Origin of the sequence: Embleya sp. AB8, assembly GCF_049739465.1 — a bacterium.
GTDB lineage: Bacteria > Actinomycetota > Actinomycetes > Streptomycetales > Streptomycetaceae > Embleya.
Map to the genome: position 1 here is coordinate 57672 of NZ_JBMHHY010000013.1, position 230686 is coordinate 288357.

General features: G+C 71.4%; 207 protein-coding genes, 1 tRNA gene, 2 pseudogenes and 1 riboswitch (2 of these 211 only partly in view). Of the genes and pseudogenes, 102 read left to right on the forward strand and 108 right to left on the reverse strand.

Annotated elements, in window-relative coordinates; translation table 11 throughout:
• Positions 1–55, forward strand: the final stretch of a protein-coding gene (locus tag ABIA38_RS20285; RefSeq protein WP_424640122.1) for a DUF397 domain-containing protein. Its footprint begins 131 nt before the window's first position; only the last 55 of its 186 coding nucleotides appear in the window; its start codon lies beyond the left edge, outside the window; its stop codon occupies positions 53–55.
• A 3-nt stretch (positions 56–58) separates the two neighbouring features.
• Positions 59–256 carry a DUF397 domain-containing protein gene (locus ABIA38_RS20290; protein ID WP_424640123.1) on the forward strand — a complete coding sequence of 66 codons (198 nt, stop codon included), beginning with the start codon at positions 59–61 and terminating at the stop codon, positions 254–256.
• 197 nt (positions 257–453) lie between these two features.
• Here ABIA38_RS20290 and ABIA38_RS20295 read toward each other — a convergent pair whose 3' ends face one another.
• The 5 genes and pseudogenes from ABIA38_RS20295 to ABIA38_RS20315 all read right to left on the reverse strand — a co-directional run bounded on the left by ABIA38_RS20295 (position 454) and on the right by ABIA38_RS20315 (position 4348).
• Entirely contained in the window at positions 454–924 is a 471-nt protein-coding gene (locus ABIA38_RS20295) for a hypothetical protein (RefSeq protein ID WP_424640124.1), read from the reverse strand.
• Positions 921–1312: pseudogene (locus ABIA38_RS20300) on the reverse strand (transposase); the annotation flags it as partial. The gene ABIA38_RS20295 and the pseudogene ABIA38_RS20300, both read right to left, overlap by 4 nt.
• Positions 1313–2006: 694 nt before the next feature.
• A complete protein-coding gene (locus tag ABIA38_RS20305) occupies positions 2007–2378 on the reverse strand; it encodes a hypothetical protein (RefSeq protein ID WP_424640125.1) in 372 nt (123 codons plus the stop codon).
• Between the two features lie 14 nt (positions 2379–2392).
• Positions 2393–3592, reverse strand: coding sequence for a S1 family peptidase (locus tag ABIA38_RS20310; protein ID WP_424640126.1), 1200 nt, complete (start codon positions 3590–3592; stop codon positions 2393–2395).
• 465 nt (positions 3593–4057) lie between these two features.
• Positions 4058–4348, reverse strand: a complete 291-nt coding sequence (locus tag ABIA38_RS20315; RefSeq protein ID WP_424640127.1) for a hypothetical protein — start codon at positions 4346–4348, stop codon at positions 4058–4060.
• Between the two features lie 82 nt (positions 4349–4430).
• Between ABIA38_RS20315 and ABIA38_RS20320 the strand changes: the two genes are divergently transcribed.
• Entirely contained in the window at positions 4431–4703 is a 273-nt protein-coding gene (locus tag ABIA38_RS20320; protein WP_424640128.1) for a hypothetical protein, read from the forward strand.
• 88 nt (positions 4704–4791) lie between these two features.
• Here the strand turns inward: ABIA38_RS20320 and ABIA38_RS20325 are convergent, their stop codons facing one another.
• Complete coding sequence (locus ABIA38_RS20325; protein WP_424640129.1) at positions 4792–5718, reverse strand: LysR family transcriptional regulator; 927 nt, start codon at positions 5716–5718, stop codon at positions 4792–4794.
• A gap of 101 nt (positions 5719–5819) precedes the next feature.
• Here ABIA38_RS20325 and ABIA38_RS20330 point away from each other — a divergent pair, with 101 nt between their 5' ends.
• Complete coding sequence (locus ABIA38_RS20330; protein ID WP_424640130.1) at positions 5820–6545, forward strand: SDR family oxidoreductase; 726 nt, start codon at positions 5820–5822, stop codon at positions 6543–6545.
• 282 nt (positions 6546–6827) lie between these two features.
• Here the strand turns inward: ABIA38_RS20330 and ABIA38_RS20335 are convergent, their stop codons facing one another.
• The 3 genes from ABIA38_RS20335 to ABIA38_RS20345 all read right to left on the reverse strand — a co-directional run bounded on the left by ABIA38_RS20335 (position 6828) and on the right by ABIA38_RS20345 (position 8246).
• Positions 6828–6992, reverse strand: coding sequence for a hypothetical protein (locus ABIA38_RS20335; protein WP_424640131.1), 165 nt, complete (start codon positions 6990–6992; stop codon positions 6828–6830).
• 53 nt (positions 6993–7045) lie between these two features.
• Positions 7046–7714, reverse strand: coding sequence for a calcium-binding protein (locus tag ABIA38_RS20340; protein WP_424640132.1), 669 nt, complete (start codon positions 7712–7714; stop codon positions 7046–7048).
• A 175-nt stretch (positions 7715–7889) separates the two neighbouring features.
• Positions 7890–8246 carry a hypothetical protein gene (locus tag ABIA38_RS20345; RefSeq protein ID WP_424640133.1) on the reverse strand — a complete coding sequence of 119 codons (357 nt, stop codon included), beginning with the start codon at positions 8244–8246 and terminating at the stop codon, positions 7890–7892.
• Between the two features lie 211 nt (positions 8247–8457).
• Between ABIA38_RS20345 and ABIA38_RS20350 the strand changes: the two are divergent.
• Positions 8458–8565: pseudogene (locus tag ABIA38_RS20350) on the forward strand (IS5/IS1182 family transposase); the annotation flags it as partial.
• A 24-nt stretch (positions 8566–8589) separates the two neighbouring features.
• On the opposite strand, the gene ABIA38_RS20355 reads toward ABIA38_RS20350, so the two are convergent.
• The 5 genes from ABIA38_RS20355 to ABIA38_RS20375 form a co-directional block, all read right to left on the reverse strand.
• Positions 8590–9066 (reverse strand): hypothetical protein, encoded by a 477-nt coding sequence (locus tag ABIA38_RS20355; protein ID WP_424640134.1) that lies wholly within the window; start codon positions 9064–9066, stop codon positions 8590–8592.
• Between the two features lie 488 nt (positions 9067–9554).
• Positions 9555–10358 (reverse strand): methyltransferase domain-containing protein, encoded by an 804-nt coding sequence (locus ABIA38_RS20360; RefSeq protein ID WP_424640135.1) that lies wholly within the window; start codon positions 10356–10358, stop codon positions 9555–9557.
• A gap of 110 nt (positions 10359–10468) precedes the next feature.
• Entirely contained in the window at positions 10469–11107 is a 639-nt protein-coding gene (locus ABIA38_RS20365; protein ID WP_424640136.1) for a Uma2 family endonuclease, read from the reverse strand.
• A gap of 82 nt (positions 11108–11189) precedes the next feature.
• Positions 11190–12182: an ArsR/SmtB family transcription factor gene (locus ABIA38_RS20370; RefSeq protein WP_424640137.1), complete on the reverse strand. Its 993-nt coding sequence runs from the start codon at positions 12180–12182 to the stop codon at positions 11190–11192.
• 10 nt (positions 12183–12192) lie between these two features.
• Entirely contained in the window at positions 12193–12657 is a 465-nt protein-coding gene (locus tag ABIA38_RS20375; protein ID WP_424640138.1) for an Lrp/AsnC family transcriptional regulator, read from the reverse strand.
• Positions 12658–12751: 94 nt separating this feature from the next.
• Here ABIA38_RS20375 and ABIA38_RS20380 point away from each other — a divergent pair, with 94 nt between their 5' ends.
• Positions 12752–13615 carry an LLM class flavin-dependent oxidoreductase gene (locus ABIA38_RS20380; RefSeq protein ID WP_424640139.1) on the forward strand — a complete coding sequence of 288 codons (864 nt, stop codon included), beginning with the start codon at positions 12752–12754 and terminating at the stop codon, positions 13613–13615.
• Positions 13612–14040: a nucleoside deaminase gene (locus tag ABIA38_RS20385; protein ID WP_424640140.1), complete on the forward strand. Its 429-nt coding sequence runs from the start codon at positions 13612–13614 to the stop codon at positions 14038–14040. The genes ABIA38_RS20380 and ABIA38_RS20385 overlap by 4 nt, the downstream gene beginning before the upstream one ends.
• 26 nt (positions 14041–14066) lie before the next feature.
• On the opposite strand, the gene ABIA38_RS20390 is transcribed toward ABIA38_RS20385, so the two are convergent.
• On the reverse strand, positions 14067–14759 hold the full coding sequence (locus ABIA38_RS20390) for a nucleotidyltransferase domain-containing protein (RefSeq protein ID WP_424640141.1): 693 nt from the start codon (positions 14757–14759) through the stop codon (positions 14067–14069).
• A 215-nt stretch (positions 14760–14974) separates the two neighbouring features.
• Here ABIA38_RS20390 and ABIA38_RS20395 point away from each other — a divergent pair, with 215 nt between their 5' ends.
• The 9 genes from ABIA38_RS20395 to ABIA38_RS20435 all read left to right on the forward strand — a co-directional run bounded on the left by ABIA38_RS20395 (position 14975) and on the right by ABIA38_RS20435 (position 28487).
• Positions 14975–15790: a hypothetical protein gene (locus tag ABIA38_RS20395; protein ID WP_424640142.1), complete on the forward strand. Its 816-nt coding sequence runs from the start codon at positions 14975–14977 to the stop codon at positions 15788–15790.
• 162 nt (positions 15791–15952) lie between these two features.
• Positions 15953–17551 carry an acyl-CoA carboxylase subunit beta gene (locus tag ABIA38_RS20400; protein ID WP_424640143.1) on the forward strand — a complete coding sequence of 533 codons (1599 nt, stop codon included), beginning with the start codon at positions 15953–15955 and terminating at the stop codon, positions 17549–17551.
• A gap of 47 nt (positions 17552–17598) precedes the next feature.
• Entirely contained in the window at positions 17599–19641 is a 2043-nt protein-coding gene (locus ABIA38_RS20405; protein WP_424640144.1) for an acetyl/propionyl/methylcrotonyl-CoA carboxylase subunit alpha, read from the forward strand.
• On the forward strand, positions 19638–21464 hold the full coding sequence (locus ABIA38_RS20410; protein WP_424640145.1) for an acyclic terpene utilization AtuA family protein: 1827 nt from the start codon (positions 19638–19640) through the stop codon (positions 21462–21464). The genes ABIA38_RS20405 and ABIA38_RS20410 overlap by 4 nt, the downstream gene beginning before the upstream one ends.
• Before the next feature lie 23 nt (positions 21465–21487).
• Positions 21488–22666, forward strand: a complete 1179-nt coding sequence (locus tag ABIA38_RS20415) for an acyl-CoA dehydrogenase family protein (protein ID WP_424640333.1) — start codon at positions 21488–21490, stop codon at positions 22664–22666.
• A 211-nt stretch (positions 22667–22877) separates the two neighbouring features.
• A complete protein-coding gene (locus ABIA38_RS20420) occupies positions 22878–24167 on the forward strand; it encodes an alpha/beta hydrolase (protein WP_424640146.1) in 1290 nt (429 codons plus the stop codon).
• 149 nt (positions 24168–24316) lie between these two features.
• Positions 24317–25915 carry an AMP-binding protein gene (locus ABIA38_RS20425; protein ID WP_424640147.1) on the forward strand — a complete coding sequence of 533 codons (1599 nt, stop codon included), beginning with the start codon at positions 24317–24319 and terminating at the stop codon, positions 25913–25915.
• A 108-nt stretch (positions 25916–26023) separates the two neighbouring features.
• The gene (locus tag ABIA38_RS20430; protein WP_424640148.1) at positions 26024–26983 is read left to right on the forward strand and encodes a DUF1152 domain-containing protein; all 960 of its coding nucleotides are present in this window, start codon (positions 26024–26026) and stop codon (positions 26981–26983) included.
• Positions 26984–27707: 724 nt separating this feature from the next.
• Positions 27708–28487 carry a putative hydro-lyase gene (locus ABIA38_RS20435; protein ID WP_424640149.1) on the forward strand — a complete coding sequence of 260 codons (780 nt, stop codon included), beginning with the start codon at positions 27708–27710 and terminating at the stop codon, positions 28485–28487.
• 25 nt (positions 28488–28512) lie between these two features.
• Here ABIA38_RS20435 and ABIA38_RS20440 read toward each other — a convergent pair whose 3' ends face one another.
• From ABIA38_RS20440 to ABIA38_RS20460, 5 genes are all read right to left on the reverse strand, one after another.
• Positions 28513–29904: a DUF6745 domain-containing protein gene (locus tag ABIA38_RS20440; RefSeq protein ID WP_424640150.1), complete on the reverse strand. Its 1392-nt coding sequence runs from the start codon at positions 29902–29904 to the stop codon at positions 28513–28515.
• A gap of 240 nt (positions 29905–30144) precedes the next feature.
• Positions 30145–30471 (reverse strand): hypothetical protein, encoded by a 327-nt coding sequence (locus ABIA38_RS20445; RefSeq protein WP_424640151.1) that lies wholly within the window; start codon positions 30469–30471, stop codon positions 30145–30147.
• A gap of 560 nt (positions 30472–31031) precedes the next feature.
• Positions 31032–31700, reverse strand: a complete 669-nt coding sequence (locus ABIA38_RS20450) for a response regulator (protein ID WP_424640152.1) — start codon at positions 31698–31700, stop codon at positions 31032–31034.
• Complete coding sequence (locus tag ABIA38_RS20455) at positions 31697–32968, reverse strand: sensor histidine kinase (RefSeq protein ID WP_424640153.1); 1272 nt, start codon at positions 32966–32968, stop codon at positions 31697–31699. Before ABIA38_RS20455 ends, ABIA38_RS20450 begins: the two co-directional genes overlap by 4 nt.
• A 247-nt stretch (positions 32969–33215) precedes the next feature.
• On the reverse strand, positions 33216–35384 hold the full coding sequence (locus ABIA38_RS20460; RefSeq protein ID WP_424640154.1) for a putative bifunctional diguanylate cyclase/phosphodiesterase: 2169 nt from the start codon (positions 35382–35384) through the stop codon (positions 33216–33218).
• Between the two features lie 563 nt (positions 35385–35947).
• Between ABIA38_RS20460 and ABIA38_RS20465 the strand changes: the two genes are divergently transcribed.
• The gene (locus ABIA38_RS20465) at positions 35948–36784 is read left to right on the forward strand and encodes an ADP-ribosylglycohydrolase family protein (RefSeq protein ID WP_424640334.1); all 837 of its coding nucleotides are present in this window, start codon (positions 35948–35950) and stop codon (positions 36782–36784) included.
• Between the two features lie 76 nt (positions 36785–36860).
• Here ABIA38_RS20465 and ABIA38_RS20470 read toward each other — a convergent pair.
• A tRNA-Thr gene (locus ABIA38_RS20470) sits at positions 36861–36936 on the reverse strand.
• Between the two features lie 273 nt (positions 36937–37209).
• Here ABIA38_RS20470 and ABIA38_RS20475 point away from each other — a divergent pair.
• From ABIA38_RS20475 to ABIA38_RS20510, 8 genes are all read left to right on the forward strand, one after another.
• Positions 37210–38064: an NUDIX hydrolase gene (locus tag ABIA38_RS20475; RefSeq protein ID WP_424640155.1), complete on the forward strand. Its 855-nt coding sequence runs from the start codon at positions 37210–37212 to the stop codon at positions 38062–38064.
• Entirely contained in the window at positions 38061–39251 is a 1191-nt protein-coding gene (locus tag ABIA38_RS20480) for a lipopolysaccharide kinase InaA family protein (protein ID WP_424640156.1), read from the forward strand. Before ABIA38_RS20475 ends, ABIA38_RS20480 begins: the two co-directional genes overlap by 4 nt.
• Before the next feature lie 56 nt (positions 39252–39307).
• The gene (locus tag ABIA38_RS20485; RefSeq protein ID WP_424640157.1) at positions 39308–40303 is read left to right on the forward strand and encodes a hypothetical protein; all 996 of its coding nucleotides are present in this window, start codon (positions 39308–39310) and stop codon (positions 40301–40303) included.
• A complete protein-coding gene (locus ABIA38_RS20490) occupies positions 40300–41583 on the forward strand; it encodes an adenylosuccinate synthetase (protein WP_424640158.1) in 1284 nt (427 codons plus the stop codon). Before ABIA38_RS20485 ends, ABIA38_RS20490 begins: the two co-directional genes overlap by 4 nt.
• A 283-nt stretch (positions 41584–41866) precedes the next feature.
• The gene (locus tag ABIA38_RS20495) at positions 41867–42628 is read left to right on the forward strand and encodes an electron transfer flavoprotein subunit beta/FixA family protein (RefSeq protein ID WP_424640159.1); all 762 of its coding nucleotides are present in this window, start codon (positions 41867–41869) and stop codon (positions 42626–42628) included.
• Positions 42629–42756: 128 nt separating this feature from the next.
• Positions 42757–43716 carry an electron transfer flavoprotein subunit alpha/FixB family protein gene (locus ABIA38_RS20500; RefSeq protein ID WP_424640160.1) on the forward strand — a complete coding sequence of 320 codons (960 nt, stop codon included), beginning with the start codon at positions 42757–42759 and terminating at the stop codon, positions 43714–43716.
• Positions 43717–43843: 127 nt separating this feature from the next.
• Positions 43844–44125, forward strand: a complete 282-nt coding sequence (locus ABIA38_RS20505) for a type II toxin-antitoxin system Phd/YefM family antitoxin (protein ID WP_424640161.1) — start codon at positions 43844–43846, stop codon at positions 44123–44125.
• 6 nt (positions 44126–44131) lie between these two features.
• On the forward strand, positions 44132–44410 hold the full coding sequence (locus ABIA38_RS20510; RefSeq protein ID WP_424640162.1) for a type II toxin-antitoxin system RelE family toxin: 279 nt from the start codon (positions 44132–44134) through the stop codon (positions 44408–44410).
• A gap of 48 nt (positions 44411–44458) precedes the next feature.
• Here ABIA38_RS20510 and ABIA38_RS20515 read toward each other — a convergent pair whose 3' ends face one another.
• Both ABIA38_RS20515 and ABIA38_RS20520 read right to left on the reverse strand, forming a co-directional pair.
• Complete coding sequence (locus tag ABIA38_RS20515) at positions 44459–44659, reverse strand: hypothetical protein (protein WP_424640163.1); 201 nt, start codon at positions 44657–44659, stop codon at positions 44459–44461.
• A gap of 295 nt (positions 44660–44954) precedes the next feature.
• On the reverse strand, positions 44955–45887 hold the full coding sequence (locus tag ABIA38_RS20520) for an EamA family transporter (RefSeq protein WP_424640164.1): 933 nt from the start codon (positions 45885–45887) through the stop codon (positions 44955–44957).
• Between the two features lie 74 nt (positions 45888–45961).
• Here ABIA38_RS20520 and ABIA38_RS20525 point away from each other — a divergent pair, with 74 nt between their 5' ends.
• The gene (locus ABIA38_RS20525) at positions 45962–46876 is read left to right on the forward strand and encodes a LysR family transcriptional regulator (RefSeq protein ID WP_424640165.1); all 915 of its coding nucleotides are present in this window, start codon (positions 45962–45964) and stop codon (positions 46874–46876) included.
• A 94-nt stretch (positions 46877–46970) separates the two neighbouring features.
• Here ABIA38_RS20525 and ABIA38_RS20530 read toward each other — a convergent pair whose 3' ends face one another.
• Positions 46971–47924 carry a hypothetical protein gene (locus ABIA38_RS20530; protein WP_424640166.1) on the reverse strand — a complete coding sequence of 318 codons (954 nt, stop codon included), beginning with the start codon at positions 47922–47924 and terminating at the stop codon, positions 46971–46973.
• Between the two features lie 399 nt (positions 47925–48323).
• Here ABIA38_RS20530 and ABIA38_RS20535 point away from each other — a divergent pair, with 399 nt between their 5' ends.
• Positions 48324–50066: a choice-of-anchor A family protein gene (locus ABIA38_RS20535; RefSeq protein ID WP_424640167.1), complete on the forward strand. Its 1743-nt coding sequence runs from the start codon at positions 48324–48326 to the stop codon at positions 50064–50066.
• 99 nt (positions 50067–50165) lie between these two features.
• On the opposite strand, the gene ABIA38_RS20540 is transcribed toward ABIA38_RS20535, so the two are convergent.
• Both ABIA38_RS20540 and ABIA38_RS20545 read right to left on the reverse strand, forming a co-directional pair.
• Entirely contained in the window at positions 50166–51383 is a 1218-nt protein-coding gene (locus ABIA38_RS20540) for an amidohydrolase (protein ID WP_424640168.1), read from the reverse strand.
• A 196-nt stretch (positions 51384–51579) separates the two neighbouring features.
• Positions 51580–52794 (reverse strand): amidohydrolase family protein, encoded by a 1215-nt coding sequence (locus tag ABIA38_RS20545; protein WP_424640169.1) that lies wholly within the window; start codon positions 52792–52794, stop codon positions 51580–51582.
• A 186-nt stretch (positions 52795–52980) separates the two neighbouring features.
• On the opposite strand from ABIA38_RS20545, the gene ABIA38_RS20550 reads away from it, so the two are divergent.
• On the forward strand, positions 52981–53889 hold the full coding sequence (locus ABIA38_RS20550) for a LysR substrate-binding domain-containing protein (RefSeq protein WP_424640170.1): 909 nt from the start codon (positions 52981–52983) through the stop codon (positions 53887–53889).
• A 109-nt stretch (positions 53890–53998) separates the two neighbouring features.
• Here the strand turns inward: ABIA38_RS20550 and ABIA38_RS20555 are convergent, their stop codons facing one another.
• From ABIA38_RS20555 to ABIA38_RS20570, 4 genes are all read right to left on the reverse strand, one after another.
• A complete protein-coding gene (locus ABIA38_RS20555; RefSeq protein ID WP_424640171.1) occupies positions 53999–54754 on the reverse strand; it encodes an AIM24 family protein in 756 nt (251 codons plus the stop codon).
• Positions 54751–55398, reverse strand: coding sequence for an AIM24 family protein (locus tag ABIA38_RS20560; RefSeq protein WP_424640172.1), 648 nt, complete (start codon positions 55396–55398; stop codon positions 54751–54753). The genes ABIA38_RS20555 and ABIA38_RS20560 overlap by 4 nt, the downstream gene beginning before the upstream one ends.
• Positions 55395–56033, reverse strand: a complete 639-nt coding sequence (locus ABIA38_RS20565; RefSeq protein WP_424640173.1) for an AIM24 family protein — start codon at positions 56031–56033, stop codon at positions 55395–55397. Before ABIA38_RS20565 ends, ABIA38_RS20560 begins: the two co-directional genes overlap by 4 nt.
• A gap of 68 nt (positions 56034–56101) precedes the next feature.
• Positions 56102–57043, reverse strand: coding sequence for an SPFH domain-containing protein (locus ABIA38_RS20570; RefSeq protein ID WP_424640174.1), 942 nt, complete (start codon positions 57041–57043; stop codon positions 56102–56104).
• Positions 57044–57271: 228 nt separating this feature from the next.
• On the opposite strand from ABIA38_RS20570, the gene ABIA38_RS20575 reads away from it, so the two are divergent.
• The 3 genes from ABIA38_RS20575 to ABIA38_RS20585 are packed head-to-tail and all read left to right on the forward strand — an operon-like array spanning position 57272 to position 60279.
• On the forward strand, positions 57272–58132 hold the full coding sequence (locus ABIA38_RS20575) for an AAA family ATPase (RefSeq protein ID WP_424640335.1): 861 nt from the start codon (positions 57272–57274) through the stop codon (positions 58130–58132).
• A 6-nt stretch (positions 58133–58138) separates the two neighbouring features.
• Entirely contained in the window at positions 58139–59551 is a 1413-nt protein-coding gene (locus tag ABIA38_RS20580; RefSeq protein ID WP_424640175.1) for a vWA domain-containing protein, read from the forward strand.
• A gap of 32 nt (positions 59552–59583) precedes the next feature.
• Positions 59584–60279 (forward strand): class I SAM-dependent methyltransferase, encoded by a 696-nt coding sequence (locus ABIA38_RS20585; protein ID WP_424640176.1) that lies wholly within the window; start codon positions 59584–59586, stop codon positions 60277–60279.
• Here ABIA38_RS20585 and ABIA38_RS20590 read toward each other — a convergent pair.
• Positions 60276–60743, reverse strand: coding sequence for a YbaK/EbsC family protein (locus ABIA38_RS20590; RefSeq protein ID WP_424640177.1), 468 nt, complete (start codon positions 60741–60743; stop codon positions 60276–60278). The two genes, ABIA38_RS20585 and ABIA38_RS20590, sit on opposite strands and share 4 nt — an antisense overlap.
• Before the next feature lie 41 nt (positions 60744–60784).
• Between ABIA38_RS20590 and ABIA38_RS20595 the strand changes: the two genes are divergently transcribed.
• From ABIA38_RS20595 to ABIA38_RS20625, 7 genes are all read left to right on the forward strand, one after another.
• A complete protein-coding gene (locus ABIA38_RS20595) occupies positions 60785–61339 on the forward strand; it encodes an NADPH-dependent FMN reductase (RefSeq protein ID WP_424640178.1) in 555 nt (184 codons plus the stop codon).
• 510 nt (positions 61340–61849) lie between these two features.
• Positions 61850–63961, forward strand: a complete 2112-nt coding sequence (locus tag ABIA38_RS20600; RefSeq protein ID WP_424640179.1) for an endonuclease/exonuclease/phosphatase family protein — start codon at positions 61850–61852, stop codon at positions 63959–63961.
• A gap of 101 nt (positions 63962–64062) precedes the next feature.
• On the forward strand, positions 64063–65493 hold the full coding sequence (locus tag ABIA38_RS20605) for an MFS transporter (RefSeq protein ID WP_424640180.1): 1431 nt from the start codon (positions 64063–64065) through the stop codon (positions 65491–65493).
• A 9-nt stretch (positions 65494–65502) separates the two neighbouring features.
• A complete protein-coding gene (locus tag ABIA38_RS20610) occupies positions 65503–66225 on the forward strand; it encodes an SMI1/KNR4 family protein (protein WP_424640181.1) in 723 nt (240 codons plus the stop codon).
• A gap of 166 nt (positions 66226–66391) precedes the next feature.
• The gene (locus tag ABIA38_RS20615; protein ID WP_424640182.1) at positions 66392–67660 is read left to right on the forward strand and encodes a hypothetical protein; all 1269 of its coding nucleotides are present in this window, start codon (positions 66392–66394) and stop codon (positions 67658–67660) included.
• Positions 67661–67906: 246 nt separating this feature from the next.
• Positions 67907–69010, forward strand: coding sequence for a fatty acid desaturase family protein (locus tag ABIA38_RS20620; protein WP_424640183.1), 1104 nt, complete (start codon positions 67907–67909; stop codon positions 69008–69010).
• Between the two features lie 150 nt (positions 69011–69160).
• Positions 69161–70552 carry an MFS transporter gene (locus ABIA38_RS20625; protein WP_424640336.1) on the forward strand — a complete coding sequence of 464 codons (1392 nt, stop codon included), beginning with the start codon at positions 69161–69163 and terminating at the stop codon, positions 70550–70552.
• Here ABIA38_RS20625 and ABIA38_RS20630 read toward each other — a convergent pair.
• Positions 70524–72077, reverse strand: a complete 1554-nt coding sequence (locus ABIA38_RS20630; protein ID WP_424640184.1) for an ABC transporter substrate-binding protein — start codon at positions 72075–72077, stop codon at positions 70524–70526. The genes ABIA38_RS20625 and ABIA38_RS20630 overlap by 29 nt on opposite strands.
• A 307-nt stretch (positions 72078–72384) precedes the next feature.
• On the opposite strand from ABIA38_RS20630, the gene ABIA38_RS20635 reads away from it, so the two are divergent.
• Complete coding sequence (locus ABIA38_RS20635) at positions 72385–73524, forward strand: hypothetical protein (RefSeq protein WP_424640185.1); 1140 nt, start codon at positions 72385–72387, stop codon at positions 73522–73524.
• 93 nt (positions 73525–73617) lie between these two features.
• On the opposite strand, the gene ABIA38_RS20640 is transcribed toward ABIA38_RS20635, so the two are convergent.
• Positions 73618–74262 carry a hypothetical protein gene (locus ABIA38_RS20640; RefSeq protein WP_424640186.1) on the reverse strand — a complete coding sequence of 215 codons (645 nt, stop codon included), beginning with the start codon at positions 74260–74262 and terminating at the stop codon, positions 73618–73620.
• Positions 74263–74379: 117 nt separating this feature from the next.
• Here ABIA38_RS20640 and ABIA38_RS20645 point away from each other — a divergent pair, with 117 nt between their 5' ends.
• Positions 74380–74565: a DUF5703 family protein gene (locus ABIA38_RS20645; RefSeq protein ID WP_424640187.1), complete on the forward strand. Its 186-nt coding sequence runs from the start codon at positions 74380–74382 to the stop codon at positions 74563–74565.
• 155 nt (positions 74566–74720) lie between these two features.
• Here the strand turns inward: ABIA38_RS20645 and ABIA38_RS20650 are convergent, their stop codons facing one another.
• The 3 genes from ABIA38_RS20650 to ABIA38_RS20660 all read right to left on the reverse strand — a co-directional run bounded on the left by ABIA38_RS20650 (position 74721) and on the right by ABIA38_RS20660 (position 77324).
• The gene (locus ABIA38_RS20650; RefSeq protein WP_424640188.1) at positions 74721–75314 is read right to left on the reverse strand and encodes a chaplin; all 594 of its coding nucleotides are present in this window, start codon (positions 75312–75314) and stop codon (positions 74721–74723) included.
• A 304-nt stretch (positions 75315–75618) separates the two neighbouring features.
• Positions 75619–75861 carry a chaplin gene (locus ABIA38_RS20655; RefSeq protein WP_424640189.1) on the reverse strand — a complete coding sequence of 81 codons (243 nt, stop codon included), beginning with the start codon at positions 75859–75861 and terminating at the stop codon, positions 75619–75621.
• A gap of 134 nt (positions 75862–75995) precedes the next feature.
• Entirely contained in the window at positions 75996–77324 is a 1329-nt protein-coding gene (locus ABIA38_RS20660; protein WP_424640190.1) for a M20/M25/M40 family metallo-hydrolase, read from the reverse strand.
• A gap of 261 nt (positions 77325–77585) precedes the next feature.
• On the opposite strand from ABIA38_RS20660, the gene ABIA38_RS20665 reads away from it, so the two are divergent.
• Both ABIA38_RS20665 and ABIA38_RS20670 read left to right on the forward strand, forming a co-directional pair.
• On the forward strand, positions 77586–78476 hold the full coding sequence (locus ABIA38_RS20665) for a TIGR04222 domain-containing membrane protein (RefSeq protein WP_424640191.1): 891 nt from the start codon (positions 77586–77588) through the stop codon (positions 78474–78476).
• A gap of 244 nt (positions 78477–78720) precedes the next feature.
• Positions 78721–79977, forward strand: coding sequence for a class I SAM-dependent methyltransferase (locus ABIA38_RS20670; protein WP_424640192.1), 1257 nt, complete (start codon positions 78721–78723; stop codon positions 79975–79977).
• Between the two features lie 308 nt (positions 79978–80285).
• Here the strand turns inward: ABIA38_RS20670 and mshC are convergent, their stop codons facing one another.
• The 4 genes from mshC to ABIA38_RS20690 all read right to left on the reverse strand — a co-directional run bounded on the left by mshC (position 80286) and on the right by ABIA38_RS20690 (position 83876).
• Complete coding sequence (gene mshC, locus ABIA38_RS20675) at positions 80286–81512, reverse strand: cysteine--1-D-myo-inosityl 2-amino-2-deoxy-alpha-D-glucopyranoside ligase (RefSeq protein WP_424640193.1); 1227 nt, start codon at positions 81510–81512, stop codon at positions 80286–80288.
• 132 nt (positions 81513–81644) lie between these two features.
• A complete protein-coding gene (locus tag ABIA38_RS20680) occupies positions 81645–82472 on the reverse strand; it encodes an SCO1664 family protein (RefSeq protein ID WP_424640194.1) in 828 nt (275 codons plus the stop codon).
• On the reverse strand, positions 82469–83038 hold the full coding sequence (locus tag ABIA38_RS20685) for a DUF3090 domain-containing protein (RefSeq protein ID WP_424640195.1): 570 nt from the start codon (positions 83036–83038) through the stop codon (positions 82469–82471). The genes ABIA38_RS20680 and ABIA38_RS20685 overlap by 4 nt, the downstream gene beginning before the upstream one ends.
• 112 nt (positions 83039–83150) lie before the next feature.
• Positions 83151–83876, reverse strand: coding sequence for an MSMEG_4193 family putative phosphomutase (locus ABIA38_RS20690; RefSeq protein ID WP_424640196.1), 726 nt, complete (start codon positions 83874–83876; stop codon positions 83151–83153).
• Positions 83877–83949: 73 nt separating this feature from the next.
• Here ABIA38_RS20690 and corA point away from each other — a divergent pair, with 73 nt between their 5' ends.
• Both corA and ABIA38_RS20700 read left to right on the forward strand, forming a co-directional pair.
• Positions 83950–84924 (forward strand): magnesium/cobalt transporter CorA, encoded by a 975-nt coding sequence (gene corA, locus ABIA38_RS20695; protein WP_424640197.1) that lies wholly within the window; start codon positions 83950–83952, stop codon positions 84922–84924.
• Between the two features lie 230 nt (positions 84925–85154).
• A complete protein-coding gene (locus ABIA38_RS20700; protein ID WP_424640198.1) occupies positions 85155–85778 on the forward strand; it encodes a hypothetical protein in 624 nt (207 codons plus the stop codon).
• Between the two features lie 170 nt (positions 85779–85948).
• Here the strand turns inward: ABIA38_RS20700 and ABIA38_RS20705 are convergent, their stop codons facing one another.
• Complete coding sequence (locus tag ABIA38_RS20705) at positions 85949–86998, reverse strand: LLM class F420-dependent oxidoreductase (protein WP_424640199.1); 1050 nt, start codon at positions 86996–86998, stop codon at positions 85949–85951.
• Between the two features lie 280 nt (positions 86999–87278).
• On the opposite strand from ABIA38_RS20705, the gene ABIA38_RS20710 reads away from it, so the two are divergent.
• The gene (locus ABIA38_RS20710) at positions 87279–88259 is read left to right on the forward strand and encodes an aldo/keto reductase (protein WP_424640200.1); all 981 of its coding nucleotides are present in this window, start codon (positions 87279–87281) and stop codon (positions 88257–88259) included.
• A 2001-nt stretch (positions 88260–90260) separates the two neighbouring features.
• The gene (locus tag ABIA38_RS20715; protein ID WP_424640337.1) at positions 90261–92450 is read left to right on the forward strand and encodes a helix-hairpin-helix domain-containing protein; all 2190 of its coding nucleotides are present in this window, start codon (positions 90261–90263) and stop codon (positions 92448–92450) included.
• Positions 92451–93046: 596 nt separating this feature from the next.
• Here the strand turns inward: ABIA38_RS20715 and ABIA38_RS20720 are convergent.
• The 3 genes from ABIA38_RS20720 to ABIA38_RS20730 form a co-directional block, all read right to left on the reverse strand.
• Entirely contained in the window at positions 93047–94144 is a 1098-nt protein-coding gene (locus tag ABIA38_RS20720) for an ABC transporter ATP-binding protein (protein ID WP_424640201.1), read from the reverse strand.
• A 376-nt stretch (positions 94145–94520) separates the two neighbouring features.
• Positions 94521–95333, reverse strand: coding sequence for an MOSC domain-containing protein (locus ABIA38_RS20725; RefSeq protein ID WP_424640202.1), 813 nt, complete (start codon positions 95331–95333; stop codon positions 94521–94523).
• A gap of 130 nt (positions 95334–95463) precedes the next feature.
• Positions 95464–95997 carry a DUF6643 family protein gene (locus ABIA38_RS20730; protein WP_424640203.1) on the reverse strand — a complete coding sequence of 178 codons (534 nt, stop codon included), beginning with the start codon at positions 95995–95997 and terminating at the stop codon, positions 95464–95466.
• A gap of 333 nt (positions 95998–96330) precedes the next feature.
• Here ABIA38_RS20730 and ABIA38_RS20735 point away from each other — a divergent pair, with 333 nt between their 5' ends.
• Positions 96331–97461, forward strand: a complete 1131-nt coding sequence (locus ABIA38_RS20735) for an ADP-ribosylglycohydrolase family protein (RefSeq protein ID WP_424640204.1) — start codon at positions 96331–96333, stop codon at positions 97459–97461.
• Between the two features lie 96 nt (positions 97462–97557).
• Here ABIA38_RS20735 and ABIA38_RS20740 read toward each other — a convergent pair whose 3' ends face one another.
• The gene (locus ABIA38_RS20740; protein WP_424640205.1) at positions 97558–98655 is read right to left on the reverse strand and encodes a transporter substrate-binding domain-containing protein; all 1098 of its coding nucleotides are present in this window, start codon (positions 98653–98655) and stop codon (positions 97558–97560) included.
• 257 nt (positions 98656–98912) lie between these two features.
• On the opposite strand from ABIA38_RS20740, the gene ABIA38_RS20745 reads away from it, so the two are divergent.
• A complete protein-coding gene (locus tag ABIA38_RS20745) occupies positions 98913–100205 on the forward strand; it encodes a M48 family metallopeptidase (RefSeq protein WP_424640206.1) in 1293 nt (430 codons plus the stop codon).
• Between the two features lie 4 nt (positions 100206–100209).
• Here the strand turns inward: ABIA38_RS20745 and ABIA38_RS20750 are convergent, their stop codons facing one another.
• Complete coding sequence (locus ABIA38_RS20750; RefSeq protein ID WP_424640207.1) at positions 100210–101532, reverse strand: trans-sulfuration enzyme family protein; 1323 nt, start codon at positions 101530–101532, stop codon at positions 100210–100212.
• A gap of 60 nt (positions 101533–101592) precedes the next feature.
• Between ABIA38_RS20750 and ABIA38_RS20755 the strand changes: the two genes are divergently transcribed.
• Positions 101593–102099, forward strand: coding sequence for an Lrp/AsnC family transcriptional regulator (locus ABIA38_RS20755; RefSeq protein ID WP_424640208.1), 507 nt, complete (start codon positions 101593–101595; stop codon positions 102097–102099).
• A gap of 37 nt (positions 102100–102136) precedes the next feature.
• On the opposite strand, the gene ABIA38_RS20760 is transcribed toward ABIA38_RS20755, so the two are convergent.
• Together ABIA38_RS20760 and ABIA38_RS20765 are read right to left on the reverse strand one after the other, a co-directional pair.
• Positions 102137–103318 (reverse strand): low temperature requirement protein A, encoded by a 1182-nt coding sequence (locus ABIA38_RS20760; RefSeq protein WP_424640338.1) that lies wholly within the window; start codon positions 103316–103318, stop codon positions 102137–102139.
• A 162-nt stretch (positions 103319–103480) separates the two neighbouring features.
• Positions 103481–104611: a lactate 2-monooxygenase gene (locus tag ABIA38_RS20765; protein ID WP_424640339.1), complete on the reverse strand. Its 1131-nt coding sequence runs from the start codon at positions 104609–104611 to the stop codon at positions 103481–103483.
• An 854-nt stretch (positions 104612–105465) separates the two neighbouring features.
• Here ABIA38_RS20765 and ABIA38_RS20770 point away from each other — a divergent pair.
• Positions 105466–106737 (forward strand): alpha/beta fold hydrolase, encoded by a 1272-nt coding sequence (locus tag ABIA38_RS20770; RefSeq protein ID WP_424640209.1) that lies wholly within the window; start codon positions 105466–105468, stop codon positions 106735–106737.
• 73 nt (positions 106738–106810) lie between these two features.
• Here the strand turns inward: ABIA38_RS20770 and ABIA38_RS20775 are convergent, their stop codons facing one another.
• The 7 genes from ABIA38_RS20775 to ABIA38_RS20805 form a co-directional block, all read right to left on the reverse strand.
• Complete coding sequence (locus ABIA38_RS20775; RefSeq protein ID WP_424640210.1) at positions 106811–107494, reverse strand: GntR family transcriptional regulator; 684 nt, start codon at positions 107492–107494, stop codon at positions 106811–106813.
• Between the two features lie 159 nt (positions 107495–107653).
• Positions 107654–108655 (reverse strand): proline racemase family protein, encoded by a 1002-nt coding sequence (locus tag ABIA38_RS20780; protein WP_424640211.1) that lies wholly within the window; start codon positions 108653–108655, stop codon positions 107654–107656.
• Positions 108655–109602, reverse strand: a complete 948-nt coding sequence (locus ABIA38_RS20785; protein WP_424640212.1) for a dihydrodipicolinate synthase family protein — start codon at positions 109600–109602, stop codon at positions 108655–108657. Before ABIA38_RS20785 ends, ABIA38_RS20780 begins: the two co-directional genes overlap by 1 nt.
• Entirely contained in the window at positions 109599–110912 is a 1314-nt protein-coding gene (locus ABIA38_RS20790; RefSeq protein ID WP_424640213.1) for an FAD-dependent oxidoreductase, read from the reverse strand. Before ABIA38_RS20790 ends, ABIA38_RS20785 begins: the two co-directional genes overlap by 4 nt.
• Positions 110909–111196 (reverse strand): (2Fe-2S)-binding protein, encoded by a 288-nt coding sequence (locus tag ABIA38_RS20795; RefSeq protein ID WP_424640214.1) that lies wholly within the window; start codon positions 111194–111196, stop codon positions 110909–110911. The genes ABIA38_RS20790 and ABIA38_RS20795 overlap by 4 nt, the downstream gene beginning before the upstream one ends.
• Positions 111193–112338, reverse strand: coding sequence for an NAD(P)/FAD-dependent oxidoreductase (locus ABIA38_RS20800; RefSeq protein WP_424640215.1), 1146 nt, complete (start codon positions 112336–112338; stop codon positions 111193–111195). Before ABIA38_RS20800 ends, ABIA38_RS20795 begins: the two co-directional genes overlap by 4 nt.
• A gap of 142 nt (positions 112339–112480) precedes the next feature.
• Complete coding sequence (locus ABIA38_RS20805; RefSeq protein WP_424640216.1) at positions 112481–113506, reverse strand: glycerophosphodiester phosphodiesterase; 1026 nt, start codon at positions 113504–113506, stop codon at positions 112481–112483.
• Positions 113507–113643: 137 nt separating this feature from the next.
• Between ABIA38_RS20805 and ABIA38_RS20810 the strand changes: the two genes are divergently transcribed.
• A complete protein-coding gene (locus ABIA38_RS20810) occupies positions 113644–113820 on the forward strand; it encodes a hypothetical protein (protein WP_424640217.1) in 177 nt (58 codons plus the stop codon).
• Between the two features lie 166 nt (positions 113821–113986).
• On the opposite strand, the gene ABIA38_RS20815 is transcribed toward ABIA38_RS20810, so the two are convergent.
• Together ABIA38_RS20815 and ABIA38_RS20820 are read right to left on the reverse strand one after the other, a co-directional pair.
• Positions 113987–114766, reverse strand: a complete 780-nt coding sequence (locus ABIA38_RS20815) for an SDR family NAD(P)-dependent oxidoreductase (RefSeq protein ID WP_424640218.1) — start codon at positions 114764–114766, stop codon at positions 113987–113989.
• 57 nt (positions 114767–114823) lie between these two features.
• Positions 114824–115627, reverse strand: a complete 804-nt coding sequence (locus ABIA38_RS20820; protein ID WP_424640219.1) for an IclR family transcriptional regulator — start codon at positions 115625–115627, stop codon at positions 114824–114826.
• A 106-nt stretch (positions 115628–115733) separates the two neighbouring features.
• Here ABIA38_RS20820 and aceB point away from each other — a divergent pair, with 106 nt between their 5' ends.
• The 3 genes from aceB (at position 115734) to ABIA38_RS20835 (ending at position 118364) form a co-directional block, all read left to right on the forward strand.
• A complete protein-coding gene (gene aceB / locus ABIA38_RS20825) occupies positions 115734–117353 on the forward strand; it encodes a malate synthase A (protein WP_424640220.1) in 1620 nt (539 codons plus the stop codon).
• 167 nt (positions 117354–117520) lie between these two features.
• Positions 117521–117910 (forward strand): allophanate hydrolase-related protein, encoded by a 390-nt coding sequence (locus ABIA38_RS20830; protein WP_424640221.1) that lies wholly within the window; start codon positions 117521–117523, stop codon positions 117908–117910.
• A gap of 79 nt (positions 117911–117989) precedes the next feature.
• Complete coding sequence (locus ABIA38_RS20835; protein ID WP_424640222.1) at positions 117990–118364, forward strand: hypothetical protein; 375 nt, start codon at positions 117990–117992, stop codon at positions 118362–118364.
• Here ABIA38_RS20835 and ABIA38_RS20840 read toward each other — a convergent pair.
• Both ABIA38_RS20840 and ABIA38_RS20845 read right to left on the reverse strand, forming a co-directional pair.
• On the reverse strand, positions 118347–121307 hold the full coding sequence (locus ABIA38_RS20840) for an FAD-binding and (Fe-S)-binding domain-containing protein (protein WP_424640223.1): 2961 nt from the start codon (positions 121305–121307) through the stop codon (positions 118347–118349). The genes ABIA38_RS20835 and ABIA38_RS20840 overlap by 18 nt on opposite strands.
• A 112-nt stretch (positions 121308–121419) precedes the next feature.
• Complete coding sequence (locus tag ABIA38_RS20845; RefSeq protein WP_424640224.1) at positions 121420–122586, reverse strand: pyridoxal-phosphate-dependent aminotransferase family protein; 1167 nt, start codon at positions 122584–122586, stop codon at positions 121420–121422.
• A 135-nt stretch (positions 122587–122721) separates the two neighbouring features.
• On the opposite strand from ABIA38_RS20845, the gene ABIA38_RS20850 reads away from it, so the two are divergent.
• Together ABIA38_RS20850 and ABIA38_RS20855 are read left to right on the forward strand one after the other, a co-directional pair.
• Entirely contained in the window at positions 122722–123477 is a 756-nt protein-coding gene (locus ABIA38_RS20850) for an IclR family transcriptional regulator (protein WP_424640225.1), read from the forward strand.
• Between the two features lie 231 nt (positions 123478–123708).
• Positions 123709–125463, forward strand: coding sequence for an L-lactate permease (locus ABIA38_RS20855; RefSeq protein WP_424640226.1), 1755 nt, complete (start codon positions 123709–123711; stop codon positions 125461–125463).
• 98 nt (positions 125464–125561) lie between these two features.
• Here the strand turns inward: ABIA38_RS20855 and ABIA38_RS20860 are convergent, their stop codons facing one another.
• The 6 genes from ABIA38_RS20860 to ABIA38_RS20885 all read right to left on the reverse strand — a co-directional run bounded on the left by ABIA38_RS20860 (position 125562) and on the right by ABIA38_RS20885 (position 129694).
• Entirely contained in the window at positions 125562–126950 is a 1389-nt protein-coding gene (locus ABIA38_RS20860; RefSeq protein ID WP_424640227.1) for an 8-oxoguanine deaminase, read from the reverse strand.
• A gap of 43 nt (positions 126951–126993) precedes the next feature.
• Positions 126994–127908, reverse strand: a complete 915-nt coding sequence (pucL, locus tag ABIA38_RS20865) for a factor-independent urate hydroxylase (protein WP_424640228.1) — start codon at positions 127906–127908, stop codon at positions 126994–126996.
• 5 nt (positions 127909–127913) lie between these two features.
• Positions 127914–128255, reverse strand: a complete 342-nt coding sequence (gene uraH, locus ABIA38_RS20870; protein ID WP_424640229.1) for a hydroxyisourate hydrolase — start codon at positions 128253–128255, stop codon at positions 127914–127916.
• Positions 128252–128764 carry a 2-oxo-4-hydroxy-4-carboxy-5-ureidoimidazoline decarboxylase gene (gene uraD, locus ABIA38_RS20875; RefSeq protein ID WP_424640230.1) on the reverse strand — a complete coding sequence of 171 codons (513 nt, stop codon included), beginning with the start codon at positions 128762–128764 and terminating at the stop codon, positions 128252–128254. Before uraD ends, uraH begins: the two co-directional genes overlap by 4 nt.
• 271 nt (positions 128765–129035) lie before the next feature.
• Positions 129036–129398 (reverse strand): helix-turn-helix domain-containing protein, encoded by a 363-nt coding sequence (locus ABIA38_RS20880; protein WP_424640231.1) that lies wholly within the window; start codon positions 129396–129398, stop codon positions 129036–129038.
• Positions 129395–129694 carry a thiamine-binding protein gene (locus ABIA38_RS20885; RefSeq protein ID WP_424640232.1) on the reverse strand — a complete coding sequence of 100 codons (300 nt, stop codon included), beginning with the start codon at positions 129692–129694 and terminating at the stop codon, positions 129395–129397. The genes ABIA38_RS20880 and ABIA38_RS20885 overlap by 4 nt, the downstream gene beginning before the upstream one ends.
• Positions 129695–129826: 132 nt before the next feature.
• Between ABIA38_RS20885 and ABIA38_RS20890 the strand changes: the two genes are divergently transcribed.
• From ABIA38_RS20890 to ABIA38_RS20925, 8 genes are all read left to right on the forward strand, one after another.
• Entirely contained in the window at positions 129827–130666 is an 840-nt protein-coding gene (locus ABIA38_RS20890) for a hydroxypyruvate isomerase family protein (RefSeq protein ID WP_424640233.1), read from the forward strand.
• A complete protein-coding gene (locus tag ABIA38_RS20895; RefSeq protein WP_424640234.1) occupies positions 130663–131610 on the forward strand; it encodes a 2-hydroxy-3-oxopropionate reductase in 948 nt (315 codons plus the stop codon). The genes ABIA38_RS20890 and ABIA38_RS20895 overlap by 4 nt, the downstream gene beginning before the upstream one ends.
• Positions 131610–133325: a glyoxylate carboligase gene (gene gcl, locus ABIA38_RS20900; RefSeq protein WP_424640235.1), complete on the forward strand. Its 1716-nt coding sequence runs from the start codon at positions 131610–131612 to the stop codon at positions 133323–133325. Before ABIA38_RS20895 ends, gcl begins: the two co-directional genes overlap by 1 nt.
• Before the next feature lie 45 nt (positions 133326–133370).
• A complete protein-coding gene (locus ABIA38_RS20905) occupies positions 133371–134543 on the forward strand; it encodes a glycerate kinase (RefSeq protein ID WP_424640236.1) in 1173 nt (390 codons plus the stop codon).
• Positions 134540–135883 carry an allantoinase AllB gene (allB, locus tag ABIA38_RS20910; protein ID WP_424640237.1) on the forward strand — a complete coding sequence of 448 codons (1344 nt, stop codon included), beginning with the start codon at positions 134540–134542 and terminating at the stop codon, positions 135881–135883. The genes ABIA38_RS20905 and allB overlap by 4 nt, the downstream gene beginning before the upstream one ends.
• 100 nt (positions 135884–135983) lie before the next feature.
• Entirely contained in the window at positions 135984–137030 is a 1047-nt protein-coding gene (gene alc / locus ABIA38_RS20915; protein WP_424640238.1) for an allantoicase, read from the forward strand.
• Positions 137031–137296: 266 nt separating this feature from the next.
• Positions 137297–138709: a family 2B encapsulin nanocompartment shell protein gene (locus ABIA38_RS20920; RefSeq protein ID WP_424640239.1), complete on the forward strand. Its 1413-nt coding sequence runs from the start codon at positions 137297–137299 to the stop codon at positions 138707–138709.
• A gap of 107 nt (positions 138710–138816) precedes the next feature.
• Entirely contained in the window at positions 138817–139026 is a 210-nt protein-coding gene (locus ABIA38_RS20925; RefSeq protein ID WP_424640240.1) for a CsbD family protein, read from the forward strand.
• Positions 139027–139149: 123 nt separating this feature from the next.
• Here ABIA38_RS20925 and ABIA38_RS20930 read toward each other — a convergent pair whose 3' ends face one another.
• The 10 genes from ABIA38_RS20930 to ABIA38_RS20975 form a co-directional block, all read right to left on the reverse strand.
• Positions 139150–139779, reverse strand: a complete 630-nt coding sequence (locus ABIA38_RS20930) for a hypothetical protein (protein ID WP_424640241.1) — start codon at positions 139777–139779, stop codon at positions 139150–139152.
• Positions 139770–141221 carry a hypothetical protein gene (locus tag ABIA38_RS20935; RefSeq protein WP_424640242.1) on the reverse strand — a complete coding sequence of 484 codons (1452 nt, stop codon included), beginning with the start codon at positions 141219–141221 and terminating at the stop codon, positions 139770–139772. The genes ABIA38_RS20930 and ABIA38_RS20935 overlap by 10 nt, the downstream gene beginning before the upstream one ends.
• Entirely contained in the window at positions 141218–142075 is an 858-nt protein-coding gene (locus ABIA38_RS20940; protein WP_424640243.1) for an ATP-binding cassette domain-containing protein, read from the reverse strand. Before ABIA38_RS20940 ends, ABIA38_RS20935 begins: the two co-directional genes overlap by 4 nt.
• Positions 142072–142950, reverse strand: a complete 879-nt coding sequence (locus ABIA38_RS20945) for a zf-HC2 domain-containing protein (protein ID WP_424640244.1) — start codon at positions 142948–142950, stop codon at positions 142072–142074. The genes ABIA38_RS20940 and ABIA38_RS20945 overlap by 4 nt, the downstream gene beginning before the upstream one ends.
• A complete protein-coding gene (locus ABIA38_RS20950; protein WP_424640340.1) occupies positions 142947–143492 on the reverse strand; it encodes an RNA polymerase sigma factor in 546 nt (181 codons plus the stop codon). The genes ABIA38_RS20945 and ABIA38_RS20950 overlap by 4 nt, the downstream gene beginning before the upstream one ends.
• A 621-nt stretch (positions 143493–144113) precedes the next feature.
• On the reverse strand, positions 144114–145262 hold the full coding sequence (locus ABIA38_RS20955; RefSeq protein ID WP_424640245.1) for an XdhC family protein: 1149 nt from the start codon (positions 145260–145262) through the stop codon (positions 144114–144116).
• Between the two features lie 66 nt (positions 145263–145328).
• On the reverse strand, positions 145329–146831 hold the full coding sequence (locus tag ABIA38_RS20960; protein ID WP_424640246.1) for an NCS2 family permease: 1503 nt from the start codon (positions 146829–146831) through the stop codon (positions 145329–145331).
• 232 nt (positions 146832–147063) lie between these two features.
• Positions 147064–149379 (reverse strand): xanthine dehydrogenase subunit D, encoded by a 2316-nt coding sequence (pucD, locus tag ABIA38_RS20965; protein ID WP_424640247.1) that lies wholly within the window; start codon positions 149377–149379, stop codon positions 147064–147066.
• Positions 149380–149418: 39 nt separating this feature from the next.
• Positions 149419–149919 (reverse strand): (2Fe-2S)-binding protein, encoded by a 501-nt coding sequence (locus tag ABIA38_RS20970; protein WP_424640248.1) that lies wholly within the window; start codon positions 149917–149919, stop codon positions 149419–149421.
• Positions 149916–150800, reverse strand: coding sequence for an FAD binding domain-containing protein (locus ABIA38_RS20975; protein ID WP_424640249.1), 885 nt, complete (start codon positions 150798–150800; stop codon positions 149916–149918). The genes ABIA38_RS20970 and ABIA38_RS20975 overlap by 4 nt, the downstream gene beginning before the upstream one ends.
• A gap of 285 nt (positions 150801–151085) precedes the next feature.
• On the opposite strand from ABIA38_RS20975, the gene ABIA38_RS20980 reads away from it, so the two are divergent.
• The 10 genes from ABIA38_RS20980 (at position 151086) to ABIA38_RS21025 (ending at position 163058) form a co-directional block, all read left to right on the forward strand.
• Entirely contained in the window at positions 151086–152699 is a 1614-nt protein-coding gene (locus tag ABIA38_RS20980) for a PucR family transcriptional regulator (protein WP_424640250.1), read from the forward strand.
• A 491-nt stretch (positions 152700–153190) separates the two neighbouring features.
• Positions 153191–154435 (forward strand): Tm-1-like ATP-binding domain-containing protein, encoded by a 1245-nt coding sequence (locus ABIA38_RS20985; protein WP_424640251.1) that lies wholly within the window; start codon positions 153191–153193, stop codon positions 154433–154435.
• Between the two features lies 1 nt (position 154436).
• Positions 154437–155261, forward strand: a complete 825-nt coding sequence (locus ABIA38_RS20990; protein WP_424640252.1) for a phosphoenolpyruvate hydrolase family protein — start codon at positions 154437–154439, stop codon at positions 155259–155261.
• A gap of 78 nt (positions 155262–155339) precedes the next feature.
• Positions 155340–155675, forward strand: coding sequence for an EthD family reductase (locus ABIA38_RS20995; protein WP_424640253.1), 336 nt, complete (start codon positions 155340–155342; stop codon positions 155673–155675).
• Between the two features lie 207 nt (positions 155676–155882).
• A riboswitch (cyclic di-AMP (ydaO/yuaA leader) is annotated at positions 155883–156075 on the forward strand.
• A 105-nt stretch (positions 156076–156180) separates the two neighbouring features.
• The gene (locus ABIA38_RS21000) at positions 156181–156801 is read left to right on the forward strand and encodes a transglycosylase family protein (RefSeq protein ID WP_424640254.1); all 621 of its coding nucleotides are present in this window, start codon (positions 156181–156183) and stop codon (positions 156799–156801) included.
• A 750-nt stretch (positions 156802–157551) separates the two neighbouring features.
• Positions 157552–158934, forward strand: a complete 1383-nt coding sequence (locus ABIA38_RS21005) for a DUF6421 family protein (protein ID WP_424640255.1) — start codon at positions 157552–157554, stop codon at positions 158932–158934.
• 55 nt (positions 158935–158989) lie between these two features.
• Entirely contained in the window at positions 158990–159691 is a 702-nt protein-coding gene (locus ABIA38_RS21010; RefSeq protein ID WP_424640256.1) for an SDR family NAD(P)-dependent oxidoreductase, read from the forward strand.
• Positions 159673–160740 (forward strand): threonine aldolase family protein, encoded by a 1068-nt coding sequence (locus ABIA38_RS21015; protein ID WP_424640257.1) that lies wholly within the window; start codon positions 159673–159675, stop codon positions 160738–160740. Before ABIA38_RS21010 ends, ABIA38_RS21015 begins: the two co-directional genes overlap by 19 nt.
• Positions 160741–160869: 129 nt before the next feature.
• Positions 160870–162216: a carotenoid oxygenase family protein gene (locus ABIA38_RS21020; protein WP_424640258.1), complete on the forward strand. Its 1347-nt coding sequence runs from the start codon at positions 160870–160872 to the stop codon at positions 162214–162216.
• A gap of 80 nt (positions 162217–162296) precedes the next feature.
• Positions 162297–163058 (forward strand): hypothetical protein, encoded by a 762-nt coding sequence (locus ABIA38_RS21025; RefSeq protein WP_424640259.1) that lies wholly within the window; start codon positions 162297–162299, stop codon positions 163056–163058.
• On the opposite strand, the gene ABIA38_RS21030 is transcribed toward ABIA38_RS21025, so the two are convergent.
• Together ABIA38_RS21030 and ABIA38_RS21035 are read right to left on the reverse strand one after the other, a co-directional pair.
• Positions 162957–164762, reverse strand: coding sequence for a cholesterol oxidase substrate-binding domain-containing protein (locus ABIA38_RS21030; RefSeq protein ID WP_424640260.1), 1806 nt, complete (start codon positions 164760–164762; stop codon positions 162957–162959). The genes ABIA38_RS21025 and ABIA38_RS21030 overlap by 102 nt on opposite strands.
• Before the next feature lie 503 nt (positions 164763–165265).
• Positions 165266–166744 (reverse strand): histidine kinase, encoded by a 1479-nt coding sequence (locus ABIA38_RS21035; RefSeq protein WP_424640261.1) that lies wholly within the window; start codon positions 166742–166744, stop codon positions 165266–165268.
• 277 nt (positions 166745–167021) lie between these two features.
• On the opposite strand from ABIA38_RS21035, the gene ABIA38_RS21040 reads away from it, so the two are divergent.
• From ABIA38_RS21040 to ABIA38_RS21055, 4 genes are all read left to right on the forward strand, one after another.
• Positions 167022–167987, forward strand: a complete 966-nt coding sequence (locus tag ABIA38_RS21040) for an alpha/beta hydrolase (protein WP_424640262.1) — start codon at positions 167022–167024, stop codon at positions 167985–167987.
• Entirely contained in the window at positions 167980–169113 is a 1134-nt protein-coding gene (locus ABIA38_RS21045) for an acyltransferase family protein (protein ID WP_424640263.1), read from the forward strand. Before ABIA38_RS21040 ends, ABIA38_RS21045 begins: the two co-directional genes overlap by 8 nt.
• A gap of 170 nt (positions 169114–169283) precedes the next feature.
• Positions 169284–170732: a sensor histidine kinase gene (locus tag ABIA38_RS21050; protein WP_424640264.1), complete on the forward strand. Its 1449-nt coding sequence runs from the start codon at positions 169284–169286 to the stop codon at positions 170730–170732.
• A 5-nt stretch (positions 170733–170737) separates the two neighbouring features.
• Positions 170738–171406: a response regulator gene (locus tag ABIA38_RS21055; protein WP_424640265.1), complete on the forward strand. Its 669-nt coding sequence runs from the start codon at positions 170738–170740 to the stop codon at positions 171404–171406.
• A 76-nt stretch (positions 171407–171482) separates the two neighbouring features.
• On the opposite strand, the gene ABIA38_RS21060 is transcribed toward ABIA38_RS21055, so the two are convergent.
• Positions 171483–172112 carry a TetR/AcrR family transcriptional regulator gene (locus tag ABIA38_RS21060; protein ID WP_424640266.1) on the reverse strand — a complete coding sequence of 210 codons (630 nt, stop codon included), beginning with the start codon at positions 172110–172112 and terminating at the stop codon, positions 171483–171485.
• Between the two features lie 119 nt (positions 172113–172231).
• On the opposite strand from ABIA38_RS21060, the gene ABIA38_RS21065 reads away from it, so the two are divergent.
• Entirely contained in the window at positions 172232–173116 is an 885-nt protein-coding gene (locus tag ABIA38_RS21065) for an NAD(P)-dependent oxidoreductase (RefSeq protein WP_424640267.1), read from the forward strand.
• Here ABIA38_RS21065 and ABIA38_RS21070 read toward each other — a convergent pair.
• The 7 genes from ABIA38_RS21070 to ABIA38_RS21100 form a co-directional block, all read right to left on the reverse strand.
• Positions 173082–174164, reverse strand: coding sequence for a lactonase family protein (locus tag ABIA38_RS21070; protein WP_424640268.1), 1083 nt, complete (start codon positions 174162–174164; stop codon positions 173082–173084). The genes ABIA38_RS21065 and ABIA38_RS21070 overlap by 35 nt on opposite strands.
• Positions 174164–175072, reverse strand: coding sequence for a GNAT family N-acetyltransferase (locus ABIA38_RS21075; protein WP_424640269.1), 909 nt, complete (start codon positions 175070–175072; stop codon positions 174164–174166). The genes ABIA38_RS21070 and ABIA38_RS21075 overlap by 1 nt, the downstream gene beginning before the upstream one ends.
• Position 175073: 1 nt before the next feature.
• Positions 175074–177272, reverse strand: a complete 2199-nt coding sequence (locus ABIA38_RS21080; protein WP_424640270.1) for a peptidase C14 — start codon at positions 177270–177272, stop codon at positions 175074–175076.
• Positions 177273–177373: 101 nt separating this feature from the next.
• Positions 177374–178204: an SDR family NAD(P)-dependent oxidoreductase gene (locus tag ABIA38_RS21085; RefSeq protein WP_424640271.1), complete on the reverse strand. Its 831-nt coding sequence runs from the start codon at positions 178202–178204 to the stop codon at positions 177374–177376.
• Positions 178201–179061 (reverse strand): amidohydrolase family protein, encoded by an 861-nt coding sequence (locus ABIA38_RS21090; protein WP_424640272.1) that lies wholly within the window; start codon positions 179059–179061, stop codon positions 178201–178203. The genes ABIA38_RS21085 and ABIA38_RS21090 overlap by 4 nt, the downstream gene beginning before the upstream one ends.
• Positions 179058–180248, reverse strand: a complete 1191-nt coding sequence (locus ABIA38_RS21095; RefSeq protein ID WP_424640273.1) for a mandelate racemase/muconate lactonizing enzyme family protein — start codon at positions 180246–180248, stop codon at positions 179058–179060. The genes ABIA38_RS21090 and ABIA38_RS21095 overlap by 4 nt, the downstream gene beginning before the upstream one ends.
• On the reverse strand, positions 180248–181621 hold the full coding sequence (locus ABIA38_RS21100) for an aspartate aminotransferase family protein (protein ID WP_424640274.1): 1374 nt from the start codon (positions 181619–181621) through the stop codon (positions 180248–180250). Before ABIA38_RS21100 ends, ABIA38_RS21095 begins: the two co-directional genes overlap by 1 nt.
• A gap of 216 nt (positions 181622–181837) precedes the next feature.
• Here ABIA38_RS21100 and ABIA38_RS21105 point away from each other — a divergent pair, with 216 nt between their 5' ends.
• The 10 genes from ABIA38_RS21105 to ABIA38_RS21150 all read left to right on the forward strand — a co-directional run bounded on the left by ABIA38_RS21105 (position 181838) and on the right by ABIA38_RS21150 (position 194146).
• Positions 181838–182671, forward strand: coding sequence for an IclR family transcriptional regulator (locus ABIA38_RS21105; protein WP_424640275.1), 834 nt, complete (start codon positions 181838–181840; stop codon positions 182669–182671).
• A 763-nt stretch (positions 182672–183434) separates the two neighbouring features.
• Positions 183435–185237, forward strand: a complete 1803-nt coding sequence (locus ABIA38_RS21110; protein ID WP_424640341.1) for a peptidase C14 — start codon at positions 183435–183437, stop codon at positions 185235–185237.
• A 123-nt stretch (positions 185238–185360) separates the two neighbouring features.
• Positions 185361–186653 (forward strand): Gfo/Idh/MocA family protein, encoded by a 1293-nt coding sequence (locus ABIA38_RS21115; protein WP_424640276.1) that lies wholly within the window; start codon positions 185361–185363, stop codon positions 186651–186653.
• 67 nt (positions 186654–186720) lie between these two features.
• Positions 186721–188028 (forward strand): extracellular solute-binding protein, encoded by a 1308-nt coding sequence (locus ABIA38_RS21120; protein WP_424640277.1) that lies wholly within the window; start codon positions 186721–186723, stop codon positions 188026–188028.
• Positions 188029–188138: 110 nt separating this feature from the next.
• Positions 188139–189044: a carbohydrate ABC transporter permease gene (locus ABIA38_RS21125; RefSeq protein WP_424640278.1), complete on the forward strand. Its 906-nt coding sequence runs from the start codon at positions 188139–188141 to the stop codon at positions 189042–189044.
• Positions 189045–189046: 2 nt separating this feature from the next.
• Positions 189047–190018, forward strand: coding sequence for a carbohydrate ABC transporter permease (locus tag ABIA38_RS21130; RefSeq protein ID WP_424640279.1), 972 nt, complete (start codon positions 189047–189049; stop codon positions 190016–190018).
• Between the two features lie 9 nt (positions 190019–190027).
• Entirely contained in the window at positions 190028–191101 is a 1074-nt protein-coding gene (locus ABIA38_RS21135) for an NAD-dependent epimerase/dehydratase family protein (protein WP_424640280.1), read from the forward strand.
• 84 nt (positions 191102–191185) lie between these two features.
• On the forward strand, positions 191186–192199 hold the full coding sequence (locus ABIA38_RS21140; protein WP_424640342.1) for a dihydrodipicolinate synthase family protein: 1014 nt from the start codon (positions 191186–191188) through the stop codon (positions 192197–192199).
• Entirely contained in the window at positions 192183–193244 is a 1062-nt protein-coding gene (locus ABIA38_RS21145) for a hydroxyacid dehydrogenase (RefSeq protein ID WP_424640281.1), read from the forward strand. The genes ABIA38_RS21140 and ABIA38_RS21145 overlap by 17 nt, the downstream gene beginning before the upstream one ends.
• 50 nt (positions 193245–193294) lie before the next feature.
• A complete protein-coding gene (locus tag ABIA38_RS21150; protein WP_424640282.1) occupies positions 193295–194146 on the forward strand; it encodes a fumarylacetoacetate hydrolase family protein in 852 nt (283 codons plus the stop codon).
• Between the two features lie 234 nt (positions 194147–194380).
• Here ABIA38_RS21150 and ABIA38_RS21155 read toward each other — a convergent pair whose 3' ends face one another.
• Together ABIA38_RS21155 and ABIA38_RS21160 are read right to left on the reverse strand one after the other, a co-directional pair.
• Positions 194381–194776, reverse strand: a complete 396-nt coding sequence (locus ABIA38_RS21155; protein WP_424640283.1) for a RidA family protein — start codon at positions 194774–194776, stop codon at positions 194381–194383.
• A gap of 56 nt (positions 194777–194832) precedes the next feature.
• Positions 194833–195465 (reverse strand): TetR/AcrR family transcriptional regulator, encoded by a 633-nt coding sequence (locus ABIA38_RS21160; RefSeq protein WP_424640284.1) that lies wholly within the window; start codon positions 195463–195465, stop codon positions 194833–194835.
• Between the two features lie 212 nt (positions 195466–195677).
• On the opposite strand from ABIA38_RS21160, the gene ABIA38_RS21165 reads away from it, so the two are divergent.
• Entirely contained in the window at positions 195678–196421 is a 744-nt protein-coding gene (locus ABIA38_RS21165; RefSeq protein WP_424640285.1) for an SDR family oxidoreductase, read from the forward strand.
• A 431-nt stretch (positions 196422–196852) separates the two neighbouring features.
• Here the strand turns inward: ABIA38_RS21165 and ABIA38_RS21170 are convergent, their stop codons facing one another.
• From ABIA38_RS21170 to ABIA38_RS21180, 3 genes are all read right to left on the reverse strand, one after another.
• The gene (locus ABIA38_RS21170) at positions 196853–198577 is read right to left on the reverse strand and encodes a Cys-Gln thioester bond-forming surface protein (RefSeq protein WP_424640286.1); all 1725 of its coding nucleotides are present in this window, start codon (positions 198575–198577) and stop codon (positions 196853–196855) included.
• A gap of 1746 nt (positions 198578–200323) precedes the next feature.
• On the reverse strand, positions 200324–201754 hold the full coding sequence (locus tag ABIA38_RS21175; RefSeq protein ID WP_424640287.1) for an APC family permease: 1431 nt from the start codon (positions 201752–201754) through the stop codon (positions 200324–200326).
• Positions 201755–201865: 111 nt separating this feature from the next.
• Positions 201866–203146 carry a zinc-binding dehydrogenase gene (locus ABIA38_RS21180; RefSeq protein ID WP_424640288.1) on the reverse strand — a complete coding sequence of 427 codons (1281 nt, stop codon included), beginning with the start codon at positions 203144–203146 and terminating at the stop codon, positions 201866–201868.
• Between the two features lie 198 nt (positions 203147–203344).
• Between ABIA38_RS21180 and ABIA38_RS21185 the strand changes: the two genes are divergently transcribed.
• Both ABIA38_RS21185 and ABIA38_RS21190 read left to right on the forward strand, forming a co-directional pair.
• Positions 203345–204094: a helix-turn-helix domain-containing protein gene (locus tag ABIA38_RS21185; protein ID WP_424640289.1), complete on the forward strand. Its 750-nt coding sequence runs from the start codon at positions 203345–203347 to the stop codon at positions 204092–204094.
• Between the two features lie 315 nt (positions 204095–204409).
• Positions 204410–205018: a hypothetical protein gene (locus tag ABIA38_RS21190; protein ID WP_424640290.1), complete on the forward strand. Its 609-nt coding sequence runs from the start codon at positions 204410–204412 to the stop codon at positions 205016–205018.
• A gap of 106 nt (positions 205019–205124) precedes the next feature.
• Here ABIA38_RS21190 and ABIA38_RS21195 read toward each other — a convergent pair whose 3' ends face one another.
• From ABIA38_RS21195 to ddaH, 3 genes are all read right to left on the reverse strand, one after another.
• Positions 205125–205901, reverse strand: a complete 777-nt coding sequence (locus tag ABIA38_RS21195) for an anti-sigma factor family protein (RefSeq protein ID WP_424640291.1) — start codon at positions 205899–205901, stop codon at positions 205125–205127.
• Positions 205898–206458, reverse strand: a complete 561-nt coding sequence (locus ABIA38_RS21200; protein ID WP_424640292.1) for a sigma-70 family RNA polymerase sigma factor — start codon at positions 206456–206458, stop codon at positions 205898–205900. The genes ABIA38_RS21195 and ABIA38_RS21200 overlap by 4 nt, the downstream gene beginning before the upstream one ends.
• A gap of 459 nt (positions 206459–206917) precedes the next feature.
• On the reverse strand, positions 206918–207763 hold the full coding sequence (ddaH, locus tag ABIA38_RS21205; RefSeq protein ID WP_424640293.1) for a dimethylargininase: 846 nt from the start codon (positions 207761–207763) through the stop codon (positions 206918–206920).
• Positions 207764–208095: 332 nt separating this feature from the next.
• On the opposite strand from ddaH, the gene ABIA38_RS21210 reads away from it, so the two are divergent.
• From ABIA38_RS21210 to ABIA38_RS21220, 3 genes are all read left to right on the forward strand, one after another.
• Positions 208096–208722 carry a hypothetical protein gene (locus ABIA38_RS21210; RefSeq protein WP_424640294.1) on the forward strand — a complete coding sequence of 209 codons (627 nt, stop codon included), beginning with the start codon at positions 208096–208098 and terminating at the stop codon, positions 208720–208722.
• 863 nt (positions 208723–209585) lie between these two features.
• A complete protein-coding gene (locus ABIA38_RS21215) occupies positions 209586–209732 on the forward strand; it encodes a hypothetical protein (protein WP_424640295.1) in 147 nt (48 codons plus the stop codon).
• 238 nt (positions 209733–209970) lie between these two features.
• Positions 209971–210534 (forward strand): LmbU family transcriptional regulator, encoded by a 564-nt coding sequence (locus ABIA38_RS21220; RefSeq protein WP_424640296.1) that lies wholly within the window; start codon positions 209971–209973, stop codon positions 210532–210534.
• A 116-nt stretch (positions 210535–210650) separates the two neighbouring features.
• Here ABIA38_RS21220 and ABIA38_RS21225 read toward each other — a convergent pair whose 3' ends face one another.
• Positions 210651–211295, reverse strand: coding sequence for an FMN-binding negative transcriptional regulator (locus tag ABIA38_RS21225; RefSeq protein ID WP_424640297.1), 645 nt, complete (start codon positions 211293–211295; stop codon positions 210651–210653).
• Positions 211296–211650: 355 nt separating this feature from the next.
• Here ABIA38_RS21225 and ABIA38_RS21230 point away from each other — a divergent pair, with 355 nt between their 5' ends.
• Positions 211651–212997 carry a lysine N(6)-hydroxylase/L-ornithine N(5)-oxygenase family protein gene (locus tag ABIA38_RS21230; RefSeq protein ID WP_424640298.1) on the forward strand — a complete coding sequence of 449 codons (1347 nt, stop codon included), beginning with the start codon at positions 211651–211653 and terminating at the stop codon, positions 212995–212997.
• A 122-nt stretch (positions 212998–213119) separates the two neighbouring features.
• Here the strand turns inward: ABIA38_RS21230 and ABIA38_RS21235 are convergent, their stop codons facing one another.
• The 3 genes from ABIA38_RS21235 to ABIA38_RS21245 form a co-directional block, all read right to left on the reverse strand.
• Positions 213120–213866 (reverse strand): hypothetical protein, encoded by a 747-nt coding sequence (locus ABIA38_RS21235; protein WP_424640299.1) that lies wholly within the window; start codon positions 213864–213866, stop codon positions 213120–213122.
• Between the two features lie 106 nt (positions 213867–213972).
• Complete coding sequence (locus tag ABIA38_RS21240) at positions 213973–214848, reverse strand: SAM-dependent methyltransferase (RefSeq protein WP_424640300.1); 876 nt, start codon at positions 214846–214848, stop codon at positions 213973–213975.
• A gap of 208 nt (positions 214849–215056) precedes the next feature.
• Entirely contained in the window at positions 215057–215431 is a 375-nt protein-coding gene (locus tag ABIA38_RS21245; protein ID WP_424640301.1) for a hypothetical protein, read from the reverse strand.
• A 451-nt stretch (positions 215432–215882) separates the two neighbouring features.
• Here ABIA38_RS21245 and ABIA38_RS21250 point away from each other — a divergent pair, with 451 nt between their 5' ends.
• Complete coding sequence (locus ABIA38_RS21250) at positions 215883–216497, forward strand: TetR/AcrR family transcriptional regulator (RefSeq protein ID WP_424640302.1); 615 nt, start codon at positions 215883–215885, stop codon at positions 216495–216497.
• Here ABIA38_RS21250 and ABIA38_RS21255 read toward each other — a convergent pair.
• The 3 genes from ABIA38_RS21255 to ABIA38_RS21265 form a co-directional block, all read right to left on the reverse strand.
• A complete protein-coding gene (locus ABIA38_RS21255; RefSeq protein WP_424640303.1) occupies positions 216494–217036 on the reverse strand; it encodes a hypothetical protein in 543 nt (180 codons plus the stop codon). The genes ABIA38_RS21250 and ABIA38_RS21255 overlap by 4 nt on opposite strands.
• The gene (locus ABIA38_RS21260) at positions 217033–217968 is read right to left on the reverse strand and encodes a phosphotransferase family protein (protein WP_424640304.1); all 936 of its coding nucleotides are present in this window, start codon (positions 217966–217968) and stop codon (positions 217033–217035) included. Before ABIA38_RS21260 ends, ABIA38_RS21255 begins: the two co-directional genes overlap by 4 nt.
• A 66-nt stretch (positions 217969–218034) precedes the next feature.
• Entirely contained in the window at positions 218035–218478 is a 444-nt protein-coding gene (locus tag ABIA38_RS21265) for a MarR family winged helix-turn-helix transcriptional regulator (RefSeq protein ID WP_424640305.1), read from the reverse strand.
• Between the two features lie 150 nt (positions 218479–218628).
• Here ABIA38_RS21265 and ABIA38_RS21270 point away from each other — a divergent pair, with 150 nt between their 5' ends.
• Both ABIA38_RS21270 and ABIA38_RS21275 read left to right on the forward strand, forming a co-directional pair.
• Positions 218629–220140 carry an MFS transporter gene (locus tag ABIA38_RS21270; RefSeq protein ID WP_424640306.1) on the forward strand — a complete coding sequence of 504 codons (1512 nt, stop codon included), beginning with the start codon at positions 218629–218631 and terminating at the stop codon, positions 220138–220140.
• A 46-nt stretch (positions 220141–220186) separates the two neighbouring features.
• Positions 220187–221209 (forward strand): NADP-dependent oxidoreductase, encoded by a 1023-nt coding sequence (locus tag ABIA38_RS21275; RefSeq protein ID WP_424640307.1) that lies wholly within the window; start codon positions 220187–220189, stop codon positions 221207–221209.
• 79 nt (positions 221210–221288) lie between these two features.
• On the opposite strand, the gene ABIA38_RS21280 is transcribed toward ABIA38_RS21275, so the two are convergent.
• The 4 genes from ABIA38_RS21280 to ABIA38_RS21295 all read right to left on the reverse strand — a co-directional run bounded on the left by ABIA38_RS21280 (position 221289) and on the right by ABIA38_RS21295 (position 224817).
• Positions 221289–221900, reverse strand: coding sequence for a hypothetical protein (locus tag ABIA38_RS21280; protein WP_424640308.1), 612 nt, complete (start codon positions 221898–221900; stop codon positions 221289–221291).
• Between the two features lie 252 nt (positions 221901–222152).
• Positions 222153–223622: an SDR family NAD(P)-dependent oxidoreductase gene (locus tag ABIA38_RS21285; RefSeq protein WP_424640309.1), complete on the reverse strand. Its 1470-nt coding sequence runs from the start codon at positions 223620–223622 to the stop codon at positions 222153–222155.
• Positions 223623–223786: 164 nt separating this feature from the next.
• Positions 223787–224212 carry a PPOX class F420-dependent oxidoreductase gene (locus ABIA38_RS21290; RefSeq protein ID WP_424640310.1) on the reverse strand — a complete coding sequence of 142 codons (426 nt, stop codon included), beginning with the start codon at positions 224210–224212 and terminating at the stop codon, positions 223787–223789.
• 59 nt (positions 224213–224271) lie between these two features.
• The gene (locus ABIA38_RS21295; protein WP_424640311.1) at positions 224272–224817 is read right to left on the reverse strand and encodes an N-acetyltransferase; all 546 of its coding nucleotides are present in this window, start codon (positions 224815–224817) and stop codon (positions 224272–224274) included.
• A gap of 158 nt (positions 224818–224975) precedes the next feature.
• Here ABIA38_RS21295 and ABIA38_RS21300 point away from each other — a divergent pair, with 158 nt between their 5' ends.
• A complete protein-coding gene (locus ABIA38_RS21300; protein ID WP_424640312.1) occupies positions 224976–226439 on the forward strand; it encodes a pyridoxal phosphate-dependent decarboxylase family protein in 1464 nt (487 codons plus the stop codon).
• Positions 226440–226546: 107 nt separating this feature from the next.
• The gene (locus ABIA38_RS21305) at positions 226547–226825 is read left to right on the forward strand and encodes a hypothetical protein (protein ID WP_424640313.1); all 279 of its coding nucleotides are present in this window, start codon (positions 226547–226549) and stop codon (positions 226823–226825) included.
• Positions 226826–226862: 37 nt separating this feature from the next.
• Here the strand turns inward: ABIA38_RS21305 and ABIA38_RS21310 are convergent, their stop codons facing one another.
• Positions 226863–227807: a Ku protein gene (locus ABIA38_RS21310; RefSeq protein ID WP_424640314.1), complete on the reverse strand. Its 945-nt coding sequence runs from the start codon at positions 227805–227807 to the stop codon at positions 226863–226865.
• Between the two features lie 85 nt (positions 227808–227892).
• Between ABIA38_RS21310 and ligD (ABIA38_RS21315) the strand changes: the two genes are divergently transcribed.
• Complete coding sequence (ligD, locus tag ABIA38_RS21315) at positions 227893–228774, forward strand: non-homologous end-joining DNA ligase (RefSeq protein ID WP_424640315.1); 882 nt, start codon at positions 227893–227895, stop codon at positions 228772–228774.
• A 22-nt stretch (positions 228775–228796) separates the two neighbouring features.
• Here the strand turns inward: ligD (ABIA38_RS21315) and ligD (ABIA38_RS21320) are convergent, their stop codons facing one another.
• The 3 genes from ligD (ABIA38_RS21320) to ABIA38_RS21330 form a co-directional block, all read right to left on the reverse strand.
• Positions 228797–229747: a non-homologous end-joining DNA ligase gene (ligD, locus tag ABIA38_RS21320; protein ID WP_424640316.1), complete on the reverse strand. Its 951-nt coding sequence runs from the start codon at positions 229745–229747 to the stop codon at positions 228797–228799.
• Positions 229748–229820: 73 nt separating this feature from the next.
• On the reverse strand, positions 229821–230507 hold the full coding sequence (locus ABIA38_RS21325; RefSeq protein WP_424640317.1) for a response regulator: 687 nt from the start codon (positions 230505–230507) through the stop codon (positions 229821–229823).
• Positions 230504–230686, reverse strand: partial view of a histidine kinase gene (locus ABIA38_RS21330; RefSeq protein WP_424640318.1) — the final stretch only. The gene runs 1914 nt beyond the window's last position; 183 of the gene's 2097 nt are visible here — the last part of the coding sequence; its start codon lies off the right edge, out of view; the stop codon is at positions 230504–230506. The genes ABIA38_RS21325 and ABIA38_RS21330 overlap by 4 nt, the downstream gene beginning before the upstream one ends.

The window sequence follows — 230686 nt, forward strand, 5'->3', positions numbered from 1 at the left end:
GCTCACGTTCGGTTCGGCCTCTTGGGCGGCCATGACTGCCACGCTCCAGGGCTGAGTTGTGGCCAACTCTCTGAAGCCAGAGGCCGCCGGCTGGACCAAGAGCACTCGGAGCGACAACGCGGACAACTGTGTCGAGACGCGGTGGCATGGTGATACGGCCATGGCTGTCCGCGACAGCAAGCGGGGCGAGGGCAGTCCCGTCCACATGTTCGGCGCCTCTGCTTGGACTGCGCTGGTGACGTCGCTCAAGGGCTGACGAGTTCATCGGCGGGTCGGGTTGAAGACGAACGGTCCGATGGCGAGGTCGCCCCAGGCCGTGCGGTGGTGTTGGCCCTACCGCTGGACCTACGACGGCAGCCCACTCAAAGCCGCATGAACCCCCGAAGGATCAACGCGGCGCTGCACCAGTGCTGCGGACGCGTGTGTTCGGAGCAATATTCGAGGGCTCCAGGATCAGCGCTCGCTCTGGTGTTTGAGGCTGGTCTTGGCTGTGTTGCGGATCCGGTTGGTGCGGCCGGCTTCGGCGAGGAGCTCGAGGGCTGTGGTGTTCGACGCTGATGCTGTTTTGAGTTGGAGCCAGTCGGACGAGTCGTGCAGGGCGTCCGGACTCCACGGTTGTCGCAGTGTGATGGCTCGGAAGAAGGACCAGTCGTGCAGGCGCCGGGTGAGGCGCGGATAGCGCGTCGTGGCCTGGGTCATCTTCTCGACCCACGGTTCGTAGGCGGGTTCGGGGTGGAGGTCAGCGGCTCGGCGGTCCAGGTGACGCAGGACGGCGGACTGGGCCATCTCCTGGACCGGGTCGGTGAGGACTTCGGCGACCAGGCCGACCTCGTCGGCCTCCGCGACCTGTTCGAGCTCGCGCAGGTAGTCCCAGAAGCGGAGGTGCTCGGCCGGTTCTTCCTGCGTTGGGTCGTCGTGGTTCATGCGGCCTGGTCCAGCCGTTCGATCAGGATGCCGTTCTCGAACGTGGCACCGGCGCGGACGAGGGTGACCAGGTGGGCGCCGGTGATCGCGCGCCGGCAGGCCTGGGTGGATTCGGCGAGATTTACACCATCGCGAGCGCGGCGGCCGGGCTGCCGGCACCGCGGGTGACCTCGGTACGGAGCTTGTCGCCGACAACCAGTTCGGGGTCGCGCATGCCGCGCCGGCGGCAGTCGCGCAGCAGGTCCGCCCATGACTCCTTGGACTCGCGCAAGCCCTCGGCCAAGGCGACGAACTCCTTGGTGCCGTCCGGTCGGACCCCGAGCAGGACCAGCACACACGAGTGCGCCTGGCCGAGCCGGACCTTCAGGTGCACGCCGTCCGACCACACGCCTGCCCCTCCATCCGGGAGGGCGAATCGAGGTTGCGGATCAGGGCCATGCCGAGGGTGAGTAGGGCTCCGGCACCCGGACCCTGTACGGCACGGGAGGCGATCAGCGCCGTCATGGAGAGTCGGCCGCCCCGCAGGCGAGCGAGGCGACCGGGAACACCGCGAGTCCGCCGAGTAGTATCTGGCGGCCTTACACGTCGGAGAAGCGGCCGTAGACCGGGGCGCTGACAGATGATCAGAAGGTCGAACTGTGGTTCCTTGCAGGCAAGTTGATCGAGTGCGCCTACCCGGCCGAGGACGCAGACATCGTGCGCTCCACGTTTGACGATTCCACTGACTCTCTGAAGCCCGAGGTCGCTCTTCGGGGCGGCCTTTTGCGTCCCCGAAGCGGCGGAGGCAGGCGAAGACCGGTGGGTTGCTGCCGGCTATGCGATCACCTGGTAGCGCCGCATATGCGTTCGTGATCATGTCGCCGGGCCGAGTTCCCGCCCGGCGACGGAGCCGCATTGCGGAGGGTCGCGCTCATCATCGGGAAGCCGTTGCAAGCCCGTGGCGCGGTGGACGACCCCACGAGAGACATTCGCCGGGAACATCCCCTGGCGCGCGCCGCCCACATGACCTGCCCGCGCCCCATGGACGGAGCGCGGGCAGGCCGGGGGTTGTCCGTGTGCCGCTATGTCGGAATACGGCTTTGCTATCGGTTCCGGGAACCGCCGGTCGGTTCCGGTATCCGGCCGATGAGGTCGACGTGCTCCTGACTGCTCCGCACGGTGATCTTCTGCTGGGGGTAACGATTCGCCAGATCTCGCCGGGCCGCGTCCAGGTCTCCAACGACCGAAACGGTCAACTCCCCGGATGCGTCGCTTACATCGGCAACCTTGTACGTACTGCTGCGCATCTCGGCGATGGCGATCTGCAAGGATGTGATCTGCTCGCGCTTGGCCCCCTCGGGACCGCTGCCGCTTCCCTGGTCGGCACCGGCGCATCCTGCGAGCAGAAGTGCCAGGACAGCACCGCAGAAGAGGGCTGGACTACCGGAATTCCCGATTCCGGGCGACGATCGCACCGATGCACCTTCTCTCAAGTGGCGATGACCACGCCGAAATCCGAGAGTACCCGTCGAATAGCGATGTACGCAACGCCCTCGTAGCAGATGGTCTCGCCGGCCGTTCCTTCCCCCCAGACCGGGCAGACCACATAATTCCCATCGGAAGCACTGATGATTCCCCGCGCCTCCATGTTCCCGCCATACGTCCCGTCGGGACTGGCGACGATCGGACCGCCGCTGTCGCCCTGGGCAATGGCAATATCTGTCGGATAAATCCGCTTGGCGAGGATCGCCGGGCCGCGAGTCACGCCGTCCTCTCCCTTGAATACCGTATTATCGTTGTAGACCTTCAAATTGCATCGAACGCCGGACATTGCCCCGGAAGCACAGACGAAGTCGCCGTTGTTGTTGTAGTTCGCCCCCACGACGTGCTTCGCGTACCCTGCCGAGTCGTCCCAGGGGCCGTCGTAGTAGTAGGGGCCGACCGTTCCATTCTGCACGCCAATGACAGATATATCGCGATCTGCTCGACTGGCCACCACCGAACCGATGAGAATGTTGTTTCCGTTGGCGTACCAGCCCGAAGCGCCACAGTGCGCTGCCGTCAAGATCACCGGCGCCCCGCCCCGCCACCCGGTGAAGCCGGTGGTGCAGAACCCGCCCCCTTGAGGGTGGAGTTGGCCTCCGGCCCGCCAAGGAGATTGGTCATAGGCCCGTGTGGTGTCCTTCGGCTTCGGCTTCACGTATGCCTGGACTGGCACCCCGGCGATGCCTTCGACCTTCAAGGCCACGTCTCGGGAGATGGCCACGGTATCGGCCGACGCGAGTTGCGCCGCAGTTGCCCGCGGCTCGAAGCCGACCGATAGACCCGCGCCTTCCGGAAGGATTGAGATGGAGTGCCAGTCGGCAACGGCCTCGAGTGCCGCCTGATTGCCTTGGCCGGAAACCAGACGCTGCCGGCCCGCTTCGAGTTCGGCTGCCGAGAATCGAGCCGAATGAAGCTTGACTGTGATTCCCCGAGGGGGATCGGCGAGAATCGCCGTGACCACTCCGGGAGGGGCGCCCTTCCAGTAGACATCCAGCGTGGCTTTTTCCGCATCGAGGACCAGCCCGGCATATCCGGGTATCCGGTATCGCTCGGCCTCGTCCACACCGGCGATCCGATTGGCTAGTTCCTTGAGAACCGGCTGACGCAACAATGCTTCTTCGCTGACTTCGGCCGGCTTCGGCATCGAAGTCGAAGACTCGGGGACGCCGAGCCCGGGCTTTGCGGCGCCGGTTATGCATGTCGCCAGTAATAAAGCGGCTGTGATTGACCCCGCAACTGATCTGACTCGCATATTGTGGAATCCTTCCGAAGGGATGAAATCAGCCGCCCGGCTTACTCCGGATGACATGCTCGTGACCCTAATAGTCATCCTGAAAACAAAGTCAACATCTGGTTGGATCGACCGAATTCACCTCGGAACTGGCCAAATTCGACCGGCCACAACACGGTCGAATGCCGCTTCCGTGCTGCGTGATCTTGTCTGTCGGCCCCAACGCCATCCGCGCCCTCCCGCGCTACCTCGTCGCCCTCGGCGCCGACGCCGATCACCGGAGGCATCTTCGGCGTCGCCGGGCCCGAGACCAGGGCAGCCTGCAAAGGCATTGCCAACGCCCGCGACTGGTGCAATCAGTAGGCCGCGTTTGATGGCTCAGGGCTTGAGCCACCGGAAGATGGTCGCGACGCGGAGTGCCGCCTGGTAGTGGTCGGTGGCGGGTTTGTCGGCCCGCGTGGTGATGCCGAGCCAGTGTTCGAGCCCGGTTGGATGCAGGCTTGACCGTGTCGCGTGACGGGTGGGCGTCGCGGTCCGGGCGGCGCGGCCGACCTCCGCCCCGGTCGCGCCGCTTGCGGTGCGGTGCCGGTTGGCGGCTTGGGCGGCGAGGACGGCGTCGGGGCGCACCTGCGGTCGGCCGACCGCACACGGGACTTGGATCGTGGGCATCACGGGGGCGTCGGGCTTCGGCCTGGGCGGCGCTCGCGCGCCGGTTCCGCCTGGCGGGCTCCGGCTTTGTGTGCGGGTGTTCATGCGGTGGCCTGGGGGAGCGTCAGGTGTCGGGCCTCGGTGGCGAGTTGGGGTCGGCCCGTTCGTACCGCACACCCACACCCTCGACGCCGACCACGAACCGGCCGACCCCACCCGGCCGATCACCCTGCGAGCCCTGTACACCTTCGGCGACCCGACCGGCCGACCCCAATTCGCCGCCGAGACCCGGCACCTGACACTCCCCCAGGCCGCGACCCTGTACCGCAGGCTCCGGGACTCACTGCTTGCCGCCGGCCTCGGCGCCACCGTATGAACACCCCGCGTCGAACAAGGGCCGAGTCCGCCAGGCGAAGCCGGCGTGCGAGCAGGTGTGCCCCGACCGACCCGACGCGGCGCCGGTGTTACGGAGCAGGGCTCTGCGCGGTGGCGAGCGCCTGGATGTGGGCGGGGACGACGCAGGCCTGACGGGCGAGCAGGTCCGCGAACGTGGTGGTCAGCGGGTCCGGCCTGGTGCGGGTATAGGCGGTCAGGGTGCGGCGGACCGGCGGGTCCGGCAGTCGCAGCAGGCCGTCGAAGTCCGACGGGACGATGTTGGCCGGGACCAGGGCTGGACCGAGCCCGGCGGCGGCGAGCAGCGGTGCGGCCGAGGTCTGCTCGGCGTGAACGGCCGTCTGCGGTTGGAATCCCGCCTGGCGGCAGACCTGGTCGAGCAGGTCGGCGAGCCCGTTACCGGGGGCGTAGCGCACCCAGGCGCGGTCGGCGAGTGCCCCCAGTGCCAGCGGCTCGGCCGGGGTGTCCGCAAGCGGGTCGTCGCTCGGCAGGACGATGACGAACTCCTCGATGCCCAGGTCGCGCACGGGCCCCTCCCAGCCGGCGGGCGAGGGGCCGATGGCCAAGTCGGCCTGCCCTGCCGCCATTGCGGCCTGGAGTTGGTCGGCGTGCGGATACTCGCGCAGCCGGATCCGCACGCCCGGGTGCCGTCGGCGCCAGGCCCGCAGGACGGGCGGCAGGATGCCCAGGCTGACCGAGTAGACGGTCGCGACTTCCAGCTCGCCGCCCTCCAGTCCGGCCGCCCGCCGCGCCGCGGTGTGCAGGCGCTCGCTCTCGGCAAGTGCGGCTCGGGCGTGCGGCAGCACCGCGCGGCCCATCGGAGTGGGCCTGATCGCGCGCGGCAGGCGTTCCAACAGCGGTCCGCCGAGCGAACTCTCCAACGCCCGGATCTGGTGGGACAGTGCCGGCTGCGTCACGTGCAGCAGTTCGGCCGCCTGCGTGAACGAGCCGGTGTCGACCACGGTGACCAGGTATTCGAGCTGCCTCAGCGTTGCCATGAATAGATTTTATCGCAATGAGAGAAAACAAGCCTTGGACTCATGGGTTGGCGTCGGGAGAGAGTCGGGACAAGCCCACCACCTCTCCCTGGGAGTTCGACATGACAACCTCCGCCGATCTCACCGGACAGCGCCTGGTCATCATCGGCGCCGGCTCACGCACCGGCCGCCTGCTGGCCCGGACCGCCTCGGCGGCCGGTGCCGACCTGGTACTCGCCGGCCCCGACCCGCGCAGGCTCGAATGGACCGCCGGCGAGCTGGCCGGACCGGCCGAGGTGGTCCCGGTCGACCTCGCCGACGAAGCCTCGATCGCCACCCTCGCCAAGCAGGTCGGCGGCTTCCATCACCTGGTCTCGACCGCCGCGATGCCCGCCAACGGCCCGCTCGCCGAACTCGAACTCGCCGACGTGCAGCGCGCCTTCGCCGCCAAGGTGATCGGCCCGCTGCTGCTCGCCAAGCACCTGGCCGGCCAGGTCCGCGAGGGCGGCTCGTTCACCTTCTTCTCCGGCGTGGCCGCCTGGCGCCCCGCCCCGGCCCGGACCGTGATGGCCACCACCAACGGGGCATTGGCGTTCCTGGTCCAGGCCCTCGCGGTGGAGATCGCCCCGGTGCGCGTCAACGCCGTCTCCCCGGGCATCGTCGACACCGGCTCCTGGGACGGACTCGGCGCCGGCAAGGAGGCATTCCTGCGCACCATCGCCGAGCGCAACCCGGCCCGTCGGGTGGGCACCCCGGACGACCTGATCAAGGCGGTCCTGTTCGCCGTCACCAGCCCTTACGTCACCGGCACCGTGCTGCACGTCGACGGCGGCGGCCGACTCGTCTGAAAATGGCGGCGGCACTCGAGTCGGCTCGACGGCTGCCGGGTCGGATCAGTACGTCGACGAAACCGGCGGACCCGCCGGAACGCGGTAGATGACGTCCGGCACATCGCTTGATCGGGGCTCTGGCGCCCACTTGTGCCAGATCAGCGCGTTGCGGGCGAGGAGCCGATACTGGCGGACGCTCCAAGGCCAAGCCCAAGGCCGGCCAGGGATCCGACAATGATGTCGCCGGCTGAGGTCCCGTCCGCAGGGGGAGCCGCATTGCGGCGGGTCGCGCTCATCGATTCATTGCTTCAGGAACCTGAAATAGAACGCCCCGAACACCAGGACGACCCCGACGTTCACCGTCAGCCGCTCCCAGAACTGGTGTCTGAAGAACAGAACGTCCAAGCCCACTACGACGCCTACCATCGCGAGCACGTAGAGCACGACGACTGCCTGTCTTCCCATCCCATCCCCTTTCCTTCTACTACGTGCGGACACGGCGGGGCCGGGACCGGGGCCTATTTCGCCGGTTCCACCGTGATGTCGGTGAACTCCACCCGGGCGTCCTCCGTGTATGCCCCGATGTTGCCGCCCAGGTAAGGGCGTTCCTGGTCCTCGTAGGCCACCAGGCCCTTGCCGTCGACGCTCACCTCCAGGTGCGCGCCGCGCTGGGCCACCTGTACCGCGGACCACCTGCCGATGGGGAAGGGCTCGGAATCCGTGGCCAGGAAGCGCTGGCCGCCGGGGTAGGCGGGATCGCGCTTGGCCAGTTCCCAGCCGTTGGGCTTGAGGGTGACGTAGTAGAAGTGTTCCGGGTCGGAGTACGCCCACACCAACCACGGCACCTCCCAGGGGTTGGGCGTGGGCGTGCGCAACTGGGCGACCGTGCGCATCCGGGCCTGGAGGTTCATGCTCCCGTACTGCCGGGTGGAGACGATCAGTCCGGCGTGGGTCTCCGCCGCGGTCCGCGCGGGCTCGGGGGAGAGGGACAGGCCGTTGTGGAGGCCGATGTTCTCGCCGTGGCCGTCGAAGACCGAGCGCCACGGGCCGTGGACCGAACCATCGGCCCACGGCCGCGCCGGCCCGCCGCCCCGGCCGCCGAGGAGGGCGCTCGCCGCGAAGGCGAGCCCCGCCACCGCGGCGGCGGCGAGCAGTGCGAGGGCGAGGCGCCGGTGAACTCTCGTCATGCCGTCGAGTATGACCTCGGACCGTCGGACGGACCGGGGATGACCAGCGCGTTCGGCGTGGCCGCCGCGGCGGCGGCCCGCGCCGAGGTCCTCGGCCGCCCGCGCCACGATCCGCTCCGTGGCGTGCCCGTCGCCCATGCGCCGAAGCGCCGAATCCGGGCCGTGGGGCGCTGGTTCAGTGCATGTCGAGGTGGTAGCGCGTGACGTTGGCGTCGCTGTCGTCCTGGGTCAGGGCGACGTTGCGGAGCTCGACGGGTCGGGTGGTGAGGATGTTCACCGCCATGCCCAGTTCGTTGGGGCGGTTGCGGTCGAACACGGATCCGATCGTGCTGACCAGTTCGATCAGGGGATGTCCACCGACCTGGGGTGCGGGCTGGGGCTTGGTGGCCACCGGGCCCAGCAGGAGGATCAGCTGGTTCAGGTCCTGGGCCTTCTCCAGCCTGACCACGTCGGGGCGGGGGCCCTCGACGACCACGGTCACCCGTACGCCGTGGTCCTTGACGGTCAGGTTCGTGATCTTCGCTTCGCTCATGCTCGGTCACTCCCGTGTCGTGGTCGGCGCTCGCGAGGCGTGCGACACCGATCCCGGAGGTTGCGGAGGTTGCTTTCGCGCCCAGCCTGCTGCCGCCGAACAGCCCACATCCCGCATTACGCCATCGGCGGCATGTCACACCATCGGCACCCGCCGCCGCGCGGTCCACCGGAGGTTCCTCACGAACCTGGTCCGACTCCGGGTGTGAGTCGAGCAACGCGCGAACCGCCGATGTCGGGGCCGCGAGGGCGGGCGTCCGCCGGCGTTCGACCGGGCGGTGTACCCCGAACGCAACGTGGTGGAGCGGTGTTTCGCCCGCCACCGCTGCACATTCTCAACATTCTCACGGTCGGCCCGGGGAGCCCAGCAGGTCGCGTAGCTTCTGGTCCTCGCGGATGGTGCCGGGCGGAGCCGTCCGTTCGAGGGCGGCCACGAGTCGTTGCCGGTCCCTCCGGCGCACGGCCACCAAGGGGATTCGGCAGCGTGCCCCGGTGTGGCTTTCGAGCAGGAGGGTGTGCGGCTCCCGGTCGCCGTTCGCCTCGGTCGCCACCGAGCGCAGCTCCGCCAGTGGGAGACAGGTGCGACGCAGGCCCCGGCGGACGGTGATCCGGCCGCCGCCGACGGTGACGGAAAGCAGGAGCACCAGTGCGGGCGTGAGGGCGCTTACCACCGCCCCGACGGCGTACATCGAGGTGTTGGGGCCGCCGTCGAGCGCCTTGGGCAGGCACAGCAGGAGGCCGACCGCCATCGGGGACAGCCCGAAGAGTGGGTTCGGCCGCACGGAGATCGGTGCGGACGAGGGCAACGCCTGGTCGGTCATGTGCCGTTCCTGTCGTCAAGAGGTACGGAGCGCGAGGCAGCACGGGCGACGGGTCGCCGTGGCCTCCTCGAAGTGACGGTACCGAATCGGCCGCTGCCGGTATCGGCCGGAATCCGGGATCGGCGGGGGATCCCGGTGCGGTCGACGTACGCTTCCCCGACGCGGGCCGGGCCGGCGCCCGAAGTCCCAGGCGGCTTACCGGAGTTCGGGCCCGCGAGCGCGAACGTGGGCCCGAAGGGCACGGGCCACCAACGACCCCGCTGCCGAACGGCATCGGCCCCGCCCGCGACGGTGCGGAAGGCGGATCGGGCATTGCCGTCGTCGAAGGGGCGGAAGAAGTGCGCCCGGCGCCCGGCGCCCGTTCGAGCGGAATGCGTGCATGGCACCGCACACCGCGTCGCGATATTGAGCGAACAGAAGTTGCCCGGCGCGGAGTTCGGCGGCCGGGGCGGTCGGCTCGGCGCCTCTCGGTAGCCGGGTGAGCCGGGCTACCGGCGACAGCCCCAGGCGGAGATCAGCGGCGCCGTGGCCAGGTCCAGTCGGCCGGTGGCGACGTTTGCCAGGTGGCGGTCGATTTCCTCGTCGGTGGCCAGGCCCTGTTCGGTCAGGTGGTGGCGGATTTGGCGGACCGTTGCGGCTTCCAGCGTGGCGCAGGCCGGCGAGGTGATCGGGAAGTATGCGTCGGCCCGTACGTCTTGCAGGCCGGCTGCGCGGAGCAGGCGGGGCAGGGTACGGCCGTATGCCAGGTCCGCGCCGCGGGCGGCCATCAGAGTGCGGAAGGCGGATCGCAGGCGGTTGGCGAGCTGTTGGTCGGGGCCCGACTCGTCCGGGCACAGCAGCGGTTGCAGCGCCGGGTCGGCGTCCTCCAGGAGCAACCGGCCGCCGGGGCGCAGCGCCCCGACCATCCGGCGCAGGGCCTCGGCGCGGTCGGTGACGTGTACCAATACCAGCCGGGCGTGCACCAGATCGAAGCCACCGGGCGGCGGTGGGTCGGCCACCACGTCGTGGGACCGCACCTCGATCACGCCGCCGGCGATGCCCTTCGTCCAGGACACGTCGATGTCCGTGGCGAGCACCGCACCCGTCGGGCCGACCCGCTCCGCCAGCCCGAGCGGCACGGACGGACCACCGGCGCCGACCTCCCAGCACCGCATGCCGGCCCCGATGCCCAGCCGGTCCACGTGCCGGAACGTCACCGGGTCGAACAACTCGGCGAGCGCGCCGAAGCGCACGCCGGCCTCCGTCTGCGCGTTGTCCAGCAGATAGCCGCCGTCGGCGTCGGACTCGGTCATGTGGCGATTGTGACAGGCGGTCCCGGGGCGGGATGCGCCGCGAGAATCCGCAGGCCCGGGTGGCGGAAACCGCCCCCGGGCCGGGCCGTGCTCGGTACCCGCCGCCGCGGCTACAGCAGGTTCTTCATGAACTCGGTGGGCCAGGCCGCGGAGAAGGGCTTCGGAAGCCAGACGGGTTCGCCGACCCGGAAGACGGTGGGCTCGGGGTAGACGCCGTTGGTCGCGTCCCGGAAAAGCAGTACCTCGGCCCTGCGGCGGTCGACGACCAGATACAGCGGGATGCCGCCTGCCGCGTACTGGCGGGGTTTGGCGGCCGGATCCTCGCGGTCCAGGTCCTCGCGCCGAGTGGAGTTCGACGTCACCTCCGCCAACATCAGGATCCCGGTGGGCGACATGGCCTTGCCACCTCTGACCAGGACGCGGCGGGAAGGGTCGAACACCACCAGATCCGGGGTGCGCTCGGACGCGCCGACTTCCACCGAGGTGTTCTCACGCAATGCCCGCGCGGTGCCGCCCTCTTGAGGCAGTGCGGTGAGAAAGGAACGCAGGTCGTCCAGGATGTCCCCGTGCGCCGCGTCGGGAGCGGTCGTCATCACGATGCCGTGTGGCGTCGACTCGAACGTCACCGGCTCGGACAACGCGGCGAGCTCCGGCACCTCGCGGACATGGTCGAGGATGCGGCCGGCGACGAAGGCGATGTAGTCGGGGTCGTGGACGTCGGGAGTGGGTCCGGAATCGGCGGGCTCCATATTCACAGTCTGGTGCCGGGCGCGGCGCCAGTGACCCGCGTCCGGGATTCACCGACTGTTCGGGCTCGCTCGGAGTTCGCCGTCATTGCCACGACCCGCGAGGGGCGAGCTGGTTGCCGAGTCGGCTTCGGCGGTACAGGACCTGGCGGCCGGCGCGGGCTCGGGTGACCAGGCCGGTGGCGTGCAGGACCTGTAGGTGTTGGGAGACGGCGCTCGGCGTTACCCCGAGGCGGCGGGCGAGTTCGACGGTGGGGAGGGGCTCTTCGAGCAGGGCGAGGATTTTGGCCCGGGGCGCACCGAGCAGGGACACCAGGGCGGGGGTCGTGGGGACGGGCTCCGGGGCCCAGAGCGTGGCCGTGCCCCTACTGGGATAGACCAGCGACGGGGCCTCGTCCGCGCTCAGCGGCGGTGCCGGTTTGTGGGCGAATACCGAGGGCATGAGCAGCAGCCCGCGACCGGCGACGGCGACCCGGTGCCGGCTGATCATCCGGTCGATGTACAGCACGCCGTTGTGCCAGCGCAGGTTCGGGTGCATGTCGGCGAAGAGCAACCGGGCGCCCCCTACCGCCAATTGGCGGGCCCGGTAGGTCATGTCGGCCTCCACGACGAGCCGCGCCTGGGGCCAGATCGGTTCGAGGGCCAGTTCCCAGTACCGCCGCAGGAGGTCGCAGATGGTGTCGCGGAGTACGGCCACCCGCGTATCGTCGCCCGTGGCTTCGTACAGGGCCGGCGGCAGCGGGTCCGGTGCGTGGGTCAGCAGCAGGTCGTGGCGTACCCGGGCCGGGGACGTCCCGCGCACGGTGGCGAGTTCCGTCGCGAATGCGGGTTCGAACTCCGTGGGGTTCGGGGTCAGGAAGTCGGGGAGGGTCCGCCGCCGGGCGACCAGGGACATCAGCAGATCCGCGTCGAAGTCCTCGCCGCCGAGTCGGGCGAGCACCGATCTACGCCAGGGCAGGTGCAGCGCGGAGAGCCCGGGATCCTGCAATACGCGCAGGCTCATCAGGGTTTCGTGCATCGGCGAGACGGCGAATCGGGTGTCCGCGAGATCCTCGACGCCGAGCTCGAAGCTGATCATTGCGCGACCCCTACCCGACGGTGCTCGCCCGGGGCTCTCGCGGGCCCCGCAGCGGGAGGGTTTGGCTGAGCACCACATTCGTCGTCGTACTGCCGAACTGGGCCAGCGCGTCGACCAGTTGCTCCAGGTGGGCGGTCGAGGTGGCGGCCACCTTCAGGACGTAGCAGTCGTCGCCCGTGGTGCGCAGGCACTCCAGGATTTCCGGGCGCTCGGCGAGCAGGCGGTGCAGCGGCTCGTGGCGGGTTCCGGGGTATTTGAGGCGGACCACCGCAAGTACCGGGTAGCCGGTCCGGTGCAGGTTCACCTCCGCTCGGTAGCCGGTGATCACCTCGGCCGCCTCCAGTCGGCGGACCCGCTCCGTGGTTGCGGACGGGCTCAGGTTCACCCGGCGGGCCAGCTCGGTGTACGGGATTCGGGCGTCTCGCTCGACCTCGGCGAGGATGGCCCAGTCCGTCGCGTCAAGACTCTCGGTCATCCGGCCAGATTACCGGGGGATCCACGGGCGAACCGCCGCTGAACAGGGATGATTCCCTTCAGGGAGGTGGGCCCGACTGGCTAGGGTCGACGTTGTGAAGATCGGCGTCAACGTCCTCAATTTCGGCCCGGGCACCGACCCGGGCGTGTTGCGCAACTGGGCTCGGACCGTGGAGGGGCTCGGATTCGACCTGCTGATGGTGTCGGACCACATCGCGATCACGCCCGACGTCGCCCAGCGCTATCCGGCCCCCTTCTACGAGCCGTTCACCACGCTCTCCTGGCTGGCCGGCGTCACCACCCGGATCCGGCTCGGGACCACCGTCCTGATCGCCCCCTACCGCCACCCGCTGCTCACCGCCCGGATGGCCGCCAACCTGGACCGGCTCAGCGGTGGCCGGCTGGTCCTGGGGGTCGGCGTCGGCTGGGCCCGGCAGGAGTTCGCCGCCCTCGGCATCCCGTTCGAACAACGCGGCCGACTGACCGACGAGCTGCTGACCGGCGTGCGGGCGGCCTGGGCGGAAACCGCCGACTACGGCACCGGGAGGATCCCGATCTGGGTCGGCGGCAACAGCGACGCGGGCATCCGCCGTGCCGTCCGGCTCGGGGACGCCTGGCATCCGCTGCGCCCCACCATGCCGTGGTTGCGCGAGGCCGCCGTCCGGCTGAAGGTCGCCGCCGATGCGCAGGGCCTCCCCGTACCCGCCCTCACCCCGCGGATCGCGCTCAAGCCCACCGCGACGCCCGTCGACGGACCACAACGCCTCGCCGGCGAAGGCACGATCGACCAGATCATGGCCGACCTCGAGCAACTGCGCCTGCTCGGCGCCGAGACCGTCGTGCTCGACCCGTACCACGGCGACCCGAGTCAGACCCTCGACCCGCGGCCGGCCTGGGCGGCCCTCGCCACCGTCGCCGCGCGCCTGCCCACCCCACCCGCGAACGGACCACGATCATGACCACACCCGAAGACCACGCCCTCCTCCGCCAGGCCATCGCGCTCGCCGCCAAGGCCGTGGCGAGCGGCAACCCGCCGTTCGGATCGCTCCTTGTCGGCCCGGCCGGGACGGTACTCGCGAAGTCGTACAACACCACGCTCACCGACAACGACATCACCGCCCACCCCGAACTCAAGCTGGCCCGCTGGGCCGCCGCCGAACTGGAAGCGGCCACCGCGGCCGGCACCACGATGTACACCAGCTGCCAACCGTGCGGGATGTGCGAGGCGGCCATCCAGCGAGCCGGCCTGCGCCGAGTGGTGTACGCCCTGTCCAACGAGCAACTCCTGGACATCCGCCCGGGCAGCGGCCTGCCGGCGGTGCCTCAGGACGGCCCCGCGCTGCTCGACGAGGTGCGGGACGTGGTGGCGCCGTACTACCACTGACCCGTACCGCCGGCCTCGATTCGGGCTCAGCCCTGGAGCGCCGCCACGCGCAGCGCGACCACCAAACCGTCCACCGCGGCCCGGTCGGGGTGGTCCGGCAGTACCGAGTCGAGGGCGTCGAGGGTGGCCTTTTCCTGTTCGAAGCGGGCCGCGAAAGCCTCCGGGTGCTCGGCGGCCAGGCGGCCCGTCGCGAACAGGTCGTCTCGGTGGGCGCTCACGTCGAGGGTCAACTCGCCGGTGCGGAGCAGCTGTTGGGCCTGGAGGAGCAGTCTCAGGCAGTGCCGGCCGTGTTTGGCCGTGCGCTTGGCGGTGTCGGCGCTGAAGCCCTCCTTGCCCGCCTCGTGCCGGCCCAGGAGGCGTTTGGCCTGTTGTAGGGCGTAGCCGCCATAGGCCGAGCGGACATACTCGGTGGAGAGGAACGACCCGCGCAGCGCGCGGAGTCGGCGGCCCGCCTCGGTCTCCACCCGATACTCGGGGAGCCACAGCAGCTCGGTGACCGTCGGATTGCACTTGAGCGCCAGTGAGCAGTATTTGCCCAGCTCGTGCATCGTCACGTCCGGCTGTGTGGTCACCCGCGAACCGCTCGTCACGGTCGCGCCGTCAAGGCCGAGCACCTCGCGGGTGTCCGCGAGGTAGACGCCCAGGAGGTCCTCGTCCGACTCGGCGGTGGCCAGGCCGTACGCGGTCGACCCGACCACCCCCATCAGCAACGTACGCATCGCACCGACCCCCTGCTTCCCCGTGACCGTGTCTGTGACCATGACCCTGGCCCTGGCCCTGACCGTGATCGTTCCGCCCGAGCTCGCAGTATCCGACACTCGGCGCCCGGAGCGAATCCCGATTTCCGCTCGCCCGTCCTTGCCAGATACCCCCTGGGGGTATAGTTTCCCGATGTGGCCATCGAACCGGCCACCCGAACCAAAGGGAGTCCGTCATGACCGTCCACGCCCACCACGCTGCCGCTCCCGCCACCCCCGAGGGGCTCCAGGTCTCCCGGGACGGCTACACCCTGATCCCCGTCGCCGCGCCCGCCGGCACCTTCGCGTTCCGGATCGACGGCCCCGACGGAGCCCCGGTGCGCGAATACCTACCGCAGCACGACAAGGACCTGCACCTGATCGTGGTCCGCCGCGACCTGAGCGGCTTCCGGCACGTACACCCGGTGCTCGGCGCGGACGGCGTCTGGGCCCAGGAGCTGACCCTCGACGAAGCCGGCACCTACCGCGTGTTCACCGACTTCGCCCCCGCCGCGACCGGCACCCCGCTCACCCTCGGCGTGGACATCCACGTGGCCGGCGACTTCCGCCCCGTACCGCTGCCCGCGCCCGCCGCGACCGCCGAGGTGGACGGCTACACGGTGACCCTGACCGGGGAACCCGCCGCCGGGCAGGGCGCGCACATCACCCTCTCGGTGGCCAAGGGCGGCCGGCCCGTCACCGACCTGGAGCCCTACCTGGCCGCGTTCGGCCACCTGGTCGTGCTGCGCGACGGCGACCTCGCCTACCTGCACGTACACCCGGGCGGTGCGCCCGGCGACGGGGTCACCCCGGCCGGTCCCGAGATCGCCTTCCACACCGAGCTGCCCAGCGTCGGCACCTACCGGTTCTTTCTCGACTTCCAACACGGCGGCGTGGTCCGTACCGCCGAGTTCACCGTCGAGGCCGGGAAGCCCGCGCCCGAGCAGCACGAGCGGCACGAGCAGCACGCGGACCCGCACGCCGGCCACCAGGGCCACCACGGCCACCACTGACCGACGACCGATCCCGCCCGCTCCACCCCGCTCGACCCTTCCATCGCCAAGTGACCGGCCGTTAACATCCGGAAGTTGCCGTCGACACCGCCACCGACAACTGTCGCCAACCGTTGTCGACAACTTCGGCACCGCGCGGCCCATCGGCGAGGAGGCGAGCAAGTGCCCGTACTGCGATCCCGGCTCGATCCGCGCTCCGACACCTACCGGGCCAACCGCGCCGCCCAACTCGCCGCCCTCGCCGCCCTGCACGAGCAACTCGACCTCGCGCGAGCCGGCGGCGGCGAGCGTTATGTCGAACGCCACCGGGCCCGTGGGCGGTTGACCGCCCGTCAGCGGATCGAACTGCTTGTCGACCGGGATGCGCCGTTCCTGGAACTGTCCTCGCTCGCCGCGTGGGGCACCGAATTCACCGTCGGCGCGGGACTCGTCACCGGCATCGGACCGGTGCACGGCGTCGAATGTGTCCTGATCGCCAACGACCCGACCGCGCGCGGCGGTTCGGTCAATCCCTACTCGCTGCGCAAGAATCTCCGCGCCCTGGAGATCGCCCGCCGCAACCGCCTGCCGGTGGTCAACCTGGTCGAGTCCGGCGGTGCCGATCTGCCCAGCCAGGCCGAGCTGTTCGTGCCCGGTGGCCGGGTCTTCCACGACCTGACCGAGCTGTCCGCGCTCGGCATCCCCACCATCGCGCTGGTGTTCGGCAACTCGACGGCGGGCGGTGCGTACGTGCCGGGCCTGTGCGACCACGCGGTGTTGGTGGCGGGCCAGGCCAAGGTGTTCCTCGGCGGCCCGCCGCTGGTTCGGATGGCCACCGGCGAGGAGGCGGACGACGAGGAACTCGGCGGCGCCGCGATGCACGCCCGCGTATCCGGCCTGGCCGACCACTACGCCGTGGACGAGTACGACTGCCTGCGGATCGGTCGGCGGATCGTGGCCGAGCTGAACTGGCGTAAGCACGGCCCGGGTCCGACCCACCCGGCCGACGAACCGCGTTACGACATCGACGAGCTGCTCGGCCTGGTCCCCACCGACCTGCGCATCCCGTTCGACCCGCGCGAGGTGCTCGCCCGGGTCGTGGACGGCTCCCGATTCGGCGAGTACAAGCCCGACTACGGAGCCGGTCTGATCACCGGATGGGCGTCGATCCACGGCTTCCCGATCGGCGTACTGGCCAACGCGCGTGGCGTCCTGTTCGGTGAAGAGGCGAAGAAGGCCGCCGAGTTCATCCAGTTGGCCAATCGTTCGGACACTCCGCTGCTCTTCCTGCAGAACACCACCGGCTACATGGTCGGCACGGCGTACGAGCAGGGCGGCATCGTCAAGGACGGCGCCAAGATGATCAACGCGGTGACCAACTCGACCGTCCCGCACCTCACTCTCAATATCGGCGCGTCGTTCGGCGCGGGCAACTACGGGATGTCGGGGCGCGCCTTCGACCCCCGGCTGCTGTTCGCGTGGCCGACCGCCAAGCTGGCCGTGATGGGCGCCGCGCAACTGGCCGGCGTGTTGTCCATCGTCGGCCGACAGGCCGCCGCCGCCCGTGGGATCACCTTCGACGAGGAGGTGGACGAACTGCGCCGGACCACGATCGAGGCGCAGATCGAGCGCGAGTCGCACGCGTTCTTCGTCACCGCCCGGCTCTACGACGACGGCGTGATCGACCCGCGCGACACCCGCACGGTGCTCGGGATCGCATTGTCCGCCGCACATTCGGCGCCGGTCGCGGGTACCACGGGATACGGGGTCTTCCGCATGTGACCCGGCCTCGGCAGGCCCCATCACGACATGCACACCGAGGGGATCGAATGCCGCTCATCCGCAGGTTGTTGATCGCCAACCGAGGCGAGATCGCGGTCCGGATCGCCCGCACGGCGCGGGAGATGGGGATCGACACCGTGGCCGTGTACGCCGATCCCGACGCGGATTCTCCGCACGTCGCGGCGGCCGACCAGGCCGTCCGGCTGCCGGGCGCCGCCGCTTCGGACACCTACCTGCGCGCCGACCTGCTGCTCGACGCGGCCCGCGCGACCGGCGCCGACGCGGTCCACCCGGGCTATGGATTCCTGTCCGAGAACGCCGAGTTCGCCCGCCGAACCAGCGCTGCCGGCCTGACCTTCGTGGGCCCCACGCCCGACACGATCGCCGCGATGGGCGACAAGCTCGCCGCCAAGGACCTGCTGGGCCGCGCCGGCGTGCCGGTGCTGCCGGGCGGGAGGGTCGAGTCGGGCGCCGGCGCGGCCGAACTCGCCGCCCGGATCGGCTTCCCACTGCTGGTCAAGGCCGCATTCGGGGGCGGCGGCCGAGGGATGCGCGCGGTGTACGAGGAGGCCGAACTCACCGAGGCGATCGCCGCCGCCCGTCGTGAGGCCGCCGCCGCGTTCGGCGACGACACGGTGTTCCTGGAGCGCCTGATCGACCGCCCCCGACATATCGAGGTACAGATCTTCGGCGACACCCACGGCACCGTGCTCGCCCTCTTCGAACGGGACTGCTCGATCCAACGCCGGCACCAGAAGCTGATCGAGGAATCACCGTCGCCGGCCGTAGGCCCGAGCCTGCGCGCCGAGTTGCGCGCGGCAGCGGTCACCGCCGGCCGAACGATCGGCTATCTCGGCGCCGGCACCGTGGAGTTCGTCCTGGACCGGGCCGGCGCCTTCCACCTCCTGGAGGTCAACACCCGTCTCCAGGTCGAGCACCCGGTCACCGAACTGACCACCGGCCTCGACCTGGTCCGCCTGCAACTCCAGGTCGCCCAGGGCCATCCGCTGCCCGCCGAGCCGATCAGCACCGCCGGCCATGCGATCGAGGCCCGGCTCTACGCCGAGGACCCGAGCCACGGCTACGCCCCCTCGGTCGGCACTCTCCACCGCTTCGAAGTCCCGGACTGCGGACCCGCATCCGCATCCGCATCCGGATCGAACGGCGTCCGGGTCGACGCCGGCGTGGCCACCGGGAGCCGGGTCGGCGCGCACTACGACGCCCTTCTCGCCAAGGTGATCGCCTACGCGCCCACCCGCGACGAGGCGTGCCGCAAGCTCGCCCACACGCTCGCCCGAGCCCACCTGCACGGCGTACGCACCAACCGTGACCTGCTCGTGGGCATCCTGCGCGCACCCGAGTTCGCCGCCGGCGACGCGGACACCGGTTTCCTGGACCGACACCCCGCCGCCGAACTGTCCGCCCCAGACCCGGCCGCGCTCCCCGTACACGCTGCTGCCGCGGCGCTGGCCGGCCAGGCCGAACGCCGGGCGACGGCCCGCGTGCTCAAGGGCATCCCGAGCGGCTGGCGCAACGTACGCGACACCGACCAGCAGGTGACCTACACGCACGACCCGGACGCCCGGACCACCGTCTCCTACCGCCTCCCGAACCACGTCGCGATCAACGGAAAGCCCCTCGCCGGCCTGGTAGTTCACGCCGCTCACGCCGACCGCGTGGACCTGACCACCGACGGCGTGCGGCGCACCGTCGCCGTGCACCGCGTCGGCGACACCGTCTACCTGGACAGCCCGCTCGGCGCGACCGTGCTCACCGAGCTGCCCCGCCTGCCCGAACCCCCGGATCCCGCACCGGAGTCCACCGGTGCACTCGTCGCCACGATGCCCGGCACGGTGGTTCGCGTCGCGGTGCTCGAAGGCGACCAGGTCGCGGCCGGACAACTTCTCCTGGCCATCGAGGCAATGAAGATGGAATACGAGATCACCGCGCCACATCCGGGAACGGTCACCCACCTGCCCATCGCCACCGGCGAAGCGGTGGACACCGAAACGGTGTTGGCGGTCGTCACCGTCACCACCACCGCCACCACCACCGCCACCACCGCCACCGACCCGGAGCCGGTCGAATGACCGAGCCGGAGACCCCCGCCAACCCCACCCCCACCCCCAACACCCCACAGCGCCCGGTCCGGATCGCCAACTGCTCCGGCTTCTACGGCGATCGGCTCGCCGCCGCCCGGGAAATGGTCGAGGACGGCCCGATCGACGTGCTCACCGGCGACTACCTGGCCGAACTCACCATGTCCATCCTGTGGAAGGCCCGCGCCAAGGACCCATCCGCAGGCTACGCCCGCACGTTCGTCACCCAGATGGAACAGGTGATGGGCACCTGCCTGGATCGCGGCATCCGGATCGTCGCCAACGCGGGTGGCCTCAACCCGGCCGGCCTCGCCGAACGCCTGCGCACGAGCGCGCAACGCCTGGGCCTGGCCCCGAGGATCGCCCACATCACCGGGGACGACGTCCTGACCAAGGTGGCGCACGGCCCCCAGACGGTGACCGCCAACGCCTACCTCGGCGCCTGGGGCATCACCGAAGCACTCGCCGCCGGCGCCGACATCGTGGTTTGCCCGCGCGTCACCGACGCCTCCCTCGTGGTCGGCCCCGCCGCGTGGTGGCACGGTTGGCGGCGCGCGGACCACGACCGCATCGCCGGCGCCATCGTCGCGGGCCATGTGATCGAGTGCGGCCCACAGGCCACCGGCGGCAACTACCCCTTCCTGGGCGAGCAGCCCCGACCACCCCGCCCGGGCCGCACCGCCGACTTCGCGCTGGACACGCGCCGTCCCGGCTTTCCGATCGCCGAGGTGGCCGCCGACGGCTCGGCGGTGATCACCAAACATCGGGGCACCGGCGGCCTGGTCTCGATCGGCACGGTCACCGCGCAACTCCTGTACGAGATCGGCGGACCCGCCTACGCCAACCCGGACGCGGTGGCCCGCTTCGACACCGTGCGCCTCACCGCCGCCGGGCCGGACCGGGTCCGGATCCACGGGGTGCGCGGGCTGCCGCCGCCCGCGACCCTCAAGGTCGGCGTCAACGAACTCGGCGGCTACCGCAACACCATGACGATGGTGCTCACCGGCCTGGACATCGAGACCAAGGCCGCACACGCGGAACACATGTTGTTCGCCGCGCTCGGCGGCCGGGACCGCTTCGCCGAGGTCGACGTACGGCTGCTGCGCTTCGACCGGCCCGACGCGCCGACCAACGAGCAGGCCACCGCGCACCTCCGGATCACCGTCAAGGACCCCGACCCGACCAAGGTCGGCCGGGCCTTCTCCGGCACGGTGGTCGAACTCGCGCTGGCCGGCTACCCGGGCTTCCACACCACCACCCCGCCGACCGCCGAGACCGCGTACGGCATCTTTCGCGCCGCGAGCATCCCGACCACCGAGGTCGAACACACCGTGGTGCTCCCGGACGGCCGATCCCGGCGGATCCCACCACCCGAACTCACCGCGCCACTACCGGAGTCGCCCGCGCAGCCCGGAATCCCCGGCAAACGGACCGGCAACAGGAGCGGCAACAGGAGCGGCAACCGGACCGGCACTCGAACCCGCCGCGTCCCCCTCGGTCTGGTCTGCGGCGCCCGCTCCGGCGACAAGGGTGGCGATGCCAACCTCGGCCTCTGGGCCCGGGACGACGCCGGATTCCGCTGGCTGCGCGGGCATCTGACGGTGGATCGGCTGCGCGAACTGCTCCCGGAGGCGAGCGACCTGCCGATCGAGCGGTACGTCCTGGACAACCTGCGCGCGGTCAACTTCGTCCTGGTCGGCCTGCTCGGCGACGGCGTCGCCGCCTCCACCCGCCCGGACCCGCAGGCGAAGGGCCTGGCCGAATACATCCGGTCCCGACACACCGACATCCCCACCACGCTGCTGGACGGGTGAGCCATGCGATTGGACGGGTGAGCATGCGATTCGCGGACGACTTCGAGGAGAACGACGAACACCGGGCCCTGCGCGCGGCGGTGGGGGCGATCACCGACGACTTCGGCCCCGCGTACTTCGCCGAACACAGCCGGGACCGCCGGCCCACCACCGAACTGTGGCGCGCGCTCGGGAAACACGGCTACATCGGGGTCAACCTGCCGGTGGAGTACGGCGGTGGTGGTGCCGGCCTGGTCGAGCTGACCATGGTCTGCGAGGAGGTCGCCGCGCACGGTTGCCCGCTGCTCCTGCTCCTGGTGTCCAGCGCGATCGCGGGCGAGGTGCTGACCCGGTTCGGCACCGCCGAGCAGCGCGAGACCTGGCTGCCGCGGCTTGCGGCCGGCACCGGGAAGATCGTGTTCGCGATCACCGAGCCCGACGCCGGTTCCAATACCCATCGGCTGGCCACCACGGCCACCCGGGACGGGGACCACTGGTTGTTGCGCGGCACCAAGCAGTTCATCTCCGGAGTCGACGAGGCGGACGCCGTCCTGGTGGTGGCCCGTACCGGCACCGATCCCGACTCCGGGCGCGGCCGGTTGTCGCTGTTCCTGGTCGACCCGGCCGACCCGCGCCTGACCGCGACCCCGCTGGCCATCGAAGGCGCGGCGCCCGAGCGGCAGTTCACGCTGCACTTCGACGACGTACCGGTACCCGCCGACCGGCTGATCGGCACCGAGGGCGACGGCCTGCGCCAGGTCTTCCACGGCCTGAACCCGGAACGGGTGACCGGAGCGGCACTGGGCGTGGGCATCGCCCGATACGCGCTGGCCCGGGCGGCCGAGTACGCCCGCACCCGCGAGGTGTGGGGCCGCCCGATCGGCACCCATCAGGGCATCGCCCACCCGCTCGCGCAGGCCGCCATCGAGGTCGAGCTGGCCGCGCTGATGACGTACAAGGCGGCCCGCCTGCACGACGCGGGCGCCGCCGCGGTCAAGGCCGCGGGGGAGGCGGCCAACATGGCCAAGTACGCCGCCGCCGAGGCGGCCATCCATGCCGTGGACGCCGCGATCCAGACCCACGGCGGCAACGGCATGAGCCGTGATTTCGGCCTGGTCCCGCTGTGGGGCATGGCCCGGACGTTGCGGATCGCGCCGGTCAGCCGGGAGATGATCCTCAATCACGTGGCGCGGCACACCCTGGGATTGCCGCGTTCGTATTGACGCCGGTCAGCCCGTGGAGGAGCCCGCGTACCGGTGTGCGACTTGTGAATGACGTCGCACGGGACCAGGGATCGACGCGGGAACGAGCGCGCGGGCACAAAATAGACACCCAGGCTGCTCCGCTCCCGGCGCGGCCGAGTGGGGCGCCGGTCACGGTCGGTGCCGGTGCCGCCGGGGTCGGGGCCGGCGGTCGGGTAGGGCTACGAAGGCAGTGGGAGCGTTGGATCAGGTGCTGGCGGGGCGTCCCTTCTGGGATGTGGACATCACGAGCGTGTGGTTCGTCATAGGCATGGCGGTGACCACCGCCGTCACGGCGTTCGCCACCGTCTGGTTCTGGAACCGCCCCACGCTCCAGCGCACCCGCCGGATCTGCACGCTGCTGTTCACGCAACTCATGGTGACCTTCACCATCCTGGCCGCGGTCAACGCGCAGATGTACTTCTACTCGACGCTGTCCGACCTGATGCACATCGCCGACGGGCCGTCCGTGCCGGATGTGTCCGTGTCCACGGTCAAGGTCAAGCACCTCGACCCCAGGCCCGACGTGCCGTTCTCCGACGACGACGGCAAGGGCCTGCCGTTCATGGTCACCAAGCCGCCGCTGACCGACCAGCCGCGCACTCCGCGCACCCGGCGGCACGGCGCGGATCCCAAGCACGGGGTGTTGGTCAACACGAGCATCCAGGGCCCTCGGACCGGCTACAAACTGGCCACCTTCGTCTACCTGCCCGCCGCCTACTTCACCGCGGAGAACTCGCGGGCCCGGTTTCCGGTGATCCAGCTCACCTCCGGGTTCCCCGGCACGCCGGACACCTGGCTGCGCCGGATGAAGGTGCACCAGATGTTGTCCGGCCTGATGGAGTCCGGCCGGATGCCGCCGACGATCGTGGTGATCGCGGCGCAGAACCCGATCGAGGGCCGGGACAGCGAGTGTGTGGACGCCCCGGGCGGGGCGCGCGCGGACACCTACCTGGGCCAGGACGTCCCGGACGCGATAATGGCCAACTTCCGTACCGCGCCCGCGCCGGCCAGCTGGGGGTTGCTCGGCTATTCGACCGGCGGCTTCTGCTCGGCGAATCTGGCGCTGCGCCACCCCGACCGCTACGGGGCGGCGGCCAGCCTGTCCGGCTACTTCAAGGCGATCACCGACATCACCACGGGCGATCTGTACCGGGGTGACGACGGGCTGCGGCGGGCCAACAGCCCGCTGTACACGATCGACAACGCGCGTCGGCCGCCGGTGCGGATGTACCTGTTCGCGGCCAAGGGTGAGGGCAAGACGGTGCGCGAGGCGCGCGAGTTCGCCCGCAAGTTTCGGCCGACGGACCTGGTGAAGGTGCAGATCGAGTCGTCCGGCGGGCACAACTTCGGTACCTGGGCCAAGGGGCTGCCGAACGCGTTCGAGTGGCTCGGCGGGCAACTGGCGCCGGCGCCGGTCGGCGAGCGGCCCGGCGGCGACGTACGCGGGCCGGCCTTCGCCGGCGGTCGGCCGCTGCACTGAGTGGGCGCCGGGGGCGGCGGCTTCAATACGGCCGGGTACGGTGCGAGACTTCTGCGGCGCCATCCGAACGGAAGCTCAGCAGCCCGCGCCCCAGGGCCCGAAGACACGCCCCAGGGCGCGGGATCGCCGCCCCGAGACGAGGATCGCCCATGCATCCCGGTGTCATCGCCGCCGCGCACCCCGATCGCCCCGCCGTGCTGATGGCCGGCTCCGGCCGGGTGGTCAGCTACGCCGAGTTGGACGCCGAGTCCAACCGTTTCGCCCACCTGCTGTACGCCGCCGGGCTGCGGCCCGGCGACCACGTGGCCATCGCGCTGGAGAACCATCCGCTCTACCTCGCGCTGACCTGGGCCGCGCAACGCTCCGGGCTGATCTACACGCCGGTCGGGACGCGGTTGCTCCCGGACGAGCTGGCGTACGTGGTGGACAACTGCGCGGCCCGGGTGTTCGTGTCGTCGGCGGCACTGGCCGACCTGGTGGGCGCGATCCGCTCGCGCGCGCCTCGGGTCGAGCGGTGGTTGACGCTGGACGGCGCGGTGCCCGGGTTCGAGCCGTACGAGGTGGCGGTCCGGCCATTTCCCAGTGTCCCGATCGCCCGGGAGATCGAGGGCGCGGACATGCTCTACTCGTCCGGCACCACCGGGCGGCCCAAGGGGGTGTTGCCTCGGCGCGAGGAGCATGCGCTGGGCAGCGGACCGGCGCTGACGCTGTTTCACCTGCTGGGCGCGCTGTACGGGATGAACACGTCGGGGGAGGGCGGCGACGTCTACCTGTGCCCGGCGCCGCTCTACCACGCGGCGCCGCTGCGCTACTGCATGCAGTTCCTGCGCGGCGGACACACCGTGGTGCTCCTGGAGCGGTTCGACGCCGAGGCGGCGCTCGCGGCGATCGAGCGGTATCGGGTGACGCACAGTCAGTGGGTGCCGACGATGTTCGTCCGGATGCTCAAGCTGCCGGCCGAGGTCCGGGCCCGCTACGACGTGTCCTCGCTGCGCTACGCGGTGCATGCGGCGGCGCCGTGTCCGCCGGAGGTCAAGGAACGCATGCTGGCCTGGTGGGGGCCGGTGTTGTACGAGTACTACGCGGGCACCGAGGGCAACGGCTACGTCGGCTGCACCCCCGAGGAATGGCGCGCGCATCCCGGCACGGTCGGCCGGCCGATCCTGGGCACGCCGCACATCTGCGACGACGCGGGCCGCGAACTGCCGGTGGGGGAGCACGGCATCGTCTACTTCGCCGACGGGCCGCAGTTCAGCTACCACGAGGACCCGGCCAAGACCGAGGCCGGCCGCGACCCCGGCGGCCGAGGCTGGACCACCCTGGGCGACATCGGCCGGCTGGACGCGGACGGCTACCTGTACCTGACGGACCGCCAGGCCCACATGATCATCAGCGGCGGCGTGAACATCTACCCGCAGGAGGTGGAAAACCTTCTGGCCCTGCACCCGGCGATCACCGACGTCGCGGTCTTCGGCGTACCCGACGAGGAACTCGGCGAACAGGTCAAGGCGGTCGTGCAACCGGCCGAAGCCGCGTGCCCGGGCCCGGAGTTGGCGGAGGCCCTGATCACGTACTGCCGATCCCGCCTGGCCCACTACAAATGCCCGCGCACAATCGACTTCCGCCCCGACCTCCCGCGCCACCCGACGGGGAAGCTGCACAAGCGGCTTTTGGTGGAGGAGTATCGCGCGGCGGCGGCGGCGGCAGCGGCAGCGGCAGCGGCGGGGCCGGCGGCGGGGCCGGGCTGAGCCCGAGGCCGAAGCCGAAGCCGAAGCCGAGCCCGAGCCCGAGCCCGAGGCTGAGCCAGGCGCCAAATGCCTTGTCCGTCACGGCGGTTGCCTTGGTATGGTCCCGCCGTGTTCACCCTTGCCGAACCTCCGCTCTTCGCCCGCCTTCGGGACGCCCGCTCGGTGTTGATCGCGGGGGCGGGTGGCGGCTTCGACGTGTTCGCCGGGCTGCCGCTGGGCATCGCGTTGACGGATCTGGGCAAGCGGGTGCACTTCGCCAATCTGTCCTTTGTGACGGTGGATCAGTTGCCGTCCCCGATCCGGCTGTTGCCGGGTCTGGCGGCGGTGGGGGCGAATACGCCGGGCCACGACGGCTACTTCCCGGAGCGGGCGCTGGCCGCCTGGCTGAGGCGAAACGGCTTCCCGGACACGGTGTACGCATTCGCGCGGAGCGGGGTGATGCCGTTGCGCGCGTCGTATCGGCGGTTGGTCAAGGACCTGGATATCGACGCGATCGTGCTGGTGGACGGCGGTACGGACATCCTGCTGCGCGGCGACGAGGAGTCGTTGGGCACGCCGGAAGAGGACATGACGAGCCTGGCGGCGGTGGCCGGGGTGGACGTGCCGACCCGGCTGGTGGTCTCGCTCGGGTTCGGGATCGACGCGTACCACGGGGTGTGCCACGTGCACGTGTTGGAGAATCTGGCCGCGCTCACCCGGGCCGGGCACTATCTCGGCGCGCTGTCCATCCCGCGTGAGTCGAGGGAGGGCAGGCTGTTCCTGGACGCGGTGGCGGAGGCGAATCGGGCCACGCCGCAGCGGCCGAGCATCGTGCAGGGGTCGGTGGCGGCGGCGCTGGACGGGCGCTTCGGCGACGCGCAGTTCACCGAACGAACGGGCAACGGCGAACTGTTCATCAACCCGCTGATGGGCCTGTACTTCGCCGTCGACCTGATCGGCCTGGCCGAGCACTCGCTGTACCTGGAGCGGTTGGAGGGCAGCCGAACGCGGTGGGACGTGGCGCAACGCATCCGCGACTTCCGCGACGAGACGGCGACGACGCGGCCATGGCGGGCAATCCCACACTGATCGACCCCCTGAGCCACGCCCACCCCACACCGCAGCCGGCGCGGCACGCCACCGCGCCGCGCTTCGCCGCGCCGCGCTTCGCCGCGCCTCGCCCCGCCGCGCCTCGCCGCGCCTCGCCCCGCCTCGCCCCGCCGCGCTTCGCCTCGCCGCGCCGCGCCTCGCCTCGCCCCGCTTCGCCTCGCTTCGCCGCGCCTCGCCTCGCCTCGCCCCGCCCCGCCCCGCCCCGCCTCGCCCCGCCTCGCCCCGCCCCGCTTCGCTTCGCCTCGCCCCGCCCCGCCTCGCCCCGCCGCGCTTCGCCTCGCCTCGCCCCGCCGCGCCGCGCCCCGCTTCGCCGCGCCGCGCCCCGCTTCGCCGCGCCGCGCCGCGCTTCGCCTCGCCGCGCCGCGCCGCGCCGCGCTTCGCCTCGCCTCGCCTCGCCCCGCCCCGCCCCGCCCCGCCCCGCTTCGCCGCGCCGCGCCGCGCCGCGCTTCGCCTCGCCGCGCCGCGCTTCGCCGCGCCGCGCTTCGCCGCGCCGCGCCGCGCCGCGCCGCGCCGCGCTTCGCCGCGCCGCGCCGCGCCGCGCCCCGCCGCGCCGCGCCGCGCCTCGCGCCGCTCCGCCTCGCCGCCCCGCGCCCCGCCGCCCCGCGCCCCGCCTCGCCCGCCTGGCTCCGCCGCGCTCCGCGCCTCGCGTCGTGTCGCCCCGATGGAGGGATGGGTCGTTCGTGGCGGTGGGTAGGACTTGGGCATGACGGTGAGTGTGGAGTCGGTGCGGGTTCGTGCGGCGTTTCGGGATGGGCTCGTGGAGGTCACCGGCGGCCGGGCGCCGGGGTTTGTGCAGGCGAACCTGGTTGTGGTGCCTCGTGATTGGGCCTATGACATGTTGTTGTTCGCGCAGCGCAATCCCCGGTCCTGCCCGCTCCTGGAGGTGCTGGACGTGGGCAGTCCGTACAGCGAACTGGCGCCGGGGGCCGACCTGCGTACCGATCTGCCGCGCTATCGGGTGTGGCGGGACGGGGAGTTGGTCGACGAGCCGACGGATGTTCGGGAGTTGTGGCGGGACGATCTGGTCACGTTCGTGATCGGGTGCAGCTTCACGTTCGACGCGGGGTTGGCCCGGGCCGGGATTCCGGTGCGGCATCAGGAGCTCGGGCGCAACGTGCCGATGTACGTGACGAATCGCCCCTGCCGGGCGGCGGGTCGGCTGGCCGGGCCGCTCGTGGTGTCGATGCGGCCGATCCCCGGGGAGTCGGTGGCGCGCGCGGTCACGGTGAGCGCGGCGCTGCCCGCGATGCACGGTGCGCCGGTACACGTGGGCGCGCCCGAGGCGCTGGGCATCGGCGAGTTGGGCCGGCCCGACTTCGGTGACCCGGTGCCGATCGAGGCGGGCGAGGTGCCGGTGTTCTGGGCGTGCGGGGTCACGCCACAGGCGGCGTTGGCGGCGTCGAAGGTGCCGTTCGCGATCACCCACGCGCCGGGGCACATGTTCGTCACCGACGCGCGGGTGGAGGACTATCTGCTCGGGTGAGGACGAGGGTGAGGGTGAGTGGCCGTCAGGTCTCGCGCAGCGGGCGGTAGTCGTCGGGGCTCAGGCCGAACGTCCAGGCGACGCCCTCGCGGGCGGTCTCGGTGTCGGGCGGTACGCGCAGCCAGTAGGTGCGGGTGCTGCCGTCGGGTTCGGGGGTCGAGTTGAGTACCTCGACCATCATGATCGGTTCGTCGTCGTCGAGTTCGATCTCCCACAACACGCCGGTCTCGTCCCGGTCCACCGGCTGGGCGCCCACGTCGCGCAGGTAGCGGTCGTAGCCGTAGATCTCCAGCATCACCCGGCGCAGTTCGGCGTTGTCCTCGTTGTGGATGGCCCGTACGGTCAGCCGGCTGCCGCCCGGGCCCAGGCCGCCGACGAAGTCGGCCGGTACGGGCATGCCGCGCCACGCGTGCAGCGCGAAGCCGTCGGCCCAGGTGAGCGCCGGGCCGTCGCCGTTGTGCAGCCGGGAGTGGTCGTCGCGGTGCATGGTGGTGGGGCGTTCGCTGACCAGGGCGACCCGCTCGTAGGGCCACCACCAGCCGATGTGCCGGGCCACCTCGCCGAGTTCGGCAAGCATCGGGAACTCGAACTCCGGGAAGCGCTCCCGGAGTCCGGCGAAGACCGCGAGCCAGGCCGCGTCGTGCTGGCCGCCGAGGGCACTGTGCGTGGTCGCGCGGACCTTGTCGGCGGTGTCTCGGCGGCCCTGCGCGGCGGGGGTGCGCACGGAGGGGTCCCACGCGCCGACGCCGGCGTGTACGGCCTCGCGGATCCGTTCGGTCAGCTCGCGGGTGGGCTCCCACAGGCGGGCGGCGCCCTCGGCCCACGCGAGGTCCCAGCCGGCCGTCCCGAGGGCGGCGGTGGCCTCGGCCTTGGCGGCGGCCCAGGGGCCGCTCCAGAGCCGTTCCTGGACGGGTCGGCCCGGTCGGCCCGGCACCTTCACGGACAGCCGGGTGGCGGCCAGTTCGGCGGGCTTGCAGGAGCCGGCGGCCACGGCGGCGGCGACCGCCGCCGCGAGGGGCGAGTCGTACCACACCACCCGCTCCGGCTCGACGAGCCCGGCGGCGCGATAGACCCCGCGGATCGCCGCCTCGGCAACGGCGCGATCGGCAGGCCCGGTTGCGGCTGCCACGTCGGCCCACGCGGTGGTCGCCTCGGCAACGGCCAGCCGCCCGGCAAGATCCAACGCGGTGGCGGGGGCGGGCGCGTGCTGGGGGGTCGGCCGCGTGCCGGCTGCGCGAGCCGCCTGGGCCTGACGCGCTGCCTCGGCGGCCCGGGCGTCCGCCGCCGCCCGGTCCCGGTGTGCTGCCCACGCGGCGGCGGCCGGGTTGGCGGGCGGTGTCGGCTCCGCCTCGGGACGGGCCACGAACTGCCTGCGTGGCAGCGCGATCCCGGGCAGTCTGCGGGGCGGCGGGGCCATCGTGTCTCCCGTTGCGTCTTGGTCGGTTCGGCATGTTGTACCCGCCCGCTCCACCCGTTGCGTTGCCTCTGGAGCGAACGCTGCGGTTCCACAGGCGTCCGGCCGGCCCGATCCGGCCCCGCAGCCCCCGGTCTCCCGGCCACGCCCGCCGCGCCGGGCGACGCGTATCCGACCGCCGACCGCCGGTTGCGTTTGCCGCGCCGGGTGGTGGGGCCGACTCGATGCGGACGAAGATCCGGGCTAGTCCGCCACCATCCGGACCGCGCCCGGGATGTATTCGCGTTGGCGGACCACGCGGTACCAGCCCTTGGGGAGGTCGATCGTGGCGTGTTCCTCGTGCACGATCCGGGTCGCCTCGGCCAGGTGCAGGTGGCCGATCAGCATCGGCTCCGGGGCCAGGTAGAGGGTGCCGTCCCCGACCACCGCGTGCGCATGCCCGGTGGCCTCGCCCAGCGCCAGCACCAACCGCCCCCGCGCGTCCCTCGGCTTGACCGGCAGCCCCGAAACCCCCGCCGGCACACTCCGCTCGGTCACCGGCTGCAACAGGATGTCGCCCTGACGAAACACGACGAACCTCCATCGTGGTAGGCAATATGACGGTGGCTCAGCCCCACCGCCGGACACGCTAACCACCCCGACCGACAGGACCACGCCCGCCCGCCGGGTTCACCCACATCGCCCCGCCGCCCCGACCGACCCGGCTCCGCCGACTCATCGTGTCCGCGCTTGCCGCCGCGCCCTTGATCGCGCCCACTGGGCCGATGGCGACCCAGGCGAGACCCAGGCGACCCGTCTTCCCGCCGTGCCCCACCACCTTGCCCGTGCTCGCCGCCGCGCCCGGCCGGGTCCGCCGCGTGCCCGATCGTGCCCACCGGGCCGACGGCGATCCGGGCCCGCACCCGGCCGTCCCGTTCGGCCGCGTCCAGCCGGCGCGCGGCCAACCCACCCATCGGCGCCGCCGCCCGCGCCCGACCCGCCCGCGCCCACCGGGCGGACCGCGGTCCCGGCAGCCCACCCCGCCACCACGCCACCACGCCCGACCAACGCCCCCCGCGGCCCGTCGCGCCCGCCCGTCGCGCCCGCTCCGCCCGCCCGCTCCGCCAGTCGCGCCCGCTCCGCCCGCCCGCTCAGTAGCCCGCCGGCCGCACCAAGCCCGTCTCGTACGCGTACACCGCCGCCTGGGTGCGGTCGCGCAGGCCCAGCTTGACCAGGATGCGGCCCACATGGGTTTTCACCGTCTGTTCGGCGACCACCAGGCGGCCGGCGATCTCCGCGTTGGACAGGCCCTGGGCGATCAGCGACAGGACTTCGGTTTCGCGTTCGGTCAGGTCGCCGATCCGGTCCTTCAGCGGGGCTCTCGGGGCGCCGGCCATCCGGGAGAACTCGGCGATCAGGCGTTTGGTGATGTTGGGCGCCAACAGGGCGTCGCCGGCCGCCACCACCCGGACCGCCTGGGCCAGTTCCTCGGCCGAGGCGTCCTTGAGCAAAAACCCACTGGCCCCCGCGCGGAGCGCCTCGTAGACGTATTCGTCCAGGTCGAAGGTGGTCAGGACGAGGACCTTGACGTCCGAGTCGGGCGGGGTGGTGATCCGCTGGGTCGCCTCGATACCGCCGAGGCGCGGCATCCGGATGTCCATCAGGACCACGTCCGGGGCGAGTTCGGCGACCTTGGCGAGCGCGTCGAGGCCGTCGACGGCCTGGCCGACCACCTCGATGTCGGGCTCCGCGTTCAGCAGCACGGTGAAGCCCTGCCGGACCATCATCTGGTCGTCGGCGATCAGCACACGGATGGTCACGAATCGTCCCCCAACGGAAGCCTTGCCACTACCTCGTACCCACCGCCGGGCACCAGCCCGTCGGCGAACTCGCCACCCAGCATGGCCACCCGCTCGCGCATCCCGAGCAGCCCGTGCCCGCCACCCGGCGCGGCCGGCCGCGGCTCGGCCCGCGTCGAGGCGTCGTTGGTGATCCGGATCGCCAACGCCGTCGCCTGATACCCCAGCTCGACCCGGATCGCCGCCCCCGGGGCGTGCCGAAGCACATTGCTGAGCGCCTCCTGCACGATCCGGAACGCGGACAGCTCGACCCCCGGCGGCAACGGCCGCCGCGCGCCGGTGATCCGTACGTCCACCGGCTGCCCCGCGCCGCGCACGTTGTCCACCAACTCGTCGAGCCGCTCCAACGTCGGCTGCGGAGCATGCCGCATCGCCTCGGACAGCTCGTCCTCCGAGCGCAACACCCCCAGCACACGGCGTAGTTCGGTGAGCGCGTCGACGGCGTTGGCCCGGATGCCGATCAGGTTCTCCTTGAGCGCCTCGGACGGGTTGTCCACCAGATGCGGGGCCACCTGCGCCTGGATCGAGATCACCGACATGTGGTGCGCGACCACGTCGTGCAACTCCCGGGCGATCCGGGTGCGTTCCTCGAGCAGCGTGCGCCGCGCCCGTTCCTCGGCGGTGAGTTCGGCCTGCACATCCAACTGGCTCCGGGCCACCCGCCGGCCGCGCAGCGACGCGCCGATCACGGTGGCCAGGGTGAGGATCAGCGCGGCCGGATACAGGTCGACGTTGTGCGCGGGGGATTCGACCGCCGTGCACGCCACGCCCGCCAGCACACTGATCACCAGCGCCTCGGCGGCCACCCGGGGGCGCACCCGCAGCGCCAGCAGGAGCAACACGATGGCGTGCAGCGGGATTCCGGCCCCGGTCCACGGATACATCTGCGCGCCGTGCGGCCTCGACAACAACGCGACCAGGACCATCGTGACGGTGGTCGCCCACCACCCGGGCAGCGGCCGGAACAACGTGACCACGAGCGCCACCGGCGGAATCACGCCCAGCACGAAGCCGTACGTCGGGCCGAGCCCGTACTGCCAGATGCTCTGGTTGATGTTGGCCACCCCGAGACCGAACGCGACCAGCGTGAGCAGCACCACGACCGTCGGCTGCCAGTCCCGCCACCCGCGCGGCAGCGGATCGGGCGGCGCCGTCCACAGATCGTTACGCAGCGTGCGTACGGGGGTGCCCAGTGCCGCCAGGAATCGGCTCCCGCGCCCCTTTCGCACCAGCACATGATCAACCCCGGGCACACGCCACCTCCGCCGTTCGGGCGGGCCGACCGATCGGACTACGGCCTCGCCCCCGGCGTAGAAACTATGCGGTCCGCCCCATAGGCGACATCCCGCCCCGGGCCCGGTGCCCGGCGTAGCTCCGAAGTACTACGGGTAGCACCTCACCGCCCAGGTGGCACCCCACCGCCCGGGTGGCACCCCACCGCCGAAGCGGCTCGCCGCCCGTCCGTCCGCCCGTGCGTCAGCTGCGTTCCTTGACCCCCGCCAACATGCCCTCGATGCGATCCGGCGGCCCCGGCCGGGAGAAGTACCAGCCCTGTCCCGCGTCGCAGCCGATCGCCCGCAGCCGTTCGGCCTGGACCGCCGTCTCGATGCCCTCGGCGGTCACCGTCAGTCCGATCGCGTGCGCGAGTTCGACCAGCGAGGCGACGATCCGCCCGTCCACCGGGTCCGAGTCGCCGGGTTGGCGCAGGCCCTCGACGAAGGAGCCGGCGATCTTCAGCTCGCACACCGGCAACCGGCGCAGATAGGCCAGGTTCGAATACCCGGTGCCGAAGTCGTCGATCGCGATCCGGATGCCCATCGCGGCCAGTTCGCGCAGCCGCTCCAGCGGACCACCGTCGGTGGACATGATCTGACTCTCGGTCAGCTCGAACTGCAGCCGGCCCGGGTCGAGTCCGGTCTCCGCCAGCACTCGTTCCACCTGCCGCACCAGGCCCGGTTCGCGGCACTGGCGCTCGGCCAGGTTGACGCTGATGAACGGGGCGCTGTCCGGCTCCAGGTCCTGCCAGCGGCGCGCCTCGCGGCAGGCCTGTTCCAGGACGTGCATCCCGAGCGGCACGATCAGCCCGGTCTCCTCGGCCAGTCCGATGAACCGGTCCGGCCCGACCAGCCCGTTGCGCGGATGCCGCCAGCGCACCAGCGCCTCGACGCCGAGCACGCCGCCGTCGGCGAGCGAGACCAGCGGTTGGTAGTCGACGTAGAACTCGCCGTGGTGCAACGCGGCCGGCATCTCGGCGGAGAGCGTGTAGCGGGCCACCTCGCGGTCGTTGCGGTCGGTGTCGAACACCGTCCAGCGCCCGCGCCCGTCCGACTTGGCCCAGTAGAGCGTTATGTCGGCGGCGCGCAGCGTGTCCGCCGGACTGGTCCCGGCCACCGGCCGCTCCACGATGCCGATGCTCGCGGTCACCGTCAGATCGTGACCACGGATCCGGAACGGCTCGCGCAGCGCGGCGAACACGCCGTCGGCGAGCGCGACCACCTGACCCGTACCGGTCGAGTGCTCGACCAGGATGACGAACTCGTCGCCGCCCATCCGCGCCATCAGATGCCCGGCCTGGCCCGCGTACCGGCTCAGCCGCCGGGCCACCGCGACCAGCAACTGGTCGCCCACGTCGTGCCCGAGGCTGTCGTTGACCACCTTGAACCCGTCCAGGTCCAGATAGCACAGGCCGACCCGATCACCCGGCCCCGGATGTTCGAACGCGGCGGTCAGCCGCTCCACGAACAACGCCCGATTCGGCAGCCCGGTCAGCTGGTCGTGCATCGCCTGATGGCGCAGCCGGGTGTGCAGGCGATGCCGGTCGGTGACGTCCTCGAGCATGCAGACCTGATATTCGGGGTTGCCCTTGGAGTCGCGGACCAGGGACAACGACAGATGTGTCCACAACGTCTCGCCGTCGGCGTTCTCGAACTGCTTCTCCAGCGCGAAGTGATCGCGCTCCCCGGTGACCAACTCGTCGTAGAGCTTCCACATGTGGTCGGTGTCGCCGTCGTGCATGAACTCGCGGACCTGCCGCTTGCACATCTCCTCGACACTGGCCGCGAACATCGTGGTCATCGCCTGGTTGACGTCGATCACGTTGCCGTCGACGTCGCCGATCCCGATGCCGATCGCGGCCTGATCGAAGACCGCCCGAAAGCGGGCCTCACTGGTGTGCAGCGCGTGTTCGGCGTTGTCCCGGGCGACCAGGACGGCGGCGTGGATGGCCTCCTGCTCGTCCAGCGTGCGTCGGCGCAGCGCCTCCGCGTAGCCCGCCGCGAGCGCGCCCGTCAGCGCGGAGATGCGCGCCAGGTAGGCGTCGGGATCCTCGCCCCGGGTGACCGCTTCGGCGCGCAGGATCGGCCACCACGGGCCGACCAGGCCCAGCGTGCGCTCCAGCGTCCCGCTGCCGGTGAAGTGTTGGGCGACCAGGGACGCGCCCACCTCGCGAGCGATCGCCGGGTCGAACGGCTCGGTGCACAGGGCCTGGGCGAGCCGCGCGGCCTGCTCACGCAGATACCGCTCGATCTCGGCCCCGCTCAACGGGACGAAACTGGTGCCCTCGATGGTGCGGGCCCAGTCGGCCGCGAACCGGCTCAGCGACGCCTTGAGTCCGTCGGTGCGCGCGTCGTCCGCGGTGCCGCTCACCCGGCACTCCCCACGGTGGTCCGGGCGCACATGCCGGCTTCCCGGCACGCCTGGACCCACGCTGCGCCCGGCGCCCACGATGGTCGATCCACCGCCCCACCTTTCCTCCTCGGGGGCGATCCGCCACCGCGCAATGTCGGTGCGGTCGCCTCTCGGACGAGCCGGCCACAATCCCCAGCGGCCGTGTGAACGAGCCACATCACCCGTTATCACCCGTTCGGACGAGCCGGTTGGTACGTCCGGTGCGTCCCGACGATCGCGTGATCATCGTTGACGGTATCCGCCGCGGCGCGGAAACGTCTTGCAGTTGGACACGGCGCGAGGAGCATCACTCCGGAGAGGGACAGGTGGTGCGCGCGGGTTCGTACCGAATTGTGGCGTACGCCCTCGCACTCCGGCGCGCGCAGGGCGCCCGCCGGGACGACTGACGGACCATCAGGTTGCCGCCCCCGGGCCACGGTACGCTCTACCGCCTGTCGTCGGCGAGGTGGGTCGCCGTCGCCGCGCGCGACGGGCGCTCCACCCGAGTGGGGGGTGTGGTCGCGGTGTTGGTGGAACTTGCGGTGGGCGATGCGTACGGTGCCGGTTTCGAGTACGCGGATCGACCGTTCGTCGCGCGAGGCAACACACTCGCGGGTTATGTGCAGCATCCTCGTCATCGTGACGTGCTGCCCGGCCGATATACCGACGACACGCAGATGAGTATCGCGGTCGCCGAATGGCTGCTCGGCGACGATCACGGAGTCCCGGCGCTCGCGGACCTGTTCGTGCGGGCGTACCGGCGTGATCCGCGCGCCGGATACGCGCGGGGATTTCGAGGCGTCCTGGCGGATGTCGCGGACGGAACGCAACTGATGGAGGTGTTGCGGCCGGAGAGCGACAAGAGCGGCGCGGCGATGCGGGCGGGCGTGCTCGGGCTGCTGCCGGAGGTCGCCGAGGTGCGCCGGATGGCCGCGACGCAGGCCCGGATCACCCACCGCACGCTCGGCGGGATGACCTCGGCCACCGCGGCGGCGCTCGCGGTGCACTACTGCCGGTACGCGCTGGGCCCGGTCGCCGAACTGCCCCGCTGGCTGGCGGCGACGCTGCCCGCGTCCACCGGCCCCGCCGTGTGGACCGAGCCGTGGCGCGGCAAGGTCGGCTCGCCCGGCATGGACAGCACCCGCGCGGCGATCACCGCGCTGACCGCGCACACCGGCACCGCCGCGCTGCTGAAGGCGTGCGTGGCGTACACCGGCGACGTGGACACGGTGGCCACCATCGCGCTCGCGGCGGCGAGTTGCTCGGCGGAGTACGCCCAGGACCTGCCCGCGGTGCTCGTGGCCGGGCTGGAGAACGGGCCGTACGGGCACGACCATCTCGCGGGTCTGGACGCGCGGTTGGCGACTCGGTTCGGCTGACGCGGCGGTCGAAACCGGCGGGTGCGCCGGAAAGCACGAGAGGCCCCCCGGTGGACCGGGGGGCCTCTCGCCTGCCTGGAGCCCCAATACGGAATCGAACCGTAGACCTTCTCCTTACCATGGAGACGCTCTACCGACTGAGCTATTGGGGCCTGCGCGGCGAAAACTTACCGGATCCACGTTCGGATCGCCAACTCGGTTCGGATCGGGGCCCCGACCCACTCTTCGAAGCTCTTCGAAGCTCTTCGAGGGATAACCCCCTCGCGGGCGGTGATCCCGGCGTGTATGTTGTTCTCAATCTAAGAAGATCTCATTCAGAGAACAACCGTCGAGTCGGTGTCGGGAACGTGAACCGACGGGGCTGCGTCGGACGTGCGGACAGTGGGACACCACCGCGACGGCGGACCACGGAGAGGAAGCGCACCATGGCCGACGCCGTCACGAGCGAACGCGACTGGCTCGCGTCCTACGACCCCAGAGCCTTCGACCCGATCGCGGTGACCGTCGACATCGTCGCGCTGACCATCCGTCAACTCGCGGTCCCGGCCGGGGCGAAGGCCGATCCGGACGGCGCCGGGGAGGAACCGGTCAAGGCGCTGCACGTACTGCTCGTGCGGCGCGGCGAGATGCCCTTCGCCGGCCGACTGGCGCTGCCCGGCGGCTTCGTCCGGCCCGTGGTCGAGGCGGACGGCACCCGGCGCGAGGAGGACCTCGACGAGGCCGCCGAGCGCGAACTGGCCGAGGAGACCGGCCTGGCCGCCGGCGCCCGGCTCGACCGGGTCCACCTCGAACAACTGGGCACCTACGGCACGCCCGGTCGCGACCCGCGGATGCGGATCGTCTCGGTCGCGCACCTGGCCTTCGCGCCCGACCTGCCCGACCCGACGGCCGGCGGCGACGCCGCCCACGCGCAGTGGGTGCCGGTCGCCGACATCGACCCGAGCACGCTGGCCTTCGACCACGCGCGCATCCTCGCCGACGGTCTGGAACGCGCCCGCGCCAGGCTCGAATACTCGCCACTGGCCACCGCGTTCGCCGGTGAGGAGTTCACCATCACCGAACTGCGCGAGGTCTACCAGGCGGTGTGGGGTCGGCCCATGCACGCCGGCAACTTCCACCGCAAGGTGCTGTCCGTGCCCGGCTTCGTCCGGGACACCGGCGCCACCACCGCGCGCGGCGGGGCTCGCGGCGGTCGCCGCGCCCGGCTCTACCGCGCGGGCCCCGCACGACTGCTGCACCCGGCGCTGCTGCGCCCGTCCCCGGAGGAGGACTCCCGATGACCAGGACGCCCGGCACCACCTCGACCACTCCCACCACCTTCGAAGCCGCGCTCGACCTGCTCACCGGCGTGCCGGACCCGCAGCGCGTCTTCGGGCCCTACGACGGCACGCCCGAGGCGTGCCTGCGGGCGGGCGGCCGCACCTACCGGCTGCTTGCCCGGCTGCTCCACCCGGACACCGTGCCCGCCGACCGACGCACCGAGGCCGCCGCCGCGTTCACCCGGCTCGGCGAGTTGTGGAACCGCTACCAGCAGGACATCACCGGGGTGACCGGCCGGCAGGTGGTGATCACCACCAAGCGGCACGTCTACTCGGTCGGCGAGGAGCGGGCGAGCGGCGACATCGCCACGCTGTACAAGGTCGGCTACCGGGCCGAGGACGACGGCGAGGCCCGCGCGCTGCTCAAGCTGCCGCGCTCGGCCGGCGACAACGATCTGATGGAGCGTGAGGCCACCGCCCTTGAGCGGATCGCGCGGGTGGGCGACCCCGAATACGCCGACTACGTACCGAGGTTGATCGAGACCTTCCGCCATCGCGACGCCAAGTCCGGCACCGAGCGGCGCGCCAACGTACTCGAACGGGTGCGCGGCTTCCGGTCGTTGACCGAGGTGTGCGAGGCGTATCCGGACGGCCTCGACGCGCGCGACGTGGCCTGGATGTGGCGCCGGCTGCTCGTGGCGATCGGCTACGCGCACCGCGCTGGCGTCGTGCACGGCGCGATCACCCCCGACCACGTGCTGATCCACCCGCGCGAGCACGGCCTGGTGCTGGTCGACTGGTGCTACTCGGTGCTGCTCGACGGCCCGATCGACGCCGACCGGCCCGAGGCCGTGCTGCGCGCCAAGGCGGTCGAGCACGTACCGGCGATGATCGACCGGCACGCGGCGCTGTATCCGCCGGAGATCCCCGCCAAGCAGCCGCCGGAGACCGCCGCCGACGTCTACATGGCCACCCGCTGCATCACCGGGCTGCTCGCCGCGGACGCGCCCAAGCCGCTGCTTCGCTTCGCGCGCGGCTGCTCGCTGCCCGCGCCCGCGCGCCGTCCACACGACGCGTGGAAGTTGCTCGGCGAACTCGACGAGCTGCTCGGCAAGCTCTACGGGCCGCGCCGCTTCCGGCAGTTCGCGATGCCGTCGCGGCGCGAGCCGAGGAGCGCGGGGGCGGACCGGACCGCAGCGACCGGCTGACCGGTCGATCTCATATTTCTTATTTCGGCGTATTTCCGATCGGGGAGACGATCAGCATGGGCAGTGGCAAGTGGTCCACCAACGTCTATGACGCGGCGCAGAGTTACAACGCGGCGGCCGGCCGCAGCGCCTTCCACTACGACCACGTCACCAAGCACAACACGCCGCGCAGCGCCTGGACGGCGCACGCCGACCTGGACCCGCGTCAGGCGGGCCTGCGGGAGAGCCGGGACAGCGACGAGCACCCCACGTCGCTGGCCATCTCGGTGCTGTTCGACGTGACCGGCTCGATGCTCCGGGTCCCGCAGACCCTGCAGACCAAGCTGCCGGAGCTGTTCGGCCTGCTGCTGCGCAAGGGCTACGTGCAGGACCCGCAGATCATGTTCGGCGCGATCGGCGACGCGACCTGCGACCGAGTGCCGTTGCAGGTGGGCCAGTTCGAGTCGGACAACCGGATGGACGACCAGCTCGGCAACATCCTGTTGGAGGGCGGCGGGGGTGGGCAAAAGCGCGAATCCTACGAGCTGGCGCTCTACTTCATGGCCCGGCACACCTCGATCGACTGTCACGAGAAGCGCGGCAAGCGCGGCTACCTGTTCGTGATCGGCGACGAGATGCCCTACCGCAAGGTGCGGCGCGGCGAGGTCAAGGAGTTCATCGGCGACGACCTGGCCGAGGACATCCCGATCGAGCGGATCCTGGCCGAGTTGCAGCGCATGTACGAGGTCTACTACATCCTCCCGGCCGGCTCGTCCTACGTGGGCGACACCGAGGTGCTGGGCGAGTGGAAGGGCCTGCTGCGGCAGAACGTGATCGAACTCGACGACCCCGACGGGGTGTGCGAGACGATCGCGCTGACCATCGGGCTCGCCGAGGACGCGATCGACCTGGACGAGGGGCTGGCGCACCTGCGCGAGGTGGGCGCCACGGGTCAGGTGGCCAACGTGTCCAAGGCGCTTGCCGCGTACGCCCGTTCCGGCGGCACGGTGGCCGTCTCCGGCGCCCTGCCCGGCCTGGACGGTGACGCGGGCGCGGGCACTCCGCGGTTGTGACACCTCGTCATGTCGCGGTCGTCGACCTGGGGTTCGGCGACGCGGGCAAGGGCACCACGGTGGACCGGCTGTGCGCGCGCGGGCGCGCGCAGGGGCGGCCGGTGCACGCGGTGGTGCGGTTCAACGGCGGCGCGCAGGCCGCGCACAACGTGGTCACCGACGACGGGCGACACCACACGTTTGCCCAGTTCGGCGCGGGCACGTTCACCCCGGGCACCCGTACCCACCTGTCCCGGTTCATGCTCGTGGACCCGCTCGCGCTGGCCGCGGAGGCGGAGCACTTGCGGGCGTTGGGAGTGGCCGACCCGCTCGGGCTGCTGACCGTGGATCGGGAGGCGCTGTTGACCACGCCGTACCACGCGGCGGCCAATCGGGCCCGGGAGCTGGCGCGCGGGGCGAACCGGCACGGCTCGTGCGGGATGGGCGTCGGCGAGACGGCGGCCTTCGCACTGGCCCACCCGGACGCGGCACCGCGGGTGGCGGACTGCGACTCGGCGGGGTTGTTGCGCCGCCGGCTCGGCGCGGTGCGGGACACGTTGAGCGCCGAATTCGGGACACCGCTGGGGCCGGACGTCGAGGCGTGCGTCACGGCGTTCCTGGCCTTCGGGCGGGCGGTGCGCAGAACGGATCGCGCGTACGCGCGCGAGCTGTTGCGCGGTGGGCCGGTGGTGTTCGAGGGGGCGCAGGGCGTGTTGCTGGACGAGTGGCACGGGTTCCACCCGTACACGACGTGGTCGACCACGACGTTCGCCAACGCCGAGACACTGGTCGCCGAGGCGGGGGAGGAGTTGTACCGGCTCGGCGTGCTGCGCACCCACACCACGCGGCACGGCGCGGGGCCGCTGCCGAGTGAGGACGCGGCGCTGACGGCGGCGCTGCCGGACCGGTACAACGGGACCGGGCGCTGGCAGGGCGCGTTTCGGGTGGGCCACTTCGACGTGGTCGCGCATCGGTACGCGGTTGCGGTGTGCGGGGGCGTGGACGGTGTGGCGCTCACCCACACGGACCGGCTCGGCCACGCCGGGCTCGGTGTGGTCCGGGCGTACGGCGGGGTCGAGCCGGCGGTGGGCCCGGTCCCCGATCTCGGGTACGCCGAGCGGCAGACCGGGCGGATGTTCGCCGCGCGGCCGGTGCTCGAGCAGGCGCCGCCGGCCGCGGCGTGGCCGGAATTCGTCGGTGCCGAGTTGGGCGCCCCGGTGACCTTGATCTCGTTCGGTCCGCGCACCGGTGACAAGCGCGAGCAGCCGGCACTACGCTCCTATTACTCTCCGGTAACATAGCTGCTCCGGGGGTGGCGAGGGGGCGGGTTCGGGCCGGTGGTCGGCGTCGATGCGCCGACCGCGTACTCTCGGACGGAGAAGTTGACGGACCGTCAGAACTGAATGTGCCCTGTGTCACGCGTGCGCCCCCGCGCGGGCGTGGCATCGTGGCGCGGAGATCGATGGATCTTGGGGCCGGAACCGTGGGCCCGTCGCCGCCCCCGTCGACGGGCATGACACCCTCGGACCGGCACCTGGGTGACCGGACGACCACAGGAGAACTGTTGTGAAAATCGTTGTCTGCGTGAAGTACGTTCCCGACGCGACCGGGGACCGGGGCTTCAACGACGATGGCACCACCGATCGCGAGTCGGTCGACTCCCTGCTGTCGGAGCTGGACGAGTACGCGATCGAGCAGGCTCTGGGGATCGTGGAGTCCGGCGTCGAGGCCGAGATCACGTATCTGACGGTCGGTCCGGACGATGCCAAGGACGCCCTGCGCAAGGCGCTGGCGATGGGCGGCGACAAGGCCATCCACGTCAACGACGACGACATCGCGGGCACCGACGCGCTGGGCACGTCGCTGATCCTGGCCAAGGCCATCGAGCGGGCCGGCTTCGACCTGGTCGTGTGCGGCATGGCGTCCACCGACGCGACGATGGGTGTCGTGCCGGCCATGCTCGCCGAGCGGCTCGGCGTCCCGCAGGTCACCTACCTGGACGAGGTCGCGGTCGAGGGCGGCGTGGTCAAGGGCCGCCGCGAGGGCGACGTGGCCACCGAGCGGATCGAGGCGTCGCTGCCCGCCGTCGTGTCGGTCACCGACCGTACCGGCGAAGCCCGTTACCCCTCGTTCAAGGGCATCATGGCGGCCAAGAAGAAGCCGCTGGAGTCGCTGGACCTGGACGACCTGGGCATCGAGTCGGACCAGGTCGGCCTGTCCGCCGCGTGGTCGATCGTGGACACCGCGACCAAGCGCCCGCCGCGCGCCAAGGGCGAGGTCGTCGAGGACGAGGGCGAGGGCGGCGTGCAGTTGGCCGCGTTCCTCGCCGCCAGGAAGTTCATCTAGTCGGTCAGCAGCACCGGACTGTTTCGACACTTCGTGGCGGTCGCCCCCGGGGCGACCGAACATCGCAACGTCTACAACTTCCGCGGCCGGAGCAATCCGGGCTGTACCGGAGTAGGAGAGAACCCCACATGGCCGAGATCCTCGTTCTCGTCGACCACGCCGACGGCGCGGTCCGCAAGCCGACCCTGGAACTGCTGACCCTGGCCCGCCGGCTCGGCGAGCCCGCCGCGGTCTACCTGGGCAAGGGCGCCGACGGCGCCACCGAGACGCTGGGCAGGTACGGCGCGCAGAAGATCTACGTCGTGGACGCGCCCGAGGTGGACGAATACCTCGTCGCGCCGGCCGTCGACGCGCTCGCCCAGATCGCCGGCGCGGGCACGCCCGGCGCGATCCTGGTCGCGTCCTCGAACGACGGCCGCGAGATCGCGGCGCGCGTCGCGGTGCGCCTGGAGTCGGGCCTGATCACCGACGCGGTCGACATCGAGGCGGGCGCCGAGGGCCCGGTCACCGAGCAGTCGGTGTTCGCGGCGACGTACCAGGTCAAGGCGCACGTCACCAAGGGCACGCCGATCATCACGGTCAAGCCCAACGCCGCCACCCCGGAGGAGGCCCCGGCCACCCCCGCCGTGGAGGCCGTCACGGTGGCCTTCACCGTCGCCGCGACCGGCACCAGGGTCGTCTCGCGCGCCCCGCGCGAGAAGTCCGACCGCCCGGAGCTGACCGAGGCCGACATCGTCGTCTCGGGCGGTCGCGGCGTCAACGGCGCGGAGAACTTCCACGTGATCGAGTCGGTCGCCGACGCCCTCGGCGCGGCGGTCGGCGCGTCCCGTGCGGCGGTCGACGCCGGCTGGTACCCGCACAGCCACCAGGTCGGCCAGACCGGCACCCAGGTCTCCCCGCAGCTCTACATCGCGGTCGGCATCTCCGGCGCGATCCAGCACCGCGCGGGCATGCAGACCAGCAAGACCATCGTCGCGATCAACAAGGACGAGGACGCCCCGATCTTCGACCTGGTCGACTACGGCGTGGTCGGCGACCTGTTCAAGGTCATGCCGCAGCTGGAAGCGGAGATCAACAAGCGCAAGTAGCAGGCGAGGGGCCTCGGTTGCCTCCGCCGCCCGCCCGCCGACCCCGCACCGGTACGTCCGGTTGCGGGGTCATCGCGCATTTGGATGGCGACGAGCACTGTGGATGTACATCTGCTACATTCGTGACATGAGCGAGCCAGTGATTGCATCCATGGCCGAGGTCCGCAACCACCTTGCGGACGTGCTCGACCGCGCCCGGCGCGACGAGACTCCGACGATCATTACGCGGCGTGGCAGGCAGGAGGCCGTCGTGATCGACATCGACGAGTACCGGCGCCTGCATCTGTTGGCCGAACAGGCCGAGGACGCGTGGCTCAACAAACTGGCCGACGAGGCGGAGGCCGAAGGCACCGAGGGGTCGGTCTCACTCGAAGAGATGGCCGCCCTGATCCAAGCCCACCACGCCTGATCGCGCATGGGTCACGTCACGCGTTTTTCTCCGCAAGGCCAGCGGGACCTGCTCAAGATCGCTCGCCCTGACGCGCTGCGGATCCTCCGTCGCCTGGCTGCCTTGCAAAAGGCGATGGACGCAGGAGACATCGCGGCCTTCGACATCAAGTCCCTCCAAGGGCACGACGCCCGCTGGCGTCTCAGGGTCGGGGCCTACCGGGTCGTGTACACCGTCGACCACGGCCGACTGATCGTATGGGTCCTGGCTGCCGGAAACCGCCGTGAGGTCTACCGCAACCTGTAGGCACTGCCGCGTGCCTTGTGGGAGGTCCGGTGGGCCGCCAACCGGCGTTCAGCGACGGTAGTTTCGCTTGTCCTCCAGCAGATCGAGATCGAAGGCGTCTTCGGCGGTTGCGCGCAACCGGCTGAGTGCGAGTGCCCGACGGTCGGTTTCCGGCGTCCGGCGGATAGTGGCCTCGTCGATGGCGCTTCGGAGTCGTTGTTCGTTGCCGACGGGAGATGGCGGGACGTTGTTGTCGGGCGCAGGGCTCATGGGGCGGGTACCTCGCCGTGGTCCTCGTCCGGGAGCGGTCTGGTGAGTTCTTCGGTCAGGGTGGGGTCGGCGAGGATGCGGGCGGTGGCGCGCCATCCGACGATGACGCGGTGGAGGTCGGCGGCCGTCCCGGGTCGCCGCTGCGAGGTCGGTGGCGACTCCCTTGCCCCCTTTGGCGGACAGGTGACGCGTCCAGGGGAAGGCTTCGCGGACGGTCGGCGTGCTCTCGTCGGATTGCGCGGTGGGTGTGGGCACGTCCGGAAGATACTTCGGAATGCGTTTCGGGTGGGTTGGTTCAGGATGATCGGGCGTCGATTGCCGGGACGGGAGTTGGGGCCGGGTGGCGGATCTGTGCCGTAGCCGGGGGTGTTCTGCGGGGGAGACTGGCCAGGGCTATGCCGATCACGACTACGGCCGCGCCGGTGGCCTCTATCCAGGTCGGGCGCTCGCCCAGTACCGCCCAGGCCGTGAGGATGCCGACGATCGGGACCAGCAGGCCGTACGGGGCCACCGCTGAGGCGGAGTGGCGGCTCAGGAGGGCGAACCACATGCCGTAGCCGAGCCAGGAGGACAGGGCGACGGTGAAGGCCAGGCCGGCCACCCCGCTCCAGGAGGCCGTGGTCAGGGACTCCCAGTCCTTGGTCGGGCCCTCGACGGTCAGGGACAGGGCCAGCAGGGGGAGTGGGGCGACCAGGGCGGACCAGACGACCAGGCCCAGGCCGCCGGGGATGCCGGCCTTGCGGGTGAGGACGTTGCCGAGGCCCCAGGAGGCGCCGGCGCCGAGGACCAGGAGGAAGGGCCACACCGAGGCGCCCTGGCCGCGGCCGAAGGCGATCACCGCCATGCCGGCGGCGGCGAGGCCCAGGGAGATCAGCCGGGTTCGGCCCGGGATCTCGCGCAGCAGTACGACCGCGCCCAGCACGGTGAACATCGCCTGACACTGGATCACCACCGACGACAGCCCGGCCGGCATCCCCGCGTGCATCGCGCTGAACAGGAACGCGAACTGGCCCACGTTGACCGTGAGTCCGACCCCGACCAGCACCCGCCAACCCACCTGCGGACGCTTGACGAACAACACGGCCGGAAACGCGACCAGGGCGAAGCGCAGCGCGGCCAGCAGGAAAGGCGGGAAATCGCCGAGGCTCGCGTCGATCGCGACGAAGTTCACCCCCCAGATCACGCTGACGAGCACGGCCCGGAGGGAATCGGTACGGGTCATGAGCATGATCAGCAGTGTGTGGTTCGGGCATCGATCGGGTCCAGCTACATTTATCGGACTCCAATCGGTAGTTTTTCTACATGGAGATCAAGCGGCTGAACATCCTGCGCGCGCTCGACGAACACGGCACCGTCGTCGCCGCCGCGCGCTCGCTGCATCTGACGCCGTCCGCCGTGTCGCAACAACTCGCCGTGCTGGCCCGCGAGGCGGACGCGGTGCTGCTTGAGAAGCACGGGCGCGGTGTCCGGCTGACCGCCTCGGCGTACGTCCTGCTCGGCCACGCCGACGCGATCGCGACCCGCCTGGAGCAGGCCCGCGCCGATCTCGCGGCGCAGCGCGACGGGCGGGTCGGGCGGGCCCGGATCTCCGGCTTCCCGTCGGCGATCGCCGGTCTGGTCGCGCCGGCGCTGGCCCGGCTCAAGGTGACTCACCCCGGGTGGCGGTTCGAGGTGGTCCAGTACGAGACCGAGGACGCGCTCCCGCTGCTGCCCGCACGCGAGTTGGACGTGGCGATCGTGATGACGCACCCGGACCTGCCCGCGCCCGACCATCCCCGGATCGAGCTGCACCCGCTCCTCGACGAGCCGTTCGAGATCGCGCTGCCCGTCGATCACCCGCTGGCGGGCCGCGCCGAGGTGTCCCTTGGCGCCGACCTCGCCGACGCCGACTGGATCATCACCGCGCCCGGGACGGCGTGCCGTGGCCTGCTGCTGACGGCCTGTCACCAGGCCGGTTTCCAGCCCCGCCTGGCCCACACCTCGACCGACTTCGGCGCCCAACTCGCCCTGGTGGCGGCCGGGTTGGGGGTCACCATCATCCCGCGCCTGGCCCAGCCGGAGTTGCCGCCCGGCGTGCTGCTGCGGCCGATCACCGCCCCCTCGCCGCGCCGACACCTGATGGCGGCCGTCCGCCGGGGGCAGGGTCCGTCGCCGCTGTTGACCACCCTGCGCGCGGTCGGCGAGGAGTTGTCGGCCCGGGAGCGGCCCCGGTCGTAGGACCTACCGCGGCAGCACCGGGAGGGTGGCCGGCCCCCGGAACCGAACATTGCGCTCTCACCCGCTCGTAGGCACCGCCGGGCGACCCGGCCGGTCAGCCCCGAGTCGGGGCCTGCGCAGGATCGGCATCGGCGTCCCGGTCGGCGGAGGAGGAAGGTTCCTGCGCCTCGTGCTTCCCGAAGTACGCGACGGCCACCGCGCCGGAGACGGCGAGGACGAAGCCGAGGACCGCCATCCAGGCCAGCCCGTCGCGCGAGGTGTCGCCGAGCCACAGGACACCCACCGCACCCGGCACCACCGTCTCGCCGACCACGAGCGCCGCCGTCGCGCCGTTGACCGAGCCGATCTGCAACGCGATCGTGTGCAGGTACATCCCGCCGATCCCGCCGATCAGCACCGCGTACAGCGCCGGGTCGGCGACCAGCTTGCCCAGGTCGAACGGGTCCACGCCGTCCAGGATCCGCACCCCGATACCCAGCCCGCCGAAGCCGAGGCCGGACAGCAGACCCGCGACGATCGCACCGTTGGCGCCGAGGAAGCGCACCAGTACGGTCCCGCCGATGATCACCACGATCGTGATGATCAGCACCCACCAGTGCGTCGCGCGCGGACTGTGCCCGTTGCCCTCCGGCCCGGCCGCGATGCCGAGCAGGACCAGCGCCCCGCAGACCACGCCGATCGAGGTCCAGTCGGCGCGATGCAGCTTGATGCCCAGCAGCTTGATCCCGAGTACCGCGGTGATCACCAGGTTCGCGCTGATGATCGTCTGGGACAGGAACAGCGGCAGCAGCCGCGCCGCCAACGCGCCGAGCGCGAAGCCGACGAAGTCGAGCAGCGTGCCGACGATGAACTCCCACGTGACCGCGGCCTTCGCGGTCGAGGACAGACTCGGGCCGCCGTACCCGGTCACCTGCGCGCTGCCGCCGCCCAGCTTCGCCTGCTTCGCCGCCTCCTCGCGCGCGGATCGCCGCGACCCGACCGCCTGGAGCACCGACCCCACGCCGTAACACGCGGAGGCCGCGACTGCGGTAACCAGTCCGACGATCACAGAAAGCTCCAGTTCTTCTTCAGGGATTGCGTTCGGGTACCGGGACCCACTACCAGGAATCGATACCGATCGTGAGGTCCGACCGATGCGGGGCGGAAATCGGACCCGTCGGCCCGACCGACCGTACCGCTCGCGACGTCCCTCGCACGTCCCGCCGTAGGACCTGCCGCAGGACCTGCTGCGGGTCCTGCTGCGGGTCCGCCGCCTCGCCTCGCCAACGATCGCCTCCCGCGCCCGGTTTCCGATTCGGGCGCCGTGATCGCATCCCATACCTGCGGCGTACGCGAGCCGTACGCATCTCGGTTGACGGCCCGTCACTCGACGCGTCGACGGGTGCATTCGAGGGAACTTTCCGCGCGCCTTGTCACGATTTATAGATAAATGTCCCAAGTTTCATACATGCACAGGAAACCGAACGCTCGGATCCGCGGGACGGGCCTCGCGCTATCCGGAGTAGTCACCCTCGGCGGGGTGATCCTCGTCTGCGTGTTCGCCGTGATGGGCATCGCCACGCCGCTGCCCGGCGGCCTCGGGCCCTGCATCCCGGGGAGTTGCCCGGCTGTCGAATCCGAACCCAACAACGGCCCGATCGTGGGCCGCGACAACGGCATCAACATGTTCGTCGGCGGCAACTGGACCGTCAGCGGGTCCGCCGCGGAGGCCGAGGGCAAGTTGGTCGCCCTCGGCAACTTCGACATGAACAAGACGTCCGGATCCAGCATCTACAACGTGGGCGTGGTCGGCGTCGGCTCCCGCGTACCCCCCGACAACGGCACCGATTTCCTCACCGTCGGCGGCAACGTCACCATCGCGCCCGGTCAGCGACTGCTCGCCGAGGAAGGCGCGGTGAGCGGCGTGGTCCGCTACGCCGGCACCCTCTCCGGGACCGTGGTGCCGACCGCGGTCAAGGACGGGTCCGCCGCGGCGCCGTACGCCGGTCTGCGTCCCCAACTGACCGCCTCCTCGACCTGCTACGCGTTCCCCGACGGCCAACCGCGCACCCCCACCGGCACCGCGGTGAACGTGGGCTTCGAGACGTTGTTCACCGGTGACGGTACGTCCCCGCTCCAGGTGTTCAACGTCGACTTCGACATCGCCAACGCCGGCGGCGGGCCGCAGGGCATTACGTTCCTGGGGATTCCGCCGGGGGCCACCGTGCTGGTCAACCTGACCGGGCCGGCCCGGGTGATCAACACGTTCATCGGGAGCGATGCGATTCCGCCGGCGCTGCGCGCCAAGCTGCTGTGGAACTTCCCGGAGGCCACGGCGGTGACCTTCGCGGGCAGCGCCCAGTTCCAGGGCAGTGTGCTGGTCGGCAACCCGGCGAGCACCACGACGGTGTCCGTGCCGGGGATGAACGGGCGGTTCTTCACGGCCGGTTCGCTGATCCACGAGTCGTCGTCGGGGTCGGAGTTCCACCGGTATCCGTTCGATGGTGACCTGCCGGACTGCGGTACGACGCCGTCGCCGTCGGTCTCGCCGTCGGCTTCCCCCTCGGTCTCGCCGTCGGCTTCCCCGTCCGTGTCGCCCTCGGCCTCGCCTTCGGTGAGCCCGTCCGCGAGCCCCTCGGTGTCCCCGTCGGCTTCGCCTTCGGCCAGCCCATCGGCATCTCCGTCGGCGTCCCCATCGGCCTCGCCGTCCGCGAGTCCCTCTGCGAGTCCGTCGGCCAGCCCGTCGGCTTCGCCCTCGGCGAGTCCCTCGGCGTCCCCGTCCGCGAGCCCATCGGCATCGCCCTCGGCCAGCCCGTCCGCGTCCCCGTCGGCATCGCCCTCGGTGAGCCCGTCCGGCTCCCCGTCCGCGAGCCCGACGGCTTCGCCCACGTGTCCGCCGTCGGCCTCGCCCTCGGCCTCCCCATCCGGCTCGTCCTCCGCCACCCCGTCGGCCAGTCACTCGGCCGTGCCCTCCGGTACGCACACCAAGCCGCACGGCGGCCACGGCGGTGACCACGGAGGCGGTAACGGCGGCCACGGCGGTGGCGGTGGCCACGGTGGCGGGATCGGCGGATCCGGTGGATCCGACGGCCTCGCGCACAGCGGCATGCCGGGCAACGTGGCCCTGATGCTGGGTGGCAGCGCCCTCGCCATCGGCCTCGGCGTGGCCCTGCTGTTCTTCTACCGCGCCCGCGCACGTAGCCGCGCGTAGTCCCCATCCGACCCGAATGGCCCTCGATCTCCCCGGAGATCGAGGGCCATTCCCACGTCGGGCCCGCCCGGCTTCGGCCGTCTCGCCGAACTCCCGCTCCTACTCCAGCCAAACCCCCGCCGCGACCAGCAACGCCCGCACGCCGGTAGCCAGGGTCGGCTCGATCACCGGCGCGAAATACGGCGAATGGTTGGCCACCACCGGCTTCGTCGGCCCACCCGGACCGAAGTCGGCCGGATCGTTCCCGCCGAACATCCAGAACACCGACGGCACCCCGGCCTCGCTCGCGAACAGCCCGAAGTCCTCGCTCGCCGACGCCGGTCCGATCGTCCGTACCCACTCCTCGCCCAGCGCCGCCGCGTGCGCGGCGCGCACCCGTTCGGTGGCCGGCCCGTCGTTGACGGTGAGCGGGAAGTTGTGGGTCGACTCGATCTCGGGATCCCGAGGCGCGCCCGCGCCCCGCGCCTCGGCCAGCGTCAGCCGCTCGATCGCGGCCAGCACCCGAGCCCGGACGCCCTCGTCGAAACTGCGCACGTTGACGCCCAGTTCGGCCTCGGCCGGGATGATGTTGTCCTTCGTACCGGCCTGCAACCGGCCGACCGTGACCACCGCCTGCTCCATCGGCCCGACGGTCCGGGACACCACCGTCTGCAACCGCATCACCAGCGACGCGGCCATCACCACCGGGTCGACCGCGTTTTCCGGCTGCGAGCCGTGCCCGCCGCGCCCGTGCAGCCGGATGGTGAGCGAGTCGGCGGCGGCCAGGACCGTCCCGGGGCAGTGCGCCACCAGGCCCGCCGGACCCGGTGCCACGTGCTGCCCGAGCACCACGTCCGGCCGGGGGAAACGGTCGAGTAGCCCGTCGTCGAGCATCGCCCGCGCGCCGCGCCCGATTTCCTCGGCGGGCTGGAACAGCGCGACCACCGTCCCGTGCCACACGTCCCGATCGGCCGCGAGCAACGCGCACGCGCCGAGCAGACAGGTCACGTGTACGTCGTGGCCGCAGGCGTGCATGATCGGCACCCCGTCCGGGTCGGTGGCCGTCGAGGCGTAGTCGAGCCCGGTGGCCTCCCGGACCGGCAGCGCGTCCATGTCCGCCCGCATCCACACGGTGGGCCCGTCCCCATTGCGCAACACCGCGACCACACCGGTGCCGCCGACCCCCGGGGTGACCGTCCAGTCGGCGTCCAGGCGCTTGGCGATCAGGTCGGCCGTGCGGTGTTCGTGGAGGGAGAGTTCGGGGTGCGCGTGCAGGTCCCGGTACACGTCCGCGAGACCGGGCAGGATCGCCTCCAGGCCGGTCGACAGCTTCCCCATTCGGCAACTCCCTTCACGACGGAACAGCGCAAAATCCAGCGGAATACGGCCGAGCACGGCACAGGCAACGGCAACGACGAAGGATGACGAAGGATGTGGATGTACGCCGCAACGTGCCCAACATACTGGGGCGTTCCGGGGATGCGCCGCCGGCCGCGCCCGGGGGATCGGGTGCGGCCGGTGGGTCGAGTGGCGACTAGCGGGTGATGCCGAAGCGTTCCAGGCCGAAGGCCTTGATGGCGTTGGCGCGGAAGAGTTTGTCGCATTCCGCCTGGGTCAGGCCCGCCTTGGTGGCGATGTCCAGGGCCACCTTGTGGGTGTTGGGGAACGTGGAGTCGGCGTGCGGGTAGTCGACCTCGAAGCAGATCTGGTCGATGCCGATCACGTCGCGGTTTCGCAGGCCGATCTCGTCGTCGAAGATGCAGCCGTAGATGCGGTCCTTGATGTACGAACTGGGCTTCTCGGTCAGGGACGAGCCGAAGGCGTTGTCGTCGCGCTCCGCCCAGAGCTTGTCCGCGCGCTCCATCACGTACGGCATCCAGCCGACCTGGCCCTCGGCGTAGGCGATCTTCATCCTCGGGAAGCGGTCGAAGACGCCGGAGAAGATGTAGTCGACCATCGAGCCCATGGCGTTCTGGAAGGTCAGCACCGAGGAGACGATGAACGGCGCGTCGGGGGACGTCGAGGGCATCTTCGAGGACGAGCCGATGTGCATGCACACGATCGTGTCCGTCTCCTCGCAGGCCCGGAAGAACGGGTCCCAGAAGCGGTCCTTGTCGTGCACCGACGGCAGGCCCAGCGGCACCGGGTTCTCCGAGAAGGCGACCGCGAACGAGCCCTTGGCCGCACAGCGGCGTACCTCGGCGGCGGCCAGGTTCGCGTCCCACAGCGGGATGATCGTCATCGGCAGCAGGCGGCCCTTGCCGTCACCCGCGCACCACTCGTCGATCATCCAGTCGTTGTACGCCCGCACGCACAGCAGCGCCAGTTCCTTGTCCTCGCGCTCGTAGAACGCCTGGCCGCAGAACCTCGGCAGGATGTTCGGGAAACACAACGAGGCGTCGACGTGGTTGGCGTCCATGTCCTTGAGTCGCTCGGACTGGATCCACGCGCCCGGCCGGATGTCGTCGAAGGTGACCGGCGTCACGTCGAGGGTGTCGAAGCCGACCGCGGCGGAGAGCTTCGGGAAGGGGTAGACCAGGTCGTCGTAGAGCCACCAGTCGCACCACTCGCCGTCCTCGACGCCGCGCTCGTAGGAGAACACCCCACCGATGAAATTGAACTTCGCCTTGTCGCGCACCACACGCGGGCCACGGTCTTTGTACTTGGCGGGCAGTCGTGAGGTCCACAGGTCCGGCGGCTCCACCACGTGGTCGTCGACGGAGATGATGCGCGGGATCTCGAGCGTCATGGTGGCGGCTCCTTGCGGCGATGGCAACGATGCCGGCGATGCCGGTGAACGGCAGCGCGCGGCGGCGAACGGCGGTGGCCCCGCCGACGACGCGTGGACCCTGCGTACCAAGGAAACCCGCTGACGGGTCGTCAGCCAAGCCCCTGGTGTTGCTAACGTTATGCCGACACGGCATAGGTGGGGTTCATGGAACTGCGCGACCTGAGATGTTTCCTGGCGGTCGCCGAGGAACGGCACTTCGGCCGGGCCGCCGCGCGCCTGTATCTGTCCCAACCGATGGTCAGCAAGGCCGTGCGCCGCCTGGAGCAGCAGCTCGGCGCCCGTCTCGTGGACCGCTCGTCGCTGCCGGTCGCGCTCACCCCGCTCGGCGAAGTGTTCCGCAGCCGGCTCGACGAGTCGCTGCGACTGTTGGACGACGCGTGCGCCGAGGTCCGCCGGCGGGCCACCTGGGACGCCGGACAGGTGCGCGTGGGGTATACCTCCGGCCTGGGCCCCTCGCTGGTGTCGGCGGCCATCTCCGCGTTGCACGTGCGCCACCCGGCGCTGCGCGTGCAGTGGACCAGCGAGCCGACCGCCCGCCAGGTGGCCGATGTACGCGAAGGGGTGCTCGACGCCGGGCTCGGCTGGTTGCCCGATCTGGGCCCGGGGTTCGAGTCCGCCCGGGTCGGTACCTTCGCGTTCGTCGCCCTGCTCCCACAGGAGCACCCCTGCGCCGACCGAGCAGCCGTGGACCTGACCGAACTGGTCGGCCGCGGCGAACCGATCGTGGTCTGGCCGCGCCAACCGCACCCCAGGCTGTACACCCGGGTCACCGACGCGCTGCGCCGCGCGGGGGCGAGCGAGATCGTCGAGGCGTACGGCAGCGTCGACGACGTGATCGCGCGCGTCGTGGATCGCCAGGGGGTCGGCCTGTCGCCGCGCGGCTGGGCCCGACAGCGCCCGGTCCGCGGGGTCGTCCAGGTGCCGCTGACCGGCGCGCCCGACGTCGCGGTGACCGCGTTCTGGCGGGCGGACATCCGGCACGAGGGGGTCGGCGTACTGGTCCGGTTGCTTCGCGAGGTGGCCGAGGACAGCGACCTGGCCGACCAGTTGTAGCCGCGGCGGGAAGAGTTGGCGAGGCCCTCCACCGTCCCCAGTGAAGGGCCTCCCCACGTCAACGGCGCGCACCGGCCGTTGGTTCCCGACCCGCCGAACACACCCTCGCCTACTGCAACAACCGTCCCAACCGCCCCGGCAACCCCGGGATGTTCGGCTGCCCACCCGGCGGCTGGTTCTCCGGCGTGGCCTGCTCCGGGATCAGGTTCGGGTCGATGGAGATCTCCGAGGACTGCATCAACACCGTGCCCGCCCCGACGAAGTCGTACTGGTGCTCCTCGCCGGACGCCCCGCCGAGCCCGGTGATCCGCCGGGCCATGCCCAGCGCGCCGCGCATGTACTTGGTGTCGAAGTGGTGGCACGGGGTCGGACAGTCCGCCCAGCCGAGCAGCGCGTCCGGGTCCACCCGGATCGGCGGCTCGACGAAGTGCACCGCGCCGTTCGAGGCGGCGACGAACTTGCCGGTGCCGATCAGCGTGACGAACCCGGGCACGATCGACTGCTTGAGGTCCAGGCCGGGCTGGAAGGCGAGCAGATTGCCCGCCCGGATGGTCAGATTGCCGGTCTCCAGGTCGTACGAGTTGACGTCGAAGCCACGATCGGCCAACAACAACTGGCCCTTGCCCTGCGCGACGATCCAATCCTGGAGGTAGAGCGGCGAGTTGAAGTTGTCGGTGACCAGCCGATCCAGCGCACCCACGCCGAGCGCCTCGAACCTGATCCGCCCGTAGTAGGCGATCATCTTGCCCTTCTGGACGAACCACTCGCCCTCCAGGGCCACGTTGAACGTGTACGGATTGACGTTGTCGTCGCGCGGCAGCGTGCGTGCGTCGAACACGGTCGGGCCGGTACCGAGGGTGGTCACAACTTCTCCTCGCTCGCCTGGACGAAGACCGTGCCGGTGCCGGACAGTTCCAACTGGAACGCCTCCCCGGAGCCCCGCCCGATCACGTCGCGCCAGCCCAGACTGGCGCCGATCCGATTGTCCAGTTGCCCGCGATGCGCGATGTAGGCCTGCGGGTCGACGTGGATCGGCCGACCCGGCTGGACCGCCAGTTCGATCACCCCGCCGTGCGCGAGCACCGCGCACGACCCGCGGCCGGTCAGCGTGGTGGTGAACAGCCCCTGGCCGGTCACCTGGCCGCGGATCATCCCGCGCACCCCGCCCTGCGAACCCATGAACATCGTGCCCTGCTGCAACGAGCCCTCGAAGACCAGCAGTCGGTCCGCCTCCACGTGCAGCGTGTCGCCGCCGATCTCGATCAGGTGTACATGCCGGCCGGCGTGGCCGAACATCACCGTGCCCTCGCCCTCGGCCTTCATCAGCGGCACCGACTCGCCCGCGAGCCGGCGGCCGATCATCCCCCCGACACTGTGCTGCCCGGTGGTGGTGGGGCTGAAGGAAACCTCGCCGCGGTAGGCCAACATCGCCCCGCGCAGGCAGTACAGGATCTGCCCGGGCCCGACGGTTGCCTCGATCATCTTGGAGTTGACCTGGTCGAACGTCACGTCTGCCCCCCGATGGTCTGCCGCTCGGTGGGCTGGACGTACACCAGTCCCTCGCCCTCGAAGCGCAACTGCACGCTCTCCCCGGAGCCTTCGCCGATGAACGTCCGCCAGTTGACGTCCTTGACGAACGCCTTGCGCAGCTGCCCGGTGTGCGCGACATACGCCCCCGGGTCCACGGACAGCGGCTCGGCCTGCGACACCCGCAGTACGATCGCCGGCCCGTCGGAGGTGACCGCCACCGTGCCCTGACCGGACACGGTCGTGGTGAACAGGCCCTGCCCGCTGCTCGCGCCGTGCAGACCGGTGAACTCGGTGCCGGTGCGCAGGCCCTGGTCGACCGCGAGCAGGTTGCTCGACTCGACGTGCAGGGTCTCGCCGTTCAGCTGTACCAGGTTGATCTCGGTGGCCCGGTCCGCGAACCAGCAGGTGCCCTCGCCGCTCACCTCCATGAGGGTCATCCCCTCACCGGTGAGCCGGCGAGTGACCATGCCGCGCAGCCCCTCACCGCCGCCGGACAATCGTTTGAACGTCATCCGCCCGTCGTAGGCGATCATCGACCCGTTCCGGGCCTTGATCGCGTCTCCGCCCAGGCTCACCACGAGCACTCGTGAACCCTGCGTCGCATATGTCGCCACGCTCGGAAGTTAGCAGTGCCCACTTGCCGGTCGGGGGGTGGAAACCCCTCGACTTGCCGGGTCTTTGCCTAAGCGTCGGCGGCCGGCGGGAGGGGCACCGGCGGCACCTGCGGCGTGGGCGGCAACACCGGCACCGGCGGTACGGCCGGCGGCAACGGCCGGTCGTCGTCCTCGGGTTCGGCGGGCCGCGCTGCGACCGGCTGCGCCGGCACGGCCCGGGCGGCCGGGTCGCGCGGCGCCGAACCGGGGGCGCCGGCCGGGAAGTTCTCGAAGAAGCGCAACATCTCGACCGGGAACGGCATCACCAGTGTCGAGTTCTTCTCGGCGGCCACCTCGACCACCGTCTGCAGCAGGCGCAGTTGCAGCGCGGCCGGCGAATTGGACATCTCGTCCGCCGCGGCGGCCAGCTTCTTGGATGCCTGGAACTCGCCGTCGGCGGTGATGATCCGCGAGCGCCGCTCGCGTTCGGCCTCCGCCTGGCGCGACATCGAACGTTTCATCGACTCGGGCAACTGCACGTCCTTGAGTTCCACCCGGTCGATCTCCACACCCCAGCCGACCGCCGGACTGTCGATCATCAGCGCCAGCCCTCGGTGCAACTCCTCGCGGTTGGACAGCAGATCGTCCAGATCGCTCTTGCCGATGATGGAGCGCAGCGAGGTCTGCGCGACCTGCTCGATCGCGAACACGTGGTTCTGCACCTCGACGATGGCCCGGGACGGATCGTGCACCCGGAAGTAGACGACCGCGTCCACCCGCACCGTCACATTGTCCCGGGTGATGCCCTCCTGCGCCGGGATCGGCATGGTGATGATCTGGACGTTGACCTTCTTCATGCGATCCAGGAACGGGATGATCACGTGGAACCCGGGCTGTCGCACCCGCTGCCGGACCCGGCCGAGCCGGAACACCACCCCGCGCTCGTACTGCTGTACCACCCGAGCGCCCTTGGCCACGATGATCAGCGCGGCGACCACGATCCCGATGCCCAAACCCACGGCGATGTTCATCTTTCGATGCTAGGAACCAGGCGGGCGAAATGGACGGGGGAATTCCCTACGAACGGCCGATTCGGCGTCAAGAATCGGTCATGTGACGACTCGTCAGGTCACCCGGCCGGTGCCGCCCGGCCGACCGGACCCGGCCGGCCACACCGCCGCCGCGGCGAACCGGCGTTCTTGTAGCTTGGACGGGCAGCCGGCCGCAGATCGCTTCGCGAGGAGTGCACCACCATGACGATGTTCGCCTCGCCCGAGGACGCCCGTACCCGGCTCTCCGCCGTCGACTACCTCACCGACCCCGCCATCGCCACCGCCGTGTTCCTGGCCGACGCGCTGGGCAAGCCGCTGCTGATCGAGGGCCCGGCGGGAGTCGGCAAGACCGAGCTGGCCAAGGCGGTCGCGGCGGCCACGTCCGCCGAGCTGATCCGGCTCCAGTGCTACGAGGGCCTGGACGAGTCCCGGGCGCTCTACGAGTGGGACTACCGCAAACAACTCCTGCGCATCCAGGCCGGCGTGGACGGGTGGGACGAGGCCCGCGCGGGGATCTTCGCCGAGGAGTTCCTGCTCGCCCGGCCGCTGCTGACGGCGATCCGCCGGGACGAGCCGACGGTGCTGCTGATCGACGAGACGGACAAGGCGGACGTCGAGGTCGAGGGGCTGCTCCTGGAAGTGCTCTCCGACTTCCAGGTCACCATTCCCGAACTGGGCACCATCACCGCCTCCCGCCGCCCGTTCGTGGTGCTCACCTCGAATGCCACGCGCGAGCTGAGCGAGGCGCTCAAGCGGCGCTGCCTCTACCTCTACATCGACTACCCCACGCCCGAGCGCGAGCGCGACATCGTGCTCACCCGGGTGCCCGGGATCCGCGCGCAACTCGCCGAGCAGGTCGTGCGTACCGTTGCGTCGTTGCGCGCGTTGGAGCTGAAGAAGGCACCGTCGATCGCGGAGACCCTGGACTGGGCCCGCACCCTGATCGCCCTGGAGGCCGACACGCTGGACGAGGAGGCGATCGCGCGCACCCTCGGGGTGGTGCTCAAGCACGCCGCCGACCATACCCGCGCCGCCAAGGAGCTCGGCCTGCCCGGGATCGGCGGCTGAGCGCGGATGTCCCTCCTCGACCGACACACCGGCTTCGTCCGGGCGCTGCGCCACGGCGGCCTGCCGGTGTCGCTCGCCGAAGGGCTGGACGCGGCCCGCGCGTTGACCGTGCTCGACCTGGCGGATCGGGAGACGTTGCGGGCCGCCTACGCCGCGTCGCTGGTCAAGCGGCACACCCACCGGCCGGTCTTCGACACCCTGTTCGAGTTGTGGTTCCCGGTGGGCGTGGGGGCGGACCCGGATCGGCCGGGGGACGAGGGCGAGGGCGCATCGGGGCGGGTCGAGGCCGCATCCGAGGCGGCGAGCGGAGTGGACGCCGCCGCCGAGGCCGCCGAGGCGTTCCGCGATCGGCTGCGCGAACTGCTGCTCGGGGAGGACGACATCGCGCTGCGCCGGTTGGCCCGGGAGGCGGTCGGCCGGTTCGGCGCCTTCGACGGACCCTCGGGGTCGTCGTGGTCCGCCCACCTGGTCGGCCGCGCGCTCGACCCCCGGACGCTGATGGCCGGCCTGCTGCGCGCGGTGCTCGGCGGCCAACTCCCGGGCGGGGTCGCCGAACGCAACGCCCGCCGGATGATCCAGGCGCGGGTGGACCGGCTCGACGAGCACATCGTCGCCGACGTGCGTCGGCGGCTGGCCGAGGAACGCGGCGTGCAGCGGGTGGCCGAGACGGCGGTCAAGCCGGCCGTGGAGAACCTGGACATCCTGCGCGCGAGCCGGGCCGACCTGATCGCGCTGCGCCGCGAGGTGCAACCGCTGGCCCAGCGGCTGGCCACCCGGCTGACCATCCGGCAACGCGCGGGCCGACACGGCCGGTTGGACTTCCGCCGCACGGTGCGCGCGTCGTTGTCCACCGGCGGGGTGCCGCTGACCACCCGGCATCGCCCGCGCCGCCCGCACAAGCCCGAACTGGTGGTGTTGTGCGACGCGAGCGAATCGGTCGCCTCGTTCGCCCACTTCACCCTGCTGCTGGCCTACGCACTGCGCGAACAGTTCGCCCGGGTCCGGGTGTTCGCGTTCATCGACACCGTGGACGAGGTCACCCGGTTCTTCGAACGGCCGGGCGGGGACGTCACTGACGCGATGCGCCGGCTGACCGCCGAGGCGAACCTGGTGCGGCTCGGCGGACACAGCGACTACGGCCATGCGTTCGAGGTCTTCGCGCAGCGCTACGGCGAGGTGATCGGCCCCAAGTCCTCGCTGCTGATCCTGGGCGACGCGCGCAACAACTACCAGGACCCGGCGCTCGCCGCACTGGCCGCGATGGTGGCCCCGGCCCGGCACGCGTGGTGGCTCAATCCGGAGCCGGAGCGGGACTGGGACACCGGGGATTCGATCGCCTCGGTCTACGGCCGGCGGCTGCCCATGATCGAGTGCCGCAATCTGGCGCAATTGGGCCGTTTCATCGGCGGGTTGACCTGACCCGGCGTCCGAATCCGGCAATGCTCGACGGCATGGACGCACACCGGATCGCCGTGGACTACTGGGACAACGCCTACGCGGACGGGATGTACGCGGACGCCGCGCCCGACCCGTTCGTGGACCGGATCCTCGCGGTGGTCGCGCCCGGCACCTCGGGCGTCGAGATCGGCTGCGGCAACGGGCGCAACCTGATCCCGCTGCACCGCGCCGGGCTGGACCTGATCGGGGTCGACCCCTCCCGTACCGCACTGCGCCAACTGGCGGGCCGCGAACCGGGGTTGACCCTGGTCCACGGCACCCAGGACGACCTGCCGGCGGGCCGCCGCTACGACCTGGTGATCGGCATCCAGGTGCACCAGCACGGCACCCGCGCCGCCGCCCGCGCACTGCTGCGCGGCTCGCTGGCCCTGGTCGCCCCGGGCGGGCTGTTCGCGCTGCGCACGGCCTCCGCCGAGACCGAGGCGGTCGAGGCGCACGAGGTGTTGGACACGACGGCGGACGGCGGCCATACCTACCGCTACCTGGCGGGCTTCAAGGCCGGCCTCACCGTGCACTACTACGGCCGCCGCGAACTGGAGGACCTGCTGGCCGAGTTCGAACCGGTCCGGCCGCTGTGCGCGGAGTACTCGGACCGCCGCGAGCTGCCGGCGGGCCGCTGGGCGCACTGGGAGGCGATCGTCCGCCGACCGGGGTGCGGCCGGGGTGAACGTCGCCGGGCGCGGCACTAGGCTTCGACGTCGGCCGCCTGACCACCCGTCATCCGCAGCAGCTCATCGTAGGTCGTGGGAAACATGTGGTTGTGATCCCCGGCCCCGGCCCAGACCACCTCATGCTTGGCCAGCCAGGTGTCCACGAGCGTGCGAATCGGGTACGGGTGCCCGACCGGCGCGACGCCGCCCACCTCCTGGCCGGTCGCGGCGAGCACGAAGGCCGGATCGGCCCGGCGCAGCTTGCGGATGCCGAGCAGCCGGGACACCACGCGGGTGTCGACCCGATGTGCCCCACTGGTGAGCACCAGCAGCGGTTGGCCGTCGGCGGAGAACACCAGGCTGTTCGCGATCGCGCCCACCTCGCAGCCCAATACCTCGGCAGCGGCTGCCGCGGTCGGCACCGTTTCGGTGAAGTTCCGGATCCCACCCTGGGCTTCCAGCGCGCGCAGCGCCTCGGCGACCTTCTCGACCGGCGTGTTCATGGAGTGAGGGTAGTACGCACGCGGTGCTACCTTGACCGGCCATGACAGCAAATCGTCGGGTGCTCCTGATCAGTGGTTCGCTTCGGGCCGAGTCCACGAATTCCGCGGTGGTGCGCACGGCGCAGGCGATCGCCCCGGACGGGGTGGACCCGGTGGTCTTCGCCGGGCTGGGCGCACTGCCGCACTTCAACCCGGACGACGACCGGGAGCCGCTGCCGCCGGCCGTGCTCGAACTGCGGGCCGCGATCGAGGCCGCCGACGCGGTGTTGTTCTCCACCCCCGAGTACGCCGGCGCGCTGCCCGGGTCGTTCAAGAACCTCCTGGACTGGACCGTCGGCGGCGTGGAGACCAGCGAGAAGCCGGTCGCCTGGATCAACGCCTCCGCCAACCCCGGCGGCGCGGCCAAGGCACACGAGTCGCTGCGCACGGTCCTGGGCTACACCGGCGCGGAGGTCGTCGACTCGGCCTGCGTGCGCCTGGGCGTGACCCGCGACGCCATCGACGGCAACGGCCTGATCACCGACCCGGCCATCCGCGAGGGCATCGCGGCGGTCCTCACCACCCTCGCCGAGGCAGGCCGCCTGGCGCGCGCCTGAGCACCCGCCGCGTGCGCGGGTCGGGATGGCTTGCCGGCCGCTCCGCTGTCGGCGAGGGCATTGCCGCAGTGCGCACGGCAGTTGCCGGGGTGGGCCACCGGCGCATGTCTGAGCTCCGCCGCCCGGGCCGGTGCGGGTGGCTTGATCGTTGCGCCGACGTCCGCAGGGGCATCGTGCTGCTCTTCGTGCTTATCGAGGCCGGTCGCCTGCCCGCGCCCGACTCCGATGCCCGCGCGGGGCCGGGCCGCGCGATCGCGGACCCGGTAGTGGGCGCGGGCATCGCTGGAGTGCGCGCGACGTTGGCCGAAGTCGACCGGCCCGCGCCCGAGCGTTTGCGCCGCGCTTGCGACGCTCGTTCGAGCCGGCCGGTCCGTCGTGCCCGAGGGCCCGTGCTCGGCCGCCGGCCGGGCGCCCGGGATTGGGCTGATTGATCGTCAGCAAGCGTCTCCCGTAAGGGTGATCCGTCGCTCTATGCTGACCCCGCCATCGAGACGGGGGTTGCGCGTGCCGGTGATCGTGATCGCTCTGGGGATCGTCTTTCTGGTCGACATCCTGCGCGTGTGGCTGCCGTCGCTGATCACCGTGTACGGGGACGCCGGCGACACGCCCGCCGCCGAGCTCGGCCTGTTCGCCGTCGTGTGGTTCGCGCTCGCGTTCGCGGTGGTGCCGCTGTGTCGGCGGGTCGGCGGCCGGCCGGTCGCGGTCCTGGCCGGGGTGGCCATGGTGATGTTGCGGCTGTGGCTCCAGTTCACCGACGGCGGCGACCGGCAGCTCTACCTGTCCTGCGTGGCACTGGTCGCCGCGCTGTGCTGGCTGGTCGCGATCGCGCACACCGGCTGGGCTGCGGGCGTCGGCGTGCCGGCCGGGCTCGCCGCGGCCGTCGCGCTGCACGCCGGGCTCGGCACGCTGGACCCGATGTGGCTGGCGGCGTGGCGCGGCTGGGCCGTACTGGGCACGCTCGCGGTGTTGTTCGTCGCCGCGCAGGTCTGGCTCCAGGCGCCCGAAGTACCCGCGCCCCGGCCGGTGTTGTGGGCCGTACTCGGCCCCGCGCTCTACCTCACCTGCGTACTGTTCGGCAACGTCGGCGTCGCGCACGCCGCGGCCGGCGAACCGCGCTGGGGCGTACCGGTGTTGGTCGCCGCCTGGGCCCTCGCGGTGCCGGTGTCCCGGCTGCGCGGAGTGTGGGTCCTGCCGCTCGGGCTGCTGTCGCTCGTGGTCGGCGTGCTCGGCGCCGGCTACCTGGAGAGCGGCGCCCACGATGGGATCGTCGGCCTGGCCCCCGCCGGCGCGGCCGGTTTCCAGGCGCTCGGCGCGCTGGGCGTGGGCCTGGTCCTGGGCGACGCCGCCGGGCGCCCCCGAGCCGTCGTGCGGTGGGCGCCGGCCTGGACCATGGTCGGCTTCTTCGCGCTGACCTTCCTGCACTACGCCCGCTACGACGTCGAGATCGGCGTACTGGCTCGCGGCCGGGTGTTGCTCCTGGGCGTCCTGGCCCTGGCGGTGCCCGCCGGCCTGGCCGCCGTCCGCGACCGACGCGCCCGCGTCCGCACCGAGCCGGAGACCGCGCCCGCCGCGCCGACCCGCGCTCGCACCGTGGCACACGGCGGCGCCCGCGGCGCGGCCCGCGCCGATGTCGCGATCGGCGGCCGGACCCGGGCCGCCCGGACCACACCGCGCCCCGGGCAGCGCGCCGGCGCCCGCCCCGCCGCCCGACCCGCCGGCGCCCGTGCGGGCAACCGCCCGGCCACCCCCACCGGCGCGGCCGGCCGCCGGGGCGACCGGCTCCGGGACGCCCCGCCGCCCCCGTCCCGGGCCGAGCGGCTGCACGCCCCGCTCGTGCTCGCGACCGTGTTCCCCGTACTGATCGCGCTCGCCGCCTTCGGGCTGCGCCCGGCCGCCGGCGCCGCCCCCGTGCCGGATGCGGCGGCCGGGACGCTGCGCGTGGTGACGTACAACATCCGGATGGGCTACGGCCTCGACGGCCGGTTCGACCCGGACCGGACGGCGGACACGATCCGCGCGCTGAAGCCGGACGTGGTGTTGCTGAACGAGGTGGACCGGGCCTGGTTCCTCAACGGCGGGCACGACGTGCTGACCCTGCTCGCCCGACGCCTGGACCTGCCCTACCGGTTTGCGCCGGCCGCCGATCCGCAGTGGGGCGACGCGGTGCTCACCCGCAAGCCGATCCGGCACCTGGAGTCGATCAAGCTGCCCGCCGGCGGCGCGCCGACCGGTGCGCAGGCGCTCGGCGTGGTGATCGAGGCGGCGCCCGGCAAGCGGGTCGGCTTCGTGGCCACCCACCTGCAGGACGTGGCCGACAAGGTGCCGCAGGCCCAGGCCGAGCGGGCCGCCGCGTTCGCCGCCCGACTCGGCGAGTCGGTGCCGGTGGCGGTGCTCGGCGACCTCAACGCCGCCCCCGACAGCGCGCAGCTGAAGGCGTTCACCGGTCGCGGGTTGCTCGACGGGTTGGCCAGGATCCGACCGTTGCGCACCTATCCGGCGGACCGGCCGAAGCAGGAGATCGACCACGTGCTGCTCGATCCGAGGTTGCGGCTGCTCGGCGTGGACGCGCCGCGCTCGCGGGCCTCCGACCACCTGCCCGTGGCGGTGACGTTGGGCTACTGAGCGCCGGCCCGGGTCACCCGGGCGGCGGCCTTGCCGTCCGGGGATGTGGGCATCGTCCTTCGGATGTCGCCGATCGGGTGGCTCCGGAAGAAGGGTGTGGCATGTCGACCGCCGCCGCCGGGCCCGACCCGCATCGCTGGCAGGCGCTCGGCGTCTGTCTGATCGCCGGGTTCATCACCCTGCTGGACGTGTCGATCGTCAACGTCGCGCTGCCGTCCATCCGTTCGGGCCTGGGCGCGTCCGAGAGCGACATCCAGTGGGTGCTGTCCGGCTACGCACTGACCTTCGGCCTCGCCCTGGTCCCGGCCGGGCGGATCGGCGACGCGCGCGGTCGTCGGCTGATGTTCATGCTCGGGCTCGCCCTGTTCACCGCGGCCAGCGCGCTGTGCGGAGCCGCCCAGACCTCGGCGTGGCTGGTGCTGGCCCGCCTGCTCCAGGGCATCGCCGGCGGCATGCTCACCCCGCAGGTGTCCGCGCTGATCCAGCAGATGTTCTCCGGCCGCGAACGCGGGCGCGCGTTCGGCATGTTCGGCACCGTGATCGGCATCTCCACCGCCGTCGGCCCGCTGCTCGGCGGGCTGATCATCAAGGCGTTCGGTGCCGCCCAGGGGTGGCGCTGGGTGTTCTACGTCAACCTGCCGATCGGGATCGTGGCCCTGGTACTGGCCCGCCGACTGCTGCCCGGACCCGACCACGCGAACCGGGCCTGCCTGCGTGACCTGGATCCGATCGGCGTCCTTCTGCTCGGCACCGGCGTGGTGTTGGTGCTGCTCCCGCTGGTCGAGGAACGCCAGTGGCAGGGCGCCGGCAAATGGCTCCTGGTACCGCTCGCCGCGGCGTTCCTGGCGGCCTTCGTGCGCTGGGAGATCCGGCAGCTTCGGCGGGGCCGCAAACCGGTGGTCGACCTGGCCCTGTTCCGGGTCCGGTCGTACACGCTCGGCCTGTTGGTGATGTTGTTCTACTTCGCCGGATTCACCTCGATCTTCTTTGTGTTCACCCTCTACCTCCAGTCCGGACTCGGGTACAGCGCGCTGCTCGCGGGCCTGGCGATCACCCCGTTCGCGGTCGGCTCGGCGGTCGGCGCGTCGATCGGCGGACACCTGGTGAACCGGTTCGGACACGCCCTGGTGACCAGTGGCCTGCTGCTGGTCGCGGTCGGCCTGGCCGGCGCGATCGTGGCGGTCGACGCGGTGCCGGGGTACGGCGTCGGGTGGGTCCTGGTGGCGCCGCTGGCGGCGGCGGGCCTGGGCAGCGGCCTGGTGATCTCGCCCAACCAGACGCTGACCCTGGCCGAGGTGCCGCCCGCGCAGGGCGGCAGCGCGGGCGGGGTGTTGCAGACCGGGCAGCGGATCGGCTCGGCGATGGGCATCGCCGCGGTCGGTTCGATCTTCTTCTCCCGGCTGGCCGCCGACCACGGGCGGGACTGGGCCGGCCCGTTGCGACAGGGTCTGGTGGTGTCGGTCGCATTCGTGCTGGCCGCCTTCACGGTCGCGTTCGTGGATCTGCGCAGGGGTCGGCCGGTCGGTCGGTAGCGTTCGGGTATGACTTTCGACATCCACGCGGCGCTGCCCACGGCGCTCGCGGACCGGGCCGGGGCCTGGGAGTTCATCCGCGCGTTCGCCGCCGACCGATCCCGGGCGATCGGCGATGCCGACGGGTACGACGCGGCGGAACTGGACGCGAGCGCGGCCCGGCTCGGCGTCGAGCTGCCGGCCGCACTTCGCGAGCTGTACCGACTCCTGGGCCGGCGCGAGGACCTGACCAGCAATCACGACGTACTGCTGCCGCCGGACAAGCTCTACGTCGAGGACGACGTACTGGTCTTCCGCGAGGAGAACCAGGGCGTCGCGTGGTGGGGGGTGCGGCTGGGCGGCGAGGATCCGGCCGTGGTGGTGAGCTACAGCCCGGCCACGCCGACCGCCGAACACTGGACGGCCTGGCTGCCCAAGTTGTCCCTCGCGGCCGTGGAGATGGTGCTGTCCGAGACGGTGCTGTTCGACGACAAGCTGATGGAGGCGCAGGACCTCGACCCCGAGGATCTCGACGAACTCCCGGAGGAGATGGCCGAGTTGGCCTTCCCCGGCTACCCGGAGAGCGAGCCTCCGGGGGAGCGGGTGCGCTGGTTCGCGGGGCCGAACCTGCTGGGCCGCTACGACGGCGGGATGATGCTGATCCGGGCGCGCACCGAGGAACATCTGGAGCTCTTCTTCGACGCGGTCTGCGGTCCCGACGAGGACGAGGACGAGGCGGCGGAAGAGGCGTAGCCGTCCCGGCGCGGTGCGGCCCGGTGTCCCCCACGTGGGGGACACCGGGCCGCGGTCGTTGCGTGTGCCTTACCGGGCCGCGGCGCTCGACCACCCGGACCGGGCGCCCCGGCCGCACGACCGCACGCTCTGGTCAACCGCTTTCGTCGGGGAGCACCATGCCACCTTGACGACCGCGCGTCACCGCGCACTGGGGGTCACCGTGTCGAACGACTCGCTCAGCCACCACGATCCGCACCGACACCTGCTGCTTGTGCTCAACGGACCGTACGGAGTCGGGAAGCGCGCGGTCGCCGCCGCGCTCGTCCGGCACCTGCGCGACGCCACCGTCCTGGACCCGGAATCGATCGACGGACCTGCGCCCGAGCGGGCCTGCGACACCACCGGAGACCACCCGCCGACGGAGCCGAACAACCACACACCGGGGACGACCGACAACAAGGCACCCGAAGCCGCCGCACCCGACAAGTACGCGTCGCCCGAGGCGACTTCGACGAATCACCGGGCCCCGGGTGGGACGCACACCCAAGCCCCCGACCGGACGAACCACAAGGCGCCGGACGGTACGAACCACAAGGCGCCGGACGGTACGAACCACCAGGTGCCGGACGGTACGAACCACCAGGCGCCGGGCGGGGCGAACGACCAGGCGCCGGCCGGTACGAACCACCAACTCCCCGGCGAGACCAATCACAAGGCGCCGGGCGAGACCAACCACCAACTCCCCGGCGAGACCAACCACCAAGCCCCCGGCGAGACCAACCACAAAGCGCCGGACCCGACCAACCACCACCACGTCCCCGGCCACCACCACATCCCCGGCCGCCGCCACCGGATCGGGCGCGAGGCCGGGCGCCGGGACCTGTCCGCCAAGGTCCGCGACCGGCGAGACCAGCACGACCACCCCGACCTGCCCGCCCGCCGGGCGCTGATCGCCGATGCCGCCGCCGCAGAGCGTGCGCGGCGGCCCGGGCCGATCCTGTTGCCCGCCACGCTCCTCGACCGAGCCCACTGCGCCGCCCTCCTGGACCTGCTCGTGGACCGGGGCTTCGACGTACGCCACGTAACGCTGCACCTTGACCCGGACGGCCTGCGGGCCCGCGTCGGCGCGGCCGAGTCGCACCCCGCGCAGGAGCGGGAGTACGCGGCCGCCGAAGCCTGGCTGCACGCGCGCACCCTGGTCGTGGACACCACCGCGACCTCGCCCGACACCATCGCGGTCGGCCTCGCCGAGGCCCTGCTCGCCGGATCGTTGCCCGCCCACCGGCCGAGCCGGAGCCGGGCCGATACGCGGCGTCCCGCCGGGGTCGAGGACGTGACCGTGCTCGGGTCGGACGTGCTGAACAGCCAGGCAGCAGCCGTGTACCGTGCGGCAAACCGTATCAATTCGGCACAATTGGCCAGATTAAGGGATATTCGCCGTCGGAATGGGTAGCCGGCGCCCCGATCTCGTGCGACAGTTCGAACAGTGCGCCGCCGCTGATCATCGGATTCCCCAATCCGGGTAGCGGATCGCGCCGCGTGTGTCCATGGTGCTCGACCCCCTCACCAGGGAGGTGGAGCCGCCCCCCAGTCGGGGGGCTTGTCGGCTCGTCCCCGGGACGGGCGGTCAATAGCGTCGAGACGGCGCCAAGCCACTGCGCTCGAACGACCGCCCACCACCGAGATTCGGGGACGCCCCATGACCTTGACCGCACCGACCCTGGACGTCGCGGAGATATCCGCCGAGCGTCGAGGCAGCGACTTCGCGCCGCTCCTTGCCGAGCTCAAGTCGGCCGGGCTGCTGGAGCGGCGCACCGCGTGGTACGCCCGGATGATCGGCCTGAACCTGGTCCTGCTGCTCGGTTCCTGGGCCGCGGTCGTGTGGGTCGGCGACTCGTGGTGGCAGCTCGCCCTGGCCATCCCGGTAGCGCTGTTCACCACCCGCGCGTCCTTCGTCGGGCACGACGCCGGTCACCAGCAGATCGCCCGCCGGGCCGGCGCCCACCGGGCGATCGCCCTGCTGCACGGCAACCTGCTGATGGGGATGAGCTGCGGCTGGTGGAACGCCAAGCACAACAAGCACCACGCCAACCCGAACCACCGCGAGAAGGACCCGGACGTCTCGGTCGGCGTGCTGGTCTGGGACGCCGACCAGACGGCCAGCCGCACCGGCCTGATGGGCTGGCTGACTCGGCATCAGGCCCGGTTGTTCTTCCCGCTGTTGCTGCTCGAAGGGCTCAACCTCAAGGTGCACGGCCTGCTGGCGCTCAAGGACCGGACCCCGCGCGAGCGGCTGGTCGAGGGCTCGGTGCTGGCCGTGCACTACGCCGTCTACATCTCGGTCCTGGCGATCGCGATGTCCCCGCTGAAGGCGCTGGCCTTCGTACTGCTCAGCCACGCGCTGCTCGGGCTGCACCTGGGCATGGCGTTCGCGCCCAACCACAAGGGCATGCCGATGCCGGAGCCCGGCGTCAAGTGGGACCACCTGCGGCGCCAGGTGCTCACCTCGCGCAACGTCAAGGGCGGCCCGGTCACCGACTGGATGCTCGGCGGCCTCAACTACCAGATCGAGCACCACCTGGTGCCGAACCTGCCGCGGGTGAACCTGCGCCGCGCCCAGCCGATCGTGCGCGCGCACTGCGCCCGACTCGAGGTGGCCTACCTGGAGACGAGCCTGGTCGGCTCCTACCGCCAGGCACTCGGCCACATGCACGACGTGGGTGCCCCGCTGCGCGCCGAGCGGGCCGGCGAGGGTACGGACACGTCGGCAAAGGTGCGGGCAAAGGTGCCCGCAAACGATTGATGTGCTGTACATCTATCCCTAGGGTGGGGCGGACCATCCCCGTCCCCACCCAGGAGCGCGTCCTTGACCGGCCCCGCCACATCCCCGCAGGACGCGCGGCAGCGCTTCCTGGTACCGGTCCTCGGCGCCTGCGGCATCGTCGCCGCGCTCATGCAGACCGTGGTCGTCCCGCTGCTGCCGGATCTGCCCGCGCTGACCGGTAGTTCGGCCTCCACGGTCAGCTGGACGCTGACCGCGACCCTGCTCAGCGGCGCGGTGTGCACCCCGCTGCTCGGTCGGGCCGGCGACATGTTCGGCAAGAAGCGCATGTTGGTCGTGGCGATGAGCGTGTTGTCCGTCGGCTCGGTGATGTGCGCGCTCACCTCGGACATCGGCGTACTGATCGTCGGCCGCACGCTCCAGGGGATGGCTACCGCCGTGGTCCCGCTGGGGATCAGCATCCTGCGCGACGAACTGCCGCCGGCCAAGGTCGGCGGCGGGGTCGCGATGATGAGCTCGACGCTCGGCATCGGCGCCGCGGTCGGCCTGCCGCTCGCCGGTCTGGTGGTCGACCACGCCGACTGGCACGCGATGTTCTGGGGCGCCACGGTGCTCGCCCTGGTGGTCCTCACGCTGATCGTCCTGGTGGTCCGCGAATCGCCGGTACGCAACCCCGGCCGGTTCGACGTGATCGGCTCGCTCGGCCTGGCCGCCTTCCTGGTCTGCCTGCTGCTCGCGGTCTCCAAGGGCACCGCGTGGGGCTGGACCGGTACCCGCACCCTGGGCCTGCTCGGCGCGGCGGCGCTGATCCTGCTCGGCTGGGGAGCGCACCAGTGGCGGGCGAGCACCCCGCTGGTCGACCTGCGGGTGACCGCGCGCCCGGCGGTATTGCTCCCCAACATCGCCGCGCTGTTCATCGGCTTCTCGTTCTACGCCAACAGCCTGTCCACCGCACAGCTGGTCCAGACACCGACCGAGAGCGGCTACGGGCTCGGCGTCTCGGTCGCGGTCGGCGGCCTGTGTCTGCTGCCCGGCGGGGTGATGATGGTCGTGCTCTCCCCGGTGTCCTCCAGGCTGACCGCCTCCCGAGGGCCCCGATTCTGTCTGGGCGTCGGCGCCGTCCTGCTCGGCCTGGGCTACCTGGTGCGGATCTTCACCAGCCACCACCTGTGGACCATCATCCTGGGCGCCACCGTGGTCGCCTCCGGTACCGCGATCTGCTACTCGGCGCTGCCGATGCTGGTCATCCGGGCCGTCCCCGCCGCGCAGACCGCCGCGGCCAACGGGATCAACGCGCTGATGCGCACGATCGGGCAGGCCGTGTGCAGCGCAGTGGTCGCGGCGGTGCTGACGTCGTACACGATGTCCGCGGGCGGCCACGAACTGCCCACGCTGCACGCCTACATGGTCGTGTTCGTGATCGCCGGTGCGGTGGCCGGCTGCGCGCTGCTCGCGTGCCTGTGCATCCCCGAGCCCCCCGGCCCGACCGCCGTACCGATCCCGGCCCAGGCCGGGGAGTCCCGGATCGCCTCGGCTAGCCGAGACCCAAGCGGTCGAACATGATCAGCCCGTCCTCGAACACGGTCAGCTCGGCGACCTTCGCGCGCTTCGCCCGGATCGCCGCGGTGAACGCCTGCTCATAGGCGAACAGCGGTACGTCCTTGGCCAGTTCGCGCTGCACCACGGCGTAGGCGGCGCGCCGGGTGCCCGCGTCGGTGGTGGCCCGGGCCTGCTCCAACGCCTGGTCCACCGCCGGGTTCTGCCAACGCATGTGGTTGTCCTGCCCCTTGGAGTGCAGGAAGTTGAACAGCACCGGCTCCGGATCGTCGAAGGACAACACGAACTCGCCCGCGTCGAACTGCCGTTGGATCTGCACCTTCTGCAGGTACTGGGTGCCCTCCAGGAACTCGGTGCGCATCGAGATGTTCTTCATCTCGGCCACCTGCGCGAGCCAATACTCGGCGGTCAGATGCGACCCGGGGCTGTTGTACGTGCTGTAGGTGAAGGTCAGCGGCTTGCCCTCGGCGGCCAGCGCGTCCAGGAGACGCTGCGCCTCGGCCCGGTTGTTCGAGGGCAGCGCCGCGTCCGGCGCGGCGAACTCGGAGCCGGGCAGCAGGAAGGTGCTCAGCGGCTTGCCGGCGTTGTCGGTGACCACGCTCGCGCGCGCCGCCGGATCCATGATCAGCGCGAACGCGCGCCGCGCGCGCGGATCGTCGAACGGCGGCCGGCTCGTATTGAACAGCGTCATGAAGCCGCCGTTCTTGGCCTCGGTGGCCACCGGCAGCCCGGCCTTGCGCGCCTCGCCCATCAGCTTGGCCTGCGCCGTGGTCAACAGCTGGGCCTGATCGGCGTTGAGCATCGCGAGCCGCTGGTTCTGGTCGACCACCGGCTTGAGGGTCAACTCCTTCAGCGGCGGCTTCCCGCCCACCTGCCAGTAGTGCGGATTGCGGTCGAGCACCATCTGCTGGTCCCGCACCCAGCTGCGCAGCCGGTACGGCCCGGCCCCCACCGGCTTGTTGCCGAAACCCTTGGGATCGGCCCTGATCGCGGTCGGCGAACCGATGAACGCGAGGTTGTGCGCGATCACCTTGTCGAAGTGCGCGTTCGGCGCCGGCAAGGTGACCTTTACCGTCCGACTGTCGGTCACCGATATGCCGAGCCCGGCCACCACGCGCGCCTGCGCCGACTTGTTCGCCGGATCCGCGTGCCGCTCCCAATTGAATTTGACCGCCTCGGCGTCGAGCACGGTGCCGTCGGAGAACTTCAGATCGGGCCGCAGCCGCAACGTCCAGACCCGACCGCCCTCCGCCGCGGTCGCGCTCTCCGCGAGCTGGGGTCGGGCCCGGCCGGTCTTCGGGTCGATCCAGAGCAGCACGTCGAACACGGCCGCCGCCTGGGTGCCGCCGGTGATCTGGGACAGGCTCGCCACGGTCGGATCCAGGCTGCGCGCCTCCTGGGTGACCAGGACGGTCATCGCGCCCTTCGCCGAGCCGCCGTCGGCCGAGTCGGCGCCGCACGCGACGGTGGTCAGGGTCAGTCCGGTCAACGCGGCGATCAGGGCCGCCTGCCGGGGGAGCACGGATCGCACTGGTCGCTCCTCGCACGGGCCCACCCGGGGTTGGCCGGACCCTGGGTCTCCATGGACGCTGCGTCTCCACGGATCGATGAGGACCAAACCTAGAGTCACTCCTGACTCACCGTCAACAACCGTTCCATGCAGAGTGATCGGCCGGCGAGGAGGGTGCTGTGCGATGACTCGCGGGACCGTGCGGCGCAGCCGACCGCCGGCCGACTGCGGGCCGGTCGGGTGATTCGTGCGATATCCGTGGCGAATCGGGCATAGGACGGTGTGTTTGCCGAAGCCGTGAGGCCCGAACGTACGCCGGGAGACCCGCATGACGACCGCCGCCCTGACGCCGGACCTGCTCGCCGAGCTGCGCCGCCCCCGCGCGTACCCGGCGGTGTCCATGACGCTGCCCACGCACCGGCACCGCCCGGAGAACCAGCAGGACCCGATTCGGCTGCGGAACGTGCTGGCCGAGGCGGAGAAGCGGCTCGCGGCGGACCCGCAGGTGCCCCGGGAGGTGCGGATCAAGACCGCCGACCAGCTCCGGGCCGCGGCCGCCGAACTGGATCCGGAGCGCTTTCTGGACGGCCTGGTGCTCTACGCGTCGGCCGACGAACACCACGCCTTCATCGTGGAGGCGCCGGTGAGCGAGCGGGTGGTCTTCTCCACCACCTACCTCACCCGCAACCTGGTCGCCGCGGCCGAGCGGCTCACCCCCTACTGGGCGCTGGTGCTCAGCGACCAGGAGGCACGGTTGTGGCGCGGCCGGGGCGAGCATGTGTACGAGGCGCGCGGCAACGGCTTCCCGATCACCTCCGCCGGACCCGAGCCGGACGGCCAACTCCGGCGCGAGGGCGGCGGCATGGGGGTCAGCGAGGAGTTCCGGCGGCTGCTGAGCGAGGCCGACGAGAACCTGGCGCATGCGCTGGTCGGGGTCGGCCGCGAGGGCAAGGTGGTGCCGGTCGGGCTGCGTCCCCAGGTCAAGGCGTTCCGCGAGCACAGCCGCAACACCGCGCACCTGGCCGAGACCGAACTCGAGGTCGGCGGCCTGGTCGAGGCAACCCCCGCGCAGGTCGCCGAGATCCTGGCCCCCGCCCGCGCCGCGCTGGCCGCCGAGGCGACCGCCGCCGCACTGCGTGCGCTCGACGACGCGCGCAGTGCCAAGCGGCACGCGGGCGGCATCCTGGAGGTGTGGACGCCGGCCCGGGCCGGGCGCGGCGCGCTGCTCGTGGTCGAGGAGGGGTTGCGGGTCACCGGCCGACTGGTCACCGTCGAGCGGACCGGCGAGATCGTGCTCCAGGTGCTCACCGGACCGCATGCCGAGGACGCGGTGCTGGCCGGCCGCGCCGAGGACGACATCGTGGACACCGTGGTGGAGGCGGTCCTGGAGGGGGACGGCAAGGTGGTGTTCGTCCCCGACGAGACGCTCGCGGACACCGGCGGGGTCGCCCTGGCACTGCGCTACTGAGCCGCACGTTCGGGCGGTTCGGTCGACCACCCGGGTGCGCCGGCGCACCCGGGTGGCTCGGGCCAGGACATCGGTGGAACCGAAATCGGTGGATCAGTGCAGGTCGCGCTCCAGCGCCTCGAGGTCGTCCTCGTACGCGGTGCTGGTCTCGAACCGGTAGATGATGTTGCGCGGATCCGCGTCGTCGAACGGCGCGTCCAACCACTCGCCCGGCTCGGTCGGCTCGACGGCCGACACCCACAACGTCGCATCGCCCGGTTCCAGGCCCAGTTCGTCGGCGCGTTGGGCGATCTCGTCCGGATCGTAGACGTCGAAGAGCACCGCCACCGCGCTTGACGCGCTGTCCGTCCCGGTGTCGCGCGGCGAGGTCGAGGACTCCTCGGTCTCGGCGGCCTCGGCGTCGGCCCGGCGGGCGTGATCGACGAGTGCGATCAGGTCCTTGATCACATAGTCCCGACGGATCAGCACGCTGACCGCCTCGGGATTGCTCGGCCCCTCGTACTCGGTTTCCTCGCTGCTGCTCGGCACTTCGAACGGGGTGACCTCGTCGTAGGCGTCGTACAACAACTCGTCGTAGGCCTCCGCAGCGGCCGCGAGTGCGTCGTACGCGGCGAACACGGCCGGATCGCTCTCGCCCTGGCGGGCTTCGACGGCGGCCAGATGGTCGTCGATCGCCGATTTGAGAACGTCCGCGGCGGCACGGACCTGCTCTGGCGTGGGCTGCGCAACACCGGTCATGGGGTGACGTTATCCGCAAGAGCCCCACGCGCGCACAATGGTTCACTGATGGCGGAGTCGGAGGGCGACCAAAAGGCCGGTCACCGCGCCGTGGCGCGGACGCCGGGGAACGGAAACATGGCGGACTACGAGTTTCGGCAACTGGACATTCCGCGCGGCACGTCCCGCACCGACGCGTGTCGGATGCTGACCGAGTACGCGGAGTACGGGTATTGGGAGCTGGACCGTTTGTTGCTGCGCGGCGACGGGAGTCGTCGGGTGGTCCTGCGGCGGCGGATCATCCGACAGGTACGCACCATGTGACGGCTCGTCACCTCGGCGCGCCGGCCCGGCGTCCGGGGCCGACCGACGCGCAACCGGCCGGCCCGGAAGCGACCGGCCCCCAAACGCGGCCTGCCCGCCCCTGTCCTCCCAGGGGCGGGCGAGCCGGGCGAGCATTGCTCGCGTGGGTCGTGCGCTCAGTCCCGCACGGGGCGCGCGCGGCGGTAGAGCACAAAACCGCCGAGCAGCAGCGCGGCGCCGATCGGGGCCACGGTCAGGGCGTCCGAACCGGTCTTGGCGAGCGACCCGCCGCCGGTGCTGCCACCGGTCGTCCCACCGGTCGAACCGCCCGAGGTGCCGGCGGTCGTGCCGCCCGAGCTGCCGGCGTTCGAACCGCCCGAGTTGCCGCCGTTGCTACCGCCGCCGGTCGGCGGCTTGCTGGTCGGCGGCGCCGTGGTGGGGGGCTTGGTGCTCGGCGGGGGCGTGGTGGGCGGCTTCGTGCTCGGGGGGTATGTGGTCGGCGGCTTGTGCGGCGGCGTGGGGTGCGACACGTTCGCGCAGTGGTTGCCGAACGCCGGGTTCAGCGCGCCGATGACGTTCACGGTGTTGCCGCAGATGTTCACCGGGATGTTGATCGGGACCTGGATGTTGTTGCCCGACGCCACACCGGGCGAGCCGTTTGCCGCTCCCTCGGCCCCACTGCTGGCGTTGGCGACGCCGACCGCCGTGGACGCGAGTGCGCCCGTGGTGGCGATGACGACCAACAGCCCCTTCTTGGCGAGCTGGTGCATGTGTGTACCCCTGTGTCTCTCTCGCGAGGGGCGGGGGACGTTGACCCCGCACGGACGTCAACGAGAGCCGACACGGGAGGTCACCGACGTGGCGTCGATTCCCTCGTACGGCTGAGTTTCAGACTTTTGTGGAACCGCGTTCTGCCGGATTTCGATCGCTTTCGTTCCGGGCGGGCGCTCGGCTGAACAGTGCAGACCGCCGCGTTCGGCGCACGTCCGCGGGCCGGATTTTGCGCAGCGCAAAGCCCCGAGACCGTGAGGGGTCTCGGGGCCTTGCGCACGCCGACGATCGAGTGAGCCTGGATCAGGAGGCGTTGATGCAGGTGTTGCCGAACACGGGGTTCAGCACACCGATGATGTCGATGCTGTTGCCACACAGGTTGATCGGGATGTTGACCGGAACCTGGATGTTGTTGCCCGAGATCACGCCGGGGGAGCCGACGGCCGCGCCCTCCGCCTCGGAGTCCGCCATGGCGCCACTGGCGCCGGCGAGCACAAGACCACCGCCGGCCGCGACGATGACCGCGACCTTGCCCATCTTCTTCATGTTTCTTTCGTCCTCCTTGTCGACACCACGGCGCGCTTGCCCGCCGCACAAGGGGAAACGACGGGAATCGGCGGAGGCTACGCACCGGAGGGACTATTCACCCGTTCGGGCCCGCCCCCGGTGCGCGCCCCGGCTCACGCGTTGTCGAGGAAGTGATCGAGCACCCGGACACCGAACTTGAGGCCGTCCACCGGGACCCGCTCGTCGACGCCGTGGAACATGCCCGCGAAGTCGAGATCGGCCGGCAGCTTGAGCGGCGCGAACCCGAAGCAGCGAATGCCCAGATCGGCGAAGGACTTCGCGTCGGTGCCGCCGGAGAGGCAGTACGGTACCGCGCGCGCGGCCGGGTCGTGCGCGCGCAGTGCGGCCGACATGGCCTCGACGAGCGCGCCGTCGAAGCCGGTCTCCAGAGCCTGGTCGGTGTGTACCGTCTCGCGGCGCACACGCGGCCCGAGCACCGCGTCCAACTCGGCGTGGAACTCGTCCTCGAAGCCCGGCAGGAACCGGCCGTCCAGATGCGCGGTGGCCTGCCCGGGGATCACGTTGACCTTGTACCCGGCGTTCAGCATGGTCGGCTGCGCGGTGTTGCGGATGGTCGCGCCGATGATGCTCGCGATCGGGCCGAGCCGTTCGATGGTGGACTCGATGTCGTCCGGGTCCAGTTCGATGCCCAGCGCGTCGGAGACCTCGTCCAGGAACGCCCGCACGGTCTTGGTCACCCGGATCGGGAACTTGTGCCGGCCCACCCGGGCGACCGCCTCGGCCAGTTCGGTGATCGCGTTGTCCTTGGCGATCATCGAGCCGTGTCCGGCGGTGCCGTCCACGATCAACTTCATCCAGTCCATGCCCTTTTGGGCGGTCTCGACCAGATACAGCCGCAGCTCCTCGTTGACCGTGAAGGAGAAGCCGCCGACCTCGCCGATGGCCTCGGTGACCCCCTCGAACAGGTCGGCGTGGTTGTTCACCAGGTGCCGGGCGCCGAACATGCCGCCGGCCTCCTCGTCGGCGACGAACGCCAGCACGATGTCGCGCGAGGGCAGTCGGCCGGTGCGCACCCGGTCGCGCAACACCGCGAGCACCATCGCGTCCATGTCCTTCATGTCAACCGCGCCGCGCCCCCAGACGCAACCGTCCTCGACCTCGCCCGCGAACGGGTCGTGGGTCCAGTCGGCGGCGTTCGCCGGAACCACGTCGGTGTGGCCGTGGATCAGCAGGCCGGGGCGGGACCGATCGGTGCCCTCGATCCGGACCACGGTGCTGGCGCGCCCGCGCTCGGACTCGTAGATCTGCGGTTCGAGGCCGACCTCGGCCAACTTCTCGGCGACGTACTCCGCGGCGGCCCGTTCGCCGGGGCCCGAGCCGTCGCCGTAGTTGCTCGTGTCGATCCGGATCAGCTCGCGGCACAGGTCGACGACCTCGTCTTCCGCGGCGGTGGTGGGCTGGGGACGGACAGCCTCCGTCATGACGGGCTCCTCGGGGAAGGCGGAACGGCACGTGTGTACGGGTGTACCACCATCCTGCACCCGGGTGCGGGGACCGCAGCGGTCGGGCGCAGATCTGACGACCACTCAGTTGAACGAACGCACCGGCGCGGGGTGTGCGAGGAGTGTGGGGAGAACGTAGGGAGATACCTCTGACCGGCGCGAACAGGCCACTGCTACCTTCCGGATCAAGGTGAACAAGCCGAACAAAAGGACGAGTCGGGTAATCGGGAGGGACGTCACATGAACGGCACCGCGTGGGGTCTGACCGGACCCGAATTCCTCAAGCTGTACGGCGGGATCGTGCTGGGCCTGCTCGTCCTGGCCATCGTGCTGCGCATCGTGTTGTCCCGGGTGATCGGCGCCGGGGCGAACCGGGCGCAGCTGGGCCCATACGACGCCGCCTACCTGGCGGGCGGCCCGATCCGGGTCGTCGACACCGCGTTGGCCTCGTTGATCACCGAGGGATACGTACACGTACAACGGACCGGGCGGCAGCTCACCGCCGCCACCGGGAACCGGCCGGCCGACCCGGTCGCGGCGGCCGTGCTCGACTGTGTCCGGACCAGTCGGGGCAGCCGGCTCACCGTGCTGCGGGCCTGGCAGAACAGCCGCACGCTCGCCGAGATCGAGGGCAGCCTGGTCGAGCGCGGTCTGGTGTACTCCCGATTGGCCCGGCAGATCGGCAAGTTGCCGCCGCGGTTGATGTTCGTCGCCGGGGTGGTGGGCCTGGTCCGGTTCGTCAACGGGCTGGCGCATGGGCGCCCGGTCGGCTTCCTGATCCCGATGATCATCCTGACCTTCGTCTTCGCGGGCGTGGTCGGCACCGGCTTTCGGACCACCCGGGCGGGTGGTCGGGCACTGCGCGACCTGACCACGCGGCTGCGCGCGGACCGCCGCTCCGGCGCGCTGCTCGGCGCGGGCGCCGCGGGCGGCCTGTTCGCGGTCGCGTGCCTGGGCCTGGCGGCCCACCCCGACCCGGAGGCGCGCAGCGCGCTGGTCGCCTTCGGCGGCACCGCCGGCGGCAGCGGCTCGAGCAGCAGCGACAGCGGATCCAGCGGGAGCAGTTGCGGCAGTTCGAGCAGCTGCGGTGGCGGCAGCAGTTGCGGCGGTGGTGGCGGCTGCGGGGGCTGATCCCGGGTTCGTCGCGAACCGCGCAGGGCACGGAAGGGCTCCGGACTCTCGACCGAGAATCCGGAGCCCTTCCGGATGTGTTCTGCGTATGTGTTCTACCTCTCGCCGGCCGCCGACCCGGGAAGAGCCGGGCTCGAAAAGACGTTCCAGTCAGCGCCGTTCCCACCGGGTCGGGCAGCCGGCGAGCGACGCCCGCCCGAGCCGGACGGGGGGTGCGGCAACCGGACTGGAGGGAGCTGTGGTGATGAGTGTGCTCGAGGTTGCCCCGACTCGGATCGACCCGGTGCGCTGGCCCGATGTGGCAGAGGTACCGAGGCGGCCGGTGAGAGCGGCCGCGGCCCGGTTCCTGTTCGAACGGGCGGTGGCCCGGCTGCCGTTGCGGGTGTGGATCGACGGCGCGGTCTTCGGCGACGGCGGCGAGACCGCCCCCCGGATGCGGATCGTCCGGCCGGACGCCTTCTTTCGCCGGGTGGGCGCGGACGGGCTGATCGGTTTCGGCGAGGCGTATCAGGCCGGCGACTGGGAGGCGGACGATCTGACCGCCGTACTCACCGTGTTCGCGTCCCGGGTGACCACGCTGATCCCGCCCGCGCTGCAACGCCTGCGTCCGCTCGCGCTGCCTCGGATGCCGCGCTCGCAGCGCAATACGGTGGCCGGTGCCAAGCGCAACATCCACCGGCACTACGACCTGTCGAACGAGCTGTTCGCGACGTTCCTGGACGAGTCGATGGCCTATTCGTCGGCGGTGTTCGAGCAGGGCCCGGACGGCGGCCCCCGGGCCGAACAGGACGCGCTGACCGAGGCGCAACACCGCAAGATCGACCGGCTGCTCGACCTGGCCGACGTCGGCGCGGGCACCCGGGTGTTGGAAATCGGCACCGGGTGGGGCGAATTGGCCCTGCGCGCGGCCGAGCGCGGCGCGTTCGTGCACACCATCACCATCTCCGCCGAGCAGCGCGACCTGGCCGTCGAACGGATCGCCCGGGCCGGCTTCGCCGACCGGGTCACCGTCGAGCTGACCGACTACCGCCAGGTACGCGGCAGTTACGACGCGATCGTCAGCGTGGAGATGATCGAGGCGGTGGGGGAGGAGTACTGGCCGGCCTACTTCGACGTGCTCGACACCCGGCTGGCGCCCGGCGGGCGGGTCGCCCTGCAGTCGATCACCATGCCGCACGACCGGATGTTGGCGAGCCGGGCCACATACACGTGGATCCACAAGTACATCTTCCCGGGCGGCCTGATCCCCTCCGACGACGCGGTGCGCCGGGCGGCTGCGGCCACTCGGTTGCGGGTCGCGGACAGCAGGTCGTACGGCCTGCACTACGCCGAGACGTTGCGGCTGTGGCGCGAGCGGTTCAATCGACGCGCCGACGACATCGAGGCGTTGGGCTTCGACCACGTGTTCCGGCGCATGTGGAACCTGTATCTGTCCTGGTCCGAGGCGGGTTTCCGATCGGGCTACCTGGATGTGCGGCAATACCTGCTGATGGAGGCCTGACCTCGGTCGACCCGCCGACCGGGCCGGTGCGGCCCGACTCCCTCGCGTGCCCCTCGGAAGATGAGGGCTTCCCCTGAAGTGCCGGGAGGGGTCGGCGTGGTCTGCTGTTCTCGGGGGCGGGGGATCCGCTCCGGTCGGCCGTCGCGGGGGTGTGGCCGGTCGGAGCGGGCGCACCCTCCGGGGTGGGGGCGGGTCGACTGACCCGGCGCACGTGCAGGCCCCGAACGGCAACCGCCGTTCGGGGCCTGCACGTTGTCGAGGGTCTTCGGTTCGGCCGAGCGGCCGGGCCCAGGGCTTGAAGACACGCCCTAGAGTGCCACGCCGAGGATTGCGTCCAGGGCCCGGGAGGCCACGCCGGGGGCGGACATGTCCTCGCCGCCGTCGGCGAGTTGGCGGGCCGCCCACACGTCCATCGCGGCCAGGGCACCCGGGGCGTCCAGGTCGTCGGCCATGCGTTCGCGGATCGTGGCGAGCAGTTCGGTGGTGTCCGGCCCGTCCGGGCGGCCGACCGCGGCCCGCCACGTGGCCAGTCGGGCCTCCGCGTCGGCCAGGACCGTGTCGGTCCACTCCCAGTCGCTGCGGTAGTGATGGGCAAGGAGCACCAGGCGGATCGCCATCGGGTCCACGCCCGAGCGGCGCAGCTTGGAGACGAACACCAGGTTGCCGCGCGACTTGGACATCTTCTCGCCGTCCAGCGCGACCATGCCGGCGTGTACGTACGCCTTCGCGTAGGGCGCCTCGCCGGTGACCACGTGTGCGTGCGACGCGCCCATCTCGTGGTGCGGGAAGATCAGGTCGCTGCCGCCGCCCTGCACGTCGAAGCCCATGCCCAGATACTTCAGCGCGATCGCCACACACTCGATGTGCCAGCCGGGTCGGCCCGCGCCGAAGGACGCGTCCCAGGACGGCTCGCCGGGCCGGGCCGCGCGCCACAGCAGGGGGTCGAGCGGGTCCTTCTTGCCGGCCCGCTCCGGGTCGCCGCCACGCTCGCCGAAGATCTCGAGCATCTGCGCGGCGCGGTACCCGGACACCCCGCCGAAGTGTTCGTCCGAGGCGATCGAGAAGTAGATGTCGCCGTCGACCGAGTAGGCCGCGTCCTTTGCGAGCAGGTCCTCGATCAGCGGCACGATCAGCGGGATCGCCTCGACCACGCCGATGTAGTTGGCCGGCGGCAGTACCCGCAGCGCGGCCATGTCCTCACGGAAGAGCGTGGTCTCGCGCTGGGCCAGTTCGACCCAGTCGATCCCGTCCCGCTCGGCCCGCTCCAGGAGCGGATCGTCGACGTCGGTGACGTTCTGCACGTAGTCCACGGTGTGCCCGGCGTCCCGCCAGACCCGCTGGAGCAGGTCGAATGCGACATACGTGGCCGCGTGGCCCATGTGGGTCGCGTCGTAGGGGGTGATGCCGCACACATACAGCCGCGCGACCGGTCCCGGGGTGATCGTCACATGATCGTGCACGGAGCTGTCGTACACGCGCAGGGACGCACCCTGACCAGGGAAAACGGGGAGCTCGGGTGCAGGCCAGGCATACATACGTATGAGACTAACGTCCGTGGGGGCCGAAGATCTTCCAGGGTTGGCAGAGCAATTTCCGCGTCTTTACCCAGGGCCGGTTCCGGGCCTGGTCAACGCGTCGGCGTCGCGGGTCCGCCGATCGAGGCGGACTCAGATCGGCGGCCACGGAATCACATGCCGGCGACCGTCCGGTTTCGGCAGCCGGTCCTCGGCGAGCAGAACTCTCACCCGTTCGCGCGTCGCGGCCACCTCGTCCGGCGTAATCAGCTCGGCCAGCCGCGTCCCGAGCGCACCCGTCAACTCGGCCGCCAGCGCGGTGAGTGCGGTGCGCGCGGCGGCCGGCAGCGGCTCGCCCGCCCAACCCCACAGCAGCGTGCGCAACTTGTCCTCGACGTGGAACGAGACGCCGTGGTCGATGCCGTAGACGTGCCCGTCCGGACCGGGCAGCAGGTGGCCGCCCTTACGGTCGGCGTTGTTGATCACCGCGTCGAACACGGCGATCCGGCGCAGCACGTCGCCGGCCGCGTGCACGAGCAGCGCGGGCTGCTCCTTGCCGTGTTCGTCCGGGACGACCACGTGGGCGATCGGCTTCCAGGCCGGTCCCGGGTCGACCGCGGGCAGGATCGCCACCGGCTCGGGCTCGTGCTCGGCGGGCTTGTGGTCGATCCACAGCTGGCACATGCCCGCGCCGTAGGGCCCCTTGTCGCGGAACACCGTGGTCGGCACGATGTTCCAGCCGAGCGCCCGGGACACCTCGTAGGCGGCCACCTCACGGCCGGCGAGGGTGCCGTCGGGGAAGTCCCACAGCGGACGCTCACCCGCGACCGGCTTCCAGACACACGGCAGCGACACCCCGTCCAGGGTCGCGACGCAGTACAACGTCGCGTTGGAGGCGTCCTCCAGGCGTGCCCGCACGGTCAATTCGCCCCGGCGCAACAACTCCGGGACGGCGGCGGCATCGAGGACCGTGTCGGTCAACGCCGGTATCCGTTGGCCCGCGGGCAGATGTGCCCCTCGGCGTCCATCGGCAGCCCACAGAACGGGCAGGCCGGCCGACCGGCCGCGACCACGAGCAGGGCACGCTTGGCGAACGCCCGGGCCTGCCCGCCGGTGAGCCGGACGCGCAGCAGCGGCGGGCCGTCCTCGTCGTCGTCATCGCCGAGCAGGGTGTCCTCGGGGGAGTCGTCGTCGGGGACCTGCGCCTGCGCCTCGACCACGAGCCGCTCGTCGTCCGCGTCCCACGCGAGCGCCATCGTGCCGACCCGGAACTCCTCCAGGATCGGCGGCAACAGCGGCCCGGAATCCTCGAGTTCGGCCGGTGTCACGGCCGGTACGGCGGTCTCGCCACCGGTGCGCCGAACCAACTCGTCGAGCAGTTCGTCGACACGTTCGGCCAGTACGGACACCTGGGTCTTCTCCAGGGCGACGCTGGTCACGCGGCCGGCGGCGGAGGCCTGCAGGAAAAAGGTTCGCTGGCCGGGCTCACCCACGGTGCCGGCGACGAACCGCTCCGGGGGGTCGTACAGGAAGACCTGGCGGGGCACGATCTGCTCCGTGTTTCTGTCGAGAACGGGGACGGGGGAGGACGGGCGAGTGGCTGAACGGACGGGTCGGGCGTGCTGCGGGCGCGAGGGGGACCGCGCCCTCCAAAGCACCCTACGGCGCGCCGGCCCCGCCGCCCACCACCGCGTCACCGGACGCGGACCCGTGCCCCGCGTCGGGCGGCGGCAGCAGGCCGGCCACCGAGCCGCCGGTGTCGTTGAGCCGGCCGACGGTCGGTCGCTGCGTGCCATAGTCGATCACCGTCAGCGAGCACGGGTCGACCCGGATCCGCTGGAACAGGTCCAGGTGCATCCCCAGCGCGTCGGCGACCAGGGCCTTGATCACGTCGCCGTGCGAGCAGACCAGATAGGCCGCGTTCGGCCCGTGTTCGGCGGCGATCCGCTCGTTCCACTCCCGGACCGCGTCCACGGCCCGGGCCTGGGTGGTGCGCAACGCCTCGCCGCCGGGGCCGGGGAAGGTGACCGCGCTCGGGTGGATCTGTACGGTCCGCCACATCGGGTCCTCGGCCAACTTGGCCAATTCCTGCCCGGTCCAGTCGCCGTACCGGCACTCGCCGACCCGCTCGTCCACCTGGGCACCCGCGTCGAGCGCGAACTTGGTGCCGAGCCGGGCCGCCAACAGCGCTTCCGAGGTCTGCCGACAGCGCTCCAGCGGGCTGGTCACCACGGCCGCGAGCGGCACCTCGGCGATCCGCGCGGCGAGCGCCGCGGCCTGTTCCTCGCCGCGTTCGTCCAGGAACACCCCGGGTGTCCAACCGGCGAGCACGCCGGAGGAGTTGGCCGTGGTCCGTCCGTGCCGAACAAAGAGCACCGTCGTCATGCCCCCAACCCTATGCGGAGGCCCGTTCGCGGGTTCGGGCCGGTCGGGGTGGGCGGGGCAATAAAATGCCCGGGTGATCGTCGACTGCGCCATCTATACGAACGGCCGCCGAACCGAGGGCCCCGCGGACTTCTCCGACGCGTTGGCCGAGGCGCGGCGGGTCGGCGACTCGTTCCTGTGGATCGGGCTGCACGAGCCCACGCCGAGCGAGTTCGACCTGGTCACGAGCGAGTTCGGGCTGCACCCACTCGCCGTCGAGGACGCGTTGCACGCACACCAGCGGCCCAAGCTGGAGACCTACGACGACTCGATCTTCCTGGTCCTGAAGACCCTGCACTACTACGACGAGACCTCGTCGGTGGAGACCGGCGAGCTGATGATGTTCATCGGCGACTCATTCGTGGTGACGGTCCGTCACGGCCCGGGCGCGGAGCTGAAATCGGTCCGCCGCCGGGTGGAGAAGCAGCCCAAGCTGCTGGGGCACGGCCCCGGTGCGGTGATGTACGCGGTGGCCGACGCGGTGGTGGACACCTACCTCGCGATCGCCGGCGAGTTGGAGAGCGACCTGGAGGACGTCGAGGCGCGGGTCTTCTCGCCGAGCCGGGAGAACGACGCGGAGCGCATCTACCTGCTCAAGCGCGAGGTACTGGAGTGCCGCCGCGCCGCGCTGCCGCTGATCGAGCCGATACGCAGGCTCGCGAGCACGGAGGTGCCCTTCGTACCGGCGCAGACCCGGCCGTTCTTTCGCGACGTGGCCGACCACGTGACCCGGGTCACCGAACAGATCGAGTCGTTCGACCGGTTGTTGTCCGACGTGCTCGGCGCGCACCTGGCGCAGGTGGGGGTGCGGCAGAACGAGGACATGCGCAAGATCTCCGCGTGGGCGGCGATCTTCGCGGTGCCGACGATGATCGCCGGCGTGTACGGGATGAACTTCGAGCACATGCCGGAACTCAAGTCGGTGTGGGGGTATCCGGGGGCGGTCGCACTGATGGTGCTGGCATGTGCCGGGCTGCATCGGATGTTTCGCCGGAGCGGTTGGTTGTAGGGGGTGGTCGGGGGCTCCTCGCGCGGGCATGTCGCGCAGGCGCGTCCCGCGGGCGTGTCCTTTGTGGGGAACGGTCGTTGAACCGCATACCGGCCGTGGCGGGGACGCACTGGACTCCCCCGCCGCGGCCTGATTTCGCTCCGGGATCGATCAAGCGGTGGACCCTGGCACCGCCCACGCCGGACTCTCGTAGGCTTCTGCTTGTACAGACGCGGCGGAAGCAGGTGGGGATGTTCGGCAAGTCGGGCAGGCAGCGCACATCGGGGACGCGCCCGGCCCAGGTTCCGGGGGCCGGAGCCGCCGGGGCCGACTGGTCTTCGCATACCCAGTTGGAGGACGCGGTGCGGTCCTACCTGCTGCATCCGGACGTGGCGATGGAGGCCCTGGGCTCGGTGCTCGGTCGCCGACCGGTGCGCGGTTTCACCCTCGAACGGGTCGTGGACATCAACGCGAACGGCACGTCGGTGTGGCAGGAGGCCGCGGTCTGCGACGACCGACGGCTGGTGTTGTGGCACAGCGAGGACATGACCGACCCGTCCGCACCCGGCGGCACGGTGCTCGATTCCTCCGTGCAGGTGATTCCGCTGGGGTCGGTCTCGCACGTCGGGATAAGGACGCTGGTGGGCACCGACCACGACGGAAAGCGGCAACTGCGGGGCGCGTTCGTGTTCCTGGCCACGCCGACGTTGCAGGAGGTGGCCACGGTGCGCGGCGAGGACGGCGCGTCGACCGGGCGCTTTCGGCAGGAGGCGTACCGGTTCAGCAAGTCGCTCGAGGACGGCGGGCCGGGGCAGATTCGGCGCCTGCTCGAATTCGCCGAGGTGATCGCGGCCCGGGTGCCGGGACCGCGCTGAGTCTTTGCGCCGAGTCTTTGCGCCGAGTCTTTGCGCCGAGTCGTCGGTGGGTGTGGCGGGCCTGGGGGCGGGCCCGAGGGTCGGGCCCGCCTTTCGGTTTCGGCGTCGGTTTCGGCGTCGGGTTCGGCGTCGGTTCGGTTTCGAGTGTCGTCAGGACCTTTCGAGAGTCCTCAGGACCCGGTGCCGGAGAGTTCCAGGGCCTCGGCGGCGAGTCGCAGGGCGGCGACGCGTTCGTCCAGGGTGTTGCCGTTCGGGGCGATGGTCAGCGTGGTCACACCGGTGTCGGCGTAGGCCTGCATACGTTCGGCGATCCGCTCCCGGCCGCCGAGCAGGCTGGTCTTGTCGATGAAGTCGTAGGGGACGGCGGCGCCCGCGCCCGCGTAGTCCTTGGCCAGGAACCGGTCCTGGATCTCCTTGGCTTCGGCCGCGTAGCCCATCCGGACCGCGAGCCGGTTGTAGAAGTTCTGCTCGCGGCTGCCCATCCCACCCACGTACAACGCGGCGTAGCCGCGCACCTGTTCGGCCGCCAGGCGCGGGTCGTCGCCGACCACGAGCGGGACGGTCGGCACGACGTCGAAGTCGGTCATCGCCAGACCGGCCTTGGCCCGGCCCGCGCGGATGTGGACCAGCGATTCCTCGGCGTGCTCCGGGGCGTAGAAGACGCCGAGCCAGCCGTCGGCGATCTCGCCGGTCAGTTCGAGGTTCTTCGGGCCGACGGCGGCGATGTAGAGCGGGATGTGCTCGCGCACCGGGTGCACGGTGAGCTTGAGCGGCTTGCCCGGGCCGCCGGGCAGCGGCAACGTCCAGTTGGCGCCCTGGTGGTCCACCCGCTCGCGGCGCATCGCCTGGCGGATCACCTCTACGTACTCGCGCGTGCGGGCGAGCGGCTTGTCGAACTTGACCCCGTACCAGCCCTCGGACACCTGCGGCCCGGACACGCCCAGGCCGAGCCGGAACCGGCCGCCGGAGAGTACGTCGAGCGTGGCGGCGGTCATCGCGGTCATGGTCGGCGTGCGGGCCGGGATCTGGAAGATCGCCGAGCCGACGTCGATCCGGGTGGTCTGCGCGGCGACCCAGGACAGCACGGTGGCCGCGTCCGAGCCGTACGCCTCGGCGGCCCAGCAGACCGCGTAGCCGAGCCGGTCGGCCTCCTGGGCGACCGCCAGATTGTCGGCGTCGTTGCCGGCGCCGAAGTACCCGAGGTTGATTCCGAGTCGCATGTCCGCGGACCCCCTGTTCGACGTCTGGTCGACGTCCGTGTGGCTGGATGGCTGCTGCTTGGCTGCTTGGCTGCTCTTGGCTTGCCGGTTGCTGCTCGGCTTGCCGGTTGCGGTGGTGCGTGTGCCGTGGCGGTTGCCCGTGGTGCGGCGGATCGCCTCGGCCGACCATATCGCGCGACCTACCAGCCGGTAACCTGTCCGTCGACTCGTCCGCGTGGCATACCGCCGAACGGCCCCGCCAACGGCGGCACGGGTGGGGGAACGGCTAGTCTCCGGTGCCATGGAGCAGCGACATCTCGGCCGCACCGGCCTGCGGGTCGCCCGCATGGGGCTGGGCACCATGACGTGGGGTCGAGACACGGACGAGCACGACGCGGCGGACCAGATGAAGGCATATCTGGACGCCGGCGGCAACCTCGTGGACACGGCCGACGTGTACGCGGACGGTGAGGCCGAGTACATGATCGGCCGACTCCTGGACGGGTACATCCCGCGCTCGGAGCTGGTCATCGCGACCAAGGCGGCGAGCGTGCCGTACAGCGAACGCCGCTTCGACGGCTCGCGCGGCCACCTGCTCCAGGCGCTCGACCACTCGCTGGCCCGGCTCGGTACCGACCACGTCGACCTGTGGCAATTGCACGCGTACGACCCGTCGACGCCGCTGGAGGAGACCTTGCACGCGCTCGACCTCGCGGTCACCAGCGGGCGGGCCCGCTACGTGGGGGTCTCCAACTTCTGCGGCTGGCAACTGGCGAAGGCGGCGACCTGGCAGGCGGCGGCCCCGGGCCGGGTGGTGGTGGCCAGCACGCAGATGGAGTACTCGCTGCTCCAACGCGGCATCGAACGTGAGGTGTTGCCCGCCGCTCTGGACCTGGGCGTGGGCCTGCTCCCGTGGTCGCCGCTGGGCCGGGGCGTGCTCACCGGCAAATACCGACACTCGATGCCCGCCGACTCCCGAGGCGCGTCGGCCCACATGGGCCCCTTCATCGCGCCGTACCTGGACGACCACTCGCGCCGCATCGTCGACGCCCTGGCCACCGCCGCCGACGGCCTGGGCGCGGCCCCGATCGAGGTGGCCCTGTCCTGGGTCCGCGACCGCCCGGGAGTGGTGGCCCCCATCGTCGGCGCCCGCAACGCGGCCCAGCTGCGCGCGTCCCTGGCCGCGGAGTCGGTCGTCCTGCCCACCGAAATCCGCACGGCACTGGAAGACGTATCCCAACCGATGACCGGCTACCCGGACCACGACTGGAGCCAGGCATAGGGGCCGAGCCGGGGGCGGGGTCCGAGCCGCAGGGGCCCGAGTCGAAAGGGCCCGAGTCGAAAGGGCAGCCGCGGCCACGAGGGTCGTCGCTGGGTCGTCGCGGGGCCGGGGTCGGGGCCGGGGCCGGAATGCCTGGGTCGCGAGCACAGCGAGTGGGGTGGGCCCGAATCGAGACGGTGGCCGTGTCGGGGGCGTGGGTCGCCGGGGCGAGCGCGGGCGGGCCGGGGGTGCAAGGGAGCCGTGTCGCAAGTGCAGCCGGGGGTGGGCGCGGGTCGAGACGGTGCCGGGTGCCGGGTGGCCAGGGTCGCAGGTGCAGCGAGCGAGTGGCCCGGCTCGGATGGCAGGCGAAGCGAGTCGGGGGTGGGCCAGCGTCGCGACGGTGCCGTGTGGCGCGTGCCCGGTGGCCCGGGTCGCAAGTGCGGCGAGCGGGTGGCCGGGTCGGATCGCAGCCGAAGCGAATCGGCGGTGGGCCCGGGTCGAGACCGTAGCCAGGCCACGAGGCCGGAGCAGGCGGCCCGGTGCCTCGAGAACCGCAGCGTCCAAGCCGGCCGCAACGGGTGGAGCGGGCGGGTACACCAACCCCTCCCGTGTCGGTCCGCCCTGGTTGGCTGGTCGGCGGCCGACGTATCCCCGGGTCGGCCGGTCCCGCCTCGTCTCCGCGAAGAACGCACGTTCCGGTGCGGCGAAAGGCATCAAGAGGCCGAATACGGCAGTTTGGGACCATCGATCCCGGCAAGGGTCGGCAACGCCGGCCGGCGGGCCGGTGGTATTTCGGGGTGTTCGAGGAACGAGTCTGGGTCGGGTGTGGCTGACATGAGTGTGGGTGGCGGTACGGGCGTGAACGGCGGCGGTACGGAAGGCGCAGCCAAGCGCCAGGGCGGCGAGCCACGGGATCCCGCCACCCCAACATCACCAAAAGCCGCCGACCCGGCCCCCACCAACCAGGAGCCCGAACCGCCGAAGCCCACCAAGGCCCACCAAAAGCCCGACCCGGTGGCCCTGTTGCGCGACCAACTCACCAGACTGGCCCGCGGCGAGGCCCCAACGGTCGTAGGTGGCGTAGCCCACATCGAACCCCCCGACCCGGACCGTGCCGAGCGCGCCCGCAGACGCACGGCCCTGGCCGCAGAAGCCGCCGAGGCCGCCGAGGCCGCAGCTTTGGCTGCCGCCGAAGCCGAGTCGCAAGGCCTACCGGCAAACCCGCCGACCGCCAACGCGGAGCCCACGAAAGACGAGGCTCACCCGGTGGCGCCCTCGACCTCCGAAGCCGAGACGCCTCACGAGAAGCAGCCCGCGAGCGAACCCCTCACCACGAGAGCACCGCTCCCCGACAAGAGCACCGCTCTCGAAATCCAGGCGGGCACCAAGGACCAACTCAGCCCAGACGCCGAGAGCACCGCTCTCCCCAGTCGGCCACAGGCGGCCACCGCACCGCAGCCAGACGCCGAGAGCACCGCTCTCGCCGACCGACCACAGACGACCGCCCGAGCACAACCGGACGCCGAGAGCAGTGCTCTCGCCTACCGACCACGTACGGCCACCCCGTCGCAATCAGACGCCGAGAGCACCGCTCTCGCGGACGCGTCCGATCCCGCCGGATTCGCTGAATCCGCCGAATCCGCCGCTCAAGTCACCGAGAGCACCGCTCACGTTCCTTCGCCGGCCATCAGGCCCGCCACGCCGGGATCAACAACCGAGAGCACTGCTCTCGCCGCATCGGCCGCCGGGCAGACGCCGGTAGAGAAGCCGGTGGGCAAGCCGGTAGAGAAGCCGGTGGAGAAGCCGGTAGGCGAGAGCACTGCTCTCGCTGGGCAAGCCGCCAGCCCGAAACCAGCGACCGAGAGCACTGCTCTCGCCGCGTCCGCTGCCGAGCCGAGGCCCGCGAGCGAGAGCGGTGCTTCCGTCGGTCCGATCGATGCTGGTGCAACCGGTGACCCGGATACCGAGAGCGGTGCTCTCGTCGGCTCGGAGCCTGGCGGCGTGGGAGGTCGAGAGGACGCGATGGGTCGCGGTTCCGTGCCGGATCCGGATGGAGAGAGCGGTGCTCTCGGGGGATCGCCAGGTGGCCGGGCGAGCGTGCCGCCGGAGGGAGGGGAGAGCGGTGCTCTTGGTGGAGAGCGGTGGTCATCAAGGGGTGGAGCGCGAGCGCGGGTTGACCCTGCTGGCACCGGCACCGGCACCCGGACTGGCACCGAGACCGGGACCGGCACCGGCACCCGGACCGGGACCGGGACGAGTTCGCCGGGTGGTGTGGGGCTTGACGGCAGTGGCTGGGTGGGGCCGGGCGTAGGAAGTGCGCAGGGGCCGCGTGGTGTGCCGACGGTGGTTGCACCGGACGCTCCGCACGCGCCGGGCGCACCCGCAGTACCCGCAGTACCCGCAGTACCCGCAGTACCCGCAGCACCCGCAGCACCCGACGGGCCGGACGTGGGCCGGCGGGCGTATGCCGACGTCGTAGCGGAGGTTGCTCGGCTTCTTCTTGCTGCCGGCGCGCCCGAGTGGCTGGCTCCTCGGGTTGCCACGGCGCTTGGCGGGGACGCGGCGGAGGTGCTCGCCGGGGACCCGTGGGGCCTGCTTGCGGTGTCGGGCGTGGCGCCGCAGCAGGCCGACCTGTTCGCGCGTGGGGCGTTGCGCGGCGGGTGGGCCGCCGACGATCCGCGTCGGGTGCGGGCGATCGTGTTGTGGCTGTTGCGGCGGGCCGCTCGGCAGGGGGATACCGCGATCGAGGCCGATGCCGCTCGTGCGGCGTTGGCGCACTTCGAGGTTGGCGATCCCGATACCGCGCTGCGGGCCATACTCGCCGAGGGGCGGGTGATGGCCTTTGCCGCCGCGCCGGAGGGCCTCGGCGAGGAAGTCGGCGAGCCGGGCGGCGACTTCGAGCCGGATCTCGATGAGGACGGTGACGGCGGTGACGGTGATGGTGACGGTGACGACGAACTTGCCGCGGCTGGTGGGGTATTGCTCGCGCTCGACGATTACGCCCTGGCCGAGGAGGCCATCGCCGAGGCGGTCGTTCGGCTGATGTCGACGGTTGAACCGTGGCCCGAGACCGGGGACACCAGGCTCGGTCGGGCATTGGCCACGACCGGCGTGGTGTTGTACGCCGCAGGCCCCGGCGAGGAGCCGCCGGCCGCGATCCTGGCCGTTGCCGCGAACGCCCGGGAAGCCGGCCTGCGAGTGGCCGTCGTTGCCCCGACCCTCGACGGTCGTGACCGTCTCGCTGCCGGTGCCATCGGGCTGCGTGAACTCGCCGCGCTGGACCGTGGCCCGGACGGCACCCTCGAACTCGACCTCCTGATCGTCACCGACGCGACCCTGCTCGATGTCACGGCCGCCGCGGCGATCCTCGAGGCCGTACCCGACGGTGCCCGGCTTCTCCTCGCCGGGGACCCGGCCGGCCTCGAATCGACCGGCCCGGGACGGGTGTTCACGGACCTCGCGGCCACCGGTACGATCCGCGCACTGGTCGCGCCCACCGTCCCCGAAGGCCCGCTCGAAGCGCTCGCCGACGGCATCCGGGACGGGCGGCTGCCGCCGATTCAGGACCCGGAACGCCGCGTCGTACTGATCCCGGCCCAGACCGGCGAGGAGGCCGCCCACCGCTGCGCCCAGCTGGTTGCCGACTCGATTCCGCGCGCGATCGGTATCCCGGCGCGGGACGTACTGGTCGTCGCTCCGCTCGCCACCGGCCCCGCAGGTGCGACGGCCCTCAACGCGGCGCTCAAGGCACGACTCAACCCGGGCCCCGGGGCCGGGAGTTCGACGGGTCCCGAGGATGCCGGGGCCACGGGAGCCATCGACGTCGGGGACTGCGTCATCCGGGCCACCCCGGACCCGAGTGGTGGTGTGGTGCGGGGAGTTGTCCGCGACGTGCTTTCGGACGGCCGGGTGGTGGTCGGCTTCGGAGCCGCCGCCCCCGAGCCGGTACAGCGTGCCGAGCTGCGCCACGGCTGGGCCTTGACGGCTCGTCAGTCCTTGGGAGTTCGGCGTCCGGGCGCGGTGGTCGTACTCCCGGCCGAGGGCGCCGACGCGTATACCCGGGCCCTCATGTACACCCTCGTCACCCGTGGCGAACGGCACGTCTCGATCGTGCACGCGGCCGGCCCGGCACTGGCCGCCGCGGTGGCCGCCGATCCGACCCGGCACCGAACGACCCACCTGCAGCAGGCATTGCGCGAGGCGGCGCGCTGATCGGAGGCCACCCACCATCCGACGGATGGACGCGGGGTTCGACACGAGATGGCGGGCGGTGGCCGGGATACGACTCCTCGCCGCCGTCCGCCACTCGGTGGTTCGCCGGACGTCGAAGAAGCCTGCGGACGACGCGAGTTCGCGGCCGGCGTCGGGTGTCACGCGTGGTGGACGCCCGCCTCGATCGTCGACGCCGGCGCGCCGGCCCCGCGTGGCCGCTGCGGCGGCCGGGGGTGGCTTCCGCCCCGTTGCTCGGTAGTTCGCGGAGCATCGGAGCCTGCGGGCGAAGGGCGTTCGTTCGGGCGAAGGACGTTCGTTGCGTTTCCGCCCGGTGGCACTCACCACGCGAAGCCGCGTCGACGCCGGCCGGCCTCGCTCTGGCTGCCGTGGTGGCTCGGACGTAACTGCCCCTTCCGGCCCAGCCCTTGATGGTGCGCCGGGCGTCGGAGTCTGCGGGCCAGGGGAGTTCATGGCTTTTGTTCGCGACTACCCCCGCTGAGGGCCACGCGGGCGGGCCCGCGTGGCCTGTCGCGCGCGGTGGTTATGGGCGTGACCGCCCGCTTTCGCTCGGGTGTTCGGGTGGCCTGGGTGGGGCCTCAGTCGGTGAGGCGTTCGCCGGTGGACTTCGAGAATTTGTGGATCTCGTCGGTACGCGGGGTCAGGTGGAGGGTTTCGCCCTTGTGCGGGACGCGGTCGCCGGGTACGCGGACGACCAGGGTGGTCGGGTTGCCGGCGACCTCCGCCGTGCCGTACACGTAGGCGTCGGAGCCGAGTTCCTCGACCACGTCCACCGTGATCGGCAGACCCCGAGCCCCGGTGCCGGAGGTGACCTCGAGGTGTTCGGGGCGGATGCCCACCGTGATGTGGTCGGCGTGTTCGGCGCGGGCGGTGGCGTGCGCCTCGCGGGTGAGCGGGATCAGGGCGTCGCCGAACCGGATGCCGTCCTCCGTCGGTTCGGTGTCGATCAGGTTCATCGAGGGTGAGCCGATGAAGCCGGCGACGAACACGTTGATCGGGCGCTCGTACATTTGGCGCGGCGTGGCGACCTGCTGGAGGATGCCGTCCTTGAGTACGGCGACGCGGTCGCCCATCGTCATCGCCTCGACCTGATCGTGCGTCACGTAGACCGTGGTGGTACCCAACCGCCGCTGTAGGCCCGCGATTTGGATGCGGGTCTGGACGCGGAGCTTGGCGTCGAGGTTGGACAGCGGCTCGTCCATCAGGAAGACCCGCGGCTCGCGGACGATCGCGCGGCCCATCGCGACGCGTTGGCGCTGGCCGCCGGACAGGGCCTTCGGCTTGCGGTCGAGGTACTCGGTGAGGTCGAGGATCTTCGCGGCCTCGGTGACCCGGCGGGCGATCTCGTCCTTCGACTGGTGTGCGATCTTGAGCGCGAAGGCCATGTTCTCGGCCACCGTCATGTGCGGGTAGAGCGCGTAGTTCTGGAACACCATCGCGATGTCGCGCTCTTTGGGTTCGAGGTTGGTGACATCGCGGTCGCCGATGCGGATCGTGCCCGAGTCCACGTCCTCCAGGCCCGCGAGCATCCGGAGAGCGGTGCTCTTGCCGGAGCCGGACGGGCCCACCAGGACCAGGAATTCGCCGTCGCCGATGTCCAGCGAGAGCTGGTCGACGGCGGGGTTGTCGCCCTTGGTGTACCGGCGGGTGGCCCGGTCGAACGTGACGGTGGCCATGGCGTCGTGTCCCCTCACCCGGCAGGGACGTGCCGGACGGTCCGAGGTAGTGGGGGCATCAGCGTGTCGGGCGGACGAGGGCGTGGCGTCGGGGCGCGCGGACGGTGTCACTCACGTGGGTGACACCCCTGCGCCAAGTGGGCCCGGCCGCGTGCGCGGCACCACCCCGACCGGCCCCCGACCGGCCAAGCCCCCAACCGGCCAAGCACCGGCGACCACCCCCCGACCAGCCAAGCCCCCGACCGGCCAGGCACCGTCGGCCACCCCCCGACCAGCCAGGCACCGAAATCGGCCAGCCGCGATCCCGGGCCATCAGCCGAGCCGTCAGCCGAGCCACCGGCCGAGCCACCAGCCGGGCCCTCGGCCGACCGGCCCCTCAGCCGCCGTCGAGGACCTCGAAGGCATCGCCCACCCGCAGCGCCCCGGTCGTGCGCCCCGGCAGTTCGGGGATCAGGTTCTGGCCGAACACCAGGTTCTTGCCGAACCGGCGATGCTTGCCGAGTGCCCTGAGCGGCTCGGGGCCGCGTTCGCCGGTGAGTTGGTCGGTCGTGGTGATCACGCAGCGCGAACACGGCTTGGCCACACGGAAGACGACGTCGCCGATCCGAACCCGGCGCCAACGATCCTCGGCCCACCCCTCCGGCCCGGCCACGACGACATTGGGCCGGAATCGGTTCATCGGCAACGGCGAATCGATGACGGCGTTCAACGCTTCGAGTGAACCCGTCGTCGTCAGCAGCAGCGGAAACCCGTCCGCAAAACTCACCCGATCGGACGAGTTCGCGAACCGCTGGTCGGGCACTCGCCGGGTCGGATCGTCGAGATGGACCAATTGCACGTCGAGGCCCAACAGTTCCCCGAACCACGCGTGCGCGTCGTCGGGCCCGAGGGCGGCCTTGACGTCGTCGTTCCACACGGTCACCGGAACGAGCCGGACCTCGGCGGGCGGCTCGATCCACAATGTGCCCATCGAGGGCGCGGACACGGCCAGCCGGCCGGCCGCCTCCTGACGTACCGTCACGGTCGCGAGTCGGGGGTGCTTCCGCTGGCTGACGAACCGTCCGGTGGCATCCACGAGCATCCAACGCCGGTCCCCGGCAAGACCCCACGGCTCGACCACGGCCTCGGAGAGGTCGATACCGCGTGCGGACTTGATCGGGTACACGTGCAAGGAGGCGAGGTGGTGCATGGGTTCACTGTTTCACGTCGGTCCGGGGAGGCCGACGGGGGATCGGCCGCGAACCGCCCGGCTCGGGACGGTTGCGCGGGACGTACGGGTGGAGCGACTCGGTACTCGGCCTGCGCGCGGGCGGCGGGGATCAGTAGCGGGGCGGGAACTGACCCGGTTCGCCCATGTTGGGCACCCGCGGCGCGGGCACCTGCGGCGGCTGTACGTACTGCGCGGCGTACTGCCCGGCGCCGGGCTGCGGTGCCTGGTGCACGGTCGGCTGCGGAGCCTGCGGCGCGGCCGGGGCCATCGACGCGTAACCCGACATGTGCGCGTTGTTGTACTGCGCCGCGCCGTACTGCGGAGCGCCGCCGTACTGCGCGGGGACCGGCAGCGGGGCGGGCAGCGCGGGCATCGGGGCCGGCGTGTTGTAGCCGTAGCCGGGGGCCGACGAACCGTGCGTGGCTCCGTACGCCGGAGCCGGCGGCGAGTACGACGAGGGCAGCGCCGGGAGGGCGGGGAGCGCCGGTCGTTCGCCGAACAGCGGGTGCATGGCGAAGTCCGGGAGGGGGACGTTGAAGGGGCCGATCTCCGGCCGGCCCCGTTCGGCCACCAGCCGGTCGTAGATCGGGGTCTCCGAATACGGCGAGTAGATGCCGCCGTCATAGGCGCGAGCCGAGGTCATGGCCGATAAGGTACGCGATTCGCGGCGCTTGCGAACCCCCTGGGTCGTGACGAATTTCAGCGGGTCGCGTCTGAACTTCGTCAAGCCTTGCCAATGGCCTGTGCCGGGGCAGTTTCGCAGCCTGCGCAGGGCATGTGATAGTGCGTCACATTTCGGGTGAATCCCCTGCGCCGGACATCTGGCGTTTCCCGAACCGGTCGGCGCATGATGCGGTACGAGCGGGCTGCGTCACCCGGAGTCGCGATCGACCCCGGATGTCGGGCCCGTCGACGTCCCGGGCAGCGTCGCCCGCCGGTCGGTACCGGCCTGCCCATTCGGCCGGGGGAGGACCACGTGCGGTACGACGCGGAGCAGCCGCAGCTGGCGGGGGTACCGGAGGCGCCGGAGGCGCCCGGGGTGCGTGGGGTGCCCGAAAGCGGGCCCGTCGATGGACGAGGTCGGGTGCGGGCCGACGCGGACGCGGCCCCGGCCCTGCGGCTTGTGGATGACCTGCTTCCCGTGGCCGGGGACATTGATCCGCCGCCGCCCGGCGCCGCGTTGTTCGATCGGATTCACGGGGGCTGGATCGGGCGGTGCCTTGGGGCGTACGAGGCGGCCCGGATTCCGGATGAGGCGGGCCGGCCGGCCGGCGCCGGTTCGGAGGATCGCAGTGACGCGGTGGATCGGGCGGTGTTGAGCCTGCGCGTCTTGGAGTTGTACGGGCCGGGCTTTACGAGTGCGCAGGTCGGGGAGATGTGGTTGCGTACCCTGCCGTTCCTGCGTTCGCGCGACGCCGAGCAGGCCGCGTATCTCCGCCTGCTCGACGGGGCGTTGCCGCCTGCGACGGCCGCCGGCGCGGAGGTGCTCGGCGGTACGGATGAGGCGATGGTGCGGGGGGACCTGTACGGGTACGTGGCTCCGGGGGATCCCAGGCGAGCGGCTCGGTTGGCGCGTAAGGACGCCGTCGTGTCGCACGCCGGGGACGGGATGTACGCGGCGATGTGGAGTGCGGCGCTCGCGGCGGCGGCGTTCTCCGCACGGGATGCCGCGCAGCTGGTCGGGGTGTCGTTGCGGCATATCCCGGTCGGTTCGCGGTTGTCGCGGGCGGTTCAGGATGTTTTGGTGGCGTACGCGCGAGGGCGGACCTGGGAGCAGGCGGCGGCCGAGGTGCATCGATGCCACGGCACGGACGCGCGGCTGCGCGGCGCGGTGGGGAACGCGTGCCTGATCGTCGCCGGACTGCTGTGGGGCGATGGCGATCCCTGCCGGCAGATCGGCCTGACGGTGCGCGGTGGTTGGGACATCCGGGCGACCGCGCCGGTGGCCGGTTCGATTGCCGGGATTCGGCACGGTGCCGAGGCGGGCTGGCCGTCCCTGGCGGCGACTCGGGTCAGGACCGCGCTGCCGGGCCAAGAACTGTGTGTGCTCGGTGAGTTGGCCCGCCGGACGCTCGCGGTGAGCCGGGCCGAGCTGCCGCTGCGGTGATCGCGGAGAAGCCGGATTCGGGGTGGGCGCGGAGTCGGCGCGGGCGGGCGTCCGAAGTGGTCGGCTCCGGGATCGCACAGCACCCCAATGCACCGCTCAGTCCTGGTAGACCGCCTCCGGCGCCGTGGCCGCTTCCGTGTCGGGGAGGATGTGGGCCAAGTAGGTGTCGTACAACTTCGTCCAGGTTCCGTCGTGGCGGATGCGCTCCAGGCAGGCGTTGACGAAGCGGACCAGGTCGGGGTTGGACTTGGCGATCGCCAGGCCGTAGGGCTCCTCGGAGAGTCTGGGGCCGACCACCTGGACGAGGCGGTCCTGGGTCTGGAGGCCGGCCATGATCGCGTCGTCGCCCACCGCCCCGTCGGCTTCGCCCTGTTGGATGCGGACCAGGCAGTCCGTCCAGCTGTCGCCCGCGACGGCGATCAGGGTAGGCGTCGCGTGTACCGCGCCGGCGGCGGTGGTATTGCCCACGGTGCAGAGGCGGGTACCCATCGGCAGGCCGGCCAGGCCCTTGGTGTGGTCGGCCGCGGCGGCCGGGCTGTCCCGGACGACCAGGACGCGCTGTCCCGCCTCGTAGTAGACCGAGCTGAAGTCGACCAGCGCCCGGCGTCCGCAGTTGACGGTGACCGACTTGGCCACGAGGTCCACCTTGCCGTCCGCCACCTCCCGTTCGCGGATGTTGTTCGTCAGTACGCGAAAGCGCAGCCTGCCGGCGTCGCCACTGCCGAACAGGTCGGCGGCGATCTCCCGGGCGAGATCGACGTCGAAGCCCTTGAGCCGGTTGTGGTCGGCCACGTCGGCGTAGCCGAACGGGTAGGTGCTCTGGTCGATTCCGACGGTCAGGTATCCCCTCTGCAGGATGCGGGCGAGCGAGCCGTCGGTCGGGTAGTCGGCGGCGCGCGGCGGCCCCGGCAGCGGACGCAGGCTCGCGATCGGGTTCCCGCACGGGCCGGCGGCGGCCGCGGTTGGGGTGGGGGCGCTCGGCGCGGCGGTGGGCCCGGGTTTCGGCTGATGGGTGGAGGTACACGAGGCCAGTACCGCGAACGCGGTCAGGACGACCGCGGCGGGCGCCGACGCGGCCCGCCGGTGGGCGAATCGGTGGGCCAATGGACGGACGAGCCGGCGGGCGATTCGGTCGGTGGTGGCCCGAAGTGGCGGGCCGGCCGGGTGATTCGGTCGGACTGCGTGCTCGAACATGACGCGTCACCTTCCGGAGGCGGCGCCGAACACCGCTCGGCTCGGCCGATTGGGCCTGTTCGGGACGCTACCCGCACGAAGTCGGGCCAACTGCGGGGAATCCCCACGATGTTCCGGGCCGCCGAGATCCGTCACCACGGTGCGGCCCGGCACCGGGCAACAATCCATTCGGTGCCCAGCGCTAACCTGCCTGGCCGGCCGTTCCACGCCGGTTGGTTCGAGGCGGTCCCAGGGGACGGGTCGCCGGGGGAGGAAGCGTGGATCTTCGCATGGACGGAGCCGAGCAGTTCGAGGAGTGCCCGCAGTGTGGGGCGCGCGTTCCGGTGGAGTCGCGGTTCGTGACGTGGTGTGCCCGGTGCGACTGGAACGTGGACCCCGGCGGCGCGCCGGAACCCGCGCCCGGGCGGATCGACGCCCTGCGCCGGCGGCTCGTACATCGCTACGGCGAGCAACTGCTCATCGAGGTCGGGTCCGGTGCCACCGGCCGGCCGCCCCGGAGTTCGTACCGGGCGCTCGCGTACGGCCTGGCCCTGCTCGTGCACGGCGTCACCGTCGCGCTCCTCGTCGGCGGGGTGCTGCTCCTGGTACTCGGCTGGGGCACGTTCCTCGGACCGGTCCTCGGCGTCCTGCTGTTGGCCATGGCCTGCGTCCTTCGACCACGACTGCTCAGCCGTCCCAGGGGCGTCCCCACGCTCGAACGAGCCGATGCCCCAACCCTGTTCGCGGTGATCGACGAGATCGCGGCGGCCGTGGGCACCAGCGGAGTGCATGTCGTCGTGTTCGACGCCGAGTTCAATGCGAGCGTGACCAGGTACGGCCTGCGACAGCGGCGAATGCTCCGGCTGGGTCTGGGGGTCTGGCAGGTCGCCACACCGCAGCAGCGGGTTGCCCTGCTCGGCCACGAACTCGGGCACTACGCGCACGGCGACGACCGACACGGCATCATCGTCGGGAACGCGCTGCACTCGCTGCGCGTCTGGTACTACCTGCTCGCCCCGACGCCGCGCCCGGGCTTGGGCGCGCGGCTGGTCGACCTGCTCGCCTTCGGGCCGAGATGGGCCGTGTACGGAGTGCTGGTGCTGCTCGACCACGTGACGATCGGCGCCGCGCAGCATGCCGAATACCTCGCCGATCGGTCCGCCGCGCGGGTCGGTTCCAGCGTGGCCGCCGTCGAACTGATGGATCGTCTGCTGATCGGCTCGTCCGTCGCGGGCGAGTTGCGTCGACAGGTCGTCGCGGCGAACACTCGGGTGGGCCGGGCGGCGCCGCGCGACCGGGTCGGGGCGGAGCTGTGGACGAACCTCGCGACGCATGCCGAGGCCATTCCGGAGCGGGAGTACGAACGCCTGCGTCGGGTGAGCGTGTTGCGCGGACACGGCGTGGACAGTAGGCATCCGCCGACCCACCTGCGCCGGCGTGTGCTGGGCGACGACGAGCAATATCCGGGCAGCGTCCGCCTCGATGCCGAGCGCAACGCCGCCGTAGAGGCCGAACTCGCGCCCACGTGTGTCCGATTGGCCGAGGAAGTCATCCGCGGCCACGTCGGCTGACCGGTCAGGCGTGCTCCGACACCTGCCCCTGAGGAGGCATCGACACGAGGGCGCTCGGGGCCTGGTCCTCCGCAGTCGGGTCCTCCGCAGCCGGGTCCTCCGCAGCGGGGCCCGCCGCGGCCGGGCCCGCCGATGCGGAAGCCCCCGGAGAAGACGCCTCCGCCCCCCGAGCCAACCCCACCGCCAAATCCCGCCAAAGGTCCTCCACATGCTCCAACCCGACCGAAAGCCGCAGCAGCCGCGCGCCGATCGCCCCCTCCTCCCGGGCCGCGTCGTCGATGACGCGGTGGGTCAACGAGGCCGGGTGCTGGATCAGGGTGTCGATGCCGCCCAGGCTGACCGCCGGGATGATCAGGCGCAGCGCGCCGACCAGCGCCATCGGGTCGCCGGCCGGTTCGAAGGCCACCAGGGCACCGCCGATGCTCGGGTAGTGCACCCGCTCGACCGCCGGGTGGGCGGCCAGTCGTTCGGCCAGGATCGCGGCGGACGCGGAGGCCTTGGCGACCCGGATCGGCAGGGTGGCCAGGCCGCGCAGCAGCAGGTAGCCCGCCAGCGGATGCAGCAGGGCGCCCGTGGCAAAGCGGATCTGCCGCAGCAGCTTGGCCGATTCCTCGTCGCACGCGACCACGCCGCCCATCACGTCACCGTGTCCGCCGAGGAACTTGGTCGCGCTGTGCAGCACCATCCGCGCCCCCGCCCTCGCGGGTTGTTGCAGCACCGGCGTGGCGAACGTGTTGTCCACGAGCAGCGGTACGTCGCCCGCCTGCGCCGCGAGGTCGGCCAGGTCCAGCTCGGCCAGCGTCGGATTGGCCGGGGTCTCCACCATCACCAGACCGGTGTCCGGCCGCAACGCCCGGGCCACGCCGTCCGGTTCGACCCAGGTGACCTCGGTGCCCAGCAGCCCGCCGGCCAGCAGGTGGTCGGTGGTGCCGTACAGCGGCCGTACCGCGACCACATGGCGTCGCCCGCGCGCGGCGGCGGCCAGCAGGCATGCGGTCACCGCCGCCATCCCGCTGGCGAAGGCGACCGCGGCGGCGCAGCCCTCCAGCTCGGCCAGCGCGTCCTCGAAGCGGCGCACGGTCGGATTGGTCAGTCGGCCGTAGATCGGTGAGCCGTCGGGCAGTTCGCCCTCCGCGTACGCGTCCAGGGCGAGCGCGGCGGCGGGCAGGTCCGGCAGCGGGTACGTGGTGGACAGGTCGATCGGCACGGCGTGCGTACCGAGGGCGGCGAGGTCGTCGCGGCCCGCGTGTACCGCACGGGTCTCGAAACTGTGCGGGCGGGCCGAGGCGGGGTAGGCGGGCGGATCCGGGTGCAGATGGAGGTCCATGGCCGTCATCCTGCGCGGACCGCCGGAGAATGTGCCGCGACGCCGAATTATCATCGCCCGATGAGCCAATCCATCGCCCTCGATCCGATCGATCTCGGTATCCTTCGCTCGCTCCAGAACGATGCCCGGATCAGCAACAAGGCGCTCGCGGCCGAGGTCGGCATAGCGCCCTCGACCTGCCTGGATCGGGTCGCCCGGCTGCGCTCGGCCGGGGTGGTGAAGGGCTCGACGGTGGTCGTGGACGCGGCGGCGCTCGGCCGGCCGTTGCAGGCGATGCTCGCGGTACGGGTCCGGCCGCATCACCGGGTGGTGCTCAACCCGTTCGTGGGACACGTACTCAAACTCCCGGAGACCCGCGCGCTCTACCACCTCGCCGGTCCCGACGACTTCCTCGTACATGTCGCGGTCGCCGACGCGACCGGACTGCAACGGCTGGTCGTGGACGGCTTCACGGCCCGCACGGAGGTCACCCAGGTGCACACCATGTTGATCTTCCAGCAGTGGTCCGGCGGCCCGCTCCTGCCGCCCGAACCACCGGGCACCGCAGGGCGCCTGACGGCGGGTTAGTCGTTGCTCACCGCTCGCCTCCCTGCCCTCGCGCCGCTCAGCCCTCGGTTCCGGACCGCCGCCCCACGTTCGGCCGGACGTCGCCCTCGCCCTGCCGGGCGGCCAGTACGATCCCCACCGCCACCGTCAGGGCCGCCACGACACCGGCCACCGGTACCGCCGCGGCGCCCAGGAAGGTGCAGAGCAGGATCAGCGCGGCCGATGTCGGCAGCAGCGCCTGCTGGGCCGGGCCACGCTTGTGGTGGCGCGAGTGCAGCGTCCAGGTGGCGAGCAGGAACAGCGCGGCGGGTACCGTGACGCTCGCGTCCGCGGCGAATCGGGAGATGTGCGCCTGGCCCACGGCCTGTTCGACGCTCACCTCCAATCCGGCGCCGACCGCCGCCGCGGAGGCGAAGATCGCGTAGTGGCCGTAGCCCCACAGAAAGGCCTGCCGACTGCCGATGAGGTAGTCGTGGATGGGCACCGCGAAGTAGATCCAGTAGGCGGCGAACACGATCAACAACCCGCCGGCGGCGATCGGCAGCAACTTGTCCAGTGCGGCCGCGTCGTCGATCGCGGTCTGGATCGCGACGGTCGCGGCGGACACGCTCTCCCCGAGCATGATGATGGTGAACAACCCGTAACGTTCGGCGATGTGATGCGGATGCCACGTGGTCTGGTGATCCCGTTCGGCGATCGCGGGGACCGCCAGTTCGGCGATGGCCAGCGGTGCGACGCCCCACTTCCAGGCGGCGTGCGGGAGTACGAGCAGCAGCACCCAGCCGAGTTGTACCAACACCAGACCGCACGCGTAGCGTCGCGCGGTGCGCCGGGCCGCCGGGTCGAGGTCGTCGTGGGCCGCGCGCAGCCACTGGAAGGTCAGCGCCACGCGCATGATCAGGTAGCCGACGATGCCGACCGTGTAATCGTTGTTGTCGAACGCGCGCGGCACTCCGGCGGCGAGCACCAGGACGCCGGTGATCTGGACGAGGGTGGCCACCCGGTACAGCGGGTCGTCGCAGTCGTACGCGGAGGCGAACCAGGTGAAGTTGACCCACGCCCACCAGATCGCGAAGAACACCAGCAGGTATCCGACGAGCCCGTGCCCGGGATGCCCCTCGGCCAGCGAGTGCACCAGTCGGCGGCCGGCCTGCGCGACGGCGACCACGAAGGTCAGGTCGAAGAACAGCTCCAACGGCGTGGACGCGCGATGCGCCTCGTCGGTGTCGCGCGAGGTCATCCGCCGGAGGATGGCATGCGGTCCGGCGGCGGGGCGCGCGGGGTCGCTCACGGGGTTGGTCCTCTCGTTCCGGACGGGATCATGCGGAGGGTATCCGAAGAGGACCGGCAAATCCGGCTATTTCGCCCGGGCATTCGGGCTGATGCGTGGGCCGCGCCGCGGTCAGGGGGTGAGGAGGGAAGCCTGCAACTCGGTCGGCCGGGTGTGTCCGGACAGCGCCATGGACAGGTCGAACTCGGCCAGCAGACACCGCAGTACGTGCCGGACGCCGGCCTCGCCGCCCAGGGCCAGGCCGTACACGTACGGGCGGCCGAGGAGGACCGCGCGGGCGCCGAGAGCGAGTGCCTTGAGCAGGTCGGCGCCGGTGCGTACGCCGCTGTCGAAGAGCACCGTCAGCTCCGCGCCGACCGCCGCGACCACGGCGGGCAGCGCGTCCAACGCGGCCACCGCGCCGTCGAGTTGGCGACCGCCGTGGTTGCTCACCACGACGCCGTCGAGCCCGGCGTCGCGGGCGCGGCGGGCGTCGTCGGGGTGCAGTACACCCTTGACGACGATCGGGCCGATCCAGTTCTCGCGCAGGAACGCCAGGTCGCTCCAGGTCTTGGTGGGGTCGGCGAACATCGCGGCCCAGTGCACCAGCGCGGCCGTCGGATCGGCCGCGACCGGCCTGCTCAGGCCGGCCAGGAAGGCCGGATCGCTCAGGTAGTTGGCGATGCCGATGTGCCGGAGGAAGGGCAGGTACGCCAGGTCCAGGTCGCTCGGTCGCCAACCCAGGTACCAGGTGTCCAGGGTGACCACGAGTGCGGTGTAGCCCGCCGCCCGGGCCCGGGCGAGCAGGCTGATCGTCACATCGTCGTCGCGCGGCCAGTAGAGCTGGAACCAGCGGGTGCCGGCGCCGGACGCGGCGGCGACCTCCTCCAGGGGGTAGGACGACGCCGTACTCAACACCATCGGCAGGCCCGACTCGGCCGCGGCCCGGGCGGTGGCCAACTCGCCCTCGGGGTGCACGATGGACTGCACGCCGATCGGCCCGAGCAGCAGCGGGGCGGGCAACTCGGCGCCGAGTACGGAGCAGGACAGGTCGCGGGTGCCGACGTCGCGCAACATGCGCGGGACGATCCGCCGCCGCTCGAACGCCTCGCGGTTGGCCCGCATGGTCGCCCCGCCGCCCGCGCCGCCCAACACGTAGCCACGCGGCCCCGGTTCGAGCCGCTCACCGGCCGCCGCCTCGAGTGCGGTCGCGTCCGTGGGGTAGGCGGGAGTCGCCCCGGTCAGCAGCCCGTCCAGATAGATCGAGTCCTGAAAGGCGGCATAGGCACCGGCGGGAGCGGGCCCGGCGGGGGCCGGACCGGGGCCGGGCGGGTCGGCGTCGCGGGGGCCGGCGTCGGGCACACCGGCATCGGGTGGACGGCCGTCGGATGCACCGCCATCGGGCGGGCCGGGGTCGGCCGGGCCGGCGGGAGAGTCGCCGGCGGAGCGGGGGCCATCGGCCACGACTGCCACCTTTCGCCGAATGGGATCCGCCGGCCGGCCGCCGGCCGCCGCAACGAACCGGGACCGAACCGCACGGCCACGGGAACCCCCGACAATGCCGTACCGAGCCGCACGCGGGAAGAGCCGAAAGAGTCGTCCCCGAGCACGATTCCGCCTCGCCGTCGACATGGTCCGGACCGAGCCGCCGGCCGGGAGCGACGCCGGCCGGGCGCGGCGCGGGCCCGGAGCGGTGCGGGCCTGGTACGACGCGAGCGGAGCGGCGCGGGCGCGGAACGACGCGAGCCCGGAACGGCGCAGGCCCGGCACGACGCGAGCCTGGCACGGCGCGAGCCCGGCACGACGCCGGTTCGGATCGAGGCGACCGCGATCAGCGCGCCCCCGATGCTCCCGACGCCCCCGACGCAGGTCACCTCGACCGGCCCCGACCGACCGGCCGGCCTCCCGCGCGCCGAATCACGGAGCAGTCACATCCCCGAGCCGTCCCCACCCCTCTCTCCCGCCCGGACCAACCGACCCATACCATCCCAAAACCCACACGCCCCCGTGAAGTCGACCGCCCACGCCCTCGATTCCCTCCCCGGGAAGCGAGACAGTTGGCCTGTTCGTCCTGTGAAATGTCACACGACACAGAATCTCGCCGAGGAGGAAACCGCATGACCCGCACCACCCGGATCCCGGGGATGGCGCTCACCGATCACACCTTCGTCGTTCCGCTCGATTACTCGCGGCCCGACGGGCCGACGATCGAGGTCTTCGCGCGTGAGGTGGTCGATCCCACCGCGCGGGACCAGGACCGGCCGTGGTTGTGCTTCCTCCAGGGCGGACCGGGCGGGGAGTCGCCGCGGCCGAACCGGGCCACCGGCTGGCTGCAGCGCGCCCTGCGTACCCACCGCGTACTGCTCCTGGACCAGCGCGGCACCGGGCGCAGCACGCCGATCACCCCGCGCCTGGCGGCGGCCACCGCGCCCGAGGAACTCGCCGAGCTGCTCCGCCACATGCGCGCGGACTCGATCGTCGCCGATGCCGAGCTGATTCGCCGTCAGCTGTGTGGTGACGAGCCGTGGGAGACGCTCGGGCAGAGCTATGGCGGCTTCATCACGCTGGCCTATCTCTCCCAGGCGCCCGAGGGGCTCAAGTCCTGTTACGTCACCGGCGGGCTGATCGGCCTCGACGTCACCGCCGAGGACGTCTACCACCGCACCTACCCCCGGGTGCGGGACAAGAACGCCGAGTACTACGCGCGCTACCCCGACGACGTCGAGCGGATTCGGCTGCTCGCGGATCATCTGGCCGCCAACGATGTCCGACTGCCCGACGGCGACCGACTCACCGTCCGCCGGCTCCAGTTCCTCGGCACCTGCTTCGGCATGGGCGACGGCTACGAGCGGGTGCACTGGATGCTGGACCACGCGTGGGACGGCGACCACGTCTCGGACACCTTCCGCACCGCCGTGATGCACGCCACCGCGCTGACCGACAACCCCCTGTGGGCGGTGCTCCAGGAGCCGATCTACGCGCAGGGCAAGGTCGCCACCGGGTGGGCCGCGGAGAAGGTGCGGGCCGGGCTGCCCGAGTTCGCGGAGAGTGCGGATCCGCTGCTGTTCACCGGCGAGATGATGTACTCCTGGATGTTCGAGGAGTTCGCCTCGCTGCGCCCGTTCCGCGAGGCCGCCGACCTGCTCGCGCGGCACGACGACTGGCCGGTGCTGTACGACGTGGAACGGCTGCGGAGCAACCCGGTCCCGGTCGCCGCGGCGGTCTACTTCGACGACATGTACGTGGACGCGGACCTGTCCCTGGAGACCGCGCGCGAGGTGGCCAACGTGCGCGCGTGGGTCACCAACGAGTGGGAGCACGACGGCTCCAACGCCTCGGGCGGCGCGGTCCTGGACCGCCTGATGGACATGGTCGCCGGCAAGCTCTGAGCCACCCGCGACCGCGCCCCCGATCCCCACCCGGGATCGGGGGCGGGCCGGTCCCGGTCACCCGGGCCGGCGGTCACCCCGGCTGTTCCGGCGCCGCCCACAGGCCGCGTACGTGGCCGATGTGACGGGCCATCACCTGCTCGGCCCGGGCCGGGTCGCCGGTGGCGAGCGCGTCCAGGAGTTCGAGGTGCTCGGCGGCGGACGCGCTCAGCCGCCCGTTCCGCGCGAGTCGGGACAGGCCGTACAGGCGCGAGCGTTTGCGCAGGTCGCCGACCACCCGGACCAGATGCTCGTTGCCCGCCAACGCGAGCAGCGACAGGTGGAAGCGCCGATCCGCCTCCACGTACCTGATCAGGTCGCCCACCTCGGCCGCCGCGACGATCTCCTCGGCGACCGGCCGCAGCGCCGCGAGCCGTTCCGGGGTGACCACGCCCGCGAGCCGGGCCACCACCGGAACCTCGATCAGCGCGCGGACCTCGGTGAACTCGTCCAACTCCCGGTCGGACAGCTCGGTGACCCGAAATCCCTTGTTGCGTACGGCCTCGACCAACCCCTCGTTGGCCAGGTCGAGCATCGCCTCGCGAACCGGCGTCGGCGACACGCCGAACTGCGCGGCCAGCGCGGGCGCGGAATAGACCACACCCGGGCGCATTTCACCCGCGATCAACGCCGCGCGCAGCTCTCGTGCCACCCGATCCCGCAGGATCGGTCGATCGTCGAAGGACGGCAGCGCGAGCGCTCCGTGTCCCGTGTCCATGGTGCCTCCTCCCACCATGTTACTGACGGTCAGTCACCGCGGGGACCGGATCGAAACTGTGCGTATGGACGACCACGGGGAGTGAGGGTGCCGATCGGCCGGGGAGCCCGGGCGCGAAGCTGCGCACCCGCGCCGAACACCCCGGCCGATCGGCCGCGTTCACAGCCGGAATCCGGCCGGGAAGGGATCCTCGGGGTCCAGGAGATACTGCGCGGTCGCGGTGATCCAGGCCCGTCCGGTGATCTCGGGAATCACCCCCGGATACCCGCCGACCACCGTCCGGTCCACGATCCGGCCGCGGAAGCGGGTGCCGATGAACGACTCGTTGACGAACACCTGACCCTCCGTCAACTCACCGCGCGCGGCAAGTTGCGCGATCCGCGCGCTGGTTCCGGTCCCGCACGGCGAACGATCGAACCAGCCGGGGTGGATGGCCATCGCGTTGCGGGACAGCGCGGCGTCCGAGCCCGGGGCGAGGAACTGCACGTGGTGGCAGCCCGCGATGTCCGGATCGGTCGGATGCACCGGCCGGGCCTGCTCGTTGATCGCGGCCATGACGGCCAGACCGGTCTCCAGGATGCGCTGTCCGTGGGCCCGATCGAACGGCAGGCCGACCTTCTCGATCGGCAGGATCGCGTAGAAGTTGCCGCCGTAGGCCATGTCGTAGGTGACCGCGCCGAGTCCGGGCACATCCACCGTGGCGTCCAACTCGTGGGCGTATGCCGCCACATTGCGCAGCGTCACCGAGCGGGCCGCGCCGTCGCGTACCTCGACGTCGGCGACCACCAGGCCGGCGGGGGTGTCCAGGCGCACGGTGGTGACCGGTTCGACCACCTCGACCATGCCGGTCTCGACCAGGACGGTGGCCACCCCGATGGTGCCGTGTCCGCACATCGGCAGACATCCGGACACCTCGATGAACAACACGCCGTAGTCCGCGTCCGGGCGGGTCGGCGGTTGCAGGATCGCCCCGCTCATCGCGCCGTGCCCGCGCGGCTCGTACATCAACAGCGTGCGCAGGTGGTCCAGATGTGTCATGAAGTGCACGCGCCGCTCGGCCATCGTGGCGCCGGGCAACACTCCGACCCCGCCGGTGATCACCCGGGTCGGCATTCCCTCGGTGTGCGAGTCGACCGCGTGGAAGACGTTGCGAGAGCGCATCAGGCCAGTCCCTCCGCGAGTGCCTTTTGAGTGGATTCCCGTACCACTGCCTCGAGTTCGGGCGCCAGCGGCAACCGTGGCGCGCGACAGGGACCGCCCCGCAGGCCGGCCAGGTCCATCGACAGCTTGATCGACTGCACGAACTCGGTGCGCGAGTCGAGGCGAAGGAGCGGATGCAACAGCCGGTAGAGCGGCAACACCCCGCGCAGGTCGCCGCCGACGGCCGCGTTGTACAACTCGACGCTCGCGCGCGGGAAGACGTTGGCGTAGCCCGCGATCCAGCCGACCGCGCCGGCCAGGCCGAACTCCAGGGCGACGTCGTCGCTGCCGATCAACACATCGAAGCCGGGGGCGAGTTCGGCCACCTCGTAGGCCCGACGCACGTCTCCGGTGAACTCCTTGACGCCGACCACCAGGCCCTCGTCGTACAGGTCGGCGAGCAGCCGGGGGGTCAGATCGACCTTCGTATCGAACGGATTGTTGTACGCGACGATCGGCAGCCCGGCGCGGGCCACCGTGCGGTAGTGGTCGAACACCGCGCGGGTGTCCGCGCGGTAGCCGTTGGGCGGCAGCAACATCACCGCCGACGCGCCCGCCTCGGCGGCCTGTTCGGCCCAACGCAGCGACTCGGCCGCGCCGTACGCCGCGACGCCGGGCAACACCCGGTCGCCGCCCACCGCGTCGACCGCGACCCGGACCACGCGGGCACGTTCCTCCGGGGTGAGCGACTGGTACTCGCCGAGCGAGCCGTTCGGACACACCCCGTCGCAGCCCGAGTCCACGAGCCAACGCACGTGTTCGGCGTACGCGTCGAAGTCCACCGACAGGTCCTCGCGCAGGGGCAACGCGGTGGCCACCACGACGCCGTGCCACGGCGCGCGGGCGGCGGGTGGTGCCGCGGCCGGTGCGGGCGAACTCGTCGGGCCTACCGGATCGGTGGGACTCATGGGGCTCCTTGGGCTAGATCTCCGAGACGAACGGGCAATGCGATCGGGCGAGTCGGCGCGCCGGCGGCGACCGGTCGGCCCAGTGCCTCGGCCAGTACGCAGGCGGTGGCCTCGGCGCACATCCGGCCCTGACACCAGCCCATGCCCGCGCGGGTGAGCAGCTTGATCGAGCGCGGATCGTCGGCGCCGAGCCGGACCGCGTCCTCGATCCGGCCGCGCGGCACCTCCTCGCAGCGGCACACCACGGTGCGCGCGTCGGACCAGGACAGCCAGCCCGGCCGGACCGGGTAGAGCGCGCGCAGCCCGGCGGCGAACCGGGTGAGCCGGGCTCGGCGGCGCAACAGGGCGCGCGGCGGGGTCCGGTCGGCGATCGCGTAGCCGGCCAATTCGCCCTCGACCTCGGCCAGTTGCGCGCCGCCGACGCCGGTGCTCTCGCCGGCGGCGTACAGGTCGGGTCGGTCGGTGGCCTGGCGGGCGTCGACCGCGACGAAGCCGTCCGCGGTGTTCGCGCAGCCGAGTTGGCCGGCCAGTTCGAGCTGTGGGGTGAAGCCGTAGCCGACCGCGAGGGTGTCGCAGGCCAGTTCGGTCGAGGTGCCGAGCACCGGGCGCCAGTCGGCGTCGAGGCGGGCCACGGTGACCGAGGTCAGCCCGGCCCGATCGCCGTGCGCGGCGACGACGGCCCGGCCGGTGCGGTACGGGATCCGCCGCCGGGCCAGCGCGGCGGCGTAGCGGGCGGCCTCGGCCACCCGGGCCGGGCTGTGCGGGGCCAGTGCGGCGGCGCGCGGGCTGGGCCGGGACGCCTCCAGGACGGCCCGCACCCGTACCCCCGCGTCCGCGAGGCCGATGGCCACCGGCAGCAGGAACGGACCGGTGCCCGCCACGATCGCGGTCCGGCCGGGGGCGACGCCGTTGCCCTTGAGCAGGGCCTGGGCGCCGCCGGCGGTGAATACACCGGGGATGTCCCAGCCGGGGAAGGGCAGTTGCCGGTCGTAGGCGCCGGTGGCCAGGAGCAGCCGGCGGCCGCGCACGGTCACCGGGGTGGTGTCCCGCTCGCCCGCCACGGCGTGCACCACGAAGTGCTCGGCGGCGCGCTCGACCGCCCAGACGCGGTGTTCGGCCAGGTGCTCGACGGTGTGCAGCCGGGCCAGCGGCGGCCAGGCCGGGGGGCGGCCCGCGCGGTGTCGGTGATACTGGCCGCCCGCCCGGGGGCCCGCGTCCAGCACGGCGACCCGCAGGCCGAATCGGGCGGCGGTGACGGCGGCGGTCAGCCCGGCCGGGCCGGCGCCGATCACGACCAGGTCGTGGGTCATGTCGTGGTCACCTCGTCGTCGGGGTGGGCGGTCACCTGACAGGCGCGCAGCGACGGTGTGCCGTTGAGGGTGACCAGGCAGTCGAAGCACACCCCGATGCCGCAGAACAGCCCACGCGGCTCGGCCGCGAAGCGGGTGGTCCGCCAGGACCGGATCCCGGCGGCGAGCATCGCGGCACCGACGGTCTGGCCGGGTTCGACGGGTATCCGACGCCCGTCCACACTCATCGTGAACCGCCCGGCGTCGACCACGCCGGGAGGGGTTGGCCCGGGATCGGGCGTCATGCGCTCACCTCCGCGAAGCGGGTCGGGGCGAAAGGGGTCGGGTCCAGTTCCGGGAGGTCGCCGGTCAGGGCTTGGGCGATGAGCAGGCCGGTCGCCGGGGCCAGGCCGACGCCGGCGCCCTCGTGGCCGCACGCGTGCAGTAGGCCGGGGGCGCGTGGGTCCAGGCCGACCACCGGCAGGTGGTCCGGGCAGTACGGGCGAAACCCCCGGTAGGTGCGCAGTACCGAGGCGCCGGCCAGAACCGGGAACAGCTCGATCGCCTGCGCGGCCAGCCGGCGCAGCACCGGCACCGGGAACGCGCCGTCGAAGCCCACCCGTTCGCGGCTCGCGCCGATCAGGATGTTGCCCGCCACAGTGCCCTCGACCACCGCCGAGGAGGCCAGTTCCGCCTCGTCGCTCGCCACGTCCCCCGCGTAGGCCGCCGCGTAGACCTTGTGCCGCACGATCGGCGGCAGCGGCTCGGTGACCAGGACGAAGCCCCGACGCGGCAGGATCGGCAGGGACACCCCGGCCAGCGCGGCCAGCGCCCCGGACCAGGTGCCGGCCGCGTTGACCACCGCGCCGGCCGCGAGGTCCCCGTGTGAGGTGCGCACGCCGAGCACCCGATCGCCGGGCCCGCGCAGGAACCCGGTGACGGTCACCCCGGTGTGCAGCCGTACGCCCGAGCGCAACAACGCGGCCGCGGCCAGCGCGGGTTGCACCTGGGCGTCCTGCGGATAGTGCGTACCGGCGAGCAGATCGCGGGCCAGGTGCGGCTCGTAGTCGGGCAGTCGTGCGGCGTCGACCGCGTGCACGGTGACCCCGCAGTCGCGCTGGGCGGCGGCGGTGGCGGCCATCGCGTCCGCCTCGGCCCGGGTTCGGGCGACGATCAGGCCGCCCTTGGCCTCGTATTCGAAGTCCTGGCGTTCCTGGGCCAGTTCCGCCCACAATCGGAGCGAGAGCAGGGCCAGGGAGAGTTCGGGACCGGGATTCTTGTCCGACACGAGCAGGTTTCCCTCGCCCGCGCCGGTGGTGCCGCCCGCGACCGGGCCGCGGTCGAGCACGGTCACCGACAACCCGGCGCGGGCGGCGAAGTGGGCACACGCGGCACCCACGACGCCTGCGCCGATGACCACGACATCACTGGGACGGAGTTCGCTCACGTCGGTAAAATGTCACATTGCCCCGGCGGCGTAAAGGGTTTCCCGTGGTCGGTCCGGGAACGACGCGGCCCGCGCCCGATCCGGGGGGATTCGTCCCCGGTCGGGCGCGGGCCGTTCGGTCGGGCGCCGGCAAGCCGGCCGGTCAGGGGCCGCCGGCCGGCTTGCCGGTGTGCTGGTTGTTCCAGGCGACCAGGTCGGCGGTGCGGTTGGTGATCACCCCGTCCACCCCCGCGTTGTGCAACGCGGACCAGTCGCGGGCGTCGTCCGGGGTCCAGGCCATCACCGCGATGCCGGCCGCGTGCAACCGGCCCACCAGTTCCGGGCGTTGGGCCAGCAGGTGGTAGGACGCGTTGTACGAGGTCAGCCGCAACTCCCGGGCCGCCGCCACCGGATCGGGCTCGGCCTCGTCGGTGAGCAGGCCCAGCGGCAGCTCCGGGGCCAGGTCGCGGGTGATCCGCAACGACTCGCGATCGAAGCTCTGCACGAACACCCGCCCGGTCATCGCATTGGTCCGCACCTCCTGGATGATCCGGGCGATCTCCTCGCGGGACTGCGGATTCTTGATCTCCAGGAGCAGCCGCCCGCCGCGCGTACGCAGATCCTCGAGTTGTTGACGAAGCGTCATCACATGGGTGCCGGCGAACTTCGGCTGGAACCACTTGCCCGCGTCGAGGGTGGCCAGGTGGGCGGCGGTCAGATCGCGAATCCGCCCCTTCCCGTCGGTGGTTCGATCCACCGTGGCGTCGTGCATGATGTGCGGGACGCCGTCCAGGCTGGGTTGTACGTCGTTCTCGATCCAGTCCGCGCCGGACCGGCGGGCCGCCTCGTCCGAGGGCAGCGTGTTCTCCGGGGCGATCGTCGGCGCACCCCGATGGGCGAACACGGTGAACCGGGCACCCGGGGCACGGATATAGCTGCGGCCGTCGATCGCGGATCCGCCGCGCAGGGTCTCGATCGTCTGTCGCGGTGGATGCGCGGCCGCCGCCGGGGGTGGCGGCGGGGTCATCAGCGCGGTACTGGAGAACGTGGACCGGGCGTCGTTCTGCACCTGGGCGGCGGTCAGGAACTGCACGCCGCCGAGCACGAGGCCCAGGCCGGCGAGCCAGACGCCGATCCGTTGGGCGGTGCGCCGGTGGGGGGCCCGGCGCCCGGATTGGTCGAGGAGCATTGAGGCATCGTAGAAGGAATGTCGGTCGGCCATTCGAATTCTGTGGTAACGCAAAGTGGCGCTCGACATGCGGAGCGTGGCGAATGGTGTGAAAGTGGACGATGACCGCCCATTGGTTCTCCTCAGGAGGAACGGCCATGGCCAAGCAGAAGCAGAAGCCGCATTTGCAGAACAAGAACTCGCTGCTCGTCGACGCCGAGCGCGCACACGCCGCACCGGCTCCGGCAGCGGAGTCCACGGACACCCTCGAACCCCCGACCAAGGCCGCCCGGCGCGGCAAGAGCGACCGGCCCAAGGGCCGCTCGCGGCGCTGACGGTCCGGCGTCGTTCGGACGCCGACCCCGAACCTCGCGGAAGCCCGGGGGAGGGGCGTGACGGTCACCCCGCCCCGCCCGGAAGCGCCCGCAGGGCCCCATCGACCACGTGTCGGTGGGGCCTTCGGTGTGTGCGGCGGTGTTCGGGCCCGGGCTCGAGGACCCCCTACGGGCGGGTCGGGCCGTAGACCCGGCCGGTCCGGGTGGAGACCGAGCCGAAGAGGCCGCGCGGGGTGAGCTTGGCCAGCCCGACCACCACCTTGTAGCGCAGGTCCGGCACGCTGACCGTCTTGCCGATCGCCAGGTCGCGGATCGCCGCGGCGACCACCCGATCGGCGTCCAGCCACATCCAGCCGGGGATGTTGGACGTGCCCATCCCGGCCCGCAGATGGAACTCGGTGCGCACGAAGCCCGGACACAACACCATCAACCGCACACCGCTGCCCGCGAGTTCGCGCGCCACGCCCTCGGTGAAGCCGACCACCCACGCCTTGCTCGCGCCGTACGTGCCGCGCGGCAGGAAGGCCGCGACGGACGAGACGTTGATCACCCAGCCGCGCCCACGCTCGCGCATCGCCTCGCTCGCCGCGGCGGTCAGCCGCAACACCGCCTCGCAGTGCACCTTGAGCATCCGGATCTCGTCGGCGGTGGACGCGTCCAGGAAGCCGCCCCGGTTGCCGAACCCGGCGTTGTTGACCAGTACGTCCACCGGCGCGGCGCGATCGGCCAACCGGGCCTCGACGGCCGCGATGCCCTCGTCCTCGGCCAGGTCCGCGGCCAACACCTGCACCGACACGCCGTGCTCGGTGCGCAACTCGCGCGCGGATTCGGCCAACCGCTCCCCGTCGCGCGCGACCAGGACGAGCGTGTGCCCCTCGTGTGCGAGCCGCCGGGCGAACGCGGCGCCGATCCCCGAGGTGGCGCCTGTGATCAGTGAGGTCGTCATCCATCCAGCGTAGTGACGGCGCGGTGGGGCAACCGCGCGGCGGCCCGCGCGCCGGGTTCAGTCCGCCGGGATCGTGGTCGGGTCCGGTTCGGTGCCGCCCAGGCGTCGGCCCAGGCGGGTCGCGATCTCCTGCATCCTGGTGGTCATCCAGCCCTCCTCCATCGCCCGTATCCGGCCCTCGGGCCCGGATACCGACAGTGCGGTCGCGGTCGGCGCGCCGGGTACCACGACCGCGACGCAGCGCACGCCGAGTTCCTGTTCCTGGTCGTCGATCGCATAGCCCCGGGCCCGGATCCCGGGGAACTGGGCGAGCAGCTCGGCCGGATCGGTGACGGTGTGCTCGGTGTGTGAGGCCAGCGGGCGACCGCCCAGGACCCGCGCGGCATCGGCCTCGGGCAGTTGGGCGAGCAGCACCTTGCCGACCGCGGTGCAGTGCGGCTGTACACGCCGGCCGACCTCGGTGAACATCCGCATCGAGTGCCGGCTGGGTACCTGGCCGACGTAGACCACCTCGCCCGCCTCCAGGACCGCGAGGTTGGCGCTCTCGCCGGTGGCCTCCATCAGTTCGGCCAGATACGGCCGGGCCCAACTGCCGAGCAGGCGCCCGGCGGTCTCGCCGAGGCGGATCAGCCTCGGGCCCAGGGTGTAGCGGCGCGACGCGTCCTGGCGCAGATATCCCAGCGACACGAGCGTGCGTACCAGGCGGTGGATGGTGGGCATGGGCAATCCTGAACGCGCGGCCAGTTCGCTGAGCGTGAGCACTCCGCCGGCGTCGGCGAGCAGTTCGAGGAGGTCGAACGCACGTTCCAGGGACTGGACGCCGCCGCTCGTGCCGTTGTTGCCCGGGTTCTCTGCGGCCACCGACGATCCTCCGTCAAGAATTTGTTCAACACATTGTTGAACTTCCGTTTCTCGGAAACTAATGTCCACTCTACAAAAGAACGTCGAGGGCGAAGGAGAGCCACCCATGAGTGCACCGGCCATCGTGGTCAAGCACGGCACCGCGTCCGGCGGCTCGGTGCCGCGTGCGGACGAGGTGCTCACCACCGAGGCGCTGCGCTTCGTGGCGAGCCTCCAGCGCCGGTTCGGCGGTCGACGCGACGAACTGCTCGCCCGCCGACGGGCCCGGCGCGCGGAGATCGCCCGCACCGGCCGGCTCGACTTCCTGCCCGAGACCGCCGACGTGCGCGCCGGTGACTGGCGCGTCGCCGAGGCGCCGCCCGCGCTGCGCGACCGTCGGGTGGAGATCACCGGCCCGGCGGACCGCAAGATGACGATCAACGCGCTCAACTCCGGCGCGCGGATCTGGCTCGCCGACTTCGAGGACGCCTCCGCGCCCACCTGGCACAACGTGGTCGCGCACCAGCTCAACCTGATCGACGCCTACGACCGACGGATCGACTTCGCCACCGCCGAGGGCAAGACGTATCGGCTGCGTCCGGACGAGGAACTGGCCACCGTGGTGATGCGCCCGCGCGGGTGGCACCTGGACGAGCGGCACATCCTGGTCGACGGGACACCCGCGGCCGGCGCGCTGGTCGACTTCGGGCTGTACTTCTTCCACAACGCGGCGCGGCTGCTCGACCGGGGGCTCGGGCCGTACTTCTACCTGCCCAAGCTGGAGAGCCACCTCGAAGCCCGGCTCTGGAACGAGGTGTTCGCGCACGCGCAGGATCTGCTGGACATCCCGCGCGGCACGATTCGGGCCACCGTACTGATCGAGACGATCACCGCCGCGTTCGAGATGGACGAGATCCTCCACGAACTGCGCGAGCACGCCTCGGGGTTGAACGCGGGCCGGTGGGACTACCTGTTCAGCATCGTGAAGAACTTCCGGGACGCGGGCGATGCGTTCGTCCTGCCGGACCGCAACGCGGTGACGATGACCGCGCCGTTCATGCGCGCGTACACCGAACTGCTGGTGCGCACCTGTCACCGGCGCGGCGCGCACGCGATCGGCGGAATGGCCGCGGTGATCCCCTCGCGGCGCGACGCGGCGGCCAACGCGGCGGCTCTGGCCAAGGTGCGCGAGGACAAGGACCGCGAGGCCGGGGACGGGTTCGACGGGTCCTGGGTGGCCCACCCCGACCTGGTGCCGGTCTGCCGCGAGGCGTTCGACGCGGTGCTCGGCGATCGGCCGAACCAGCTCGAACGTACCCGCGACGAGGTCGAGGTGACGGCGGATCAGCTGCTCGACGTGGCCTCGGCGGAGGGCGCGCCGACCCGCGCCGGGCTGCACGGCGCGGTCGGGGTGGGGCTGCGCTACCTGGAGGCGTGGTTGCGCGGCCACGGCGCGGTCGCCGTGTTCGGCCTGATGGAGGACGTGGCCACCGCCGAGATCTCCCGCTCCCAGGTGTGGCAGTGGATCAACAACGGCGTGCTGCTCGCGGACACCGGCGAGAAGGTCACCTCGGACCTGGTCCGGCGCCTGGTCGTCGAGGAACTGGGCGCGCTGCGCGAGGACTTGGGCGACGACAACTTCGAGGCGGGCCGCTGGACGGACGCGCGCGAGCTGTTCCTCGAGGTGGCCCTCGCCGAGGAGTTCGTCGACTTCCTCACCCTGCCGGGATGTGAACTCCTCGACTGAGTCGAGCCGTTCGTCCATCCCCCACCGACGCGGAACGGCCGGGCCCACCCCGGCGGTCGTGGGGCGCGTGCAATCGGGCGGGCCCGGCCGTTCCGCACGCACGGCGCCTGCGCACCGCACGCCTCGAAAACTCCTCGACCCCCGCACGGCTCGGACAGGAGAAGCACATGGCACGCATGTTCCTCAACGGCCAGGCGATGGAGGGTGGTCCGTTCCACCACCACCTCGACGGCGCACCGCTGCTCGCGCGGACCCGCACCGCGCCCGGATACCGGTTCTTCTCGATCGGCGACCGCTGCCCGGGTCTGCTGCCCGACCCGGGCGGCGCCGCGCAGATCGAGGGCGAGGTCTACGAGGTCGCGGACGAGGTGCTGCGGGACGGTCTGCTGCCCACCGAGCCGGCCGAGTTGGAATTCGGCATCATCAAGCTGGTGGACGGGTCGGCTTGCTTCTCGATGATCCTGCGGCGCGGCGAGCTCGAATCGGGTCGACACAAGGAGATCACCGAGTTCGGCGGCTGGCGGGCGTATCTGCGCACGCTCGGACGCGAGGCGTAGCCCCGGGGCCGCCGGGCGCGGGGCGGGTCCGCCCCCGCGCCGGCGCGGGCGGGGGCGGCGGCGCCCATATGATCACGGTATGACTGCCGCGAACCCGACCCTGGCCGCCATCCTCGACCGCGCCGACGAGGAGATCGACCCCGCCGAGCTGCCGGCCGCGATCGTTGCTGCCGGCGTGGTCGTCCCGGTCGACGACACCGGGTCGGTGGTGTTCATCCAGGGGCAGGACGGGCTCCCGTGGTTGCCCGCGTTCGTGGACGCGACGATCTGCGCCCGGGACGTGCCGCACGCCGAGCCGTATCTGTGCGACGCGGCCCGCCTCCTGGACATCGCCGGGCGGACCGGGGTGCGGACCATGACGGTGGCCTCGGCCACGAAGTGCGCGACCGTACCGCTGGCGCTGATCGGCAGGGCGTCGCTCGACCAGGCCAAGGGATCAACCTCCGGCGACTGACGGCTCGTCGAGCGCGGCTCGGATCAGCTCGACCGGATGCCATGCGCGTCGCCCGCCGCCGTGTCGGATCTGCTGTCGGCATGACACGCCCGTGGCGACCAGGACGGTGTCCTCGGGTTCGGCGGCGATGGCCGGGAAGAGCCGATCGCCGCCGACGGTCATCGATACGTCGTAGTGCTCGGCCTCGAAGCCGAACGAGCCGGCCATTCCGCAGCAGCCCGCGTCGAGTTCGACCACCTCGGCGCCGGGGATGCGGCCCAGCAGCGCGATCGTGGCGGCCGTACCGACCTCGGCCTTCTGGTGACAGTGGCCCTGATAGAGGAGTCGGCGGCCGGCCGGCCACGCGTCGCCGCGCAGTCGCAGGTGCCCCGCGTCGATCGCCTCGACCAGCAACTCCTCGACTTGGCGCACCCGACCGGCGACCTCGCGGACCTGCGGATCGTCCGGATGCATGGCCACGTGTTCCGCTTTCAGGGTCAGCAGGCACGAGGGTTCGCAGCCGACGATCGGGGTGTTCGGTTCGGTGCCGGCGGCCAGGGTGTGTGCGAGGTCGAGGGCCTTGGCCTTGGCGTCGTCGACCAGGCCCTTGGACAGCGCGGCTCGGCCGCAACACCCGAAACTTGCCAACTGCGGCTGCCAGCCTGCGAGTTCGAGCAGTTCGAGGGCGGCCCGGCCGATCTCGGGCTCGGTGTAGGTGGTGAACGAGTCGGCCAGGAAGGTGACTTGGCCGAGGGGTGCGGGTGTGGTGCGGCGCGGGCGGCGGCCGAACCAGCGGATCAGGTTGTCGCGGGCGAAGACCGGTAGGGGGCGGGCGGCGGTGATGCCCAGTCGGCGCTCCAGGAGTCGGCGCAGTGGGCCGATCCGGCCGGGCAGGTTGGTCAGTGGGGCACCCGCCGAGCCGAGCCGGTTGAGCAGTCGGATGGCGCCGAACACCCGTGAGCGCAGCGGGATTCCGTGCAGGTCGTGGTGATGGGAGAGGGTCTCCGCCTTGAGGGTGGCGATGTCCACGCCGAGCGGGCATTCGCTCTTGCAGGCCTTGCACATCAGGCACAGGTCGAGGATCTCGTGCAGCCGTTCGTCGCCAAGGGCGCGGTGGGGGTCCGGCTCGGAGAGGGCCTTGACGAGTGCGTTGGCTCGACCTCGGGTGGAGTGCTCCTCGTTTCGGGTGGCCATATAGGAGGGGCACATCGCGCCGGAGCCGGTTTTTCGGCACAGCCCGATGTTCATGCAGCGGTCGGCGGCGCCGCGCATCCCGCCGATCACCTCGAAGTCGAGTCGGGTACGCGGGCCGACTTCGGGCAGCGGGGCACGGTCGCGCAGGTTGTCGGTCATCGACGGCGCGTCCACGATCTTGCCCGGGTTCATCCGGTTGTCGGGGTCGAACAGCCGTTTGACCCGGCGCATCGCCTCGTAGAGTTCGTCGCCGAAGATCTGCCGGTTGAACTCGCTGCGGGCCAGCCCGTCGCCGTGCTCGCTGGAGTTGACCCCGCCGTACTCGGCGACCAGATCCTTGATCTCCTCGGCGACCGCCCGCATGGTGACCACCTGCGCGGGATCGGCGAGGTCGACGAACGGGCGGATGTGCAGGCAACCGACGGAGCAGTGGCCGTAGAAGCCCGCGGTCAGCCCGTGCCGGTCCAGCACCTCCTTGAACCGGCGGGTGTAGGCGGCCAGATGCACCGGATGCACCGCGGTGTCCTCGACGAAGGCGTGCGGGCGGCGGGTGCCCTCGCCGGCGGCCATCAGCAGGCCCAGGCTCGCCTTGCGCACCTTGAGCAGTGCGCCCTGTGCGCCGGGGGTGATCGCCTGGAGGGTGTGGTAGCCGTGCCGGTGTCGGGTCCACAAGGTGCCGAGTCGCCGGAGTCGGCCGCGCAGTTCGGCCTCGTCGTCGCCGCTGAAGGTGACGAACAGCAGGGCCTCGGGGGCGCCTTCGAGCAGCGTGCCGAGCGAGGCGTATTCGATGCGTTGCCGGGACAGGTCCAGGATCACCCGGTCCATCAGCTCCACCGCGGCCGGATCGCAGGCCAGCGCGTCCTCGGTGGCCTCGATGGCGGCGGCGACGGAGGTGAAGTGGCCGACCGCGATCACCGTACGGGTGGGGCGCGGGACCAGGTCGACCAGCGCGCGGGTGGCCACGACCAGGGTGCCCTCCGAGCCGACCACGAACTTGGCCGGGTCGAAGGGGGCGTCGGGGTCCGTCGGGTCGGCCAGGCGGTCGAGCCGGTAGCCGCAGGCGCGGCGCCAGAACTGCGGGAAGCCGTCGGCGATCGCGGACGCGTTGGCCGCGACGATGCGCGGGAGTTCGCGGTGGATCCGGCCGTCCAGGGTGGTTGCCTCGGCCCGGCGGCGGCGCTCGGCCTCGGTGAGCGGGGCCAGGTGGGTGCGGCTCGCGTCGGAGAGTACGACGTCGAGTTCGCGGATGTGGTCGATGGTCATCCCGTGGCGCAGTGAGCCGCTGCCCGCCGAGTTGTTGCCGATCATGCCGCCGATGGTGGCCCGATTGCCGGTGGAGGTGTCCGGGCCGAACATCAGGCCGTGCGGCGCAGCGGCGTGGTTGAGCCGGTCCTGCACCACGCCGGGTTCGACCAGTGCGGTGCGCGCGTCGGGGTCGAGCTCGACGATCCGGTTCAGGTGTCGGGACAGGTCCAGGATCAGCCCCGGGCCGACGGTCTGGCCGGCCAGACTGGTGCCGGCGCCGCGCGGCAGGAGGGACACCCCGTGCTCGATCGCGGCCACCACCGCGGCCTGGACGTCGTCCGCGTCGCGGGGGAAGACCACGCCGAGCGGTGGGATCTCGTACATGCTCGCGTCGCTCGCGAACAGGTGGCGGGTGTAGTCGTCGAAGGCGACTTCGCCGGCCAGATCCCGGCGGAGGTGCTGTTCGAGGTCGCGGGTGGCGGCGGGGGATTTTGGGCCGGCGGCGGGCTCGTGGGTCGCGGTCATGGGGTGCGGGCTCCAGGTGCCGGGGGGACGGGGCGGCCGGTGGCGGTGGGCGGCGCGGTCGGTGCGGGCGGCTTGGTCGTCGCGGTCGGTACGCGCGTCGCGGGCCGCGCGGTCAGCGTGGGCGCAGCACGTCCAGCGCGGCGCCCAGGCCGGCCGGGTCGATCGGCACGCCGGCCAGTTCGAGGCCCATCTGTACGCCGGCCAGGGTGCCCGCCAGGGTCACGTCGTTGAAGTGGCCGAGGTGGCCGATCCGGAAGACCTTGCCGCCGAGCCGGCCCAGGCCCGAGCCGAGCGACAGGTCGAACCGGTCCAGGATCACCTCGCGCAGTTTGTCCGCGTCGTGGCCCTCGGGGAGCAGTACGGCGGTCAACGATCCGGAGTACTCGCGCTCGTCCGCGCACAGCACTTCGAGCCCCCAGCCGCGGACCGCCGCCCGGGTCGCCGCGGCGTGCCGGGCGTGTCGGGCGAACACGTTCGGCAGGCCCTCGGCGTCGAGCATGGCCAGTGCCTCGGCCAGGCCGAAGAGCAGGTTGGTGGCGGGGGTGTACGGGAAGTGGCCGCGTCGGTTCGCCGCCAGGATCGGCGCCCAGTGCCAGAACGACCTCGGCAGCAGCGCGCTTTGCGCCGCGGCGAGGGCCTTGTCGCTGATCGCGTTGAAGCTCAGGCCGGGCGGCAACATCAGGCCCTTCTGCGAGCCGGCCACGGTGACGTCGACGCCCCACTCGTCGTGCCGGTAGTCGATCGAGGCCAGCGACGAGATGGTGTCGACCAGGAGCAGGGCCGGGTGGCCGGCCGTGTCCAGCGCGTCGCGCAGTTCGGGGATGCGGCTGGTCACCCCGGTGGAGGTCTCGTTGTGCACCACGCAGACCGCCTTGATCGTGTGCGCCGGGTCGGCGGCCAGCGCGTGGGCGAGTTGCCCGGGGTCGGCGCCGTGCCGCCAGTCGCCGGGGACGACGTCGACGGTCAGGCCGAGCGCGCGGGCCATCTCCTGCCAGAGGGTGGCGAAGTGGCCGGTCTCGAAGCACAACACCCGGTCGCCGGGGGAGAGCGTGTTGACCAGTGCGGCCTCCCACGCGCCGGTGCCCGAAGCCGGGTAGATCACCACCGGTCCCGACGTGCCGAACACCGGCTTCAGCGCGGCGAGCAGCCGCAGCGTCAGGGCGGCGAACTCGGGCCCCCGGTGGTCGATCGTGGGCGCCGACATGGCGCGCAGGACCCGGTCGGGGACGTTGGTGGGACCGGGGATCTGGAGGAAATGGCGTCCGCTGTTCCAGGTCACGGGAGTCGACCTTCCCAGAGTTGTGCCGTGAGACGGCACGGCGTATCGTAAGACGGCACGGCGGAGCCTAGGCACGGCCTCCTGGGCGCGTCAATGGTTTGCGCTCGGTCGGCGTGCGGATCGGGGGATTGCTCGATGAAGAACGTGCTCAACGCGTTGGCGGTGCTCGAGGAGGTCGCGGCGCGACAGCCGATCGGCGTCGCGGAGTTGGCCCGCGCGATGGACCTGCCGAAGAGCTCGGTCCAGCGCGCGCTGCTCACGCTGCACGAGGCGGGTTGGCTTCGGCCCACCGGCGGCGCGCCGACCAGGTGGGCGATCACCACCAAGGCGCTGCACGTCGGCCGACATGCCACCGGCGAGCTGGGACTGCGCGATGTCGCGGTGCCGGTGATGGAGGAACTGCGCCGGCAGACCGACGAGACGGTGCACCTGGCGGTGCCCGAGGGCGGCAATGTGGTGCTGATCGAGCGGCTGGAGACCTCCCAGCCGGTGCGGATCATCCTGCCGCTGGGCCAGATCCTGCCGGTGCACGCGTCGGCCAACGGCAAGGCGTTGCTCGCGGCGAGCCCGGCGGAGGTGGTCGAGCGCCGGATCGCCGACGGGTTGGCGTCCTACACCGGTACCACGATCATCGATCCGGCGCGGCTGCGCGCCGAGTTGGCGCGGATTCGCGAGCTCGGCTACGCGACCAACGGCGGCGAGTGGCGGGCCGACGTCTCGGCGGTGGCGGCGGCCGTGCTCGGGGAGTCCGGACTGCCCGTCGCGAGCGTCAGCATCAACGTCCCGACCAGCCGAACGACCGAGGAACTGCGGGCCGTGCACGGGTCCCTGGTCGCCGAGGCGGCCAAGCGGATCGGCGCGGAAGTGCGCCGCGGATCGGGGGTCGGCTGACCGGCCGGGACGCGCGAGGGGATTTCCGGGTCGGGAAATTCACCCCTTGACGGCGCACGTGGGTCATCTCATGCTTACCGCACACCGGAAAGCTGATTCCGTATCGCGGAATCCCCATGTCGTTCGTCCGTCGATCGACCGCTGCCTCCATCGCTGATCGTTCGCTCGCGGACGGATCGAGTGCTCTTGCCGCCACAGTCACCGCTCGACTGGAGAAAGCGAGACCCATCCGTGTACCGCCAGGTCACCAACCCCTTGGACAACCTCGCCCTCAGCGCACTCCTCGCCTCGGCTCCGCTCCTGGTCCTGCTCGTGCTCCTGGGCATCGTGCGGATGCGGTCGCACTGGGCCGCGCTGACCGGCCTCGGCACCGCCGTGCTGATCGCCGTCGCCGGCTACGACATGCCGTTCCACCTCGCCGCCGACGGGGCCGCCGAGGGGGCGGTCTTCGGGCTGTTCCCGATCGTGTGGATCGTGCTCAACGCGGTGTGGATCAACAAACTCCAGCGCGCCTCCGGGCACTTCGACATCATCGGGCGCACCTTCTCGTCGGTGTCCGCGGACATCCGGATCCAGGCCGTGCTGATCGCCTTCTGCTTCGGCGCGATGATCGAATCGCTCTCCGGATTCGGCACGCCGATCGCGATCACCTCATTGCTCCTGCTCACCCTGGGCCTCGAGCCGCTGAAGGCGGCGGCGATCGCGGTCTTCGCCAACACCGCGCCGGCGGCCTTCGGTTCGGTGGGCAATCCGATCCAGACCCTGGCCAAGGTCACCTCGTACTCCGAACACGACATCGGCGTCATGGTCGGTCGACAATCGGCGATCATCTCGGTCCTGGTGCCGTTCGCCTTGTTGCTGATCCTCGACGGCCGGCGGGGACTGCGCGAGGTGTGGCCGGTGGCGTTGACCGCCGGACTGGGCTTCGGCATCGGGCAGTTCCTGTGCTCGAACTACTTCGCGTATCAACTCACCGACCTGGTCGCCGCGTTGGTGTCGATGGCGGCGGTGGTGTCGCTGCTGCGCTGGTGGCGTCCTCGGGGATCGGTGGAACCGGCTTTGGCGAAGCCCGAATCGGTGTCTTTCGGGACGACCGCCGCGGCCGGTGCCGAGCCGGTCGTGGTCGACGCCGGACCGGTCGTGGTCGCGACCGCGGGCGGCTCCGGTGCCGGGCAGCCCTCGGCCGGCCCCGGGGCGTGGGTCGCACCGCGCGGGGAGGCGGCACCTCGACCCGTGCACGATCCTCGGCGGGAGGTGCTGAAGGCGTTCTCGCCGTACGCGATCCTCACCGTGCTGTTCGCGCTGGTGTCCTACCGGGGACCGGTCTCGCGGTTCGTGGACGAGCAGGATGTCTCGTTCCACTGGCCGGGGTTGGACGTGGTGGGGCACACCGGGAAACCGGTCTCGATCACCACGTTCGACTTCCACTGGCTGGGCGCGGCCGGGACGATGTTGCTGCTCACCGGGCTGCTGACGATCCTGGTGTTGCGGGTGTCGCCGGGACGGGCGCTGCGTTGCTACGGCGAGGCGTTCCACCAGATCCGCTGGGCCACGGTGACGATCGCCTGCATCCTCGCGCTGTCCTACGTGATGAACCTGTCCGGGATGGCCCTGTCCCTCGGCACCTGGTTCGCCGGCGCGGGCAGTGCGTTCGCCCTGCTGTCCGGCCTGCTCGGCTGGTTCGGCGTGGCGCTGACCGGCTCGGACACCTCGTCCAACGCGCTGTTCGGGGCGATGCAGGTGTCGGCGGCCAAGGAGGTCGGCATCTCGCCGCTGCTGATGGCCGCCACGAACAGCACCGGCGGCGTGCAGGGCAAGGCGGCGGCCATGCAGAACCTGGTGATCGCGGCGAGCGCGGTCGGCCTGTCCGGGCGGGAGGGGGACATCCTGCGCAAGGTGATCGGCTGGAGTCTGGGGGTGCTGGCCGTGTTGTGCGTGCTGGCCTGGCTGCAGTCCACGTCGGTGCTGGGCTGGATGGTCCCGTGAGGGTGCGGGCTGCCGACGGCGAGCCGGCATGCGGCCGAAGTCCCCTGGGGGCTCGGCCGCGTGCCGGTGTGCCGGTGTGTCGGGTGTTGCCCGGGCGGCTATCCGCCGTGCAGGCGGGTGACCGCGCGGGTCACGTTGCGGGCGATCTCCTCCTCGTCGACCCGGGACAGCGCGCCCTGTTCGACCACCTCCCGGCCGTTCACCAGGAGCAGGGTCAACGGTGCCGCCGCGCCCAGCACCAGGGCCGCGACCGGGTCGGCGAGGCCCGCGTGCGACACGCCGTCCAGCCGCCACATGGCCAGGTCGGCGAGCTTGCCCGGTTCCAGGGAGCCGATCTCGTGCTCCCGGCCGAGTACCTTCGCACCGCCCATCGTGCCAAGCCGCAACGACTGCCGGACGGTCAGCGCGGCCGGGCCGCCCCGCAGCCGGGCGATCAGCAGCGCGTTGCGCAGTTCCGCACCCAGTTCGCCGGACTCGTTGGAGGCGGCGCCGTCCACGCCCAGGCCGACCGGGACGCCGGCCGCGAGCAGGTCCGGAACCCGGGCGATGCCCGCGGCCACCCGGGCGTTGGACGACGGGCAGTGCGCGACTCCGGTGCCGGTGGCGGCGAACTTGGTGATGTCCGAGTCGTTCAGATGTACGCAGTGCGCCATCCACACGTCCTCGCCCAGCCAACCCACGCTCTCCAGGTAGTCGGTGGGGCCCATGCCGAACTTCTCCCGACAGAACGCCTCCTCCTCGACCGTCTCGGCCCCGTGGGTGTGCAGGCGAACGCCCTTGGCGCGGGCCAACTCGGCGGCACCACGCAGCAGTTCGCGGGTGACCGAGAACGGCGAGCAGGGCGCGGCGGTGACCCGGAGCATCGAGTCGAAGGACGGGTCGTGCCAACGGTCGATCGCCTCGGCGGTCGCGGCCAGTGCCGCGTCGGTGTCCTCGACGCACGTGTCCGGCGGCAGTCCGCCGTGCGATTCGCCCAGGTCCATCGAGCCCCGGGTGGGTTGGAAGCGCATCCCCAGTTCGGCCAACGCGCGGATCTCCGCGCCCAGGATGTCGCCGCCGCCCTTGGGGAAGACGTAGGCGTGGTCGGTGGAGGTGGTACAGCCCGAGCGCAACAGCGCGGCGGCCGAACCCTGGGCGGCGGCGTAACACATCTCGTCGTCGATGCCGGCCCAGAGGGGGTAGAGCGTGACGAGCCAGTCGAAGAGGTTGCGGTCCTGGGCCAGACCGCGGGTGATCCACTGGTAGAAGTGGTGGTGCGTGTTGACCAGGCCCGGGGTGACCAGGTGGCCGGTGCCGTCGATGCGGCGGGCCACGTGTTCGAGGCCGGCCGGCGCGGGCCCGGAGCCGAGCGATTCGATGCGGTTGCCCGCGACCACGAGGTGGCCGGAGGTGTACTCGGTGTCCCGCGCGTCCACGGTCGCGATCGCGCAGTTCTCGATCACCACGCGCCTGGGCGCGGCGGTGTGGGCGGAGCTCTCCACAGACATGGGCGGTTCCCTTGCGGCAGCGGTCCAACGGGCGAACGGGTGGTCAGTCCACCGGGATCAGTGGGGTGACACCCTCGCGGTGCACCGTGCCCTCGATCAGACCGTAGGGTCGATCGGCGGCGTAGTACACCTCCTTGTCGTTCTTCAGGCCGAACTGCTCGAGGTCGACCGGGAAGTGGTGCTTGTTCGGCAGCGACAGCCGTACCTCGTCCACCTCGTGACGGTAGGTCAGCACCCGGTCGGCCATCGCGTACAGGGTCTGTTGGAGCGAGTGGGAGTAGGTCTCGGCGAAGGCTTCCAACAGGTGCCGGCGGACCTGGGCGTACGAGCGTTCCCAGTTCGGCTCGGCCGCCTCGTCGCTCGCGTCGAAGGAGAACCGCCAGCGGGCGGTGACCTCGGTGGCCAGGATCCGGTCGTAGGCCTCCCGGAGGGTGGTGTAGCGGTCCTTGAGGTAGCCCCGGAACTCGGAGGAGGTCGTGTTCAGTACGGTCAGCTCCTTGAGTCCGGAGATCACCCGGACCCGGCCGTCCGCCCAGACGATCTCGGTGGTGCGGATCTCGCCGCCGTCCCGGGCGAACGAGTGTTGGATCTCGTCCGCGCCGACGAATCGCCTGCGCGACTCGGCCGCGGTGATCCGGTTCCAGGGGTATTCCTCGATCCGGACCCGGGCCCGGGTGATACTGGGCTGCGACTCGACGAAGTGTCGGGCCAGGCGCACCCCGTAGGCCTCGGCCGAGTCGATGCCGTGTTCCCGGGCGAAGGCGTACACGGTGTTCTTCATCGTGTCGGTGGGCAATACGCGGCCGTTGCCGCCGGTGAGGTGGGTGTCGGACAGGTCGCCCGACAGCGCGACGCTGACGTTGAGGTCCTTGATCTCGTGCCGTTCGGTGGCGCGGCGGACCCGGACCACGCGGGTCTCCGCCTTTCCGTACTGGTTCTGGCCGAGCACCATCGGCATGGTTGTCAGCTCCCTCGATAGACGGAATATCCGTACGGGTTGAGCAAGAGCGGTACGTGGTAGCGGGTGCCGGGGTCGGCGGTGAAGACCACCCGGACCTCGGGGAAGAACGGCGTCTCGCCGCGGGCCCGGCGATACGCGGCGATGTCGAACACGAGTTGCACGTCGACCGGGCCGGCGGCCGAATCGACGCCCAGCGGCGGCAGATCCGGGCAGCGGCCGTCGGTGTTCGTCGCCGACGAGCCGAGCACGAGCCAGCTTCCGTCGGCGGTGCGGCGGGCCAGTTCGACCGGGACGCCGGCGGCCGGTCGGCCCTCGCTGGTGTCCAGGACGTGGGTGGAGATCACGCGGAGATCAGCCCTTCGAGGCGCAGGCGGTTGATCCTCCGCAACTCCTCGCGGGTGACCTCCCACTCCGACGCCGGGTCGTTGTCGAGTCGGTGACGCAGTTCGGCCAGCAGTTCGGCGGCTCCGCGACCGCTTGCGCAGATCAGGAAGACCCGCCCGAACCGCCGTTCGTACGCGATGTTCCCGTCCCGCAGTCCGGCCGACACCGCGTCACCCGCCCGGTGCACCCCGGCCTGCTCGCGCGCCGACTGCGGATCGTCGTGGCGGGGCCGACCGATCACGGCGTGCCCGTCGATCGCCTCCCGGAGATCATCGGCGGTGAGCGCGGCGATCGCCCGATCCGAGCCGGCGTACACCGCGTCGGCATCGGCGTAGGGTCGCGCGGCGAGCAGCGCGCCGATCCAGGCCCGACTCGCACACACGTCCCCGAGCAGCCGAATCGCCTCGTCGGCGGGTGCGCCGTTGAGGCGATCGAGCCCCGGGGTTGCGGACATTGGGGTCGCGGACATCCGGAAACCTCCTCACGCGCCGGGCGAACCCGCCCGCAGGCGGGTCCCATCCCGAGCCACTACCCGGATGCGGCGCCGGCTGGAACGCTAGGCGTTGCGAATCCACGACGTCAACAGTTTGTTGAAGTCGATCACGGTTGTCGGTGGATCGCGGGTCGGGGTGTCGGGACCCGACGGGAGAGGTGTCGAAATGCCGCCGCCCGACCGGGACTTCGGTCGGGCGGCGGGTCGCGTGGCGGGTCCGGTCGAGGCGGTGCGGCGGGCGGCCGGGTCAGCCGCGCTGCTCCCGGTTGAGGTAGTTGTAGACGGTGAAGCGGCTGACCCCGAGGGCCGCCGCGACCGTTTCCACGCCGTGCCGGACGGTGAAGGCGCCGCGTTGTTCGAGGGTGCGGACGACGCGTTGTTTGTCCTCGCGGTTCAGGTCGGCCAGGACGCCGTACTGGCGTTCCGCGTCGGCCAGCAGGCGGTCGAGCGCGGTGCCCAGGCCGGGGAGTCGCACGGCGACGGCCGGGGCGCCGTCCCAGTCGAGCACGATGTCCTCGGGGCCGGCCTCCGCCGCCGGGACCAGTTGCGCGCCGATCGCGGTGACCAGGGGCTTGATCGCGGCGGACAGCGGGTGCTCGGCGGGGCTCACGAGCCGGCTCCGGGGGTTTCCGAGGCTTCCGGGGCTGCCGAGGCTTCCGGGGCTGAGGCTTCCGGGACGGCGGTGAGCTGTACCGAGATCCGGGTCGCGCCGACCGCGAGGGCACCTCGGTAGACCCGGTCGAGCGCGGCCAGGACGGTCTCCGCGTCACCCTCGGCGGTGGTGCCGAAGGGGCCCACCTCGACGTCCAGGCCCGCCTCCTCGATCACCCGCCGCGCCGCCAGGGCGTGCGGCGGCACGCCGTCCAGGTCGAACGGCTCGGTCGAGAACTCCATTCGCAATCGCACGCCCGAACCCTAGTGCCGCGCCCTGGCGTCCGACGCCCTCGCTCTTGACAAATCGTTGAAGGTGCGTGACATGATTCCGGTGAGCAGAATCTTACTTCCGCATTGTGGAATCGACGTGGAAGAGGTGGTCCCGTGAGCGCTCGTGAGCTGCGCTTCGACATCAATCTCTCGATCCTCTTCACCGAACTCCCGCTCCTCGACCGGCCCGCCGCCGCTGCCGCGGCCGGCTTCACCGAGATCGAGCTGTGGTGGCCGTTCGCAGGCCCGACCCCCGCCGACGCCGAACTCGACGCGCTCTCCCGGGCGATCCGGGACGCCGGGGTCGACCTGGTCGGCCTGAACTTCGACGCCGGCGACATGCCCGCCGGCGACCGCGGCCTGTTGTCCCGGCCGGCCGCATCGGCGCGCTTCCGGGCCAACATCGACGTCGCCACCGGCTTCGCCGCGAGCCTGGGCTGCCGCGCGCTGAACGCGCTGTACGGCAACCGTGAGCCCGACGTCGACCCGCGGGCCCAGGACGAACTCGCCCTGGAAAACCTCGCGTCGGCCGCCGCAGCCGCCGACCGGATCGGCGCGGTGGTGCTGATCGAGGCGCTCAACACGGCGGAGAATCCGCGCTACCCGCTGGTCACCGCGGCCGACGCGGTCGCGGTCGTGGACAAGGTCAACGCGGAGACCGGCCTGGCCAATACAGCCCTCCTGTACGACGTGTACCACCTCGCCCGCAACGGCGAGGACCTCGCCGCCGGGATCGACGCGTACGCCGACCGGTTCGGCCACGTACAGCTCGCCGACACCCCCGGGCGCGGGCAACCCGGCACCGGCGAGCTGGACTTCGAAGACCTGTTCCGCCGACTCGTCGCCGCCGGCTACACCGGGCGCGTCGGCCTGGAGTACAAGCCCGTCGGACCGAGCGCGGACAGCTTCGGCCGGCTGCGCGAGCTGCGCGACATCGAGGGAGGGGCCGGATGACCGGCGCGAACAAGAAGAGGATCGGCTTCGTCGGCCTCGGCATCATGGGTGGCCCGATGGCCGCCCACCTGGTCCGGGCCGGCCACGAGGTGACCGGGTTCAACCTGGAACGGGCCGCGATCGACCGGCTGATCGCGGTCGGCGGCAAGGGCGCGAGCGACCTCGCCGAGGCGGTGCGCGACACGGACGTGGTGATCACCATGGTCCCGGCCGATCCGCACGTCGAGGCGGTGATGTACGGCCCGGGCGGGGTGCTGGAGACCGTCGCGCCGGGCACCCTGGTGATCGACATGAGCTCGATCAAGCCCAGTACCTCGATCGCGGTCGCCGAGGCGGGCGCCGAGCGCGAGTTGCGGGTGCTGGACGCCCCGGTCAGCGGCGGTGAGGCCGGCGCGATCGAGGCGGTGCTCTCCATCATGGTCGGCGGCCCGGCCGAGGACTTCGCCGCGGCCCTGCCGCTGTTCGAGGCGCTCGGCAAGACCATCGTGCACGTCGGTCCGCACGGCGCGGGCCAGACCGTCAAGGCCGCGAATCAGCTGATCGTCGCGGGCAACATACAACTCGTCGCCGAGGCACTGCTGTTCCTGGAGCGCGCGGGTGTGGACACCGAGGCGGGCCTGAGGGTGCTCGCGGGCGGTCTGGCCGGCAGTACGGTCCTGGATCGTAAGGGCCGGGGGATGCGCGACCGCGACTTCAAGCCCGGGTTCCGGATCGACCTGCACCACAAGGACATGGGGATCGTCAGCGATTCGGCCCGCGAATTCGATCTGGTGCTGCCGCTGGCCGGCCTCACCGCGCAACTCGTCGCATCGCTGCGCGCGCAGGGTGGCGGCGGGTTGGACCACTCGGGACTGTTGCTCGGCCTGGAACGGCTCAACGGCGGCCCCGGGGCCGGCGGTGCGCAGCAGGGTTCGAAGCAAGGCTCGAAGCAGGGAGACAGCTGATGGCACCCCGTCGTGTTCCGGTCATGAACGCCGTCGTGGAGGTGCTCAAGTCGGAGGGCGTGGACACCGCGTTCGGCTGCCCCGGCGCGGCCATCCTGCCGCTCTACGCGGCGCTCGAGGCGGTCGGCGGGATCGAGCACCTGATCGTCCGGCATGAAGAGGGCGCCACCCACATGGCGGACGGCTGGGCGCGTACCAACGGCGGGGTCGGCGTCGCGATCGGCACCTCCGGACCGGCCGGGACGAATATGATCACCGGCCTGTACACCGCGCTCGCCGACTCCATCCCGATCGTCTGCGTCACCGGCCAGGCGGTCTCCGCCAAGCTGCACCAGGAGGCGTTCCAGGCGGTCGACATCGTCGCGATCGCCAAGCCGGTGACCAAGTGGTCCGTGCAGGTCAAGGAGGCCGCACAGGCCCCCTGGATCTTCCGTGAGGCATTTCGCCTGGCCCGCTCCGGGCGGCCCGGCCCGGTGCTCATCGACCTGCCGCTGGACGTGCAACGGCAGGAGATCTGGTGGGACTCGGAGGTGGACGCACCACTCCCGGTCAACGAGGTGCTCCCGCACCAGCCGCGCGTGGACGCCGCCCTGGATCTGCTGCTCGCCGCCGAACGCCCGCTGCTGCTCTCCGGCGGCGGGGTGATCATCGGCGAGGCGCACGAGGAACTGGTCGAACTCGCCGAACTGTTGCAGATCCCGGTCCAGGTCACCCTGATGGGCAAGGGCTCGATCGACGAGGACCACGCGCTCTACAGCGGGATGACCGGCGTACAGACCTCGCAGCGCTACGGCAACGCCTCGTTCCTGGAAGCCGACCTGGTACTCGCGCTCGGCGCGCGCTTCGGCGACCGGCACACCGGCACGCTGGACGTCTACCGAGGCACCCGCACGTTCATCCACGTGGACATCGAACCGACCCAGATCGGCAAGGTGTTCGAACCGGACCTGGGCATCGTCTCGGACACCCGACACTTCCTCCAGGCGATCCTGGCCACCGCGCGCGAGCGCGGCGTCCGCCGCGAGGCGGGTGGGTGGGTGGCCCGAATCCAGGAGTTGCGCGCCACGCTGACCCGGCGCGAGGACTTCGACACCGTGCCGATCAAGGCACCGCGCGTGTACAAGGAGATCAACGAGGTCTTCGACGCGGACACCTATTTCGTCACCGCGATCGGCCTCTACCAGATCTGGGGCGGCCAGCACCAGAAGGCTTACAAGCCGCGCCACTACCAGGTCTGCGGCCAGGCCGGCCCGCTCGGCTGGGAGATCCCGGCGGCGATCGGGGTCAAGAAGGCGCTCAAGCACAGCGACCCGAACGCCGAGGTGGTCGGCATCGTCGGCGACTACGGCTTCCAATACCTGGTCGAGGAACTCGCCGTCGCCGCGCAGTACCACGTGCCGTTCGTGATCGTGATGATCAACAACGAGTATCTGGGCCTGATCCGCCAGGCGTCGATCCCGTACGGGATGAACTACCAGGTCGACATCCACTACGACGAGGTCGGCACGGACCACGTCAAGTTGATGGAGGCATACGGCTGCGCCGGGAAGCGGGTGGTCGAGCCGGACGACATCCGCGCCACGCTGGAGTGGGCCCGCAAGGAGGCGCAGCGCACGTCGCGGCCGGTCCTGGTGGAGATCATGATCGAGCGCGAGGCGAATACGCCGCACGGGCCCGCGATCGACGCGGTCAAGGAGTTCGAGCCGGTTCCGTAGCGGGAAGTTTCGGCGTGTTGGCCCGTGATCCGAAGGAGCGAAGGTATGGGACCGGTCGTCGTCCTGGCCCCCGACAAGTTCAAGGGGACACTGACCGCGGTACAGGCCACGGTCGGGATCGCGGCCGGGATCCGGCGGGTACGGCCGGACGCGGAGGTCCGGATGGTGCCGATCGCCGACGGCGGCGAGGGCACCGTGGACGCCGCCGTGGCGGCCGGCTTCACCCGGATCCCGGTGCGGGTCGGCGGTCCCACCGGGCAGCCCGTGGACGCGGCGCTCGCGGTGCGCGGGCGGACCGCCGTGGTCGAACTGGCCGAATCCTCGGGGCCGGCCCGGCTGCCCTCGGGGCCGGCGCCGCTGACCGCGGACACCGCCGGGGTGGGTGAACTGATCGGCCGCGCGGTGGAGTTGGGCTGCACCCGGATCGTGCTCGGGCTCGGCGGCTCCGCCTCCACCGACGGAGGCTCCGGCCTGGCCCGGGCGCTGGGGGTACGGCTCCTGGACGCGGCGGGCCGCGAACTGCCGCCGGGTGGGGCCGCGTTGGCGCGCCTGGACCGGATCGAGCGGGGCGACCTGGCGGCCCGGTTGGCCGGGGTCGAGGTGGTGATCGCCTCGGACGTGGACAATCCGCTGCTCGGGCCGAAGGGGGCTGCGGCGGTGTACGGGCCGCAGAAGGGGGCCACGCCGGACGAGGTACGGATCCTGGAGGCGGCGTTGGCGCGCTGGGCCGAGGTGGTCGCGCCGGAACTGGCCGACGTACCCGGCGCCGGCGCGGCCGGTGGGGCCGGTTACGGCGCCTTGGCGCTGCTCGGCGCGACCGTGCGGCCCGGCATCGGGCTGTTGCTCGAACTGCTCGGCTTCGACGAACTGCTGGACGGGGCCCGGCTCGTGGTCACCGGGGAGGGCAGCCTGGACGGCCAGACCCTGCACGGCAAGGCGCCGGCGGGGGTCGCGGCCGCCGCCCGGGCCCGGGGGGTACCCGTGGCGGTGGTGTGCGGCCGGATCGAGCTGAGCGGGGCCCAACTCGACGCGGCGGGCATCATGGCCGCCTACGCGCTGGCCGACCTGGGCCCGGACAGCATCACGCACGCCAAGGAACTCGTAGAGCAGGCAGGCGAGTTGCTGGCCCGAGACCTGTTGACCGACCCGACGGGGCCGATGGGCCCGGCCGACCCGATGGACCCGACCGACCCGACCGATTCGGAGGATGCGTCGTGACCCACGCCGCCACTCGCATACTGCGCTCGCGCCGCGTGTGCACCCCGACCGGGGAACACCCGGCCGACGTGGTCCTGGCCGGCGACCGGATCGCGGATGTGCTGCCGCACCGCACCGCCGCCGGCGCACCGGTCGAGGACCTGGGCGAACTCGCGCTGCTGCCCGGCCTGGTGGACACCCACGTGCACATCAACGAGCCGGGCCGCACCGCGTGGGAGGGCTTCACCAGCGCGACCCGGGCGGCGGCGGCCGGTGGCGTCACCACGCTGATCGACATGCCGCTCAACTCGATCCCGGCCACCGTCACGGTCGACGCGCTGCGGGTCAAGCAGGATGTGGCGCGCGGCCGGGTCTATGTGGACGTGGGCTTTTGGGGCGGCGCGATCCCGGGCAATACCGGCGACCTCGAACCGCTGTACCGGGCCGGTGTGTACGGCTTCAAGAGTTTCCTGGCGCCGTCCGGCGTGGACGAGTTCCCGCACCTGGACGCGGCCGAACTGGCCGAGGCGCTGACCGAACAGGCCCGGCTCGGCGCGTTGGCGATCATCCACGCCGAGGCGCCGCGGATCCTCGACGCCGCGCCGCGGGTGCCCGGCCGGGCGTACGCCGACTATCTCGCGTCCCGGCCGGACGCGGCGGAGACGGTCGCGGTCGGGCAACTCCTGGACACCGCGCGGCGCACCGGGGCCCGGGTACACGTCCTGCACGTGTCCTCGGCGCAGGTGTTGCCGCTCCTGGACGCCGCCCGGGCGAACGGGATCGCGGTCACCGCCGAGACCTGCCCGCACTATCTGACCCTGGTCGCCGAGGCGGTGCCGGTGGGGGACACGGCGTTCAAGTGTTGCCCGCCGATCCGCTCCGAGGACAACCGCGACCGGTTGTGGCGCGGGATCGAGGCGGGCTCGTTCGCCGCCGTGGTCTCCGACCACTCGCCGTGCACCGCCGACCTCAAGCGGCTCGACAGCGGCGACTTCGCCGCCGCGTGGGGCGGCATCGCGTCGCTGCAACTGGGCCTGCCGACGGTGTGGACCGAGGCCAGGGCACGCGGGATCGGGCTGGCCGAGGTGGTCGCGCTGATGTCGAGCGGCCCGGCCGAACTGGTCGGCCTGGCCCGCAAGGGCACGATCGCGCCGGGGTACGACGCGGACCTGGTCGCGTTCGACCCGGACGCGGTGTTCACCGTCGATCCGGCCGGCCTCCACCACCGCAACCCGGTGACCCCGTACGCCGGCCGCGCGCTCACCGGCGTGGTCCGCACCACGTGGCTCGCCGGGGCCCCCGTGGATGTATACGGCAGCCCGCGCGGGCGGCTCCTGGACCGGACGAAGACAACCGCGTGATCACCGCGGCCATGCGCCGACTGCGCGGCCACGGTCCTCCGGGCGGCGAGTGACCACCGAGTCCTTCGCCAACTCCCGCACGGAATCCGGAGATCGACCGATGACCGGGACCACCGATTTCACCGAATACGTCAACCTGGCCGCGCGCGCCCTCGGCGCCGGCGTCGTGGCGGCCAACGACGAGTGGTTCGCCGAGAAGGAGAACCTGCTCAAGCCGGAGCCGCCGGTCTTCGCGCCGCACACGTTCGGGCCCAAGGGCCAGCTCATGGACGGCTGGGAAACCCGCCGCCGGCGCGGCGCCTCGGCCGAGCATCCGCATCCCGGACCGGACGAGCACGACTGGGCGATCGTCCGGCTGGGCGTGCCCGGCGTGGTGCGCGGTGTGCTGGTCGACACCGCGTACTTCACCGGCAACTTCCCGCTGACCGGCTCGGTTCAGGCCGCTGCGTTGTCCGGGACACCGTCGGTCGAGGAACTGCTCGACCCCGCCGTGGAGTGGACCACGATCGTCGCGCGCACCGACCTCAAGGGTGACACGGCCCATACGTTCGAGGTCACCGCCGAGCGGCGGTTCACCCATGTGCGGCTGAACATCTTCCCCGACGGCGGGGTGGCCCGGCTGCGCGTGTACGGCGAGGCGGTGCCCGATCCGGCCTGGCTGGACGGGCTCACCGTGGACCTCGCGGCGCAGGAGTACGGCGCGGTGGCCGAGGCGGCCAGCGACCGCTACTTCTCCTCGCCGCACCACCTCAACGCGCCGGGCCGCTCGCGGGTGATGGGCGAGGGCTGGGAGACCCGGCGGCGCCGCGACCTCGGGCACGACTGGGTGCGGGTGCGGCTGATCGGGCAGGCCGAGGTACTCGCCGCCGAGATCGACATCGACAACTACCTGGGCAACGCGCCGGGTTGGGTCGCGCTGGTCGGCCGCGACGCGAGCGTGGACCCGGACGTGTGGTTCGAACTGCTGCCGCGCACCCGGGTCCAGCCGGACACCCGGCACCGGTTCCGGTTCGCCGACGTACCGCCGGTCACGCACGTGCGGATCGAGGTCTTCCCGGATGGCGGGGTGGCCCGATTGCGGCTGCCGGGCCGGCTGACCGAGGCGGGCCTGGCCGGGCTGCGCGGCCGACTCGACGTCACCGGCTGACCCCCGTATTTCGCGAATCCGTCCCGAAGGCCGGCCCGATCGGGTCGGGCCGGCACGCGCCCCTCGACGGCCACGAACGCCGGGGGCGTGCGCTCGGCCGTTCGGACCGAGTGCGCCCGGGCGCGCATCGGGAAAAGCACGGAACTCCGTAGCTACATAGCCACTCCGGCGCCTCTCCAGTCTCACTCGTTCGGGTAATGGCCGGCAGTGGCCGCAGAGGCAACGATTGACCGCGAAGACCGGGTCATTCAGGGGAGGCGGAACCGTTGTCGATCGATGCTGGGGCTGGCACCGACAGTGAGGCGCAGGACGCGCAAACTCGTTCGAGTCTCGCGACGGAGGCGGCGCGCAATCTCGCGACCACCACCAAGACCGTCCCGCAGATGCAGGACATCACCTCCCGTTGGCTGCTGAAGATGTTGCCGTGGGTGCAGGTGTCGGGTGGCACCTACCGGGTCAACCGGCGGTTGAGCTACCGGGTGGGCGACGGGCGGGTGCAGTTCGTCCAGACCGGAGACCGGGTCCGGGTGATTCCGGCGGAGTTGGGCGAGCTCGCCCCGCTGCGCGGATTCGAGGACGAGGACGTGCTGCGCGCGCTGGCCGACCGTTTCGTGCAGCGCGAATACGCGGCGGGAGACAACCTCGCGACGATCGGCGAGCCGAACGACCGGGTCTACCTGGTCGCGCACGGCAAGATCAACCGCTTCGGCGAGGGTCGCTTCGGTGACCGCACGCTGCTCGGACTGCACGGCGACGGCGACCACTTCGGCGAGGCGATGCTCGTCGACCGGGACGCGACCTGGGACTACACGGCCACCGCGGCCACATCGGTGATCGTGTTGGAGATGGCCAGGGACGCGTTCGACGCGGTCCAGGCGGACGCGCTGCGCGAGCATCTGGCGGCCTACGCGGAGGGCAGCAGCCGGCCGCAGAACGCCAAGGGCGAGGCGGACATCCCGATGTCCGCCGGCCACCACGGCGAGGCGGTGCTGCCGGGCAGCTACGTGGACTACGAGGTCAACCCGCGCGAATACGAACTCAGCGCGGCGCAGACCGTGTTGCGTGTGCACAGCCGGGTCGCGGATCTGTACAACCAGCCGATGGACCAGATCGAGCAACAGTTGCGACTGACCATCGAGGCGCTGCGCGAGCGGCAGGAACACGAGCTGATCAACAACCGCGAGTTCGGTCTGCTGCACAACGCGGACTACGAGCAGCGGATCCAGGCGCACGCGGGCCCGCCGACGCCGGACGACATGGACGAGCTGCTCAGCCGCCGGCGCGGCTCCCGGCTGTTCCTGGCCCACCCGCGCACGATCGCCGCGTTCGGCCGCGAGTGCAGCCGGCTGGGCCTCTACCCGACCACGGTCGACGTGGGTGGCAACCAGATCCCGGCCTGGCGCGGCGTACCGATCTTCCCGTGCAACAAGATCCCGATCTCCGAGGCGCGCACCAGTTCGATCCTGGTGCTGCGCACCGGCGAGGAGGACCAGGGTGTGGTGGGCCTGCATCAGACCGGTCTGCCGGACGAGTACCAGCCCGGCCTGTCGGTGCGGTTCATGGGCATCAACGAGCAGGCGCTGATCTCCTATCTGGTCACCGCGTACTACTCGGCCGCGGTCCTGGTGCCGGACGCGCTGGGTGTCCTGGAGAACGTGGAGATCGCCCGAGAGCGGTGAGCAAGGTCACGAACGGGTGTCAAACGGGTCGATTGCGGTTATACGTCGGGCCGGACGTGTCGCGCACAACGGACGCGCACGGTCAACCGCGACAGGAGGCCCGCGACATGGGTATCGGCGACAACATCCGCAACAAGGCCGAGGACGCCGGCGGCAAGGCCAAGGAAAAGCTCGGCGAGGCCACCGACGACAAGGACCTGCGCGACGAGGGTCGACAGCAGCAGGGCTCGGCCAAGGCCAAGGAAGCGGTCGAGGGCGCCAAGGAGAAGGCCACCGAGGCCATCAACAAGATCAAGGGCTCCCTGAAACGCGACTGATCCACACACGTTGTGCCGAGATCTGCGAGGCCCCCCGGTTCGGTTGCCGGGGGGCCTCGCGGTGTGTGCGGGGGCGGTGGCCGGGTGCGCTCGGGCCGCGCTCACATCGTGCTTGCGTCGTGCTCACGTGGTGCGGCGGAAGGGGTGGTGGTTGGCGGTCAGCAGGGTCAGCAGGGGGATGGGCAGGGCCGCGAGCCACAGGTGGTGGGCCCTGGGCCAGGTGGGGGTGCCCGGGGCGGGCCACAGGGACAGCGGGAGGGTGCCGGCGAGCAGGGCCAGGAGAGCGGCCGTGGCGATGGCGGCGGCCGGCTTGCCGGGGACTCGGTGCACCGTGACCGCGGCGAGGGCCAGGGTCGTGGCGGTGAGCATGCCGGCTTCGAGGGTCAGGCCCGACCAGGGCAGTGGAGTGGGGGAGCGGGCGGCCACCACGGCGGCGATGGTGGTCCAGGTGAGGGTGATCGGGATCAGGGCCAGCAACGTGCGCAGGTTTTGCCGCAGGGACCTGGGGACGGGTAGGGCGGCGGTGCTCGGCTCCATCGGGTCGATCAGTGCGAAGGCCGCGGCGGCGGCGAGGAGGACGGCGGCCACCCGTAGGCAGGGGATCGCCTCGGCGGGAGTCGGTGCGCCGAGGGTGGTGATCGCCAGGGCCAGGGGGATCACGGCGGCGAACGGGGTCCAGTCGATGGCGCGGACCAGGGGTGGCAGAAGGGCCGGGGTCGTGCGTAGCGCGTGGGTGGGCGGGGTCAGTGGCATGGTTGCCCCTGGGCAGGGGTGATCGGGACGTCCGGGGTGAGGCCGAGGAGGGGGAGGGCCTCGGGGAGCGGGGCCTTCAGGAGGGTGTCCCAGTGGGCCTGGACGCGGCCCGGCGCGCTCGGGTCGGCGAGCAGGCGCCGGGCGTAAGTCACCTCGGCGGCGCCGTAGTTCGGGCCGAGTGGGTTCGGGCGGCCCAGGGTCCACTGCGGGATCAGGTCGATTGCCACCGGCTTCGGGTCGATCGGGTAGCCGGCCCGGCCGAGCAGCCATAGCGCGAGCACCGTGCGGGCCTGGCCGCCGGCGTCGCAGCCTTCCGTATCCAGGCCGGTGACCTCGGCCGCGAAGCCGCCCGCGAGCATCGTGCGGTAGGCCGGACCGCGGCCCCAGATCAGGCCGGTACGGACCGAGTGCGGCGGCGGGTCCACGTACCACGACCAGGTCCCGGTCACCTGGCGTACCTGTGGCAATCGGCCGCGCGCGGCGGGCGGGAGGGCCGCCGCGACCGGGCCCACCGCGTCCGCCCACAGCGGGATCCACGGGACGTAGTCGCGAAACGCGCAGTACGTGACGCCGGCATGGAGCTCGCAGCGTTGCGCGTCCGGACCGAACCACCGCTCCCGGACCCGGTGATCGACCGCCGCGAGGCCGGGCCGGGGGCCCGGGGCGGGCGGGATCGTGGACGGGTCCGCGGCGCGGGCGGTGGCCACCGCGCCGATCGGGACGGCGACGGCGAGCGCCAGGCCGAGGGCCGACCACCGGGTCGGCCGGCCGCCGTGTCGGAGCACCGCCAGGGCGACGCACAACCCGACGCAGGCCAGCAGGTAGACCAGATGCAGGGCGGCCGGGCGGCTCGGCCAGTCCGGACGTTGGCGCAGCACGATCGGCAGGAACCAGCCGCCGAAGTCGCCGAAGCCCAGTTCGGGCCGGTTGCGGTTGAGCAGCGTGGCGAGGCCGATCCCGACCACCACGATCGGCGCGGTGATCGGCGACGGGAGCCACCGGGCCAGCGCCACGCCCAGCGCCGCGGCCAGTGCGGTGGCCGCGATCAGGGCGAGCGGCTCGAACGGGTCCAGGCGTCCGGCCACGTGGCCCTGGGCGTAGCGCAGCGCCAGGTAGGCCCCGATCACCGGCGGCGCGAGCAGCGCCCCGACCACGATCCCGGCCAGTGCGACCGCCCGGGTCCGGGCCGGCGCCGGGCACGGCAGCGCGCCGAACGCCTCGGCCGTGCCGTGCCGTTGCTCGCGCGCGGCGGCGGCGTTGCACGCGAACAGCAGGCCGGCCGCGAAGAGCAGCCCATATCCGGCGAGTTGCACGGTCTCCACGGTCAGGTCCGGCGCCCGATCGCGAACGTCGTTGAATTGCAGGGCCACCGCCGCCACGGCCAGGATCCACAGCAGCGGATTGGCCACCAGGCGGCGCGCCTCCAGGCGGAACAGGGTCATCTCGCCGCCGCCACATCGGCCTCGTCCAGGTGCAGCAGGTAGCCGTCCTCGACCGAAGGCTCGCTCGGTACGCCACCGGGGGGCCGCTCGCCGAGGACCCGGTATCGGCCGTCCGCAGTGCGCCAATACCGGCCGCCGGACGGGCGTTCGGGGGTGAGCCAGACCCGGTCGGCGGCCGATGCGGCGAGTCGGGCGGGCGTACCGGTGAAGACCACCCGGCCGGCCGCCAGGACGATCACCCGCTCGCACAACGCGGCGACGTCCTCGGTCTGATGCGTGGACAACACCACGGTCAGCCGCTCGCCGAGACCCGAGATCAGCGATCGAAAGCGCATGCGCTGTTCCGGGTCCAGGCCCACGGTCGGCTCGTCCAGGATCAGCAACTCCGGTGCGCCGAGCAGGGCCTGGGCCAGGGCGAGGCGTTGTTTCATGCCGCCGGAGAGTTTGCGGACCCGGGTGCGGGAGCGGTCGGTCAGGTCGACCTCGGCCAGCACGCGGCGTACCTCGCGGTGACGTTCCCGACGGTCGGTCAGATCCTTGAGTACGGCGACGTAGTCGACCAGGTCGAAGACGGTGAAGTGCGGGTAGAAACCCGGGGTTTGCGGCAGGTAGCCGAGTTTGCGGCGCAGCTCGGTGCGTTCGGTGGGGACGGCGGGGTCCAGGCCGAGGGCCTCGATCGAACCTTCGTCCGGGGCGAGGGTGGTGGCCAGGCAGCGGATCAGCGTGGTCTTGCCGGCGCCGTTGGGGCCGAGCAGTCCGGTCACGCCGGTGCCGAGGGCGAGATCGAGCCCGGTCAGCACCTCGCGGGAGCCATATCGCTTGCGCAGCGCGTTGATTCGTACGGTCGTGGTCATCGCAGGCTCCCGGAGGGTGGGTCGGCGGGGTACGAGCCCGGGTCGAGGCGGCGGCGACGGGCGTATACGACGAGGGCGAGCAGCGGGACGGCGCCGGCCCAGGCGGCCTGGGCGCCGGGGGCGAACAGCAGGTATCGGTCCACGCGTTGGGTGCCGAGTACGCCGGCGATCCAGGTGAGGGTGAGGCCGGCGGCGGCGACGGGGAGCGGGACGCGGGTGCCGGCGGCGAGGCAGGCGAGGGTGAGGGCCAGCGCCGGCAGCAGCCAGGCGGCGCCCAGGCCGGGTGGGCCGGGGAGGAACGGGGTGGCCAGGCCGGTGAGCGTGGCGGCGGTGACCAGGACCGCGCCGGCGCGCAGGAAGAGCAGTCGGGGGCCGGCGAGGGGGGTGGCCGCGTGCAGTTCGTACGCCCGGTCCACGCCCGGGCCGTAGGCCAAGGCGACGCCGGCGAGGGGGAGTACGGGGGCGCCGATCAGGAAGGCGAGCAGGATGCCGGGGGTGTCGCCGGCCAGGGAGGCGGCGGCGGTGCCGAAGGCCAGTACGGCGATCACCGCGAGCAGCCAGGCGCGGCTGAGGGCGGGGGTGGCGGTCAACAGGCGGGCCACGTGCGGGCGCATGCCGCAGCGGGTCAACGCGCGCTCCGGCCACGGGGGTTGGTCCAGGGCGGCGTCCAGGCGGTCCCAGGAGCCGGCCAACCAGGCGCGGTCGACCGGGACTTCGGCGCGGCAGGTGGGGCATGCGGTCAGGTGTGCCTCGATGGACATGACGTGTGGGACGGGGAGGGTGCCGGTGAGGTAGCGGGTGAGGAGGGGGACGGGGATGTGCCAGGTGTGCTCGGTTCGGCTGGTGGTCTCGTTGTTGTGTGGGGGTGGGGTCATGTGAGCAACTCCCTCAGCCGGGCCCGGGCGCGCATCGCCCTGGTCTTGACGGTGCCCTGGGGGATGCCGAGGAGCCGGGCGGCCTCCCTGGTGCTGAGGCCGTCGAGGACGGTGGCCTCGATCACGGCGCGCAGCTCGGGGGAGAGGCGGGCGATCGCGGCGCCCACGTCGGTGTGTTCGACGCCGAGCAGGACCAGGTCCTCGGCGGAAGCGGTGGTGGCGTGGTCGGTGTCCAGTTCGACGACGGGTACGCGGCGCACTCGGAGCAGCGAGATCAGCCGGCGGATGCCGATGGTCCAGATCCACGCGGCGGGGTCGCCGCCGGCGGGGTCGAAGCGTTTGGCTCCGCGCCAGACGGCCAGGAAGGTGTCCTGGATCGCGTCGTCGACGAGGTCGGGGTCGGCGCATCGGCGCGCGAGGCGGGCGCGTAGCCAGGGGGCGTGGCGTTCGTGGAGGACCTTGAGGGCGTCGTGCCGGCCGGCGGCGATGGCGGTGAGGAGGTCGGCGTCGGAGCATGTTGGCTTCGCCGGCGGGGATGGCAGCGGGGGTGGCGGCGGTGGTGCCGGTGGTGGTGCCGGCGGGTCGGGGCGGTTCGCGAAAAACAGGCGCACACCAGGACTATCGCCGTTTGCGCTCGGGCGGTTCACGCGGACCGCTGCGGTGAACTGGGTTTGGCCGGGGGTGGCCTCAAGCGCCGGCCGGGCTGATTTGGCCTCAAACGCCGGCCGGGCTGGAGGGTGGCCTCAAACGCCGGCCGGGCTGGAGGGTGGCCTCAAGCGCCGGCCGGGCTGGAGGGTGGCCTCAAACGCCGGCCCGGCTGAAAGGTGGCCTCAAGCGCCGGCCGGGCTGGAGGGTGGCCTCAAACGCCGGCCCGGCTGGAAGGTGGCCTTAAGCGCCGGCCCGGCTGAAAGGTGGCCTCAAACGCCGGCCGGGCTGAAAGGTGGCCTCAAACGCCGGCCCGGCTGAAAGGTGGCCTCAAACGCCGGCCGGGCTGAAGGGTTCGTCTGACCTTGGGCGTTGTTTGGGCTGGGGTGGTCTCGAACGCCGGTTGGGCTGAGTGGGTTTGTCTTGTGTTGAGTGTTGGGTGGCTTGGGGCGGCCTCGAGTGCCCGGTCGGGCTGGAGGGATTGGCTCGCCTTGGGCGTTGTTTGGGCTGGGGTGGCCTCAAGCGCCGGTCGGGCTGAGTGGGTGCAGGTGGTTGTGGTGGATCGGGCCGGTGGAGTGGCGTAGGGGTCTGCCTGTGCCGCCGTGGTGGGTTGCGGTTATTTCGGCGAAGACCGACAGGGCCGTTTCGGTGGGGGTTCGGGCGCCGAGGTCCAGGCCGATGGGGGAGTGGAGGCAGGCGAGGTTGGCTTCGGTCAGGCCGGCGGTTTTCAGGTTGGTTATTCGGGTCTCGTGGGTTTGGCGGGAGCCCATTGCTCCTACGTAGGCGATGTTCAGGCGTAGGGCCTCGGTCAGCAGTGGGATGTCGAACTTCGGGTCGTGGGTCAGGACTGTGATCGCCGTGCGGGGGTCGAGGGTTGGGGCGATGCCGGCCAAGTGGCGGTGGGGCCAGTCGACTACCACCTCGTCGGCTTCGGGGAAGCGGCGGTTGGTGGCGAATATGGCTCGGGCGTCGCAGACCGTGACGTGGTAGCCGAGGAGTTTGCCCATCTTGGTGACCGCCGCGGCGAAGTCGACTGCGCCGTAGATGAGGAGGCGTGGGGGTGGGGAGTGGGTTTCGATGAAGATGGTCAGGTCGTCGCGGGACTTTTCGGGGCAGGGGCGGCCGTCTTGGCGGAGGGTGAGTTGGGTGCTTTGGGCCGCGGAGAGTGTTGCGCGGGTTGCGGCGATGACTGCGGTGTCCAGCCCTGGGGTGGCGTGGTAGGTGCCGGTTGTCGTTCCGGCGGCGGTGACCGTGATCACCTTGCCGAGTAGTGCCGGCGGGCCCGCCACGACCGTGGCCGCGGCCACCGGGATGTTGCGTTCGGCCGCGGCCAGGGCCGCCTCCACCGCGGCGTCGTCGTCGGCGCGGTGGACGAAGATGTCCAGCACGCCGCCGCAGGTGAGGCCCACGGCGAAGGCGTCCTCGTCGCTGTAGCCGAAGCGCTGGAGCACCGGGGTGCCGGTCTCCAGTGCCTTGCGACACAGCTCGTAGACCGCGCCCTCCACACACCCTCCGGAGACGCTGCCGACAACCGTGCCGTCGGCGCCCACCGCGAGCGCCGCGCCCGGGGCGCGGGGTGCGCTCCCGCTGACGCCGACGACGGTGGCCAGGGCGTATGGCGTACCCGCCCGCCGCCATGCCGCGAGTTCGGTGCCGAGGTCGAGCATCGATGTCTCCTGGATGGGTGGGTGGATGGGTGGGGGCGTGAGTGGTGTGGGTGGTGTGGTGGGGTGTCAGGTGACGCCGAGCCAGGCCTTGATCGGGTGTAGTGCGAAGAAGATCAGGAACGCTGCGGTGAGCACCCACATCAGCGGGCCGATGTCGCGGAACCTGCCCTGGGCGATCTTGATCAGGGTGTAGACGATCACGCCGGCGGCGACGCCCGCGGTGATCGAGTAGGTGAACGGCATCAGCACGATGGTCAGGAACGCCGGGATCGCGGCCGCCTTGTCGTCCCAGTCGATGTGCTTGACCTGGGTGATCATCATCGAGCCGATCACCACGAGCGCGGCGGCGGCGACCTGGTCCGGGACCACGCCGGCGAGCGGGGTGAAGAACAACATCAGGCCGAAGATGCCGCCGGTGACCACGCTCGACAGACCCGTACGCGCGCCGTCGCCGACGCCGGTCGCCGATTCGATGAAGACCGTCTGACCGGACGAGCTGGTCACGCCACCGATGATGCCCCCCGCACCGTCGATGGCAAGTGCCTTGGACAGGCCCGGCATCCGGCCCTTGTCGTCCACCAGGTTCGCCTCGGTGCCGATGCCGATGATGGTTGCCATCGCGTCGAAGAAGCCCGCGAAGACCAGGGTGAACACCAGCACGGAGGCGGTGATGCCGCCGGCTTCGGCGAAGCCGCCGAACACGCTGACGTCACCGAACAGCCCGAAGTCGGGCGAGTCGATCACCTTGTCCGGCAGGTTCGGTACGCCGCCGCCCCAGGTCTTGTCCGGGATGTCGACGATCGTGTTGATCACCATCGCCAGCAGCGTGCCGAAGACCAGGCCGATCAGGATCGCGCCGCGGACGTTGCGGGCCAGCAGCATGAAGATGGCGAGCACGGTGACCGCGAAGACCAGTACCGGCCAGCCGGCCAGCTCGCCGGCCGGGCCCAGCGTCACCGGGGCGCCGGGGGCCGGGTTCTTGCTCACCACGCCGGCCTTGTTCAGCCCGATCATCGCGATGAACAGGCCGATGCCGATGGTGATCGCGTGCTTGAGCGCCATCGGGATGGCGTTCATGATCCGCTCGCGCAGCCCGGAGACGACCATCAGCATGATGATCAGGCCGTAGATGACACACAGCCCCATCGCCTGCGGCCAGGTCATCTGCGTGGCCACCTGGTTGCCGACCACGCCGGCCACCGACAGACCCGCGGCCAGCGCCAGCGGTACGTTGCCGATCAGGCCCATCGCGACCGTGGTGACGAACGCGGCCAGCGCGGTCATCGTGGTGATCTGCGTGGGGTCGAGCCGATGCCCCTCGACGTCCTTGCCGCCGAGCAGGATCGGGTTGAGCAGCAGGATGTACGCCATCGCCATGAACGTGGTGAGGCCGCCGCGCAGTTCACGGCCCACCGAGCTGCCGCGCGCGCTGATCCGGAAGTACCTGTCCAACGCTCCTACGCCGGTCGGGCCGGGCGGGGGCGGCGGGTCGGCGAGGCCGGGTCCGGATCCGCGTGGCGGTTTTGGGGGATTCTCGCCGGGTTCCGTCGGAACCGATGTCTGAGCCACTTCCCACTCCCAAGTGTCCTAGGTGTTGTTGGGGTGGAGCCGGTCGTCGCGCGGGCCCGCCCGGATCGAGTTCCGGGCAGCCGGGATCGCGACGACCTTCCTGCGTGGGGGCGCGTCCGCTCGACGACACGGCGATCGGCCGTGCTCGGTCGGGCCGGTCCGGCCCCGGAGGAAGCGTCTGCGCCGCCGCCCGGGACCGTACTACGGTCGAGAAACAAGAACTGACGGTGTCTCAGGTCCCGGTGAGATGCTCCGGCCGAACCGGGACTCGGTTCAACGCCAGCCCGGTCGCCGCGCGGATCGCCGCGACGATCGCCGGCGTCGAGGAGAGCGTGGGTGCCTCGCCGGCCCCGCGCAGCCCGTACGGCGCGTTGGGGTCGGCCAGTTCGAGCACGTCCACCGGCATCGGCGGGGTGTCGACGATGGTGGGAATCAGGTAGTCCGTGAAGGACGGATTGCGGACCTCGCCGTCCCGGACGACGATCTCCTCCATCACCGCCAGGCCGAGGCCCTGCGTACTGCCGCCGTGGATCTGGCCGACCACGGCGAGCGGGTTGATCGCCTTGCCGACGTCCTGCGCGGCGGCCAGTTCGATCACCTTGACCAGGCCCAGTTCGACGTCCACGTCCACCACCGCGCGGTGTGCGCAGAAGGTGTACTGGACGTGTCCGAAGCCCTGTCCGGTGACCCTGTCGAGTGCTTCGGTGGGCCGGTGGCGGAACTCGACGGTCTCGTCCACCGGCGCGTCGCCGAGCAGTTCGACCAGATCCGCGAGCACCGCACCCTCGGCGCCGACCACCTTGCCGCCGGCCAGGCGCAGGCCCGCCGTGACCGCCGGGGTCCAGCCGTGCCGTTCCCGACCCCGGTCGAGCACCGCGGCGCGCACCGCCTCGGCGGCCGTCTTCACCGCGCCGCCGGTCATGTACGTCTGCCGGGACGCGGACGTCGAACCGGCCGAGCCCACCCGGGTGTCCGCCGGCGCGATGGTCACCTGGTCCACGCCCAGTTCGGTACGCACGATCTGGGCCTGCACGGTGATCCCGCCCTGGCCGACCTCGGCCATCGCGGTGTGTACCAGGGCCACCGGCGCGCCGTTGATCACCTCGAGTCGGACCCGGGCGGTCGAGTAGTCGTCGAAGCCCTCGGAGAAGCCGACGTTCTTGATCCCGACCGCGTAGCCGATCCCGCGCACCACACCCTCGCCGTGCGTGGTGTTGGACAGCCCGCCGGGCAACTCGCGTACGTCGTGCCGGTTCGCCGCTCGGGGCAGCGGCATGGCCTTGACCCGGCGGAGCAGTTCGGCCACCGGCGCGGGCGCGTCCACGATCTGCCCGATCGGCAACACCGAGCCCTGCTCCATCGCGTTGAGTCGGCGCAACTCCACCGGATCCAGGCCCAGTTCGGCGGCCAGCCGGTCCATCTGGCTCTCGTAGCCGAAGCACATCTGTACCGCCCCGAAACCGCGCATCGCGCCGCACGGCGGGTTGTTGGTGTAGACGGCGCAGGCATCGACCACCGCGTTGGGGACCACGTACGGACCGATGCCGAGGGAGGCCGCGTTGCCGACCACGGCGGGTGAGGTGGACGCGTAGGCGCCGCCGTCCAGCACGATCTCGGCCTTGACGAAGACCAACGTCCCGTCCCGACGCGCGCCGTGCTCGAACACCATGGTCGCCGGGTGGCGGTGCACGTGGCCGAAGAAGGACTCCTCGCGGTTGTAGACGATCTTGACCGGCTTGCCGGTGTGCCGGGCCAGCAGGCACGCGTGCACCTGCATCGAGATGTCCTCCCGGCCGCCGAACGCGCCGCCCACCCCGGCCAGGGTCAGCCGCACCTTCTCCGGCGGCAGGCCGAGCACCGGGCACATCTGGTCGCGGTCCACATGCAGCCACTGGGTGGCGATGTACAGATCGATCCCGCCGTCCTCGGCGGGCACCGCGAGCCCCGACTCCGGCCCCAGGAACGCCTGGTCCTGCATGCCGACCCGATATTCGCCGCGCACGATCACGTCCGCCCGCGCGCGTACCTCGGCCGAGTCCCCGGCGCCGTGGTGGATGTGCCGCCGGTCCACGATGTTGCCGCACCCGTGCGCCTTGTAGTCGGCGGGCGCGTGCACGTAGCCGTACTTCTCCGGCTCAAGTGCCTCGGCCGGCCCGATCGCGGGCAACACTTCGTAGTCGACCACGATCTCGGCGATCGCCCGCCTTGCGGTCTCCGGGTGGTCGGCGGCCACGATCACGATCGGCTCGCCGTGGAAGCGCACCTCGTCGATGGCCAGCACCGGCTGGTCCCGGATGTCCAGGCCGTAGAACTTGCTGCCCGGGATGTCCTCGTGGGTGAGTACCGCGTACACCCCGGGCCGAGCCAGTGCCCGCGACACGTCCACCGAGCGGATCCGGGCCCGGGCATGCGGGCTGCGCAGTGTCATCCCCCACAACATGTCCTCGTGCCACAGGTCCGACGCGTAGGCGAAGTCGCCCCTGACCTTGAGGATGCCGTCCGGGCGCGGCGGCGACGTGCCGATGCCGGCCCGGCCGGGCGCGGTCACCTCCCGAAGGCTCTGCGGCCTGGTCGGCCCGGCCACGACTCAGCCCTCCCGCTCGGTGGAGGCCGCCGCGCGCGCGTCCGCCTTGCGGGCGGCGGCCAGGCGGACCGCGTCCATGATCTTCTCGTAGCCCGTGCAGCGGCACAGGTTGCCCGAGAGCGCCTCGCGGATCTGTGCGTCGGCGGGGTGGTGCGCCCGGTTCAGCAGGTCGTGCGTCTGGACCAGCAGGCCCGGCGTACAGAATCCGCACTGCACGGCACCCGCGTCCACGAACGCCTGTTGGACCGCGTCCAGCGTCTCGCCGTCGGCCAGGCCCTCGACGGTGCCCACCTCGCGATCCTGCACCTGTCCCGCCGCGACCAGACACGCACAGACCGGATCGCCGTCCAGGTAGACCGTGCACGAGCCGCATTCGCCCTGCTCGCACGCGTTCTTCGAGCCGGGCAGGCCGACCCGCTCGCGCAGCACGTAGAGCAGGCTCTCGCCCTCCCAGACGTCGTCCGCCTCGGTCGGGCGGCCGTTCACGGTGAAGGTGATCCTCATGCGGCGGCCCTCCCGGTGGCTCGGTGCTCGGTCCAGGTCCACAGCAGCGTGCGGCGCGCCATGACGGCCAGCGCGTGCCGCCGGTACGCGGCCGAACCGCGCACGTCGTCGATCGGCGACGCGGCCCGCGCGACCAGTTCGCCGAACCGCGCGGCGGTGGCGACCGGCAACTCGCCGCCCGAGGTCCACAGGCCGGTGTCGTCGAGCTCGGCCCGGATGAACGCCTCCGCGTCGTGCGCACGACGCGGGGTGGGCGCGGCGGAGCCGATCCCGGTCCGCACGTCCCGGGTGCGCGGATGCAGCGCGACCGCGAACGAACAGACCGCGATCACCATCGCGTTGCGGGTGCCGATCTTGGCGAACTGCTGCGGTCCGGTGGCCGAGGGGATGTGGATCGTGCGGATCAACTCGTCCGGCTCCAGGGCATTGCGCTTGACCCCGAGATAAAAATCGTCGATCGGGATCAGCCGGGTGCCGCGCACCGAGACCGCCTCGACGGCCGCGCCCGAGGCCAGCAGCGGCGGGTGCGCGTCGCCGGCGGGCGAGGCGCCGCCCAGATTGCCGCCGACCGAACCCCGGTTGCGGATCTGCGGCGAGCCGACCGTGCGCGCGCCCAGCGCCAGGCCCGGCAGTCGCTCGGGCAACTCGGCGATGATCCGCGCGTAGGGAACCGAGGCACCCAGGCGTACCGTGTCGTCCGCCTCGATCCACCACTCGTGCAACTCGCGGATGCGGTTGAGGTCCAGCAGGGCGTCCGGACGGCGCCGGTCGAAGTTCAGTTCGACCATCACGTCCGTGCCACCGGCGATCGGGACCGCGGACGGGTGCTGCGCCTTGACGGCGAGCGCCTCCTCCCACGTCGCGGGCCGCAGGAATTCCATGACGGGTGTCTCCTTCTGCCTTGCGTATGGCCCTACCGTCCTTGTACCCGTTGCGGGGGGCGCGTCGCCGGGGGTGGAGTGGATCGGAGGGTGCGCACCAGTACACCGAGACGGGGGTCACCGCGAGTACCCACCGAAGACATGACCCAGACGGGTCCGGTGGGCGGTGTTCCCGTATTTTTCTCCAAGTGTTCGGCCGCTCGTCGAACCGGTATGACGGATCCGCCGGGTGCGCCCGAAGCCCCGTCCGAGGGACACCCGGCCCGATCGAGAGGGGGGCCGTCGATGCGATTGCGCGCGCTTCTCGGCGATGGAATTGCAGGCGGTATATCCGGCATCCGACTGCTGGTCGGCGCGACGGAACTGGACCGGAGCGTACGCGCGGTGATGACCACCGACCTGCACGATCCCAGCCGATACCTGACCGCCGGCGCGCTCGTGCTGACCGGCATGGGCTGGCGCTCGGAACCGGCCGACTCGGAACGGTTCGTCCGGGTGCTGACCGGGGGCGGGGCCACCGCGCTGGCCGCCGGGCAGGCCGAGATCGGCGACATCCCGGCCGACCTGGTGGCCGCCTGCGAGCGGCACCACCTGCCGCTGTTCGCGGTCGAGGAGGAGTTGTCCTTCGCCCACCTGACCGAGTTCGTGGTCCGGCGGATCTCCGCCGAACGGGCCGGCGATCTGACCGCGGTGGTGGACCGGCATCGGCGGTTGGTCCAGGCCGCGGCCGGCGGGGCCGGGTTGGACGGGGTGCTCGGGCTGGTCGCGGCCGACATCGACATCCACTGCTGGGTACTGTCGCTGACCGGGCGTCAGGCCGCGGCCGGCGGGCCCGATCTGGCGCCGGGGTTGCGGGTGAGGATGGCCCGCGCGCACTTCGCGGCCCGCGAGCGGCGGGCCCGGGTGCCGTTTCGCTATCGCGTCGACGGGCGGGCGTTCTCGCTGCTGCCGGTGCCCGAGGCGGGCGGCTCGGTGGACCCGGACGCGTGGGGGGATTGGTTCCTCGCGGTCGAGGACGACGTGACCGACTGGCCGGACCGGCACCAGGCGCTGCTCGGCGAGCTGGTCCGGTTGGTCTCGGTGGGCCGGGAACGGGTCGAGGACCGGCGCCGGCGCACCCGACGGCTGGCCCGGGACGTGCTCGACCTGCTGGCCTCAGGCGCCGATCCGGTCGAGGTGGGGGCGCGGTTGCGGGTGGCCGAACCGGAGGGTGGCGACGCGCACTGGCAGTTCGCCACCGCCACGCTGCCGGACCTGCCCTCGCGCGACGGCCGGCGGCTCGCCCGGGTGTTGCTGGAGGAGGCGTTGGCGGATCAGCCGAACACCGCCCTGGTGTCGGCGACCGGGCCGGGCGCGGTGGCGCTGATCCCCGGGCGGGGATCGGTCGAACCGGACGGCGCCGAGCCGGATCCCACCACGGAACTGCTGCGCGAGCGGCTGGCCGCGCTGGACGGCCCCGCGGCGGGCGGGGTACGGGTGCACATCGGGGTGAGCGCGCGAGTGGCCCGGGCCGACGGGCTGCGCGGCGCGTTGGAGGAGGCGTGGCACGCGGGCCGGATCGCGGGCACCAGGGCGGGCCGGGTCGAGGTGGTGGGACACGCCGAACTCGCGTCGCACGTGGCGCTGTTGGCCGCGGTGCCGGAGGATGTGCGGCGGGCCTTCCGGGGGCGGCTGCTGGAGCCGCTGCGGGCGTACGACACGAGCCACCAGGCGGACCTGGTCGGCACGCTGGAGGTATTCCTGGACTGCGACGGCTCCTGGACCCGCTGCGCGGCCCGCCTGCACGTGCACGTGAACACGCTGCGCTACCGAATAGGCCGCATCGAGGAACTCACGGGCCGCCAATTGGCCCGCCTGGAAGACAAGGTGGACTTCTTCCTGGCCCTGAGGCTGCGCTGAGGCCGGGGCGGGGTGGGAACGGCCCGGGCCCGGCGGCCGGCCGGGCGGCGGGTTCGCAGCACAACCGGGCGGGTGGCGCAGCCGGTTGCCGGTCGGGGTCCGGGGCGGTGCCGCGCACCTGATCGCCCGTCCGCTGCGCGGCTGTCCGAGCCCGGTCCGACGGCCCGTCAGGTCGCGGACCTCGTCGGCGAGTTGTTCGCAGCGGCTCGGGGCGGCGCGCGGCCGGGACCGGATCGGCGCAGTCCCGGGCCGGGCAGCCGGCGCCGTCGCGCGGCCGACGCCGGCCCCGGCGCCCGCGCCGATTGCGACCCGTCCGTCCGGTTCCTCCGCCATCGCCACCTCTGTGACGTGCGAAAACTTGGCAACTCGCCACCCCGTGCTACCGCACGGTGCTTTCAATCGTCATGATCATCGGGTTGGGTTACCGTGCGCGGCCGTTCGCCGCCGAAGCGTCAACCCGGCAAGCCGTACCGACCTCACCGGAGGCACCGATGCCCACCGTCGTACTGATCGGAACGTTGGACACCAAGGGATCCGAATACGCGTGGCTGGCCTATCGGCTGCGCGCCAGGGGTGCCGAGGTGATCCTGATGAACGTGGGGGTGTTGGGCGAGTCGCTCGCCCAGGCCGATGTCCAGGCGACCGACGTCGCGGCGGCGGCCGGCACCGATCTGGCCGACCTGCGCACCCGCGCCGACCGCGGCGCGGCGACCACCGCGATGGCCGAGGGCGCCGCCGCGATCCTGCGCGAACTGTACGAGCAGGGACGGGTGGACGGGGTGCTCGCGATGGGCGGCTCGGGCGGCTCGGCGATCGCCTCCCATGCGATGCGCGCGCTGCCGGTCGGCGTGCCCAAGCTGTTGGTGTCCACGATGGCCGCGGGTGACGTGTCGCCCTACGTCGGCGCGGTGGACGTGACGATGATGTACAGCGTCGTGGACATCGCCGGGATAAATCGGCTCTCCGAGCGGATCCTGGGCAACGCGGCGGACGCGATCGCGGGCATGGCCGGCGGCTACGCCGAGGATCGCGCGGCGGTCGCGGGGGTCACCGGCGAGGGCCGGCCGCTGGTCGCCGCGTCGATGTTCGGGGTGACCACCCCGGCGGTGGACGCCGCCCGCGAGCGGCTCACCGAACTCGGCTACGAGGTACTGGTGTTCCATGCCACCGGGGCCGGCGGCACGTCGATGGAGAACCTCGCCGAGGCGGGCTTCCTGGTCGGGATCCTGGACCTGACCACCACCGAGTTGGCCGACGACCTGGTCGGCGGCGTGCTCAGCGCCGGCCCCGAGCGGTTGACCGCGGCCGGCCGGATGGGACTGCCCCAGGTGGTCAGCGTGGGCGCCCTGGACATGGTCAACTTCGGGCCGCGCGAGACGGTGCCCGCGCGCTTCGAGGACCGGCAGCTGTACGTGCACAACCCGACCGTGACGCTGATGCGCACGACCCCCGAGGAGAACGCCGAACTGGGTCGGCGGATCGCCGCGAAGCTGGTCGCCGCGACCGGCCCCACCGCGCTGCACATCCCGCTGCGCGGGGTCTCCGCGATCGACGTCGAGGGCGCGCCCTTCTACGATTCCGTCGCCGATACGGCGTTGTTCGACGCATTGCGCGCCGGACTCGAGGGCAGTGCCGTCGAGTTGCGCGAGGTGGCGACGGACATCAACGATCCGGCGTTCGCCACGGCGGCGGCGGATCGACTGCACGAGATGATCACGAAGGGACATGTGGACTGAGATGAACGGACGCGAGGCGCGGGGCCGACTGCGCACGACGGTCGAGCAGGGCGGCGTCGTGATCGGCGCGGGCGCGGGCACCGGATTGTCGGCCAAGTGCGCCGAGGCCGGCGGCGTGGACCTGATCATCATCTACAACTCCGGCCGCTATCGGATGGCCGGCCGGGGTTCGCTCGCCGGGTTGTTGCCCTACGGGGACGCCAACGCGATCGTGGTGGAGATGGCGGGCGAGGTGCTGCCGGTGGTCCGGAGCACTCCGGTGCTGGCCGGGGTGTGCGGCACCGATCCGTTCCGGATCATGCCGCACTTCCTGGACCAACTCGCCGCGATGGGCTTCGCCGGTGTGCAGAACTTCCCCACGGTCGGCCTGTTCGACGGCGTCTTCCGGCAGAACCTGGAGGAGACCGGGATGGGCTACGACCTGGAGGTGGAGATGATCCGGCTGGCCGCCGAGCGCGGCCTGCTCACCGCGCCCTACGTCTTCGACCCCGAGCAGGCCCGTGCGATGGCCGCGGCCGGCGCCGATGTCCTGGTCCCGCACCTGGGGCTGACCACCAAGGGCAACATCGGCGCCACCACCGCGGTTTCGCTCGACCAGGCGGTGCAGCGGGTCCAGGCGATGCGCGACGCGGCGGCGGAGGTGAACCCCGACGTGCTGGTGTTGTGCCACGGCGGGCCGATCGCCGAACCCGCGGACGCCGCGTACGTCCTGGCCAACACCACCGGCGTGGTCGGCTTCTTCGGCGCCTCCAGCATGGAACGGCTGCCCACCGAGGTGGCCATCACCGAACAGGCCCGCGCGTTCAAGGCCATCACCGCGGGGTAGGGCACGACCGCGCGTGACCGGCTGCATCCGCACCACCACCGGCAGTACGACATCCACCACGAGCAGTGAGGATCCGGCATGTACAAGCTGACCGTGCTCTACGGCCACCCCGAGGACCCGGCCGCGTTCGACTCCTACTACTGGGAGAAGCATCTCCCGGTCGCCCGAACCATGCCGGGATTGACCGGCTGGACCATCGGCAAGTGCGACGTCGACCCCGACGGCGCGCAACCGCCCTATTACCTGGTGGTGGGGCTGTATGCGAACACCCGCGCCGAACTCGAGGCCACCCTCGATTCGCCCGAGGGGCGGGCCACGCTGGCCGACGTCGCCAATTTTGCGACCGGCGGTTCGACGTTCCTCTGGGACGAGGAGCGGGTAGTCGTACCTGTGGAGCTGCCCGCGACGGAATAGCTCGTTGTCGACGCACGAGTGACCACGAGGCTGCGCATCGTGAACGCCGGCGCCATGACCTGCAAGGATGGCGACAAATCGGGCAAAGCGGTGTTATTCCCGCCTATGGGGCACCTCACAAAGCGCCCGAAATGTTTGCCAACCCGGCGAACCGGTGCGTAGCTTCGTGGTTGTTCGCACAAGCGGACTCCCCGGGCGGTACGCCGAATCCTGCCGCCGCCCGAGGGATGCAGTCGATATCGACTGGCGGCAGGAGCGGGGGAACCAAAGTAAGTGCCGACCTCGGTACCTGCGTGAGCAAGGTCCGAGGTCTGGGGTGAAGCCATGCCTGATTCAGGCGCGGCCGGGCCATTCGTCCGAACCCGACAGCTAACTTCGCAGGCGCCCGACGAGGTAATCAATGACCTTCCGTGCCATCACCGCTCCCGTTCGTTCGCTCTCTCGTGGCCGTCGCGCCGGCATCGCCGTCGCCGCCGGTGCGGGTCTCCTGCTTCCCCTCGTGGGCATGGCGGGCAGCGCGAACGCCGCGACCTCGTCCACGTGGGACGCGGTCGCCCAGTGCGAGAGCACCGGCAACTGGAGCATCAACACGGGCAACGGCTTCACCGGCGGTCTCCAGTTCACCCCGAGCACCTGGAACGCGTTCGGCGGCAGCCAGTACGCGTCCAGCGCCGCGCAGGCCACCAAGGACCAGCAGATCGCGGTCGCCGAGCGCGTCCTGGCCGCCCAGGGCCCCGGCGCCTGGCCGGTCTGCTCGGTGAAGGCGGGCCTGGGCAAGGGCGGCAACGCCTCCGCCACGGCCGACTCCTCGACCACCACCGGCAAGACCAAGACCCCGGTCGCGCCGAAGGCCGCGCCCCAGGCCGAGGCCAAGCCGGTGACCGACAACGCGCCGAAGATCGCGGCGCAGCCGAAGCAGGACACCGCCGCCAAGCAGGACGTGGCCAAGCAGGTCGCGCCGAAGTCGGCGGCCGGCACCTACACCGTGAAGGCCGGCGACACGCTGTCCGACATCGCGGCCAAGCTCGGCGTCAAGGGTGGCTACCAGGCCCTGCACGCCGCCAACAAGGGCGTCATCGGGGACAACCCGAACCTGATCGGCGTGGGCATCAAGCTCGCCGTCTGATCCAGCGTCACCACGTGGGCCCCGCCGAGTACTTCGGCGGGGCCCACGCCCATGTCCGGGGGCGGAGCCGGCAACGGTCAGGCCCGACCGGCCTGTTCGAGCGAATCGAGCGGCGCGGCCGGGGCGGGGAGTTCGTCGGTCGGCTCGGTTTCCGCGGCTTCTTCGGTTTCCGAGTGCGCCGCCGATGATCAGTGGTGGTGCGGCCACCCCGGCGTACATCGTGGCCACGTGTTGCAGCGCGCCGACCAACATCCGCCCCGGCGGCAGGATTTCGTCCACCGGATGTACGCTCGCCGCCGCCTCGTGCGCGGTCGCCGCCCCGGTCGAGCCGCTCGCGGTCCCCGGCCCCGCCGGGACCGAGGTCTTCCTGGTGGTTCTCCGGCCCATGATCGGCGCCTCCACATCGGGTGCCGTCGCGCACGACGGCCCGGTCCAGTGGACGTACTGGATCGCAGGATCGGCGGTCAATAGCCACAGCGGCCGTCGGCTCGGCCGGCGAAATCTTGGGTCTTTCTCCGAGTGCGTTCCGTGATCGGCCGGTCGGCAGGGTGTGAGCAATCCGTGAACGGGTCGCGAGCAGCCCTGATCGGGGCCGTCGCCGGGCCGGAAACGCCGCGATGGCAATCCCAACTAATTCGGGCAAAACGTACTCATGGCGATAAGATTGCGTTTGAAATGGCCTTGCGGCGTGAAATTCTTTTGACATAGGTTCGCTTGACCGTGGTTCCTGCTTTCCGCTGAGAGGGTTCCATGCCGAACATGACCCGCGTAGCCGTCCGTACCGCCGTCGACCACCCGCTGTGGCCGGCCCTCAAGAACGCCGTCGCCGCGCTGCGACCCCTACAGGCCAAGGACGGTTCGATCGAGCCGACCGGGCACCCGTCCGCCCGCGCGCTGGTCGTCGAGATCACCTCGGCGATCACCGGCCTCGCGCCGCTGTTCCCGCACGACGAGGCGTATCTGGACGCGGTGGTGGCCGACTTCGAGCGCTGGTCGGCGGACGATTTCGGCCGCCCCGACTTCCTCGACTCGCTGGTTGCGTTTCGCCCGGAGGAGTCCCGGCGCGACGGGCTCGAACACCTCGTGGTGTTCCCGATGACCACGCAGAACGGCAACCCGAACCGCAATGTCGAGGCGGTGCTGCTGCGCGTGGTGTGGCCGCAGTGGCTGGCCGAGTTGGAGGCCGAGCGCTACGACAACGCGATGTTCGTGCCGATCACGTTCGTCGACTTCACCGACGGCTACGACACCGACTCGGCGGTGCTCTTCCCGGAGACGGTGGCGGTGCGCGAGGTGCCCACGTTCACGTGGGGGGCCATCTTCTGCGACCGCGAGGCGGCCCGCTTCCGTCGGGTCGGGGCCGCCGCCGCGCGCACCCTCGGTCTGGAACTGCCGCCCGAGGCCCAGGAATTGGTGGAGAGTCAGCAGCTTGCCCAGGACGCGTTCGTGTTGTGGGACCTGATCCACGACCGCAGCCACATGCGCGGGCACATGCCGTTCGACCCGTTCATGATCAAGCAGCGGATGCCGTTCTGGATGTACGCCCTCGAGGAACTGCGGTGTGATCTGACCGCGTTCCGCGAGGCGGTCACGCTGGCCGGCGAGGGGGTGTCCACGGCGGGCCTGGTGCAGTACGCGGTGATCTTCGACCGGCTGTTCCGCTTCCCGGTCACCGGCGGTCGGGTGCGCAACTACGACGGTCTGGGCGGGCAGTTGTTGTTCGCCTACCTGCACCGCGCCGGCGTGCTCGAGTGGGCGGACAACCGGCTGACCGTGGACTGGGACCGGATCACCGCCGCGGTGCTCGGGTTGTTCGACGAGGTGGACCTGCTCTACCGCGAGGGTGTGGACCGCTCGAAGGTCGGCCACTGGCTGGCCGGTTACGCGCTGGTCGCGAAGTACGTGCCGCCGAACCCCGGTTCGGTGTGGGCCAAGGGACCGGCCGGGCTGCCGATGGACGGCTCGCCGAAGGCGCTCGTGGACGCGGTGTTGCCCGACGAGTTCCCGCTGAGCATGTTCTACGAGGCGCTCAACCGGCGGCTGCGCGACGTGATCGCCTCCACCCGCGGGATCACCGCGGACAGCTCGGCCACGGGTCCGGGCGCCGACTCGGAGCGGGCCGAGGCCTCGTGAGGCACGGGACGACGAACCGCAGGGCGAACAGTACGGCGAACGAGGAGTCGATGTGATGAAGGGTCTCGACGGCGCGGTGATCGCGGTGGCCGGCGCCGGTGGGCCGACCGGGCGAGCGGTGCTCGCCCGGCTGGTCCGAGCCGGTGCGCAGGTCTACGGCGCGGACGCGGACGCCGGTCGGTTGCGGGCGAGCGTGGCGGCCGCGCCCGGGGCCCGCGGCGCGGTGGTGGACCTGCTGGACCCGGGCGCCACCCGCCGGTGGGCGGCGGACGTCGAGCGCGAACACGGGCGCGTGGACGGCCTGGTGCACCTGGTCGGCGGGTGGCGCGGGGGCAAACGGTTCGCCGACAACTCGCTCGACGACTGGGCGCTGTTGCATGATCTGCTCGTGCGTACCGTGCAACACACCAGCCTGGCCTTCCACGAGGCGCTCGCCCGCAGCCCGCGTGGCCGGTTCGTGCTGGTCTCCGCGGCGGCGGCCGGACACCCCACACAGGGCAACGCCGGGTACGCGGCGGCCAAGGCCGCGGCGGAGACCTGGACGCTCGCCCTGGCCGACGCGTTCGCCGAGACCGACGCGGCGGCCACCATCCTGGTGGTCAAGGCGCTCGTCAACGACGAGATGCGCGCGGCCAAGCCCAACGCAAAGTTCGCCGGCTTCACCGACGTGGCCGATCTCGCCGCCGAGATCGCCGGCCTGTGGACCACCCCGGCAACCGATCTGAACGGGAAACGACTGTGCCTGAACGTCCCCTGACTCCGCGTCACGACCCGAACGCGCGCGGCTTCGCGAGCGACAACTACGCGGGAGTCCACCCCGAGGTGCTGGCCGCGATCGCCGTCGCCAACGGCGGACACCAGATCTCCTACGGCGAGGACGTCTACACCGAACACCTCGCCGACGTCTTCCGCGCGCACTTCGGCGAACGGGCCCAGGTCTTCCCGGTGTTCAACGGCACCGGGGCCAATGTGGTCGGCCTGCAGGCGATGACCGACCGGTGGGAGTCGGTGATCTGCGCGGCCAGCGCGCACATCAACGTGGACGAGTGCGGCGCGCCGGAGAAGGTGGCCGGCCTGAAACTGCTGACCGTCGACACCCCCGACGGCAAGCTCACTCCCGAACTCGTGGACACCCACGCGTGGGGCTGGGGCGACCAGCACCGCGCCCAGCCGCGGGTGGTCTCGTTCGCGGAGAGCACCGAACTGGGCACGGTCTACACGGCGGACGAGATCGGCGCGCTGGTCGCCCACGCACACGAACACGGCATGCTCGCCCACCTGGACGGCGCGCGCCTGGCCAACGCGGCCGCCGCGCTGGACGTACCGCTGCGCGCGCTGAGCACGGACGTCGGCGTGGATGTGTTGTCCTTCGGCGGTACCAAGAGCGGGCTGATGTTCGGCGAGGCGGTGGTCGTGCTCAACCCGGACGCGGTGCGGGGCGTCGAGTATCTGCGCAAGGCGGCGATGCAGCTCGCGTCCAAGATGCGCTTCGTGTCGGTGCAGTTCGAAGCGCTGCTGGGCGGCGACCTGTGGTTGCGCAACGCGCGGCACATGAACGCGATGGCCACCCTGCTCGCCGAGCGGGTGGCCGACCTGGACGGGGTGACGCTGCGTCGGATGCCGCAGGCGAACGCGGTGTTCGCGGTGTTGCCGGCGGATGTCACCGAGCGGATGCAGAAGCGGTTCCGGTTCTACACGTGGGACGAGTCGATCGGCGAGGTGCGCTGGGTGACGTCGTTCGACACGACCGAGGGCGACATCGACGCGTTCGCGACCGCGCTTGCCGAGGAGTTGGGCGCGCGGTAGGCGGTGCGCCGCATGGATCGGCGGGCCGGGGCAATGGTGCCCCGGCCCGCCGGTTCGTCGTGCGGCGGGGGCTCGGGTTGCCGGTAGCGTGCGGGCTGCGCGACCGCCGTCGATCGGAGAGTACTGATCATGGACCCCCGAAAGCCCTACCTGACCGGGCACTTCGCGCCCGTGGTCGACGAGATCACCGGCCTCGACCTGACCGTGCGGGGCACCCTGCCGGCCGAGCTGAACGGTCGCTACTTCCGCAACGGGCACAATCCGAAGCCCGGCGAGACGCCCACCCACTGGTTTCGCGGCAGCGGCATGTTGCACGGGATCCGGCTGCGCGGGGGGCGGGCCGAGTGGTACCGCAATCGGTGGGTGCGCACCCCCGCGCCGGCCGGCGCGCCGTACGAGGGTGCGGACGGCGAGGTGGACCGGACCGCGAGCATCGCCGGGACGCATATCGTCGAGCACGCCGGTCGGTTGCTCGCACTCCAGGAGGCCAACCTGCCGTTCGAGGTGACCGAGGAGTTGGACACGGTGGGTCCGTACGACTTCGCCGGCCGGTTGACCACCGCGATGACCGCGCATCCGAAGGTGGATCCGGTCGGTGGCGAACTGCACTTCTTCGGCTCCTCGCCGTTCCCGCCGTTCCTGACCTACTACGTGGCCTCCGCCGAGGGGCGGATCACTCGCGCGGAGAGCATCCCAGGCGCCGGGCCCTCGCTGCGGCACGACTTCGCGCTGACGGAGCATCATGTGGTCTGGCCGGACCTGCCGGTGGTCTACAACCCGGCGGAGCGGTCCGGCATCCCGTATCGCTGGAGCGACTCCTACGCGCCGCGGATCGGGGTGATGCCGCGCACCGGGCCGGCCGAGGTGACCTGGTTCGAGGTGGCGCCGACGTTGTTGTTGCACGTGGCCAACGCGTATGAGGACGCACGCGGGCGGATCGTGGTGGAGGGGCCGAGGTACGACCGGTCCTCGTGGGAGAGCAGTTGGAAGTGGTGGGTGGGCGCGCCCGGCCACCCGGACACGCCGCTGGTCGGCACGATCGCGCATCGGTGGATCCTGGACCCGGTCTCGGGCGTGGCGGGTGAGGAGGATCTGGATTCGCTGGTCACCGAGTTCCCCACGATCGACGCCCGCCGGCTCGGCCGCCCGCACCGGTTCGGCTACGCGGTGGCCTTCCCCGGCGCGGGGCTGCGGGGACACGCCATCGTCAAATACGACGGGGTCACCGGGGAGCGGCAGATCGCCGAGCTGGGTCGGGAACGTATGGCCGGCGAGGCGGTGTTCGTGCCCGCCGCGGCCGGCCCGGCCGAGGACGACGGCTATCTGCTCACGGTGGTCGGCGATCTGGCCGAGAACACCTCGGAGTTGCTGGTCCTGGACGCCAGGGACATCACCGCGCCGCCGCTCGCCACCGTCGAACTCCCGCGCCGGGTGCCGGCGGGGCTGCACGGCTCCTGGCTCCCGGATCCCGACTGACGGTCCGCGTCCGCCCGAGGCGGGGAACGCATGCCGAATATGTTTTCGTGTCGAGTGCCCCCACCTGCCAGGATGGGTCGGTGGATGGTACGGGTGAGGGGTTTCCCGCCGACCTGGTCGGGGAGTTCGAAACGCATGTCACGGTGCGGACCGAGGATGTGGACCGGCTGGTCGAGCGAGCCCGGGAGTACGGGGTGGGAGTGACCCACATCGTGCTGGCGCGGGGGCGGGCGGTATCGCAACCGATGCTTACCGAGCGGGCCACCACCACCTTGGCCCGGGCTCGGGAGCGGGCCGGGGAGTTGGCCGATCTGTTGGGGCGGGACGGGTACATGGTGACCCGGACGAAGATCGAGGCCGCGCCGGGGCACCCCGGGGTGCCGCGTACGGACGAGCGGGCGCGCGCGCTCGGGTCGGGCCGGTATTTCGAGCACCACCTGAAGCTGGTGCTCGGCAACGCAGTCGAGCCGGCCGAGCTTGCCGCCCTGGCGATGCGGCACGGCGCGCAGTTGTCCCGCAACGCCCGCCGGGTGCGGCCGGACGGGCGGGCCGAGCGGTTCGTCACGCAGCGCTGCCACGGGGTGGGCGACGAGTCCGCCGCGCGGGCCGCGGCGGACCTGGTGGCCGCGCTGGGTGACTACGAAATTGCCTCCGTGGAGCGGGAGTTCGTGGTCTTCGACGACAACGGTGGGTTGGACGACGGTTGGCTCGACGCGGTTGCGCCGGGGCGGGCGGCGGCTTCAGGGCAGGAGCACGTCCAGGAACGGGTTGGCGAAGACGCGGGCCGGGTCGTACTTGTTGAGGGTGGCCCGGGCCGCGTCGAAGTTGCCGGTCGTGGGTAGACCGGTGCGGAACGCGTTCGGGATTCGGCCGGTCACGGCGGCCGTATCGGTCCACGCGCCGCCCAGGCCGTAGGCCCAGCCCTTGGACCATTCCGGGCGCACACAGGCGTAGTTGCCGGTGTAGTTGGCCCAGATCCAGACGTCCATCCGCTGATAGAAGTCGTGGTTCGTGGGGGTTCCGGGCAGGGTCGCGACGTCCAGCCAGACGACCGTGTCCCATTCGGGATGGTCGGGGCGTGGCCGGGCGGCGGACAACGTCGGTTCGACCGCGTTCGGGACGACCACCTCGCTCGCCCGGTCCACACCGGTCACCCGCAGCTCGATCGGACTGTTACACGGATACTGGCCGTTGGCCTTGTAGGCGGCGAGCAGGCCGGTGTACTGCACGAAGAACTCGTTGAGTACCCGCTGTACGTTGGCCCGCGTGGTCAGCACCGCCCAGCCGCCCTCGTGGATGCGCAGCGTGGTCGGCTCGACGAACAGCTGGGTGTTCTTCGCCCAGCCCCAGATGTCCCAGGTCCAGGTCACGATCAGGCCCGAACCGACCACCGCCATCTCGGCGTTGGTGAACACCTCGGTTCCGCCCACATTGCCGGTGGCCAGGTCGGCCAGGAACTTGGCCTGATCGGCGGTGACGAAGTTGGCGAACGTGTACGGGTATGGGCTGTCGATCTCGGTGGAGACCCACGGCTTGCTCGGCGCGACGCTCCACACCTTGAGCCAGGGCACGGTGGTGAACGGGAACCAGATCACCTCGACCCGGCCGGAATCACGGAGGTAGTCGGCAAGCTGTTGACCGCTGCCGCCGGGTGGGCCGAGCAGGGTGCCGATCTGGTCGTGGTAGAAGTTCTGGCAGCGCAGCCGTTGATTGGCATTGGTTTGCAGGGTCACTTCGGTGACGAACGCGCGGCCGAGGTGGACCAGGAAGGGGCCGATCTCCGGGTCGTCGCGCCGGAAGGTCTTCAGGACGTAGGCGCCGGCGCTCTGCTCCCAGACGACCGCGGTCAGGGACAGGACCAGGTTGCTGAGGGTGCCGTAGGTGCCGCCCAGGGGGAGGGTTTCGGCCGAGGTCGGGATGCCGCTGCCGTGGGCGCCGATGGCCAGTACGCCGCCCACGCTCAGCTTGCCGGGCGCGGTGGTCGCGATCATCCCGCGACCGGCATCCTCCAGGCTGGTCAGCAACTGTTCGACGGTGCAGCCCGTTTCGACGGTGACCGTGGTGGGCGAGCCCGGGTTGATGGTCAGCGCGGTCAGCTGCTGTGTGGTGTCCACCAGCAGGGTGTGGGTGGTGTCCGCGCCGTCGGGGATCAGGATCGGCGACCAGTTGTGGCTCATCCCGCGCGGGCGGAGCCGATATCCGTTGGCGTGTGCCCAGTTGGCCAGGACCACCACGTCTGCGGCATGTGCGGGGACTGCCGTCCAGACGTCGTCGGCGTGCATCTCGCCGGACCAGTTGCGGTATTGCCGGACGCCGAGGGTGATGCCCGCCGGGAAGTTCGGGGGCGTCGGGGACGCGGCGGCCTCGGCGGCGGGGATCAGGCCGGCGGGGGTCCACTGGGTCGCGGCCAGGGCGGCGGCGCCGGCGAGGCCGCCGAGGAGCGCCCGGCGGGATGGGGCGCGGCTGGGGGACGGGGAGTCGGGGGAGTCGGTGGGGTGATCCGGGTTCGGATTCGAGTTCGGATTCGGGTCGATCGGTCGTGGCATCAGGATGCCTTTCGGGGCGTCCCGAGGGCCGGCAGCCCGGGGGGAGTCGACATACGGAAGCGGAGGCTCCGATTCCGGACGATCGAGGTGCGGGGGTGCGGTCGGGCGGATGTCGGTGGATCGGGCCGCGTCGTTCGGTACCGTGCGTCGGCGGGTCGGGGAAGCGGCCGCATAGTGGTGCTACTCGACGGTTCCCCGGTGCGGTGAGGCGCGGTACCAGGCGGCGCGGACCCGTCGGGATCCGCCGGACAGGGCCTGTGTGCGGGGTGGCTCGGTACAGGTGATGGGCGGATTCGGTGCTCGACCGCGCTGTGCGTGGCGGTGCGCTCCCGACGCCGCCCGGTGCCGGGGAGGCCGGGACCGGACGGTGCCGGGCGGCGGGCGCCGGTGTGGCGCGATGTGGTTGGCCCGAGGGTCCATCCGAGCGCCGAGCAAGTCAACACCCAAGCGGCGGTGACACGTGTCGAGGATCGGGAACCTTTTGGGGCGGGATCCGCCGGGTATCAGCCGGTTTCGGGGTGTGACCCGGTCAACACGCCGGGTGCCGAATCCGGGGCCGCCGACTTCCCACGTTCGAGCCTTCCACGTTCTCGCTTCCCGCGTTCGGGCGTGCTGGATTCGGGCGTCGCGGGCTCCGGTGCCGGGTGCACCGGGCGGAGGCGGCCGGTGCGCGCGGGCACGATGCGGGCCGATGCGGCGGACTTCGGCGGGTCGGTGGGTGCGAGGGGACCGGCCGGCCCGGTGGTCCCGGTGGACGGGTCGGTGGGCTTGGTGGGTCCGATGGCCCCGGCCGGCTTGATCGGTTCGGTGGATTCGGTCGGGGTGATCGACAGGCGGGCGTCGAGTTCGAAGCCGCCGTCCGGTCGCGGGCCCGCCCGGAAGGTGCCGCCGGTGAGTTCGATCCGCCGATGCAGGCCGACCAACCCGGTGCCGCCCGCGCCCAGTTCGATCTCGCGCGGCCCGGTGGCGGGGGTGTTGCCGACGGTGATCCGCAGTTCGCCGGCGGAGTGTCGGACCAGGACCCGGACGAACGCCCCGGGCGCGTGCTTGTGCACGTTGGTCAGCGCCTCCTGGACCACCCGGTAGGCGGTCCGCACCACCATGGGCGACGCGGGCCGGACCGTGCCCTCGACATCGAGACACACGTCCACGCCCGCCGCCTGCGACTCCTCGACCAGGGCGGACAGATCGAGTACGGCCGGCTCCACCGGGGCACTCGCGCCGTGCTGCTCGGCCGTACGCAACACCGCGACCAGGTCTCGGAGTTCGGCCAGCGCCTGACAGCCGGTCGAGCGCAGGTCCTCGGCCGCCGAGCGGGTCGCGTCGTCCACCGCGCGCGAGCGCATCGCGCCGGCCTGGAGCACCATCAGGCTGACCCGGTGTGTGACGATGTCGTGCATGTCGCCGGCCAGCCGGTTGCGCTCCTCCTCGCGGGCCTGGTCGGCGCGCAACTCCTGTTCCCGCTCGGCTCGTTCGGCCCGCTCGCCGAGCGCGGCGATGAGCCGGCGGCGGGAGGCGATGTAGAGGCCGTAGCACGCGGGGGTGAGGATCCCGAACACATTCGCCGTGCCGTTGCCCAGGTCCCGCCAGTCCCATGGATGCAACGTGGCCAGCGACAGGAGGCCGATGCCCAGCCACATCCGGCGCCGGTCGGTCACATGGACGGCGACCGCGTAGGCCGCGAAGAGGGAGCCGAGGGCCTGCTCCCGCAACAGCGTGACGGCGACGATCGCGGCGCACCACAAGGGGTGCCGGCGCCGGACGACCAGGACCAATCCGGCGATCATCTGGGCCGCGAAGGACCACCAGGCGCCGGTGTCCGAGAAGTCCCCGCCCGAGTCCCGCAGGTGTTGCACGAAGTTGAGTCCGGAACCCAGCACCCCGACCGAGAGCGCGAGCGCTATGTCCAAGGCGCGCGAGCGTCGGGTCGGCGACCAGGACGGGAACAGGCGGGGGCTCGACTCGACGGGGCGAAAAGTCACGGATTCCACGGTAGCCGGCCCGAGCCGACGAGCCGTCAGCCCAGCGGAGGAGAGCACGGGTGGTACCTGAGGCCCCATGCGGCCCGACCCGTGTGTCCCCAGGGCCGACGGCACGCGGCCGATGCCGGACAGCCGTGCGGTTGGACCCGATCGCACCCCGGCGGGTGACCCGGGTAGTCCCACAGAGCTACCCGCCAGGTCCACTCCGTGGTGCGACGCAGGCTACCGACGCCGATTCCTAGCTTCGACTCGCGTACCTCGAGGACAGGAGCGGGACATGCGGGATCGGCTGCGGATGGGGCTCGTCGCGGCGCTGGTCGCGGGGGTGTTGGCCGGGCCGGGCACGGGCGACGCGGTCGCCTCGGCGCCGCCGGCGCTGCCCGCGATGTCGGCGGCGACGCTGACCGAGCGCTACGCTGCCAACCAACTGGCCATCGCCGAGGCGGCCGGGTCGGCCCGGGAGAGCGGGCACCGGGATCAGGCCGACACGCTGGCGCGACTGGCCGATCCGGCGCGGACGTTCCTGGCCTTCGACGGGCGCGCCGGTCGGGTGCGCGCGGTCGAGGTGCTCGGCGACCTGGCCACGGCGGAGCGGATCGCGGTACTGGTCCCGGGCGCCGATACCGATCTGGCGCACTTCGACACGCGCGGCGACAAGCCGTACTCGACGCCCGGCGGCGGTGCGCGGGCACTGTACGCGGAGATCCACACGCAGGACCCGACCGCGCGCGTCGCGGTGATCGCGTGGCTGGGCTACTCGCCGCCGCGCACGATCAGCCTGGACGTGGTGACCACCGGGCGGGCCGAGGACGGCGCCGGTGAGCTGCGGCGGTTCGTGGCGGGCCTGTATGCGGTCGCACCCGGCGCGCAGGTGTCGCTGCTGTGCCACTCGTACGGCTCGGTGGTCTGCGGGCGGGCGGTGTCCCGGCTGGACGTCGCCGATCTGGCCGTGTTCGGCAGCCCCGGCCTCGGCGTGCCCGACCGGGAGGAACTGGGCACCGGGGCCCGGGTCTGGGCCGGTCGCGGCGGCTCGGACTGGGTCGACATGGTCCCCAACGTCAGCATCCCGTTCTTCGACACCACCATCGGCTTCGGCGCCGATCCGACCGAACACCGCTTCGGAGCCCGGAAGTTCGCAGCCGGAGGTGGCGGTCACTCGGACTACCTGCGGCCGGGCGGACGGTCGTTGTACAACCTCGCGCTGATCACGCGCGGGCAGGTCGGGGAGGTGACCCATGGCTGAGCGCGGCACGGTGGTGCGGCGGATTCAGGACTCGACGCCGGTCGATCGTGAGCGGGAGGTGGACGGGCTGCGGGCGTTCGCGATTCTGGGGGTGGTGTTCGGGCACTGGATCGTGACGGGGGTCTACGCGGGCGTCGACCACTGGCAGGTGGACAGTCCGCTGCGGCACATGCCGGACTACGCGCCGGTGACTTGGCTGCTCCAGCCGCTCGCGGTGTTCTTCCTGGTCGGCGGGTATGTGGCCGCGCAGTCGTACGCGCGCACCGACCACTATCGGCCGTGGGCGCGGCGGCGGATGAGCCGACTCGGCCGGCCGATCATGGTGCTGTTGCCGGTGTGGACGGTCGGGATGGTGCTGCTCGCCGACTTCGTGCCCGGGGAAAGCCTGTACACGCTCGGCAAGTTGGTGTTGTCGCCGCTGTGGTTCGTACTGGTCTACGCGGGACTGACCGCGCTCACCCCGCTGGTGGTCCGGCTCGGCCGGGCCGGGCCGGTGTTGGCCGTGGGCACGGTGGCGGCGGTGGACGTGACCCGGTTCGCGGCGGGCGGTCCCGCGGTGGTCGGGTGGGTCAACGTACTGGCCGGGTGGCTCGTCCCGTACAGCCTCGGGGTGTTGTGGGCGGGGCCGCATCGGGGCCGGATCGAGCGGCTGGGCGGGCCGTTCCTGGTGGTCGGGGCGGTGGGCTGCGCCGGGCTGATCCGGTATTGCGGCTATCCGGTGAGCATGGTCGGCGTCCCGGGCCAGGCGATCTCCAACCTGAATCCGCCGACGCTCGCGGCGGTCGCGTTCGGGCTCGCCCAGTGCGGGTTGGCGCTGCTGGTCCGGGCTCCGCTACGGCGCGTGCTGACCCGGCGGCCGACGGTGTGGGCGGCGGTGGCGCTGGTCAACCTGTCGGCGATGACGGTGTTCCTGTGGCATCAGACCGCGATGCTCACGGTGACCTCGGCGGGCATCGGCCTCGGCGGCCTGCTCGGGCTCGGCACGGTGCCGGACGGGTTGCCGTGGATCGGGGCGCGGATCGCGTGGATGCCGGTGTTCGCCGTGGTCCTGCTGGTGTGCTGGGCGGCGTTCCACCGCTGGGAGGCCGGCGGGCGCAGTAAGGGGGACTCCGGAGGTAGCTCCTGAGAGGGATCCCGGGGATCACCCACGACGGGGACGCGGGGCACGGGGGCGGCCCGTAGCGTGTGGTGGATGAGGGCCACCAGCGGCGGAGCGATCGGAGCGGACGGGATGGCGGCACGGATGTTGCCGTGCGCGCGGGAGGACTGTCCGGCGTGCCGAGTGTCGGTGGCCCGGTGAGCGCGGATCATGCGGCGAGTACGGGCGGGCCGGGCGCGGATGTTGCGGCGGCCGTGACCGGGTCGCCGGGCGCGAGCGGCACGGTGCGCGCGCGGGTCGGCGATGCGGTGGACGCGCCGGATGCGGTGGACGCGGCGAGTACCGGGCGGATGCGCGGGATGCGGCGGTGGGTGCTGCGGGAGGCCGTCGGGCTTCGGGACGAGTTGTTCGATGTTCGGGTACGGACCGAGCGGCCGCCGGCGCCGTTCCGTAGTCGGGCCGTGGCCCGCGGGTTGTTATTGGTCACCGTCGTGATCACCGTGGGGATTCAGGGGGCGGTGCTGACCGGGTATCCCGGGGTGTCCGGTGGGCTGGCCTTCGCGTTGGGGGTGGCCACCGGGGCGCCGATCCTGTTGGCGCCGCAGCGGCCGTTGCCGGCCTGGTGGTTGAGCCTGGCCGGGACGGTCGCGTGTGCGCTTGCCGCGACGCCCGAGGGGGTGCACGGGCGGTCCCCGTCCGGTGGCATGCAGTGGCCGTGGAGTGCGGTCGGGGTCTTCGTGCAGGTCGTGGTGATGGCGTATGTCGCCTTCCACGGTCGTGGTCGGGTCGTCGTGGTGACCTGGGGGCTCACCACGGTGTTCGGTGTGCTGCTGGTGCGGGCCGGGCAGCCCGGGCCGGCGCACTGGGGGACCATGCCGGCCGTGGCGATGTTGACCGCGATCGTGATGGTCGTCGTGGTCGCCTTTCGGGGGCGCAGCGACGCGCGTCGGGAGTTGGCCGTGCAGTCCGATCTGGCCGCCGGCGAACGGGAGCGCAGTGCGCTGCTGGAGGAACGGGCCCGGATCGCTCGGGAGTTGCACGACGTGGTCGCGCACCACATGTCGGTGATCGCGATCCAGGCCGAGGCGGCCCCCTACCGGGTTGCCGACCCGCCGCCGGAACTGGTCCGCAGCTTTGTCACGATCCGCGCCAATGCGGTCGACGCGCTGGCCGAACTCCGCCGCGTACTGGGCCTGTTGCGCACCGAACAGGAGGGCGGGGTCGAACTCGCCGGGACCGGCCGGCCGGCCCCGCTGCCCACCCTGGACCGGCTGCCCGAGCTGATCGAGAACGTCCGCGCGGCCGGCATGCGGGTGGACTGCGTCACCGTCGGCGCCCGCCGCCCGCTGCCGCAGGGCGTCGACCTGTCCGCGTACCGGATCGGCCAGGAGGCGCTCAGCAACGCGCTGCGGCACGCGCCCGGCGCGCGGGTCCGGGTCGAGGTGGCCTACGTGCCGACCGGCATCGGGCTGCGCGTACACAACGAGCCGCCCCCCGCTCCCCGACCCTCCGCCCGCGAGGGGTCCGGGCAGGGCGTGCTGGGGATGCGCGAGCGGGCCGCGATGACCGGCGGCACGCTCGAGGCCGGGCATACTCCCGACGGGGGCTATCACGTGGACGTCTTCCTGCCGACCGAGGAGCAGTGACACCGATGGCCATCCGGGTGTTGATCGCCGACGACCAGATGATGGTGCGCGAGGGCTTCTCGGTCCTGCTCGGTGCCCAGCCCGGGATCGAGGTGGCGGGCGAGGCGGTGGACGGGCGCGACGCGGTCGAACAGGTCGCGCGGCTGCGCCCGGACGTGGTGCTGATGGACGTCCGGATGCCGGTCCTGGACGGGCTGGCCGCCACCCACGAGATCACCGCCGACCCGGAGTGCTCGACTCGGGTGCTCGTCCTGACCACGTTCGATCTGGACGAATACGTCTACGAGGCACTGCGCGCGGGGGCCAGTGGGTTTTTGCTCAAGGACGCCTCGGTGGTGCAACTCGCGCACGCGGTACGGGTGGTGGCGGCCGGCGAGGCGCTGCTCGCGCCGACCGTGACCCGGCGGCTGATCGCCGAGTTCGCCCGGCTCGGCGGTGCGGCGGGTGGTCCGCGCGGGCGCGTCGAGCAACTCACCGAGCGGGAGACCGAGGTGCTCTCGCTGATCGCGCACGGCCTGTCCAACGCGGAGATCGCCGGCCGACTCGTGGTCGGCGAGCAGACCGTCAAGACGCACGTGAGTCGCCTGCTGGCCAAGCTGAATCTGCGCGATCGCACCCAGGCGGCGGTGTTCGCGTACGAGAACGGCGTGGTGCGGGCGGGCGGTCGGGGCTGAGCCGCGCTCGGCCCTCCGGCGTTCGTAGGCGGCGAGCAGGCGGGTCCGGTGTGTGGGTGGGCGGGGTCGAGCCCGATCAGTTCGGGCGCTCGTACGTGTCGAGCAGTCGGGTCAGGTGTACGCCGGCCAGGAGCAGCGGCTCCTCGCTTCGGGTGACCTGCGCGGCGAGTTCGGCGCCCTCCAGGGTGCTGATCACGGTGTGTGCCAGATCCCGCGCGTCCGGCTCGGCGTAGCCACTCTCGACCAGCTTCGCGAACACCAGCTCCCGCCAGTGCCCGAACGCCTCGGCGGCGGCGGCGGCGATGTCCGGCGCGCCGATCGCGCTGCCGAGCGCGGTCGCGGTGACCGGGCAACCCTCCACCCAGTCGGACGCGCGCAATCCCTCGGCCAGACTGCGGGTCAGCGCCCGGATCGCGGTGCCCGGATCCGGCTCGGCGGCCAGCACGTCGCGCAGGATGTCGACGAACTCGGCGTCCCCGTATCGGATCGCGGCGACCGCCAACTCCTGCTTGCCGCCCGGGAAGAAGTGGTACATCGAGCCGAGTGTGGCGCCCGCCTCGGTGGAGATCTGCTTGATCCCGGTGCCGTCGTAGCCCTGCCGCTGCATCAGCCGGGAGGCGGTCCGGACGATCCGGTCGCGCGTGCCGAGCGGGGTCGCCTCGGTGGTCCGGGCGGCCGACTCGTGCTGCTGCGCCTTGGTCTTCACACGGTGAGTCTAGCGAATATCGGATAGAGCGTTCGTTCCAGTGCTGTGCTACGTTCCTGGCACTGGATAGAGCGTTCGTTCTAGTCCAGTTCTTCGACGTTGCGACTTCTGGAGTACTCATGGGCGACAAGCAGGCCGTCGACAAGCAGGCGGTCACGGTCATCGGGCTCGGGCCGATGGGCCGGGCGATGACCCGGGCGTTCCTGGCCGCCGGGCATCCGGTGACCGTGTGGAACCGGACCGCGAGCAAGGCGGACGACCTGGTGGCCGAGGGGGCGGTACGGGCCGACTCGATCGAGGGCGCGTTGGCGGCCAATGAGCTGGTGGTGCTGAGCCTGACCGACTATGCCGCGATGTATGCGCTGCTCGAGCCGGTGGTGGCGGCGCTGTCCGGCCGCGTACTGGTCAATCTCACCTCGGACACCCCCGAGCATGCCCGCGCGGCCGCTGCCTGGGCGGAACGGCACGGTGCCCGGCAGTTGACCGGCGGGGTGCAGTCGCCGCCGTCGGGGATCGGCTCGCCCGAGATGTCGACCTTCTACAGCGGCCCGACCGAGCTGTTCGAGGCGCATCGGGACACGCTGGCCGTGCTCACCGGGACCGACTATCGGGGGACCGATCCGGGTCTGGCCGCGCTGCTCTACCAGTTGCAGATGGACATCTTCTGGACCTCGATGCTCAGCGCGCTGCACGCGTTGACCGTGGCCCGGGCGCACGGCATCTCGGCCGCCGAGTTCCTGCCGTACGCGTCGTCCACGGCCGCTTCGGTGCCGGGCTTTCTGGCCTTCTACGCGCCGCGTCTGGATGCGGACGAGCACGTGGGCGACGTGGACAACCTGGCGATGGGGGTGGCCAGTGTCGAACACGTGCTGCACACCACGCGGGACGCGGGGGTGGATGCGGCGTTGCCGAGTGCGGTCCTGGAGATCTTCCGGCGTGGGATGGCGGCCGGGCACGGCGGGGACAGCTTCACGAGTCTGAGCGAGGTGTTCCGGACCGCGTGACCGGTCGGGTCGGCTCGATCCGGCGAAGTGGCAGGACACAGCGTGGATCCGGGGTGCGCAGTGCCACGCCCAGCGGGCGCAGCGTGCCGGTGCCGGGGGTGCGGCGGAACGCGGTGACGGCGTCGGCGTCGGGGACGGCCACGTAGAGTACGTCGCCGACGAAGGCCAGGTCCTGCGGCGCGGCGCCGCCGACGGGCAGGTGGGACATCCGGTGCGGGGCGGCCGTGGCCAGCGTGGTGATCGTGCCGGGGCCGCGGTTGGCGGCGTATACGTGTGCGCCGTCGGGCGCGGTGACGATGGCCGACGGGAGGCCCGGGGCGGCCAGCGGGTGGCGGGTGAGGTCGGGCAACGCCCAGATCGCCGGCTCGAGTTCGGCGATCAGCCAGCGGCCGGCCAGATGCCGGGGACCGGTGCCCGGGGGGACCGGGTGGGTGGCGCGCAGGTGCAGCCGGCCGGCCGCCAGGTGGTAGGTCGACAGCGCGTCGCCGCCGAGGTCGACCACGGTGAGCGTGTCGTCGCTCGCGAAGACGATCTGGTGCGGGTGTGGGGCGTCCTGCCGTTCCGGATGTACCCGCGAGCCCGAGCCCGGGAGCCGGAGGTGCTCGGTGACCTCGGCGAGCGCGCCGCGTGCGTCCAGGCGGTGCACGAGCAGGTCGCCGGTGCCGTAGTTGGCGGTGACCAGGTGTCCGCTGGTGGGGGAGACCGCGAGGTGGCACGGGATCGAGCCGCGGGAGGGGGTCTGTTGGCGGACGCACGGGTGCGGGCCGGTCGCCAGCACGGTGATCGTGCCGTCGAGGGCCTCGTCCACGCCGTAGACCAGGTCGAGATCCGGATGCGCGGCGGCATACGCGGTGCGCACGGGCAGGGGTTCGGCGATCCGGGTCAACCTGCCGGTGTCCGGGTCGGCGGTGCACACCGCAGTGGTGTCACCGCCGACCAGGACCGGCACCCGGCTCGGCGGCACGGGGTTTCGCGCCGAACCGGATGGTCGCGTGTTGTGCTGCCGGGTCGTCGTGTCCCGGCGAGCCACGGTGTTTTGACGAGTCATCAGAATGCGTCCCCCAGCCAGTGGATCGCGCCGGGGGCGGTGACCGTGGTACGCACCGTGGCCCGATCGGCCTGGATCGGTCGGGCCAGCCCGAACGTGGTGTGCCCGGTGCTCAATTCGCTCAGCAGCGGGCCGACCGCCCGGGTGAGCGCCGCGTCGATCGGTACCCGCAGGGTGATCACCGTGCCGGGGCCGCCGAGTTCGCCCACCGCCGCCCGAAGCAGCGTGGGCAGTGCGTAGGGCCGGCCCGGTCCGTGCGCGAGTTCGAGCACCTCGGCGGTGTCCGGGCGGATCACCACGTAGTCCCCGTCCTCGGTGGCCAACACCCGGATCGGCGGTGCGTACCAGTGCGGGAAGCGGTCCGCCCAGTCGGCCGCCGAACGCACCGTGGTCAGCGGCCGGTTCGTGTTCCAGGCGGCATGCGTCTCGGCCATCCGGGGCAGGTCGGCGGGCCGAGCCGGGCGCACCCGGCGGTCGCCGCACGCGGCCTCGGGGCCGGCCACGCCGCGCAGATACGATGCCGGGAAGGCGGCCCAGCCGGATCCGGTGTACACCCCCGGCGTGCCGCTGAACATCAGCGACCAGGCGCAGCCGTACCGGGTCATCTCGTCGATGGCCAGGCCGAGCAGCCGCCGGACCAGCCCCCGGCCGCGCGCTTGCGGAGCACTGGCCACACTGCCGACGCAGCCGACCACGTCCACCCCGCCTGCCGCGTTGCGGATCGGGCGGGGTTGCCAGTGCAGCACGGCGAGGATCGTGTCCTGCTCGTCGGCGGCGACCAGCGTGCGGGCCTGCCGGCCCGGATCGTGTGCCCACAGGGCGGGCAGGCCGGGCGCGTCCGGGAAGGCCACCGCCCACAGGGCGGGCAGCGCGCGGTCGTCGGCCGGGGTGCTCGGGCGCAGGCGCATCTCAGAGCACCAGGTTTCCCGCGGTGACCACCCGCACGCCGGTCGCCGGCAACGCCGCCCGGGTCACGCCGTCCTCGACACACGTGGTGTGCAACATCGAGGACGCGCCGGCGAACGCGTCGGGGCGCAGATCCAGCGTGCCGCCGGTGAATCGGGTTCCGGTGGCCACCCAGTGGTTGACCCCGGCCTCCAGACGCACATGCGCGCCGTCCGTGGTCGAGGCCGCGCCGTCCAGATGCCAGCGCAGCACGCCAGAGCCGGTACCCCGGGACAGCAGCGTGCCGGTGCCGGTACCGCCGGTCAGTCGGGTGCCCGCGGTCAGATGCGCGCTCTGGTCGCGGACCGCCGAGAGTTGCACACCGGTGTTGGTCAGGGTGCTCGCGGTCAGCCGCAGGACCGCCGAACCGACGTCCAGCGGCGCGGCGATGGGACCGGCGCCGACGATCGTGCAGGAGTCGAAGTCGACCTCGCCCGAGCCGCGCAGGATCGCGCCGTCGACGCCGGTGAGCAGGCAGTCCCGGAAGTGCACGGTGTTGGTCACCGGGGTCTGCACGACCACGTGCTTGGCGGGCAGGTCGAAGGTGCAGCCCTCGATGATGTTGGGCCGACTGGATCGGGCCGAGCGCTGCCCGATCGCGAACGTACGGGCCACGCAGCCGCGCAACTGGGCGCCGTCCGCGTTCACCTGCAGTGTGCCGCCCTGGTCGAAGGTCGGCCGGGGGATCACCCGGACGTTCTCCAGGGTCAGATCGGTGATCTTGGTGCCGGCCACGAACCACGAGCAGGAATGGTCTCGTACGGTGATCCGCTTTGCCGAAGTACCCCACAGGACACCGGAGTTGGCGATGTCCATCAGGCCGGAGTTGCCCTCGAAGAGCAGGTCGTGCTCGTACTGGCCGTGCGTGGTGAACGGGTTGCCGCCCTGGTCGTCGCCGTCGCCGTGGCAGTTGACGACGTGACAGTAGGCGGACGCGGTCAGGTCGTTGAGGTGGCGGGCATTGCTGGACACGCAGTCCTCGACCCGCCCGTACAGGCAGTAGATCTGCTGGGTCAGATAGCCCGCGCCGCCGTACATCACGGTCGGCGGATTCTTCAGCGCGGATCCTGTGGTGTGGAAGTGGGTGCACCAGCGGCGCATGATCACCGGCCAGAACGACCCGGTGGCCTCGATCCCGGTGACATCGCAGCGCACCGCGTGCTCGTAGGCGATCGGATGCGAGCCGGTGTACTCGTCGTCGTTGGGGCCGGCGCCGAAGAAGACCATGTTGCGCACGTCCGCGTGCTGCACCGGTTCGATCCGGGTCCAGGTGATCCGGCGGCCGGCGGCCAGTTCCCAGCCGTTGAGGTAGTCGACGCGGATGTGCTTGCCGTCGATGACCTGGGTGATCTCGACGAGCTTTTGCAGTTCGCGCTCGTAGGTGCCGCCGCCCACGATCGGGTCGATCTCGACGGTCCACCACTCGCCGACCTTGAACGCGCCGGAGTCGGGCACCGGGAAGGCGTCGGTGAGTTCGAGGACGGTTTCGGCGAGCGGGTACCGGACCACCGACTCGGTCACCGTGCCCTTGAAGTAGAGGACGGCGCCGAACGGGTTGTCGTGGGTGTTCTTCTCGATGCCGGTGGTGCGGACGGTGTGGCCGCCGAAGTCGAGCACGATTCGGGAGCGGCCGAAGGTGTGTCGTTTGACGAAGAGCAGGTCGGTGTGCGCCTCGATGCGGTGGATGTAGGGGTCGTTGACCATCGCGTCGAGCGCGGCATCGGCGGGGACGTGGTCGTCCGCGATGCCGAACCGGCGGAAGTCCATCACGCCGTCGTGCACCTGGATCCAGCGGCCGTCCCGCTTCGGGGACGAACTTGCCAACACCGTGCCGCCGTTGACCGGCAGCTTCGAGCGGGGGTCCCAGCGGACCACCATGCCGCCGCCGTCGCCCGGGGCGTGATAGCCGGCCACCAGGACCATGGTGTCGGTCGGGATCCGGCGCGGGTCCAGGCGCAGCAGCGCGGCGATGTTCGGCACGCTCGTGGCGGTATCGCGCGGGCCGTTGCCGTTGCCGTCGCGGTCGTCGTCGGGGGAGGCCGAGGCGGTGCCGGTCGCGGCGGCGCCGGCGAGCAGCAGGCCGCCGAGGCCGCCGGCGGCGAGCAGGCGGCGGCGGGACGACGAGGGGGAAGAACCGAGTGAGGACATGGCGGTCCCGCTCACTTTCTCGATCCGGGCGCGAGATGGGGGTGTGGCGCGGGTCCCCGCCGACCGGGGCCGGGTCGGCATCGGTCGGGACGGGTCGGCGGGGAACGGCCGGGGAGTCAGCGCGAGTTGCGATACGGCGGCATGTAGCGCAGCCGTGGCAGCTGGTCGGCGAGCACGCCGCCGTCGACCACGATCCGGGTGCCGGTCACGTAGGACGCGGCGGGTGAGGCGAGGAACACCACGGCGCCGGCGCACTCGTCGGGTGTGGCATAGCGGCCGAGCGGGATGCGCTCCCGGTAGGCCGCCTCGAACGGCTCGCGGTCCAGCGGGAATTCGCCGTCGATGGGGGTCTCGACCATGCCGGGCGCCACGGCGTTGACGGTGATGCCGTGCGGGGCGAGTTCGACGGCCAGGCTCTGCACGAGCAGGTCCACGCCCGCCTTGGAGGCGTTGTAGTGGGCCAGCCCGGCCTCGGCCACGTGTGCGTTCTTCGAGGTCACCGCGATGATCCGGCCGGCCACCCGATCGGCGATCATGTGTTCCGCTACCCGCTGGGACAGGAAGAAGACCGCGTCGAGGTTCACCGCGAGCACCCGGCGCCAACTCGCCACGGTGATCTCGTTGAACCGCTCCAGGGCCGCGGTGCCCGCGTTGTTGACCAGGATGTGCAGCGGGCCGATCTCGGCCCGCACGCCGTCCACGTAGCCGGCCAGGGCGGCCGGCTCGCTCAGGTCGATCGGCCGGATCCACGCGGTACGGCCGCCGGCCCGGACCAGCGCCGCCGTCTCGGCCAGGTCGACGCCGGGCCGGTCGGTGAGTACCACGTCGGCGCCCGCCGCGGCGAGCGCGACCGCGAAGGCCCGGCCCAGGCCGCCGGCCGCGCCGGTGACCAGGGCGGTGCGGCCGGTCACGGTGAAGTCCACCCCGGGCCCCGGTTCGCCGGTCACGACAACCCCAGCAGGGGCAGCGCGTCGCGGAAGACGATCTCCTCGACCGCGTCCCGATCCAGCGGCGGCAGCCCCGGGATGCCCGGCACCGCCGCCACCGCGCGCAGCCCCTCGACCGAGGCGTCCACCGTGGTGAACGGGTAGTCGCTGCCGAACAGCAGCTTGGGCAACACGCCGTAGTCCTGGGCCAGTCGCAGACTGTGCCACAGCTGGAACGGGCGGTAGTGCAGCGCGCTGACATCGGCGTAGAGGTGCGGATGTTTGCGGATCACCGCGATGCACTCGCCCTCGAACGGGTGGCCCAGATGGGCCAGCACCATGCGCAGTTCGGGATGGCGGATCGCCACCGGGTCGAGCAGCCGGGGCTGCGCGTAGGCGATCGGCGCGGCGGAGACGAAGGTGGTGCCGGTGTGTACCAGGATCGGCAGGCCGTTGCTCTCGGCGTAGCCGAACAGCGGGTCGTATTGCGGATCGCCCGGATCGAAGCCCGCGTACATCGGCATCAACTTGATCCCGCGCAGCCCCAACTCCTGGTGACCGAACCGCAGTTCGTCCTGCCAGCCGGGCTGGGTGGGATCGATCGACAGGTAGCCGATCAGCCGCTGCGGCTGAGCCGCGACATAGTCGGCGACGGCCCTGTCCTCGACCCACAGGCCGCTGCGCCGGGCCTTGCCGCCGACCACGACGGTGCGGGTGTCCGCCGGACTGGACGCCGCGTAGTCCGCCCAACGCACCGTCAGGTCCACCTCGCCGTGATGTGCGCGGGCCGACTCGGCCTTGAACACGTCGTCGAAGTCGCAACACTGGCGGAAGAGATGGGAGTGCACGTCGACGATGCCGGACCGGTCGAGGGTCATGTCCGGTTCCTCTTCTCCCACCCCGCCGAGAACATGTTCCAGAACCGGTGGGTCGGCGGATGTTCGGCGAATACGTCGTCGTCGAGTTCGACGCCGAACCCCGGCGCGGTCGGAATCTCCACATGGCCGTCCGCGGTCACCGGCAGCGTGCCGCGTACCGCGTCGAAGACGAACGGTTCGAGCAGGCCGTCGAACGTCTCCAGGATCTTGAAGTTGGTGATCCCGAGCGCGGCGTGTACGGAAACGGTGGTGCACAGCGGCGAGTTCGAGTTGTGCGGGGCGACCATGAGGCCGTGTGTGTCGGCGATCGCGGCCAGCTTGCGGACTTCGGTCAGGCCGCCGGCCATGGACAGGTCCGGCTGGATGATGTCCACCGCGTTGGTCGCGAACAGCTGCTTGTACTCGTAGCGGTTGTGGAAGTGCTCCCCGCCGGAGATCGGGAACGGTGCCCGGGCCCGCAGTTCGGCGTAGCGCTCGATGTGCGTCCAGGGCATCGGCTCCTCCAACCAGCCGATGTCGAACGGTTCGAGCGCGCGCAGCAGAGCCGACGCGGTGGTCATCGCGAACCGCGCGTGGCCCTCGATGAACAGGTCGACGTCCGGCCCGATCGCGTCCCGGACCGCGCCGACCAGCTCGATCGACCGGCGCAGTTCGGCGCGGGAGAGTTCGTGCAGGCCGGCGCCGAACGGGTCGAACTTGAGTGCCGAATAGCCCTTGGCCACCGTCTCCTTGGCTTTGGCGGCGAACACCTCGGGCGCGCGCTCGCCGTTGTACCAGCCGTTCGCGTACACCCGGACCCGGTCCCGGCACGCGCCGCCGGTGAGCCGGTAGACCGGGACGCCGAGCGCCTTGCCCATCAGGTCGTGCATGGCCTGGTCGAACCCGGACAGCGCGATCCCGCCGAGGTCGCCGCCGCGCAGGAAGTCGCCCTGGTACAGGCGCAGCCAGATCTCCTCGGTGTCGAACGGGTCGGCGCCGATCAGATGACGCTGCGCCAACGCCTGGGCCAGCGCGGCAGTTTCCGCGACCCGGTAGGGGTGGGTGATCTCGCCGACACCGGACAGACCCTGGTCGGTGTGTACGCGCACGTAGCCGAAGTCGCGCCACGCGGTGCCCAGGAGCAGTGTCTCGACGTGGGTGATCCGGCCGGCCGGGCCGGTGGGGCGGGTACGGTCGACGACGAGCATCAGCGCACCGTCCCCTCGACCGCGCCGCCCATCGTGGTCGTGCCCGCCAGTTCGCCGATCCCGCCGTCCTTGATCGTGTCCCGTACGGCGAGTTCGGTGGCGGCGAGCAGGTGGTCGACGTCCGCGTCGGTGTGCGCGTAGGAGATGTGACTGCGCTTCAGGTTCAGCGGCAGCTCGAACACGCCGTGCTCCAGGAGCCGGCGCCGGTAGCCGATGAACCGGCCGGCGTCGTTGGCGAGCAGGTCGGCGTAGCTGCGCGGGAGGCCGCCGGGCATGAAGTAGGTGACGAACACCGAGCCGTAGCCGGTGACCACGGCCGGGATGCCGAGCCGGTCGTACAGCTCGCTCAGGCCGGTGCGGACCCGGTCGCCGAGCCGGAAGACGTGTTCGTGTACCGGCTCTTCGCGCAGCTTGCGCAACGTCTCCAAGGCGGCGGCGACCACCCACGGGTGGCCGTTGTAGGTGCCGGCGAAGAACGCGGGGGCGCCGGGGCGGGTGCTGAACTGCTCCATCAGGTCGGCCCGGCCGCCGAGCGCGCCGACCGGGGCGCCGTTGGCGATGGCCTTGCCGAACGTGGTCAGGTCGGGGGTGATCCCGGCGATCTTCTGGTAGCCGCCGAGGTCGTGCCGAAAGCCGGTGATCACCTCGTCGAAGACCAGCACCGAGCCGTGTGCCGTGCACTGTTCGCGCAGCGTGGTGAGGAACTCGGGCTCGGGCAGCAGGCAGCCGACGTTGTGCGGGATCGGCTCCAGGATCACCGCGGCGATCTCCTTGCCGTGTTCGGCGAACGCGGCGCGAACGGCGGCCGGGTCGTTGAACGGCAGGACCAGGGTGGCTTCGAGCACCTCGGGCAGGATGCCGGTGGAGATCGGGTCGTGCGCGCCGACCGCGTCGGGCGAGGAGATCACGTTCAGGCTCACCGAGTCATGCCAACCGTGGTAGCAGCCCTGGAACTTGACGATCAGTCGGCGACCGGTGACCGCGCGGGCCACGCGCAGTGCGTGGAAGGTGGCCTCGCTGCCGGTGCTGGTGAGCAGCACCTGCTCCACCGAGGGGACCAGTTCGACCAGGGTCTCGGCCAGCGTGACCTCGCCCTCGGTGACCGCGACTCCGGTCAGGTCCAGGCGAGTTGCCGCCTCGGCCACGGCGCGTTGCACGTCCGGGTCGTTGTGGCCGAGCAGCGGCGGGCCGAATGCGGAGTGGTAGTCGGTGTACACGCGACCCTCGGCGTCGGTGAAGCCGGCGCCGCCGGTGTGCGTGATGACCAGGTCGGTCAGGCCCGGGATCCGGCGCTGACCGCTGTTCACCCCGCCCGGGATGACCCGAAGGGCACGGGCGGGAAGGGAGTCGGTGGCGGCTGTGCCGACACTCATCGGTGGGCTCCTTGCGTCGTTCGTGACCGTTCGGATCCGTGGCCCTGCCAGGCCGTGGATCCTCGGCGCCATCCGCCTTCGGCACGCGTCGCAGGTGTGGCATTTTTCAGCACACCGTATTTTTCTGAACACTGTTCGGCAGGACCGAACAGTCCCAGACTTTACATTTGGATGTACAAACCAGTCAAGAGGTCTGGACCGGTAAAGTGTTCTGCTATGTCGAACAGCGTTAACGAGAATGTCGAGGAGTCGAAGTACTGGGTGAAGTCCGTCGCCCGGGCCGCGGACATCCTCGAGGTGCTCTCCACACGCGGCCCGGGGGACGGCATGAGCGTCACCGAGGTCGGTCAGGCCTGCGGGATCTCCAAGAGCGCCACCTTCGGACTGCTCCAGACCCTGCGCGGCTACGGCTTCGTCTCGGACGACGGAGAGGGGATGAATCGGCGCTACCGGCTCGGGATGGGCCTGGCCCGGCTCGGCGACCGGGCCCAGTCGCAGGTGTCGCTGCGGGACGTGGCCCGGCCGGTGCTGGCCGAGCTGACCCGGGAGACCGGCATGGCGGCCCGCTTCGCGGTGCCCGAGGGCGGGCTCGCGGTGGTCGTCGACCAGGTCGGGATCGAGCAGCGGGTCCGCCTGGATCTGCGGATGGGCGTGCGTGAGCTGCCGCACTGCACCGGCCTGGGCAAGGCCATCCTGTCCGCGCTGCCCGAGACCGAGGCGCGCGCGGTGATCGAACGCTCCGGACTGCCCCGGCGCACGTCGCACACGATCACGGACACCGCGACGCTGCTCGCCCACCTGCGCGACATCCGCGAGACCGGATACGCGCTGGACGACGAGGAGGACGCGGACGGGATCTTCTGCATCGGCAGCCCGGTGCGCGACCACCGGGACCAATGCGTGGGCGCGATCAGCATCACCGGCCTCAAGCTCGACCTGCCCGGCTGGCGCTTCCAGGAACTGGGCCGCCAGGTCCGGGCCGGCGCACTGCGGGTCAGCCGCGAACTGGGCAGCGTGGAGGGCGGCGAGAGCGGGATCGACGCCGGCTGAAAACAGTCGGCGAGCAGCGCCGAGCAGTCGACGAGCAATCGGGGAGAAGGGGTCGAGTCGGGGCAACCCGGCGCGACCCCTTCGTGTTTCCCCGATTACGCACCGGGAAAGTCGGCCACGAGGTCTTGACCGCGATCGTGGCGCCGGCCTACGTTCCATGACTCATCAGGGCCCGCACGTTCGCTGCCACGAATCGTGCCCGACCGCCGGCCCTGGGTTGACGGTCCGTCAGCAGGCCCGCACAGCCCACCGAAACGCCATCCGCCGCGGGTTTCCCACCGATGGGAAACGCCGTACTCGGCACGTGTCACGGGAAGCATCCGCACCCCCCAGCCGTCGAAGGCCGAGGTTCCCGATGAGCACGTCCCCCGAATCCGCCACCGTCCCCACGCCGCCGACCCCCGCCCCCGGGTCGTCGCGCCGCCGCCTGCTCGCCGCGGGCGGCCTGGGCGGCCTGCTGCTCGCCGGTACGGCCGCGACGGGCACCGCGGTCGCCGCCTCGTCCCCGTCCGCCGACGACCGGCACGAGGACGGCAACGTGCCCACCGGCGTCGCCACGGTCGCCGCGCTGCTGCGCCTGGAGACCCGCCGACTGGCCCCGAACACGATCGTCGTGGTGGCCGGCTATCACGCCGCGGGCGATGGTGGCGGCATGGTGGTCCGCTGGGACCCGCGCGCCACGCTCCCGGCCAACGGCGGCACGGTGTTGGCGATTCCCTCGCCCAAGCGGGACGGCCGCTGGATCCAGGTGCACGACGGCGTGATGGACTTCCGCCGGTTCGGCATCCTCGACGACCACGTCCCCGCCGACGCCGCGCTCGACGCGATGGTCAACGACCCCTACATCCACCGCATCGAGGCGCACACCGACCTGCTCTTCGTCAAACGACACACCTTCGGCCGCTCCCGAATCGTGCTCGACTTCGGCGGCCACACCGTCCGCACCACCGGCATCGAGAAGAACACCCACGACAACCCGTTCGGCGCCGTCCTCTACTTCAAGGGCACCGTCACCGACACCGTGGTCAGGGCCGGGCTCTCCCAGCCGATGCCCGACCTGGCCGACGTGTTCGAGGTGCCGGACAGCAAGGCGTTCAAGGTCGGCGACTGGTGGGCCGTCACCATCGACCCGGAGCCGGGCAAGGGCAAGTACGAGCAGGAGGTGCAGCGCCTGGTCGAGATCACCCAACTCGTCGACGCGACGCACATCCGGGTCGGCTACAAGATCGGCTGGGACCTCGCCGCCGGCCGTACCTTCACCTGGACCCGAATCGAGCCGGTGGACCGGGCGCACGTGCGCAACATGGTCTTCGAGGGCATCCCCGACGGCGACCAGTACACCGGCTCGCATCCGATCGCCTACGAGTACACCACCCACTGCGATGTCGAACACGTGGACGCGGTCGGCTCGTTCTGGCCGGTGATCATGCGCCGGTGGTGCACCCACTACCGCACCCGCGCCTGCTCGCTGAAGAACCCGGCCAGCGTCACCTGGGGCGGCGCCGGCTATCTGACCCAGCAGATCTACTGCCTGTACGGGCACGTCGAGGACTGCCACGTCGCGAACAGCCGACACCTCAACGACCTGACCGCCTCCGCCTACTGTTACGTGACCAACTGTCACGGCGACGGGGACGACCAGGGACCGTTCGTGACGCACGGTCAGTTCGAGCACGACCTGGTCTACACCGGCAACTCCGGCCTGATGACCTTCGCCAACTCCGGTGCCGCGTGGGGTTCGGTGGCCAAGCGGATCACCGTCCGAAAGCACGTGTGTTCGTGGTTCGTGGCCCGGGTCAAGATCACCGACCTGACCCTGGAGGACATGCAGGTGATCGGGAAGCCGGCGCTCGCCGGGTCCGGGATGTTGTGGGTGAACGCGGACGGCGTGCAGATCCGCGGCTGTACCGCGTCCGGGCCGCTGATCGTCTCGCAGGCGTCGAGCCGTTCGCAGCGTGCCAATGTGATCGCCGACTCGACCTTCACCCTGGCCAAGGACGCGGAGATCACCCAGGCCAACGTGACGAGCGAGCTGCACCTGAACCGGGTCACCCTCAAGGGCCTGGACAACGCGAGCCTGAAGAACACCGGCCGACTCGTGCTCACCGACTGCACGCTGATCGGCACGCCGGCCGCCGCCCCGACCACGGTCACCGGCCCGGCACTTGCCGTGGTCGGCGGCGAACTGCGGGACAGCGGACTGCGCTTCGCGGGCACCGGCGACCAGGCGGTGTCGCTGTCCCGGACCCGGCTCGGCGGGACCAATGCGGCCCGCGCGTTGCTGTCCCGCACCGGCGGGGCCCGTACCGTCGGCTGGCAGCTGGACGGCTGCGGGTCGACCACCACCGACGCCGGCACCGCACACATCCTGATCACCGACGGGCCCAACCGCTACCGCGCCGCGGGTAGTTCGTTCACCGGCGGGCGGCTGGAACTGGCCGGCTCCGCCTTCGGCGGCACCGGTGCGCTGCTGCACAGCGGCTGCGTCGAGGACGGGGTCACCCGTACCGCGCTCCCCGCCGAGGGACCGCGCGTCGCGCACACCGCCGGCAACCAACTGCTCTGACCCGCAGTCGTCTCGTTCTCTCGCGCAGCCCCGACCCTTCGCGCAGTCTCGATCCTTCGCGCAGCCCCGATCCTTCGCGCCGCCCCGATCGTTCGCAATGGCCCTCGCACCACGGGAAGCACCATGACCGCCGCCAGTTTGACCACGAACACCGGCCACCCGGCCGGCACCGACCGACCCGTCCGGATCGCCCTGGTCGGCGCGGGCAACCGAGGGCTCACCTACACCGATTGGATCCGTCGGCACCCCGACCGGGCCGAACTGGTCGCGGTCGCCGACCCCCGCGCCTCGGCGCGCGCGGCGACCGGGGCGCGTGTCGAGTTCGAGGACTGGCGGGCACTGCTCGACGAGCGGATCGCCGACGCGGTGATCGTGGCCACCCAGGACCGCGAACACGTCGAACCGATCCTGGCCCTGGCCCGGGCCGGCTACGCGATCCTCACCGAGAAGCCGATGGCCGCCACCGAGGCGGACTGCCGGCGGATCATCGAGGGCGTCGCCGAGGCCGGCGTCCCGTTCGCGGTGTGCCACGTGTTGCGCTACACGCCCTACACCGACCTGGTGAAGGGCGTCCTGGACTCCGGTGTACTGGGCTCGATCGTCAGCCTGGACCTGCTGGAGCCGGTCGGCTGGTGGCACTACGCGCACTCCTACGTACGCGGCCCGTGGAGCCGCGAGGCCGACTCGTCACCGATGATCCTGGCCAAGTCCTCACACGACCTGGACTGGATCGGATACGTCACCGGCGCCCGGATCGAGACCGTCGCCAGCTTCGGCGGGCTGGCCCACTTCAAGCCGGAGAACGCGCCCGCCGGCTCGGCCCAGAACTGCCTGGACTGCGCCGTCGAACCCGAATGCCCCTACTCCGGACCCAAGTTGTACTTCCCCGCGCTGCGCAAGACCGGCGACGCGTGGCCGATCAACCACGTCACGGACGCGGCACACGGACCGCAGGATCAGGCCGAGTTGGTTCGGGCGCTGCGCGAAGGCCCGTACGGGCGCTGCGTCTACCACTGCGACAACGACGTGGTGGACCACCAGGTGGTGGCCATGCGGCTGTCCGGCGGGATCACCGCGACCTTCACGATGACCGCGTTCACCGAACAGACCCACCGTCAGGTACGGATCTTCGGCAGCCACGGCTGGCTGCGCGGCGACGGCGAGCGGGTCACCGTGCACACCTTCGCCGACGACCACGTGGTCACCCACGATGCGGGCGCGTCCGGATCGAACGCGGCGGACGGGCACGGCGGCGGGGACACCGCGCTGATCGACGCGTTCGTCACCGCGCTGGCCACCGGCGACCCCGCACACATCCGCTCCAACGGCACCGACTCGCTCGGCAGCCACCTCGCCGCCTTCGCCGTCGAACGCTCCCGACACGGCGGCAACACCGAGTCCGTGCCGAGCAGTTGAGCGCCGTTCTGCGCTGCTTGTTGAGCTGACACCCCGTCAAATCACGCTGTCAGGAGACACCACCCGCATGAGAAGCATCCGTCCGCTGAGCAGAATCCGCCCGCTGAGAACCATTCGTCCGCGTACCCTCCGGGTACTCACCCTCCCCGTGCTCGCCACCGCGCTCACCGTGAGCCTGGCCGCCTGCGGCGGCTCGTCCGGCCCCGGTTCGGGCGGCAAGACGGTCACCACCTGGATGTACCCGGTGATCGCCGACGAGGCGAAGAACAAGGAGTACTGGGCCGGGCTCGGCGACGCGTTCAGCAAGGCCAACCCGGGCTACAAGGTCAAGGTCGAGACCTACCCGTGGGCCAACCGGGACACCGCGCTCGCCACCGCCATCGCGGCGAACAAGGGCCCGGACGTGGTCTACCTGGTGCCCGACCAACTGCCCAAGTACCAGCGCAGCCTGGTGCCCGCCGACGACTACCTGCCCGCCGCCGACAAGGCGGACTTCCGCAAGGCCGCGCTCGACTCGGTCAGTGTGGACGGCAAGCCGCTGGCCACCCCGCTGCTGATGAGCGCCAACCCGCTGATCTGCGACAAGCGGGTGTTCGCCGCGCTGGGCGATGCGAAGCCGGGCGAGAGCAACTACCCGAGCACCTGGGACGACCTGCTCAACCTGGCACCGCGGCTGAAGGAGAAGGGCTACCAGGCCACCAGCTACAGCGGGGACACCCAGCAGACCCTGAACATGACCTGGTACCCGATGTTGTGGCAGGCGGGCGGCGACGTGTTCGCCGCCGACGGCAAGTCGGTCGCGTTCAACTCCGAGGCCGGCGTCAAGGCGCTGAGCTACCTCAAGACCCTGGTGGACAAGGGCTACACGGACAAGGACCAGGTCACCACCACACCCAAGCTGGAGCAGACCCCGGTCGCCAAGGGCAAGGTGGCCTGCACGTGGCAGAACACCCCCGCCGATGTGGCGAAGTTCTGGGGCAAGGAGAACACCGTGGTGATGCCGCCGCTCAAGGACGTCAAGTCCGCGGGCTACGGCACGGTCGGCTCGTTCGCGATGCTCAAGGGCGCCAACAAGGACGCCGCCGGCAGGTGGATCTCGTTCGTCGCCAAGCCGGAGAACAGCCTCGCGCTGGTCAAGTCCGGCGGCTACTTCCCGGCCCGCACCTCGGCCGCCGACCCCTACCCCGGGGACGCGCTCCAAGCCGACGTGGCCAAGACGCTCGACGTGATGAGCGCCGGTCCGCTCAAGGAGAAGTCGCGCGACGTGATGGGCGTGCTCGCCCCCGAGATCCAGGCCGCGCTGATCGGCAACAAGAGCCCCAAGGACGCGCTCAACGACGCGGCCAAGGCGGCGAACGCGCTGCTGTCGCGCTGACCCCGACGCGTGCTCGCGCGCCTGCCCCGACCGGGCGGCCCGGCCCCCGCGTCCGGGCCGCCCACCCATCCGTTGTGTTCCATCCGCCTTCCCAGCCCAAGGAGGTCCCCGTGGCCGCAGTCGCGGAACAACCCCGCAGGCTCCGCCGACGCGGGCCGCACGCTCGCCGCGAGGCCCGGATCGGGCTGCTGTTCGTACTGCCCGCCTTCGTGTTGTTCGTGCTGTTCCGCTTCGGCCCCGGCATCGCCGGCGTGCTGCTCGGCTTCACCGACTACTCGCTGCTGGACTCGCCGAAGTTCACCGGCCTGGACAACTTCACCCGGCTGTGGGACGACCCGGTCTTCTGGTCCTCGCTCCAGGTGACCGTGCTGTACACGGCGATCACCGTGCCCGGCACGATCGCCGCCGCGATGGGCCTCGCGCTGCTCACCCGGCGGGCGTTCCGCGGTGCCAAGCTGTTCCGCTCGATCTTCTTCCTCCCGGTGGTCACCAGCCTGGTGCTCGCCTCCACGGTGTTCATCTGGATCTTCTCCACCGACGGTCCGTGGTCGACGGCGATGGGTTGGGTCGGCGGACACACCGGATCCTGGCTGGCCGACGACGTGTTCGTGGTGCCGGCGCTGGCCATCGTGGGCATCTGGTCGCGGTTCGGCTACGGCATGCTGATCCTGCTGGCCAGTCTGCAGAACGTGCCGCGCGAGCTGGAGGAGGCCGCGCTGACCGACGGCGCCGGCCCCTGGCAGCGCTTCCGATACATCATCCTGCCGAGCCTGAAGCCCGCGCTGTTCTTCCTGGCCGTGATCGAGACCACGGCCAGCTTCCAGGTCTTCGACGCGGTCTACGTGATGACCGGCGGCGGCCCGGCCAACGCCAGCTACACGCTGGTGTTCCAGCTCTACGACGCCGGCTTCAAGTACTTCGATCTCGGCTACGCCAGTGCGATCGGCCTGGCCCTGTTCGTGCTGACGCTCATCGTCGCGGTCATCCAGCGCCTGGTGATCGGGAAGGAGAAGTGACCATGTCCCTCGATACCCACGAGGTCGCCGAGACCGCGCCGCCGGTCCCGGCGGTCGCCGCGGCGAAGGCCGAACTCCCGCGCACCCGCCTCGGGTTGCGTCGCCGCCGGGAGGGCTCCGGGGCGAGCCGCGAACCGGACACCGTGCCGTACGCGCTGCGCGGCACCCGACGCGGCAAGGCGTTGCGCGGCGTGTTGCTCGGGGTGGTCGCGTTGGCCACGATCTTCCCGTTCTACGCGATGGTCGTGCTGTCCCTGAAGCCGTCCGGCGCGGTCGAGTTCCCGGGCAGCCTGCTGCCGTGGCACCTGACCACCAGCGCGTACCGCGACGTGCTCGGCTCGCAGGACGTCCCCCAGTGGCTGATCAACACGCTCATCTACTCGATCGTCGGCGTGCTCGGCACGCTGCTGCTCTCCGCGCTGGCCGGCTACGCGTTCGCCAAGAAGCGTTTCCCCGGCCGCGAGGCGATGTTCTGGTCGTTCCTGTCGATGGTCATGGTCCCGTACCACGTGACGATGATTCCGACGTTCGTCCTGATCGCGAAGATGAACGGCGTCGACACCTACTGGGGGCTGATCCTGCCGTCCCTGGCCAACGCGCAAGCGGTGTTCCTGATGCGGCAGTTCATCCAGGGACTGCCGGACGAGCTGTTCGAGGCGGCCAAGATCGACGGCGCCTCGGAGTTCCAGATCTTCGTCCGGATCGTCCTGCCGCTGATCAAGCCGATCATGGCCACGCTCGGCACGTTCGTCTTCCTGTGGCACTGGAACGACTTCCTGTGGCCGCTGATCGTCGGACAGAGCACCGACATGCGCACGCTGACCGTCGGCATCGCCTCGCTGCAACAACAGAACGTGCCGCTCAACGTGGTCCTCGCGGGCTCCGTGGTGGCGTTCGTCCCCATCTTCATGGCCTACCTGGTGGGCCAGCGCTACGTCACCGAAGGCGTGGCGGCAACCGGAATCAAGGGCTGATCACGCGTCATGAATGGTGTATTGGAAGCGGATGGCACCGCGGGCGGACTCGCCCGCCCCAGGTCCGGTCCCGATGGTGAAGCGGCGCTGGAGGAACTCCTGGCGACCCCGTCGGCCGCGCTGATCGCGGACCTCGCGGAGTTGGAAGGCGACCTGGTCGTGCTCGGTGCGGGCGGCAAGATGGGGCCGAGCCTGTGCCGGCTGGCCCGCCGCGCGCTGGACGCGGGCGGGCGTACGGACGTGACGGTGTACGCGGTCTCGCGCTGGTCGGATCGGGCGGCGGCCGAGTCGTTGGCGGCGGACGGGGTACGAACGGTCGCGTTCGACCTGATGGACGGCGACCCGGCCGAACTCCCCGACGCGGGCAACGTGGTGTTCATGGTCGGCGCCAAGTTCGGCTCGGCCGGCGCGCCCGAGCAGGCGTGGGCGGTCAACGCCGCGCTGCCGGACCGGATCGCGCGGCGCTACCCGGCCGCGCGGATCGCGGCGTTCTCCACGGGCAACGTCTACCCGCTGGTGGCGGCGGGCTCCGGGGGCAGCGTGGAGAGCGACCCGGTGGGACCGGTCGGGGAGTACGCGATGTCGTGCCTGGGCCGCGAGCGGGTGTTCACCCACGCCGCGACCACACGCGGCACCCGGGTCGCGCTGATCCGGCTCAACTACGCGGTGGACCTGCGGTATGGCGTACTCGCCGACCTCGCGACGGCGGTATTCGCGGGTGAGCCGGTGGATGTGACGACGGGTCAGGCCAATGTGGTGTGGCAGGGTTACGCGAACGAGGTCGCGCTGCGTGCGCTGCGGCACGCCGCGGCGCCGTTCACGGTGAATCTGACCGGCCCGGAAACGGCGTCGGTGCGGCGCCTTGCGGCCTGGTTCGGCGCCGAGTTCGGCCGGGAGGCGGTGCTGGTCGGCACCGAGTCGGGCAGCGCGCTGTTGTCCGACGCGAGCCGCTGTCACGAGCTGTTCGGCTACCCCGAGGTCCCCCTGCGCACCCTGGTGGCCTGGCAGGCGGACTGGATCCGGCGCGGTCACCCGCTGTCCGGCAAGGCCACCAAGTTCCAGGTCCGCGACGGAAAGTTCTGAGGCATCGTGTTCAACTCCGCTACGGATTACCCGGGTTCGGTCGACGCGGGGTCAGCCCCGGGTGCCCCCGCCGCGCCGCTCGACCTGCTGCGCGACGGCACCGTGATCCCGGCACACCCGCTCGCCCTGGACGCCGAGGGGCGCTTCGACGAGCGGCGGCAGCGGGCGCTGACCCGGTACTACCTCGCGTCCGGCGCGGGCGGCGTCGCGGTCGGCGTGCACACCACGCAGTTCGAGATCCGCAAGCCGGAAGTCGGGCTGCTGCGCCCGGTGTTGGCACTGGCCGCCGAAACGATCGCACGCGAGGCGGGCCGCCCGGTGGTGCGGGTGGCCGGGGCGTGCGGCTACACCGCACAGGCGGTGGCCGAGGCCGAACTGGCCGCCTCGCTCGGCTATGACGCGGTGTTGCTGAGCCCGGCGGTGCCGGGCGCGGACGAACCGGGCCTGCTGGACCGGGCACGCGCGGTCGGCGAGGTGTTGCCGGTGATCGGGTTCTACCTCCAGGACGCGGTGGGCGGCCGGTTCCTGACCCCGGAGTTCTGGCGCGCGTTCGCCGACATCCCGTCGGTGGCGGCGATCAAGATCGCGCCGTTCGACCGCTACCGCACCGCGGATGTACTCGCCGCGATCACGTCGGCCGACCGGGCCGGTGAGGTCGCGCTGTACACGGGCAACGACGACGCGATCATCACGGATCTGCTGACGCCGTATCGGGCCGGCGAGCGGTCCCGGTGGTTCGCGGGCGGGCTGCTCGGGCAGTGGGCGGTCTGGACGTCGACCGCGGTCACGCTGCTGGAGCGAGTGCGTCGGGCGCGGGCGGGCGACCATCCGGCGATGGTGGAACTGCTGGGTCGGGCACCGGAGTTGACCGATGCCAACTCGGCGGTGTTCGACGTGCGCGGCGGGTTCCGGGGTTGTATCGCGGGTGTGCACGAGGTGTTGCGCCGACAGGGGCTGCTGGCCGGGACCTGGTGTCTGGACCCGGCGGAGACGTTGTCCCCGGGACAGGCGGCGGAGATCGACCGGGTGGCGAAGGCGTATCCGTGGTTGACGGACGACGAGTTCGTGCGGGAGCACCTCGATGACTGGCTGGGGTAGGGACGCTCCGGCGGTTGTGGCGGTGGCCGTGCCGCCGGAGCTGCGCACGGAGTTCTTCGGCGGTGGTGGCGGTGGCGGTGACGCTGGTGCCGGTGGTGACGAGGGTGGGGTGACCGCGCGGCTGCGGGCGTTTGCGAAGGTCGTGCTGGTCGACGAGCCCGGCGACGTCGAGGCGTTGCGGGCGGCCGTCGCGGGCGCGGATGTGTTGGTGTCGTCGTGGGGGATGCCCAAGCTGACCGGCGAACTGCTCGCGGCGGCACCCCGGATCGGGCTGCTCGCGCATACCGGCGCGGCGATCGGGCCGTATGTCGGGGCAGACGCCTTCGCGCGCGGGGTGCGGGTGACCCAGGCCGGGCAGGGGATGGCGCGGTCGGTGGCCGAGGTCGCGTTGGCCTTCACGCTCGCCCTGTTGCACCGGACACACCGCTACGACCACGCACTGCGCGGTGGCCTTGACTGGGATGCGGCCTCGGTCGCGCCGGACCGGCACGAGATCCTCGGCACCCGGATCGGAGTGGTCGGCGCGTCGCGGACCGGGCGGGCGTATCTGGAGGTGCTGCGCGCGCTGGGCGCCCGGGTCCAGGTGGCCGACCCCACCCTGAGCGCCGCCGACGCGGCCGAGCTGGGTGCGGAACTCGTCTCACTGGAACAGCTGTTGCGGACCAGTCGGATCGTCGCGCTGCACGCGCCGTCGTTGCCGGAGACCCGACACCTGATCGGCGCGGCCGAGTTGGCGCTGCTCGCGGACGGCGCCGGACTGGTCAATACGGCCCGCTCGTGGTTGGTCGACGAGGGCGCGCTGCTCGCCGAGTTGCGGACCGGGCGGATCGACGCGGCGCTCGATGTGTACGACGCGGAACCGCTGCCGGTGGCACATCCGTTCCGGGCGTTGCCCAACGTGCTGCTGACTCCGCACCGGGCCGCCGGTACGGTCGAGTGTCGCCGTCGCCAGGGCGACATCGTTCTCGACGAGGTGGAGCGCTATCTGACGGGTCGTCCACTCGGCCATGAGGTCGGCCCCGACGCGCTTGTCCGGGTCGGCTGAAACACCGCATTCCACATCACCGATACCCATATGGATCTGGAGAGTTCACCGTGCGCCTGATGCGCGTAGGCGAGCCCGGCAACGAACGCCCCGTGCTGTTCGCCGCCGACGGCCGCCACTTCGACCTGAGCCGGCTCACCGCCGACATCGACGGCGCGTTCTTCGCCTCGGACGGCGTCGCACGAGTACGCGAGGCCGCCGCGGCGGGCACACTGCCGGAGCTGGACGTCGCGGGCCTGCGCGTGGGCGCGCCGGTGGCCCGGCCCGGTGCGGTCCTGTGCATCGGCCAGAACTACGCGGCGCACGCGGCCGAATCCGGCGCCGAGCCGCCGACCACGCCGATCCTGTTCTACAAGACGCCGCATACCGTGGTCGGTCCCTACGACGACGTGCTGATCCCGCGCGGCGCGGTCAAGACCGACTGGGAGGTCGAACTGGCCGTGGTGATCGGCCGGCAGGCCCGCTACCTGGCCTCGCCGAAGGAGGCGTTGGCGCATGTCGCGGGCTACGCGATCAGCAACGACGTGTCCGAACGGGCGTTCCAGCTGGAGCAGTCCGGCGGCCAGTGGTCGAAGGGCAAGAACTGCGAGACGTTCAACCCGCTCGGCCCGTGGCTGGTGACCACCGACGAGGTCACCGATCCGCAGACCCTGGGCCTGCGTTCGTGGGTGGGCGGGGAGGCCCGGCAGGACTCGACCACGGCGGACATGATCTTCGGCGTGGCGTACCTGATCCACCACCTGTCGCAGTATCTGGTCCTGGAACCCGGCGACATCGTCAACACCGGTACACCGCAGGGCGTCGCGCTGTCCGGCCGCTTCCCGTACCTCGCGGCGGGCGACGTGATGGAGCTGGAGATCGACCGGCTGGGCCGGCAGCGGTCCCACCTGGTTCCGGCCTGACGGTCGGGCGGCTTGACGGCTTGACGGCTTGACGGTCGGGCGGATTGGGTCGCGTTGGGTCGGATCGGGTCGGGTTGGGTTGAGTGGGATCGGGTCGGGTTGAGTCGGGTTGGGTAGGCCGGCCGGGCCGCGTGCGCGAACGGCCCGGCCGGCTGCGGGTGGCCGGGCCGTTGCGTGCCGCCGGGTCGTCCCGTACGGCCGGGGCGTTCGTGTGGTGCCCGCCGGGCGGTGTGCTCAGGGCCGTACGGCCACCGCGTCGACCTCGAACAGCATGCCCGGCAGGGCGAGCGCGGCGACTCCGCTGAGCGTCTGGGTCGGTGGGACGGTGCCCCAGATCGCGCCGATCGCCTTGCCCAGGATGGCCAGTTTGTCCGAGTCGTGATCGACGATGTGGGTGCGGAGCTGGACGATGTGGCTCAGGTCCAGGCCGACGGCTGCCAGCGCGATTCGCAGATTCTCGAAGGATTCCTCGACCTGTTCGGCGAAGTCGTCGGTGGTCACATGGCCGTCGGAGTCCGACGCGTACTGCCCGGCGACGAAGACCAGCTCCCCGGAGGCCACGGCGAGGTGGCTGTAGCCGAAGTGCACCGGGTCGTGCAGGCCGTCGGGGTTGATGATGCGGTGCGACATGGTCGGGGTCCCTCCGAAGCGAACGGTCGTCGAGTACAGGTCCTCGGCGCGTCGGATCATTCCCGACGGAGGCGGTTGCCTGCCGCGGGGGTGGCGGTGGCCTGGTCGGCGAGGGCGGCGGCGAGGGTGATGGCGGCCTGCTCGGACAGTGGGCGGTGGGCGAGCAGGAAGCGGTACCAGAAGAGTCCGTACAGCTGATCCACGATCAGATCGAGGTCCACGGCCGCGGCGAGTTCGTCGGGATGCCGGGCAAGGAGCGCGCGCAGCGCATCGCGGCGGGACTCGGTGAAGGTACGGACCAGGTCGGCGGCATGCGGATCGCGGGCCGCCTCGCGGACCAGCGAGCGCAGCACGGCCGCGGTCGATTCGGCACGCGCACCGCGGAAGGTGGCGGTGACGAACGAGGTCAGGTCGGCCCGCAGGGTGTCCGCCTCGGGAGGTGACACGACGTCACCGGCCAGGCCCATCAAGGCTTCCAGGAGCACCGCGCCCTTCGAAGGCCACCAGCGGTAGATGGTCTGCTTCCCGACGCCGGCAGCGCGCGCGATCGTATCGATGGTGACCGGTGCGCCGCCCGACTCGGCGAGCAGGACCAGTACGGCGTCCAGGATCGCGCGGCGGGCGTCCTCGTTGCGACGCCGGCCGGTGTGTGCGCGGCGGGGGGTTTCGTCGTCGGGCTGCTGCGGCATGGGATCACCATATCCCCTTGACGAGACCGAGGGTCTCGGCAATGCTTTGTCGAGACCGGGGGTCTCGGTAACTCCGGGGCTGCTCGAGCACACCGGGTACTTCCGGTACTCCCGGTACTTCCGCTGTTCCTGGCGCTCCCGGTGCTCCCGGCGCTCCCGGTGCTCCCGGTGCTTCTGGCACTCCCAGTACTCCAAGTGAAGGCAAGGCATCCATGTCTGTGTCCCGTTCTCTGCACGGTCAGCGCGTCGTCGTCATGGGCGGCAGCTCCGGAATCGGCGAGGCGACCGCCGCACTGCTCGCCGCCGACGGCGCCGAAGTGGTGATCACCGGCCGCGATCAGGCCCGGCTCGACGCGGCGGTGGAACGAATCGGCGGGAAGACCACCGGCCACCGGCTGGACGGTACGGACCCGGTCCGGGTCGCCGAGTTCTTTGCGAGTTCGGTCGAGCCGATCGACCACCTCGTCCTGGCGCTCAGCGGTGCGTCCGGGAGCGGGCCGATCGCGAGCCTGGACCCGGCCGACCTGGAGGTCGGGTTCGCGGGCAAGTTCTGGCCGTTCGTCCGGACCCTCCAGGGGGCGCTGCCACGGCTTGCGGCACACGCGTCGGTGACGTTCGTGACCGCGGCCTCGGCGCGCGCGGCCTTCCCCGGCACGTCCGGACTCGCCGCGATCAACGGCGCGTTGCAGGCGATGGTGCCGCCGCTGGCGGTGGAGCTGGCGCCGATTCGGATCAACGCGGTCTCGCCCGGCGTGATCGACACGCCGTGGTGGGACGCGATCCCCACCGAGGCACGCACCGAACTGTTCACCGGGATCAGCGCGGCCACCCCGGTCGGCCGAGTCGGCCACGCGGACGAAGTCGCCGACGTGATCCGGTTGTTCGTCGGGAACGGCTTCATGACCGGGACGGTGATCGACTGCACGGGTGGCGCGAACCTGCCGACGGGGAGGTGACGTTGCGATGTCCGGCGTCCGGCGAGTGCCTTCCGGTGGATGGGGGGCGGTCTGAATGGGGCGGGCGGATGAACCAGCGTTGCCGGGGCTGGAATTCCATGACCGGAGGGAATACGGCAATCGGTAGCCGGGAATTGTCACAGCTGTGTCCCAGTCCGGAGCGGTACTTCGTGCGAGTCACGTCGCAAATACGCTGAGCGCGCCGGGTGTTCGATGGGGAAATGAATCGCGCTATCGACAAAACACGGATTGCAATCGCGGCGATACGGATGGACGTCGCGATGGAAGTCCCGATGGACCTCCCGATGGACGTCGCGTTGGAAGTCGCGTTGGAAGTCGCGTACGACAAAGGCCCCGCCGTGATGGCGGGGCCTTTGTCGTCAGGCCGGGTCAGTCGGTGTGTCGATCCGGCTCAGCGGTGGTGCGATTGCTCAGGCCTGGTGGCGGCCACGGCGGCGGTTCAGGTAGATCGCGCCGCCGCCGGCGAGGAGCAGTGCGGCGGCGACACCGGTGATCAGCACCACGTTGGAGTCGTCGCCACCGGTGTTCGCGAGGTCCTTGCCGACCGGGGCGACCGGCAGCCAGGGCACCTCGATCGACGGGTTGTCCGTACCGGGTTCGACGATCGGCTTGGTCGGGCCCTCGCTGCCGGTCGGGTTGGCACTGGTCGGCACCGGGGCCGAGCTGCTGGTGGCCGGGGCGGAGGTGGTGGCCGGCGCCGAAGTCGTCGGGGGAGCCGACGGGGTGGCGGGTGTGGTCGCCGGGGCCGAGGTGCTCGGCGCGGAGGTGCTCGGCGAGCCGGTCGTCGGCGGGGCGGACGTCGGCGGGGCGGACGAGGTGGCCGGCGCAGAGGTGGTGACCGGCGGCTTCGTGACCGGCGGCAGGCTCGTCGGCGGCGTGGTGACCGGCGGCGCGGTCGTCGGCGGCGTGGTGGTCGGCGGGATGGTCGGGTTCTCGACGCAGTCCAGCTTGCCCGAGTAGGTCTGGCTGTAGCCGCCCGGACCGGTCACGGTCACCGTGTAGTCGGTGTCCTCGGCGACCTTGATGAACTGCGTCTTGGTCGAGTTGGCCGGGACGGTCACCTTCTCGCCGTTGACCTTGAAGTCGGCCGGTCCGTCACCGGTGTTCTTCAGCGTGACGTTGACGCCGCCCTGGACGCAGTCCTCCTTGTACGCGGACGAGGGGACCGGAACGGGCTGGTGGCTCCACTTGACCGAGGCCGCGGCGCTGACCGAGAACGGCTGCGAGCCGGCCGCGATCAGGGTCTGCGAGTGCTTGCGGTCCTTGGCCAGGAAGACCCGGCCGATGTTGACGCCGGCCTTCGTGGTGGCCGAGATCTTGGTCTCGCCCGGGCTCTGGCTCTTGGGCACCTTCACGTAGAGCTCGGTGCCGTTGGCCGCGTTGCCGAGCGGGTTGCCGTCCTTGCCGACCAGCGAGACCCCGGTGGGTACGGTGCCGTCGAGCTTGACCGCGACCGGCTCGGTCGAGGTGGTCTTGACGGTGACCGGGCCGACGCCGGGGGTGTCCCCGTCCTTGCCGCTGGTCGCGGTCGGCGACAGCTCCAGGGAGGCGCCGGGCTCGTTGGCCTCACCCTTGTTGGCCTCGCCCGTCAGGTACTTGTACAGCGCCAGGACGTCCTTGCCGTTGCCGGAGAGGGACGCGTTGACGCCGTTGCTGTAGTGCCAGATCGCCGCCTGGGTGGCCGCGACGGCCTCCTGCGCGTCGAGCCTGCCCTTCTTGTCCGACACGCCCGCGGCCTTGGCCAGCGCGTCGAGGTCGTTGACCTTGGGGTAGGAGTGGTTCAGCACCCAGTTGATCTTGGCGACCTTGGCGGTGTCCTTGAGCCAGGAGTCGGCCCAGGCGCCCTCGCGGTAGTCGACGCCCTTGCGGACGGTCGTTTCCAGGTCGATGCAATACACCAGCACCTGCGGCGCGTTGGCGCTCTCGGCACTCAGCACCATCAGCTCGGTCTGCTGCTTCCACATGAAGCCGGACAGGGCGACCTTGCCCTCCGTGTTCTTCACGTGACCGCGGAATTGCAGCGCGGCGGTGTCGGCGTGTGCGGCGGGTGCGAACCCGATCGCCGCGACCGCGGCCAGACCGGTGGCGGCGCACACCGCGGCAGCGCGGGATATACCCCGCTGTGTCAGGGACATGAAAAAACGACTCCTTACGAAAAGGCGGCCCCCGCTGCCCGAGTCGGTCACCGGGCTCCCCACCCCTGGGCCGCCGAATGCAAGAATCGTGCCGACGCGATGTTTAGTCAATTCAGCCGTGGGAAATCTTCCGGCCCCGAATCACAATTCACCGGACGCCCAACGAGAGTGCAGCAAGCCGTTGTTCGGCATTTGCCCGCTTTCGGACGATCGGGCCGAGTCGGGTGGGTGGCGCGCGCGTACGGCGGATGGAGAGCCGGATGCGGAGCGCCGGGCCGGACCGCTCGAAGGCGTTGTGCGTGTGCGGCGCTGCCGGGGCGCGACCAGGCAACGACCCGGGGCGCGGTGGAGCACGGCGGGGCACGTGGCGCAACCAGCGTGGGGCGCGGGCAGGTTGCGGGTTTGGCCTGGACGGCTTGGGTGGTTCGTGGTCGGGGGCGGTTGGCCGCTTGGCGTCGTGGTGTTGGGGTGGTGTGGGGGTTGCCCTGGGTCGGTTCGGCGGGGCCGGGTCGTGGGGGTGGCCGCCGTCTCGTCGTTGCTCGTCCCCTCCGGGGCCGGGGTTTTTTCTTGGTGCTTCGCATCCGTTGTTGCCCGTCCACTACGTGGCCGTTACCACCCTGGTCGGCTTCCCTGGCTCGTGGTCGGGGGCCGTTGTCCCTGGGGCGTCGGGGGGTTCGGCCGCTGCGCAGGCGATCCGGCCCCGCTGCGGTTGGGCGGCGCATGTTGCGGTGTGCAAGTGGAGCGCTGGCACGGGGTCTTGGGCGGGGTGTGTCTTCGTGCTCGGTTTTCGAGCGGGGTGCAGGCCCTTTCTGCCTTGTCGTGCCTCGGTCTCGGCCCAGCAAGCACGAAACCCGCGCTCGCCGGCCTGCGCAGATGCGGGCGCCGGGTAAAACCGCAGGTCACGCATCGCCCCAAGTCCTGGGAGTCTCGTCGGGATCCGGTTTCGGGCCCGAGGAGGGAGCGGGAGCCGTGAGGGGCTGCGAGACGCGGCATGGCCACCGGCCGCCGAGGCCGCCAAGCGGCCGACCGCCCCCGGCCGCGAGCCAGGGAAGCCGTCCCGGGTGGTGACGGCCACGTAGTGGACGGGCAACAACGGATGCGGAGCACCAAGCAAAGACCCCGGCCCCGGAGGGGACGTGCAACGACGAGGCGGCGGCTACCTGCCACGAGTCGGCCCCGCCGAACGGGCCCAGGGCCACCGCGCCAGCAGCCCAACACCCCGACGCCCAAGCGGCCGACCGCCCCCGACCGCGAGCCAGGGAAGCCGTCCCGGGCAGTAACGGCCACGTAGTGGACGGGCAACAACGGATGCGGAGCACCAAGCAAAAACCCCGGCCCCGGAGGGGACGTGCAACGACGAGGCGGTGGCCACCCGCCACGACCCGGCTCCGCCGAACGGACCCAGGGCCAACCGCGCCACCAGCCCAACGCCACGACGCCCAAGCGGCCAACCGCCCCCGACCACGAGCCAGGGAAGCCGTCCCGGGCAGTAACGGCCACGTAGTGGACGGGCAACAACGGATGCGGAGCACCAAGCAAAAGACCCCGGCCCCGGACGGGACGAGCAACGACGAGACGGTGGCCACCTGCCACGACCCGGCTCCGCCGAACCGACCCAGGGCCACCCCCACACCAGCCCAACACCACCACGCCCAACCAGCCAACCGCCCCCACCACGAACCACCCAAGCCGACCCGGGCGGCAACCTGGCCCTCGCCGCGCCCCCGACCGGGCAGCCTTCGCCGCCTATGCCGCGTCGTCGGCGAAGGTGCCTGCCTGGGCTGCTTGTTGTGGGTTTCGGAGGTGGAGGGCTCCGTAGCCGGCCAGGCCTACCACCAATGCGCCGACGAAGATGTAGGGGAGGACGTTGAGGGGGGACTCCGGGATGGGCCACAGGTTGCGGTAGAAGACGTAGACCATCGCCGCCGCGCCGATCAGGCCCAATGCCCAGGTGATCGCCAGGGCCTTGGCGCCGGTCTTGCGGACGAACAGCGGCGCGGCCAGGCAGACCAGGACGTAGGACAACATGTAGCCGAAGACGCCGATCGTGTCGATGTACGTGGTCGCGTCCAGGCCGTTCGTGCCGGCCACAATCACCGCCACCGTCGGGATCGCGACGAACGGGGTGACCGCCCAGATCGCGGTGGACGGGGTCTTGTGGGTCGGGTGTGCCCGACCCAGGCGGGCCGGGACCACGCCCTCCCGGGCCATGCCGAACAGCAGCCGGGCCGCCACCGTCACGCACGCCATCACCACCGCCAGGAACGACGCCGCGAAGCCCGCGTGCAGGAAGAACTTCAGGAAGCCCAGGCCGGAGAGTTCGGCCAGTTCGTCCATCGGGTCGGCGCTGGCCACCAGCCCGTCCGGGCCGCCGAAGCCGACCACCTGGGCGTACGTGGCGAACATGTACAGCAGCCCGGCGAGCAGCGCGCTGCCCATCACCGCGCGTGGGATCGCCCGGTACGGGTCGGTCGCCTCGGCGCCCAGCGAGGCCGCGCCCTCGAAGCCGACGAAGCCGAGCACGCCGAGGACCACCGCGAAGACGATGCCGTCGAGGGAACTGCCGCTCAGGGTGAGTTGGTCGGCGTCGAAGAGGTTGTGGTCGCTTTTGACGAAGACGGCGAGCAGGACCACCACGATCAAGACGATCGAGACGACCTCCAACGTCGCGGCCACCCGCGCGGCGGTGCGCACGCTCGCGATGGTCAGCCGGACCGCGATCGCGGCGAGCAATACGTCGAGCAGGACCTGGCCGGTCACCCCGGTGAACGCACTCACACCGATCCCGTCGAGGGCGCGGCCGGTGTAGTAGCCGGCACCGGCCAGCGAGCCCGAGCCGATGCACACCGCGCCGAGCAGCAGCGCCCAGCCGGTGACGAACGCCCCGGCCGGGCCCAGCGAGAGCCGGGTGAACGCGTACAACGACCCGGTGCCGGCCCGCCGCCGGGCGAACACGCAGATGCAGTACGCGATCGCCAGCACCGCCGCCATCGCCAGGAAGAACGAGAACCACGCACCGTTCCCGGCCGACGCGGCCATGCTCGCCGGCGCGAACGCGATCACCGCGCTCGGCGCCACGTTGGCCACGCTCTGCGCGCCCACCTCGAAGGTGGTCACACTGCGCCGGGCCAGACCGTCGTCGCCGGCGCCGCCCGGCGGGGGTGCGGATGCGGGCACGGGCTTCGCCTTTCCTGACCTACCTGATCTACCTGATCTACCTGACACGCCTGACTTGTCTGACTTTTCGAACTTTCCGGCCGAATTGCCTGGGGTGAGAGTAGTCATCGGTCAGCCCTCGCGCTTGGTGGGGTCGTAGCCGGACGGGGTGTGTGCGGACCGCGGCGGGGCGTACGCCGTGTACGCCCCGTACGCGGCCGAATCAGTGCCGGCCACGCCCGCCTCGGCGGGTTCGTACGCCTCGGGTTCGTAGCCGGTGATCAGCAACTGGCGCAGCGCGCGGCCCTCGTTCAGCTCGGCGAGCGCGTCGCCCGCCTCCTCCAGCGGGCGGCGCGCGGAGATCATCGACTCGACGTCCAGGAAGCCGCCGACCACCAGGTCGACCAGCACCGGGATGTCCCGATGGGCCACCACCGAGCCGTAGTTGGAGCCGAGGATGCGCTGGTCGGCCTCGGCGAGCGCGAGCGGATCGAACCGGGCGCTGCTCCCGGTCGGCGGGAGGCCGACGATCACCGCCGCGCCGCCCTGGCCGAGCGCCGCAATGGCCTGCTCGGTGGTGGCGATCTTGCCGATCGCGTCGAACACGTAGTCCAGGCCCTCGGGTACGAGCGCGCGCAGCGCCGCCACCGGATCGCCCGCGCTCGCATCGACCGTGTCGGTTGCGCCCAGCTTGCGGGCCAGGGCCAACTTGTCCGCGACCACGTCCACCGCGACGATTCGGGACGCCCCGGAGAGCCGGGCGCCCTGTACGCAGGACAACCCCACGCCACCGCACCCGATCACCGCGACGGTCGCACCGGCCTCGACGCCCGCGGTGTTCCGTACCGCGCCCACCCCGGTGGCGATCGCGCAGCCGACCAGGGCCAGTGCGTCCAGCGGCGCGTCCTTGCGGACCTTGATCGCGCCGGAGGCCGGTACCACGACCCGGTCGGCGAACGAGGACACGCCGAGGTAGTGGTGCAGCGGCTCGCCGGCGGTGGTACTCAGTCGGCTGGTGCCGTCGTACAGGACACCCTTGGGCGCGACCACCTCGGCGACCAGGGAGCATGCGGCCGGGCGGCCGGCCAGGCAGTATCGGCACACGCCGCATGCCGGCACCCAGGACAACACGACGTGGTCCCCGACCGCCAGGCCCGAGTCCTCGGTGTCCGGGCCGAGCGCGGTGACCACGCCGGAACCTTCGTGGCCCAGGACCACCGGCATCGGCACGTCCCATTCGCCGCGCACCACGTGCAGGTCCGAGTGGCACACCCCGGCCGCGACCACCGCCACCTCGACCTCGCCGGAGCCGGGCGGCGCGAGCACGAGATCGGCCATGGCGAGTTCGGTGCCGGGGCGCAGGACCACACCGCGGATGCGGTCGGCGGGTGCTGGGGAGGGGGTGGTGCGCATGGCTGCTCCAGGCTGAAACGTTGTGGGCGACGGGCGCCGCCGAGCGCCGTTTAGTGGCGCTAAACTTTCGTCAAGGTTTTACAGGAGTAAACTCGTGGCGTAAAGACCCCCGAGCACGGTGAATCCGAACCTTTACGGACCGCCCGAAGGTCGGCGAACGGTGCGAGGAAGCGGGGGCGGACGGGTACCGTGGCGCGCGTGCCAGCAAGCAGCCGAGCAGAACCGAGCCGAGCGGAACCGAGCCGGGAAGAGTCGATCCGGGAGCAGTCGAGCCGGGAAGCGTCGCGCCAAGCCAAACCGAGCCGAGCGGAACCCGACCCGACGCCCGCGTCCGCGTCCGCGTCGGCCGCCGATCCCGTCGGCCGGGACACCTCCAGCCGGATGTCCCGGGTCGGCCCGCGCCTGCGCGAACTCCGGCTGGCCCAGGGGTTGACCCTGGTCCAGGTGGCCGGCGCCGCAGGCGTGACCAAGGGCTTCCTGAGTCTGGCCGAGCGTGGCAAGGCGTCGGTGTCGGTGCCCACCCTGCTGCGGATCTGCGACGCGGTCGGCACGAGCATCGCGGCCCTGTTCGACTATCCCGACCAGGACGTGGTGCGCAGCGGCATCGGCGCGCCATTGGAAATGGGCGGCATCGGCATCGAGGAGTTCCTGCTCACCCCCGCGGACGAGACACACGTTCAGGTGATGCGCACGGTGCTCAGCCCCGGTGGCGGCTCGGGCGGCGCGTACGCCCTGGAGGCCGAGACGGTGTTCGCGTACATGGTGCGCGGCAGCCTCGAACTCACCGTCGACGGCACGGTGCGCCGGCTGGGCGCGGGCGACTCGACCACGTTCTCCGCGCGGCTCGAACACGGGTGGACCAACCCGGGGGAGGTCGAGGCCGAGGTGTTGTGGTCGATCGCACCGGCCCTGCCCCGACACGTCACGAAGCTGCGCCCGAGTCGCTGACCGGACGTCAACTGTCCACCGATCGCTCACTGATCGCCCATCGATGGTCCCTCCACGGCCCGTCCACGGCCCGTCCACGGTCCGCCGACGGTCCGTCGATGGTCTGTTGCCGATCGGTTGACGACGGGTTGCCGATCGGTGTCGACCGGGTTCGCGGGCCGCTCGTCGGGGGCCCGCGGACGTCGGCGGCACGACGGTGCTCGGGCTTTCTATGCTTGCCGCGTGACCGACCCCAATGACCTCGATGTCCGACCGGCTTTCTCGCCGTCCGCAGCCGCCTCTGCCCGGGGGGTGATGGCGCTAACCTGCGAGCGTGTGGCCGCGACATTGGCTTCGTACGAGCTGCGGGTACCGCCGTCGACCGTGGCCCAGTGGGAAGCCGGTACGGAACGCCCGAACGAAGCCGAACTGCTCGCCCTCGCCAAGTCCTTGGTCGTGCCCGTGAGCCAACTGATGGGCGCCCGACCGACGAACCTCCAGGACCACCGGATCGCCGCCGGCCTGACCCGCGCCGAACTGGCCAACCGGGTACGGATGAAGGAGATCTCCTACACCCGAATGGAACGCGCGAACAAGTGGCGCGCCGACGAGGAGCGCACCGGGTTCCTGGTCCGGGCGCTCGGCCTGTCGATGCGCGACCTGGCCGAAGTATCGGGCGTGGGCCCGGAGTTGGAGACCCTGCTGGCCGAGGCCGTGGTGGGCCGCTGGAAGACCCAACTGCCCGACATCACCCGGCTGATCGGGATGCGCCGCAAGCGGATCGGCGAGGTGCTCGAAGTGCTCAGCTCGGTCTTCCCGGAGGGGATGGACGTGGCCGACGTGCCCCGGGCCGCGGTGGTCGAACGATTCTGGGGCCTGCTCGGCGACCCGGTCGCCGACCCGGGCGCGCCCGGCGTCTGGCTGCTTCAGGGGCGCTTCGCGTAATTCGTCGGTTGGTTGGTGCTCCGTTGGCCGGTGCGCAACGACGTGGGTGCCTCGGGACGTTCGCCCCGAGGCACCGACGCGCGATCCGTACGCGCGATCCGTACGGCTACACCGGGACGCCGACCAAGGTGCCGCCGTCGGAGGTGCGTACCTCGAACCGGGCCAGCTGGTCCCTGGCCGTCCAGGTGCCGGTCCGCACCACCAGCGGTGCGGCCGAACCCGGTACGCCGTAGCCACTGTCCGGCACCGTCCAGGTCGCGAGCCGCTGTTCGTTGCCGCTCTTGTCCACCGCGACCAGCGCACACTTCAACGGGCCGTGTACGTTCGTCAGTTCGAGTGCGACGTCGGTGCCCCACGCCTGGCTCGCCAGGGCGATCCGCGCGGTGGCGCCGTTGTTCGCGCCGGTCGCGGTGACCACCTCGCCGTTCCTGGCGAGTGCCGCGATCGGGTCGACCGGTACGCTCTGCGCCGATGTGGCCGAGTCGGGCCGGAACCAGGTCCGCCCGGTGAGTACGCCCGCGCCCAGGCCGATCACCAGGATCGCGACGCACGCTGCCACGAGCCCGGACAGCCTGCGCCGGGCGGGCGGACCCGCGGCGGGTACGTCGACCGGGACCGGCCCGGCGGCCGGCAACGGCAGCGCCGTCACCACCGACGGCCCCGACGGCCCCGAGGGTTCCCTGCCTTCGACCGGCGCCGGAAGTGCGTACACCCTCTCGTCCCGCAGCTCGGTCAACAGCGTGGCCAGGCCAGAGAAGCCGGCCAACTCGTCGAGGCAGCGGTCGCAGGTCGCCAGGTGCTCCTCGAACGTGCCCCGGTCCGCCGGGGTCAACAGGCCGAGGGCGTACGCGGCGATGTCCGCGTGTTCGGGGCGGCCACTCATGCCGACACCCCCCTCTCCTCCAGGACGACCCGCAGGGCGCGCAGCGCGTAGTACACGCGCGACTTCGCCGTACCCGTCGGGATGCCGAGTACTTCGGCCGCCTGATTGACAGTACGGTCGCGGAAGAACGTTTCGATCAAAATTTCCCGATGCGATTCGGACAGGGCGTCCAGTGCGTCGCCGACCACCACGGAGCGCAACAACCGGTCGACCTCGTCGCCGGTGGGCAGCGTGGCAAGGGGCGCGTCGCCGACCTCCGGCGGTCGCGCGGCGCGGGCCCGCCGCTCGTCGATGACCAGCCGACGGGCCACGGTGACCAGCCACGGGAGCAGTGGTGCGGCGGGGTCGAGCTTCTCGCGATTGCGCCAGGCGCGGACCAGTACCTCCTGCACACTGTCCTCGGCCCGCTGGCGGTCGCCGCCGTTCAGTCGGGACACCACCGCGAGCAGTGGTCGTGAGTACTCGCGGTAGAGCATCGCGACGAACCTGGTCTCCTCGTCGGAGCCCGGCGGGTCCGAGCCCGGCGGGCCCGAACCCGGTGTGTCCGCATCGGACATCCCCGACCGGCCTCCTCACTCCGTGGACCAGAGCCATGGGGCGCGTGGTCCGCGTCCCCGGAACTGGCAACACCCTAGGCGGAGCCGGCCGGTTTGTTCGGTTCGGACTCGCGCGGCCCGATTGCCCGGTTTTGGCACGGTCGGCACCATGGCCGCGCCGAGAGCAGGGGCGGGGGGTCCATGGTGATCGGCTTGCGCATGAACGATTCGCCTCGGCCGTGCGCGGCGCCTGTCGCGGTGGGTGGCCCCTATTCCGGGCGTCGGTGCCTACGCGCGGTCGAGTCGGCCGAGTCGATCGAGTCGGCGGACTCGGCGGACTCGGCCGGATATTTTCCCGGTTCGTGCCGGCGGCGGCAACCGGGCGAGCGAGATGCGGTGGTGTCGGGGCCGCCGGCCGGCTGTCCCGTCGACGGGACTCGACCCGGGCGGGCGGTGTGCCCGACACCCTCGGCGGTTCGGTCAGCCGCGCAATTCCAGCGTGCAGCACTTGGCGTTGCCGCCGGCCTTGAGCAATTCGGTCAGGTCGATCCCCATCGGTGTGTAGCCGCGTTCGCGCAACCGGTCGCCGGCCAGTCGTACGGCCTGCTCCGACAGCAGTACGTTGCGACCGTCCGAGACGGCGTTCAGCCCGAAGACCGCGGCGGTGGCCTCGTCGGCCAGGATCGCGTCCGGGAAGCGCTCGGCCAGCAGTCGCCGGCTGTCCTCGTCGAACGCCCCCGGGTAGTACATGATCTCGTCCGGTCCCAGTACCGCGAGCGCGGTGTCGAGGTGGTAGAACCTCGGGTCGACCAGGGTCAGGCTGAGCACCGGGACGCCGAAGTACTCCCGCGCCTCGTGGTGTCCGCGCAGATCGCTGCGAAAGCCGGTGCCGGCCAGGAGTTGACCGCCCACGTAGAGGAAGTCGCCCTCGCCCTCGTTGAGGTACTCGGCCTGGCGGACCTCGGACCACCCGTCGGCGCGGAACCAGTCGAGGTAGGCGGCGGCCTCGTCGGCGCGCTGGCGATGGCGGAACCGGGCGACCAGCACCCGGCCGCCCACCACGGTCGCCCCGTTCGCCGCGAACACCATGTCCGGGAGCCCGGGCACCGGTTCGATCAACGCCACGTCGTGGCCCAGTGCGACGAAGGTGTCGTACAGGCGCTTCCACTGGGCCAGACCGGTGTCCACCGACGTCGGTATGCTCGGATCCATCCACGGATTGATCGAGTAGGTGACGTCGAAGTAGGTCGGTCGGCACATCAGATAACGCTGTGGCCGGGCGACGCGGTTGCTGTTCGAGGTCCGTTCGATGTTTGTCTGTGACACCTTGATTCCCTTGTTCTCCGTGATTGTGTCCGGGGCGAAAATCAATGCACGTATGGGTGTCCGGTCCACCGGAAGGAAACACGGTGTGCGCCCATGATGCGGGCGTGCCGGAAATGAGCGGGATCGCCGCCGATCGAAACTAGCACGAGGTTCGGGCCGAATTGGTCCCGTCGACGGGACAACAGCCGGGCGCCTTCGTGGTGTTGCCCGAGTACTCCCGGCATTCGATGCGGCCGATCGATAATCGCGGATTTCGAGGGAATCGACGCGGCATGTTTTGCCGCGGGTCCGACGCCTTGCATCCGTTGCCGGCGGGTCGCGAGCATTGCGCCATGGAACTCACTCGGTACGTCGAGAACCCGAGGTTCGAGCTCTCCGTCGGAGCCGAGGCGGAGGGTGACCGGGCGCGTGATGTCGTCGAACGTTTGGTCGGGCCGCCGGGGTTCGCGGCGCGGTCGAGGTGGTCGGCCGTACGGTCCGCCGCCGTCGGCGAGACCACCCGCGAACCGGCGACGGGGCCCGTGGAGTTGCGGTCGCGTGGGGTCGAGCCCGGCTTCGTGGTGACGCTCACGGGCGAGCCGGGAGGCGAGGGGGCGAGGGCGGTGGCGGGGTCGATGCCGATGCCGATGCCAGGGTCGGGGTCGGCGCCGGCGCCGGCGCCGGCGGTCGACGTGCCCGCGGACGACGGATACCCGAGTGGCTCCTCCGTGACGTCCGAGGACCCCTACGCGCCGGCCCGGATCGACTTCCGCCCGCCCGTCCGGCTCAGGGCGCGGCGCATTCGGGCCGCCGACCAGGAACGACACTCGGTCGACGCGCGGCTGGTCCGCGCGCTGCCCGGCGCGCCGGCGCCGGTGGAACGTGGCCGTGTCGGGACGGAGTTCGGCGCGGAGTCCGGCCCGGAGTCCGGCGCCGAGTCCGGTGCCGAGGTCCGTCCGGTGTCGGGTCGGACGAGCTGATCCCCGAGCCCCGCAAGCCCCGCAAGCTCCGCGCCGCCCGGTCCGGTGCCGCCCGGTCCGGTGCCGCCCGGTCCGGTGCCGCCCGGTCCGGTGCCTCCCGGTCCCGCGCCCTCGGGCCCGGTGCCCCCCGATCCCGCGCCCCGATCCCGCGCCCGGGTCCAACGCCCCCGGCCGCCCCCGGCCCCGCCGCCGTCCCGCGCCCGCGACCCCGCACCCCCAGCCCCCCGACCCCGCACCCCCAGCCCCACACTCCCGACCCCGTATCTCGTGACCACCGGATGATTCGGGCCGCCCGGGCGTGTCGGCCTGGCCGGATTCGGACCACTCGGCGGGTGCGGTTCGTCGGCCGAGCCGGGGGCCGTGGCGCGATCCGGAACGCCGGGTTCATTCCCGATGCGACCGGGCGGGGAATAACCGGTGGCGCCTCGCTATCGAGGTTGTCAGGACGGCGTCAATACGCGCGAGTAACCGAACCGGGCGAGGTTGGCACCTATATAGTGCTCGCCCTCGTGAGATCTCGGTGATGATCATCCGGCGCTGCCACGCTCGGCATCCGCGCAGCATGCGCGCCATTTCGGGGTCGGCTCGCCGAACGATGCGGTTGGTCGATACATTCCCGCCGGCAACGGAATGGATCGGACGGCATACCGATCGGTTGTATACACAATCTGTCACGAACTATCAGCGGCCAGTTCCTTGATTTCCGGCAGTTGCTGAGATCTACTCGGGTAGGCCCTCGAAGAGAACCACTTTGTATGTGGATCTTCAGGTGCCGGCAACGTGTGGAGCCGGCAGCCGGAACGCCAAACGGGGAACTGTAAAGAGGCGAACGGGGCGAGTCGTTGATGCACGCATTCGTACACATGTCGACCGGAACCGGCTGCGCGATCTCGACGTTCGCGTGGCGCGGTCGCATGCCTTCGGAGGCCGAGCCGCCGATCACCCGGGTGGGGGTGATCACCAAGCGCTCGGTCGGTCCGGTGGTACGCGTGACGCCGGTGGTCGGCTGAATGCAGATCGGATATGTCTGGCATACCCCCGTGGTGGTACTCCCCGTGGCAACGAACTGCGCAACGGCGACGACCGCACTGCGCAACCTTCGCTTGTTCGAGCGTGCACTCACATGGAGGCATGGTGGCGAACCCAACGAGAAGTCAGGAAACGACGAGAGAAGCGCAGATCCGCTCGGGTCCGGGGGTGGTGGCGCGGCCGCGAAGAGCCCTCGGGGAACATCCGCACGGTGGCCGGTTGCTCACGACCAAGGTGGGCCTGCAAATACCGGCGGATATGACGTTCGAGGACTGGGAGCAGGCCGGGCGTAAACTCTCGGGAATTCTGGACTCATCGTCGTGGTGGCTCGGCGACTGGCTGGTATATGGGAAGGACCACTATACGGACCTGTACCAACGAGGGATACGCGCGGCCGGGTTAAGTTACCAAACCCTGCGTAATTATGCGTGGGTCTCGCGCCGTTTCGAGTTCGATCGTCGGCGCTCGGCACTCAGTTTTCAGCATCATGCCGAGCTGGCGTCGTTGCCGGTGGTCGAGCAGGAGCTGTGGCTGGACCGCGCCGAGCAGATGAAGTGGACCACCAAGCAGTTGCGCAACGCCATTCGCGAGGCGCGTGACGACGAGGTTCGGGACGACCGCCAGACCGAGGCGACGCGTCGCCTCGCAGTCCCGGGCGATCGTATCCAGTGGTGGCACAAGGCCGCCGAACAATCGGGGATCGATCTCGAACAGTGGGTTCTCGCCACGCTCGACAACGCCGCCGAGCGCGTCCTGGAGACGTGCCGGACCCTGCCGGCGTGAGTGACTGAGGTATCGCCCACGACCCGGGGGCCCGCGCTCTGCTCCGAGCGCGGGCCCCTGTCGGTGTTGGCCGGCCCGAGCCGGGAGGGCCGTTGCGGCCGGGTCGTTCGCCCCGGTCAGGGCAGTCGGCTCATCAGCTTGGCGGTCTCCCGATGCCGGGTGCACTCACGGCCGTCGAACGAACGGGCCACCCGGTTGCGCACCTCGAGCGGCTGCTCCTGGCTGAGCTTGAACATGCCGTCCGCCGCGGTCACCCGCACTCGGAACGCGCCCACGCCGGGCACGATCTGCCGAAAGTAGTCGATCGATTCGGTCATGTCCCAGTCGGCGCCGAACTCGCCCTCGAAGGCTCGCACGGTGGCCTGCACCACGCCCAGGGTCTCCTCCAGCGAATCGATCTTCTCCACCGTGCCGCGGATGTGCACCGAGGTGAAGTTCCAGGTCGGCGCGGCCGGTGTCACCTCGTACACGGTCGGCGAAACGTAGGCGTGCGGTCCGGTGAAGGTGAGCAGGACCGGGTTGCCGTCGGTCAGCGCCCGCCAATGCGGATTCGCCCGGTTCATGTGTCCCAACAACGTGGCGCCGACCAGGTCGTCGGTCCATTCGGCGCTCGCCTGCGGATCGGGAATGACCGGGAGGTGCGTGGCGAAAGGGCCGTCCTCGGGACTGCCGTTCAGCACCAGGAGCGCCAGCGGATTACCACGGATCAACTCGACCATCCACGAACCGTCCGGCTCGCGATACTGCGGGGGAACGAACATCCGGAACTCACCCTCTCGGTAACGGTGCCGGCCCGGCGCCTGGTCGGCGAAGCCGGCGGTCGTGCGCGCGGGAACCCTCCTGGCGGCGCGGCGCTCGCAGTGTGTCGCACTGTCCCGTCGGCAGGACGGCGTATCCCGCTGCAATGCGGAGCGCGCCTCTTGAAAGGTGTGCCCGGCCCCTCTAAGTTGAAGCTGCGGTGCTTCCCGGCGCAATACCGAAATGCGTTTCTCGCGGACGGCAGGTCGAGAGAAACGGGGCACCGAATTCCCGACCAGGGTCCCTTTTGGTTTCCGTGACCGACCCGTCGAAGATACGGAAGTCCCTGTCGCCGCCACGCTAGCGGGAGAGTTTTCTATGGGTACTTTTGAACGTGGGATCTACGACGTGGTGGGCATCGGATTCGGGCCCTCCAATCTGTCGCTCGCCATCGCCTTGGACGAGATTCGGGGCGCGGATTCGAGCGCCCCGGACGGGCTCGGCGCGGTGTTCTTCGAGCGGCAGCCGGCCTTCGGCTGGCATCGCAACATGCTGCTGCCGACCACGACGATGCAGATCTCCTTCATGAAGGATCTGGCCACCTTCCGCAATCCGAGGTCGCGGTTCAGCTTCGTTTCCTACCTGCATGAATCGGGCCGGCTGACGCAGTTCGTCAACAACCAGGACTTCTTCCCGACCCGGCAGGAGTTCCACCAGTACCTGGAATGGGCCCAGGCGAGTTTCACCGACCGGGTGCACTACGGGTCCGAGGTCACCTCGATCGGGCTGCCCCCGGGGACGACGGTCGGGTCCGCCGAATATCTGCGCCTCGAGATTCGCGACGGTGCCGGGACCAGGGTGGTCGACACGCGCAACGTGGCCATCTCCACCGGACTGGTGCCGCGCCTGCCCAAGGGTGTGCAGAGCGACGAACGGGTCTGGCACAGCTCGGAGTTCCTGGAGAAGTACGGCCGGATGAACCGGTCCGAACTGAACACCGTGGCGGTGGTCGGCGCCGGGCAGAGCGCGGCCGAGATCACCCGGTTCCTGCACGACGAACTCCCGCACGCCCAGGTCTTCTCGGTCATCCCGTCCTACGGCTACTGCGTCGCGGACGACACGCCGTTCGCGAACCAGGTGTTCGACCCGGGTGCGGTCGACTCCTACTACTACGGCACGGACCGGACCCGCGAGGCGTTCTGGCGCTACCACAGCAACACCAACTACTCGGTGGTCGACGACGAGGTGATCCGCGACCTCTACCGGCGCTCCTACGACGAAGAGGTGCGCGGCCTGAATCGGTTGCACTTCCTCAACCTGACCCGAGTCGACCAGGTCAAGCGGTCCGGCGACGAGACGCGCGTGTCACTGGTGTCGTTGCTCGACGACGAATCACCGGAGCTGGACGTGGACGCCATCGTGTTCGCCACCGGCTACGAGGCGATGGAACCGTCCGGCCTGCTCGGCGAGTTGGACCGGCACTGCCTGCGGGACGAGACCGGGCGGCATCGGGTGGCCCGCGACTATCGGCTGGTCACCACCCCGGAACTGCGCTGCGGCCTCTACCTCCAGGGCGGTACGGAGCACACCCACGGGTTGACCTCGTCGCTGCTGTCGAACCTGGCCATCCGCAGCGGCGAGATCGCCGAGTCGATCGTCGGGCGCCGTGCCGAAACCACCCCCGAGCCGTCGCTGCACCCGGCGGAGGCCCGCGAAGCCGGCTGATCGAGCCCATCGTGCCCGGCCCGTCGGTGACCCCGACGGACCGGGCCCAAGCTCGGTGAGCCCATCGTGTCCGGCCCGTCGGCGACCCCGACGGGCCGGATGCAGGCGCGGGTACGGAGCCGCTACTTGCGCGGGCGCTTCCAGTCCACGACGGTGTCGGCCGGCGGTGCGACGGGTGCGCACGGGTGCCCGCTCGTGGTCAGTTTCGCGGTCTGCGGGCGACGTCCCCGGGTGGTGACCTTGACGGGATACGGCTTGCCGTACGCCTGCACATAGACCGTGCGGGTGCCCACGTCACCGTTGCCGTTCTCGTCCTCGCCGGTGTGCACGAGCGGGATCAGGGTGCGTCCGTCGACGGTGACCGGCTCGTCCTTGCGGTAGCCGACCAGCGACGGGCCGAAGATCGACCCGAGGGTGTGCAGCGGGTCGGTCGAGTCGTAGGCGCGCGTCGCGTAGCGGTCGATCAGGGGCCGGGTGGTCGTCGCGGGCGACAACCCTTCGGTGCCGCCCCACTCCCAGAACCCGGCATTGCCCTTGAGGTAGGACTTGTCGCCGACCAGGATCGCCTCCGCGGTGCGGCCGGACACGTCGAACGTGCCCCGGTAGTCCCGCCCGCCCCGCACGCACAGGTCGTAGTCGACCCGCTTGGTCGAGTCGTAGTTGACCCCCTTGCTCGACAGGACGAGCTGGTCGCCGACGATCCGGATGTCGTCGGCGCCCCGGAACAACCCGGCGGACTCGCGCACGAGCGCGCCCGCGTCCCGGTCCAGGTTGGACTTCAGCGCGTCGGAGGGGCCGGCGCAACCGGTCAGGGCCGACCAGCCCAGGGCAACTGCCGTGACGGCGGCGGCCGTACGCGATCTGTACACGATGTTCCTTGCCTGCGGACCGGGAAACCGACGGGTAAGTATCGCGGGTGCGGATCCGCGGCGCGCAGGGACCCCCGCCGGCGACCCCACCCTCGGCCGTGCGAGGTCAGCGCTTGATGCCGACGGCGCCGTAGCCCCACACGTTCTCGACGTCGTCGAGCGGGTGTGTCGGCTCGGCGTCCGGATTCCAGTGGGTGCGCAAACCCGGCTCGACCACGTCGAATCCGGCGAACATGGCCAGGATGTCGGCGTATCCACGCATGGTCATCTCGGCCGACGCGTTCTTCCAGCCGTCGGCGCCCTTGCGACCCTGACTCGGGTTGGCGTCGAAGGACGCGTGCGAGAGCAGCAACATACTGCCGGGCGGCAGTGCGTCGCGCAGCGTGGCGACGATCTCGTGCGGCTTCTCGTCGTCCCGGATGAAGTGCAGGATGGCGACCAGCATCAGCGCGACCGGCTCGCCGAAGTCGATCACCTCGAGCACCTCGGGTGCGGACAGGATGTCCTTCGGCGCGCGTAGATCGGCCTGGGTGAAGGTGGTTCGACCGGGTCCCGCGTCGGCCATCAGCGCCCGCCCGTGCACCAGCACGATGGGATCGTTGTCCACGTAGGCCACCCGCGCGTCCGGGGTGATCTCGTGCGCCACCTCGTGGGTGTTGCCCGACGTGGGTATCCCGGTGCCGATGTCCAGGAACTGGCGGATGCCCCGGCGCGCCGCGTAGCGCACGGCGCGGCGCAGGAAGAGCCGGTTGAGCTGGAGGGTGACCGGCAGGTCGGGGATCGCGGCGACGATGGCATCGGCGGTGGCACGGTCGACCGCGAAATTGTTCTTGCCACCCAGCAGATAGTCGTAGATCCGGGCGGTGTGCGGGACGCTCGTGTCGATCCGGGCCGGCAACCGACTCTCGACCTCGTCGAGCCGGGGCAACCGCCACGCCTTCTCGTCACCCTCGCCCGCGTCCCCCGCTGGTATGGATGTCACGTCCCGCTGCCTCCGCGCCACCGAATTCGTACGTCCGCCCGTTCGGCGAGAGTACTGCCGGGATCGGTGGTTTGGGTTGGCGACCCCGGGGCTGTCGAGAAACCGGTACACACCCGAAGTCGCCCGGCAACCGAGCGGGTTGCCGGCGCGGAGGTGGGATGCCGGCGGTCGGCCCCCGTGGCGCGGACCGCCGGCCGTTCGGTGCGGGCTACGCGGGAGCGCCCTCGTCGACCCAGCGGGCGAACGTGTCGACCCGGTCGGCGGGCCAGGCGCCGTCGCACGGCATGGTGCCCTGGCGCAGCCGGGCCAGGATGGCCGGCGCGTGCGCGCTGACGTCGTCGTGCGACCACAGGTCGAACATGAAGCTCATCGACTTGCGGTCCATCTCCCGAAACAGCGGCCTGATGTGCGCGGCGAAGCCGATCGGTTGGTCCGCGGCGGGCAGGGGCATCTCGGTGCTCTCTTCAGTCGGGGTCGGGGCGAGCGCGGACACCCGCGCGCCGGGGGTGGCGCCGCAGACCCACCACCAGCGCGGCACCGGCATGTGCGCGGGTGGTCGGGCGCCCGGCTGGGAGTTCTCCACCGCGATCCGCGAGCCCCATTCGACGTAGCCGACGAACGCGGCGCGGAACTCGGCGTCGGTGGGGGGTCGACCTCGGCGCGCAACCGGGTGACGTCGGTGGCCAGTTCGCGGACCAGCCCGGCCGGATCCCGGTCGGCGGCGGGTGGTTCGGCCGGCGCCGCGGCGTCGGCGCTGCCGCCGGCTCGGACCAGCGCCTCGGTCAGCGGCCGCAGCACCGTGTCGTGCAGCGGTTCGGTGGTGTCGGCGTCGGTCATCCGCCGGGTCAGCACGGTGTCGAGGGCGCGCGCCCGGCTCAGCAGCGACTCCAGACGGGTCCGGGTCGGCGTGCCGGTCATGCGGTTCCGCCGGTGCAACGGCGCGACGGGATGATGGGACGGTTGAACACGAAGATCACGCTCGCTACCCCTGTCTCGGTGCGGTGCCGATCAATACAATACAGGAGTGTATTGAAATGGAAAGTGCCAGTCGCGGTTCCGGACGGGCTCGGGACACCGCGATCGACGCCCGGATCCTGGCCGTCGCGGGACGTCATCTGGCCCGGGACGGCTACGCCGCGATGTCGCTCGCCGCGGTCGCCCAGGAGGCGGGCACCACCCGGCAGGCGCTGTATCGCCGCTGGCCGGGCAAGGCCGAACTGGCCGCGGCGGTCGTGGCCGAACTCGGCGACGAGGAACCGGTCGACCGGGCCGCCGACGATCCGTTCGGCGCGCTGGTGGCCGAACTGACCGATTTCCGGCGCGGGGTGAGCAAGCCCGGCCGGATGTCCCTGGTCGGCACGATGCTGCAGGACACCACCGACCCCGAACTGCGCGCCCGCTACCGGGCCCGGGTGATCGCCCCGCGCCGGGCCAGGCTGCTCGCGCTACTCGAATCGGCAGGCCGACAGGGCCGGATCGAGCCGGACGCCGACCTGGAGATCGCGCTCACGATGTGTACCGGCTCGTGGTACGGCCGCGAACTCGCCGGCGCGCCGGTGCCGGCGAACTGGCCGTATCGCACCGCGGCCCTGGTCTGGCGCGCCCTCGGCGGGACGGTGCCGACCCCGGGCGGCGGGGAGTCGGACTAATCGTCGAGCCCACCGGGGGCCGGGCACCGGGCGGACGACCAGTCGGATCGGGGTCGGGTCAGGCCCAGTTCGCGAAGCTTGTCGGTGGTGTCGGCGAGTGCCCCGGCCGCGTCGAGCGGGCTGTCGTGGGGGGAGCCCCAATCGGCGATGACATGGATGCCGCAGTCGTCGACAGGCGGTGGGCAGACGCGGGCGATCTCGCCCGCGACGAGCCACGGCGGGCCCCAGCGCAGGTCCCAGCCGCATCGGTGCGGGGTGTGGAGGTAGGCCAGGAACTGGACCCCGTCCGGGAGTTCGAGCACGCCGAAGAGGCCCGCGAAGACGACATCCTCGAGGCGTCGGCACTGGTAGCTCAGCGCGGCGGGCGCGCCGAGCCGCGCGCCGAGGTCGCGCAGATGCGCGTCGGCCTCGGCGAGCAGAGCCCGCACGGCGTCCGCCTCGGCGCCCGCCACGGTCGGGAACACCCAGGCGGGATCGCCCTGTTCGAGCGGGACCCGGACGATGCGCAGGGGCGACTCCGGCTCGGGATCCGAGGTCATGCGCTGCCGAACCAGTGCTCGGCCAGCTCGTCGAGCGTGGTCACCGGGTCCGGTACCGCCGACTCGCGCCGGAACCAGGGCAGGTTGGCCTGCGCGTGCAGCAGCGTGTACGCCATCACCACCCTTGGCAGGGCGGCGAGTTCGTCCGGGTGATAGCCGTAGCCGGTCAGGAACGCGCGCAGCAGCTTCGGATCACCCCGGGTGACGAACACGCCGACGGCCACCAGGTCGTACTCGCGCGGCCCGGACAGCGCCGGTTCGAAGTCGAAGAGCCCGCTGGGCGTCGGCTCGCCGGTGTCCGGGTCCGGTTCGATCAGGATGTGTGCCGGCATGAACTCGGTGTGCAGCAACACGCGTGGGGACGACGGGAGTTCGACCGAGGCCAGGAACCCCGGAATTTGGTCCGCCCAGGACCGGGCCAGGCCCAGTTCGCGCTGCCGCGCCGCGCAGCCGGCCCGCCGCTCGGCCACGAAGTCGGCCCAGTCGGCCGGTTCGAGCGGGGGAGCGGGCACCGCGTGCAGCGCGGCCAGGATCGCCCCCAACCGGCTCATCAGCGCGACCCGCTGCTCGGCGGGGATGGCCGGCCACGCGTCCAGGAGCGCCTCCCCGGACAGCCGATCCATCAGCAGATAGCCCCAACCCTGCCGCACCCCGTCGGCCCGAACTCCCGGCGTGGGCACCGGCAGCCGGCCGTGCAGCGCGTCGAGCACGCGGCGCTCGATGGCCGACTCGCCGCGATACACCGGCGGGTAGAGCTTGAGCACATGTCGGTCGCCGACCGCGTAGACCGGCAGCGAGCCCCGCTCGAAGGCCGTCACGGCGGCCTCGGGCAGGCCCAGGTGCGCGCACAGTTCCAGCACGGCGGGCCACAACCGTTCGCGGTCGATCGTGTCGTACGCGGCCTCGGTCTCGGCCTCGGGAAAGTCGGTCACCCGGCGAGCGTGCCCGCCGGCCGCACGTCGGGCAAACCGATTTCCCCGGGCGACGCCGCAGGCCGGTCAGATCTGCGGGTTCTCCATCGCCGGGCGCAGTCGCGCCAGCAGGCCGAAGAGCGCGGCGCGTTCCTCGGTGCTCAGCCCGTCCAGCGCGGCGCGCGTGGTGTGCATCTCGGCCCGGATCCGGCGGATCGTGGCATGGCCCTCCTCGGTGGCGACCACGTTCTTGATCCGGCGGTCGGTGGGGTCGGCCTCGCGCCGGACCAGGCCGCGCGATTCGAGCCGGTCCACGATGCCGGTGACGTTGGAGGCATCGCACACCAGCCGGTCGGCGAGGCCGCGCATCGGCAGCGGCCGGCGCAGCAGGGAGAGCGTCTTGGCCTGGACCGAGGTGAGTCCGTGGCGGGTGACCACCGCGGCGAAGTCGTGGAAGTAGGCGGTGCCGATGGCCGCCATGGCGTCCATGATCTCGGCCGTGCTCGGCGAGGTGGTGGTGGTGTCGCTCATGCAGCCAAGTTAACGCAAAAAGGTTGAAGACTTCAACCTTTGAACTTGACGTAGTAATTTCCGAGTGTCTACGGTCTGGCCTATTGCTTGAAGGCTTCAACCATCGACGCCACCAAGCTTCACCCCCGACTCGAAGGGAAGCGCACCTCCGTGAGCCCCACCCCGCCCGGCGCGGCCACCGCCACCGAACAGCGACGATCCGGTGCCCCGCTGATCCTCGCGCTCGGCCTGGCCGCCATGGTCGTCGCGATGGCGCAGACCCAGGTCATCCCGATCCTCGGGCTGCTCCAGCAGGAGCTGGGCACCACGCCCGCCGGCGTCGGCTGGGTGACCACCGCGACACTGCTGTCCGCGGCCGTGTTCACCCCGCTGCTCGGCCGCTTCGGCGACCAGCACGGCAAGAAGCCGACCCTGGTCGGCGTGCTGATCGTGATGATCGCCGGCTCCGTGCTCGCCGCGCTGACCTCATCGTTGCCGCTGCTGATCCTGGGCCGGGTGCTGCAGGGCGCGGCGACCGCGATCTTCCCGCTCGCGCTGTCGATCATCCGCGAGGAACTGCCGATGGAGAAGTTGCCCGGCGCGATGGCGCTGATCAGCGGCACACTCGCGTTCGGCAGCGGCCTCTCCCTGGTGGCCACCGGGCTGCTCACCAAGGGCGACGACCCGGACTACCACCTGGTCTTCTGGTTCTCCGGGATCCTGTCCGCCGTCGCGCTGCTCGCGGTACTGGTCCGGGTCCCGGCGAGCCGGAGCAAGACGGGCGGTCGGATCGACCTGCTGGGCGCGGCCACGCTCGGGTTGTTCCTGGTACTGCTCCTCCTGGGCATCTCGCAGGGCCACGAATGGGGCTGGGCGTCCGGCCGGACCATCGGCGCCTTCGTCGGCGCGGTCGTGATGGCGTTCGTATGGGTCCGGGTCGAGCGCCGGGTCGCCGATCCGCTGGTGGACCTGGGGATGTTCGTGCACCGCCCGGTCCTGCTGACCAACCTGGCCGGCCTGTTCGTCGGCTTTGCCTCGTTCAGCCAGTTCATCGGCATCTCCTACCTCGTCCAGATGCCCGAGCGGGTGGCCGGGTACGGCTTCACCGCGTCCGTACTGCGGGCCTCCGTCGAATACCTGCTCCCGGGCGCGCTGATCTCGCTGCTCGCCGCGCCGCTCGGCGGCCTGCTGGTGGGCCGGATCGGTGCCCGGGTGACGCTGGCGATCGGCGCCGCGGTCGGCGTGGCGGGCTTCGCCTGGCTGGCCTTCGGGCACGGCGCGTCCGCGTCGGTGATCCTCGCGGGCATGCTCACCGGTATCGCCATCTCGTTCGGCTACGCGGCGATGCCCGCGCTGATCGTGGCCAACGTGCCGCACCACCAGACCGGCATCGCCAACGGGATCAACTCGATCTCGCGCAGCGTCGGCAGCTCGATCGCCAGCGCGGTGATCACCTCGCTGCTCGCCTCCAAGACGGTCGCCGGGCTGCCGCCCGGCCTCCCGCCGATCCCGGCCGAGAGCCAATTCACGCTCAGCTTCGTGATCGCCGGCGTGATGCTGGTACTGGTCGTCGGGGTGGCGTTGCTCGGCCTCAAGCGGGTACCCGCAAGGGCCGAACCGGTCGCCGTCTCGGCGCCGCCGCAGCAGGCCTCGCCCGAGCCGCAGCAGCCCGTGGACGCCTGACCGTCCCGCCCGCACCACGTCCGCCAGTCGAGAAGGGCCACTCCAGATGAGCACCCCCACCACCAGCCGCGAATGGCACATCCTGGCCCGTCCCAAGGGCTGGCCGAAGGAGGAGGACTTCGCGCTGCGCGAGGTCGAGATCCCGGAACTCGCCGACGGGCAGATCCTGGTCCGCAACCGGTTCCTGTCGGTCGACCCGGCGATGCGCGGCCGGATGAACGACGTCAAGTCGTACTCCCCGCCGTTCCGGCTGAACGAGCCGATGCTCGGCGGCGCGGTGGGCCGGGTCGTGGCGTCCCAGTCGCCGGACTTCGCGGTCGGGGACAGCGTGCAGCACTGGCTCGGCTGGCGCGAGTACTCGGTGGTCGACGGCCGGGGTGCGGGCGCGGTCCGGGTGGACCCCGAACTCGCGCCGCTGTCCGCCTACTTGGGCGTACTCGGGATGCCCGGCCTGACCGCGTGGGCGGGCCTGCTCGACGCGGCCTCGTTCCGGCCGGGCGACGCGGTGTTCGTCTCCGGCGCGGCCGGCGCGGTGGGCAGCCAGGTCGGCCAGATCGCCCGACTCAAGGGCGCCTCGCGGGTGATCGGCAGCGCGGGCTCGGCGGCGAAGGTCGACCTGCTGGTGCACGAGTACGGCTTCGACGCCGCGTTCAACTACAAGGACGGGCCGGTCGCCGAGCAACTCGCCAAGGCCGCGCCCGAGGGCATCGACGTCTACTTCGACAACGTCGGCGGAGAGCACCTGGAAGCGGCGATCGGCGCGCTGCACACGCACGGTCGGGTCGCCATGTGCGGTGCGATCGCGCAGTACAACGCCACCGAGCCGACCCCCGCGCCGCGCAACCTGGCGCTGTCGGTCGGCAAGCGGCTGCGCCTCCAGGGCTTCCTGGTGCTCGACTACTTCGACCGGCGCGACGAGTTCCTCGCCGAGGTCGGCGGCTGGTTGCGCGACGGCAGCCTGCAATACCGCGAGACGGTGGTGGAGGGGATCGAGAACAACCTGTCCGCGCTGCTCGGCATGCTGCGCGGGGAGAACACCGGGAAGATGGTCGTCGCCCTGCCGGCGTGACCCGGTCCGGACCGGGTGGGGCAAGTGGCCTGCGACGGTTGCTGGTTGGTGCTCGAAGCAGGGTTGCCGAGAGCGTCGATCAGTAGCCGTACCCGCCGCCGCTCGTGGTCGGCGGCTTGGTGGTCTGCGGCGCCGGGACCGTGGTCACACTGGCCTTCGTACCGTCGGGGGTCACCGCGAACCATGTGCCCGCCACACCCTGCCCGTTGGTGTCGCCGGGCTTGGCGTCGGCCGCGAAGCGGTACACCGGCCAACCGGCGATGGTGACCTGGGTGCTGCCGTCGGTGCGGCCGACGGTGCCGACGGCGGACTGGCTGATGCCGTTGAGCGTGACGCCGCCGGTGGTGGTCTCCGCGGGCCAGGCCACGGCGCACTCGGCGTAGCAGTTCGACTTGGGCGGATTGGCGGTGTCCTGGTCGAAGCGGTACAGCGTGAAGCCGTTGCCGTCGGTCACGATCAGGCCGAGCCTGGCGTCGGTGCGGGTCTTCAGCACGGCCTTGCCCGCCGTGCCGTTCGCACTCGGACCGGGCGTACCGGGGGTGCCCGGCGCGGGCTGGGCCGGCTGCCCGGTCGCGGGCGGCGACGGCGTGTTGTTGCTGCTCTTGGAGCTGCCGCCACAGGCGGCCAGGCCCAGTCCGAGCGTGCCGGCCATGGCGACCGCGACGACAGTGCGCGTGCTGAGGACAGACATGGTGAACCCCCGGAAAGTTCATGGGATTGGTCGCACCGCGCTACGGGGGACGGTTGTCGGGTCCGATCCCGATCGACCGGTACGGGTCCCGGTCGATGCCGCGTCGACATCCAGCAGTACGGGGGAGGGACCGAAGAGGGTTCAACGGCGCCGCAGGTTTTTTGCCCGGGCGCCGACCACCCGCTTCGGCCCCGGCGAGCGTCCCTCGCCGGGGCCGAAGCGGGTGGTCGCCGGCCGCTCGGCCGCGCGGGCCTACCAGGCGGCCGGTGCGTAGTCCTTGAGGAAGCAGCCGTACAGATCCTCGCCGGCCTCGCCGCGCACGATCGGGTCGTAGACCCGGGCCGCGCCGTCGACCAGGTCGAGCGGTGCGTGGAAGCCCTCGTCGGCGAGCCGCATCTTCTGCGGGTGCGGGCGCTCGTCGGTGATCCAGCCGGTGTCCACGGCGGTCATCAGGATGCCGTCGGACAACATCTCCTCGGCGCTGGTCCGGGTGAGCATGTTCAGCGCGGCCTTGGCCATGTTGGTGTGCGGGTGGCCGGGACCCTTGTAACCGCGGCCGAACTGGCCCTCCATCGCGGACACGTTGACCACGTACTTACGCCGCGCCTTGGCCGCGGCCAGTGCCGGACGCAGCCGGCTGACCAGGACGAACGGCGCGGTCACGTTGCACAGTTGCACCTCGAGCAGCTCGACCGGATCCACCTCGTGCACCCGCTGGGTCCAGCTGTTGACCGGGTCCAGGTCGGGGACCAGGCCGCCCGCGTCGATCGCGGTGCCGGTCTCGATCCGGGCGGGCGAGGCCGAGCCGCTGGTCAGCGCGAGCGCGGTGAGCGCCTGCGGGGTCAGCGCCTGGTCGTCGCCACGGGACTGGCCGGGCAGCAGGACGTGACCGCTGCCGCCGATGTGGCCGAACGACACCATCTCCGGCAGCTCGCCGGCGGGCAGCGGAGCGGCCTCGGCGGCGGCGAGCGCCGCGTATGCCTGCGGGGTCCGGCGCACGGTCTGCGCGGCGTTGTTGATCAGGATGTCCAGCGGCCCGGCCTCGGCCACCGAGTCGGCCAGCGCGACCACCTGCGCCGGGTCGCGCAGGTCTATCCCGGCGATCTTGAGCCGGTGCAGCCAGTCCGCGCTGTCCGGCATCGCGGCGAACCGGCGGATCGCGTCGTTGGGGAAGCGGGTGGTGATCGTGGTGTGCGCGCCGTCGCGCAGCAGCCGCAGCGCGATGTACATGCCGATCTTGGCCCGGCCGCCGGTGAGCAGTGCACGGCGCCCGGTCAGGTCGGTGCGCTGGTCGCGACGGGCCCGGTTGTCGGCGGCACACTCCGGACACAGCTGGTGGTAGAACGCGTCCACCTCGCGATAGCGCTTCTTGCAGATGTAGCAGGCCCGCGCGCGTTCCAGGACACCGGCGATCTCGGTGGTGGTGACCGTGGTCAACGCGATGCCGAGGGTCTCGTCGTCGATCCGGCCGGGCGCGCCGGTCGCGGTCGCGGCGGTGACCGCCTCGTCGTTGGCGAGCACCCGGTCCCGCCGCTCCTTGCGCCGGCGCTCCTTGACGCTCTTGTAGATGCCGGCCGTGGCCCGGCGGATGCGGATCGCGTCCGGGTGCTCGACGTCCAGGCTCTCGACCTCGGCGAGCACGCTCAGGCACAACTCCATACGCGCGGGATCGATCCCCTCCGCCACGCTCGTATCCGCCTGAACTTCGCTACTCGCTGTCATCGCCGCGCCGTTTCCTGTGCTCGCTCGTGCCACAAAACCCCGGCGAAACTCTACGTCGTGCCGACACCTGGACCAATTCCCGCCGGCCCGCCCGGCCGCCGTCACACACGGCCACGGCGCGGGTCCGGGGCTTGACGACCCGCCCCGGCCCGTAGGCCGCGTGCTCAGCTCCGCGACCAGCCGTAGGTGCGCTCGACGGTGATCCGGATGACCACGCGGCGTTCCTCGGCCATCACGGCGCGGTATTCCGCCCAGTCCGGGTGTTCGCCGACGATCCGGCGATAGACCTCGACCAGTTCGTCGGCGATCGGGTCGTCGGGGGACAGGCACGGCGGGCCGACCTCGGCGCGGCCCTCGGCGACCAGATACGCGGCGTATTCCGGCGCGGTGACCAGGAAGCTCGCGCGCGGGTCGCGGCGCAGATTGCGGGTCTTGGCGCGGTCGTAGGTGGCGGAGATCCGGATCAGCCGCTGCTCGGGCTCCCACAGGTAGGAGACGGGGGAGAGTTGTGGGCGACCGTCGCGCTTGAGAGTGGTGAGGACACCGCGGCGGTCGGTGCCGAGGAGTCGGGTGTCCGGGTCCTGGTCCATCGTCGGTGACTCGCTTTCCTCGGGTTCGTCGGGTTGCGCCGGGCCGGCCCGGCGGCCGGTCAGATTCGGTCCAGCAACATCGCCGTGAGCAGCGGTGCGTCCGGCCAGGCCGGGCGCAGGTCGGACAGGACTCGGTAGCCCCAACGTTCGTACAGGGCCAGCACCCTCGGGTGGGTCGGGTCGACCAGCAGGGTCACCCGCTGTTCGGTGCGGACGGACAGCAGGCGGTCGTGAATCACCCGGGCCGCCCCCGAGCCGCGCCACGGCTCGCGGACCATCAGCTCGTTGAGCGCGAAGGTACGGTGCCCGTCCTCCTCGATGTCCACCGCCGGCACCGGCTCGGTCAGCCCGATCCACCAGCGCGCGCCGGGTTGCAGGGTGTACCCGAACGCGTAGCCGACCGCGATGTCCCGACTCCACCCGACCACACACTCGAAGCCCGGCGCGAGGGCGTACGCGGCCAGCCGCGCACCGAAGCCGGCCACCGACTGGAAGGGCCGATCCAGTTCGTCCGCGTACACCTCGGCATAGACGTCGAGCAGCACCTGCCGGATCTCGTCGAGGTCGCCGCCCCGGTGATGGGTCAGTTCGATCTCGGTCGCCACACTTCCTCCAGTTCGGGACGAGGTTGTCCGACCCCCGCAGGGGATCTTTCCCCCGGCTCTCCCACAGGCACGCGTGCGCGACCCTGATGATCCGTCAACAGCCTTGTCCAGCAAGGAAATACTCGACGCGAGCCGGGGCGCCGTGGTCCCCTGCGAGGATGGCTGACCCACTGCACGAACGCGACCTCGCCCGGCCCGCTCTCGACCTGGTGGCCAAGGCCGCCGGAGCCTACCTGGAGGCGCTTCCCGACCTGCCGGTTCGCGACCCGGCCGCCGACGTGCTCTTCGACCGGCTCGGCGGTCCACTGCCCGAGCACGGCGCCGGCACGCTGGCCGGCGTCGAGGAACTGCTCGACATCGGCACCCGCGCCGCGGTCCAGTCGTCCGGACCCCGGTTCTTCCACTTCATCGTCGGCGGCGCCACCCCCGCCGCGCAGGCCGGCGACTGGATCACCGGGCTGCTCGACCAGCCCGCGGGCCTGTGGGTGGCGTCGCCGCTGGCCGCCGAGGCCGAGACGGTGGTACTGGGCTGGCTCAAGGACCTGTTCGCGCTGCCCGATTCGTACGGCGGCGTACTCACCCCCAGCGCCACCTTCGCCAACCTCACCGCGCTCGCCTGCGCCCGAAACTGGTGGGCCGCCGCGCACGGCGTGGACGTCACCGTCGACGGCCTCGCCGGATTGCCGACCATGCCGGTGCTGACCGGCGGCTACGTCCATCCCAGCAACCGCAAGGCGCTCCAGATACTCGGCTGCGGCCGGGACACCCTGCGCGTGCACACCCGCGACGATGCCGGCCGGGTGGACCTCGCCGCGATCGAACGCGCGCTGATCGAGATCGACGGGCCCGCCGTACTGATCGCCTCCGCCGGCGAGGTCGACACCGGCGACTTCGACCCGATCGACGCGCTCGCCGACCTGGCCGAACGGTACGGCGCGTGGCTGCACGTGGACGGCGCCTTCGGCCTGTTCGCCGGCGTCACACCCCGGCTGAGCCACCTGGTGCGCGGCGTCGAACGGGCCCACTCGGTGGCCGCCGACGGGCACAAGTGGCTCAACGTGCCCTACGAGAGCGGCTTCGCCTTCGTCCGCGACGCCGACCTGTTGGGCAGGACGTTCGGCGCCTCGAACGCCCCCTACCTGCCCGGGGCCGGCGACACGCACCTCAACTACAACCACCTCGGCCCGGAATCCTCGCGCCGGGCCCGCGCGTTGCCGATCTGGGCCACCCTGCGCGCCTACGGGCGAGCCGGTTACCGGGCGATGGTCGAACGGCACCACGATCTGGCCGTCCACCTGGGCGCGTTGGTCGAACAGGCACCCGATCTGGAACTGCTCGCCCCGGTCACGCTGTGTGTGGTGTGCTTCCGCTACCGCCCGCCCGAGCCGTTCACCGAGACCGAACTGGACGAGCTGAACCGCCGCCTGGGCACCGAACTCATCGAGGACGGCCGGGTATACGCCGGCACCACGATCCACCGGGGAAAGGTCGCGCTGCGCCCGGCGATCGTGAACTGGCGCACCGTCGCGGGCGACGTCGAACTGTTCGCCGCGGTGGTCCGCGAGATCGGCGCCCGGGTCGCCGGGGAACTGCGCGCGGGGGGCCGAGCGGGCGAAGCGTAGGAGTACTTTGGGGAGACCGAGGGCACCTCGTATGCCGTCATCCATGGCGGCGTCGTCTGCGGCGATCCGGACATCCGCGCACCAGACCGACCAGAGGATTCGAACCCATGTACTCACAGCACTCGATCGCGGGACACCGCCGAAGCTCGCGACCGGAGACCACGGTCGCGATGACCTACGGCCTGGCCTGCACGATGTGCGGCAACGATCTGCGCGCCCCCGCCGACCGTCCCGCGCCGGACGCGGTGCCGGTCGGTCACGTCGAGGAGCGGCAGACCTTCGCCTGCCGAGGGGTGTGCGCCCGGCTGGCCAGCGGCTCGGCCGACGGCATCGCCGAGGAGCCGACCCCGCTGGAGCAACGGATCGCGGCCTTCCCGACCGAGTGAACCGGCGGCGCCGGCCGATCGGCCGGCGCCGCCGGGATCACGCGCTGGTGCGCTTGCGGGCGGCCGGCTTGGCCGCGCTCTTCTTCGCGGCGGCGGCGCTCTTCTTGGTGGTCGCCTCGGCCGCCGTCCCGGCCGCAGCCTTCGTGCCCTGCTTCGCCGCCGACTTGCGCGCGCCGGCCCGCTTCGCCGGCGCCCGGCCGTGGCTCTTGTGCGCCGCCGCCACACTCGCGGTGAGCGCGGCCATCAGGTCCACCACGTTGTCCGGCGCCTCGACCCCCGCCTCCTCGCCCCCGCTCGGCGCGGTGCCCTCCAGGCGGGCGACCACCAGGCGGTCGAGCGCCTCCTTGTAGTCGTCGTGCAACGCCCGGAAGTCGAAATCCTCACTGAGGGTGTCCATCAGCGACGTGGCCATCTTCAACTCCTGCGGCCGGATCTCGAACGAGCCCTCCGGCGCCAGGCCGTCCGCCGCCCGGACCTCGTCCGGCCACAGCATGGTCTGCAGGATCAGGATGTCGTCGTGCACGCGCAGCAGGGCCAGGCTCTCCCGAGTACGCAGGGTGATCTTGGTGACCGCGGACTTCCCCGCCTTGGTCAACGCCTCGCGCAGCAGTACGTACGGCTTGGCGGCGGCGGGCGTCGCGGTCTGGAGGTAGTACGCCTTGGAGAGCATCAGCGGATCGATCTCGTCCACGTCCACGAACGCCAGTACGTCGATCACCTTCTTGCTGGGCAGCGGCAGCTCCGCCATGTCCTCGTCGGTGAGCACCGCCTGCCGGCCGTCGGGCGCCTCGTACGCCTTGGCGATCTCCCGATATGGGACCTCACGCTCCTCCAACTCGCAATAACGCTTGAGCCGGATCCGGCCGCCGTCCTTCTCGTGCACCTGATGCAGGTGCACCCCGTGCTCCTCGGTGGCGGGGAAGAGTTGGACCGGGATGCTCACCAGCCCGAACGTGATCGCGCCTTTCCAGCTACTGCGCATCGGCTCTCCACTGTCGCGGCCCATTCGGATCATCCGGGTTGTGCGGACCATGCATCGAAAACGGGCATAGGGGGACCTTCACCGTATGCCGGACCGCATCGCCACGACAGTCGACGGACGTGTGCTGACCCTGACCCACCTGGACAAGGTGTGGTGGCCCGAGACCGGATACACCAAGGGCCAGGCCCTGGACTACTACGCGAAGGTGGCCCCGGTCCTGCTGCCGCACCTGACCGGGCGGGCCGCGTCGTTCATCCGCTTCCCGCACGGCGTGGCCGGCGGCACCCGGTTCTACAACAAGCACGTGCCGCCCGGTGCGCCCGAGTGGGTGAGCACGATCGAGGTGGCCGGCCGCGAGGAGACCCGGCGTCAGGTCGACGTGGACTCGTTGTCGACGCTGATGTGGGCGGCCAACCTGGCCGCGATCGAGATCCACGTACCGCAGTGGCGCGCCGACCCGGACGCGCACGACCGGCTCGTGCTCGACCTGGACCCGGGACCCGGCGCGGGACTGGCCGAATGCCGCGAGGTCGCGCTGCTGGCCCGGGACCTGCTCGCCGCCGACGGGCTGACCTGCGTGGTCAAGACCTCGGGCAGCAAGGGGTTGCACCTCTACGCGGCCCTCGAGCCGACCCCGGAGGCGGCGACGAGCGGGTATGCGAAGGCGCTCGCGATGCGCCTGGAGCACGAACGGCCCGAACTGGTCGTGCACCGGATGGCCAGGAACCTGCGGGCGGGCCGGGTGTTCGTGGACTGGAGCCAGAACTCCTCGGCGAAGACCACCGCCGCGCCCTACACGCTGCGCGCGCAGCCCGAGCCGACCGTATCCACGCCGGTGACCTGGGCGGAGATCGACTCCGACGCGGAATTGGCGTTCGGGCCGGCGGAGGTGCTGGATCGGGTGGCGCGGGACGGCGACGTGTTCGCGCCGCTGCTGGCCGCGCGTACCACGGGCCGACTGCCGTAGGGCGTGTCTTCGGTGCCCTCGGTCAGTCCTCGGCCAGGTCCGGGCGCAACCGGTGCCAGACCGGGTGGCGCAGGAGACCTGCCCGGGTGCGGGTGGCGTAGCGGACCTCGCCGACCAGCCGGGGGAGCACCCAGTGCGCGTCGACCAGTTGCGGATCCGGGGTGAACGGGCACTCGTCGAGTTCGGCCACGGCCAGCAGTTCGCCGAACATGGCCCGCTCGCGATCGCTGAAGCCGGTGCCCACCGCGCCGACGAAGCGCAGCGTGTTCGCGTCGCGGACCCCGACGAGCAGGGCGCCCGGCAGCCCGGCGAGTCGGCCGCGACCGGGCAGCCAGCCGCCGACGATCACGTCCAGGGTGAGCGCGTGTCGGATCTTCACCCAGTTCGGCGAGCGCTCGCCGGGGGTGTACACCGAGTCCAACCGCTTGCAGACCAATCCCTCCAGGCCCGCCTCCCGGGTCGCGGCCAGCGCCTCGGCGCCGTGGCCGACCAGCGCGGCGGGGGTGGACCACGCGGGTCCGCGCAGGTCGAGGTCCTCGAGCAGGCGGCGGCGCTCGGCGTACGGGCGCGCGGGCAGTGGGCGCCGGTCCAGGAACAGCAGGTCGAACAGCAGGAGTCGGGCCGGGATCCGGTCGCGCATCCGGGCCGCCTCGGCGGGGTGGTCGGCCAGGCCCATCCGGGACTGCAACCGCTCGAAGTCGCTGCGCCCGTGTTCGTCCAGGGCGACCACCTCGCCGTCGAGGACGGCGGGGCGCCTGCCCAGTACGTCGCGCAGCGCGTGCAACTCGGGGTAGGCGGCGGTGATGTCCGCCCCCGAGCGGGACCGCAACCGGACCGTGCCGTCCCCCGGGAGATAGGCGAGGCAGCGCTGACCGTCCAGCTTGGTCTCGTAGGCCCACTGCGCGTCCTCGGCGGCCGGCGGCAGGGTGCCGGGGGTGGCGAGCATGGGCGGATAGACCGGCAGTTCGGGCATGGGGTGAACGTGGTCGCGCGGGGCGGGAAGTACACGCCGCGTCGCCCGGGTGGCGCAGCGGGCGGGCGCGGCCTCAGCCGAGCAGGCCGCGTCGGTATGCCTCGGCCACCGCGGCGGCGCGGTCGCGGACGCCGAGCTTGCCGTAGAGGTGCAGCAGGTGGGTCTTGACGGTGGCCTCGCTGACGAACAGGGTCGCCGCCGCCTCCCGGTTGGTCGACCCGGCGGCGACCAGGCGCAACACCTGCGCCTCGCGCGGGCTGAGTACGGCCGGCGCCGGCTCGGGGGCGCGGACTCGGCCCATCACCAGCCCGGCCACCGCCGGGGACAGTACCGCCTGACCGGCGTGCGCGGCCCGGACGCCGCGGACCAGGTCGTCGCGCGGCGCGTCCTTGAGCAGGTAGCCGGTCGCGCCGGCCTCCACGGCGGGTAGCACGTCGCGGTCGGTGTCGTAGGTGGTCAGCACCAACACCCGCACGTCCGGGGCCACCTCGCGCAGCGTGCGAATCGCCTCGACGCCGCCCATCCGGGGCATCCGCAGGTCCATCAGCACCACGTCCACGCCACCGACCCGAACCCGATCGACCGCCGCCGCGCCGTCGCCCGCCTCGCCGACCACGTCGAACCCGGGGTCCCCGGCGAAGATCCCACGCAGCCCGTCCCGCACCACCGGGTGATCGTCGACGATCAACAACCGAATCGGCGCACAACCATCGCTCGAACCGCTGCTCGAACCGCTGCTCGACTGGTCGACGGCGGTCATGCGGGGATCTCCTTCGGAGCGGAACGGGGTCTGGGGCGGCCGGTCGGGGCGGGTGTGCGGGCCGGGGCGGGAATGGGCGCCGGGGCGTCCGGGGCGGGGTGGGTCGGCGCGTTGCGGGTCGCTCGTGCGCCGGCTGCGGTCGTGGTAGCCGCTGCCGGGCCGGGCAGGTCGGCGGGGGC

Coding starts and splice junctions, on each gene's coding strand:
- ABIA38_RS20760 (WP_424640338.1), bottom strand. CDS start 103,318: ATGACCTCGCGCGACACCGACGAGGCGCATCGCGCGTCCACGCCGTTG.
- ABIA38_RS20720 (WP_424640201.1), bottom strand. CDS start 94,144: ATGGCCACCGTCACGTTCGACCGGGCCACCCGCCGGTACACCAAGGGC.
- ABIA38_RS20485 (WP_424640157.1), top strand. CDS start 39,308: ATGGGCAGTGGCAAGTGGTCCACCAACGTCTATGACGCGGCGCAGAGT.
- ABIA38_RS20580 (WP_424640175.1), top strand. CDS start 58,139: ATGTCCCTCCTCGACCGACACACCGGCTTCGTCCGGGCGCTGCGCCAC.
- ABIA38_RS20830 (WP_424640221.1), top strand. CDS start 117,521: ATGGCACGCATGTTCCTCAACGGCCAGGCGATGGAGGGTGGTCCGTTC.
- ABIA38_RS20605 (WP_424640180.1), top strand. CDS start 64,063: ATGTCGACCGCCGCCGCCGGGCCCGACCCGCATCGCTGGCAGGCGCTC.
- ABIA38_RS20775 (WP_424640210.1), bottom strand. CDS start 107,494: ATGGACACGGGACACGGAGCGCTCGCGCTGCCGTCCTTCGACGATCGA.
- ABIA38_RS21115 (WP_424640276.1), top strand. CDS start 185,361: ATGACCGCCGCCAGTTTGACCACGAACACCGGCCACCCGGCCGGCACC.
- ABIA38_RS21135 (WP_424640280.1), top strand. CDS start 190,028: ATGAATGGTGTATTGGAAGCGGATGGCACCGCGGGCGGACTCGCCCGC.
- ABIA38_RS20620 (WP_424640183.1), top strand. CDS start 67,907: ATGACCTTGACCGCACCGACCCTGGACGTCGCGGAGATATCCGCCGAG.
- ABIA38_RS21275 (WP_424640307.1), top strand. CDS start 220,187: ATGAGCACCCCCACCACCAGCCGCGAATGGCACATCCTGGCCCGTCCC.
- ABIA38_RS21210 (WP_424640294.1), top strand. CDS start 208,096: ATGGAACTCACTCGGTACGTCGAGAACCCGAGGTTCGAGCTCTCCGTC.
- ABIA38_RS21070 (WP_424640268.1), bottom strand. CDS start 174,164: ATGACTCGTCAAAACACCGTGGCTCGCCGGGACACGACGACCCGGCAG.
- ABIA38_RS20835 (WP_424640222.1), top strand. CDS start 117,990: ATGACTGCCGCGAACCCGACCCTGGCCGCCATCCTCGACCGCGCCGAC.
- ABIA38_RS20440 (WP_424640150.1), bottom strand. CDS start 29,904: ATGGCCCCGCCGCCCCGCAGACTGCCCGGGATCGCGCTGCCACGCAGG.
- ABIA38_RS20715 (WP_424640337.1), top strand. CDS start 90,261: ATGGGTCGCGGTTCCGTGCCGGATCCGGATGGAGAGAGCGGTGCTCTC.
- ABIA38_RS21265 (WP_424640305.1), bottom strand. CDS start 218,478: ATGAGCGACACCACCACCACCTCGCCGAGCACGGCCGAGATCATGGAC.
- ABIA38_RS20405 (WP_424640144.1), top strand. CDS start 17,599: ATGCCGCTCATCCGCAGGTTGTTGATCGCCAACCGAGGCGAGATCGCG.
- ABIA38_RS21055 (WP_424640265.1), top strand. CDS start 170,738: ATGGCCATCCGGGTGTTGATCGCCGACGACCAGATGATGGTGCGCGAG.
- ABIA38_RS20545 (WP_424640169.1), bottom strand. CDS start 52,794: ATGACGCTCGAGATCCCGCGCATCATCTCCGTCGACGACCACGTGGTG.
- ABIA38_RS20550 (WP_424640170.1), top strand. CDS start 52,981: ATGGAACTGCGCGACCTGAGATGTTTCCTGGCGGTCGCCGAGGAACGG.
- ABIA38_RS21305 (WP_424640313.1), top strand. CDS start 226,547: ATGTACTCACAGCACTCGATCGCGGGACACCGCCGAAGCTCGCGACCG.
- ABIA38_RS20395 (WP_424640142.1), top strand. CDS start 14,975: ATGACCGTCCACGCCCACCACGCTGCCGCTCCCGCCACCCCCGAGGGG.
- gcl (WP_424640235.1), top strand. CDS start 131,610: ATGGCACCCCGTCGTGTTCCGGTCATGAACGCCGTCGTGGAGGTGCTC.
- ABIA38_RS20690 (WP_424640196.1), bottom strand. CDS start 83,876: ATGACGACGGTGCTCTTTGTTCGGCACGGACGGACCACGGCCAACTCC.
- ABIA38_RS21250 (WP_424640302.1), top strand. CDS start 215,883: ATGGAAAGTGCCAGTCGCGGTTCCGGACGGGCTCGGGACACCGCGATC.
- ABIA38_RS20360 (WP_424640135.1), bottom strand. CDS start 10,358: ATGACCGAGTCCGACGCCGACGGCGGCTATCTGCTGGACAACGCGCAG.
- ABIA38_RS20945 (WP_424640244.1), bottom strand. CDS start 142,950: ATGACCCCACCCCCACACAACAACGAGACCACCAGCCGAACCGAGCAC.
- ABIA38_RS20500 (WP_424640160.1), top strand. CDS start 42,757: ATGGCCGAGATCCTCGTTCTCGTCGACCACGCCGACGGCGCGGTCCGC.
- mshC (WP_424640193.1), bottom strand. CDS start 81,512: ATGTATGCCTGGCCTGCACCCGAGCTCCCCGTTTTCCCTGGTCAGGGT.
- ABIA38_RS20310 (WP_424640126.1), bottom strand. CDS start 3,592: ATGCCGAAGCCGGCCGAAGTCAGCGAAGAAGCATTGTTGCGTCAGCCG.
- ABIA38_RS21020 (WP_424640258.1), top strand. CDS start 160,870: ATGGACCCCCGAAAGCCCTACCTGACCGGGCACTTCGCGCCCGTGGTC.
- ABIA38_RS21095 (WP_424640273.1), bottom strand. CDS start 180,248: ATGCTCGTCGTCGACCGTACCCGCCCCACCGGCCCGGCCGGCCGGATC.
- ABIA38_RS20315 (WP_424640127.1), bottom strand. CDS start 4,348: ATGCCCACGATCCAAGTCCCGTGTGCGGTCGGCCGACCGCAGGTGCGC.
- ABIA38_RS21310 (WP_424640314.1), bottom strand. CDS start 227,807: ATGCGCAGTAGCTGGAAAGGCGCGATCACGTTCGGGCTGGTGAGCATC.
- ABIA38_RS21165 (WP_424640285.1), top strand. CDS start 195,678: ATGTCTGTGTCCCGTTCTCTGCACGGTCAGCGCGTCGTCGTCATGGGC.
- ABIA38_RS20340 (WP_424640132.1), bottom strand. CDS start 7,714: ATGACGAGAGTTCACCGGCGCCTCGCCCTCGCACTGCTCGCCGCCGCC.
- ABIA38_RS21005 (WP_424640255.1), top strand. CDS start 157,552: ATGCCGAACATGACCCGCGTAGCCGTCCGTACCGCCGTCGACCACCCG.
- ABIA38_RS21010 (WP_424640256.1), top strand. CDS start 158,990: ATGAAGGGTCTCGACGGCGCGGTGATCGCGGTGGCCGGCGCCGGTGGG.
- ABIA38_RS20955 (WP_424640245.1), bottom strand. CDS start 145,262: ATGCTCGACCTCGGCACCGAACTCGCGGCATGGCGGCGGGCGGGTACG.
- ABIA38_RS21255 (WP_424640303.1), bottom strand. CDS start 217,036: ATGACCTCGGATCCCGAGCCGGAGTCGCCCCTGCGCATCGTCCGGGTC.
- ABIA38_RS20585 (WP_424640176.1), top strand. CDS start 59,584: ATGGACGCACACCGGATCGCCGTGGACTACTGGGACAACGCCTACGCG.
- ABIA38_RS20935 (WP_424640242.1), bottom strand. CDS start 141,221: ATGACCCTGTTCCGCCTGGAGGCGCGCCGCCTGGTGGCCAATCCGCTG.
- ABIA38_RS20940 (WP_424640243.1), bottom strand. CDS start 142,075: ATGACCACGACCGTACGAATCAACGCGCTGCGCAAGCGATATGGCTCC.
- ABIA38_RS21120 (WP_424640277.1), top strand. CDS start 186,721: ATGAGAAGCATCCGTCCGCTGAGCAGAATCCGCCCGCTGAGAACCATT.
- ABIA38_RS20535 (WP_424640167.1), top strand. CDS start 48,324: ATGCACAGGAAACCGAACGCTCGGATCCGCGGGACGGGCCTCGCGCTA.
- ABIA38_RS20710 (WP_424640200.1), top strand. CDS start 87,279: ATGGAGCAGCGACATCTCGGCCGCACCGGCCTGCGGGTCGCCCGCATG.
- ABIA38_RS20520 (WP_424640164.1), bottom strand. CDS start 45,887: ATGCTCATGACCCGTACCGATTCCCTCCGGGCCGTGCTCGTCAGCGTG.
- ABIA38_RS20895 (WP_424640234.1), top strand. CDS start 130,663: ATGACCGGCGCGAACAAGAAGAGGATCGGCTTCGTCGGCCTCGGCATC.
- ligD (WP_424640315.1), top strand. CDS start 227,893: ATGCCGGACCGCATCGCCACGACAGTCGACGGACGTGTGCTGACCCTG.
- ABIA38_RS21285 (WP_424640309.1), bottom strand. CDS start 223,622: ATGACAGCGAGTAGCGAAGTTCAGGCGGATACGAGCGTGGCGGAGGGG.
- uraD (WP_424640230.1), bottom strand. CDS start 128,764: ATGTCCGCGACCCCAATGTCCGCAACCCCGGGGCTCGATCGCCTCAAC.
- ABIA38_RS20785 (WP_424640212.1), bottom strand. CDS start 109,602: ATGAGTCCCACCGATCCGGTAGGCCCGACGAGTTCGCCCGCACCGGCC.
- ABIA38_RS20860 (WP_424640227.1), bottom strand. CDS start 126,950: ATGTCTGTGGAGAGCTCCGCCCACACCGCCGCGCCCAGGCGCGTGGTG.
- ABIA38_RS21180 (WP_424640288.1), bottom strand. CDS start 203,146: ATGCGCACCACCCCCTCCCCAGCACCCGCCGACCGCATCCGCGGTGTG.
- ABIA38_RS20335 (WP_424640131.1), bottom strand. CDS start 6,992: ATGGGAAGACAGGCAGTCGTCGTGCTCTACGTGCTCGCGATGGTAGGC.
- ABIA38_RS20975 (WP_424640249.1), bottom strand. CDS start 150,800: ATGGAATTCCTGCGGCCCGCGACGTGGGAGGAGGCGCTCGCCGTCAAG.
- ABIA38_RS20750 (WP_424640207.1), bottom strand. CDS start 101,532: ATGGACCTCCATCTGCACCCGGATCCGCCCGCCTACCCCGCCTCGGCC.
- ABIA38_RS21225 (WP_424640297.1), bottom strand. CDS start 211,295: ATGTTCGTTCCCCCGCAGTATCGCGAGCCGGACGGTTCGTGGATGGTC.
- ABIA38_RS20625 (WP_424640336.1), top strand. CDS start 69,161: ATGCAGACCGTGGTCGTCCCGCTGCTGCCGGATCTGCCCGCGCTGACC.
- ABIA38_RS20575 (WP_424640335.1), top strand. CDS start 57,272: ATGTTCGCCTCGCCCGAGGACGCCCGTACCCGGCTCTCCGCCGTCGAC.
- ABIA38_RS21065 (WP_424640267.1), top strand. CDS start 172,232: ATGGGCGACAAGCAGGCCGTCGACAAGCAGGCGGTCACGGTCATCGGG.
- alc (WP_424640238.1), top strand. CDS start 135,984: ATGACCGGGACCACCGATTTCACCGAATACGTCAACCTGGCCGCGCGC.
- ABIA38_RS20515 (WP_424640163.1), bottom strand. CDS start 44,659: ATGAGCCCTGCGCCCGACAACAACGTCCCGCCATCTCCCGTCGGCAAC.
- ABIA38_RS20980 (WP_424640250.1), top strand. CDS start 151,086: ATGCGATTGCGCGCGCTTCTCGGCGATGGAATTGCAGGCGGTATATCC.
- ABIA38_RS20590 (WP_424640177.1), bottom strand. CDS start 60,743: ATGAACACGCCGGTCGAGAAGGTCGCCGAGGCGCTGCGCGCGCTGGAA.
- ABIA38_RS20410 (WP_424640145.1), top strand. CDS start 19,638: ATGACCGAGCCGGAGACCCCCGCCAACCCCACCCCCACCCCCAACACC.
- ABIA38_RS20645 (WP_424640187.1), top strand. CDS start 74,380: ATGGCGGACTACGAGTTTCGGCAACTGGACATTCCGCGCGGCACGTCC.
- ABIA38_RS20770 (WP_424640209.1), top strand. CDS start 105,466: ATGACCCGCACCACCCGGATCCCGGGGATGGCGCTCACCGATCACACC.
- ABIA38_RS20970 (WP_424640248.1), bottom strand. CDS start 149,919: ATGAGGATCACCTTCACCGTGAACGGCCGCCCGACCGAGGCGGACGAC.
- ABIA38_RS20345 (WP_424640133.1), bottom strand. CDS start 8,246: ATGAGCGAAGCGAAGATCACGAACCTGACCGTCAAGGACCACGGCGTA.
- ABIA38_RS20325 (WP_424640129.1), bottom strand. CDS start 5,718: ATGGCAACGCTGAGGCAGCTCGAATACCTGGTCACCGTGGTCGACACC.
- ABIA38_RS20525 (WP_424640165.1), top strand. CDS start 45,962: ATGGAGATCAAGCGGCTGAACATCCTGCGCGCGCTCGACGAACACGGC.
- ABIA38_RS21000 (WP_424640254.1), top strand. CDS start 156,181: ATGGCGGGCAGCGCGAACGCCGCGACCTCGTCCACGTGGGACGCGGTC.
- ABIA38_RS20810 (WP_424640217.1), top strand. CDS start 113,644: ATGGCCAAGCAGAAGCAGAAGCCGCATTTGCAGAACAAGAACTCGCTG.
- ABIA38_RS20995 (WP_424640253.1), top strand. CDS start 155,340: ATGTACAAGCTGACCGTGCTCTACGGCCACCCCGAGGACCCGGCCGCG.
- ABIA38_RS20425 (WP_424640147.1), top strand. CDS start 24,317: ATGCATCCCGGTGTCATCGCCGCCGCGCACCCCGATCGCCCCGCCGTG.
- ABIA38_RS20355 (WP_424640134.1), bottom strand. CDS start 9,066: ATGACCGACCAGGCGTTGCCCTCGTCCGCACCGATCTCCGTGCGGCCG.
- ABIA38_RS20725 (WP_424640202.1), bottom strand. CDS start 95,333: ATGCACCACCTCGCCTCCTTGCACGTGTACCCGATCAAGTCCGCACGC.
- ABIA38_RS20930 (WP_424640241.1), bottom strand. CDS start 139,779: ATGCCACTGACCCCGCCCACCCACGCGCTACGCACGACCCCGGCCCTT.
- ABIA38_RS20705 (WP_424640199.1), bottom strand. CDS start 86,998: ATGCGACTCGGAATCAACCTCGGGTACTTCGGCGCCGGCAACGACGCC.
- ABIA38_RS20850 (WP_424640225.1), top strand. CDS start 122,722: ATGAAGAACGTGCTCAACGCGTTGGCGGTGCTCGAGGAGGTCGCGGCG.
- ligD (WP_424640316.1), bottom strand. CDS start 229,747: ATGCCCGAACTGCCGGTCTATCCGCCCATGCTCGCCACCCCCGGCACC.
- ABIA38_RS21230 (WP_424640298.1), top strand. CDS start 211,651: ATGGGTACTTTTGAACGTGGGATCTACGACGTGGTGGGCATCGGATTC.
- ABIA38_RS20905 (WP_424640236.1), top strand. CDS start 133,371: ATGGGACCGGTCGTCGTCCTGGCCCCCGACAAGTTCAAGGGGACACTG.
- ABIA38_RS21290 (WP_424640310.1), bottom strand. CDS start 224,212: ATGGACCAGGACCCGGACACCCGACTCCTCGGCACCGACCGCCGCGGT.
- ABIA38_RS21045 (WP_424640263.1), top strand. CDS start 167,980: ATGGCTGAGCGCGGCACGGTGGTGCGGCGGATTCAGGACTCGACGCCG.
- ABIA38_RS20665 (WP_424640191.1), top strand. CDS start 77,586: ATGAACGGCACCGCGTGGGGTCTGACCGGACCCGAATTCCTCAAGCTG.
- ABIA38_RS20570 (WP_424640174.1), bottom strand. CDS start 57,043: ATGAACATCGCCGTGGGTTTGGGCATCGGGATCGTGGTCGCCGCGCTG.
- ABIA38_RS21110 (WP_424640341.1), top strand. CDS start 183,435: ATGGACTTCCGCCGGTTCGGCATCCTCGACGACCACGTCCCCGCCGAC.
- ABIA38_RS20805 (WP_424640216.1), bottom strand. CDS start 113,506: ATGCTCCTCGACCAATCCGGGCGCCGGGCCCCCCACCGGCGCACCGCC.
- ABIA38_RS21155 (WP_424640283.1), bottom strand. CDS start 194,776: ATGTCGCACCGCATCATCAACCCCGACGGCCTGCACGACCCGGTGCAC.
- ABIA38_RS20385 (WP_424640140.1), top strand. CDS start 13,612: ATGACCACACCCGAAGACCACGCCCTCCTCCGCCAGGCCATCGCGCTC.
- ABIA38_RS20640 (WP_424640186.1), bottom strand. CDS start 74,262: ATGACCGGTGTTGCGCAGCCCACGCCAGAGCAGGTCCGTGCCGCCGCG.
- ABIA38_RS20435 (WP_424640149.1), top strand. CDS start 27,708: ATGACGGTGAGTGTGGAGTCGGTGCGGGTTCGTGCGGCGTTTCGGGAT.
- ABIA38_RS20635 (WP_424640185.1), top strand. CDS start 72,385: ATGACGACCGCCGCCCTGACGCCGGACCTGCTCGCCGAGCTGCGCCGC.
- ABIA38_RS20790 (WP_424640213.1), bottom strand. CDS start 110,912: ATGACCCACGACCTGGTCGTGATCGGCGCCGGCCCGGCCGGGCTGACC.
- ABIA38_RS21075 (WP_424640269.1), bottom strand. CDS start 175,072: ATGCGCCTGCGCCCGAGCACCCCGGCCGACGACCGCGCGCTGCCCGCC.
- ABIA38_RS21215 (WP_424640295.1), top strand. CDS start 209,586: ATGTCGACCGGAACCGGCTGCGCGATCTCGACGTTCGCGTGGCGCGGT.
- ABIA38_RS20660 (WP_424640190.1), bottom strand. CDS start 77,324: ATGACGGAGGCTGTCCGTCCCCAGCCCACCACCGCCGCGGAAGACGAG.
- ABIA38_RS21145 (WP_424640281.1), top strand. CDS start 192,183: ATGACTGGCTGGGGTAGGGACGCTCCGGCGGTTGTGGCGGTGGCCGTG.
- ABIA38_RS21280 (WP_424640308.1), bottom strand. CDS start 221,900: ATGTCTGTCCTCAGCACGCGCACTGTCGTCGCGGTCGCCATGGCCGGC.
- ABIA38_RS20655 (WP_424640189.1), bottom strand. CDS start 75,861: ATGAAGAAGATGGGCAAGGTCGCGGTCATCGTCGCGGCCGGCGGTGGT.
- ABIA38_RS21100 (WP_424640274.1), bottom strand. CDS start 181,621: ATGAGTGTCGGCACAGCCGCCACCGACTCCCTTCCCGCCCGTGCCCTT.
- ABIA38_RS21170 (WP_424640286.1), bottom strand. CDS start 198,577: ATGTCCCTGACACAGCGGGGTATATCCCGCGCTGCCGCGGTGTGCGCC.
- pucL (WP_424640228.1), bottom strand. CDS start 127,908: ATGCCGATGGTGCTCGGCCAGAACCAGTACGGAAAGGCGGAGACCCGC.
- ABIA38_RS20330 (WP_424640130.1), top strand. CDS start 5,820: ATGACAACCTCCGCCGATCTCACCGGACAGCGCCTGGTCATCATCGGC.
- ABIA38_RS21105 (WP_424640275.1), top strand. CDS start 181,838: ATGTCGAACAGCGTTAACGAGAATGTCGAGGAGTCGAAGTACTGGGTG.
- ABIA38_RS21040 (WP_424640262.1), top strand. CDS start 167,022: ATGCGGGATCGGCTGCGGATGGGGCTCGTCGCGGCGCTGGTCGCGGGG.
- ABIA38_RS20390 (WP_424640141.1), bottom strand. CDS start 14,759: ATGCGTACGTTGCTGATGGGGGTGGTCGGGTCGACCGCGTACGGCCTG.
- ABIA38_RS20595 (WP_424640178.1), top strand. CDS start 60,785: ATGACAGCAAATCGTCGGGTGCTCCTGATCAGTGGTTCGCTTCGGGCC.
- ABIA38_RS21195 (WP_424640291.1), bottom strand. CDS start 205,901: ATGAGTGGCCGCCCCGAACACGCGGACATCGCCGCGTACGCCCTCGGC.
- ABIA38_RS20925 (WP_424640240.1), top strand. CDS start 138,817: ATGGGTATCGGCGACAACATCCGCAACAAGGCCGAGGACGCCGGCGGC.
- ABIA38_RS20730 (WP_424640203.1), bottom strand. CDS start 95,997: ATGACCTCGGCTCGCGCCTATGACGGCGGCATCTACTCGCCGTATTCG.
- ABIA38_RS21090 (WP_424640272.1), bottom strand. CDS start 179,061: ATGACCCTCGACCGGTCCGGCATCGTCGACGTGCACTCCCATCTCTTC.
- ABIA38_RS20650 (WP_424640188.1), bottom strand. CDS start 75,314: ATGCACCAGCTCGCCAAGAAGGGGCTGTTGGTCGTCATCGCCACCACG.
- ABIA38_RS21030 (WP_424640260.1), bottom strand. CDS start 164,762: ATGCCACGACCGATCGACCCGAATCCGAACTCGAATCCGAACCCGGAT.
- ABIA38_RS20740 (WP_424640205.1), bottom strand. CDS start 98,655: ATGTTCGAGCACGCAGTCCGACCGAATCACCCGGCCGGCCCGCCACTT.
- ABIA38_RS20480 (WP_424640156.1), top strand. CDS start 38,061: ATGACCAGGACGCCCGGCACCACCTCGACCACTCCCACCACCTTCGAA.
- aceB (WP_424640220.1), top strand. CDS start 115,734: ATGAGTGCACCGGCCATCGTGGTCAAGCACGGCACCGCGTCCGGCGGC.
- ABIA38_RS20375 (WP_424640138.1), bottom strand. CDS start 12,657: ATGACCGAGAGTCTTGACGCGACGGACTGGGCCATCCTCGCCGAGGTC.
- ABIA38_RS20365 (WP_424640136.1), bottom strand. CDS start 11,107: ATGGAGCCCGCCGATTCCGGACCCACTCCCGACGTCCACGACCCCGAC.
- ABIA38_RS20320 (WP_424640128.1), top strand. CDS start 4,431: ATGCGGTGGCCTGGGGGAGCGTCAGGTGTCGGGCCTCGGTGGCGAGTT.
- ABIA38_RS20755 (WP_424640208.1), top strand. CDS start 101,593: ATGAGCCAATCCATCGCCCTCGATCCGATCGATCTCGGTATCCTTCGC.
- ABIA38_RS21200 (WP_424640292.1), bottom strand. CDS start 206,458: ATGTCCGATGCGGACACACCGGGTTCGGGCCCGCCGGGCTCGGACCCG.
- ABIA38_RS21325 (WP_424640317.1), bottom strand. CDS start 230,507: ATGACCGCCGTCGACCAGTCGAGCAGCGGTTCGAGCAGCGGTTCGAGC.
- ABIA38_RS20540 (WP_424640168.1), bottom strand. CDS start 51,383: ATGGGGAAGCTGTCGACCGGCCTGGAGGCGATCCTGCCCGGTCTCGCG.
- ABIA38_RS21160 (WP_424640284.1), bottom strand. CDS start 195,465: ATGCCGCAGCAGCCCGACGACGAAACCCCCCGCCGCGCACACACCGGC.
- ABIA38_RS20990 (WP_424640252.1), top strand. CDS start 154,437: ATGAACGGACGCGAGGCGCGGGGCCGACTGCGCACGACGGTCGAGCAG.
- ABIA38_RS20295 (WP_424640124.1), bottom strand. CDS start 924: ATGAACCACGACGACCCAACGCAGGAAGAACCGGCCGAGCACCTCCGC.
- ABIA38_RS20795 (WP_424640214.1), bottom strand. CDS start 111,196: ATGACGCCCGATCCCGGGCCAACCCCTCCCGGCGTGGTCGACGCCGGG.
- ABIA38_RS20840 (WP_424640223.1), bottom strand. CDS start 121,307: ATGACCGCGACCCACGAGCCCGCCGCCGGCCCAAAATCCCCCGCCGCC.
- ABIA38_RS20985 (WP_424640251.1), top strand. CDS start 153,191: ATGCCCACCGTCGTACTGATCGGAACGTTGGACACCAAGGGATCCGAA.
- ABIA38_RS20610 (WP_424640181.1), top strand. CDS start 65,503: ATGACTTTCGACATCCACGCGGCGCTGCCCACGGCGCTCGCGGACCGG.
- ABIA38_RS20475 (WP_424640155.1), top strand. CDS start 37,210: ATGGCCGACGCCGTCACGAGCGAACGCGACTGGCTCGCGTCCTACGAC.
- ABIA38_RS21300 (WP_424640312.1), top strand. CDS start 224,976: ATGGCTGACCCACTGCACGAACGCGACCTCGCCCGGCCCGCTCTCGAC.
- ABIA38_RS20415 (WP_424640333.1), top strand. CDS start 21,488: ATGCGATTCGCGGACGACTTCGAGGAGAACGACGAACACCGGGCCCTG.
- ABIA38_RS20780 (WP_424640211.1), bottom strand. CDS start 108,655: ATGCGCTCTCGCAACGTCTTCCACGCGGTCGACTCGCACACCGAGGGA.
- ABIA38_RS20370 (WP_424640137.1), bottom strand. CDS start 12,182: ATGATCAGCTTCGAGCTCGGCGTCGAGGATCTCGCGGACACCCGATTC.
- ABIA38_RS20815 (WP_424640218.1), bottom strand. CDS start 114,766: ATGACGACCTCACTGATCACAGGCGCCACCTCGGGGATCGGCGCCGCG.
- ABIA38_RS20670 (WP_424640192.1), top strand. CDS start 78,721: ATGAGTGTGCTCGAGGTTGCCCCGACTCGGATCGACCCGGTGCGCTGG.
- ABIA38_RS20505 (WP_424640161.1), top strand. CDS start 43,844: ATGAGCGAGCCAGTGATTGCATCCATGGCCGAGGTCCGCAACCACCTT.
- ABIA38_RS20510 (WP_424640162.1), top strand. CDS start 44,132: ATGGGTCACGTCACGCGTTTTTCTCCGCAAGGCCAGCGGGACCTGCTC.
- ABIA38_RS20700 (WP_424640198.1), top strand. CDS start 85,155: ATGTTCGGCAAGTCGGGCAGGCAGCGCACATCGGGGACGCGCCCGGCC.
- ABIA38_RS21130 (WP_424640279.1), top strand. CDS start 189,047: ATGTCCCTCGATACCCACGAGGTCGCCGAGACCGCGCCGCCGGTCCCG.